We start from the raw sequence: 170,131 nt of genomic DNA, 5'->3' as shown, positions 1-170,131 counted from the left end.
GCCTGGTGTATCGCGCGTCTGGGAGGCTGGAACGGCTATGCAAAGGAGCGACCACCGGGGCCCATCACCTTCTGCAACGGCCTCAGGCGCTTCCACGCCATCGCAGACGGCTTCGCCCTTGCCAAACCAAACTGACCCCGAAGCAAATGTGTGCGCACGCTAGCCCACAAGGGGAGAAGGAAGGCCGCTAGGCTCTGCCCCCTAAATCGCCTTATCTGGCGACAAACCCAGCCCAACCTTCCCCTTAATTGCGCTTCACCGCCCAACATCGACAAGAAATTTCGGCGACATATCTTCATCCTGGTGCGCGGGAGGCTAGATCGGCCGGCGCGTCCGGGACCGACTTGCGCAGGCTTGCCCGACGAATTCGCACTGGTCTGGCCGTGCAGATATGCAACTATCCGCACCAGGCAACATTGGAGGACAAAGGTCATGGCCGATGCTGGGATGTTGCGGTTTCACGTTCCGGAGCCGGAAGTGCGGCCGGGCGGAACGCCTGACTTTTCCAATGTGCCGATCCCGAAGGCCGGCTCGGTGCCGCGCCCCGAAATCTCTGTCGATCCGCGCACCATCCGGGATCATGCCTTCTCGATCATCCGCGTGCTGAACCGCGCCGGCGAAGCCGTCGGCCCTTGGGCCGGCCTGCTTTCAAGCGACGAGCTGTTGGCGGGCCTGCGCCACATGATGACGCTGCGAACCTTCGACGCCCGCATGCAGATGGCGCAGCGCCAGGGCAAGACCTCGTTCTACATGCAGCATCTGGGCGAAGAGGCCGTGGCTTGTGCCTTCCGCAAGGCGCTCGAACCCGGCGACATGAATTTCCCGACCTACCGGCAGGCCGGCCTGCTCATCGCCGACGGCTATCCGATGGTCACGATGATGAACCAGATCTATTCCAACGAGGCCGACCCGCTGAAGGGCCGGCAATTGCCGATCATGTATTCGTCGAAGGAGCACGGCTTCTTCTCGATCTCCGGCAATCTGGCGACGCAGTACATCCAGGCGGTCGGCTGGGCGATGGCCTCGGCGATCTCGAACGATTCGAAGATCGCCGCCGCCTGGATCGGCGACGGCTCGACGGCCGAGTCCGACTTCCATTCGGCGCTGGTGTTCGCCTCCACCTACAAGGCGCCCGTCGTGCTCAACGTCGTCAACAACCAGTGGGCGATCTCGACCTTCCAGGGCATCGCGCGCGGCGGCTCGGGCACGTTCGCCGCCAGAGGCCTTGGCTTCGGCATCCCGTCCTTGCGTGTCGACGGTAACGACTATCTCGCCGTCCATGCGGTGGCCAAATGGGCGGCGGAGCGGGCGCGCAGCAATCTCGGGCCGACGCTGGTCGAATATGTCACCTACCGCGCCGGCGCGCATTCGAGCTCGGACGACCCGTCCGCCTACCGGCCGAAGACCGAATCCGACGCCTGGCCGCTCGGCGACCCGATCGTGCGGCTGAAGAACCATCTCATCGCGCTCGGCGTCTGGTCGGAGGAGCGGCACGCGCAGGCCGAGGCGGAGATCCTCGACACGGTGATCGCGGCGCAGAAGGAAGCGGAAAGCCACGGCACGCTGCATGCCGGCGGCAAGCCGTCGACGCGCGACATGTTCGAAGGGCTCTACGCCGAAATGCCGCCGCATCTGCGGCGCCAGCGTCAGCAGGCGGGAGTCTGAGCCATGCCAAGACGCACCATGATCGAGGCCATTCGGGACGCCATGGACGTGTCGATGGCGCGCGACGACCGCGTCGTCGTGTACGGCGAGGATGTCGGCTTTTTCGGCGGCGTCTTCCGCTGCACGCAAGGCCTGCAGGCCAAATACGGCAAGAGCCGCTGCTTCGATACGCCGATCAGCGAATCCGGCATTGTCGGCTCGGCCATCGGCATGGCGGCCTATGGCTTGAAGCCGTGCGTGGAGATTCAGTTTGCCGACTACATGTATCCGGCCTACGACCAGCTGACCCAGGAAGCGGCGCGGCTGCGCTACCGCTCCAACGGCGATTTCACCTGTCCGATCGTGGTGCGCATGCCGACCGGCGGCGGTATTTTCGGCGGCCAGACGCACAGCCAGAGCCCGGAAGCGCTGTTCACCCATGTGTCCGGCCTGAAGACGGTGGTGCCGTCCAACCCGCATGACGCCAAGGGGCTTTTGATCGCGGCGATCGAGGATCCGGATCCGGTGATCTTCCTGGAGCCGAAGCGGCTCTACAACGGTCCGTTCGACGGCCATCACGACCGGCCGGTGACGCCATGGTCGAAGCACGAGCTCGGCGAGGTCGCCGACGGCCACTACACCGTGCCGCTCGGCAAGGCGGCGATCCGGCGGGCGGGCTCTGCCATCACCGTGCTGGCCTACGGCACCATGGTCTATGTCGCGCAGGCCGCGGTCGAGGAAACCGGCATCGATGCCGAGATCATCGACCTCAGGACGCTGCTGCCGCTCGACCTCGACACCATCGTGGCTTCAGTGAAAAAAACCGGACGCTGCGTCATCGTCCACGAGGCGACACTGACCTCCGGCTTCGGCGCCGAGCTGTCGGCCCTGGTGCAGGAAAACTGCTTCTATCATCTGGAGGCGCCGGTGGCGCGGGTCGCCGGCTGGGACACGCCCTATCCGCATGCGCAGGAATGGGACTATTTCCCCGGTCCCGCCCGGGTCGGCCGCGCTCTCATCGAAACCATGGAGGCCTGACATGGGCGAGCACATCATCAAGCTGCCCGATGTCGGCGAGGGTGTCGCCGAGGCCGAGCTCGTCGAATGGCATGTCAAGGTCGGCGACATCGTGCGCGAGGACAGCGTGCTTGCCGCCGTCATGACCGACAAGGCGACGGTCGAAATCCCGTCCCCCGTCGATGGCGAAATCCTGTGGCTGGGCGCCGAGATCGGCGACACGGTGGCGATCGGCTCGCCGATCGTGCGGCTGAAGGTGGCGGGCGAGGGCAATGCGGAGGGTGCGGGGCCGCAAGAAGCTGAAGCGGGCGCCAAGAGCACCCCCACCCCTAACCCCTCCCCACAAGGGGGAGGGGGACGCGTTTCAACCACGAAGGCCGACGCCAAGTCGGCCACATCCAAGAATGCGCCAAGAACCACGGGCGCCAGGGAATCAGATACCGGTATACGGGCGGTAGAGACCGAGTCCCCCTCCCCCTTGTGGGGAGGGGCTAGGGGTGGGGGTACTGCGCCGACATCCGCAGTTGTCGGGCCTGTCGGCGCCCCCCGTCCCGAAGGCGAAAAGCCGCTGGCCTCGCCGGCTGTTCGCCTGCGGGCGAAGGAGGCCGGCGTCGATCTGAGGCAAGTTGCGGGAAGCGGCCCGGCCGGCCGCATCGGTCATGAGGACATCGAGGCTTTCCTGGCACGCGGACCGCGGGTTGCCAGGGCACCGGGCCTCGCTCGCAACGATGCCGTCGAGGACATCAAGGTGGTGGGCTTGAGGCGCAAGATCGCCGAGAAGATGACGCTGTCCAAGTCGCGCATCCCTCACATCACCTATGTCGAGGAGATCGACGTCACCGCGCTGGAAGATTTGCGCGCCGCGCTCAACAAGGAGAAGCGCCCGGGCGTGGAGAGGCCGAAGCTGACGCTGCTGCCGTTCCTGATGCGGGCGATGGTCAAGGCGATATCGGACCAGCCCAATCTCAATTCGCTGTTCGACGACGAGGCCGGCGTCATCCACCAGCATGGCGGCATCCATATCGGCATCGCGGCCCAGACGCCGTCGGGGCTTGTGGTGCCGGTGGTCAAGCACGCCGAGGCGCGCGACATCTGGGAATGCGGCACCGAGGTCGTCAGGCTGGCCGAGGCGGCCAAGTCCGGCACGGCGACGCGCGATGAGCTGTCCGGCTCGACCATCACCATCACCTCGCTCGGCGCCATGGGCGGCGTGGCGACGACACCGGTCATCAACCATCCGGAAGTGGCGATCATCGGCGTCAACAAGATGATGGTGCGGCCGGTGTGGGACGGCACCCAATTCATCCCGCGCAAGATGATGAACCTGTCGTCCAGCTTCGACCATCGCGTCATCGACGGCTGGGACGCGGCGGTGTTCATCCAGCGCATCAAGACGCTGCTGGAGACGCCGGCGCTGATTTTCGTGGATTGAGGGGGATGTAGTGCGTTCTCAGCGTGTTTCTCGGTCGCTTCACATTCAGTGCCGCGCCGCCCCTCATTGCCCTGCCGGGCATTTCTCCCCGTATAGTGACGGGGAGAAAGACGCCGTCATCGGCGGTTTCGCCAATCGCCAACGTTGCAGGGACGGCGCCAGCGTCACGATCAGCCCCCTTCTCCCCGTCACTATACGGGGAGAAGGTGCCGGCAGGCGGATGAGGGGCGGCGCGAGGCCGGGCAGGAGGGTGTCACTTGCAGTTCTGACTAAAAGGACGCCGACCCCATGAAAGAAATCTCCTGCAAGCTGCTCGTCATCGGCGCCGGCCCCGGCGGGTATATCTGCGCCATCCGTGCCGGGCAGCTCGGCGTCGATACGGTGATCGTGGAAGCCGGCAAACCGGGCGGCACCTGCCTCAATGTCGGCTGCATCCCGTCCAAGGCGCTGATCCATGCGGCGGAAGAGTTCGAGAAGGTCTCGCATATGGCCGGCGGCAAGAGCCCGCTCGGCATCTCGGTCATAACGCCGAGGCTCGATCTTGCCAAAACAGTCGCCTGGAAGGACGGCATCGTCAGCCGGCTCAACAGCGGCGTCGCCGGACTGCTCAAGAAGGCCGGCGTGAAGACCGTGCATGGCTGGGCGACCTTTCGTGACGGCAAGACCGTCGCGGTCGAGACCGAGACGGGTAGCCAAGTGATCCGCGCCGAGGCGATCGTCATCGCCACCGGCTCGGCGCCGGTCGAACTGCCGTTCCTGCCCTTCGGCGGGCCGGTGATTTCGTCCACCGAGGCGCTGGCGCTAAGCGAGGTTCCAAAAAAGCTCGCGGTGGTCGGTGGCGGCTATATCGGGCTGGAACTCGGCATTGCCTTCGCCAAAATGGGCGCCGAGGTGACCGTGGTCGAGGCCTTGCCGCGCGTGCTGGCGCTGTATGATGCAGAGCTTACCCGACCGGTGGTCAAGCGGCTCAACGCGCTCGGCGTCGAGGTGATGACCGGTGCCAAGGCCAAGGGGACCAAGGGCGACGCGCTGCTGGTCGAGACGTCGGACGGCAAGAGCTCCAGGGTCGCCGCCGACAAGATCCTGGTGACGGTCGGCCGCAAGCCGGTGACCGAAGGCTGGGGGCTTGACCAGATAGACCTCGACATGGCGGGCAAATTCATCCGCATCGACGACCAGTGCCGCACCTCGATGCGCGGCATTTTTGCCATCGGCGACGTCACCGGCGAGCCGATGCTGGCGCACCGGGCGATGGCGCAGGGCGAAATGGTCGCCGAGATCATCGCCGGCCACAAACGCAGCTGGGACAAGCGCTCCATTCCCGCCGTCTGCTTCACCGATCCCGAGCTGGTGACGGCAGGCCTGTCGCCGGAAGAGGCCAAGGCGCTCGGCGGAGAGATCAAGATCGGCATGTTCCCATTCGCCGCCAACGGCCGCGCCATGACGAAGCTCGGCGAGGACGGTTTCGTCCGCGTCGTCGCCCGCGCCGACAATCACCTGGTGCTTGGCATCCAGGCGGTCGGGCAGGGTGTGTCGGAACTGGCGGCGGCATTCGGGCTGGCGCTCGAAATGGGCGCAAGGCTGGAGGACATCGCCGGCACCATCCATGCCCATCCGACCCAGGGCGAAGGCTTCCAGGAAGCAGCGCTGAAGACGCTGGGGCACGCGCTGCATATTTGAGACGGTGTGATCTCCCCCCTTGAGGGGGAGATGGCCGGCAGGCCAGAGGGGGTCGGTTCGACTGGATGCGACCCTCCTTGCGACAGATGGAGGTTGGCGCTTTACGCGAGGCGACCCCCTCTGTCGCCTTCGGCGACATCTCCCCCTCAAGGGGGGAGATTAGGCGCTCAGCTCGCTAGCCCCGCCAGCCGGTTCACCATCTCATGTCGTGTATGATGTTTTCCGAGATTCCACCTTTCGGGTCCATGCTCTAATGTCGCTCCATGAGCACCGACCTGAAGAAATACGTGGCGATTCGCTACAACACCGCCACCGGCTTCATGCCGAGCCAATGGACTGGAAAAGGGCGAGCCAATCTCGACCCTGTGTGGCTGGTCGAGCGGTTGGCGTTGTTCGACACCTATTGCGCGCCCTCGCTCGAGGGCCAGTCGCTGAAGGGCTTCACGGTCCTGGTCGGGTTCGATTCCGAGATACACGAGAATTACATTCGATCCGTTTGCGAGTGTGTGATCGGGATCGACGTCAGGCCGGTCCTAGTCGAGGCCGGCCAGAACCACAATATTGCCTTCAATGCGTTTGTCCAAAGCGACACGGATGCCGAATTTGTTTCGCTGACGCGGCTCGACAGCGATGACGCGCTGGCGCCGACTTTCATGGAGCGGGTCGACTTTTACGCGCGCCGGGAAATCGCCAAAGGCGAAGTTAACCAGCAGCCCCTGTATATCTCCTTTCCCCACGGCCAGAATTTCGATGCGGCGACCAACGGCTACACGCACCATGAATATCCGACGTCGGCCTTCGGCACGCTGGTCGAAAAGAGATCGCCGGCCATGAACGGGGTCTATTGCGACGAGCACACAAAGATGGCGATGCGTTTCAACACCGTCGGGACGGCCGTTAAGGAGGCTCAATGGTGCATCGTCATCCATGACAACAATGCGGCCAATGTCTTGCGCGGCAAGCCGGTCGCGGAGCCGGCCTTCACGGTGGGCCGGCCCGGTGCCGAAACAAAGGCGCGCGCGCCTGCCCGAAAAGCGCCCGCGCAAAAGCAGATGCCGCAGACCTCGGCCAAGGCCTCGCGCAATGCCGGCAATTTCATCCGGTTTTTGCTGGGGCGGCCGATGGTCTTGCGGAAGTAACTCGACGGCTAATCTCCCCCTTGAGGGGGAGATGTCGCCAAAGGCGACAGAGGGGGTCGCCTCGCGTGAATCGCCAACCTCCATCTGTCGCAGAAGGTCGCATCCGGTCGAACTGACCCCCCTCTGGCCTGCCGGCCATTTTCCCCCTCAAAAGGGGGGAGGCGCTCAGCCGCTTCAGCTCGCGAGCCGGCTAACCATCTCGTGTTGCGCATAGGCGCGGCCGAAGCGGTTGGCGAGGAAGGCGTCGAGGGCGATGTCTTCCTGCTTGATGAAGCCGGTCGCCGGCAGGCTGCCGTCGGCCAGCATGTCGAGCACGGCACAGATGCCGGAAGCGGTGGTGATCTGGATGGCGCTGCGCACCGTATCACCAATGCGCTTCGAGTAGATCTTGTTGGCGTAGGTCTCCTGCAGCAGGCGGCCGTTCTTGCGGCCCGAGACGGTGACGAAGACGATGACCACGTCCTGCAGCGTCGCCGGCAGGGCGCTTTCAAAGATGTCCTTCAGCACATCGCGGCGGTGGCGCAGGCCAAGGTCGTTGAGCAGTGCCTTCATGATCGCGGCGTGGCCGGGGTAGCGGATGGTGCGGTAGTTCAGCGTGCGCACCTTGCCCTTCAGCGTCTCGGCCAGCGTGCCGAGGCCGCCGGAGGTGTTGAAGGCCTCGTAGGTGACGCCATCGAGCGAGAATTCCTCGCGCTCCTCCAGCGGCGGCACTTCGACCAGCTCGCCCTCGACGATCGCTTCGCAGGGCTCGCAATATTCGTTGATGACGCCGTCGGTGCTCCAGGTCAGATTGTAGTTCAGCGCGTTGGACGGGTATTGCGGCAGCGCGCCGACGCGCATGCGCACGCTTTCCAGCGTGTCGAAGCGGCTGGCGAGGTCGTTGGCGACGATCGAGATGAAGCCCGGCGCCAGGCCGCATTGCGGGATGAAGGCGCTCTTGCCCGAGCGCGCCAGTTCCTTGACCCGGCGGGTCGAGACGACGTCCTCGGTGAGATCGAGATAGTGCACGCCGGCACTTGCCGCCGCCTCGGCGATGCGCGTGGTCAGGTGGAAGGGGGCGGCACTCAGCACCGCGAACTTGCCGGCGAGGGCCGCTTCCAGCGTGCCGGCGGCTTCGATGTCGAGCTCCAGCGTCGCAACCGTGGCCGGCATTTCGGCGGCAGTTAGCTGCGCCGCCGAGCGGTCGACGAGCGTGACCTGATAATCCCCGGTGGCGGCAAGCATCTCGGCAATGGTCGAGCCTATCTTGCCGGCGCCGACGACAACAATTTTCTTCATGACCGATCCCTCGCATCTTTTGTTTAATGCATCTCGTTGTCCCAAAACCGCTGCACACTTTTGGGCGACATGCATGAGTTTTGCAGCTTGCCCGTCGAAAAGAAGCGTGGAATTGTTAGAAACGAAACTCTGATTACGCAATCCGCCGACGGAAATCGTTGAAATGCTCAGTGACGCCGAACAGGCCCTGCTTTCGCTGCTGCGTGAGAACGCGCGCGCCTCGACCGCCGAACTGGCGCGGCGGCTCGGCGTGTCACGGACGACCGTGCAGAGCCGGCTGGAGCGGCTGGAGCAACGCGGCATCATCATAGGCTATGGCGTGCGGCTGGCGCCGGACTATGAGCAGGGGCTGGTACGGGCGCATGTGCTGCTCACCGTGACACCCAAACTCGCCGACAAGGTGGTGCGCGGCCTGCGCGCGCTGGCACCAGTCAGGACCCTGCATTCGGTCAGCGGCAATTTCGACATGATCGTCATCGTCGACGCGCCGTCGATCCGCGATCTCGATCTGCTGCTCGACCAGATCGGCGCCATGGACGGGGTCGAGCGGACCCTGTCTTCGATCATCCTGTCGACGCGCATCGACCGCTGAGTGGCTGCCGATCTCCCCCCTTGCGGGGGAGATGGCTGGCAGGCCAGAGGGGGTGTGAAGGATCGCCAGCCTCGGCCAGTTTGCTCCCGTCCCTGTGGCCGCTGTAGATCGACAGGTCGGCGGGACAGCACCCCCCTCTGCCTTGCCAGGCATCTCCCCCGCAAGGGGGGAGATCGGCTCCTAACGCGCTCGCCCCGGCGCGTCACCGACAGTCTGATGGACGTGCCCGGTGGACAATGGCGCAGCGCGTTCTCGACCAGATTGGCGAACATTTGCGTCAACAATTCGCGGCCACCACCGGCGCGGGCTTGTTCCTAGGATGTCGCGGGTTCGCCGAGCGGATACGGCATGTAGCCGACAAAGCCAGCGATCTTCCATCTGCCGGCGACCTTGGTGCAGAAATACAGCGTCTGCCATTTCAGCCTGTCGACGCTGCCGTCCGCCTTGGCGACCGAGCCGTCGAACTTCTTGTGCAGCACGGCGCGGTCGCCGTCGACATCGATGTCGCGCATGTTGGTGACGCGAAACAGCGCCTCGCGCAGCGGCTCGGCGAATTTGGTCGCGGCGGTCTCCTTGGCCTGGCGCAGCCACTCGTCGCGATAGATTTCCAGCCTCGGAAACTGCAGCCGCCATGAATCGGCGTTGCTGAGGAAATGCGCGTGCATGCCGAAGAAGCTATCAGCGACGAAATCACCCTCGACCAGGGGCCAGTCCTGGCCGATGAAGGCGTCGATGTCGCGCCGAACCAGCATTTCCCAGAGCGCGTGGCGGTCGGCATCGCCTGATGGAAACGGGTTCTTGTCGTAAGTCATTCCTGCTGTCTCCGGTCCGGCAAATGCGTCTGGGCGTTGCGGCCGCAAGGCGGGCCGCCAGCGCGCACGATGCAAGCGCTTCTGTAATAAAGCAACATGGATTTGGAAGAATGTTGCTTTCCAACAAGGCCTCTATGAGGATCGCCCCGATCGGGGTAAATGTCGATCGAAGCGGGCGCCGCCACGGCACCCCGCCCTGCCATCAGAGGAGGCCCTCCCTTGCCCAAGCAATGTTTTGGAACGTCGCATGTACCGTTGTCGCCGGCCGTGCGGGCCGGTGATCTCGTCTATGTCTCGGGCCAGGTTCCCGTCGGCAGCGACGGCATCGTGGTCAAGGGCGGCATAACGGAACAGACCGAGCAGGTGCTCGCCAATGTGAGGGCCGCGCTGGCGCTCGCGGGCTGCACCCTGGACGATGTGGTCAAGACCACGGTCTGGCTGGAAGACGCGCGCGATTTCGGCGCCTTCAACGCCGTCTATGCGAGGCACTTTCCGAAGAACCCGCCGGCCCGCAGCACGGTCGAATCGCGGCTGATGATCGATATCAAGATCGAGGTCGAGGCGGTCGCGTACCGACCTCTCTGAGAAGCAAAACAACGAACCGGAGGTGACTCAATGCAATTCGACCTCCTGCTGAAGGGTGGACGGCTTATCGATCCGGCGGCCGGCATCGACGCGCCGCGCGATGTCGCCATTGCCAATGGCCGGGTCGCCGCGATCGACGCCGATATCCCGGCCGAGCGCGCCGCGCAGGTCGTCGATGCCGCAGGCTGCATCGTCACATCGGGCCTCGTCGACCTGCACAGCCACGTCTATTGGGGCGGCACCTCGCTCGGCGTCGATGCCGACCGGCTGGCCGCCAAGAGCGGCACCACCACCTTCATCGATGCGGGCAGTGCGGGAGCAGGCAATTTCCTCGGCTTTCGCCAGCACGTCATGGAGCGCTCGAAGGTCCGCATCCTGGCCTATGTCAACATTTCCTTCGCCGGCATTTTCGGCTTCTCGCAGACGGTATCGGTCGGCGAGTGCAGCGATCTCAGGCTCTGCGAACCGCGCGAGGTTGTGGCGGCGGTGCGCGAGCACCGCGACGTCGTGGTCGGCGTAAAAGTTCGCTCCGGCAAGCACGCCGGCGGCACCAGCGGCATCGCTCCGGTCGACCTGGCGCTGGAGGCCGCCGACCAGGCCGGCCTGCCGCTGATGGCGCATATCGATGAGCCGCCGCCCGGGCGCTCGGAAGTGCTGCCTCGCCTGCGCAAGGGCGATGTCCTCACCCATTGCTTCCGGCCGTTTCCCAATGCGCCGGTGTTCGCCTCCGGCGCGGTGCGGCCGGACATGCGGCTGGCGCGCGAGCGCGGCGTCATCTTCGATATCGGCCACGGCATGGGTTCCTTCGATTTCGCCGTTGCCCGGGCCATGCTCGAGGAAGGGCTGGCGCCCGACGTGATCAGCAGCGACGTTCATCTCTACTGCGTCGACGGGCCGGCCTTCGATATCCTGGTCTGCATGTCGAAGCTGCTGGCGCTCGGCATGCCGCTGGTCGAGGTCTTGCGCGCCGCGACACAGGCGCCGGCACGGGCGATCGCAAGGCCCGATCTGGGCACGCTGGCGGTCGGCACCGTCGGCGACGTCGCCGTGCTGCGGCAGCGGCCGGGCCGCTTCACCTTCGTCGACGCGGTCGGTGCGTCTTTGGTCGCCGATCAGCGGCTGGTCTGCGAGGGCATCGCCATCGGCGGCACCTGGTGGCCGAACGAGACGGTCAACGATGTCAGCGAGACCGAGCGTTTCGGGGCGCATGCGTCGCATACGCATGTCGAGGTGGCGGCAAGGCATTTCGGGCATCGGCATGAGTGATTGGCCAATCTCCCCCCTCGTGGGGGAGATGCCCGGCAGGGCAGAGGGGGGCGTGAAGGAACGCAACCTTCTTCATCCTGCAACGGAACCAAGAACCTTCCCGAAGATGCGGCTGCCGTCGGTTGATAAGCCGCGGGACAGCGCCCCCCTCTGGCCTACCGGCCATCTCCCCCACAAGGGGGGAGATCGAACTTCACCGACCGGCGTTGCTCACCGGCCCATAAACCGGCGTTTCTACTCCCTCCATCCGTGCCTTGATCTGCAGCGCCACATATTTCGAATAGAAGCGCGACAGCGCGAGGTTGCCGCCGTGGAACCACAGCGCTTCCTGCGCGGTCGGTTTCCACATGTTGCGCAGCTCGCCTTGCCATGGGCCGGGGTCGCCCTTCACGCCCGAACCGAGGCCCCAGCAGGGGCCGACCTTGTCGGCGACCTCGCGAGAGACGATCGCCGCCACCGTCTCGTTCATCGACTGATAGCCGGTGCAGGCGATGATTGCGTCCGCGGCGAGTTCGGAGCCGTCCTCGAACAGGATGCCGCTCGGCGTCAGCGACTTGATGGCGACGCCGCTGCGGACGCCGATCTCGCCGTCGATGATCAGGTCGGAGGCGCCGACATCGATGTAGTAGCCGGAGCCGGTGCGGTAGGCCTTCATCAAAAGGCCGGTTTCGTCGTCGCCGAAATCGATGGCGAAGCCAGCGGCGCGCAGGCGGTCGTAGAAGGCCGCGTCGCGCGCCTTGATCACCTCGTAGAGCGCTCGCTGGCCCTTGGGCACCAGCGCGAACGGCGTCGAGGCGACGATCATGTCGGCCTTCTCGGTGGTGATGCCGCGTGCCAGTGCGGTCTCCGAAAAGATCTCGAAGCCGACTTCCATCAGCGTGTCCGACTTGACCACGGTGGTCGGCGAACGCTGGATCATGGTCACCTCGGCGCCGCTTTCCCAGAGGTCGACGCAGACATCGTGCCCCGAGCTTGCCGCGCCGATGACCGCGACGCGTCTGCCGCGGAATTTCTCGCCGCTGGCATACTGGCTGGAGTGCAGCAACTCGCCCTTGAACTGGTCGGCGCCCGGCAGATCGATCCGCCGTGGCGGGCCATAGGCGCCGGTGGCGAAGACGATGTGCTTCGGCTTCAGCGTGGTGTGCCGGCCGACGCGGTCGACCACCACGGTCCAGACTTTCTCGGCCTCGTCATAGGAGGCGCTGAGGCACTTGGTGGCGACCCAGTAATTGAGCTCCATGACGCGCGTGTACATTTCCAGCCAGTCGCCCATCTTGTCCTTGGGCGTGAACACCGGCCAGTTTTCGGGGAAGGGAATGTAGGGCAGATGGTCGTACCAGACCGGGTCGTGCAGGACGAGCGTGCGGTAGCGGTTGCGCCAGGAATCGCCGGGCCGGGCATTTTTCTCGATGACGATGGTGGGCACGCCGAGCTGGCGCAGCCGCGCGCCCAGCATGATGCCGCCCTGGCCGCCGCCGATGACCAGGCAATAGGGCTGTTCATCAGTGCCAAGCTCGCGCGTCTCGCGCGCCCGCGCTTCCGACCAGGTCTCGCGCCTGGGATCGGCCTTGTGGCGCACGCCCAGCGGCCGTTCCGCCCCCTTGCGCTCCTCGAACCCTTTCAGGTCGGTCATCGCCGTGAACAGCGTCCGGCAGCGTCCGTCGCGCAGCCGCATGACGCCCTCTCCCGAAGCGTCAGCGGTTTCGAAGCTGAACCAGGCCTCGACGGTGCTCTCGTCCGAGGTCGCCTCGCCGGTCAGCTGCCACGCCGTCGGCCTGGTCGTCGCCAGCGTTGACTTGAGCATGGCGGCGATCGCCTCGCGGCCTTCCATGGTGGTGATGTTCCAGGTGAAGGTCAGGAGATCGCGCCAGTAGCAGTCATCGACAAACAGGTCGGTCGCCGCCGACGCGTCGCCAGCTTCGAGCGCCTTGGCAAAGGACCCGAGCCATGCGGCGGCCTGTTTCGATGGTGCTATTTCGAGCATTTCTTTCCTCTTGCTGCGTGCGTCTAATCGTGTTGGAACGGTAACTGTCGGACCCGGCGCTGCCCCTCATCCGTCTTGGCGCTGCGCGCCAATCCACCTTCTCCCCGTGAACGGACGTGAACGGGGAGAAGGAAAGAACTAATCCCCGAGCGGTTCCATTTCCTTGCCGGTGCGGTGGATCTGGGCGTTGTACTTGATGCGGCGGACGGTCTCGCGGGCCGAGCCGTCGAGCTTGTAGGCCGAAGCCACCGCCAAAAGGTCGATCGCGGCCAGGAAGGCGAAGCGCGACGCCGTCGGCTTCAGCGTGTCGGGATATTCTGATACCGCCACCGTCAGCCTGACGTCGCAGGCGCGCGCGAGCTCGGTGTCGGGCGCGGTCACGGCGATCGCATTGGCGCGGTAGTGCTTGGCGAGCTCGACGGCCTCGATTACCTCGCGGGTGCGTCCCGTCGCCGAAATGGCGATCACCAGGTCGCCAGGCTTGAGCGTCGAGGCGGTCATGCGCATCAGATAGGGATCACACTGGGCGCTGATCGATATACCATAGCGGAACAGCCGGTACTGGGTTTCCTGCGCCAGCGCCGAGGAGCTGCCGCCGAGGCCGAAGACCGTGACCTGGCGCGCCTTGGCGATCAGCTCGGCCGCCTTCTGCAGCTGCGCCGGATCGAGCTGCCGCTCGGCCTCCTGGAGCGCCCGGCGCGCCTCGCCGAACACGGCGTTCCAGAACGGCATGCCATTGTCGTTGCTGACGGAAGGTGACTTGGCCAGATAGAGCGCACCGACGACGAGGCTCTGCGCCAGCTTCAGCTTGAAGTCGCGCACGCCCTCGCAGCCTATGGCGCGGCAGAACCGGGTCACCGTCGGTTCGCTGACCCCGGCGCGCTGGGCAAGGGCGGCGTTTGAGGCGTCGACGGCGTATTTGACATCATCGAGCACGACATCGGCGACACGGCGTTCGGCCGGCCGCAATTCCCCGTAGAAATCCTTGACCAGCGAGATGATGTCGGGGATGCGGCGTACAGGCTCGCGCCCCGCCATATCGTGGCCTGAATCAGGCTCGTCCTGGCTGCCAGCTTCGGTCATGAGGTTCCGGTCTTTCCCTGAGTTGCGAGGCTGATGTCTTAGCATGTTCGCACGCTGTGGCTCCACGTGGGCCATTCTGGATGATGACCACGACGCGATATGACACCCAGAAGCAGGCCGACCGCAAAGCGTTCCAAAGGCCCTCGCTATCCAATCCTCTCCAGCCGCCTCGGCAGTCGGTTCATGGCAATGGGCCCGCCCGGCGTGATCAGGAACTGGTCCTCGAGATTGAAGCTGGCGAGGCCGTCGATGTATAGCGGGATCTCGAAAGCCAGCACCATGCCGGCTTCGATCACGACATCGCTGTCGGCCGCGATGAACGGCCATTGTTCGGAAAACACCGACTGGCCGACGCCATGGCCGAAATGGCCGCGGCGGTAGGAGCGCAGCCCCTGCCGCGCCAGACTGCCGGTGGCCACCTGATGCACATGGGCGAGGGTGTTGCCGGGAACAAGGGATGCCAGTCCGTCCTCGAAGGCCTGTTCGGCGATGGCATGCAGCTCGGCCTGCTCGGCGGATGGCGGCCCGAAGGTGAAGTTGCGCGACATATCGGAGGCGTAGCCGCCGACCGTGCAGACCATGTCGCACTTCAGCGGATCGCCGGGCATGGCTTTCGCATCGGCGCCTTTGGCCCTGGCGCCCAGCGTCACATATTCTGCCATGGCGACCGGATGGGACAGGCCGGATGCCGCCGTGGCGACGCCTTGCCGGTAGAGGGCAATGAGATCGGCCTGGCGCATGCCTGCCATGGCATCCACCTGCAGCCGGTCCAGGCCGGCTTCCGATAGGATGATGCCTTGCTGGAGAAAGTCGATCTCGCGTTGCGACTTGATGGCCCGCAACCGATCGAGGACGGCCGAGCCATCGACCATGATGCAGGCCGGCAGCAATGCCTGCATGGCCGAGAAATCGGCGGCGGCGACAAAATCGAGATCGACGCCGATCGTTGCGCGCTCGAGACCGAAGCCGGCAAGGATCTGCTTCAGTTCGCCGACGGAATTGGTCAGGTCGAATGTTGCCGGTCGTGAAAAACCAGGCGCCCGGCCGGACCCTCCAAGACCGGCCTCTATGCGTTGCGCCAGCCCTTGCCCTGACGTCGATGCGTCAAGCGTGGCCGATTCGATCCAGATCGGGTGGCTGCGGATGACAGCGTCCGGCAGGACCCGTTGCAGCTGCGCGGCATTGAAATCCGCCACCACCACGCCGATCGGCAGGTCGTGGCCAGCGGGAATGACGACGAAGCCGGCGCCGGCGCGCCGGAACAGCCCCGCCGGGCCGATCGAGGCACCGGTCGCATAGTGGAAGGCCTCGGGCGCGCACAGCACCAGCGCCTCGATGCCGGCGCGGTCCATCAGTTGCGCCGCGCGCTCGCGGTCGACAAAGCCTGTCATCAATCTTCTCCGGACGTCCAAAGTGGTAACGGAGCATTCCGGGTATGGACAATCAAGCGAGTTCCTCGCTTGTATTGATGCGCCGCATGCCTTGAAGACTGGCGAAGACGCTCTTCACTTCGTCATGTATGGACGGCCCCTCTCAGGGCAAGAGGCAACTGGCAGATACGGCGCAAGTCTGGAGCGGTCATGTATTCGGCCTTTGATGCGGTCGATTCTGTTGACCGCTGGTGTCCGCCGCTGACGCTCGAAGGCGGCGAGGTGCTCAACCTCACCGATTTCCAGGTGATCGACGAGCCGGCCTTCAACAAGCTCAGACGAGGCTCGACCTGCGCAAATCAGGCGCGCTCGGCCTGCTCTACTGCCACCTCGCCTCGACCAACAGCTGGACCTCGCTGGTGCATCAGGCATCGCTGCGGGCGGCGGGGCGGCCGGCGGGCCGATTTCTCGCTGGCCCGCATGAGGTGAAGGACTTGAGGAGGCAGCTGCGGAAGCCGATCAAGCAGACACTCGACCGCAAAACATCAAGAACCCGGCAAGATTTTGCCGGCGTGAGGGCAGAGCCGTTGATGCCGATGTGAATTGCAGTCAGTCATAGAGTATTTTTTTGGCAGTGACCAGCTTAGGATACAGTGATAGTTCCATCGTCAGGGCCACTTGCGATCGTTTCACCTGAGGATTTTTTCTTGATCTGAACATAATATTCTCCAGGCGAAGCGCCATGTTCTGCTTTAACCATAAAGTTGATTTCTGTTGAATTCTCGACGGTTATATCGTCATTGTATAGATATTCGGTGCCTTCTAAAGTGGCGGCGTAAATAAATTTAATTACCAAGTCTTCTGCCTCTTTAAACCAACTTGGGGCCACCGTCACACCGACCGTAACCGGATCTTTGCCTCTTACGGCATTCCCTTCAGGTATAGCGACATGCACTATCTCTACGTTTGCCATGGTCCATCTCCTTCGGCATTTCTCAATTAACGATCGGAAACGCTAGTCCAAATCGCCGCGCCCGCCGCGATTCATGGCGCCACCGGACCGCCCCATCGCACCGCCAGACCTGCCCATGGCGCCGCCGGACCGCCCCATCGCACCGCCGGATCGGCCCATTGCTCCACCCGATCGACCAAACGAACGCGGGTCCAGCTCGGCACTCAACAGGACATCCTCGAGCGTTCCGGTGTCGAGTTCCAGCCGCATTGTCAGGTCACTCTTGTCGTAGACCCAGACCAGCATTCCGCGCGCGAACGAGCCTACCTGTGATGACAGTCCGGTATAGGCAGGGTCGCTTGGACCGCGGCTCATGACCTTGAGATCGGTGTCCGCCGGGGCCGGATAATCAACGGCAGTGCCAGGCCCATGGACAAGAAGTATTGTCGGTCGGGCGAGTTCGTAGAACTGCGCCTCGAAGGTGAACGCATAGATCCTTGCCAGCAGGCTACCGGAGGCGTCGATCTGGTTCTGCAGGAATCTGTTGTTGCCAGGCCTTGGGGGCCGTCCCCCGTCGATCCTCTTCTTGAGTTTCAAATCTTCAAGAACCCTACCGAACAAATGTATGGCCGAGGTATTTAAAATGGTTTCAGGTATCATGGATCACCCCATCTTTTGCATGTCGATCAAAGCTCGGCGCCCCTTCTGGACATCCAATATTTCTCGAAATAGCTCATGTCCGGCAGACGCGCCTGGTCTCGTGGAAGGGCGATTCGACCCTCATGGAAATGGCTCTTTCGGGTTGGCTTCGTCAGGCGGGGCCCGGCACGGTAGCGAAAAACCCCTCTTCGGTCGAAATCCCGGAAGATGATCCTTGATAGTTCTCCTCCGGTCACACTGTCATCGACCGCGAGCATCGTTCTCGCCACGTCACCATAGTCCAGAAAATCCGGGGCGAGAGCCCACAGCGTCTCGGCGAGATAGGTACCCACGATATCCCGCGCGTCGAGCAGCGCGTCGACGAAACCTTCCGGATTGCGAGCGAAATCGCGGTCAAAGACTTCCTGGACCGGCAGCTCGGCTGCTGGGTCGATCTCGGCGAGGTCGGCAAGATTTTCGACCTCCGGCGAGATCAGTCCTCGAGCCACCAGGCTCTCGTGAAAGACATCGACCAGAATGTCGAAGACGGCGCCCGTGAGAGGTTGCGACAGTGCATGCTCGTCGGTCCAGCCGTCCGCGAAATCGGCCATCGTCAGTTTGTTGCTGGCCTCGCGTATCTGGCGGTGCGGCGAAAATTCCGAGAAGCGAGAGAGTTGGTTGGCGATGTAGAGATTCCCGCGCGTCACCGTCAGAACATTTTCGATCACGGAGGGAAAATGCATGGCCGCGATCAACGAAACGCAGTCGGAAAAGGCCTCCTGAAAGCCCAGATATTCGGGGAGCTCGGCTCCCGGGTCCGGAATGCCGAGGACGCCGTAGACCAACGCATGGCCAACCTCGTGCGCGATAATATCGAAGTCGAGGCTGAAGGGGAGCGCGCGTCCGTCTTTCACGAATTGGCCGCCGAGCTCGAGGAAGCCATAGCCGTATTGGGCGTTATCCCAACCCGGCAGGATCGAGATTTCCAGACGGTCGTAGTGATCGCGGAAGTGCCAGATGAGCGGTTGGCCGATGTAACGCTCCCAAACGTCGAGCGTGAAGCGCACGCAACCGAACGCGTGCGCTGCTTCGAAGCCGGGCGTCGAGGGCTGATAGTGATCGAAATTGCCTTCCTCGTCGGGAACGGCCGGATCGAGGATCGCTCGCGTCCAGGGCGGCAGGGAGATGAAGGGCGTGCCCAACGGGCCGTGGTCGACGCCATAGGGCCGCGTCTTGTCGACCGGCTCGACGACATACATACGATCGTCGGACGGGCCAGGTCCGACGCTGCCTCGCGGGGAAGAAACCGTAATGATTTCAGGGCTTGACGTAGGGTCTTCGAACGGAGGCTGAACGAACAGCCTGAACCGGGTACCCATTCCCCACCTCTCGGTTACATTAGTAACGTAACATAATGCCTGTGGGATGGCGAGAGCGTTGGTTTGTCAGGTAATCTTCCTGAAGCCGGTTCTTGATTATCGGCAATAAAATCGCCTCAAGTACAATGCGTATCGCTACCGCAGGAGCTGGAGCAACTTCTGGTAGCGAGGATGACTGCGAACAGAGGCGAAATCGGAATCGTTCTTGAACCAGAGTCTCATCTCGGCGCCAGCCTGCGGCAACCACGCTTCCAAAAGGTCGATCGAGCGTTCGAACTCCCCCAGCAACGCATAGGTACAAGCGGCGTTATATTGGACGTTGATATCGCTAGGGTCGATCGCCAGAGACCGGTCAAGCCACTTCGCCGCCCTATCGCGTTCCCCAAGGAAGGCCAGCACGATAGCCCCCAGGCAGGCACAATTGGCGTTCTCCGGATGCAGACGGAGTTCCTCTTCAGCTCTCTCCAATGCGATCCGCGCATAAAGCTCGGCGTCGTTCTGCTGGCCGAGAGTGCGGAAGACGTTCACCAGCATGACCGGTGCGCCGTAGTCGGTCGGTTTGATCTCCATCGCGCGCATGAAGTACGTCGCGGCGAGCTCGAACTGGCCGCCGGTTACGCAGAACTCGGCATAGTAGCGGTTGGCCTCGTGGCAATTGGGGTCGAGCGCGAGAGCCTGTTCGAACGCCGCCGCGGCCTCGGAACGGCGGTCGGCGAGGGACAGGGCGAAGCCCCTGGCTGAATGCGCCTCGGCCAAATTCGGGTCCAGCGCCAGGGCCTTGTCGGCGGTCGCGAGAATGTCGTCCACCTGGATCGGCGAGCCGTAGCTCGACTGAAGGCGTACGTCGCAGACCGCCAAGCCCGCATATGCGCGGGCATATCCCGGATCAAGCTCGATGGCCCTGATATAACTTTGTCTGGCCATCAGGTGGTTCGCTCTGGTCGCGATGTGACTGTAATCGCGCCCTCGAAGATAATGCGTATAGGCTTCCACATTGTCCGTCGGCGCCTGCTCAATAGCCTTCTTCTCCTCGGGCAGGAGCCTGACCCTGAGCTGCGCCACGACCGCCTTGGCGATTTCGTCCTGCACGGCGAAGATGTCGGTGAGGTCGCGGTCATAGCGGGCAGCCCAGACGTGTCCGTCTGTGGCCCCCTCGATCAACTCGGCATTGATCCTGACCCGGTTTCCCGCCTTGCGGACGCTGCCCTCGACAATGTAGCCGACGCCAAGCTCCCTGGCGATGCGTTCCATCTTGTCGGTCCTGCCCTTGAAGGCGAAGACCGTATTGCGGCTGAGTACGAACAGGCCGGAGACGTTCGAGAGGTCGGTTATGATATCTTCAGTGATGCCGTCGCTGAAATACTGCTGGTCGGGATCATTGCTCAGATTGGCGAAGGGTAGGATCGCCACCGACGGCTTGTCGGACCGCACCAGCGTCTGGACGCTCCTGGCCGCAATATGCGTCTCGACATGCGGGACGCCCTGCCAGTTGGCGAAATAGACGTGCACCGGCTGAGCAATGTTCTTGACGGTCCTGGCGCCCTGATCGGCGAAGTCGACGCCCAGCTTGTTGCCGACCTCATGGCGCACCGCCTCCGAGCAGGCGATGCCGCCGGGTATCGCGAGGCCCTGCAGCCGCACCGCAAGATTGACGCCATCGCCATGGAAATCATCACCGTCGACGATGATGTCGCCAAGGTTGATGCCCATGCGAAACTTGAAATGCCGGTCCTCGGGGATGCCGGCATTCCGCTCGGACATGCCGCGTTGGATCTCGACCGCGCAGCGAGCCGCACTGATTACGCTGCCGAACTCCACCAGGAAGCCGTCACCCATCACCTTAAAGATGCGCCCACCGTGCTTGGTGACGGTCGGATCGAAGAACTCCCGCCGATGCTGCCGAAGGAGATTGAGCGTGTGCTCTTCGTCGACCTCCATAAGACGGCTATAGCCGACCACATCCGCGGCCAGGATCGCCGCCAGCCGACGCTCAACATGCTCGTCAGACATGTCGTCTCCTGAAATTACAAAATGGTTCTGCCTGATTTAGTTCTATCTGATTTAGCTGCTCTGCGCCAACGCCGCTGGAATGGTCGCTCGCGCCGGTCCCATACGGTTGCCAAACCAGGTGGCGCAGCACCAGTCGCAACCTAAGCGATCCGGTCGTGCGGTCGACGTCGTTCACGGGAATAGGAATCGGCACCGAGGCGACCAGGCAGGCACTCGCCTTCCGCAATCGGTTCCAGATCGACTTCAGCGCCACCCGCGCGATGATCGAAAGGATCGACGCGCGCGGCCTGTTTTCGCCGCGCCAGAGCAAGGTGACGCTGGAAGGCGGCGAAGAGCTCAACCTCACCGATTTCCAGGTCATCGACGAGCCGGCCTTCAACAAGCTCAGCGACGAGGCGTTTCTCGACCTGCGCAAATTAGGCGCGCTCGGCCTGCTCTACTGCCACCTCGCCTCGACCAGCAGCTGGCCTCGCTGGTGCATCAGGCATCGCTGCGGAAAGCGGACGGTACGAAGAGCGCCTGAAAGCGAAAGTCGCGCAAGGACCGGCTAAGCCGCAGCCCGCCTGTCGTGCCGCCCTTCCCTGATTTCCTCGGCGAGCTTGTCGCAGAACGCGTCGAGATCGCCTGGGTTGCGGCTGGTGACAAGTCCCTGGTCGGTGACCACCGCGCTGTCTTCCCAGACACCACCGGCATTGATCACGTCGGTCTTGATCGATTTGTAGGATGTGACCCGGCGGCCCTTCACAATTCCGGTCTCGACGAGAAGCCAGGGCGCATGGCAGATCGCGCCCACAACCTTGTTGGCCGACCAGAACGATTTGATGAAGTTGAGGACTTTCGGCTCGATCCGCAGCAGATCGGGGTTGATAACGCCGCCGGGCAGCACGATTGCGTCGTAGTCATCCGCCCGGGTCTCAGCCAAAATCCTATCGACGGGAACCTCGCGGCCCCAATCCTTGTGGTCCCAGCCTTTGATCTTGCCGCTTGCGAGCGACACGACATCGACTTCAGCGCCTGACTCGCGCAATTTCTTGAGCGGCACCTCAAGTTCGGACTGCTCAAAACCGTTTGTCGCAAGGATAGCGACGCGCTTGCCGGAAATGTCCTGCATTGGTTTTCTCCATCGTTGGGTTGATGGAGGGCTAACGAGGCCCAGCGGGAAGCGTTCCCCGCTGTAACTTTATGTGACATCTGGAGGATGGATCAGGGGATTTCGGGCAAGTACCCCACCAGCCGGGTCAATGTTGTCGACCCAAAGCCGGATGAGACCGGGTTCGGCCGGGTCGCAAGCGAGCGCTACATATGACCAACCAGCTGTCGGCGATATTTCTTATACTGCCACTCCATGCGCTTATACCAAAGCGGCCTTTGACTGTCGGGATTTATCGACGTCAAGAAGGCCCCATTGTGCGTGCCCTGCTCTACAAAGGGTCTCTCGAACCAAAGCACCTCCACCCCGAGCGCCGCATCCGCACGGTCGATCTCATGGCCGATCGGCGCGGACATCTTGCGTGCATCAAACCAGGCGCACCTCTCGGCTGCCACGGAGCGGGTGATGATATAGGAATCGGTGGATCTGCCGTGAGGGGCTGGATAGAGATGCTGTCCGCGCTTCAACTTGAACGCCGAAATGTAATAGGTGCCGGCATTGCCGATATAGATGGCGGCTTTGCGGTTTGGATCGCCGAGTTCCGCCAGAGCCGCGTTGAATTTTGTATTGAAATTGGCGGCCAGGAAGACGTCGTCCTCAAGCACCAGACAATAGCGCTTATCGGTCTTCAGGAAATCACGCCAGATCCCGATGTGTTTTAAGGAGCAGGACAGTTCCGCCAGTTTGAGAGCGCCTGGCACGGTAAGCCTTTCGACCTCTTCATCGGTAATATCTGCAACATCCCAGTGAAGATACCAGGTGGCCGGGATACCATGGCGGCCGATCTGCCTTGCAATATGCTGTTCGCGGTCCTCATAGCCCTGCTTGACGTGGCAAACACGCACATAGACCTGGTCGGCGGGAAACGTCGGCATTTGCCGTGTATAGCCCATCGGCTTTTTGCAAGTCTACGCCCCTTGAACGGTCACGGGACACAGCTTCCTACTAGGGGCCATGCTGAAGTTCTTTGATTTAGTGGCGGATTCAAATTTCAGGTCGAATCGACCTGAAGCCCTCCGGCTCTAGCCGCTTGTCCAAGGCATCTCGATCGCCCCGAGCGATACGACGACCCCGAGGGCAATTAGCGCAATGCCCAAAGCAATTTCGAAGCGTCGCCCACGCCGCATCAGCTTCTCGACGAAGACGATCAGTATCAAAAGCAGCATCCAGGCGAGGCTCATGACGCCCGCCGCGACCAGCACGGCGAACAGCGCCCAGCAGCAACCGAAGCAATACAGCCCGTGGCGCAGCCCCATCCGGAGCGCGCCAACCCGCCCGTCGCGCCAGTGCTGGGCAACGAAGGCGAGCGGCGAACGGCAATGGCTGAGGCAAATGTGCTTGAGGGTCGTGAATTGGTAGAGGCCGGCGACGCCAAGCGTGACACCGAGCGCGAGCGGCGCCCATTTCGAACGCCGAGGCGGATCGAGGCTCGTCGCCAACTCGCTGCCGAACTGGACCAGGACATACACGAGAAGGCCCGCCGCCGCCCAGACGAGCATATAGCCCGCGACGAAAATCCAGGTTGGAACGGCCACCCGCCGTCCGCGCCTGGCCTGCGCCGCCGCGAACATAAAGATCATGGGCGCCGCGGCCGGCAGCATCATAGCGGCCATCATCACAGTCCATACGGTGAGAAAGGCGGCGACGCCGGCCAGTGACCAGCCGTCGGCCGCAATTCCGGCCATCGCCATGCCGGCCATGCCTTCCATTCCCTCCATCCCGCCGCGCACCGCAATGCCCATGGGCATATCCATGCTGAATGTCTGGTAGAGGGTGAGCGCCCATGCCGCCGCTGTCAGCACGATGAGCGATGCGAGAAGGCCGAGCGGCATGCCACGCAAATTCCCGAGCCGCCACGTTTTCCCGGGGAATGCGTTGGGCATCGGCACGCCCTAGTTCGGGCCGGTCCAGTCGAATGGAATGTGCTTGCTCGAGCGGGCCGTGCCCGTCCAGTCCAGCCCGAAGCCCTTGGTGCTCACCTCGACAGAACGCCCCCAGGTGGCAACCTGGCCCGGGCCGACCTCCGAGCCCGGCGGGTTGATTGTCTGCACCCGCTTGCCGGGCGGTGTTGTAGGACCGGAAAGCGCTTCCGCGCGGCCGACGACGAGGCCGGGAATTTCGACTTTCCAGGTGGCGAGGTCGCCCGCCACCTCGAACGTGATTGGCACAAACTCCATGCCACGCATCTCGCCGATATTGGCGGCAAAGCCCGCCGGCCAGCCGCCGGCGTGGCCGCCGAAGATCGCCTGCAGGGCTTCGCGCTGCGACTCGTTCGCCTTCTCGTCGAGGTACATGCCCATCACGGCCTTTGCCTCGCCGGCCCATAGATTGCCTTCGAACTCGCCGAGCGCCACCAGAGTCAGGCCGTCGAGCTTCACGTCGCCATACTGACCCTCGCGCACATGCCAGGCGAGCACGCCCTGGCAGTGATTGCCGGTTGGCCGCTGGGCGAACTCGCACGGGCAAGGGATGTCGCAGCTGCAGATGTCGAACCAATCGCCCGCGAGGCGCCATTGAGGCACTGCGTCCATGGCTCTTTCCTCCCGAAATTCGAGGGTATTTATACGCCGAAGGCCAGGCGCACGCCAGCAGTTCGTGCGTCGCTCCGTGACTTCCAGCTCAACCCGGAAGTCCGGTCTTGCGATGGCACGTGCGTCCACCCTTGCGACACGCCAGGCGTGAAGACGCTGTTCCAGACCGACACCGGCGTGGCGAATGTAGCCCGCTCAGCGGAAGCGCAGCCCGGGCCTCTCAACTGCTGCGGCCCTCAGGTCGATTCGATGCCTGGAATTGGGGAAAATCCACGCTGCATCCGGCGGCACGAAACGATAGAGGCTCCAAGAAGTCCTCATGCTTGCCGTCGGATACGCTGGTCCTCGGCGATTGGCGGCTGTGTGGCACTAGATGTGGCGTTCACCATCGGTGTCTTGCTCAGCGCCAACCCGGCATGTATCGCCGTGGCGAGCGCGACGGGGTCGCCCTTGCCGAAGACATGCATGTAAAGCGTCATCGAATCATCAGTTCAGGCTCCGCTGCTGCGGCTGACCGTGCGGTTCTCACAGCGGCAGTTGCTTGAAGGAGCGTGCTCTGACGGACAGAAGCTACGGCCAATTCGACCGTTAGCCCCGTCAACAAATCCGCCCATGTTTAGGTCCCGACCGATCACAGAAAATTGGCTTCGAACAACTCTTGCGAATAGGCGGCATGGGTTGTTCCCGCACGCAGATCCGCTTTCGTCATCTCATCGAGAAAAACCCCATTTTGCATCACCAGAACACGGTCGCACATATGGGCGATGACCGACAGATCATGGCTGACGAGGACAAAGGTCAGGCCGCGTTCGTCGCGCTGGTCGTCGAGCAGGTTGAGAATTTCCGCCTGGATCGAAACATCGAGCGCGGAGGTTGGCTCATCGAGAAGGAGAATGGGTGGCGACAGGATCAGCGCGCGGGCGATGGCGACGCGCTGTCGTTGACCACCGGATAGTTCGTGCGGGAAACGATTGGCGAAATCCTCCGGCAATCCGACCTGCTTCAGGGCTTGCGGCACCTTCGACCAGCCGTCGCCAAGCCCCATGGAGCGGATCGGTTCAGCCAGCGCCGTGCCGATCCGATGGCGCGGATGAAGCGATCCGTAGGGATCCTGAAATACCATCTGCGATAGCTTCAGTTCGTCGCGCGAGCGCAGCTTTCCGATCGGCTTTCCATTGAACTCGACCGAGCCCGTCCAGCCCTGCTCGATGCCTGCCAGCGAGCGCAGCACGGTGGATTTGCCGCAACCGGATTCGCCGACGATACCGAGGGTTTCGCCCTTGGCAACCGAGAAGCTGACGCTGCGGACGGCATGGTTGCGCGCCTTGCCGGTACCGTAGACTACGTCCAGGTTGTCGACCTTGATCATTCCGTTGCCTCCGGTGTCGTTTCAAGCGTGCGCCGGTCGAGGACCTGCAGGCGCCGGACAGGGTTTCGCGGATCGGGCAAGGCGGCGATCAAGCCGCGTGTATAGGCATGTTCGGCCTCGTCCAGTCTGGTCAGCGTCTCGACCACGCGGCCGGCATACATCACCAGAATGCGTTCGCAGAAGGCGGCGACCATGCGGATATCGTGGCTGATCAGGATCAGGCCCGAATTGTTTTCGCGAACCAATTCGTCCAGCAGGATCAGCACGTCCTTTCGCACGCTGACATCGAGGGCCGATGTGGGTTCGTCGGCGATGACCAGCTTTGGCTTGGCCAGAAGCATCATGGCGATCATTACGCGCTGACCCATGCCGCCAGAGATCTGGTGTGGATACAGTTTCATGACGCGATCCGCGTCGTTGATCCGGACGCGCTGCAGCATGGCGCGGGCCGCATCGAGCGCCTGCTTCTTGCTGGACCCGAGATGCAATCGTGCTGCTTCGGCAACCTGCCTGCCGATGTTGAGAACCGGGTTCAGCGAGTAGCGGGGATCTTGCATGATCAATGCCATGTCCTTGCCGCGCAAGGCGCCCATCTGCCGTTCGGTCTTTTCCAGCAGCGGATTTCCGTCCAAATCCAGGCGCTCGGCCGAGATGTGGGCGCTGGGCGCAAGCAGCCGCATGATGGCGCGCCCGGTGGTGGATTTCCCGGAGCCGGACTCGCCGACGATGCCGATCCGCTCGCGGCCGAGATCGAAGCTGACGTTCGAAACGGCGGCAATGGAATTCTTGCCAAAGCGCACATTCAGGTCACATACCGACAGGATGGTAGATGGATTACGATCGGGCATGGCGGGGATCCAGAAGGTCGCGCAGCGTGTCGCCGACGATGTTGAAGGCAAGGCTCGTCAGGAGAATGGCAATGCCGGGCATGACCGCGACCCACCAGTAGTCAAGCATGAACTTGCGCCCGCTCGAAATCATCGCGCCCCATTCGGGCGACGGAGGCTGGGCACCGAGACCGAGGAAGCCGAGGGAAGCGGCCGTTAGAATGATACCGGCCATGTTCAATGTCAGGCGCACGATGACGGACGGAATGCACATAGGCGCGATGTAGAGAAGCAGAATGCGTACAGGCGAGGCGCCGTAAAGTCGCGCGGCGGCGACATAGTCCGCATTGCGCACGACAAGCGACTCAGCCCGAGCCAGACGGGCGATCGGCGGCCAGGCGGTGAGTGAGATCGCGATTATGGCGGTGTTGAGACCGGCGCCGAGAGCGGCGGCGAAAGACAGGGCCAGGATCAGCGACGGGAAGGACAGCACGATATCGGTTGCCCGCATCAAGATCGCATCGGTACGCCCGCCGAAGAACCCGGCGACAACGCCGATGATCAGGCCGACGGGGCCGACGATGACAGAGACGGACAGCACGGTCTGGATGGTGATGCGCGTACCCCAGACCAGCCGGCTGACGATGTCACGGCCGAACTCGTCGGTCCCTGCAAGATGCGCAAGGCTCGGCGGCTTCAGCGCATCGCTGAGCATCTGGACATTCGGGCCGTAGGGCGCGATCAACGGCGCGAAAACCGCAACGACGACCAGCATAGCCAGAATGAGGAACCCGGCCATTCCGAGCGGTTCTTCGGCAAGCTTGCGGATCGTGCGGCCCGCCGATGCCTGCAGACGAGCGAGAATGCCCGGCGACTTGACGATGGCGTCATTGTGAAGAACCTGACTCATCGGGTGGCCTCCCGAGTGCGCGGATCAAGAATCGCGGAGGCGATGTCCGCGATGAAATTCAAAAGCATGAAGACGAGTCCGACGACGATCGTGGCGGCAAGGATCGCGTTCATGTCGCCGATCATCAGCGCATTGGTCATGTACTGGCCGATCCCGGGCCAGGAGAAGACGATCTCCGTGACTACAGCGCCCTCCAGCAGGTTGCCGTAGGAAATGGCGAGAACCGTGATCAGTTGAACGGCTATGTTCGGCAGGACGTGGCTGACGACCGTGCGCGCCGGGCCGACGCCCTTCGCACGCGCGGCAATCACATAGTCCTGTCCGAGCTGTTCCAGCGTGAAGCTGCGGGTCATGCGTGTGATGTAGGCCATCGCCGCATAGGCAAGAATGATGGCCGGCAGGATGATGTGCGACAGCGCGTTCCAGAAGATTTCCGTCTCGCCTTCGAGCAGGCTGTCGACCAGCAACAGGCCCGTGGCTGGTGTGACGATCCCCTCATAGTAGACATCCACCCTGCCCGGTCCGCCGACCCAGTTCAGCGTGGCGTAGAAGACCACAAGACCGACGATGCCGAACCAGAAGACAGGAATGGAGTGACCGACGAGCGATAACACGCGGGCGATCTTGTCGATGAAAGTATCACGGAAAAGCGCAGCGGCGAGCCCGAGGGGCACGCCGACAAACGTCGAGATCAGCACAGCGAGGGTGGCGAGCTCCAAGGTGGCCGGAAAGGCCCGGGACAGATCCTGCGAGACCGGATTGCCGGTGAGGATCGCCGTTCCGAAATCGCCGTGAAGCAGGTTATTCAGGTAGATGAAGAACTGCTGGTACAGCGGCAGGTCGAGGCCGAGGCGGGTCCGCATCGCCTCGTAGGCGGCAGGATCGGCAAGTTCGCCGACAATGGCGCCCACCGGGTCGGCGGGGAGAACCCGGCCGATCACGAAGGTGACGCACAACAGGATGAACAGGCTGAGCAACAGGTGAAGAAGACGCCGTCCCAGCTCGCTTGCGGATAGTTCCTTCATGATCGGATGCCTGGCAGGTTATTCGGATGCTGCCTTGGTCACGCCTTCAAGGCGCGTCGCCTGGCTTGGGTGACCGACATAACCCTTCACACGGGTGCTGAGAACGATCGGTTCGAACCGCTCGAACAGGGGCAACACGGCCGGTTTCTGATCGACGAACATCTTCTGCATCTCGACATAGAGTTCACCGCGCTTTTTCGGGTCCCGCTCCATCGATGCCTTGGCCGTCAAATCCGTCAGCTCGGGAATGTCCCAGGCCGAGCGCCAGACGAAGTTGCCGGCATTGTTGGCCTCCAGGGAATTGTCCGGATTGCTGGAAAACTGTTCCATCGATCCGAGCACGTTCGGCATGTAGGCGCCGGTCTGCGGGATGAGCAGATCGAAATCGCGGGCCCGGTGGGCGGCGATGATCTCCGCGCCGTTGCCCTGCTGGATATTCACGGTGATGCCGATTTGCCCAAGTGTCGCCTGGATCGCGGTCGCCAGATCGATGCGCGGCGTCTGGGCGATGGTCTTCAGATTGAGGGAGAAGCCGTCCTTGTAGCCGGCCTCTGCCAGCAGCCACTTTGCCTTGTCGACATTCAGCTGCCAGTCAGGGCTGGGAATGGCATACTCGAAGGTCTCAGGAACCGGAACGGTCCTGGCCTTGCCATATGGCCCCATGATCGCCGTTTCCATCCCCTTGTAATCAATGCCGTAGGCAATGGCTTCGCGAACCTTTGGATTGGACAGGTATTTGTTGCCCGCATTCATCGACAGGACGTAAAAGCCGCCGGTAGGGATGCGCTGGATTTCAAAACCCTTCTTGTCCTTGAATGTGGCAATATCCGGCGCGGTCAGCGCATTAGCGAGATCGACGTCGCCACGATCGAGCATGAGGCGCTCGACCTGGCTTTCCGGCACATGGCGCATGATGACCCGGCGCATCTTCGGCGCACCGGTCGCGTAATCAGGGTTCGCCTCGAGGATGACCAGTTCGTTCGGCGTCCAGCGGTTGAGCGTGAACGGCCCCGACCCGGCCGATTTGGTGCGCAGCCAGCCATTGCCGAAATCGTTGTCGACGACATGGCCCTGCACTTCGACACTGTCGACGACGCTGGCAACCACCATCGCAAGACGGAAAAGCAGCAGATCGGCGGTAACCTTGCCGGATAGATCGATGCGGACCGTCTTGTCGTCCTCCGCGCGGACCAGTTTTTCGATGTTGTCCCCAGTGTAGCCGATACGCTTGAAATTTGCCGCTGCCGCCTGATCCAGCTTCAACAGACGCGTGAGGGAATAGACCACATCGTTTGCCGTGACAGGATTGCCGGAGGCAAATTTCGCGTCGCGCAGCTTGAAGGTGACGCCCTTGTCGTCGACCGCCCAGCTTTCGGCAAGCTGAGGCACGAGCTTGTCCGCGCCGCTCGGGTCCGTGGCAACGAGCCGGTCATACAGATTGGCCATGATTTCGATGGCCTTGGGCTCAGTCGCCTGCTGCGGATCCAGCGACAAGACTTGCGCAAGCGATGTTGCAATAACCAATTGGTTTTCGGGAGTTTCCGCGCGGGCGGCAGGCGAGCCAAGTGCCAGAACGCCCATCGCAACGCCGATGAAAAGCCCTTTGCAAAAATGCTTCATATAATCTCCTCCCTACGCTATCATGCCGAACATACTATGTCGTTCGTATGTCGTATTATGATTTATAGGTGTTGTATTGAATTGGCAAGGGCTCCTTGCCGGGACGTGAGACAGGCGGGTAATGGCAAACGAAATCGGGCAGGCACCACCACGGGAACGGCAACGACTGGCGCAGCAGCTGATCGACCAGCTGCGCGGTCAGATCGAGACGGGCAAGCTGAAGGAAGGCGATCAACTGCCGACCGAACCGCAGCTGGCAGCGAGCTTTGGCGTGAGCCGTACCGTCGTGCGGGAGGCGATCGCGGATTTGCGCTCCGCAGGGTATGTGAAGCCGGTCCAGGGAAAAGGAGTGTTCGTCAGCGACCCCAAGGGCCATCGGAGTTTCGCGCTCACCGCCATTGAAATCAGCACCATCCCGGAAACCCTTGAATTGCTCGAGTTTAGAATGTCCACGGAGGGAGAGGCCGCAGCCATTGCCGCCTACCGCCGGACAGCCGAACAGGAAGCAGCTATCCGCGCCGCTAACCGTAGAATGGCGACATTGATCGAACAGGGCAAGCCGACGGTGGAGGCTGATTTCGATTTCCATATGGCGATTGCGGCAGCCACGAACAACAGGTTCTATGTTGACGTATTGCGCCATTTCGGGCCCCGCGCTATCCCCCGGGGGCAGTTCCCGACACTGCCGGACGCCAACGATCCGGACTACCTCGCAAAGGTCCATGCCGAGCATGTGGAAATCCTGTCGGCAATCGCCGATCAGGACCCGGATCGGGCTCGTCGGGCGATGCGCGCCCACATGATGGCCAGCCAGAAGCGATACAGGATTTTGGCAGAAACCCGTTAAATACTCTCGACAGGTCCCAGAATTCATATTACGTCATACGATATGAATGAGTTTTGTTTAAGGAGATCGCTGTGTATCTGGGAACACAGGTCGGTGCACGGGACGATGACGACTACAGAGTCTTTGCCCAACTCGGCGTAAAGCACATTTCAGCCGATCCGCCCGGCAATCCCGGGAACTGGTCGTTGCAGGATCTGGACCGCCATCGCGACAAAGTCGAAAGTTTCGGCCTGATACTCGATATGATCCAGCTTCCGCTTCCTTCTCAACCGATAGAAAAGGCATCCTACCCGGATATCCTGCTGGCGGGACCGGATCGGGACCGGCAGATTGATGCCGTCTGCCGGATGATCGAGAACTGTGCGAAAGCCGGCATTCCCGCGGCGAAATACAATCTCAATCTGATCGGTATTCCGCGCACCCCGCACGAGCCGGGCCGTGGCGGCTCCCTGAACGCCAGCTTTCGTTGGGACAAAGCCGATCAGCACGCAGTACCCGGTCTGGCTGGCGTGCTTTCCGAAGACGAGAACTGGGAGCGGATCGACTATTTTCTGGAACGCGTTGTGCCGGTTGCGACCAGCAACCGCGTGCGCCTCGCCTGCCATCCACACGATCCCTATACGCCGCCTGGCTATCGCGGCGTGACGCGGGTGCTCGGCACCGTCGAGGGCCTGAAGAAGTTCGTCATGATGCGGGAAAGCCCCTATCACGGCCTGAACTTCTGTCAGGGATCCGTCGGGGAGATGCTCGACAATCCGAGCGAGGAAATCGACGATATCATTCGCTGGTTCGGGACGCGCGGCAAGCTCTTCAATGTCCACTACCGCAATATCCGAGGCGGCAAGCTCTCCTTCATGGAAACCTTCCCTGATGAAGGCGACATGGACATGGTCCGCTCGATGAAGGTCTACAAGGAGGTCGGCTACCGGTACATGGTGATGCCCGACCATGTGCCTGCGATCAGCGGCCGCGACCCGGACGGCGTCGCCTTCGCCTTTTGTTACGGCTACATCGCCGCGCTACTAGAGGCGCTCGACACGTCGCCGACCTGAAAATGCGATCTCTCCACCCCGCTGGTTCAAGAAGAAGACAAGGATATCACATGGACCCGATTGAACTCAAAAAAGCCGTCGGCAACGGACTGCTTTCCTTTCCCATCACGCATTTTACCGCAGACCTGAAATTCAACGAGCCCGCATATCGCAAGCATGTCGAATGGCTGGCCGGCTACGACGCGTCCGTACTGTTCGCCGCCGGAGGCACCGGCGAATTCTTCTCGCTCGCGCCGTCGGAAATTCCCGATGTCATCCGTGCCGCCAAAGCGTCCGCCGGAACGACGCCGATCGTATCGGGTACCGGTTACGGCACGGCACTGGCGATCGAGATTGCAACAGCGGCCGAGAAGGCCGACGCCGACGGCCTGCTCCTTTTGCCGCCTTATCTGATGTTTGCTGAACAGGCTGGACTTGTCGCCCACGTCAAGGCCGTGTGTCAGTCCGTCGGCATCGGCGTGATCGTCTATAATAGGGACAACGCCGTTCTCACGGCAGACAGCATCGCCAGGCTCTGCGATGAATGCCCGAACCTGATCGGCTTCAAGGATGGCGTCGGCGATGTCGACAAGGTCATCGAGATCACCGCGCGGATCGGCGACCGGCTGGTCTATGTCGGCGGCATGCCGACGCACGAAGTCTACGCACAGGCCTATTTTGCAGCCGGTGTGACGACCTATTCCTCGGCGGTGTTCAACTTCGTGCCGGAACTGGCCCAGCGTTTCTATCAGGCGCTTCGAACCGGGAACCAGCCAGTGGTCGATCAGATCCTGAAGGATTTCTTCTTCCCATTCGTTGCGCTACGCAATCGAAAGAAGGGCTATGCCGTCTCGATCATCAAGGCTGGACTGAGAGCGCTTGGCCAGCAACCGGGCCCGGTTCGCCCGCCACTGACCGACCTGACGGCGGAAGAACTGAAGCTGCTTGAACGGCTGATCCAGGTCAACGACGTGGCAAAGATCGCCGCCGAGTAAACTGCTTTCAGTTGCCTCGACGAAGGTTGCACCGCCTGCCCAGCCCCGGCCACGCGCAGGACTGCCACCGCTTCCTCGCGTTAGCCACCGGGCGGAGATGGCCCTGTTCCGGCCGTCGATCCTCGACCCGCTGATGGGCGTGGCTTCGCGGCCGAATCTGCATGCACCGCAGGAAGATCAACATCTCAACCGTCATGGCCGGTCAAAGGCTCGGCATCAAGAAGATCGACGACGGCATTTGGCTCGTAAGCTTCATGCATTATGATCTGGGCTATATCTATCTGGAACAGAGGATATTGCAGACCATCGACAACCCGTTCGGCGCGAGGTTGTCACCCATGTCCTAGGTACAATCTGGCACCTGTCCGGCGGAGACTTCGCACCTAATGTCGGTTCTTGGCGCAACCGTGCCGCCTTCCCAAGAAGATGCCGATGGCCGTTCGTCGTCATCCAGCCGGCGCGGGATGCCTGCTCCGAGCAAGCTAATCGTCATGGCTGTCCAACAAGGCGACAAGATTTCTCCGCATACAGATAACCGGTGTCTCGCACGGGGTATCCGGCAACGCTTCGCCTGCTATCTCTGCTGCTTACATTGTGCTTACATTGCATTGCCGTGTAAGCAAGAGATGCCCCGGAGGGCGTCTCTTAGTCGCTTGATTTCCCTGGAAGGAAACTGGAGCGGGTGAAGCGATTCGAACGCTCGACCCCAACCTTGGCAAGGTTGTGCTCTACCCCTGAGCTACACCCGCTCGCACGGCGTCTTGGCCGCAAGCCGGGCCTATATGGCTGAAGAGCGCGGCGATTGCAACAGGGAAATCGCAGGCTTTTTTTGCAACGCGGCAGGCGATGCCGGCAAGCCGCCGGCACTGTGCCGGGCGCGCGAGTGGCGGGGGGCACCACCGCGAAGGCGGTGCCGTTCACCGCGATGTCGCATGACGGTCTTGTGCCGGCCGCCCCATTGGCCGTAAACGGCATGGGCTGAGAAACGGGACGAAGACAAACCGATGCCGAAGACCGAAGCCGACCTGATGGCCTTTCTTGCCGAACTCGGGATTGCCGCCTCGACGAAGCGTCATCCGCCGCTCTATACGGTCGCCGATTCGCAGGCGCTGCGCGGCGAAATCGCCGGCGGGCACACGAAAAACCTGTTCCTGAAGGACAAGAAGGACAATTTCTTCCTGGTCACCGTCGGCGAGGACGCGGTTGTCGATCTGAAGCAGATCCATCAGGTGATCGGCGCCGCCAGCCGCGTTTCTTTCGGAAAGCCGGAGATGCTGATGGAGCTGCTCGGCGTCACGCCGGGCGCCGTCACGGTCTTTGGCGTCATCAACGATACGGCAAACAGGGTCAAGCTCGTGCTCGACAAGGATTTGATGGAGCATGCGGTGATCAACGGGCATCCGCTGACCAATGAGGCGACGACATCGATCGCAGCGAGCGACCTGATCAAATTCGTCGAGGCAACCGGGCACGATGCTGCTATCTTGAAAGTCTCCGCGTGATCGCCACATGGTGGCTTGAACCGATGGTCTGAAGCGTGTGGCGTCTAGCTGCCGGCCGGCCGCGCCATGGAAGGGTAAAGAGATGAGCGACAACAATCCGTTTGGCGGCCCCTTCGGGGGCAATGGCGGCCAGTACACCACATCGGTGCAGTATGCGCCGGCGAAAGTCGCGCTTGGCGATGCGCCCGCTGCTCCCGGCGCCCCGGGTGCCAATGTCATCAAGGACACGACGACCGCCGCCTTTGCCGCCGACGTCATCCAGGAATCGCGCCGCCAGCCGGTGCTGGTCGATTTCTGGGCGCCCTGGTGCGGGCCCTGTAAGCAACTTACGCCGCAGCTGGAAAAGGCGGTCAAGGCCGCCGGCGGCAGGGTCAAGCTGGTCAAAATGAACATCGACGACCATCCCTCGATCGCCGGCCAGCTCGGCATCCAGTCGATTCCCGCGGTCATCGCCTTCAAGGACGGCCAGCCGGTCGACGGCTTCATGGGCGCCATCCCCGAGAGCCAGATCGCCGAATTCATCACCAAGGTCGGCGGCAAGGGCGATGGCGCGCCGCCGGTGGCCGAGGCGCTGGCCGCCGCTGCGCAAGCGCGCGAGGCCGGCGACATGCAGGGTGCCGCCGACATCTATGATGCCATCCTGGCGCAGGCGCCGGAGACGATCGAGGCGATCGGCGGCCTGGGCGAGCTGCTGTTCGAGGCTGGTGACGTGCAAGGCGCCGAGGCACTTTTGGCAACAGCGCCGGAAGCCAAGAAGGATGCGCCGCCGCTGGCCGCCCTGCGCGCCAAGATGGCGGTCGCCGCGCAAGCGGCCGCGCTTGGCAATCCGGCCGAGCTCGAGCGGCGCCTTGCCGAGAACCCCAACGACCATCAGGCGCGTTTCGATCTGGCCATGATCCAGAACGCCAATGGTGATCGCACCGCGGCGGCCGACAATCTGCTGGCCATCATCAAGGCCGACCGCGCATGGAACGAGGACGGCGCCAGGACGCAATTGCTGCAGCTGTTCGAGGCCTGGGGCATGACCGACGAGGCGACGCTCGCGGCGCGGCGCAAATTGTCGGCGCTGCTGTTTTCCTGAGCCGGTTACCGGTTGTTTTGCCGCACGGGCTTGGCGTCGGCGATGACTGCGCCAGATTAATGCATGTCGCCCAAAAGTAGTCCCGGCTTTGGGAGAACGACATGCATGAAACAAAGAGATGGAGCGGTTGGGCGTTTCCGTGAAACGGTGAGCTGCTCTGGGATAAAGAATTGACGCGCTTCTTGGTGGCGCGATCGGAGGAATGAGGTGCAAGCGGGAAACGCGCATTACCGGCTCGCCAAGCATTTGCCGTCGACGATCCCGATCTTCCCGCTCGAGGGTGCGCTTTTGCTGCCGGGAGGCCGCATGCCGCTCAACATCTTCGAGCCGCGCTACCTGCAGATGGTGGACGAGGCCATCACCGGTTCGCGGCTCATCGGCGTCATCCAGCCCAGTCTCGACGGCGCCTTGCGCGACGACGGCGAGCCGGAGCTCTGCAATGTCGGCTGCGCCGGGCGCATCATCGCCTTTTCCGAGACCGGTGACGGCCGCTATCTCATTTCGCTGCAGGGCGTGTGCCGGTTCCGCATTGCAAGCGAATTGACGGTCAAGACGCCGTTTCGACAGGCCAAGCTGGCGCCCTTCCTCGCCGATCTCGATGAGGATCAGGCGGCCAACGAGATCGACCGGCCATCGCTGCTCAAGGCTTTCCGCGCCTATCTGCAGGCCAACGACCTGGAGGCCGACTGGGAAAGCGTCAGCCGGGCCGAAAATGCCATGCTGGTCAACGCGCTGTCGATGATGGCGCCCTACGGACCGGCCGAGAAACAGGCGCTGCTCGAAGCAGCCGACCTGAAAACCCGGGCCGAGACGCTGATCGCCATCACCGAAATGGCGCTGGCGCGCGAGAATGAGGATTTTGGTTCGAGCCTGCAGTAAGGTGTGCCGAAGGACGCAGTGCAGCGGGTTAATTGTCAATGGTGGTGCTGCCCCTCATCTGCCTGCCGGCATCTTCTCCCCGTGAAGAACGGGGAGAAGGGACTTGGCCGCAACGCTGGCGATCCCCTCTCCCAGTTCTTCACTGGGAAAGGGTAGGGTGAGGGCAGCGCCAACGTTCGGATAATCCGAGGCTAAAGAGGACGGACCGAATGGCGGACGGACGTGACGGGAAGAAGGTCAATGTCGACCCCAAGCTGCTGGAGCTGCTGGCCTGCCCGCTGACCAAGGGGCCGCTGACCTGGGATCCGGAGCGCGGTGAGCTGGTCTCGCGGGTTGCCAAGCTCGCCTATCCGGTGCGCGACGGCATCCCGATCATGCTGCCCTCGGAAGCGCGGACGCTCTCCGTGGAGGATGTGCTGGCCCCGCCGCCGCCTCGCTTGGGCGGACCGGGTTGAGGCAGAGGGCCTCTCCCTTCGTCATCCCAGGGCGGAGCAGCCGCGCAGCGGCGTCGCGAAGACCCTGGGATCCATGCCGTGACGCACATGACACGCGAAGGCGGACCAAAATCGAGTGCTTCTTCCCTCGAAGTTCAACGCGACTCGCGGCACGGCGAGGTGGCGGCTACGCGGCATGAGTACCATTCTGGACCGTGGCATTCTTTGGCCGATGTCGCGGCATGGATCCTCGGGTCTCCGCGACGTCGCTTCGCTCCTGCTCCGCCCGTGGATGACGAAGGTAAGGATGAGCGCGGCGGTAAGGAGCTGCCTACTGAAAATTCCGCCCCTTCGGCATGACCTGTTCCGCCTCTTCCGACAGCGTCGCGATGTCCTGCCGGATCGGCGCGTTGCCTATGGCGGGGCGGCCGGAGCGATCCGGACCCCTGGCCGCGCGCTCCGGAGAACCGACAACCGCCGGTCCAGCTTCGCTGACCTTCTCCAGAAGCACGGTCAGCCAGGGCGTCAGGTCCTCGACCTTTTCCGCGACGATGTGGACCACACCCGATTCCGACTGCAATTTCCCGGTGACCCGAACGAACCGCGCGCCCATCACGATCGGCCGGTAACGGTCAAAGGTTCTTTGCCAGAAAATGATGTTGGCGACGGCCTTGTCGTCTTCCAGCGTCAGGAAGATCGCGTTGCCCTTGCCGGGGCGCTGCCGCACCAGCACAAGCCCGGCGACGGAGACCCGCCGGCCGTCGCGCACGTTGGGAAGGTTCGCATTGGGCGTGATGCCGGCGCGGTCGAGGCGCTCGCGCAGGAAGGCGACCGGATGCGCCTTCAGCGACAGGCCGAGCGAGCGGTAGTCGTGGATGACATGCTCGCCGAGCGGCATTGTCGGCAGCTTCGTCTCGGGCTCCAGTTCGCGCAGGCGGAGCGCCGGCTGGTCGAACAGCGGCAGCCTTTCGGCGGCGCTCTTGCCGTCGAGCGCGCGCACCGCCCACAAGGCCTCACGACGATCGAGGCCAAGCGAACGGAAGGCGTCGGCCTGCGCCAGCCTCTCGATCTCGCCGACATCCAAGCCGGAGCGCAGCCAGATATCCCTCACGGACTCGTAGCCTGAACCGCGCCGCTCGACGAAAGCGTCCATGCGCTCCTTGGAAAGGCCTTTGATCTGCCGGAAGCCGAGCCGCAGCGCATGATCCGTCTCGATGACGCCGCGCATCTCGGCATGGCGCGCGAGGATGCGGGCCGGATCGAAAGGCGCCTTCTCCAGCGTGCAGTCCCAGACCGAGAAATTGACGTCGACGTCGCGGATGTCGACGCCATGGTCGCGCGCGTCGCGCACGAGCTGGGCCGGCTGGTAAAACCCCATAGGCTGCGAATTCAGGATCGCTGCGCAGAACACGTCGGGATAGAAGGTCTTGAACCAGCAGGAGGCATAGACCAGCAGCGCGAAGGAGGCGGCGTGGCTTTCGGGAAAGCCGTATTCGCCAAAGCCTTCGATCTGCTTGAAGCAGCGTTCGGCGAAGTCCTTGGTGTATCCCTTGCCAACCATGCCGTCGATCATGCGCCGGCGGTAATTGCCGATGGTGCCGGTGCGCTTGAAGGTGGCCATGGCGCGGCGCAGTTCATCGGCCTCGCCCGGTTTGAAACCGCCCGCGACGATGGCGATCTTCATCGCCTGTTCCTGGAACAGCGGCACGCCAAGCGTCTTGCCGAGGATCGCCTCCAGTTCCGGTTTTTGATATTCGGGTTTTTCCTTGCCCTGCCGGCGGCGCAGATAGGGATGGACCATGTCGCCCTGGATCGGGCCCGGCCGGACGATCGCCACCTCGATGACGAGATCATAAAAATTGTCCGGCTTGAGACGCGGCAGCATCGACATCTGGGCGCGCGATTCGATCTGGAAGACGCCGAGCGTGTCGGCGCGGCAGATCATCTTGTAGACCTGCCTATCCTCCGGCGGCAGGGTGGCCAGCACATAGGGCTGCCCATACGGGTCCCTCGCCTTCGGATAATGCTCAGTGAGCAAGGTGAAGGCGCGTTTCAGGCAGGTCAGCATGCCGAGCGCCAGCACGTCCACTTTGAGGATCTTCACCGCGTCGAGATCGTCCTTGTCCCATTCGACCATCTTGCGCTCGTCCATCGCCGTCTTGACGATGGGCACGATCTCGTCCAGCCGGTCCCTGGTGATGACGAAGCCGCCGACATGCTGCGACAGGTGGCGGGGAAACCCCATGATCTCGTTGGCGCGTTCCAATACATGCCGCGACACTGGATCGGCACGATCGAGGCCGCCGGCGCGGGCCTCTTTCTCGCCAAGCTCCGAGGTGGACCAGCCCCAGATCGAGCCTGACAAAGACCCTCGGACATCTTCCGAAAGCCCCATTGCCTTCGACACTTCGCGCAACGCCGAGCGGCCGCGATAGCTGATCACGGCGGCGGCCAGTGCGGTGCGCTTGGTGCTGTATTTCGTGTAGATGTACTGCATGACGATCTCGCGCTTCTCATGCTCGAAATCGACGTCGATATCCGGTGGCTCGTTCCTCTCCTCGGAAATGAAGCGCTCGAAAAGCGTGTCGATCCTGTCCGGGCCGACTTCGGTGATGCCGATGCAGAAGCAGACGATCGAATTGGCGGCCGAACCGCGCCCCTGGCAGAGAATGTCCTGGCTGCGGGCGAACTTGACGATGTCATGGACGGTCAGGAAATAACGGGCGTAGTTGAGGCGCTCGATCAGAGCCAGCTCCTCCGCGATGCGCTTGGTCACGGAGGCAGGCACACCTGCAGGATAACGCTCGGCAGCCCCCTCCCGCGCCAGCCTTTCCAGTTCGGCCTGCGGCCCGAGACCCGATTCCGTCGGCTCGTCGGGGTAGTTGTACTGGAGGTCGCTCAGCGAAAACGTCAGCTCCTGCGCAAAGCGCAAGGTCTCGGCCAGCGCCTGCGGATGCCTGCGGAACAGGCGCGCCATCTCCATTGGCGGCTTCAGGTGGCGTTCGGCATTGGCGGCCAGTTGCAATCCGACCTCGGCGACGGGCGTGTTGAGGCGGATCGCGGTCAGCACGTCCTGCAGCGGGCGCCGTTCGGCGGTGTGGTAGAGAACGCCGTTGGTCGCCATCAACGGGATGCCGGCGCTCTCGGCAAACGCAGCCGCCTGCTCGATCCGGAAACGGTCATTGCCGGCATAGTCGGGCGAAACGCCAAGCCGCAGGTTCCGACCGAAACGATGCTTGAGGTCTCGAAGCAAGGCGAGACTGTCTTGCGGCCCCGCCGACAGATCGGGCAGGACCGCCAGCGACATCAGATCCCCCCATTCGAGGAGGTCGCCGCGCTGGAGAAGGGTGGCGCCCTTTTCACTTTCGTCGCGCAGGTTGGCCTGAGTCAGCATGCGGCACAGGTGCCCCCAGCCCTTGCGGTCCTGCGGATAGGCGAGAATATCCGGCGTGCCGTCGCCGAAAACCAGCCTGCAGCCGGGATGGTAGGAAAGCTTTTCCACCTTGGCCTGCTGCCAGGCTCGCACCACGCCAGCCACCGTGTTGCGGTCGGCAAGCCCGATCGCGGAAAAGCCCAAAAGCTTGGCGGCGACCACCAGCTCCTCCGGCTTGGAGGCGCCGCGCAGGAAGGAGAAATTCGACTGGATGCCGAACTCGGCATAGGGGATGACGGTCAGCGCGTTCATGCGAAGACCCCATGCAGGAACCAGCGCGGCGGGACCTGCGAGGCGCCGCCGTAGAGACCTTGCCGGTAGAGCCAGTAGCGGCGGCCGTCGGCATCCTCGATGCGGAAATAGTCGCGCGTCGATGCCAACTCGTCGCTGGGCGCCTCGCGCCACCATTCCGCCGCGATGCGTTCCGGCCCCTCGGCCCGCGTCACCCGGTAGAGCGCGCGCCGCCAGCGGAAGTTCAGCGGCGGTCCCTCGGGCATTTCGGTGGCCGGCACATCGATGGGTTCGGGCGAGCGGAACAGCCGGATCGGCCGTTCCGGCGGGAAGATGGTTTTTGGCGCCTGCAGCCTGTCCGGCCTTTTCGGCGGCGTGGTCCGGCGCGGCGCTTCGGTGAAGGGGATGGTGGCGACGGCACGCTCCGGCAGATGGCTTTCGACGACGACCGGTTGCAGCACCGCGCCATCACCAAGCCGGGCGCGGATGCGGTCGGCGAACAGCGCGATGTCGGCGCCGTCGTCGATCACCTCGCCGGCAAGGTCGGCCTGCTGCATGTCGAAAGCGGCTGATGTCAGCACCGAAAGCCGCACCAGATCGAAGCCATAGCCGGCATCGATATCCTGTTCGAGCGCGGCCAGCCGCTCATGGAACAATTTCTGGATCAGCATGGGCTCGCGCAGCGGCCGCGAGGTGCCGAGAGCGATGCGGCTGACGGCGCCGTCGACGCGAAAGAGCAGCAGCGCCAGCGTCCTGGCGCCCTCGCCGCGGCGCTCGAGGTCGATCTTCAAGGTCGTCGCCAGCATGCCCACCAGCCGTTCGATGTCCTCGGTCAGGGTGACGGGCTCGGCGAGATGGCGTTCGACCGAAAGCGGCGCGACGGGAAGGCGCGGCGACACCGCCTCGTCGAGACGGCCAAGCGCCTGGTCGAGGCGCAGGAGCAGCAAGGCGCCGAAGCGGCGGGCGAGCGGCGCGCGCGGTGCCGCCATGACGGCGCCCGCCGTGCGCAGGCCGACGCTTTCCAGGCTGGCGCGGGTCGCCGGCTCGATGCGCAGTGCGGCCAGCGGCAGGGGTGCCAGCAGCGCTTCCTCCTCGCCGCCATCGACGATGCGGTCGCCGGCAAACCGTGCCGCCGCCCAGGCCGCCCCCGGTGTCGCGGCAAGCCCGGCGCGGACGTCGAAACCCTGATGGAAGAAACGCGACAGGATGTCGTCCAGCATGGCGCGCTCGCCGCCGAACAAATGGGTGCAGCCGGTGACGTCGAGGAACAGGCCGTCCGCCCCGTCCAGCGCCACCAGTGGGGTGTAACGGTCGCACCAGTCGGCAAGGCCTTCGAGCAGGCGGCGGTCGGCCTCCGGATCGGCCTCGACGATGTCGATCGACGGATGCATGGCGCGCGCATCGGCAATGCCCATGTCGCGCTTCAGGTGCAGCGCCTCAGCCCGCTCGTCGAGGGCCGAGATGCGCTGCGCGTTGCGGTCGCGATGGCTGATCACGAGCGGTGGGTGAGATGGCGGCAGGTGATCCGACGGCCGGGAACGCCAGGACCGCCCCAGACGCTGCCGCAGGATCCTTTCCACTGCCAGATAGGGAAACCACAGAGACAGGATTCTTTGCCCGGCCTCTCTCTTCGCCCCTTCTCTCTTCGCCCGCTCTTTCGTCGAATGCGCGTTCATCGGGGTTCCACTCCAGTGTGAATTGTCCAGGCAAGGCCGTGCGGCTCTTGCCGATGGTGAGGGTGAAGGCCGGGTGGCCGATCGAGCCGGCGAGCGGCCCGGCGATGGTGTCGCGTGGTGCTGCCGGCGCCGAAGCGACGATGAGGCGGACGGGGGCCGCCGTCGGCTCGGGCTCCGCCGCCTGCCGCAGCAGGAACACCGGGCGGCCGGCACCTTGCGCCTTTGCATGCAGCCGGCGCGTCGCGGTCAGGTCCAGCCGCCGCGGATTGCCGCGGATTTCAAGAATGACAGCCGCGAGCGCCGTCATTCGGGCTGCTTCCTCGGCGACCCAGAGCGCATCGACAAGTTTTGGCGCCTCGGAAAACAGCAATTGTTCCGGCTCGATGCCGAACGAGGCATGAAGCCCCCTGGCATAGGGAAAGCCGGCTTCGCGGAAGATTTCCGTGGTGCCGATCCACAGCACCGGCAACCCTGGCGTCCGCTTAAGGATCAGGCTGGTGAGCGAAAGGGCGAAGCCGGCGACGGCCCCGGCATCGCGGGTTTGTGTGCCATGGATTTCGCTCAAGGCTGCCTTCGGCAGGCCGCCGCTCAGGGCGGCATCGAGACGCTCGACGCCGGTGGGAAGGTACGCATCCGGCAAAGCCGCGGCAATGCCGCGCCGGACGATAGTGCGGTCGGTATTGGACGTGACATCCGTGCTGACGTCAGCATCAAGGGGCGCGCCAACCGGCGCCCGCAGGCGCTCGGGCAGCGTTCCCTCGATTTTCGCGATCTGGCGGCGCAGGGCAAAAACAGTCTCCCGCGCCACGGCGGTCATCGCCATGACGGTCAGCTTCCACTCACAATTGTTCCTGTTATGTTCCCTAGGATTCCAGAGGGGGCCGGAAGAGTCAAGCGGAGTCATGGGGAATTTATTCCTCTCCACCTGATGATGCAGGCACATCGGCCCGTTCATTTGCCGATTCCGGTGCGAAAGCCTATATGCCCGGGATCAAAGGACAAAGCATGGCCCGCATCTACAAGACCCGCACCTGGCACGACGAACTCTCGCCCTCGATGGAGGAAATGGAGTTCCTGGCGCTGGAGGCGTATGCCCATCTGCCGGAGGATTTTCGCAAGCTGACCGGCGAGATCGTCATCCAGATCGCCGAGTTCCCGACCGACGAGATCATGGACGATCTATCGCTGGAGACGCCCTTCGACCTGCTCGGGCTGTTCGAGGGACGCGGCATCGCCGAGCGCTGGAATCCGCAGACCGGCGAAGGCCCGAACCGCATCACGCTCTACCGCCGCGCCATCCTCGACTACTGGTCCGAGAACGAGGAAACGCTGGGCGACATCGTCACCCACGTGCTGATCCACGAGATCGGCCACCATTTCGGACTGTCCGATGACGACATGGAGAAGATCGAAGAGGCGGCGGAGTAATTGATTCCTACGCCGCGTGAACTGTCCATTCCTCTCGAGTCGGATCAGAACCCAGCGGCGGCAAAGGCCTCTAAGATCTCGATTCAGGCAGGTTGGTCATCCGGCTGATGAAAAGATGCAGCGCCTTGCGCACGGCGAGCGATGGCGCCTCGGACGGATGCCACAGCGGAAAATGACCATCAACCGCCATTCGTGCCAACCCATAGACAAATGCACGAGCGGCAAGAACCAGATGATCGAAGTCCGTGTTCGCAGCCAACCGACCCTGTTGTTGCGCCTGGGTCAGCAGGTCGATCATCTTCCGGCGAATGGCTTCATTCTGACCCCGAAGACTGTCCGACCCGTCGAAATCAATCAGCGTTCGGGAACTGATGATCTGGAAATGCGTGGGATTGGCAATCGCCCATTCCAGATAGCCTTGTCCGATTGCTTCGAAGGCCACGACGGGATCCGCGCTGTCGACTTCTGAAAGTGCATTGGCGACGGCCTCTGTCAGCCGGCTCATGGCCTGTTCGGCGACCGCGGTCAGCAGCGCTGTTTTCGACTGAAAATGCCGGAAGGGCGCGCCGGGGGAAACGCCGGCCCGCTTTGCGGCTTCGCGCACGCTCACATTGTCGGGGCCGCCTTCCTCGACAAGTTGAATTGCAGCATCGATCAGCGTGTCTCGCAAATTGCCATGGTGGTAGCTGGCGCGGCGAGGCGTCTTGGCTTCTGCCATCTCGTTCCCTTCGTTCGGTAGAACTGCTTCACGCGTCCGTAGCATGATTCCGCAATTTATGTAATCACCGTTTACAACTCCGGCAAGAGAATGTAAGCAGCGATTACAGATGGGATCGGAACAGGCCCGCGGTCTTCGCGGCCGCCGTTTTCCCAGATGAGGAGACGACCATGCTCGCCACAACCGCCGAACCCCGCCGTCCGCAATCGCTCATTTCGCTTCAGAGGCCAACCGAAGGACCTCGGCACGAAGAGAATTCCACGACTGTCCGGTCGAGCGCGGCTGTGCCCAGCGCTACGCTCTATCGGCTTGCTTCCGTCGCCGGGGTGGGAAGCGCGCTTATTCTTCTGGTCAACGCGGCTAAACGCAGCTCGCTCATCGCGACCACCGATCTGACGCAACTTCTGGCGCCAGTCGCCGAGATCTTGGCGCTTGGTCTTGTCGTAGGCCTGTTTCTTGCATTTGGCCGGCGCGCGGGCCTGTTCGGCACGGTCGCTTTTGTCGTCAACTTCGTGGCATTGGCAAGTTTGGTCGGCGTGGAAGTGGTGATCAATCTCGTATTTTCGAAACTTCCGCCGACAACCATCATCGACCTGCGCGCCGGGCCTCTCGGGCTGGCTCTGGTCGTCAGTTCAGTTCTTTTTCTGCTTGGGACGCTCGCGTTTGTAATCTCCCTTGTCGTTGCAAGAGGCGTGCCGCGCATTCCACTCGCTCTCTATTTCATTGGCGCGGTGCCTATCGCGCTCCGTGCGTTCGTGCCGGAGTTGGCTCTTGACCTGGGCTTGGTGACGCTTGCGGCGGCGATCGCCTGGCTGGCCGGGTGGCTGTGGATGCGAGCGCCGACTACCAGTCGCTGAGCTTGGTGTCCGGTCCGTATTCCTGTCCATCGATATCCTTCACGACGGCCTGGCCGCAGCGCATCGTCTTGGCCTTCTTATCGTAAGCATAGGTCGGCGAGCCGAACAGGTGCCAGCCCTTGTTCAGCGCCGCCGTCACCTTGTGGCAGAAGCTGGCGTCGTCCGGGCCGGTCAGAAAGCGGTAGAGTTTCATAGGGTGATTCCTGTCGTGAGTAGCCCGCAAGCATAGGGCTGATATCATGCGTCGATGGCGGCTGCCTTCGCCAGCAGTTTTTCGGCCTGCGCCAGGTGCAGCCGCTCGACCATCCTTCCGTTCAGCGCAATCACCCCTTTGCCGGCATTTTCGGAAAGCTCGAAGGCCTCTTTCACCGAGCGCGCCTCGGCCACCGCCCCGGGCGACGGTGCAAAGGCCCGATTGGCGGCTTCGATCTGGGCCGGGTGGATAAGCGATTTGCCGTCGAACCCCATGGCCGCGGCTTCCGTGCACTCACGGGCGAAAGCGTCGAGGTCGCGGAAATCGTTGGAGACGCCGTCGAGCATGTCGATGCCGCCGGCGCGCGCGGCAAGCAGCATCTGCATCAGCCAGGGCACGAGATAGCGCCGGTCAGGTGTGACCAGCACGCCGGTCTCCTTGACCAGATCATTCGTTCCGGCAACGAAACAGTCAAGCCGCGAGGCCGGATCGCGGCCAAGCTCGGCAATGGCGCCGATGTTGAGCATGGCCTTGGGCGTCTCGATCATCGCCCATAGTTTCACCGCATCGGGGGCAAAATTGTCGTCGAGCACGTCGCCGACTTCCAGAATGTCGCGCGGCGTGTCGACCTTGGGCAGCAGGAGGCCGTCAGGCTCGCATTTGGCCATGGCAAGCAGATCGTCGGCACCCCATTCGCTGGACAGCGCGTTGACGCGCACGATCATCTCGCAGCGGCGGCCAATATCGTTGACAACCGGACGTTTGGCCAAAATGCCCGCCAGTTTTTCGCGGGCGGCGATCTTGTCGGCCGGTGCGACGGCGTCTTCGAGGTCGATGATGATTGCGTCGCTGGAAAGCTGCGCGATCTTGGCTAGCGCCTTGTCGTTGGAGGCCGGGATGTAGAGTACGGAGCGGCGCGGGCGGTAGGTTTCCATGGGTGATCTATGCCGCGTGCGGTTGGTCGAGGCAAGCGCCGGAGCAATGGATCAGGTGAAGTTTGCGCGGGGTCAGCCAATCGTCAAGATCAGCGCTGCCCCTCATCTGCCTGCCGGTGTCCAGCCGATAGATGGGTAACAGTTTGAACCGGATACATAGGTAACAGTTTTCCCCCTTATGATTGGTTCGTCGGCGCGCCAAGCGGTTTGGTTGGCGCGGCGCGGCGACGAACCAGTTTCGTGTGCTTGTGGTCGATGAAGCCGAGCGGATGGGCATAGAAGCGCATCGCCCATTCGCCGTTCTCGGTCTCTTCGATGGCAACCGGCTCGCCTGCCAGCGTGGCCGAGACGTAGATTTCGGCGCCCTGCCATTTGACGGCGCCGTTCTGGCGCACGCTGCGCACCGCCGCCTCGGCCGGATAATCCGGCTCGGGGGTCGTCTTGGGCATGGGACGGGTCGAGGGACGGTAATGCTGTGCTGGGGTGTCCATGCCAAGCGCCTCGTGCGGGCGCTCCTCATTGTAGCTGCGCCGGAAGGCCTCGAACGCCTGGGCTTGAGCCGCCCTGTCGGCCTCCGGTGCCTTGGCCATCGGCAGCATGGTCAGGTGGAAACGCTCATGGCGCCCGTTCTGCTGCGGCTTGCCCGGCTGGATGCGCTCAAGGGCGATGCCGAGCTTGATGAAGCGCGCCGCAAGCGGCGTCAGCCCGGTGACGCCGGTCGACGCAAATGGTGAGCCATTGTCGCTTCTGAAGCGATCCGGCAGGCCGTTCTCCTCAAACAACCGCTCAAACACCGGCCAAGCCTCCTCATCCGCCGTCGAACTCGTTGCCTCGAGCCCCAACAGGTAGCGGCTCGACACATCCATCACCGTCAGCGGTTCGCAGCGCCACTGGTCGCGGGTCCGAAACCAGCCCTTGTGGTCCCCGGTCCACACCGCGTTCGGCTCCGAAGCTTCCGGCCATGGGCCATTGCCTGCCGCCTTCCAGCGTTTGCGCCTGCGCCCCACAAGTCCATGCCGCTTCAGTATCTCACCAGCCGTCGAGACCGCTGGCCAGCCGCCGCAGGGCTCCGCACGCTTGAGCCTGGCAATGATCTTCTTGGGCCCCCACAGCGGATGCGCCTCTTTCATAGCCACGATCCGCTCCACCACATCCGCGGCCGTCGCCCGGCCGTGATTGAGCGGCGCACGCGGCAGATCATGCAGGCCCACCGGCCCAAGCTCCCGGTAGCGTTCAAGCCATTTGTAGCCGGTCTTGCGAGAGATCTCGAAGGCCGCACACAATTGCGTCATCGTCTCCTCGCCAGAAAGGCATTCCACCACAAACCGAAGCCGTTCATCCATGAGTACAGTCTCTCGCCAAACCATCGCCGGTCCTCCCGGCGAGGAAGAAAACTGTCACCCATCTAATCAGTCCATTCTGTTACCTATCTATCCGGTTCGGACAACTCCCTCAACTCCCCGTATAGTGGCGGGGAGAAGGACGCTCTCACCGTCGATTTCGCCAATAGCCAACCTTGCGGAAAAGGCGCCAGCGCTGCGGCCAGCCCCCCTCACCCCGTTTACGGGGAGAGGATGCCGGCAGGCAGGTGAGGGGCGGCGCCAACGTTTGGAAAGGATGTGCGCAGCGCACCAGCCCTGAAGCGCAGGCCCTGCACGAAAACTGCACACGCTTGCGGAAAACCTCCTCGGATCCGCCCTGCCGTTTCCCTGCCGGCCTGCGAGACAGGCGGCATGCACAAGCGAGCAAAACCCCGTCTGCCCTACCGGCTGCGCAACGAGGGCTGGTGGCTGGTCGATCAGCCGCGCGCGACGGCGATCCGCATTCCCTTCGCCCGCAAGAGCCCGTCGGCAATCCGGCTGGGAGCCATCAGGAAAGCCAGGTCATGACATCGTTGTTCGCTGCCGCGCCGAGCTATTGCAGACGCTTCGGTATCGCCATCCTGCTGGTCGCGGCAGCGACGAAGGCTGGCATCGTACCCTCCAGCAGAACTGGCGGGCCTGGAGCTTTCGCGACTGGCGGCTGCTCGGGTATCTCGACAGCAAGGGGCCGTTCGTGGTTCCTCACCGTATCGAACCTTACCTGCCGGGCCGCTGATCGATGCCGCATCACATCCTCGTCGCCGACGATGATCCGCATATCCGCGAGGTGATCTGCTTTGCGCTGGAAAAGGCCGGCATGCGGACGCAGGCGGTGGCCGACGGTGCCGCCGCTTTGCAGGCGATCGGACGGCGAGCACCTGATCTGATCGTGCTCGACATCGGCATGCCTGAGATGGACGGGCTGGAGGTCTGCCGGCGGCTGCGGCACACATCCGATGTGCCGGTGCTGTTCCTGTCGGCGCGTGACGAGGAGATCGACCGCATCCTCGGCCTCGAAATGGGCGGCGACGACTATGTGACAAAACCGTTCAGCCTGCGCGAACTGGTCGCTCGCGTCAACGTCATCCTGCGGCGCGCCCGCCCGGCGTCGCCCCAACCGGCCGACGACAGGCAGTTCGCGCAGGGCAAACTGGCCCTGGTGCCTGCCAGCCATGCCGCCAGCTTCGACGGTAAGCCGCTTGCCCTGACAGGGATAGAGTTCTCGATCCTGAAAGGGTTTCTGGCGCGGCCGACGCATGTGCTCGACCGCGACGCGGTGATGGCCAGTGCCTATGCAGGCAACATCCATGTCGCCGGCCGCACCGTCGACAGCCATATCCGCAACATCCGCGCCAAGCTGGCGGCGGTGGGTTGCCTGGATGTCATCGAGACCGTGCATGGCGTCGGCTTCCGGCTCGGCCGATGCGGCTGACGACTTCGCGAAAATGGATCGGCCGCAAATGGCGGCCTCGCCTCGCCACGGTCGTCGTCGCCATCCTGATCATGGTGATGGCCTTGCCGCTGGTCGGCCTGTTCTTCTTCCGGCTCTACGAGAACCAGCTGATCCGCCAGACCGAGGCGGAGCTGATCGCGCAAGGGGCGGCCATCGCCGCCATCTATGCGCGGGAAGTGCGCGACGCCGGCATTGCATCGGACAAACTCGGCGCATCGATGCCGCGGGCGGGTGGGAGTTCAAGCCGAAGTGCCGATCTGGACCCGCTGTACAGGCCGATCGAGCCGCGGCTCGATCTGGCCTCCGACTATGTACTTCCCACCCGGCCGGCGGCCGTGGCTGCAATCGCCGATCCCGCCTTCGCGGCGATCGGGGTACGCCTGTCCGGCGTTCTCGACGCCACGCAGAAAACCACGCTGGCCGGCTTCCGGCTGCTCGACCCCCGAGGCGTCGTCATTGCCGGACGCGGCGAGGTCGGGCAGTCGCTTGGCGCGGTCGAGGAGGTGCGCGAGGCACTCAGCGGCCGCCACGCAAGCGCGCTGCGGCTGCGCATCCCCGACCAGCCGGCGCCGCCGCTCTATTCGGTCAGCCGGGGCACCAAGGTGCGTGTCTTCGTCGCCTTGCCAGTGGCCGTCGATGGCAGGGTCGCCGGCGTCGTCTATGTGTCGCGGACGCCCAACAACATCATAAAACATCTCTATGGCGAGCGCGGCAAGGTGACGTTGGCGGCCATCGCCATTCTCGGCGGCACGCTGCTCATCGGCCTGGTTTTCCTGCGCACCGTCAGCCGGCCGATCTACGCGCTGATCGACCGCACCGAGCGCATTGCAGCCGGTGACCGCGAGGCGATCCAGCCGCTCGACCACCACGGCACATACGAGATGGCGGAGCTGTCCGCAGCCTTCCTCGATATGGCCGAAAAGCTGCAGGCGCGCTCGGACTCCATCCAGACTTTTGCCACCCATGTCTCGCATGAGCTCAAATCGCCGCTGACGGCGATCCAGGGCGCGGCCGAGCTGCTGCGCGATTCAGGCAGCGCGATGGACGATACGGAGCGGCGGCGTTTCTCAAACAACATCGTCACCGACGCGGGGCGGCTGAATCTGCTGGTGCGGCGCCTGCTTGACCTGGCGCGCGCCGAAAACCTTGCGCCGAGCGGCGAAAGCACCTCGATTGGCGCGGCACTGGCGCTGCTTCCCGTCGACAACAGGCTGGCGGTTCGCGTCGAGGCCGGCGGCGATCTGGCTTTGCGCATATCGGCGGAGAACGCGGCAATCGTGCTTGCCAATCTCATAGACAATTCCGCCAGGCACGGCGCGACGCAGGTTTCGGTCACGGCAGCGGGCGCCGGTGGCAAGGCAACCATTCAGGTCGATGACGACGGTGCCGGCATTTCGCCGAGCAACCGGGCGCGCATTTTCGAGCCATTCTTCACCACGCGGCGCTCTACCGGCGGCACCGGCATGGGCCTCGGCATCGTGCTGGCCCTCCTGAAAGCGCATGATGGTATGATCGCGCTGGTTGACTCCGAGCGCGGCACGCGCTTCGAGATCATCTTGCCGGTCGCGTGAGGACGCGGGCAGAGGATCGGAGAAAAACGTGCGCTACGACATCGTCATCATCGGCGGGGCCATCGTCGGATCCTCGGTCGCCTATTATCTGCGCGAGGAAGGGTTTTCCGGCTCGATCGCCTTGATCGAGCGCGATCCGCGGTTCGCCCACGCGGCAACGACGCTGTCCATGGCCTCGATCCGCCAGCAATTCTCGATCCCCGAAAACATCCGCCTGTCGCAGTTCACGCTAAAGCTGTTCCGGCGGCTGAAGGAAGAGTTCGGCGCGGACGCCGATATCGGCTTTCGCGAAGGCGGCTATCTCATCCTGGCCGGCGAGGACGGCTTGCCGATCCTCAAGAGCAATCACGAGGCGCAGATGGCCGAGGGCGCCGACATCGTTCTCGAGGACGCGGAGCAGCTGGTGCGCCGCTTCCCGTGGCTGTCGGCCGAGGGCATCACCGCCGGCGCCTATGGCCGGACTGGCGAGGGCTGGTTCGACGCGCACGCGATGCTGATGCTGTTCCGCAAGGCGCTGCGCGAGAAGAAGATCGATTTCATCACCGCTGATGTCACCGGTATTGCGCGCGACGGCAACCGCGTTACCAGCGTCAGCCTCGACAATGGCCAGACGCTGGAGGCCGGCATCGTCGTCAACGCCGCCGGGCCGAACGCCGGCAAGGTCGCTGCGATGGCCGGGCTGGCGCTGCCGGTCGAGCCGCGCAAGCGCAACGTCTTCGTTTTCGAGGCGCGCGAGAAATATGCCGACATGCCGCTGTTGGTCGATCCCTCCGGCATCTATGTGCGCCCGGAAGGCTCGGTCTATCTCACCGGCGGGGCCGAACCGGAAGAGGGCGACGGCCCGGCCGCCCCCGGGGATTTCGAGGTCGATTGGCCGCTGTTCGAAGAGGTGATCTGGCCCGTGCTGGCGACCCGCATTCCAGCCTTCGAAGCGATCAAGCCGACGCGGGCCTGGGCCGGCCACTACGACTACAACACACTCGATCAGAACGCGGTGATCGGCCCGCATCCCGAGGTCGGCAATTTCCTGTTCGCCAACGGATTCTCCGGCCACGGCCTGCAGCAGGCGCCGGCGGTCGGCAAGGCGCTGGCCGAGCTGATCGTGCATGGGGGTTATCGCACGGTGGATTGTTCCGCGTTCGGCTATGACCGGATTGCGGAAGGGCGGGCGTTCCGGGAATTGAATGTGATTTGAGCGAGGTTGCGGAACGGAACCTGTTCCGAAGCGATCCTTCCCATCTCAAGCTGTTGCAAGTCAGGTGATCCCTTGCGGCCGAAAACCGGAGCCAATTTCGGGTGACATCCATCGTGGCTTGCGCCACCGCGCACAAACAGTTGCCTTTTATTTGCCGCCGGCTTTGTGTAAACCGGCGTCAGCAAATTCCCCCGCAACGAAAATACGGGCAAAAGCCATGGAAAAATTCACCAAGCTCACCGGCGTCGCCGCTCCGATGCCGATCGTCAATGTCGACACCGACATGATCATCCCGAAGGATTATCTGAAGACGATCAAGCGCACCGGGCTCGGCACCGGCCTGTTCGCCGAAATGCGCTACAACGACGACGGTTCGGAAAATCCGGATTTCGTGCTCAACAAACCGGCCTATCGCAAGGCGCAGATCCTGGTCGCCGGCGACAATTTCGGCTGTGGCTCAAGCAGAGAGCACGCGCCGTGGGCGCTGCTCGACTTCGGCATCCGTTGCGTCATCTCGACCTCGTTCGCCGACATTTTCTATAACAACTGCTTCAAGAACGGCATCCTGCCGATCACCGTCAGCCCAGAGGATCTCGAGAAGCTGATGGACGACGCGTCGCGCGGCTCCAACGCCACGGTGTCGGTCGATCTCGAAGCCAAGGAAATCCGTGGACCGGATGGCGGCGTGGTCACGTTCGACCTCGACGACTTCAAGCGGCACTGCCTGCTCAACGGGCTCGACGACATCGGCCTGACCATGGAGAAGGCCGGCGCCATCGCTTCGTTCGAGAAGAAGAACGCCGAACAGCGCCCGTGGGCCTGAGCGGCACGCTCCGGGCGGATAGGCCCCGGCCGCTTTCAAGCCGGGTTCGTTGCGACTGAGTGGAGGGACGGTCATGACTCGTTCGCTTCTTGCCGGCACCTGCGGGCTGGCGTTTCTTCTGCTGACTGCCGTGGGCCACGCCCAGACACAGACGCCCGCCGCGTCGGCGGCCGAAAAGCCTGCCACGGATCAGGGGACAGACGCCGCCGACGCTTCGGATGACGACAAACAGGCGCCTGTGCCATTCGAGGGCGGCCAGCTGACCATCACCCAACCGGAGCAGGACGGTGAGAAGGTGCTTGCCTTCGACGGCAAGCAGCTGGCCACCAACTATGACGTCTTCTTCGACAGAATAGTCGAGGTCGGCGGCGTCAAGGTGGCGCTGTTCGATGTCGGCGATGGCGGCAATCAATGCGGGCCGGCGACAGTGATCGTCTGGAAGCCGGAAGGCGGCACCATCCAGAGCACCACCGTCGAACAGGACCAGTGCGGTGCGCCGCCATCGGCGGTGTCCGACAACGCCATCTATTTCGTGCCCTATCTGTTGCCGGGGGATCAGAAGCCGGCCTTGCAGTGGTCGCCGACGGACGGGCTGACGATTTCGGGCAATCTGAGCTATATGCCGGAACCCGGCACGGACTGGAAGGACATCGATCCGGAAAAGTACCAGAACATCATCGATGCCTTCCACAACGAGGCTGTCTACAAGGAAGCCGAAAAGCTGCTGGGCAAGGACATGCCCGACATGGCGACCAGCCTGCTGGTCGGCGGCGGCACGGAAAAGACAGCGTCGGGCGCCTTCTACGCCAGCGGCTGCGTGCCGCATGACTGCGGCGGCAATGACGGTTTCATGGCGGTCGACCCGGCCAAGCACAAACTCTATTTCGCCCGCCGCGGCGACAATGGCGAGCCGAACGCCTGGCCGCCGGTGGCGACATGGCCGGCCGATGTGAAAGAGGCGCTGGACAAGGCGCAGGGGTCGGCGAATTAGGTATTTTGCGCGACGGCGGCCGCACCGTCGTCGTGTTGCGGAAAGGAATTGTCCGCCGCGATCCTTCACACCCCCCTCTGCCCTGCCGGGCATCTCCCCCGCAAGGGGGGAGATTGGCAGCTTCGGCGCTCTGCCATCTCTGCAACGTTGGTAATTGGCGAAAGCATTCATGATATGCGATCTCCCTCCTTGCGGGGGAGATGGCCGGCAGGGCAGAGGGGGGTGCTGCCCCGCCGGCATCGAGGTTTGCACCGCCGATCCCTCTGCGTTGGCCCATGGCCGGACCGGCATCTTGCCTGCAGAATGGCCGCCACAATTCTGTGAGGACACCCATGCGAAAACTGATCTCCACCGGCTCGCCGTTCGAAAAAACCGCCGGTTATTCACGCGCGGTGGTGCAGGGCGATTGGTGTTTCGTGTCCGGAACGACCGGCTACGACTATGCGACGATGACGATGCCGGATACGGTCGAAGCACAGACGCGCAATTGCCTGGCGACGATCGGCAAGGCGCTTCATGACGGCGGCTTCGAAATGGCCGACGTGGTGCGGGCGCATTACTACATCACCGACCAGGCCTTCGTGGATATGGTCTTCCCGATCCTCGGCGAGACGTTCGGCGACATCAGGCCGGCGGCGACGATGATCGTCTGCCAGCTCAACAGACCGGAAATGAAGATCGAGATCGAAGTGACGGCGCTGCGGCGCACGGCATGAAAGGCGGGCGGATGAAAGTCCGGCGTATCGTCGCCAACATCGAGACACCTGATATCGCCGCGGCGAAGCGCTTCTACCAGGACGTGCTCGGCCTCGATGTGCTCATGGATCTTGGCTGGATCGCCACCTACGGTTCCGATGAAAAGATGCAGGTGCAGGTCAGCTTCATGGCGCAAGGCGGCTCCGGCACGCCGGTGCCGGATCTCTCGATCGAGGTCGACGATGTCGATGCGGCGCTCAATGCCATGAAGACCGCCGGCTTCGTCATCGAATACGGACCGGCCGACGAGCCCTGGGGCGTGCGGCGCTTCTATGTGCGCGATCCGTTCGGCCGGCTGGTCAACATTCTCTCGCATCGGTAGCCGGGCCACAGGACTCCCCGACGCTGGCGGGACAGCACCCCCCTCTGTCCTGCCGGACATCTCCCCCGCAAGGGGGGAGATTGGCAGTTTCGTCGTCCTACCCATTTCCACGCCAACGATTGGCGAAGGCCGAAGTAACATTCGATCTCCCCCCTTGCGGGGGAGATGCCCGGCAGGGCAGAGGGGGGTGTGAAGGATCTCGGCGCTCGTCCCCTTGCGCACGGGCCGCCTGGCGTTTAGCAAGGCCGCGGTTCAAATTCTTTCTGGGACGGTTCTCCATGGCAACGAAGCATCTTTTCCTGCTCCCCGGCGACGGCATCGGTCCGGAGGCCATGGCCGAGGTCAAGAAACTGATCGCTGTCATGAACGACAAGCTCGGCAGCGATTTTTCCACTGACGAGGGCCTGGTCGGCGGCTGCGCCTATGATGCGCATGGCGCGGCGATCTCCGACGCCGATATGGCAAAGGCAATAGCGGCCGACGCGGTGCTGTTCGGCGCCGTCGGCGGTCCGACATGGGACGCGGTGCCTTACGAGGTGCGCCCCGAAGCCGGCCTGCTGCGCCTGCGCAAGGACATGGAGCTGTTCGCCAATCTGCGCCCGGCCATCTGCTATCCAGCACTTGCGGCGTCCTCCTCGCTCAAGCAGGAGGTGGTCGAAGGTCTCGACATCTTGATCGTGCGCGAGCTGACCGGCGGCGTCTATTTCGGCGAGCCGAAGCAGATCATCGATCTCGGCAATGGCCAGAAGCGCGGCATCGACACGCAGGTTTACGACACGTTCGAGATCGAGCGCATTTCGGGCGTCGCCTTCGAACTCGCACGCACCCGCAAGAACCACGTCACCTCGATGGAAAAGCGCAATGTGATGAAGTCGGGCGTGCTGTGGAACGAAGTCGTCACCCAGACCCACAAGGCGCGCTATTCAGACGTCAAGCTCGACCACATGCTGGCCGATGCCGGCGGCATGCAGCTGGTGCGCTGGCCGAAGCAGTTCGACGTCATCGTCACCGACAATCTGTTCGGCGACATGCTGTCCGACATCGCCGCCATGCTGACCGGCTCGATCGGCATGCTGCCGTCGGCCTCGCTCGGCGCGCCTGATGTGAAGACCAAGAAGCGCAAGGCGCTGTACGAGCCGGTGCACGGCTCGGCGCCCGACATTGCCGGCAAGGGCATTGCCAACCCGATCGCCATGATCGCCTCCTTCGCCATGTGCCTGCGCTATTCCTTCGGCATGGTTGATGAGGCCGACCGTGTCGAAGGCGCGATCGCCGCCGTGCTCGACGCAGGCCTGCGCACCAAGGATATTTTCTCTCCCGGCATGACCGAGGTCGGCACCGTTGAGATGGGCGACGCGATCATCGCCAGGTTCCTGGGCTGATCCTATGGCGGTCGACGTCCGCTGGGCGACGATCGAGGACGCCGCGGCACTCGCGGCCATACTGTGCGAGATGGCGGAGCATTACCGGCAGCCGCCTCTCGATGCCGACCGGGCCCTATCTGCTGCACGCAAATGGCTTGGTGAGGAAAGCCCGGCCTATCCGCATTTCGCGCTCGCCTTCGTCGACGGCGGGGTCAGCGGCTTGGCGTCGGTGGCGATCGCACATCCAGGTATCGATCTTGAGCGGCTGCTGTTCCTCAAGGACCTGTTCGTGCGCGACAACATCCGCAACGCCGGCGTCGGCCGAGCGCTGATCGGCTTTCTCGCAGATCATTGCCTCAGCCACGGTATTGGCCGTATCGACCTGACCACCGAAGATTGGAACGAGGGCGCGTTGCGTTTTTACGAGCGGCTCGGCGCCCAACGCCACGGCCAGAAGGTATTTCTCAGGCTTTCGAACGACGACTTGAAGGCGATCGCCCCTAGACCCTGACGCCTGCCGGCACCTGGCCCCAGGGGTTTTCGCCCACCTGGGACTCGATCAGCCCGAAGACCAACAAGACCGCTTCGCCGATAACTGGGATGAAGCAGATCAAGACAAGCCAGCCACTCAGGCCGATGTCGTGAAGACGCCGCACGGTAAGCGCGATCCACGGCAGGCCGAATGCCAGGAGGAAGACAATGGCGGGTAGGAATCCGATCGACGTCCTGCCCGCATTGATGCCGAAGCCGTTGATGGCCAGATTGACGAGTATCCCGAAGCCAGGCAGCGTCACCAGCACAAGATTAAAGCATAGCCAAAAGGCCCAGAATTCCTTGCGGCGGGCGCGTCCGTTGAAATTGAAATAGTTCAGGCTCACCGTGTTCCGGAAGTATGCCCACAGTCCCGTGGAACGAGTGGACCGGTTTTCGTCGGTACGGCCGAGCTGGCCGCCGGGGGGTGACGAGATCGTGGTCGAACTCACGGCCACGTAACGATCTGAATCAGGGGGCGGCCCTCGTCAGCGGCACCCTCGTCGAATTCCAGCCGGATGACGGCACGGCGCGCAATAACGGACGAAGAACGCTTGCCGTCGACTCCATTGATGTAGCCGTAGTCCTGATCCTTCGTAGTGAAGCACCGCGCCCTGCATGCCCTACCCCCATCCATGCCGCGATGAGAATACTATCCAGGGTTGCGGTAGACTGCAATATGCACGCCAGATTAAACTCGGACGCCCGTGGGCACCGGCCCCCACTGGTTTTCCCGTGCCTGCGTCGGGATCAGCGCGAAGACCAGGATGATCAGGCTGCCGATGGTCGGGATGAGCACCACCAGGTAAAGCCAGCCCGAAAGCCCGATGTCATGGATGCGGCGGACGGTCATGCCGAGGCTGGGCAGGAGGGTCACCAGCACGAAGGTGCCGCAAAGGCCAACGGTTACAGCCGCCGACACGCCTTCGCCAAAGGCAGACCCAAAAGCAGATAATGACAGTCGAGCGTTCCGATGCCAGCGTCGTGACTGAGGACAAAGAGGTCACAAGGCCTCCGAGACTGGCCATCGATGCCACCGGCCTGATGTTCTGGCCGCCCGGCGAGGGTCTGGCAGGCATCCCACGGGTGGAAAGCTTTCTCATCAACGCGGCCCTGGCCGATCCCGACCCTCGCGGAGGTGGTGGCGTTCAGGTCGGGCCGGTTTCGGCCTCTGGCGCCTTTCGAACAGGAGCATGTCGCGACGGGCGAGATCTCGCCTTGGCGCGTCAAAAAATGGCCGGGAAGACGCATAGCGCTATCGGAAGCTTTCGAGGCGGTGAGGCAATATCCGTGGGGCAAGCGCGATACCGACCGTCACCTTGCCAGGACGGTGACCAACGGCAGGAAGGGAATTGGGTTCCAAGCGACAAGGCTGCTGATCTTCGCCTATCGCCTGTACCGGCGGGTCGGGTTGGGCTTGCGACTGGAGGCTGAGCCCCTTGCCGCGCGGGGCGGAGCCGGGTCCGGTGCTCATCAGCCATCACATCCTGACCTCGGAAGACCGATCCGCCGTCTCGGGTGGCGCCGGCGACGTTGCTTTCCTTTGCCACGATCTCATCCCGGCATTGCGCCCGGACCTGCTCGGTGCGGGCACGCGCGAGACCCGCTTCGGATCCTATCTCGAGCACCTCGTCCGCTCCGGCGCGCCGGCGTTTTGCGCCTCCGACGAAGTCGGTGCCACGCTGACCGATCATATGCGCAAAGCCGGAATCGCCGCGCCGGTCGTGTATCGTTTTCCAATGCCCTCCATCCTGCACGAGACGGCATCGCGCGCCGGCAAGACTTCGCGCATCGAAGTCGCCGAGCCGTTCGTGCTCTATTGCTCGACCATCGAAGTCCGCAAGAACCACATCCTGCTGGCGCGGATCTGGCAGCAGGCGCTTGACGAAGGCGTCAAGCTGCCGAGGCTCGTCTGCGCCGGGCGCTGGGGCTGGATGATCGAGCCGCTGCGCGCTTTTCTCAAGGCCCATCCCAAGCTGCTCGAGCAAGTCACGTTCACCGGGCTGATCAGCGATGAGGAGCTCATCCGATACTATCGCAGCGCCTCTTTCGGCGTCTTTCCTTCGCATATCGAAGGCTGGGGCTATGGAGCCTCCGAATGCCTCGACTTCGGCATTCCTGTCATCGTCTCGACGGCGCCGTCGCTGATCGAGGCGAGCGGCGGCCTGATGCCGGCAATCGATTCGCAGGACCAGCAAGGCTGGTATGCGGCGATCCGCAAGATGGCGGAGGACCATGCGTGGCGTTCCTCGCTGGTGGGGCGCATCGCCCAAAACCATCGGCCAACACCGGCGACGGCAAGCTGGGCCGCCATCAAGGCAGGCCTGCAGGCCAGCGCGTCCCGCCGATCAAGGTTTTAGGAAGGCCGCTTCTTCGCCTTCTTGTGCTTTGGCGCGCCTGTGTTGTCGAATTTCGGCTTGCCCGGGTTTTTCGCCCACGGCTTTGCCTCATGCGCGGTCGCCGGACGCTGATCGGCTGAGGCCGGTGCGCGTTTCTCGAATTTCCGCTTCGGCGCGGTTGGGTCGAACGTTCCTTTGCCGCGATGTGGTTTCTTGTCGGGGCTCGGAGCCTGGTAGCCCGCGCGCGACAGGTCGGGCTGGCCGTCCAACCGCTTCACCAGAACGTTGCCTTGCAATTTGCGGTCGGGACCGATCGCGGCCAGGAAGCGGTCGGCCCAGTCGGCGGCGATCTGCACGAAGGTCTCTTCCGGTTGCATCTTGATGGCGCCGATCTCGCGCTTGCTAATGCTGCCGGTGCGGCACAGCATCGGGATCAGCCAGCGCGGTTCGGCATTCTGCCGGCGCCCGATCGACAGCGAGAACCAGACGCTGGCGCCGAAATCGTCGCGGCGGCTGGGTGCCTCGTCGCGGCCTGCGAAACCTTCGCCCGCCGGTCTTTCACGCGATGGCGTGAACGGCGCGATTTCCATGAGATCCTCGGGCGCCGAGCGGCTGGCGCGGCACTGGCGCACGAAGGCGGCGGCCACCTGTTCGGCGCCATGTTTGGCGAGCAGCGCGTCGATGAAGCCGCGCTCGTCCTCCTTCACCGGTTCGTCGAAGACCGGATCGGCAATGATGCGTTCGTCGTCGCGCCGTATCACGTCGTCGGCCGAGGGGGGGCTCGCCCACGTCGCCTTGAGGCCGGCGTTCTGCAACAGCCGTTCGGTGCGCTTGCGGGCGCTGTTGGGCACGATCAGCGCGCTGACGCCCTTGCGCCCGGCGCGGCCGGTGCGGCCGCTGCGGTGCAGCAGCGTTTCCGGGTTGGTCGGCAGGTCGGCGTGGATGACCAGTTCGAGGTTGGGCAGGTCGATGCCGCGCGCCGCCACATCGGTGGCGATGCAGACCTTTGCGCGGCCGTCGCGCATGGCCTGCAACGCGTGGCTGCGTTCGTTCTGGCTGAGCTCGCCGGACAGTGCGACAACAGAGAAGTTGCGGTTGTTGAAGCGCGCGGTCAGATGATTGACGGCGGCACGTGTGTTGCAGAACACCAGCGCGTTCTTCGCCTCATAGAAACGCAGCACGTTGATGATGGCGTTTTCCCGGTCGGGCTGGGCGACGCTCAGCGCCCGGTATTCGATGTCGAGATGCTGCTTTTCCTCGCCGGCGGCCGAAATGCGCACGGCATCGCGCTGGTACCCTTGCGCGAGCGTGGCGATGGAACGCGGCACGGTGGCCGAGAACATCAGCGTGCGGCGCTCGGCGGGTGCGGCGTCGAGGATGAATTCGAGGTCCTCGCGAAAGCCGAGGTCGAGCATCTCGTCGGCCTCGTCGAGCACCACCGCCTTGAGCGCCGACATGTCGAGCGAGCGCCGCGTGATGTGGTCGCGCAGCCGGCCGGGCGTGCCGACGACGATATGGGCGCCGCGCTCCAGCACACGCCGCTCCGAGCGCATGTCCATGCCGCCGACGCAGGACGCCACCGTGGCGCCGGTCAGCTCGTAGAGCCATTCCAGCTCGCGCGTCACCTGCAGCGCCAGTTCGCGCGTCGGCGCCACGGCCAGCGCCAGCGGTGCCGCGGCGTGGCCAAAGCGCTCCGCGCCGTCAAGCAAGGTCGGCGCCAAGGCAAGGCCGAAGGCTACCGTCTTGCCGGAGCCGGTCTGTGCCGACACCAGCGCATCGGCTTGGCCGAGTTCGGGGGCAACAACCGCCTTTTGTACCGGCGTCAGCTCGGAATAGCCGCGTTTTTCCAGCGCCCTGGCAAGCGCTGGGACAAGTGCTTCGAAGTTGGACATCTTACTCTTTCGGAATTTAGGGTCTGCGCTCATCATGGAGCACATGCCGGGGCCGACCTCGCGCCAGCCAAAACAATCTTGCTCGTTCGTACTTCGCGCAGCCGCCATTGTACAGGGTGCGCGGGAAACCGAGGTCGCTCGGCAATTGACTCTTGACGCAAACCGCGTAAAAGCCGGCACCGAACAGGATAGTTTCGATGCGCGGCCTTTTGATGGCGGTTCTTGCATTCGACCTCCCTGGCCGCAATGCACACCATTGGGCCGGGCGCGTCGGCGCGTCTCCCCGTTCCAGCAAAACTATGGCCAAAACCACCAAAACGGTGTGATTCCCTTGGCCTAACCACCCTCTCCCGGGTCCGGCCCGGGGGACGGAACCCGCACCGGCCGGCGGGTTTCTCCAAAAACCAAGCGGAGAGGGACAGGAGATTTCTAATGAGTTTCAAGGTAGCGATCGTCGGCGCCACGGGCAATGTGGGCCGGGAAATGCTCAACATACTGGAAGAGCGCGGCTTTCCGGTAAGCGAAGTCGTGGCGCTGGCCTCGCGGCGCAGCCAAGGCACCGAAGTGTCGTTCGGCGACCGCACGCTGAAGGTCAAGTCGCTCGACCAGCATGATTTTTCCGACACCGACATCTGCATCATGTCGGCCGGCGGCAACGTCTCCAAGGAATGGTCGCCGAAGATCGGCAAGCAGGGCTGCGTCGTCATCGATAATTCGTCGGCCTTCCGCTACGACCAGGACGTGCCGCTGATCGTGCCGGAAGTGAACCCGGATGCGATCTCGCTGTTCACGCGCAAGAACATCATCGCCAACCCGAACTGCTCGACGGCGCAGCTCGTCGTGGCGCTGAAGCCGCTGCACGATTTCGCCACCATCAAGCGCGTCGTCGTCGCCACCTATCAGTCGGTGTCGGGGGCCGGAAAGGAAGGCATGGACGAGCTGTTCACGCAGACGCGCGCCGTGTTCGTCGCCGATGGCGTCGAGGTCAAGAAGTTCACCAAGCGCATCGCCTTCAACGTCATCCCGCATATCGATGTCTTCCTCGACGACGGTTCCACCAAGGAAGAGTGGAAGATGGTCGCCGAGACCAAGAAGATGCTCGACCCCAAGATCAAGCTGACGGCGACCTGCGTGCGCGTGCCGGTGTTCATCGGCCATTCGGAAGCGGTCAACATCGAGTTCGAAAAGCCGATCACCGCCGACGAGGCGCGCGATATCCTGCGCGAGGCGCCGGGTTGCCAGGTCTTGGACAAGCGCGAGGACGGCGGCTACATCACGCCGCTGGAATCGGCCGGCGAGGACGCCACCTTCATCTCGCGCATCCGCGAGGATTCGACCATCGACAACGGTCTGTCGATGTGGATCGTCTCCGACAATTTGCGCAAGGGCGCGGCGCTGAACGCGGTGCAGATCGCCGAGCTGCTGGTCGAGCGTGGCCTGATCCAGCCGAAGAAGAAGGCGGCTTAATCTCGTTCACGGGCTCGGCCTTCGGCCGATTCGCTTTCGCTCACGGGCCGTATCGCCGCTGCCGCGGCTGGCCCTCCGCGAGGGCGCCGGAAAGCCGGCGGCCCGCGGTCGCGGGCTCGGCCTTCGGCCGTTAGCCCCCTTCTCCCGTTCACGGGGAGAAGGTCCCGGCAGGGGGATGAGGGGCAGCACCGCCCTTTATTGAGAAGCGTTTTATGAACGATCCCGTCAAGGTCTTCCTGCGTCCGGCCACTGGATCGGACGCCGCCGCCATCGCCCGGCTCATGCGGGCAGCGCTTGGCTCATTCGACTGGATGCCGGTCATCCATACACCGACCGAAGACCTCGCCTTCATCCGCGACGTCGTCCTGCCACGGCAGCAAGTGACGGTCGCCAAAGCTGGCAAGGCCACTGTCGGCTTCATTGCCGTCAGCGGCGAATGGGTGGAGCAGCTTTATCTCGATCCCGCCTGGACGGGGCATGGCATCGGCAGCCGATTGCTAATGGACGCGACCGCTGCGTTGGCGGTCGTGAAACTGCATTGCTTCCAAGCCAACACCGGCGCCCGACGCTTCTACGAGCGCCATGGTTTTCGCGCGGAGTCCTTCGGCGACGGCACCGGCAACGAAGAAGGCTTGCCGGACATTCTGTATGTCTGCAGGTACTGATCAAACATGCGTATGCTCTAATTTGGATCGAGCAAGGCATCGAGATGATCGCTCTCCGATGACATACGGCCGCTTGCGATTGCCTCAACATCCTCGCGCTGTAAATCCTTGGTCGCGAATGATTGCCTGGCTAGTTCCCGTAACAGCTCCATCGCCTCCTCCGCCCGCTCGGCCGGGACGAACAGATGGTCGTGGTAGAAGGCCGAGACCGGATTTACGCCCATGCCGGCCGCGGCGAGCCGCGTGGTGATGGCGGCGAGGAAGCCGACCGCTTCCAGCGACGAATGAATGTTCAGCGTCACCATACGGCAGCGGAAGGAAGCGGTCAGGCCGGCTGTGCTGGCCGCCTCCTCGGCCACGATCAGCGTCACGCCCTCGCGCTCGCGGAACACCATCACCGGCTCGAGGCCTTCCGGCTGAGCGAGGTCAGGCGCCGGCCTAACGAAGACATAGGTGCCGGCGAGCAGTTCCGGCGTCATCGATGCCAGCAGTGTCTTCAGATCGGTTTCGCCGGTCATTCGTCTTCTCTCGTCCATAGAAAAGGGCCGCAGCCCGTGCTCCTCAATATCCGCGACCGGCGGGTGCCGATAGTCCGCGTGCTGCACAGGCGACATGGCTATGTCGCTGGCGGCCGGGCTTGCGGACCTGTTGCGTCGCACAATAAAGCAGCTGAGGACCAGCGCCGGTCCGCGAAAGGCCTTTGATGATCGTCCGCCCGCGTCCACGCCTTCTGCACCTGTTCTTCATCATGCGCGGCTCGGTGGTGCCGCGCATCCTGCCGCAGATCCTTGGCTTTGCGGCCTATGGCGCGCTGGTGGTGGTGATTACGCGGGCGCTGAAGCTCGACTTCGGCAATGCCGGCACCGCGCCATTCGCACTGCTCGGCGTGGCATTGTCGATCTATCTCGGTTTCCGCAACAACGCCGCCTACGACCGCTGGTGGGAGGCGCGCAAACTGTGGGGCCAGCTCGTCTTCGACATCCGCAACCTGGCACGCGCCTCCGCCGGGCTGGTCGACGACCGGACGGAATTGCGCGGCCTGCTGATGGAGGCGATCGCCTTCTGCCACTTTCTGCGCGGTCTGCTCAGGCGCGTCGACGCGGCGCCGCAGGCCCGCGCTTTCATCGGTGACGAAACCGAGATCGTCGCCAAGGCAGCCAACGCACCGGACGCAATGGTGCGTGGCATGGGCCGCCGCATCGCCGCGCTGCGCAAGGCCGGCGCGATCGATGCGATCGGCTACCGCATCCTCGACGAGCGCCTGTCGGAAATCGCCGCCGCGCAGGCCGGATGCGAGCGCATCATGGGAACACCCTTGCCGTTCGCCTATACGCTGCTTCTGCAGCGCACCGCCTATATCTTCTGCCTGCTCTTGCCCTTCGGGCTGGTCTCCGCCGCCGGCTGGGCGACGCCGCTGTTCACGGCGCTGATCGCCTACACCTTCTTCGGCCTCGATGCGCTTTCGGAAGAACTCGAGGATCCGTTCGGCACCGAGGCCAACGACCTCGCCCTCGACGGCCTGTGCCGCGTCTGCGAGATCTCGGTGTTCGAGGCGCTGGGCGAGACCCCGCCGAAAATGCTAACGGCCGAGAAGTTCTATTTTTCGTAGGTGCCCGGCATGGACGGCACTCCCCTCGGAGATTGGCCGAGACGCCCCTCTCTCGTCATCCTAGGATCTGCGCCGCGTCGCTGTCTGCGCGACCCACGAGTGCGCGCGCTGATCCCGTTCAGCCGATAGACCGATGTCCCGCACGACGTCCACAGCCTGGGCCGGGCGCAATCCGAGCACCGCCCCTGCTGGAAGCCTGAATCCCCTTGCCGGCAATCTCTTTGGGATCAAATCGCCCAGTTGCGAGTTAGATATTGGCTTGGCGGCGGAGGCGGCTCCTAGCTGGAGAGGAACGACAATGAAGAAAACGATGCTTTTGATGGCCCTGCTGGTGCCGCTCGCCGCTTGTTCACAAACGGAAAAGGGCGCGGCTGTCGGCGGATTGGGTGGCGCTGCCGTCGGCGCCGCGGTCGCTGGCGATCCGGTTGAAGGCGCCGTCGTCGGTGGCGCTGTCGGCGCCGTGGCCGGTGCGTTGATCGGCCGGGCGAGCGAACCTGGCGAATGCCGCTACCGTGATCGTTATGGCCGCGTCTACGTCGACCGCTGCCCGAGCGGCTATTGATAGGGCCGCGTTCGAAAGTGAAGTCGATATAGCAAAACGGCGGGCCTTGGGCCCGCCGTTTTCCTGGATGCGATAGGGCAATATCTATTCGGCGGTAGCGGCTTCCGCCTCGGCCGGAGCCGCCGCGGCGGTCGCTGCCGCGGCAGCGGCGTCTTCCTGCGCCTTCTTAAAGAGCGAAGCGCGTTCCTGCGCCTTCTTGCCCGGCTCGGCCTTCTTCGGGTTGGAGCGGGCGTCGCGCTTGACCAGGCCGGCTTCGTCGAGGAAGCGCAGCACGCGGTCGGTCGGCTGGGCGCCATGCGCCAGCCAATGCTTGACGCGGTCGGCGTCGACCTTGACGCGTTCGCCGTCCTTGGGCAGCAGCGGGTTCCACGAGCCGATCGACTCGATGAACCGCCCGTCACGCGGCGAACGGGCGTCGGCGATGACGACGTGGTAGTAAGGACGCTTCTTCGAGCCCGCGCGGGCCAGTCGGATCTTCAAGGGCATTTCTTTTCTCCTAAAAACTCTAAGTTCGTTGATCGGGTTTCAGTTGGTTTTCATCACGCCGTTGGAAGCGGGGTCTTTGTCCCGCCGCTGCTCGAAGCGGCGATCTGTTCGTGGTGGCGGATCACTTCGCGGACGACGAAGTTGAGGAATTTTTCCGCGAAATCCGGGTCGAGATGGGCATCGTTCGCCAGCTGGCGAAGCCGGGCGATCTGCTGCTGCTCGCGCGCTGGGTCGGCCGGCGGCAGGCCATGCGTCGCCTTCAGCACGCCAACCGCCTTGGTGCAGCGGAAGCGCTCGGCCAGCATGTGGATGAGGGCCGCGTCGATGTTGTCGATCGAGGCGCGATAGTCGGCCAGGATCGTGCGTGCGTCGGCCATGTCCTTTTCTTCGTTCATGGCGTCCTCACTTCTTCTTGCCAAGGCCAGGCAGCCCGCCGCCCATTCCGGGCAGACCGGGAAGTTTCATGCCGCCGGGCAGCCCAGGCAGGCCACCGCCACCGGGAAGACCCTTCATGCCGCCAAGGCCGGATGCCTGCGCTTGCTTCTGCAAGGCTTCGAGCTGCTTGGGATCCATCTTCGACAGGTCCGGCATGCCGCCGCCCATCATGCCACCCATACCGCCCGGCATGCCGCCGAGGCCCATCTTGTTGGCGAGGCCGCCCATCATGCCGCGCATCAGGCCGCCGCCTTTGCCCTTGCCGCCCATCGCCTTCATCATGTCGGCCATGCCGCGGTGCATCTTCAGCAGCTTGTTGATTTCGGCCGCGTCGGTGCCGGAACCGGCGGCGATGCGCTTCTTGCGCGAATGCTTGAGCAGATCGGGGTTGGCGCGCTCGGCCTTGGTCATCGACGAGATGATGGCGAGCTGGCGGCCGAACATCTTATCGTCGAGACCGGCGGCCGCCATCTGGTCCTTCATCTTGCCCATGCCGGGCATCATGCCCATGATGCCGCCCATGCCGCCCATCTTCGACATCTGCTGAAGCTGGCTGGCGAGGTCGTTCAGGTCGAACTTGCCCGACTGCATCTTCTTGGCCATCGCCGCCGCCTGCTCGGCGTCGATGTTTTCAGCGGCCTTCTCGACGAGCGAGACAATGTCGCCCATGCCCAGGATGCGGTCGGCGATGCGCTTGGGGTGGAATTCCTCCAGCCCGTCCATCTTTTCGCCGGTGCCGATCAGCTTGATCGGCTTGCCGGTGACGGCGCGCATCGAAAGTGCTGCGCCGCCGCGGCCGTCGCCGTCCATGCGGGTCAGCACGAGACCGGTGATGCCGACGCGCTCGTCGAAGCTCTTGGCCAGATTGACGGCGTCCTGGCCGGTCAGCGAGTCGGCGACCAGCAAGATTTCGTGTGGGCTCGACACCTTCTTGATGTCGGCCATCTCGACCATCAGCGGCTCGTCGATATGGGTGCGGCCGGCGGTGTCGAGGATGACGACGTCGTGGCCGCCGAGCTTGGCCGCCTGCACGGCACGGCGCGCGATGTCGACCGGCGACTGACCGTCGATGATCGGCAGCGTGGCGACCTTGACCTGTTCGCCGAGCTGGCGCAGCTGCTCCTGCGCGGCGGGGCGCCGCGTGTCGAGCGAGGCCATCAGGACCTTCTTGTTCTGACGCTCGGAAAGGCGCTTGGCGATCTTGGCCGAAGTGGTCGTCTTGCCGGAACCCTGCAGGCCGACCATCATGATGACGACCGGGGCCGGGGCATTGAGATCGATGGCGACGCCCTCGGCGCCGAGCATCTCGACCAGCTCATCATGGACGATCTTGACGACCATCTGGCCGGGCTTGATCGACTTGACCACGGCGGCGCCGACGGCCTTCTCGCGCACCTTGTCGGTGAACGAGCGCACCACTTCCAGCGCTACGTCTGCCTCGAGCAGCGCACGGCGCACCTCGCGCAGCGCCGCCGAGACATCCGCCTCGGACAGGGCACCGCGGCCGGTGAGGCCGTTCAGGATCGAACCAAGACGTTCCTGTAGCGATTCAAACATTCTTTTTCCTTTTCCCAGGCAAGCGGTGCCCGAGAGGTAATGCGTTCGCGCCAAGTGTCCAAGGCTCGTGGCGAGCAAAAGCCAAAACCAAAAAGCACCCGGGGGCGCTCAGCGCTGCCGGGTGTTGGCCTCCAGGATCGATTTAAAGCACTTCACCTCGAAGAGGTTTCGGCGTCCTGGTCGGCTTGCTCGGAGGGATACTCGTCGCGGAATTCGGGGCGTGTAGACAGGAAATCGGCGCCAGAGTCAAGACAAGCGCGGTTTCGCGTTGTCCCCTGGGCTGCAATCAGGCCGAGTTTGCCTCATCCGGAACCTCGGCGGCAACCCCGAGCGGCGAGCGCGGATGTAAAAGCAGCACGATCGTCAGCAGGCTGCAGGCGATGCCGATGAAGGCGATGAGCACCGCATCAGCTGTCGTCCAGCCTGGCCCTTCGAGCGGCCTGGCATTGAACAGGGCGAAGGAATTGTAGCTCTCCTGATGCGAGATCAGCAGGAAGCCGGTCAGATTGTTGCCGAGATGAGCACCGAGGGCGGCGCCGAGATTGCCGGTGGCAAAGACGACAACCGTCAGCAGCAGCGCGAAAGCGGCGATCGAGGCGAGCACGCAGGCGTTGATCGCGGCGGATGCGCCGGGGCTCCAATGCAGCGCGGTGAACAGCAGCGCCGGCAGCAGCGCCCAGATGAACGGGCTCCTGAACCGGTTGGCGAGACCGCGCAGCAGATAGCCGCGGAACAGCACCTCTTCCGACGATGTCTGCAGCCAGGTGAGCGCGCCGATCGGGATTGCAAACAGCAGCCAGGACGACAGGCTGATTGGACCGCGCGCGATCTCGGGCTGCAAGAGATAGAGCAGGATCTCGGAGACAAGCGAGGTGATCAGCACCGCGATCAGCCCCTTGAGGAAGCCCGATCGCGACACGCGGCGGCTGACGCCGAGCAGCGCCGACAGCTTCTCGCCGTGGACCCAGCGCATGGCGATCCACAGGCCGATCCAGATGCCGGCAAAAGACGCAAGCGCGGTGAGGATGCCGAGCGGCGAGGCAAGGAACCCATGCACGCCGGATGGTGTCGCCGCACCGTCCTGCCAGGCAAAGAATGCATAGATGCCGCCGATCAGCACGGCCACCGTCGTTGCGGCCCAGAACAGGATGACGATCGCGGTTCCCAGGAACAGGCGCGGCAAGGTCGTCCGGGCGTTGGGCGAGCGCCGATAGCGTTCGAAGGCGGCCGAGTCTATCGTCACGCTGGTTCCCTGCCGAATTGATTGCCTGTTGATCTATAGCATTTCACCATTTCACGAAAACGGCGAACCGATCTAACTCTTTGTTTTGACGCAATTCCGGACGGAAAACCGCGTCACACTTTTCCTGGAATTGCTCTAGCCGAGGGCCGAGAAAATCGGAATCCATTTCGCACGGGAGCATTCGCGTCTCGGAGATCGCACGCGTCCATCGATGGCCCGCGTGGCGGCATTGCTCTGCCTGGCAGTCAGGCGACCGCTGAGGTTGCGGCCGCCTTATGCAATTCTCCGTCAGCGTACCACGTACATGATGCGCCGCGTCTGCGGGTCGATCAGCGCCCGCTGGCCGTTCACATAGACATAGCGGTAGTCGTAGTTCGGGATTTCGCGCAGCTCGACGGTGTCCGGCAAGATCGCGCCGGTCACCACCTCGCCGTCGAGATAGACTGGATCGAGGCGATGCGTGTCGACATAGGTCCGGACTTCGGCGGGAGGCGGGGGAAATTCATCGACGACCGGATCGCTGGCGATGATCGCGCCGGTATAGTCAGTCGAATAGTCGCCGATGTCGTCCGGCGGCGAGACGACAGCAACGCTGGAACGCCGTTGCGTCAGCACCACCCGGCTGCCGCCGAAATCAGCCGTCACATAGTCGGAATAGATCCAGCCCTGGCCGCCGGCCTCGGCGATGGTGCACCATTTGCTGTTTTCGACGCAGCCATTGAGTGTCGCCGACTGGCCGGCGGCAAGCACGCCGATGACAGGATATTGCGGGCCGGGCCCGGCGCGCACGTTGAGGTCGGTGACGGCGGAGACGGCGGTGTCGGCAAGCGCGGCGCCCGACATCGCGGTCAGCAGTCCCGCGACCGCGGGGAACAAAAGGGATTTCATGGGTTCTCTCCGTTTTCATGGTCCCTCGCCAGCGAAAACGGGTCAGTGGCTCATGCGTTCCCCCTAAAACGCCTGCGCCAACTCACGATTTGTTCCCTTTTCTTTCGGCAAACCGGTCAGAAGTTCGTGAACGAAGGCCAATTTCCGCGCCGTGACGTCCGAAATGACGAAGGGATAGAGGTCGGGCAGGCCCATGCAGCGGTTGATCGAATTGGAGGCTTCAGACAGCACCAGCCAGCGGGCAAGGATCTTTTCGAAAGGCTCGGGTGCGGTCGCCGGCTCCGAAGGGGCTGCCTGCGGCTCGCCGCCAGTGTCGCCCCGCGGCAAGTCGTTGGCCTCCACCGTCTCCAGCCGACCGAGCGGGAAGTTCAGCGCGTGCACCATCTCCAGAGTGTCGGTGATGTGCAGATGGTGGGCCCAGGTCTCGGCCCAATCCTCCCATGGATGCGAGGTGGCATAGGCCGAGATATGGCCTTGCTGCCAGTCGGGCGCGGCACCATTGGCATAATAGGACTTCAACGCCTGTTCGTAGTCGGGGCGCTCATCGCCAAACAGCGCACGGAAAGCTTCCAGTCTCCGCGGATCGTCGCGGATCAGGCGGTCCCAATAATAATGGCCGAACTCGTGGCGGAAATGGCCAAGCAAGGTGCGATAGTTCTCGCCCATCTCGACGCGCCGCTTCTCGCGCTCGGCTGAATCCGCCTCGGCGACGTTGAGCGTGATCAGGCCATTGTCGTGGCCGGTCAGGATGCGCTCGCCACCGGGCCCGCCGCCGATCGGATCGGCGAGGAAGTCGAAGGCCAGCCCGATCTCATCGGCGGGGTTCAGCTTGGGCGCAACCGGCAGCCCGAAGGCCAGCAGCGAATAGATGGCGCGCTTCTTCGCCGCCTCGACGCGAATCCAGCGGCGGCGGTTGCCGTCGACGGAAAGATCCGGAATCAGCTGGTTCAGCACGCAGGCGCGGCAAAACCTCCGTCCGGGCTCGGCCATCCAGTTGCAGGCGCATTCGTCGGCATTGGTGCACTGGAAGACGCCGTCGAGGTCCGACAGCGCAAAACGGGCGTGCCCGGGATCGTAGAGCACGAGGCTCCCGCAGTTCAGGCACTGGGCGTTCTCGAAATAGAGGCGGTGGCCGCAATGCGGACAGTCGAAGAGTTTCATGTCGGTCTCTAACCTTCAGAGCCAGCATATCAGGGCGGCAGGTGCCCAACGCGAACCGCCCACCGGCGTTCCCATATATCGAGGCTATTTCGCCGCAAGATGCGCACCGCCAGCAGGGCCGGTGGCTGTGGCAATACCCGCCGGACCGGCGCCGATGATCACGACATCGACGTCTTCCATTGGGCCCCTTGCCACAATAATCACTTGATCGTAGGCAAATTCCACGGCATTCGCCAGCAATGCAGCGGCGACAGTGACAAGTGCGTGTTTCGCTGGCAAGTTCGCAATTGGGACGTGATTCAGGCAACCAGGAGAACAACATGGCATTTCTTGCCAAGGGAAAGATGTTTGCAGCGACCATAGTGGTGGCGGTGCTTGCGCTGGCAACGGGCGCGCAGGCGGGGGCCAGCTGCGGCAAGACCGGCGCCGGCTTCGAGGCTTGGAAGCCGGAGTTCGCCGCGCAGGCCAAGTCCGAAGGTGTGGGCGCCAGGGGTCTGGCCGCCCTGGCTGGCGCGACCTACGCAACAAGGACGATCTCGGTCGACCGCGGCATCCACAAGGCCTTCAGCGGCTCGGTGGACGATTTCATGAAGCGCCGTGGCGGGTCCGCGATCATTTCCAAGGGCCGCGCGCTGAAGAAGGCGAATGCGGCACTGTTTTCCAAGATCGAGGCGAACTACGGCGTGTCGCCGGGTGTGTTGCTCGCCATCTGGGGCATGGAAACCGGCTTCGGTGCCTCCATGGGCAACCAGAATACGGTCTCCGCCATTCTGACGCTTGCCTATGATTGCCGCCGCCCTGAATTCTTTTATCCGCATGCCATTGCAGCCCTGAAGCTGGTTGATCGCGGGGCGTTGACAGCCTCGTCGGTCGGCGCTGCCCATGGCGAGATTGGCCACACGCAGTTCCTGCCCGGAAATGTCTTGAAGTATGGCGTCGGCGGCGGAAACCTGCGCGACAAGGCCACCGCATTGGCTTCCACCGCCAACTTCCTCAAAGGTCATGGCTGGCGTGCCGGCGCGAGCGCGAGTGCGAATTTGGGCGCGATCGCCGGCTGGAATTCCGCGAGCGTCTATCAGCAGGCCATCGCCCGCATCGCCACGGCGATCGACGGCGACTGAGAGCTGGAATCTTCGACAGGAGGCCCGGCTATGCGCCGGGCCAACTGAGGCAATCGCTTCAGTTTGAATTGGCGGGGCGTCGCCGGCGCCGACAACAGGTCCCGGCGAAGACGCTGGTTTGTTTTGAGGCGGACAGACTGAAGATCAGCTCTTGCGACTGCGCGCGGCAAGCGTCCTCAGCCGTAGCGCGTTGAGGCGGATGAAGCCGGCGGCGTCCTTCTGGTCGTAGGCGCCGCGGTCGTCCTCGAAGGTGACCAGCGCGTCGGAATAGAGCGTCTTCCTGGACTTGCGGCCGGTGACCATGACGTTGCCCTTGTAGAGCTTGAGGCGCACCGTGCCTTCGACGTCTTCCTGGCTCTTGTCGATCATCGCCTGCAGCATCAGCCGCTCGGGCGCGAACCAGAAGCCGTTGTAGATCAGCTCGGCGTAGCGCGGCATGAACTCGTCCTTGAGGTGGGCGGCACCCCGGTCGAGCGTTATCGATTCGATGGCGCGATGCGCTGCGATCAGGATGGTGCCGCCGGGCGTCTCGTAGACGCCGCGCGATTTCATGCCGACGAAACGGTTCTCGACCAGGTCGAGCCGGCCGATGCCGTTGTCGCGGCCGAGATCGTTGAGTGCCGCCAGCATGATCGCCGGCGACAGTTTCTTGCCGTCGAGCGCGATCGGGTCGCCCTTGAGGAATTCGATCTCGATCTCGGTGACCTTGTCCGGCGCGTCCATCGGCGAAACGGTGCGCTGGTGGACGAATTCCGGCGGCTCGGTCCACGGGTCTTCCAGCACCTTGCCCTCGGAAGAGGAGTGCAGCAGGTTGGCGTCGACCGAGAATGGCGCGTCGCCCTTCTTGTCCTTCGGCACCGGGATCTGGTGCTGTTCGGCGAAATTGATCAGATCGGTGCGCGACTTGAACGACCAGTCGCGCCACGGCGCGATGACCTTGATGTCGGGGTTCAGGGCGTACGCCGAGAGTTCGAAGCGAACCTGGTCGTTGCCCTTGCCGGTGGCGCCGTGCGCGATCGCGTCGGCGCCGGTCTCCCTGGCGATCTCGACCAGATGCTTGGAGATCAGCGGCCGCGCGATCGAGGTGCCGAGCAGATAGGTGCCTTCATAGACGGCATTGGCGCGGAACATCGGGAAGACGAAGTCGGCGACGAATTCCTCGCGCACGTCGACAACGCGGATATCCTTGATGCCCATCATCTCGGCCTTGCGGCGTGCCGGCTCGAGTTCGCCGCCCTGGCCGAGATCGGCGGTGAAGGTCACGACCTCGGCGCCGAGTTCGGTCTGCAGCCATTTCAGGATGATGGAGGTGTCGAGGCCGCCGGAATAGGCGAGCACGACCTTCTTGACGTCTTTGGTCTTGGACATTTGGCGGTTCCGCAACTGAGTTCTTGGCGGGCGAGGTATCACGCCGTTTCCGGGCTGCGCAAGAGATGAACGCCGTGGATCATGGCCGGGCGGCGGCCGGACAGGCGATTCAGGCGAGTTGGATCAGCGTTTCAACCACCCAGCCGCTGGCAACCACGGGCCGTATCCTCTAAAGCCTGCGTGTCCGAGCCAAGGGGCCGTCCATGTCCTTCATTCCAGACACCGCCACGCTGATCCAGTTCGCCATCGCCACCGTCATCCTGGCGATCACGCCGGGGCCGGACATGACCTTGTTCGTCTCGCGCACGCTGAGCCAGGGCCGCGCCACCGGCTTTGCCTCGATGGCCGGGGCACTGTGCGGTACGCTGATCCACACCACGCTGGTGGTGGTCGGCGTCTCGGCGCTGATCGTCGCCTCGCCGATGGCCTTCTTCGTTCTGAAGATCTTCGGCGCCGGTTATCTCGTCTTCCTGGCCTGGCAGGCGGTCACCAGGGGCTCGGCCTTTTCGCCAGAGAAGAAGACGGGTCCCGAGATTTCGCTGTTGCGCAGCTGGGCGGCGGGGCTTGGCGTCAATCTGCTCAACCCGAAGATCATCCTGTTCTTCATGACCTTCCTGCCGCAGTTCGTTTCCGCGCATGACCCGAACGCACCGGGAAAGCTGTTTTTCCTGGGCACGATGTTCATCGTGCTGGCGATCCCGGTGACCGTGCCGATGGTGCTGGCGGCGGAAAAGTTCTCGGCGGCGATGAAAGCCAGCCCGCGCGTCACGCGGGTGGTCGATTATCTCTTCGCCGGCGTTTTTTCGGCCTTTGCGCTCAAGATCCTGACGGCCCAGGCGAAGTAGGGGCGTTCTCGTCCCTCCACCAGCTGCCGGCCCAGCGCCCGGCGCTGAGCCAGTAGAAGATGCCGCCGACCATGCCGCCGCCAATCACCGCCATGATGGCGCTGGTATCGGCAAGCGCGAAGGCATCGCCGGAATGGTCGACGAGGCCGAGGAAGACGGCCGCAACCACGGCGCCCGCCAGCGCATAGAACAGCCAGTCGCGCCGGCCTAGGATTTCGGCGACCAGGATGACGACGCAAGCCGGCATCAGCGCGAAATAGGCGACGAACAGGGCGACGAAGGGAATTGAGAAATACAGCGAAGCCGTCGCCGTCGGCTGTGCGTGCTCCGGCGTGTAGCCCAGCGATGCCAGGAACAGGACGTTGAGGAACGCGCTCGCCGCCAGCGAGGCGACGGCGTAGCCGAACAGGATAACGGCGAAGCGGACGAGATAGCCGACAAGACGGGTCATCCCAAATCTTGGCCCAAATCTTGGCCCAAATCTCGGCCCAAATCCCAGCGCATGCCGGACTTGCGTCCAGCCAGAAGCCAGTAGACCGAACCGGCGGCAATGCCGGCCGTGGCCAGGAAACCGAGAAAGCCCGGATTGAAAACAAAGCTGCCGGCCGAGCGCGGCATGGATACGCCAAAGGCGATGGACGTGATCGCGCCCGTGGCGGCAAAATAGAACCATCCCCGAAGCGAAAATCGTTCGGCGACAAAGAGCGCGGGGCCGACGATCAACAATGCACCGATCATCACGGTCAGCACGGCGAGCGGGAAGGAGCCCAGCCAGTCGAAGGCGAAGATGATGGACCAGTTGCCGTCTTCTATACCTTCCAGAAGAGCGATCAGCAGTACGGGGACCAGGATCGAGGTCAGCACAGCGGCGAAATAGCCGACCGCCATCATGGCGAGGCGCTTCAGCCAGGCGAGGCGGCGGCTCACGCCTCGCCGTGCCCCGCGATCATCATGGCCTCCAGGGCCAGCCGGTCGACCTTGCGCATGCGCTCGGAGTCGGACTTGAGCTGGCCGCAGGCGGCGAGGATGTCGCGGCCGCGCGGCGTGCGGATCGGCGAGGCATAGCCGGCATTGTTGATGTAGTCGGCGAATTTCTCGATCGTCTCCCAGTCCGAGCACTGGTAGTTGGTGCCCGGCCACGGGTTGAACGGGATCAGGTTGATCTTGGCCGGAATGCCCTTGAGCAGCTTGATCAGGCCCTTGGCGTCCTCGATGGAATCGTTGACGTCCTTCAGCATCACATATTCGAAGGTGATGCGCTTGGCGTTCGACAGGCCGGGGTAGGCGCGGCAGGCGGCGATCAGGTCCTTCAGCGGATACTTCTTGTTGATCGGCACCAGGAGGTCGCGCAGATCGTCATTGGTGGCGTGCAGCGAGATCGCCAGCATGACGCCGATCTCCTCGCCGGTGCGGAAAATTTCCGGCACGACGCCGGAGGTCGAGAGCGTGATGCGCCGCTTGGACAGCGACAGGCCATCGCCGTCGGAGGCGATCAGCAGGGCCTTCTTCACCGCTTCGAAATTGTAGAGCGGCTCGCCCATGCCCATCATCACGACGTTGGAGACTTTACGGCCCTCGGCGGGCACGATGGCGCCGTCGGGCGTGTCGCGGTCGGGAAAATCGCCGAGCCGGTCGCGGGCGGTGAGCAACTGGGCGAGGATTTCCTCGGCGGTCAGATTGCGCACCAGCTTCTGCGTGCCGGTGTGGCAGAACGAGCAGGTCAGCGTGCAGCCGACCTGCGAGGAGATGCAGAGCGTGCCGCGGCCTTCCTCGGGAATATAGACGGTCTCGATCTCGACCGGCCGGCCGGCACCGCGCGGCGGAAAGCGGAACAGCCATTTGCGCGTGCCGTCCGAAGAAATCTGTTCCTCGACGATCTCGGGCCTGGCGATGGTGAAGTGCTTGTCCAGTTCGGCGCGCAAATCCTTGGAGATGTTGAACATGCCGGCAAAGTCGGAGACACCGCGCACATACATCCAGTGCCAGAGCTGCTGGGCCCTCATCTTGGCTTGGCGCTCCGGCACGGTGCCCGAAGCGACGAGAGCCTCGCCGAGCTCAGCGCGCGTCAGGCCGATCAGCGACAGCTTTTCGGGCGGCGCTGTACGGGCACGCAACGCGTCACGGGCGCCTTCGGTGGTGAGGTCGAATGAAAGGGTCATGGTTGCACTGATATAAGCGGTTTGCGGCCGATTTCACGCATCGTGCCGGACATGAAGCGCGGCGCATAGCACAGGTTGGAGGCAGAGTCATGCGGTGGGAATGCAAACCATGGATGCCGGCCGACGGTCCGCCATTCCGATCTGGCAACCTTGTCCTGTCCCTCCCACTGCACGGGGAGCGATCACATCATCGTGTTTGCGTAACGATTCCCATCGCGCCGTCGAAATCCGAAGGGGGCAACTATGCCTCTACAAAATGGGAGTACGCAGAATGAACTCTATCAAGCTAGCCCTCATTGCCGGCCTCGTCGGTGTTTCCGCCTCACAGGCATTTGCCGAAGACGCGATGGGCACAATGACCATGATGAAGGGTGGAGAAGTGATGGCGATCATGCCGGACGGGCATATGGGCACCATGATGCCGGATGCAAAGACGAGCGCCGAGATGATGAAGATGGCAAAGCCAATCAAGCACTGCATGATGATGATGACTGACGCCAAGGGCAAAGCCTTCATGATCGATACGTCGACCAAGAAAGCTCAGGCCGAATGTGAAAAAATGGCCATGTAAGACTGAACCCGTCAAGATCGAGATCCGCCGGCACACGCCGGCGGGTCATTCCGATACGGGTCCAACTCCCCCGCCGGGCCTTTTGATCCCCGTTACCATCATTTGACCGGTGCGGTCCGGCGGCGAAGGGCCACGCTGGAATCAAACGCCAATGCCCGGCCTCCGGGAGGCGAACTTCGCTATTGCGCCATAGACTATCGGGGTGGGCGCCAGCCTATTTGCACTTGGCGATCGATGTCAGCGCCGCCGAAATGCCCTTCAGCGAGAAGACATAGGAGGTCGGGTTGCCGCGGCCGGACTTCGCCGTCACCTTCATGTCGGTGCCGGTCTTCATGGCGGCGATCAGCACCGGTTCCTCGGCGGCATTCTCGACCCAGGCCGACTTGCCGCGCGTGAACATCGAGAACGACTTCTTGTCGATGGTGACGGTGGCCTTGGAGCCTTCCTGGAAATTGTAGCCGGCGATGAATTGCGGCTCGTAGGACACTTGCTGGCCGGGCCGCTGGCTGACGAAGAAGAACATGTCGCCATGGTCGAGCGTCGGCGGCTGCTTGTCGGTCGGCACGGTCAGGACATAGCAGACCTTGCCGCCCGATGCCTGGTAGCTGTAGGTGCCCCAGGCATTGTGCTGGCCGATCTTGGTCGCCGACTGCGCCAATGCCGGCGCTGCCGTGGCGACCAGGACCAGGCTCGAAACTATAGCAATCAATCCGCGCATCGTTTTTCCCGTATTCCAAAGGTGCGGCGGCAGGCCGGCTCGGCGTCCTGCCCGTCGCTTCATTTTGATTTAATCTGGGTTACCAAACGGTGAATTTCCTTTGAGAAAGGAACCCCACCCCGAGGAAACCGCCGCCATTTCGCGCGCCGCCGCCTTGCGAGCGGGTGGCGCGACGTCCCTTTGGTGACTTGGAGGCCACGAAAGCGGCAAGAGTTTGACTTTTCAAAACCAGCCCCCGCAGCCATCCTGGCTTCCGAAACACGTGACGAATTTCCCTCCAAGCGGTAGGATGCCTGCGTTCGCTTCCAAGGCGCTCGGCCGGGCGCCTCATTGGTGGCGTATGGGAGATTTCGGTTATGGCCATTTCCGAGACGGTCCTGATCCTGGCGGGCGGCACTGTCGTCTTGTTGATCGTGTTCGGCATTCGTGTTGCCATGCGGGCGATGGCCGGCGGCGCTGCGGCGGTGCCGCGATCGGATGGCGGGGAGGCTGCAGGCGGATCGGGCGCGCCCGACGTGGCTGGGGTCATCGCGCTGCCGCCTTTGATCTTTCTCGGCTTCCTGGCGGCGGCAGCGGTCCTCGAGGCCGTCGTTCCACTCCCGACTCTGGCTGTGCAGTCGCCCGTCCGCTATCTGGGCGGAGCCGTGCTCGCGGCGTGCGGCTTCGGTATCATCTTCATGGCGGCGGGGCGCTTTCACGCCGCTGGCACCAATATTCCACCGACCCTGCCGACGACGGCGCTGGTCGTCGACGGCATCTACCGGCGAACCAGGAATCCGTTTTATCTGGGAACGACCCTCGTCTACTTGGGCCTAGGCGTCGCGGCGGGAAGTTTTTGGGCCATCGCGCTGATCGTCCCGCTGCTGTGGGTGATCAATACCGGCGTCATTGCGCGGGAAGAGCACTATCTGGAGCGGAAATTCGGCGATGCGTATGGTGCCTACAAGGCGCGGGTGCGGCGGTGGATTTGATCGGCCGCAACCGCCCGAGTCTCGGGCCACTCTTTGCCCCGCGCCGGCTCAGCCCTTGTCGGCGATGGCGTCCTTGGCGGCCTGCCGGTGCGCCGGGGTGATGTGGGCACTGACGGCGGTGATCGCGGCGGTGAGCACGGCGATGTCGTCGGTGAAGCCAAGCCCGAGGACGAAGTCGGGGATGACATCCACCGGCAGCACGAAATAGCCGAGCGCGGCCAGCAGAATGCCCTTGGCGCGCAGCGGCGTGTTCTTGTCCATGGCGCAGTAATAGGAGGCCACGACCTCTTCCATGAAGGGGATCTGCCGCGCGGCCTTCTTGACCGTCCGCCAGAATTTCTCGCGCACTTCGTTCTCGTCGCCGAGCTTGCCGCCGAAGCCGAAGAAATCAAAACCGGATTGTCGCGCCATCAATGTCTCCTTGCAGGGCCCATGCGCAAGCCAGCGCATGCCCGCGAGCGAAAATGTGGTGAAACCCGACCCCGGCTGCAAGATGCCGGCGCCGATTTGGGTTTGCCGCCGTATCGTGGACGTCGCAAACGCCCTGGGCGATAGCGGGCGTCAGCCGCCGGCAAAGCGGTTCATCTTCTTGGCCAGATCGATATCGAGCGCGGTCACACCGCCGGCATCGTGGGTGTTCAGCGTCACGTCGACGGTCTTGTAGACATTCGACCAGTCGGGATGATGGTCCATCTTCTCGGCGGCGAGCGCGACGCGGGTCATGAAGGCGAAAGCCTCGGAGAAATTCGCGAAGGTGAATGTGCGGTTGATGGAGGCACCATCCGCAGCCGGTGCCCAGCCTTCGAGCCCGACCAACGCCGCGGCGATTGCGTCCTTGCCCAGTTTTTCTCTCGTCATGTCAGCTTCCCGTGCTATTTCGACTGAGAGACTGTTTGGAACCCTGGCGAGTTTCGAAACCGTCTCTGGAGTCCCTCACCATAGCGTCGGATCGATGAGCGCGAAGCCCATAAATTCCATTCTTTTCGTCTGCCTTGGCAACATCTGCCGGTCGCCACTGGCGGAAGGCGTCTTTCGTGCCGTGCTGGCGCAGCGTGGGTTGGGCAGGAATATGCTCCTCGATTCAGCCGCCACCAGCGGCTGGGAAGTCGGCTCGGCGCCCGATCCACGCTCGATCGCGGTTGCGGAGCGTCACGGCATCGACATTTCCCGACAGAGAGCGCGCAAAGTCACGCCGGAGGATTTCTCCCGCTTCGACCTGATCCTCGGCATGGACCGGTCGAATGTCGCCGACCTGAAAGCGCTGGCGCCGGCGGCCATGCGCGACCGGGTGCGGCTGTTTCTGGAATTTGCCCACGGCAAGGCAGGTGACGTGCCGGATCCCTACTATGACGGCGCGGGAGCCTTCGCTTCGGTCTACCGCATGATCCGCGAGGCGTCGGAGGCGCTGGCGACAAGGCTGGAAGCGCGGGCGTCGGTGCCCGACAGCGGCCAGGCTTCCTCGACGATGTAGGGGCCGCCACCGACCGAATCGCGCGACGACATCAGCACGAAACGGCCGATGCGGAACGGCAGCGTCGAGAAATTGCCGCGCGCCGACAGATATTGGGCGACGTCCAGCGGGGTCGAATTGCGCAGCCTTGCAAGTGTGACATGCGGCATGAACTTGCGCGGGTCGGCGGGGATGCCGAGTCGCTGGCAGATGCGGTCGATCTCTCCCTGAAGGGCGGCAAGATCGGGCGAGGCGGAAGCGCCCGCCCACACTGCGTGCGGTTTCTTCTGGCCGAAAGCACCGACACCGGACAGGGCCAGCGAAAAGGAAGGTCGGTGGACACGGTCGAGCGCGTTGGCGATCTCGTCGGCGACATGGCCTGGGACATCGCCGATGAAACGCAGCGTCAGATGGTAGTTCTCGACGTCGATCCAGCGGGCGCCGGGCAGGCCGCCCCGCAGCAGGGACAGCGAAAGGGCGGCGTCACGCGGTATTTCGAGGGCGGTGAAAAGACGCGGCATGAAAAGCCTCCCTTCCTCGAATCGAACTGTACCCCTAGCGAATCATCGATAGTCAAACGGGGCAAGAGGTTTGTTGGTCACAGTCCTTGCTAAAAAGTTTCCCCAACGGAAACAGCTCCAGTTCCGGCTTACGAACCGCCCGGCACCGCCGCGATGGCCTTCTCGACGGTGGGCAGGATGCGTTCGACAATCTGGTCGACGCCTTGCGGGCTCGGATGCAGGCCGTCTTCGAGCTGCATGCCGGACCGGCCAGCGACGCCGTCGAGAAAGAACGGATAGAGCGCAACGTCGTATTTGGCGGCCAGGTCCGGAAATATGGCGTCGAAAGCGTTCTGGTAGTCGGCGCCGAGATTGGGGGCGGCGCGCATGCCGGCCAGAAGCACGGCGATCTTGCGCTGTTTCAGCCTGCCCAGCATCTCGTCCAGGTTCTTTTTGGTGATGTCGGGCGAAACGCCGCGCAGCATGTCGTTGGCGCCGAGTTCGAGGATGACCAGTTGCGTGCCGTCCGGCACCGACCAGTCGAGCCGCGCCAGGCCGCCGCTCGTCGTGTCGCCGGAGACGCCGGCATTGGCGACGGTCACATCATGGCCCTTGGCGGCAAGCGCTGCCTGCAGCCTGTCGGTAAAGCCCTGGTCCGGCCCGAGGCCGAAACCCGCCGTCAGACTGTCACCGAAACCCACGATCTTGAACGGCTCGGCACGCGCCGACGAAATGGCGCCGCAAATGGCGAGGAAAACGATCAAGCCTGCGGCAATACTGCGTTTGAAAGACATGCGGCAGGCCCCATATGAGCAAGGAATTCTTCGGGCGACGGCTTCCGGCAAGCAGAGCCTTCATCCTCCATATAGGACGCTTTCATTTTGACAGAAGCCGTCATTGCGCTGAAAGATGTATCGCTGACCCTTGGCGAGGGGGCTTCATTGGTCCATGTGCTGAAGGACGTCAGCCTCGATGTGGCGGCCGGCGAAGCGACCGGCATCATCGGGCCCTCGGGCTCCGGCAAGTCGACATTGCTGATGGTTCTGGCAGGCCTGGAAAGGGTCGATTCGGGTACGGTCCGAATCGCCGGCGAGTTGCTCAACGGCAAAAGCGAGGACCAGATTGCTTCGTTTCGTGGCCGAAACATTGGTATCGTGTTCCAATCCTTCCATCTCATTCCCAACATGACGGCGCTCGAAAATGTCGCGGTGCCGCTGGAGCTGGCCGGCCATGCCGATCCGTTTTCGGTTGCGGCGCGCGAGCTGGCGGCGGTTGGCCTCAATGACCGCGTCACTCATTATCCCGGCGAATTGTCGGGCGGCGAGCAACAGCGCGTGGCGATCGCCCGCGCACTGGCACCGTCACCGCGCATTCTGATCGCCGACGAGCCGACCGGCAACCTAGACCAGGCGACGGGGCGGCAAGTCGCCGATCTATTGTTTGCCAAGGCTGCCGAACGCGGCATGACGCTGGTGCTGGTCACCCATGACCCGGCCCTTGCGGCGCGTTGTTCACGCCAGGTTTCGATGCGGTCGGGCCGGATCGAGGTGCCGGCGCCCGTCAAGGTGACGGCCTGATGCCGTTGTCGCGGACGATGAGGCTCGCGGTTCGCTTCTCGCTGCGCGAGATGCGCGGCGGTCTGTCCGGCTTCCTGATCTTCCTCGCCTGCATCGCTCTCGGCGTTGCGGCGATCGGCGGCGTCAACTCGGTGGCGCGTTCCATCAACGCCGGTGTCGCCAATCAGGGCCAGACGCTGCTGGGCGGCGATCTCCGCTTCCAGGTCAACCAGCGCGATGCCAGCCAGGCCGAACGCGGTTTCCTTGACGGGCTGGGCGCCGTTTCGCGCACCGCCAGCATGCGCTCGATGGCGCGTCTCGCCGACGGATCCGACCAGGCGCTGGTCGAGGCCAAGGCGGTCGACGATGCCTATCCGCTCTACGGCGCGCTGGACACCGAGCCGGTACTGTCGAAGCAGGAGCTGTTCGGCGAAGAGTTCGGCGTTTTCGGCGCCGCGGCTCCCGATTTGCTGTTCGAGCGGCTGCATCTCAGGATCGGCGACAGGCTGAAGCTCGGCACCGCCACCTTCGAACTGCGCGCCAGGCTGGTCACCGAACCAGATGCCGTGTCCGAGGGATTCGGCTTCGCGCCAAGGCTGATGATCTCGACCGAAGGGCTGGCGGCCACCGGACTGATCCAGCCGGGCAGCCTGATCGAGAATGCCTACAGGATCCGCTTGCCCGCCGACGCCGACGAGGCGCGGCTGAAGGCCATCCAGGATCAGGCGGCCAAGGATTTTCCCGAAGCCGGCTGGTCGATCCGCACGCGCAGCAATGCGGCCCCGGCGCTGTCGTCCAACATCGAGCGCTTCTCGCAGTTCCTGACCCTGGTCGGGCTGACGGCGCTGGTGGTCGGCGGCGTCGGCGTTGCCAATGCTGTTCGCGCCTATCTCGACGGCAAGCGCGGCGTCATCGCCACCTTCAAGAGCCTGGGCGCTTCGGGCGGCTTCGTCTTTACCGTCTATCTGGTGCAGATCCTGATCATTGCCGCGCTCGGCATCGTGCTCGGACTGGTGCTGGGCGCGCTGATGCCGTTCGTGGCGAGCGCTGCCCTTCATCAGGTCATCCCGGTACCGGCGGAAGGCGGCTTCTATCCCGGCGCGCTCGGCATGGCGGCGCTGTTCGGCCTGCTGGTGACGCTGGCCTTCGCGCTGCTGCCGCTCGGCCGCGCCCGCGACGTGCCGGCCACCGCGCTGTTTCGCGAGATGGGACTGGAGGGGCGCGGCTTTCCGCGCGCGGTCTATGTCGCGGCGGCCATCGGAATCGCACTGCTGCTGGCGGTGCTGGCAATTCTATCCTCGGGCGACCAGCGCATCGCCTCGATCTTCGTCGGCGCCACCATCTTCGCCTTCCTGGTGCTGCGCCTTGTCGGCGCGCTGGTGCAATGGGCGGCCAGGAAGAGCCCGCGCGTGCGCTTCGTGGCGCTGCGGCTCGCCATCGGCAACATCCACCGGCCAGGCGCCTTAACGCCGTCGGTTGTGCTGTCGCTGGGACTTGGGCTGACGCTGCTGGTGACGCTGGCGCTGATCGACGGCAATCTCAGGCGGCAGATCTCCGGGAGCCTGCCGGAACAGGCGCCGAACTTCTTCTTCGTCGACATCCAGAGCAGCGATGTCGATTCCTTCTCCGTGCTGATAGGCAAGGAGGCACCTCGGGGAACGCTGGCCAAGGTGCCGATGCTGCGCGGCCGGGTGATGGCGCTGAACGACGTCGATGTCGGCAAGGTGAAGGTGCCGGCGCAAGGCGCCTGGGTGCTGAAGGGCGATCGCGGCCTGACCTACGACGCCAGGCAGCCGGAAAACGCGACGCTGACCGAGGGCAGCTGGTGGCCGGACAACTATAGCGGCGAGCCGCTGGTTTCGTTCTCGGCCGTGGAAGGCAAGGAGATCGGGCTGAAGCTCGGCGACACCATCACCGTCAATGTGCTCGGGCGCAATGTCACGGCCAGGATCGCCAATTTCCGCCAGGTCGAATGGGAGACGATGGGCATCAATTTCGTCATGGTGTTCTCGCCCAACACATTCGCCGGCGCCCCGCATGGCTGGATGGCGACGCTGACCGAAAAGAATGCCTCGACGGCCGACGACGCTCGCATCCTCAACGCCGTCACCCGCGCCTTTCCGGCGGTGACGACGGTGCGGGTCAAGGACGCGCTCGAAATCGTCAACCGGCTGGTCGGGCAGCTCGGCACGGCGATCCGCGCGGCGGCCGGCGTGGCGCTGATCGCTTCGGTGCTTGTGCTGGCCGGTGCGCTTGCCGCAGGCAACCGGGCGCGCATCCATGACGCGGTGGTGCTGAAGACGCTGGGCGCGACACGCAGGACGCTGATATCGGCCTTCTCGCTCGAATACATGCTGATCGGATTGGCCACCGCGATCTTCGCCCTGGCCGCGGGCGGTGCCGCTGCCTGGTTCGTCGTTGCCCGCATCATGACGTTGCCGTCGCATTTCATGCCCGAGGTGGCGTTGGCGACCATTCTGTTTTCGCTGGTGATCACGGTCGGCATTGGCCTCGCAGGCACCTGGCGGGTGCTCGGCCACAAGGCCGCACCGGTGCTGCGCAACCTGTGATCTCGGGTCCGGAGCGGCCATCCCGGATTAAATCTTGGTAAGAATGCCGTCCGGAAAGCCGAGAAATCGGCACTTCGTTGTCTCACGAATCGTTACATCCGGTTATGGTCTTGTTCTTGACGCGAATAACCATCATATTTCGCCACAGGCATGCTGGAGCCCTGCCAGCGGCGCCTGGGTTTGGATGGACCTGACACCGGACGGGGCAGAAGCAAATAGAGGACTACAATGGCTGATCCCATTCGCAACTACCAGACGCGCGCCGTGCCCGGCGTCGGCGTCGGTGCTGACATCGACCAGGGCCTGCGCGCTTACATGGTCAAGGTCTACAATCTGATGGGGCTTGGCCTCCTCATCACCGGTCTTGCCGCTGTCGGCACGATCATGCTGGCTACCACCACCGATCCGGCTTCGGCTGTCGCGACGCTGCCGAGCGGCGAGATGCTGACCTCCTTCGGCTATGCGATCTTCGGCTCGCCGCTGAAATGGGTAGTGATCTTCGCCCCGCTCGCCGCGGTGATGTTCCTGTCGTTCCGTGTTCAGTCGATGAGCGTTTCGGCGGCGCAGACTACCTTCTGGGTCTATGCCGGCCTTGTCGGCCTGTCGCTGTCGTCGATCTTCCTGGTCTACACCACGGCTAGCATCTCGCAGACCTTCTTCGCCACCGCCGCGGGCTTCGGCGCGCTGTCGCTCTATGGCTACACGACCAAGCGCGACCTAACCGCGATGGGCTCGTTCCTGATCATGGGCGTGTTCGGTCTGATCATCGCAATGGTGATCAACATCTTCCTGCAGTCGTCGGCGCTTTCCTTCGCCGTTTCGGCGATCGGCGTGCTGATCTTCGCCGGCCTGACCGCTTATGACACGCAGAAGATCAAGGAGATGTATTTCGAGGGCGACGCTTCGGATGTCGCCGGTCGCAAGGCGATCATGGGCGCGCTGAGGCTCTATCTCGACTTCATCAACCTGTTCATGTTCCTGCTGCAGTTCATGGGCGACCGCCGCTAATCAGTAGCGCTGGACCATCGAGTTCCAGAAGGGCGGCCCAACGGCCGCCCTTTTCTTTTGTGCTGGCCTTTGCTGTTATCGAAGCAGACAAAGGGTTTGCATAAAGAATGAGCAATATCACGATTCGGCCCGCGACAGCGGCCGACCTCGACCGGATCACGGAAATCTATGCCGACGCGGTGGCGCAAGGCACGGCGAGCTATGAGCTGGAGGCGCCCAGCCGCGCCGAGATGGGCGTCCGATTCGACAGTTTGATGGCCGGCGGCTTTCCCTATCTGGTGGCGCAGAAGGACGGCGCCGTGCTCGGCTATGCCTATGCCGGTGCCTTCCGGCCACGCCCGGCCTATCGCTTCATCGTCGAGGATTCGGTCTATATCGCGCCCGAGGCCAAGGGCCAGGGCGTCGGGCTCAAGCTGATGCAAAGCCTGATCGAGGCGGTGGAAGCAGCGGGCTTTCGCCAGATCATCGCGGTGATCGGCGATGGCCATGCCGACAGCGCCTCGGTGCGGCTGCACGAGAAACTCGGCTTTCGCCATTCGGGACGCCTTGAAGGCTCCGGCTACAAGCACGGGCGGTGGCTGGACACGGTCTTCATGCAGCTGTCGCTGAATGGCGGAGCATCGGCGCCGCCTGACCCCGAATCGCTGCCGGAGCAGAAGTTCCGCGAGGGCCTTGGAGGGAAATGAACTGAGGAATTGAAGAATTGATGAACTGAAGAATAAAAGAAACAGCGGCTATATATAGTGCTGCGGGCCTTTTCTCCCACTCATCAGTTCTCCAGTTCTCCAGTTCTTCAATTCCCCTTCTTCAATTCCCCGCTCAGGCCTCGACCAGCCTCAGCTTGCTGTCGAATATCCCAAGCACGCGGCCGAGTTCCTGGCCGCGCTTCAAGATGCGGCCACCGGCGGCAATGACGGCAAAGGCGCCCTGCTTGCGGGCCAGCTTCGGATCCTTGACGATCTGGAACAGCGGCACTTCGCTGGTGCGGCGGAACACGGAAAACACAGCGCGGTCGGTGAGATGATCGATGGCGTAGTCACGCCATTCGTTGGCGGCGACCATGCGTCCGTAGAGCCTGAGAATCTGGTCCAGCTCACGCCGGTCGAACCGCACCGGCTGATCGAGGCGCTCGCGTCGCGCCTCGTGCAGCGGGATCAATATTGCGGATGCGTCCCCATCCCCCATCCCGCCGCTGTCATCGGTCATGCCTCGATCCTTCAAAATGAATCTTTGCCACCCAAAGTTGGCGTGTTCGCGGCTGAATTGCAAGACCCGGCGAAGCAGGGCGGTGCCGCGCTGTTTTCGCAACGTCCAGTCACTTTTATGAAACGCCTTGTTGGAATTGGTGATGCTTCGCCACATTTCTGCCTTTTTTTATCCGCGCTCATGCCCCAATGTCCGACGAATTTACCGGCGTTGCCTGAGACGGTTCGGTCCGGCACCGGCTCGTAAACCCCAAGCCCCCCGCCCACGGGTCTGCGTCGGATCGAACCAACCTCGGCTCTTCCTCGGAAGAACCGGGTGCGACGATCCCAAAACCTAAATGACCGACGTCAGAAGCAAGCTGACGTCGGTTTTTTCATGTCTGGGCACTTTGGGGCCCACAAGGGGAGAAGGAAGGTGGCCTCTATGGCTTGTGAATGAACGCAGCGCCAAGAATGGGACCGGGCATGCCGTCCTTGCCGACGGACTGCAGCAGCACGGCACAGCCGCCCTTCTTGGCGATCTCGCTCATCGGCAGTTCGTAGCGCTGTGCCTTGCCGTGCCACATGCCGGCAGTCTGGATGCCGGTGACCGCATTCCAGTAGGTCATCATGCGGCCGGTGTTCTCGCCCTTGCCGATCTTGATCGTCCGCGGCGGGTCGAAATAGACGATGACGACGTGGGCATCGCTGGGGCCGCTGCCGGCATCGCCGGCGTCGATCATGACGCGGTCGCTGGTGCGGCTGACCTTGATGGCGACGCGCATGCCTTCGCCACTCTTGGCCATGCGGGCGAGCGCGCCATCGACCTCGACGCGGCTGGCGCCGTTGACGTGGACGCGGCCGTTGATGACGGCCTGCGGTGTATAGACGGAGCGGCTGCCGAAGGCGCGCATATAGTCATATTGCCGCTCGGTGTTCTCCTTGCGGCTCAGCGTGTCTTGCCAGCCGAGATAGTCCCAGTAGTCGACATGATAGGCGAGCGCGACGATGTCTTCCTTGGCAACGAACTCGGCGAACAACGCATCGGCGGGGGGGCAGGAACTGCAGCCCTGACTGGTGAACAATTCGACCACGCCCAATGGTTTGTCGATCTGAGGCTTGTCAGCTTCGCCGGCATGCCCGGCGCCGGCAAACGCCGAGAGGGCCAGCGCAAGGGCTGCCAGCCACAATGTTTTTCGCGAGGCCATGGTCATTCCGATTCCCGCCGGTGGTGCCGGCTTTGTCTTGATTGCTGAAATATGTGGCAGAACCGGAAGTCAACGGGAAGTCACGTTGCGGTGAAATTTTGCCATTGCGGCCGACAGCAACAGGAAGGGCTACGCTTCAGCATAGAAACCGATTCGGGCGGCAATCACGATGTGGCAAACCCTTTTGGCGCCGGTCGATCCCTATTGCGCGCGGACCGGGCCGGAATTCTGGTCCGAGCCGGTCAATGCCCTGACGAACCTCGCCTTCATAGCCGCCGGCCTGTGGGGCGTGCGCGAGGTGCGTAGGCTGGGCACCGGGGACCTTCGCCGAAGTGCCGGCCTGGTGGGTGGTGGCAATCGGCATCGGTTCGACGATCTTCCATACCTTTGCCACCAAGGGCACGGTCTGGGCCGACGTGCCGCCGATCGCCGGTTTCACGCTCGCCTACACGTTGTTCAACCCGCGCCGTTTCCTCGGCATGCGATGGGGCAAAGGCGATCGCCGAAGACAGGCAGTAGGCAGTAGGGGTGTCTATTCCCTACTGCCTAGTCCCTATTCCCTAAGCCGCCAGATCGCGCAGCACGTATTGCAGGATGCCGCCGTTCTTGAAGTAGTCGAGTTCGTCCAGAGTATCGATGCGGCAGATGAGCGGTACGTTCTTCACCGTTCCGTCGCCATAGGTGACCTTGGCGATCATCGTCTGGCGCGGCTTGATGGTGCTCAAGCCATCGATCTCGACCAGTTCGTCACCCCTGAGATTGAGCGAGGCCCAGGACGTGCCATCCTTGAAGACGAAGGGGATAACGCCCATGCCGACCAGGTTCGAGCGATGGATACGCTCGAAGGACTGGGCGATGACCGCGCGGACGCCAAGCAGATTGGTTCCCTTGGCCGCCCAGTCGCGCGACGAACCGTTGCCGTATTCGACGCCGGCGAAGATGACCAGCGGCACGCCTTCCTTCTTGTATTCCATCGCTGCGTCGTAGATCGATTCCTCTTCCTTCGACGGGTAGTGGATGGTGTAGCCACCCTCACGGCCGTTCTCGCCCAGCATGTGGTTGCGGATGCGGATGTTGGCGAAGGTGCCGCGCATCATCACCTCATGGTTGCCGCGCCTTGTGCCGTACTGGTTGAAGTCGGCGACGCCGACGCCGTGGTCGGTGAGGTATTTGCCGGCCGGTGAAGCCGCCTTGATCGAGCCCGCCGGCGAGATATGGTCGGTGGTGATCTTGTCGCCGAACAGGCCAAGAACGCGGGCGCCCTTGATGTCGCCGATCTTGCCGAAACCGGCGGTCATGCCGGCGAAATAGGGCGGGTTCTGTACATAGGTCGAGTTGTCGTCCCAGGCATAGGTCTGGCCTTCCGGCGCCTTGACGTTCTGCCAGTACTCATCGCCCTTGAAGACGTCGGCATATTTGCGAGCGAACAGCTCGCGGGTGACGTTCTTCTCGATGAACTCCTGGATCTCGGCCGAGCTCGGCCAGATGTCCTTGAGGTAGACCGGGTTGCCGTCCTTGTCCTCGCCGAGCGGCTCCGTCGTGAGATCCTTTGTCACAGTGCCAGCCAGTGCGTGCGCGACGACCAGCGGCGGCGAGGCCAGATAGTTGGCCTGCACGTCGGGCGAGACACGGCCTTCGAAGTTGCGGTTGCCGGAGAGCACCGCGGCGGCAATCAGGCCCTTGTCGTTGATGGTCTTGGAGATCGGCGCGGGCAGCGGGCCGGAATTGCCGATGCAGGTGGTGCAGCCGAAGCCGACCAGGTTGAAGCCGATCTGGTCGAGTTCCTTCTGCAGGCCGGATTTCTCCAGATATTCGGCGACCACCTGGCTGCCGGGGGCCAGCGAGGTCTTCACCCACGGCTTCTGCTTCAGCCCGAGGCGGTTGGCGTTGCGGGCCAGGAGGCCGGCGCCGATCAGCACGCTCGGGTTCGAGGTGTTGGTGCAGGAGGTGATGGCGGCGATGACGACATCGCCATGGCCGAGATCATGATCGGTGCCTTCGACGGCGTAGCGCTTGTGGATCTCGGCCGCCTTCCTGTATTCGGTCTCCATCGCCTTGGCGAAGCCTTCCGGAATGCCTTCCAGGGCGACGCGTCCTTCAGGCCGCTTGGGGCCGGCCATCGACGGCACGACGGAGCCGAGTTCCAGTTCGAGCAGGTCGGTGAAGACAGGGTCCGCCGAGCCGGTGTCGCGCCACAGGCCTTGCGCCTTGGCATAGGCCTCGACCAACGCGATGCGGTCTTCGCTGCGGCCGGACATTGTGAGGTAGCGGATGGTTTCCGCGTCGACCGGGAAGAAGCCGCAGGTGGCGCCATATTCGGGCGCCATGTTGCCGATGGTGGCGCGGTCGGCCAGCGTCATGTTGGAGAGGCCCGGACCGAAGAACTCGACGAACTTGCCGACGACGCCCTTCTTGCGCAGCATCTGGGTGACGGTGAGCACGAGATCGGTGGCGGTGACGCCTTCTTTCAGCTTGCCGGTGAGGCGGAAGCCGATGACCTCGGGCAAAAGCATGGAGACCGGCTGGCCGAGCATGGCCGCCTCGGCCTCGATACCGCCGACGCCCCAGCCGAGCACGCCAAGGCCGTTGATCATGGTGGTATGCGAATCGGTGCCGACGCAGGTGTCGGGATAGGCTGTGGTTTCGCCATCCTCGGTGTTGGTCCAAACCACCTGGCCGAGATATTCGAGATTGACCTGGTGGCAGATACCGGTGCCGGGCGGCACGACGCGGAAGTTGCGGAACGCCTGCTGGCCCCATTTCAGGAACTTGTAGCGTTCCTCGTTGCGCTCATATTCGAGCTCGACATTGCGAGCGAAGGCCATCGGCGTGCCGAATTCGTCGACGATGACGGAATGGTCGATGACGAGGTCGACCGGCACCAGCGGGTTGATCTTCTGCGGATCGCCACCGAGCGAGGCCATGGCGTCGCGCATGGCGGCAAGGTCGACCACGGCCGGAACGCCGGTGAAATCCTGCATCAGCACGCGGGCCGGGCGATAGGCGATCTCGACGCCGGCGGTGCCCTTGTCGGTCAGCCAGCCGGCAACCGCCTGGATGCTCTCCTTGGTGACGGAGCGGCCGTCCTCGTTGCGCAGCAGGTTCTCCAGCAGCACCTTCATCGAATAGGGCAGCTGGGAGATGCCGGTAAGCCCGTTCTTCTCGGCCTCGATGAGGTCGAAATAGGCATATTCCGCGCCGCTTGCGGTCAGCGTGCGGCGGCAATTGAAACTGTCGAGGGATTTTGACACGTGCGATCCTTGTCTGTTCAGCCTGAAAGGGAACGGACGCCGATGGCATGCAATCACGCGCAAAGGTGCGGGTACGGCCATTTCCGCTGTCCGTTCCCAAGCAACCCGAGCCGTTCAAGGCGGCGCGTGCGCTGGTTCGGCGCTAATTCTGTTCCCGCGCCGACCGCTGGCACGGATGCACCGCATATAGAGAATTTTCTGGAATAGTTCTAGACAGTTGGAAAGCAAATTTGTGCGATGCGGCAGCTGCCGCGACACATGGTTTTCAGGGCAGGCGAGGGATGCGGCTGATCGCCGAAAATCTGGGCGGCGAACGCGGCGGCGACACGGTGTTTTCGGGCATCGGCTTTGCCTTGGAGGATGGTCAAGCGCTTGTCGTCACAGGGCCGAATGGGTCGGGCAAATCGACCTTGCTGCGGGTCATCGCCGGGCTGCTTCCGGTGGCGCACGGCAGCGTGAAGATCGAAGGCGTTATGACGATTGAAGACGGGGGCGAGGCGTTTCCGTCGGTCGCGTCGGCCTGTCATTACCTTGGCCATCAGAATGCAATGAAGCCGGCGCTCAGCGTGGCGGAGAATTTGCACTTCTGGCGCGACTTCAACGGCGAAGGGCAGCTCGGCGTCGAAGAGGCGCTTGAAACGGTCGGACTGGGCGGCATCGGCCACCTGCCGTTCGGCTATCTCTCGACAGGGCAGCGGCGGCGATCGGCGATCGCCAAGTTGTTGGTCAGCCATCGGCCGCTGTGGCTGCTCGACGAGCCGACGGCGGGGCTGGACAAGGCTTCGGAGGGGCGGTTCGCGGGGTTGATGACGCGGCATCTCGAAGGCGGAGGGATAATCGTTGCGGCGACGCATCTGCCGCTAGGGATTTCGAGCGCGGCGGAATTGGTGATGGGATAGTGCGGTGATGTTGGCATTCCGTCCCACCCCCCTCTGTCCTGCCGAACAGCTCAAATCATGCTAGCGCTCTTCCTCCGCGACATCCGCCTCAACATCCGTGCCGGCGGCGGCGCGTTGACCGGCGTCATCTTTTTCCTCGCCGTCATCGCCACCATCCCGTTCGGGGTAGGGCCGGATCTCAAGCTGCTTGCCCGCATCGGCCCGGCGATCCTGTGGATCGGCGCGCTGCTGTCTTGCCTGCTTGGGCTCGACCGGCTGTTCCAAGCCGACCGCGAGGACGGCTCGCTCGATCTCTTGGTGCTCGGCAATGACCGACACATGCTGGCCTTGACGGTGCTGACGAAATGCCTGGCGCATTGGGCGGGCAGCGTTTTGCCGCTGGTCATCGCCGCGCCCTTGCTCGGGCTGTTCATGAATATGGAACCACTCGGCATCGGCGCCACGGCGCTGACCCTTCTGGTCGGCACGCCGGCAATCACCTTCATCGGTGCAGCCGGTGCCGCAGTGGCGGTGGCGCTGCCGCGTGGCGGGCTGCTGATCTCGGTGCTGGTGCTGCCGCTGACCATTCCGGTGCTGATCTTCGGCGTTTCGGCGAGCTATGGCGCGACGGCCAATCCCGATCCGTTTCTGCAGCCCTTCCTCATTCTTGCCGCGCTGACCCTGTTTCTTGCAGTGCTGGGTCCAGTCTCGGCGGCGCTGGCGCTGCGCCACGGCACGGATTGAAGTGGCGGCATGAGCGCGAAGGCTGCGGCGCGGCGACCGATTGCGAAGCAGACGAGGCGAGGCTAAGGGAAGGCATGTTCGAACTGGATGTAATGATCGGTTTGGAAGGTCGCACCTTGGCGGGGGCTGCCGTATGAGCGCGCATGCACTCTACGTGACCGCAGCCTATGGTGTCACCGCCGTGGTGCTGATCGGGCTGATCGGCTGGATCCTGATAGACCAGCGGGCGCGCAAGCGCGAACTCGCCGAGCTGGAAGCGGGCGGCGTGCGGCGTCGCTCCGACAAGGCCGTCAAGTCATGAGCACCGAAATGGACACGCCGCCGCCGCGTCGCCGCCTGTTCGTGCTTTTGCCGCTGCTGATTTTCCTCGGCCTGGCGGGACTGTTCCTGTCGCAGTTGTTGTCGGGGCGCGATGTTTCGGAAGTGCCGTCGGCGCTGATCGGCCTGCCGGCGCCGCAGACCAACCTGCCGGCGCTCGAGGGCAGCAACCTGCCGGGGCTCGATTCGAAAGCCTTCGTCGGCAAGGTCACATTGGTCAACGTCTTTGCGTCGTGGTGCGCGCCGTGCCGCGAAGAGCATCCGGTGCTCTTGGCGCTGTCGCAGGACAAGCGTTTTGTCATGGCGGCGCTGAACTATAAGGACCAGCCGGAAAACGCCCGCCGGTTCCTCGGTGATCTCGGCAACCCGTTCCAGGCGATCGGGGTCGATGAAGCCGGCCGTACGGCGATCGACTGGGGTGTCTACGGCGTGCCGGAAACCTTCGTCATCGGCAAGGACGGCAAGATCGCCTACAAGCATGTCGGCCCACTGACACCCGAGACGGCGAGGGATCTCTTGCTGCCACAGATTGAAAAGGCGCTGACGGCGCCGGGTTGACGGTCACTCGCGTTCGTCATCCTAGGGCGAAGCAAGGAGCGGAGCGACGCGGCGAAGACCCTAGGATCCATGCCGCGACATTCGCCCGGAAATGCGGCGGTCCGAAACGCGCGCTTTTTAGCGCGAAATCACGGGTCATCGCAAAACAAATTCTGCACCGCTGTGGTGCTCGAAAATCACGGCATGGATCCTTGGGTCTTCGCTCCGCTTCGCGTCGCTACGCCCAAGGATGACGAACGTGATAGGTCGACCGAATACTACTCAGCCGTAGATCTGCTTGTGGACCTGGTAGAGCATTTCCGAGCGGTCGGCGCGCATATCGGCCAGATCGCGGCTGGAAAAGCTGTCGATTTCGGCGACAAGGCGGTTGTAGTGCTTGCGCTTGGCAATGCTGTTGCGAGCGCGGGTCATGAGACTGTCGAGGATCATAGCAAGGTTCCTTTTGGCGCCGCATTTGCGCGACCGTTATTCCTCCCTTGATCGATACAGAGCATGACATAGTAATGGTGCATTGCAAAAAGAAGATGTTGCAATGCACCATTGCGTCTGGCGCATAGCCGGTTAAGCCCGCTTAACCTGGGTTAAGCTGCTTAACCCAGGTAAGAGCCATTAACGCGGCATTCCTCCATCACGTCCGCAGGAGACCGCCGACGATTTCACCGATCGATCTTGCCATATCGATCGCCGGCTGGCTTGATCCCATCTCACCTGATGCCGGGAGGAAAACTATGGCGGCCGCAGACTATTATGAGATTCTCGATCCACGCTTCGCGCGCCTGTTCAACGGCAACGCCCAGGTGGAGAAGCTGTTCACCGGATGCCAATGGGCGGAAGGACCGGCCTGGTTCGCCGCCGGCCGCTATGTCGTCTGGTCCGACATCCCCAACAACCGCATGCTGCGCTATGACGAGACCGACGGCAATGTCAGCGTCTTCCGGCAGCCATCCGGCAATTCCAATGGCAACACTGTTGACCGGCAGGGCCGGCTGGTCACCTGCGAGCATTCCGGCCGCCGGGTCAGCCGCACCGAGTTCGACGGCTCGATCACCACCATCGCCGCCAAATGGAAGGGCAAACGGCTGAACTCGCCCAACGACGCGGTGGTGAAGTCGGACGGCTCGATCTGGTTCACCGATCCGAGCTACGGCATCGACACCGACTATGAAGGCGACAAGGCCGAGAGCGAAATCGGCGCCTGCCATGTCTACCGGGTCGATCCCGGCACCGGCGAGGTCGAAGCCGTCATCACCGACATGGTCAGGCCCAATGGGCTGGCCTTCTCGCTCGACGAGAGCAAGCTCTATGTCGTCGACACTGGCCGCACGCACGGTGCGCAGAACCCGGCGCATATGCGGGTGTTCAATGTCGGCAAGGGCGGCAAGAAGGTGTCGGGCGAAAAGGTCTTCGCCGACTGCACCGCCGGCCTGTTCGACGGCTTCCGGCTCGACGAGGACGGACGCATCTGGACCAGTGCCGCCGACGGCATCCATTGCTACGATCCGGACGGCACGCTGATCGGCAAGGTCAAGGTGCCGGAAGTCACCGCCAATTGCGTGTTCGGCGGCAACAAGCTGAATTGCCTCTACATCGCCGGCACCACCTCGCTCTACATGGTGCGGCTGATGGTCAACGGCGCCAAGACCTATTGAGACAAAGCACTGGCGACCGTTCGATAGTTTCGTCGAAGCGGCTCGCGAGCACGAACATCCCCGGGAGGACAAAATGCCATTCGTCAACATCCGCATCGTCAAGGAAGTGATATCAGCCGATCCGGCGGGCAAGAAGGCGGATATCGCCAAGAAGGTCACGGCGGCCATCATGGAGGCCACCGGACTGGGTAACGACGATGTCTGGGTGGTCTTCGAGGAGGTCAACGCGCGCGATTGGTATGTCGGGAAGACGGATGTGGAGACGCTGAGGGGGAAGAAGTAGTTCGAAGACGTGGTGGCCCAGCCCCACGCCTTCGTCATCCTAGGGCGGAGCAGTCGCGAAGCGACGTCGCGGAGACCCTAGGATCCATGCCGCGACTTTCGAGCACGACAACGGTGCAATTCTGTTTGTTGTACGGCTCGCGGAATGTCGGGCTATCTTGCGCCCCTCCTGAACCGCAGCATTCTCCGGCAAAGGTCGCGGCATGGATCCTAGGGTCTGCGCCGCGTCGCTGCGCTCCTTGCTCCGCCCTAGGATGACGAAGCGCGGTGATGGCTGCCCGGTATCAACGCGCGCGAATGAACTCCGCGAACGCTGAAACGGCGTTGCGCATCGCCTGCCGGTTTTCCGGCTCGGCCAAGACAGCCTCCACCTCCGGCGGCTTCTTGCCGAGCAGGGCAATCTCCAGCATTTCCTCGCAAAGCACGAACGACATGGTGCGCATGATCTCGGCCAGTGCGGCGCGGGCGAACAGCGAGCGTAACGAGGCATGCGCCAGCATGGCCGGCTTGGCGACGGCGGCGTCGCGCGAGACCAGCCAGTCGAGCGCATTCTTCAGCCCGCCGGGCACCCCGTGGGCATATTCGGGACACGAGACGATAACGCCGTCGGCTCGGGTGACGGCATCGATCAGCGCGGAGGCGTCGAGCGGCGTCCGCTCGCCTTCATCGTCGGGATTGAAGATCGGCAGACGGCCAAGCCCGTCATAGACGGTGACGCGACAGCCTGGCGGCGCGTTGCGCGCCAGTGCGGCGACAAGCGCCGAATTGGTGGAGGCCGCGCGCAGGCTGCCGGAAAAGGCAAGGATGTTCAGCAAGGATGGAACCGTTCAGGACGAATCGTCGTCTCGAAAACCTACCACATCGTCTGCTTGTAGCCGTCGTCCAGCCAGCGGTCGGTCGCCTCGACCGAATCGGCCAGCGCCAGTTGGTCGCGCAGGATCTGGCCGAGCGTCGGCAGCGTCGCGCGGTCGTACCAGGTTTCCGGCTTCCAGAGATCCGAGCGCATGAAGGCCTTGGCGCAATGCATGTAGGCGGTCTTGACGCTGACCACGACGACGCTTTGCGGCTCCTTGCCATCGACGGCAAGCCGTTTGCGCAAGCCCCCGTCCACGGTGATGCGGGCTTCGCCGTTGACGCGCAGCGTCTCGTTCATGCCAGGAATGAGGAACAGCAGCCCGACGGAGGGATTGACGAGAATGTTCTCAAGCGTGTCGAGCCGGTTGTTGCCGGGCCGGTCCGGAATGGCGATGGTCGTGTCGTCGAGCACGGCGGCGAAGCCAGGCTTGTCGCCCTTCGGCGTCACGTCGGCATTGCCGGCGCCGTCGGACGAGCCGATCAGTACGAACGGGCTCCTGCCGATGAAGGAGCGGCAATGGCCGTCGAGCGCCTTCAATTCCTTGCGGATCGAGCCGTCGGTCGGCCGCGGCGTCTTGTAGATCGTCCTCAGCCCATCGCGCGTGGTGACGAATTCCATCGCCCTCTCCCTATTTCCCGGCCTTGTCCTCGAGCGAATGGCGCAGGATCAGCGGCATCTGGCTGAAGGTGAACAGAAGCGTGATCGGCATGATGCCCCAGACCTTGAAGGTAACCCAGGTGTCGGTGGAAAAATTCCGCCACACCACTTCATTGGCAAGGGCCAGGAACAGGAAGAACAGGCCCCAGCGGAAGGTCAGCTTGCGCCAGCCTTCGGCATCGAGGCTGAAGGCCGAATCGAAGACATAGCCAAGCAGCGACTTGCCGAAATAAAGGCCGCCGAGCAGCACGCCGCCGAACAGCATGTTGACGATGGTGGGCTTCATCTTGATGAAGATGTCGTCCTGCAGATAGAGCGTCAGCGCGCCGAAGATGAAGACGACGACGCCCGACACCATCGGCATGATCGGCAAGGTGCGCATCAGCAGCCATGAGGCGATCAGCGCGATTGCCGTGGCGGCCATGAACAGGCCCGTGGCGACGAAGATCGGGCCGCCGAATTCGGCCAGAGCAGGGAATTTCTGCACCAGCCATTGGCCGCGCGCATTGGCGAAGAAGAACACCATCAACGGCCCCAACTCCAGCACCAGCTTGAGAAGCGGATTGACGCCTTCCTTCTTTTGTTTTTGCGGGTCGGACGGGTCGCGTTCGAGAATGGGTGGGTTCATGGAATCTCTTTCTTGCGCATGATCTGATCCAAAAAGTCTGCAACTTTTTGGGACATGCTTGCTACGCCACTCCAGCAATCGCCCTGGCGAATTCGCTTGCCGAGAAGGGTTCGAGGTCGTCGACCTGTTCGCCGACGCCGATGAAATAGACCGGCAATTTGTGCTTTGCCGCGATCGCCACCAGAATACCGCCGCGCGCCGTGCCGTCCAGCTTGGTCATCACCAGGCCATTGACGCCGGCGACATTGCGGAAGATCTCAACCTGGTTGAGCGCGTTCTGGCCGGTGGTCGCGTCGACCGTCTGCAGCACGGTGTGCGGCGCTTCCGGATCGAGCTTGCCGAGCACGCGGACGATCTTTTCGAGCTCGGCCATCAGTTCGGTCTTGTTTTGCAGGCGGCCGGCGGTGTCGATGATCAGCACGTCGGAGCCGGCTTCCCTAGCCTTTTCGAAGGCGTCGTAGGCCAACCCTGCGGCATCGGCGCCGATCTTGGAGGCGATGACCGGCGATTTCGTCCGCTCGCCCCAGATCTTCAACTGCTCGATCGCCGCGGCGCGGAAGGTGTCGCCGGCGGCGAGCATCACCGACAGGCCGCCATCGGTGAGCTTGGCCGCGAGCTTGCCGATGGTCGTGGTCTTGCCGGTGCCGTTGACGCCGACCACCAGGATGACATGCGGCTTGTGCGAAAGATCGAGTTCCAGCGGCATGGCGACGTGGGTCAGCACCTTCTCCACCTCCGCCGCCATGATGGCGCGAACCTCGGTGTCGGAGACATCCTTGCCGTAGCGGCTGGCGGCCAGCGCATCGGTGACGCGCAAAGCGGTTTCCATGCCGAGATCGGCACGGATCAGCACGTCCTCCAGATCCTGCAGCGTCTCCTCGTCCAGCTTGCGCTTGGTGAAGACGCCGGCAATGTTGCCGGTCAGTTCCTTGGACGAACGGGCAAGCCCGTCCTTCATGCGCTGGAACCAAGAACGCCTCGGCGCCGGTTCCGGCGCCTTCCGCGGCTCGGCCTTCTGCTCGACTTTCCTGGTGACGGTCACCTTGCCGGGCGCGGGAACGGATCTTGGCGCGGGTTGCGGGACGGCCTGCGGTTCGGGTGCGATCTCGGCGATGATCGGCTGCGATTCGATCGGCGCGGGCTGGCGAATGGGAGGTACGATCTCGGCCGACGGAGCTTCAGCCACGTCTTGCGCAGGTTTGCGCTGCCCCTCGCCCTCTCCCCGTGAAGGACGGGGCGAGGGGGGCGTCAGCGTTGAGGCTTCTTCCTCGAAGTCTGAAAGAGGAGGCGCGGCGTCACCGCTATCTCCCTTCTCCCCGTCTCTATACGGGGAGAAGGTGCCGGCAGGCGGATGAGGGGCTGCGCTGACCTCTGACGGTGGCTGAGCAGGGGCCGGCGCCGGTGTCGGCACCTCGATCGGAGTTGGTGTCCCTGCAGGGACCTCGACCGGCGGCGTCGGCACTTCGACCGGGGCCGGTTCCGGTTGCTTTTCCGGGCGCGACGGAACGATCTCAGGCTCGGACGGCGCGGGTGGCGGTACCTCTTGCGGCCGCGGTTTGGGAGCAGGCTCCGGAACGGCGGGAGGCGTTGGTATTTCCTCGGGCGCCGGCGGCTCGACGGGTGTCTCAGGCGCGGGTTCTTCTTCCGGCTCGGGCTCCGGCAGGGGTTCCGGCGCGGGCGGAACGGCAGGCTCCGGTGCTGGCGGAATGGTCGGTGCCGGCTCGGGCACCGGTTCCTCGATAGGCGCCGGTTTCGGCGCTGGAATCACCTCCGGCTCGACTGTCGGCGTCGGCGCGGCTTCCGCCTCGGGGTCCAGTTCGTCGCGCTTCAAAAACTCCGGAACGACCTGCTCGGCCGCCGGCTTCAGCGCATCGAGCGCTTCCCACTTGATCGGCGGCAGCGGGGCGGTCTCGTCGACCCGCTCCTCGACCACCTCTTTCTTGCCGAACGAAAATATCTTCTTGAAAAAACCAGCCATGCTTTGCGTTTCTCAGGCCGCGCGGGCGGCAAGGGGGGTCGCGATCAGCTTGGTACCGTCGTGGCCTGATATATCGGCCTCGACGATCTCACCCGGCACGCCCGTGCCGAGTGCGGCAAGCGTAAACCCTTCGGTGCGGCCAAGTCCGTCGCGCTCGATCAGGATCGACTGACGGGTTCCGGAAAGCGACGACAGATGGCGCCGATACGCGGCATCACCAGCGGCGCGCAGCCGGGCGGCGCGCTGCTTGACCAATTCGCGGCGGAGCTGCGGCATGCGCGCGGCGGGCGTGCCTTCGCGCGGGCTGAACGGGAAGACGTGGAGGTGAGTCAGGCCACACTCCTCGACGATTTTTTCCGAGTTCTCGAACATCTCCTCGGTCTCGGTCGGGAAGCCGGCGATGATGTCGGCGCCGAACACGATGCCGGGGCGCAGCTTGCGAACGTCCTCGCAGAAGCGGATCGACTGATCGCGCAGATGCCGGCGCTTCATGCGCTTCAGGATCATGTCGTCGCCCGACTGCAGCGACAGATGCAGATGGGGCATCAGCCTGGGTTCGGTGGCGATGGCGTCGAGCAGATCGTCGTCGGCCTCGATCGAATCGATCGAGGACAGCCGCAGGCGCTTCACGTCAGGCACCTGCCTGAAGATGGTTTTTACCAGTCTGCCGAGCTTCGGGGCGCCCGGCAGGTCGGCGCCAAAACCGGTCATGTCGACACCGGTCAGCACGATCTCGGCATAGCCGTTTCCGGCGAGCCGTTTGACCTGCTCGACCACGGCGCCCATCGGCACCGAGCGTGAATTGCCGCGGCCGTAAGGGATGATGCAGAAGGTGCAGCGGTGGTCGCAGCCGTTCTGCACCTGGACGAAGGCACGTGCCCGGCCCTCGATGGCGTCGACCATGTGGCCGGCGGTCTCACGCACCGAAAAGATGTCATTGACGCGCGCCTTCTCGGTGTCGTTGACGCCGAAATCCGGCAGCGCGCGATAGGAGTTCGCCTTCAGCTTCTCCTCGTTGCCGAGCACGAGATCGACCTCCTCCATTGCGGCGAATTTTTCAGGCTCGGTTTGCGCGGCGCAGCCGGTGACGATGATGCGGGTTTGCGGGTTGTCGCGGCGCGCCTTGCGGATCGCCTGTTTGGCCTGGCGCACCGCCTCGCCGGTGACGGCGCAGGTGTTGAAGATCACGGCGCCGCCTTCCAGCGCGCCGAGGCCGGCGGTTTCAGCCTCGCGCCGCATCACTTCGGATTCATAGGTGTTCAGCCGGCAGCCGAAGGTCACCACATCGATGCCCCTGGACACCGGGCTCTTGGACAGAGCGGACATCAGGCCGCGCTTTCGGTGTCGCGAGCCCATGTTCCGGTCGCCGGATCGAAGCTGCCGGAAAATTCCCATTCGGCCGCGCCGGTGAGGATGACGTGGTCATCGCCGCGCCATTCCACATGCAGCGTGCCGCCGCCAGGGGTCAACAGGCTGACGCTGCGGCCGGTCCGATTGGTGCGGGCGGCTGCGACCACCGCGGCGCAGGAGGCCGAGCCACAGGCCTTGGTCAGGCCGGCGCCACGTTCCCATGTGCGGATGATCATGGTTTCGGGCGAAGTGATCTGAGCGATGGTGATGTTGGCGCGTTCGGGAAACATCGGATGGTTCTCGAGCAGCGGGCCGAAGCGGTCGAGCTCGTAGGACCAGACGTCGCGGTCGACCCAGAAGATGGCGTGCGGGTTGCCCATCGAGACGACAGAGGGTGAATGCAGCACCGGTGCGTCGATCGGGCCGATCTGCAGCTCGATCTTGCGGGTATCATGGAATTCCTCGGCCAGCGGAATGTCCTGCCAGCCGAAGCGCGGTATGCCCATGTCGACCGAGATCGAGCCATCGGCATGTTCGCGCGCGTTGAGAATGCCGGCGACGGTCTCGAAGGTGAAGGTCTTCTGGCCGGTCTCGGCGGCGAGCGCCTGGACGACGCAGCGCATGCCGTTGCCGCAGGCCTGCGCGCCGGTTCCGTCGGAATTCAATATGTCGATGAAAAAGGCGGTGCCCGGCGTCCTGGCGTCGTGGATCGCCATGATCTGGTCGAATCTTGTCGCGGCATCGGCGTTCAGCGCGATTGCCGCGGCCGCCGTCACCCGATCGGCACGGCCACGCATGTCGGCAACGATGATCTCGTTGCCGATGCCGTTCATCTTGGCGAAAGGGGCAGTGCTGGCCATTGCTCCGAAAGTTCCATGTCCGATTGCCGCTATATGGCGGAAACGGGCAGGAATTACCAGTGCGGAGCCGCTTTACGTCACCGCGAAAATGCCAAGTACCATCAGCAGGAAGATGATCAGAACGATGCCGATGAGGATGCGCGCCCCGGTGGCGGCAGCACCTGCCAGCGCCGGCATGCCGAGCAAGCTCGCCGCCGCGGCGACGATCAGCAAAATGACGATCCATTTGAGCATGGGAATGCCTCGCAAACCGACAGATTTTGAAACCGTATGAAAAACGCGGCTGCCGCGCTTGGGTTCCCGTCGGCTTGCGAGGCCGCTGCCGGTTGACCGACCTAGCCGGCGATCTCGATATCGGTGGTGAAAGGCGCCGTCTTGTTCGAATTCTCGTCATGCATGAGAAAGTCGCATCGGTATTTGCCGGGCGGCAAGCCGTCGAGGGACAGGTCCAGCTTGAAGAACAGTTCGCGGTTGTGTGAGCGGGAGGCGACCTGGACACGGCCGACCTTCTCACTCGTGCCGAGAGTCTCGCCGGCCGCGGAAACGACGGTGATGTCGACGGAAAGCGCTATCATGCTGTTGCCGAGACCGTCCGAGCCGTAGCCATAGCCAACAGGCTCCATATAGAGCACGATCTTCTCGCCGGGTTTGTAGATGCGATTGGCACGCTCGCTGTAGATGCCGAAACCGCTTGCGGAATCGACCTGTTTGACGTTCTGGACGGCCAGCGGCATCGCTTGCCAAAGGGCTTCCTCGGCGCCGCGGAATTTGTCCAGCGCGTCGGCGCCATCACCCGACTTCAGCAGTTTTTCGGCCTCGGTGGCGCGATCGGTGATTTCGCCTGCGAAAGCGCATGGCGTCGAAAACGCCAGCGCCATCAGAATTGCCATGATCGATTTCATCTGAAATTCCCCCTCTGCCCGTTAGGCGGACCATCCGCGAAAATGATCGGTCCGTAAATGCCCAATGCAGATGTCAGCCGCGCCCGATCTCGGGCACGCTCCAGATCTCGCCGGGCCGCAAGGCGCGAAAGCGCCCTCGTGGGATGCCTTGATCGTCAAGCGCCTCGGTCAATTTCCGCGCCGGTTCGTCGATCGGTTCGTCGGTGAGCTGAAAGGTGCCCCAGTGGCAGCCGGCGGCGAAAGCGGCGTTGCACAGCGTCATGCCTTGCACCGCTTCCTCCGGATTCTGGTGCTGAGGCGCCATGAACCAGCGCGGCTCATAGGCACCGATCGGCAGGATGGCGAAGCGGAAACCGCCATGTTTCCCGGCCATCTGCCGGTAGTTGATGCCATCGTGAAAGCCGGTGTCACCGGCGAAATAGAGCTTGCTATCAGGCGTTTCGACGACGAAGCCGGCCCACAGCGCCATGCGCCGGTCGCGGGCGCCGCGCGCCGACCAGTGGTGCACCGGCTCGACATGGACCGCGACGCCGTTGCCGACCTCTACCCTGTCGCCCCAATCATGGGCCGACAGCCGCATGCCGGGAATCGCATCGCCGATCAGGGTGTCGTTGCCGAGCGGGGTAAGCACCAGCGGGTCGTGGCCGGCCTTCAGCCGCTTCAGGGTGGCGAGATCGAGATGGTCGTAATGGTTGTGGCTGACCAGCACGAGGTCGATCGGCGGCAGGTCGGCGAAGGCGATGCCTGGCGGATTGATGCGTTTTGGTCCGGCGAAGAAAAGCGGCGACGCACGCTGCGACCAGACCGGGTCGGTCAGGATGTTCAGACCGCCCGTCTGGATCAGCAAGGTGGAATGGCCCACCATCGTTACGTTCAGCGCCGCGCCATCGACCTTCGCGGCCGGCTTTGCCTGCGGAAAGGGGCTTGGATTCGTCGCCGGCCATTTCGAGCGCTTGCCATTCAACTGCCATTTCAGCAGGTCGGCGAAACGGCCGGGCAGCTGGCCGTCGGGATTGAAGAACAGGGTGCCGTCGAAATGATCGCTGGGCGGGCCGCTATAGTAGCGATTGGCGGCTTTCTTTCTCGCGGCCAATTTTGCGGCTCCAGCAGGTTTCGTCTCCCTGACATAGGCGCTGTGCCTGCTTGCGCAAGCATTTGACCGCCGAATGGCAGGGGAGGGGCGGCACGGTGTCGACCGGGACCTCAGGGCGATGCGCGACAAGTGGCCCGTGCCATCGCGATCGCGATAAATTTGCAACAAATCTTGCCGCAAACCGTATTTTAACCATATCGGGTTGAAATTTCGCCACCTTCTCCATCTTGGTGGAGGTGAGATTGTGCGGACGGCTTCCCCCCAGCCGGATCCGACGGAGGTTGGAATGACTTTTTCGAAAACCGGTCTGGTGGCCGTATCGCTGGCCGCGCTCGTTGCGAGCGGCTGTTCGACGTCACGTTTCTCGTCGATGGATGATCAGCAGCCGGCACCGCTAGAGGCCGCGCCCGCCGGCAAGGTGACCGCGAACCAGCTGCCGCCGCCGGCGTCGCCCGGCACCACGGACCCGTCGCAATTCCCGACCGCGCCGGCGAACACGCAGGTCGCCTCGCTGCCGCCGGACGGCACGGCACCGGCCGGCGCTTCGGACCTCAACGCCGCCAGTGTCGCGGGTGTCTGGAATGCCAACGTTTCGGGCCAGAGCTGCAAGGTGGCGACGCCGCAGACCAAATTCGGCGCCGGCTTCCGCGCCGGGCCGCTGCATTGCCCGGCACCGATCGACGGCATCAAGTCGTGGAACGTCGCCGGCAAGCAGCTCACGCTCTATGACGAGAATGGCGGCGCGCTGGCGCGGCTCTATTCCTCGGGCGGCTCGAAATTCGACGGCCAGACTTCGAACGGCCAGCCGATTTCGCTTACAAGATAGGCTAGCCCTTCCGAATGCATTTCGCCCAGAAGTGGCCCCGTTTTGGGACAGCGACATGCATAAAGCAAATGACGTGACCAATGCATCTGCGTGACGGCCTCCATACCCATGCGACCGTCAGGCAGCGCTACGACCATCTGGTGGAAACCGGTGCGATCGGCCGCGATCCGGCGCAGGAGCGGATCACCGCCGCGCTGGACCGGCTGACCGACGAGATTTCGGCCAAGCGACTGGCACACAAGTCCAGCGCGCTGGGCTGGCTGTTTGCCCGCAAGCGCGAGACGCATGAGGCCGTCAAAGGCCTCTACATCCATGGCGGCGTCGGCCGCGGCAAGACCATGCTGATGGATATGTTCTTCGACCTGCTGCCGGTGCGGCGCAAGCGCCGCGTCCATTTCAACGACTTCATGGCCGATGTGCAGGATCGTATCCAGAAGCACCGGCAGGCGCGCAAGAATGGCGACGTCAGGCAAGACGATCCGATCCCGCCCGTGGCCAAGGCGCTCGCCGAGCAGGCCTGGGTGCTGTGCTTCGACGAGTTCTCGGTTACCGACATTGCCGATGCGATGATCCTGTCGCGGCTGTTTTCGGCGCTGTTTGCCAGCGGCGTGGTGCTGGTCGCCACCTCGAACGTGGCGCCGGAAGATCTTTATAGAGATGGACTGAACCGCCAGCTTTTCCTGCCTTTCATCGGCATTCTGCAGCGGCATGCACAGGTGCTCTCGCTCGACGCCGACAAGGACTACCGGCTGGAAAAACTCGCCCGCACACCGGTCTATGTCACGCCGGCCGATGCGGCGGCCGACCAGATACTCGACGAGGCTTGGCAAGCCATGACGCGCGGAGTGCCAGAGGGCCAGACGTCACTTGCCCTCAAAGGCCGGCAAGTGGTCGTGCCGCGCGCCGCCGGCGACGTGGCGCGGTTCTCCTTCGCCGATCTCTGTGAAAAGCCGCATGGGGCACGCGACTACCTGGCGATCGCCGGGCGCTTTTCGACCATCTTCGTCGATCATGTCCCAGTGCTCGGCGAAGGCAAGCGCAACGAGGCCAAGCGCTTCATCCTGTTGATCGACACGCTTTATGACCATCATGTGCGGCTGGTGATGAGTGCAGAGGCTCCGCCGTCGCAGCTTTATCTCGCAAGGCGCGGCGTCGAGGTCTTCGAATTCGAACGCACGGCATCGCGCCTGATCGAGATGCAAAGCCACGACTGGCTGGAGGATTGGGCGGAGCGGCGGAAGATGAAGACGGCGCCAGAAGCGCAGCAGGCGCAGGCGTAGGGACGCGTAGGTTCGCCCCCATGCATCCTTGGTGATTTACGAAACCGTCGCGACGATCGATTCTCCCCCCTCGAGGGGGAGATGGACGGCAGGCCAGAGGGGGGTTGGTTCGACCGGGCGCGGCACAGATGGCGCCAGCGCTTCACGCGAGGCGACCCCCTCTGTCGCCTTTGGCGACATCTCCGCCTCAAGGGGGGAGATTTGGTGCCAGTATCACAACGGCGTCATCGCCTGGAAATAGCCTTCTGATTTCCATACTCATTGCGTAAACCTCGCAAGTCGGCTTACAAACTTTGACGTTTACGTAAATCCCAATGTTTCTAACCGATTGAAATTATTCACTCGAAAATAATCGATTGAATATATTTTCCACCGGGGCTACTGGATGCGGCGAAGTCTCGCGGGTCCCCGCAGCATTCCGGCCTCTTCCTCGACGCCGCCACCCAGATCGCCAGCGATTTGGGCGTCGTCACAGACAAAGGGAAAATTTCCTCACATGGCACGCAACAAGATAGCGCTCATCGGCTCTGGCATGATCGGCGGCACGCTCGCCCACATGATCGGCCTCAAGGACCTCGGCGACGTGGTGCTGTTCGACATTGCCGAGGGTATCCCGCAGGGCAAGGGGCTCGATATCGCGCAGTCATCGCCGGTCGATGGCTTCGACAGCCGCCTCACCGGCATTAACGACTATGCCGGCATCGAGGGTGCCGATGTCTGCATCGTCACCGCCGGCGTGCCGCGCAAGCCGGGCATGAGCCGCGACGACCTTCTGGGCATCAACCTCAAGGTCATGGAGCAGGTCGGCGCCGGGCTGAAGAAATACGCGCCGAAGGCTTTCGTCATCTGCATCACCAATCCGCTCGATGCCATGGTGTGGGCGCTGCAGAAGTTTTCCGGCCTGCCCAAGAGCCATGTCGTCGGCATGGCCGGCGTGCTCGACAGCGCGCGCTTCCGCTATTTCCTGGCCGAGGAATTCAAGGTCTCGGTCGAGGACGTCACCGCCTTCGTGCTCGGCGGCCATGGCGATTCCATGGTGCCGATGATCCGCTATTCGACGGTGTCAGGCATTCCGCTGCCCGACCTCATCAAGATGGGCTGGACCTCGAAGGAGAAGCTCGACCAGATCGTGCAGCGCACCCGCGACGGCGGCGCCGAGATCGTCGGCCTGCTCAAGACCGGCTCGGCCTTTTATGCGCCGGCCGCCTCGGCGATCTCGATGGCCGAAGCCTACCTCAAGGACAAGAAGCGCGTGCTGCCATGCGCCGCGTATCTATCCGGCCAGTATGGCGTCAAGAACACCTATGTCGGCGTTCCCGTGGTGATCGGCGCCGGCGGCGTCGAGCGCATCATCGAGATCGACCTCAACAAGAGCGAGCAGAAGATGTTCGACAGTTCGGTGGCGACGGTGCAGGGCCTGACCGAGGCCTGCGTCAAGATCGCGCCGCAACTCGCCGCCAAGTAACCCGGAGAAAATCCAGATGAACATCCATGAGTATCAGGGCAAGGCGCTGCTGAAGTCTTTCGGCGCGCCGGTGGCCGAAGGAGTGCCGGTGTTCAAGGCGAGCGAGGCGGAAGCCGCCGCCAGGGCGCTGCCCGGCCCGCTCTACGTGGTGAAGAGCCAGATCCATGCCGGCGGCCGCGGCAAGGGCAAATTCAAGGAGCTTGGCCCAGACGCCAAGGGTGGGGTCAGGCTGGCGAAGTCGGTCGCCGACGTCGTCACCAACGCCAATGAGATGCTGGGCAACACGCTGGTGACCAAGCAGACCGGCCCGGCCGGCAAGCAGGTCAACCGCCTCTACATCGAGGACGGCGCCGACATAGAGCGCGAACTCTATCTGTCGATCCTCGTAGACCGCTCGGTCGGCCGCGTCGCCTTCGTCGTCTCGACGGAAGGCGGCATGGACATCGAAGCGGTCGCGCACGACACGCCGGAAAAGATCATCACCGTCGCCATCGATCCGGAAAAGGGCGTCACATCGGCCGATCTGAAGGCGCTCAACGGCGCGCTGAAGCTCGACGGTGACGCAGCCAAGGACGGCGACACGCTGTTCCCAATCCTCTACAAGGCCTTTGTCGAGAAGGACATGAGCCTGCTCGAGGTCAACCCGCTGATCGTCATGAAGAACGGCCGGCTGCGCGTGCTCGATGCAAAAGTGTCGTTCGACAACAATGCGCTGTTTCGTCACCCGGATGTGCTCGAACTGCGCGACATCACCGAAGAGGACGAGAAGGAGATCGAGGCGTCGAAATACGACCTCGCTTATGTGGCGCTCGACGGCAATATAGGCTGCATGGTGAACGGCGCCGGCCTCGCCATGGCGACGATGGACATCATCAAGCTCTATGGTGCCGAACCCGCCAACTTCCTCGATGTCGGCGGCGGTGCGTCCAAGGAAAAAGTGACGGCGGCGTTCAAGATCATCACCAAGGATCCGGCGGTCAAGGGCATCCTGATCAACATCTTCGGCGGCATCATGAAGTGCGACATCATTGCCGAGGGCGTCATTGCCGCGGTCAAGGAAGTCGGCCTGGAAGTGCCGCTTGTGGTGCGCCTGGAAGGCACCAATGCCGAGCTTGGCAAGAAGATCATCAACGACAGCGGCCTCAACGTGGTATCGGCCGACGATCTCGACGACGCGGCCAAGAAGATCGTGGCGGCGGTGAAGGGCTGATCTGGTGCCTCCGCGCAAGATAAACCTGGTCGAGGCGGCGGATCAGAAGATCAAGAAGGTTTTCGATCCGCATATCGCCGGCGACGTCAACGATGCCCAGGTCAAGATCGCCAAGTTCGGCGACGTCTTCGACTGGCACGCGCATGACAATGAGGACGAAGCCTTCCTCGTGCTGCGCGGGCGCATCGCAATCGATTTTCGCGACGGCACGGTGGAGCTCTCCAGCGGCGAGTTCATCGTCGTGCCGCGCGCTGTCGAACACCGGCCGCGCTCGCTCAGCGAAGAACCCGTCGTGCTGATGTTCGAACCGGCGACGACGCTCAACACCGGCAACGCCAAGAGCGACTTAACCGTCGCCGACCTGAAGCGGCTCTGACCCATGAACGCAGCCGCCTTCTCCTCGCTCTCGGCCGATCACCAGCGCCTGCAGGCGCTGGTCGGCGCGTGGCGTGGTGAGGAAGAGGTGGCGGCAACCCAGTGGACCGATGCCGGCACAGCGACTTCCGAAGTGCTGGCTGAGGCACAGTTCGGCGGGCTGTTCGTGGTGCAGCGCTATCGCCAGCGTCGCGACGGCACGGTCTCGTTCGGCGCGCACAGCGTGTTTGGCTTCGACCAGCAAAACAGCATCGCCACCATGCATCAGTTCGACTCGATGGGCTTCGTGCCGGCGGCGCCGGCCATGGGCACGTGGAACGGCAACGAGCTCACTCTGGAGCGGTCGTCGCCGCGCGGCGCCGCGCGCGTGACGTACATTTTTGACGGTGCCGACGCCTACCGCATGCGATTGCAGTTCAAACCTGCCGGCAGAGATGCCTGGCAGGACATGGTGAGCGGCGTTTACCGGCGCGTCTCGCCTTCCGAGTTAGGGGAAGGCTGAGCGATGCAGATCATGGGCATGGCGGTTGAAAAAATACACATAATCACACATATATCGGCTGTGTATTTATGTGGAGACAGGCGATGAAGAATGTCACCCTAGCCATGGACGACGCTCTGCTCGAAAAGGCGCGAGGCCTTGCCGGACGTCGCAACACCACGCTCAACGCCCTCATTCGTTCACTCCTTGCGCATGAAGTCGAGCAGGAAGACCGGATGGCCTGGGCCAAGGCGGGAATGAAGCGACTCATGGACGAGGCCGCGAGACAGAGCGACAGCGCCGACACCCCTTACAAGTGGGATCGAAGGGACGCCTATGCCGACCGGGAGGATCGATTGCTTTCTCGACACGAACGTCCTGATCTACGCGGCTTCGGAGAAGAATCGTGATCCACGCCGCGCGCCGATCGCCGCAGAACTGGTATCGAGCACCATCTTTGGCGTGTCGGGGCAAACTTTGGCCGAATTCGCCGCAGTGTCGCGAGCGAAATCCCTTCTGGGCGATGACCTGCTCGATCAGTGGCTGGTTCTCCTCGGGACCTGCCCTTTGGTGCCCGTCGACGAAAGCTACGTCCGCTCTGGGCTGGACCTCGCGCGCCGTTATGGAATTCACTATTACGACGCCGCGCTTCTCGCCGCGGCCGGGTATCTCGGTGCGCCGATTTTCTACACCGAGGATCTCAACCACAACCAGGTTTATGGCTCGGTACGAGCCGTCAATCCTTTCTTGTAATCGCTGAATCCAGAGGCGTTATCACCCATGTCCATTCTCGTCGACAAGAACACCAAGGTGCTGGTGCAGGGCCTGACCGGCAAGACCGGTACGTTCCACACCGAACAGGCGCTGGCCTATCACGGTACGAAAATGATCGGCGGCATCCATCCCAAAAAGGGCGGCGAGACCTGGACCGGCTCCAAGGGCGAGAGCCTGCCGATCTTCGCCACCGTCGCCGAGGGCAAGGCAAAGACCGGCGCCAACGCGTCCGTGGTCTATGTGCCGCCGGCGGGCGCCGCCGAAGCAATCCTCGAAGCGATCGAGGCCGAGATCCCGCTGATCATCTGCATCACCGAAGGCATACCGGTGATGGACATGATCAGGGTCAAGGCGCGGCTCGACCGCTCGACCTCGCGGCTGATCGGTCCGAACTGCCCGGGCGTCTTGACCCCCAACGAATGCAAGATCGGCATCATGCCCGGAAACATCTTCCGCAAGGGTTCGGTCGGCGTTGTTTCGCGCTCGGGAACACTTACCTATGAGGCCGTGTTCCAGACCACCAATGTCGGCCTCGGCCAGACCACCGCCGTCGGCATTGGCGGCGACCCCGTCAAGGGCACCGAGTTCATCGATGTGCTCGAGATGTTCTTGGCCGACGACGAGACCAAGTCGATCATCATGATCGGCGAGATCGGCGGTTCGGCCGAGGAAGACGCCGCGCAATTCCTCAAGGACGAAGCCAAGCGTGGCCGCAAGAAGCCGATGGCGGGCTTCATCGCCGGGCGCACGGCGCCGGCCGGCCGCACCATGGGTCATGCGGGCGCGGTCATCTCCGGCGGCAAGGGCGGCGCCGAGAACAAGATCGCGGCAATGGAATCGGCTGGCATCAAGGTATCGCCCTCGCCGGCCCGTCTCGGCACGACGCTGGTCGAGGCGATCAAGGGTTGAAATGAGTAAGTGGTGAATAGTGAATGGTGAATGGCTCGGACGGATGAATAGTTGGCCTGGCTGCCGGATCTCGACTCTGCCGCTGACCATTCACTATTCACCACTTACCATTCACTCCAAACAGGAGACGGAGCCGGGCTCCGCGGACAAAAATGGCAAGACAAGATCAGGCCAACGACCAGTTTTCGCTCACCTCTTTCCTCTATGGCGGCAATGCCGATTACATCGACGCGCTCTACGCCGCCTATGAGGACGATCCGGCCTCGGTCAATCCCGAATGGCAGGAGTTCTTCGCCGGGCTGAAGGACGATGCCGGCGATGTGCGCAAGAATGCCAAGGGCGCTTCATGGGCGAAGCCCTCCTGGCCGCTGCAGGCCAATGGCGAACTGGTGTCGGCGCTCGACGGCAATTGGGGCATCGTCGAGAAGACGATCGAAAAGAAGGTCAAGGACAAGGCGGTCACCAACGGTGTCGTCCTTTCCGATGCCGATGTGCACCAGGCGACGCGCGATTCCGTGCGCGCCATCATGATGATCCGCGCCTACCGCATGCGCGGCCATCTGCACGCCAATCTCGACCCGCTTGGCATCGCCAAGCCGCTCGAGGACTACAACGAATTGTCGCCGGAAAATTACGGCTTCACCGCTGCCGATTACGACCGGCCGATCTTCCTCGACAATGTGCTCGGGCTCGAATTCGGCAGCATCCGGCAGATGCTGGAAATCCTGACGCGCACCTATTGCTCGACGCTCGGCGTCGAGTTCATGCATATTTCCGATCCTGAGGAAAAGGCCTGGATCCAGGCGCGCATCGAAGGCGCCGACAAGGAGATCACCTTCACCGCCACCGGCAAGAAGGCGATCCTGCAGAAGCTGGTCGAATCCGAAGGTTTCGAACAATTCATCGACGTCAAGTACAAGGGTACCAAGCGTTTCGGCCTCGACGGCAGTGAAGCACTGATCCCGGCTCTGGAGCAGATCATCAAGCGTGGCGGCCAGCTCGGCATGAAGGAAATCGTGCTCGGCATGGCGCATCGCGGACGGCTGAACGTGCTTTCCCAGGTGATGGCCAAGCCGCACCGCGCCATCTTCCACGAATTCAAGGGTGGCTCGGCGGCACCCGACGAGGTCGAGGGCTCGGGCGACGTCAAGTACCATCTCGGCGCCTCGTCGGACCGCGAGTTCGACGGCAACAAGGTGCATCTGTCCTTGACTGCCAATCCCTCGCATCTGGAAATCGTCGATCCGGTGGTGATGGGTAAGGCGCGCGCCAAGCAGGATTATCTGTTCGGCCGCAGCCGCGAGGAAATCGTGCCGCTGGAAGAGCGCGCCAAGGTGCTGCCGCTCTTGCTGCACGGCGACGCCGCCTTCGCCGGCCAGGGCGTGATCGCTGAAATCCTCGGCCTGTCCGGCCTGCGCGGCCACCGCGTCGCCGGCACGCTGCATTTCATCATCAACAACCAGATCGGCTTCACCACCAATCCGCGCTTCTCGCGCTCGTCGCCCTATCCGTCCGACGTGGCCAAGATGATCGAGGCGCCGATCTTCCACGTCAACGGCGACGACCCGGAAGCCGTGGTGCACGCCACCAAGGTGGCGATCGAATTCCGCATGAAGTTCCACAAGCCCGTGGTGGTGGACATGTTCTGCTACCGCCGCTTCGGCCACAATGAAGGCGACGAGCCGGCCTTCACCCAGCCGATCATGTATCGCAACATCCGCACCCACAAGACGACGGTGCAGATCTATGCCGACCGCCTGATTGCAGAGGGCCACATCACCCAGGCCGAGTTCGACCAACTGAAGGCCGACTGGCGCGCGCATCTCGAATCCGAATGGGAAGTCGGCCAGCACTACAAGCCCAACAAGGCCGATTGGCTCGATGGCGCCTGGTCGGGCCTGCGCACGGCCGACAACCAGGACGAACAGCGGCGCGGCAAGACCGCCGTGCCGGTCAAGACGCTGAAGGAAATCGGCAAGAAGCTGACCGAGGTGCCGAAGGATTTCGAGGCGCACAAGACGATCATCCGCTTCCTCGAGAACCGCCGCCAGGCGATCGAATCCGGCGAGGGCATCGACTGGTCGACGGCCGAGGCGCTGGCCTTCGGCGCCATCCTGCTCGACGGCAATCCGATCCGCCTGTCGGGGCAGGATTCCGAACGCGGCACCTTCTCGCAGCGCCATTCCGTGCTCTACGATCAGCGCGACGAAACCCGCTATATCCCGCTCAACAATCTGTCGGCCGCACAGGCCGGCTACGAAGTCATCAACTCGATGCTGTCGGAAGAGGCGGTGCTCGGCTTCGAATATGGCTACAGCCTGGCCGAGCCGAAGGCACTGACGCTGTGGGAAGCGCAGTTCGGCGACTTCGCCAATGGCGCCCAGGTGGTGTTCGACCAGTTCATCTCTAGCGGAGAGCGCAAGTGGCTCAGAATGTCGGGCCTCGTGTGCCTGTTGCCGCACGGCTATGAGGGCCAGGGTCCGGAACACTCCTCGGCCCGGCTCGAGCGCTTCCTGCAGCTTTGCGCCGAAGACAACATGCAAGTCGCCAACTGCACGACGCCGGCCAACTACTTCCACATCCTGCGCCGGCAGCTGAAGCGCGACTTCCGCAAGCCGCTGATACTGATGACGCCGAAGTCGCTGCTGCGCCACAAGCGGGCGGTGTCGACGCTGCCGGAAATGTCGGGCGAAAGCTCGTTCCACCGGCTGCTGTGGGACGATGCCCAGCTGCTGCCCAACCAGGCGATCAAGCTCACCAAGGATTCAAAGATCCGCCGCGTCGTGCTGTGCTCGGGCAAGGTCTACTACGACCTCTACGAGGAGCGCGAGAAGCGCGGCATCAACGACATCTATCTGCTGCGCGTCGAACAGCTCTATCCATTCCCGGCCAAGGCGCTGATCACGGAACTGTCGCGCTTCCGCAATGCCGAGATGGTCTGGTGCCAGGAGGAGCCCAAGAACATGGGCGCCTGGTCGTTCATCGACCCGTATCTGGAATGGGTGCTGGCGCATATCGACGCCAAGCATCAGCGGGTCCGCTACACCGGCCGCCCGGCGGCCGCCTCGCCGGCGACCGGGTTGATGTCCAAGCACCTTGCCCAGCTCGCCGCCTTGCTCGAAGACGCGCTCGGTGAATAGAACAGAGCGCCCCAATAGAGCAGAATTGGGCTGACAAAACAGAACCCGACAAGAAACGGACAGGCACAATGGCTACCGAAATCCGCGTTCCCACTCTCGGCGAATCCGTCACCGAAGCAACCATCGGCAAATGGTTCAAGAAGGTCGGCGACGCGATCGCCGCCGACGAGCCGCTGGTCGAGCTCGAGACCGACAAGGTGACGGTGGAAGTGCCCGCCGCCGCCGCCGGGACGCTGAGCGAAATCACCGTCAAGGAAGGCGAGACTGTCGGCGTCGGCGCGCTGCTGGGTTCGATTTCGGCAGGTGGCCCGGCCGCGGCGCCTGCGACCAAGCCGCAGGCGGTGTCGCAGGCCTCGTCGCCGGACGCGGCATCGACCGGCAAGCAGGCGGCGGCCGAGACCGCCAAGATCGCCGGCGATGCCGGCCCGGTCGAGCCGCGCAGCATGCCGCCGGCGCCGGCGGCGGCGAAACTGATCGCCGAACACAATCTCTCGGTCGACCAGCTCTCGGGTTCGGGCAAACGCGGCCAGGTGCTGAAGGGCGACGTGCTCGACGCCATTTCCAAGGGTGCGCCATCGCAGCCGGCCGAGACATCCAAGGCCGCACCGGTTGCCGTGCGGGCGCCGTCCTCGGGCGACGACGCATCGCGCGAGGAACGCGTGCGCATGACCAAGCTGCGCCAGACCATCGCGCGCCGTCTCAAGGAAGCGCAGTCGACCGCCGCCATGCTGACCACCTTCAACGAGGTCGACATGTCAGCGGTGATGGCACTCAGGGCCAAGTACAAGGACGTGTTCGAGAAGAAGCATGGCGTGAAGCTCGGCTTCATGGGCTTCTTCACCAAGGCCGTGACCCACGCCTTGAAGGAAATCCCTTCAGTCAACGCGGAGATCGACGGCACCGACATCATCTTCAAGAACTACGCCCATATCGGTGTCGCCGTCGGCACGGAAAAGGGCCTGGTCGTGCCGGTCGTGCGCAATGCCGACCAGATGTCGATCGCCGAGATCGAAAAGGACATCGGCCGGCTGGGCATCGCCGCGCGCGACGGCAAGCTGTCGGTCGCCGATATGCAAGGCGGGACGTTCACGATTTCCAATGGTGGGGTTTACGGGTCGCTGATGTCGACGCCGATCCTCAACGCGCCGCAGTCGGGCATCCTCGGCATGCACAAGATCCAGGACCGGCCTGTCGTGGTCGGCGGCCAGGTCGTGATCCGGCCGATGATGTACCTGGCGCTCAGCTACGATCACCGCATCGTCGACGGCAAGGAAGCGGTGACCTTCCTGGTGCGCGTCAAGGAAAGCCTGGAGGATCCGGAACGGCTGGTGCTCGATCTCTAGGGTTGGTGCCGATCCGGCTTTTAAACGGTAGGCAAGGGGAAGGGATCTGCGCGGCAGAATGACGACTTATTCCCTTAGCCTTTCTAAGGTTCTTTCGATCGTATCGATCGCGGCCGGCATGGCGTTGGCCGTCGCTGGCGCTCATGCTGCCTGCCCGATCGAGCTCGCCGTCTATGGCGACACCCAGAGCGGCAGCGAGATCGATTTTACGCCGACCGGAAAATCGGCGACCGTCACCAACACGTTCCGGATGATCCTCGACAACAATGTCGTGCTGAACGGCATCGTCATGTGGAACGAGGGCGTGTCTCGGCCGAACGGCGCGCTGATGTACAAGTGCCCGGAAGGCGACGTCACCGGCGAGGAGCTTGCCGCCTGCACGCCCTGGCATGGTGTCATCTACACATCGGACGACAAGGCAGCATCGGGCTGCTGCCGGCTGAAGGCGTCGAAGCACCGAAGACGCTTATCCTGCCAGATCTCGGTCCAGCGCTGCGCCAATCCTCGGCCTATGGCGGCAGCGGGTTTTCGAAAGTGCCGTGGGATGTGTTTGCCTTGAAGGGATGCCAGGAATGAGCGCGACGCAAAAAGTGCTGCTGGTCACCGGCGGCAGCCGGGGCATCGGTGCGGCGATCTGCCGGGTCGGCTCGAAGGCCGGCTACCGTGTCGCGGTCAACTACGCCTCGAACCGGAATGCCGCCGACGCACTGGTCGCCGAGATCAAGGCCGGCGGCGGCGAGGCTTTTGCCGTCAAGGGCGATGTCGGCGCCGAGTCCGATATCGTGGCCATGTTCGGCGCAGTAGACCGCGCCTATGGCCGGCTCGATGCCTTCGTCAACAATGCCGGCATCGTTGACGTCAAGGCGCGCGTCGACGAGATGGATGTGGCGCGGCTCGAACGCATGATGCGCATCAACGTCGTCGGCTCGTTCCTTTGCGCCCGCGAGGCGGTGAAGCGCATGTCGACCCGTCATGGCGGGTCGGGCGGATCCATCGTCAACATCTCGTCGGCGGCAGCGGCATTGGGGTCGCCGGGCGAGTTTGTCGACTATGCCGCCTCCAAGGGTGCCATCGACACTTTTACCATCGGGCTCGCCCGTGAGGTCGCGCTGGAAGGCATCCGCGTCAATGCGGTGCGGCCGGGCCTCATCGATACCGAGATCCATGCCTCTGGCGGACAGCCGGACAGGATAGAACGGTTCCGCGATTTACTGCCGATGAAAAGAGCGGGCACCGCGGATGAAGTCGCGGGTGCGGTTCTCTATCTTCTATCCGATGCCGCGTCCTATACGACGGGCGCGATCCTGAATGTCAGCGGCGGCCGCTGAGCCCCAATCAAGAAGGACAGTATCATGGCTTATGACGTCGTTATCATCGGATCGGGACCAGGCGGCTATGTCTGCGCCATCAAGGCGGCGCAGCTCGGGCTTAAGACGGCGGTGGTCGAGAAGAACGCGACCTTCGGCGGCACCTGCCTCAACATCGGCTGCATCCCGTCCAAGGCGCTGCTCCATGCCTCCGAGATGTTCGCCGAGGCCGGGCATTCCTTCGACACGTTGGGCGTCGAGATACCGGCACCGAAGCTGAACCTGAAGAAGATGATGGCGCACAAGGATGCGACGGTGTCTTCGAACGTCAACGGCGTCGCCTTCCTGTTCAAGAAGAACAAGATCGATGCGTTTCGCGGCACCGGCAAGGTGATCGCGGCTGGCAAGGTCTCGGTGACTGGCGAGGACGGCAAGGTCGAGGAGATCGAGACCAAGAACATCGTCATCGCCACCGGATCGGATGTCGCCGGCATTCCCGGGGTCGAGGTCGACATCGACGAGAAGGTGATCGTGTCGTCGACCGGCGCATTGTCGCTGGACAAGGTGCCAGGCCATCTGGTGGTGGTCGGCGGCGGTGTCATCGGGCTCGAGCTCGGCTCGGTGTGGGCCCGGCTCGGCGCCAAGGTCACCGTGGTCGAGTTCCTCGACACGATCCTGGGCGGGATGGACGGCGAGGTCTCCAAGCAGTTCCAGCGGCTTTTGTCGAAACAGGGTTTCGAGTTCAAGCTCGGCGCCAAGGTCACCGGCGTCGCCAAGGCGAAGAAGGGTGCCACCGTCACCTTCGAGCCGGTCAAGGGCGGTGCCGCTGAGACCATCGAAACCGACGCGGTGCTGATTTCGACGGGACGCCGCGCCTATTCCGACAGCCTCGGGCTGAAGGAAGCCGGCGTCGACGTCGACGAACGCGGCCGTGTCAAGACCGATGGCCATCTCAGGACCAACGTTCCCGGCATCTATGCCATCGGCGATGTCATCGCCGGGCCGATGCTTGCGCACAAGGCCGAGGATGAGGGCGTGGCGGTAGCGGAAACCATTGCCGGCCAGGCCGGCCATGTGAATTACGACGTCATTCCGAGCGTCGTCTACACCAGCCCCGAAATTGCCTCGGTCGGCAAGACCGAGGAAGAGCTGAAGAAGGCAGGCATCGACTACAAGGTGGGAAAGTTTCCGTTCAGCGCCAATGGCCGGGCGCGCGCCATGCTGCGCACCGACGGTTTTGTGAAGATCCTCGCCGACAAGGCGAGAGACCGCGTGCTCGGCGTGCATATCGTCGGCTTCGGCGCCGGCGAGATGATCCACGAGGCGGCGGTGCTGATGGAGTTCGGCGGCTCGTCCGAGGATCTCGCCCGCACCTGCCACGCGCATCCGACGATGTCGGAAGCGGTGAAGGAGGCGGCGTTGGCAACGTTCTTCAAGCCGCTCCACATTTAGCTAAAAGCGACCAACGCTTCGTGGTCCCAGGGCGGAGGGGAGCGAGCGACGTCGCCGTGACCTGGCATCCATGCCGCGACGAAAGTGCGCCGCGGCGGTGCGGAATTCTGTTCCGCCACTCTTCTCGGCTGCGACATGAATCCTCGGGTGAAGCCGACGAGCGCGCGGCACTTCGCCCCAAAGCAAAACGGCCCGCCTTTCAGCGGGCCGTTTGTATTTGATGTCGGGCCGATCTATTGGGCCGGCGCTGGGGCCGGTGCGGGTGCGGGCGCTGGCGCCGGGGCAGGCGCCGGTTCCGCAGGTGCAGGTGCGGGTTCGGCCGGCTTCATCGGTTCCGCCGGTGCGGGCGCGGGGGCCGGTGTGCTGGCCGCCGGCGGCTCGGCCGGTGCCGGGCGCTCACCACTTCTTCCGAAAACATAATACGCGACAACCGCCAGAATAACGACGACCAGTGCAATCAGCCAACCACTGCCGCCGCCGCCACTTGGCCTCGGAGTGTTGGTGGATGGATTGAACGGGTCGTTTGGATTCGGTGCGTTCGCCATAAAAGTGTCCTCCGTGGATGAAAAATATCAATCAACACCAATCAACGCGCAATCATCGAACTGGTTTCACGCTAGGGTTGGAAAACGCCAAAAACAAGGACAATCCTGCCTCTCCGGAGCCGGAATGGCGTCGTTTCGCCACGCAGTGCACCGAGTTTGTGCCTGCTATGGTCGTTTCGGAGGATATTGCCGTGATGAATCGCACAGCGCAGCCTGTCCCGAATCACTACGACGCTCTTGCCGGAGCCCAGTTCGCCGACCGCTATGTGCTGATCACCGAAGGTCTTTCGTTGACCGCACTCGGTGCCGCCGAACGGGCTTTGGGGCGAACGCCGCGATGGGTCGGTAGGCTCACGGCGCTGCGCAACCTTGCCGTCAGGCCGTTCCGGCTGAAGACAGGCCTCGAACCCGCGGTGTTGCCGGCTGACCGGATCGGAATATTTCCGCTCATCAGCCAGTTTCCCGGCAAGGTCGTGCTTGGCCTCGACGATCGGCATCTCGATTTCCGCGTCCTGGTCGAAGTCAGGGATCTCGGCATGGGCCGGCAGGAGGTGGCCGCAACGACGGTCGTCAAGACGCACAATTGGCTCGGGCGCGCCTATCTGGCGATCGTCATGCCGTTTCACCGGATCATCGTTCCGGCGATGCTGGCTCAGATCCTGGTCAAGTAAAGCTAAAGTCCGACAGGCGTGACGGTGTAACCGGCCTTGCGGAAATCCTCGACTAGGCCTTCGGGGCCGGGAAGGTGGAGGGCACCGACCGCCATGAAGGCATTGCCCCTGGCAAGGATCGGTTCGGCATGCTCGACCATCACCTTGTTGCGGCTGGTGATCATGGTTTCCTCGAACGCCGCATAGCCCGCGGGGTCGTCCTGTCCTTCTGGCATGGCCGCGCGAAACAGCGGCCAGAACATGCCGGTGTCGCCGCGCTGGTAGAGCACGATCATGGTTTCGTTGATGTCGTTGACCTTGTCGCCGAGCTTCAGCGTGTCGACGAGGCCCTTCATGTGAAAGGCCAGCGGCAGCGAGGCCATGGCGCGCAGCTGGCTTTCAGCCGTCTCCAACCCTTCCACCGGCTTGCCGGCAGCCTTTGCACCTTCCGCCAGCTTGACGTCGAGAACCGGTGCGCCACCGGACTGGCGGGCGAGCTCGCAGGCCGGCAGCGCCATCATGGCCGAGAGCATCCACGGCTTCATCTTGGCAACGGTCGCCGGCGGGATGCCGCGGGCGTCGAGGGCGGTGTTCATGGCCGCCGCATCGTCGGGCGACAGCAGCGACGCCAGCGTCGTGCTATCGGTGAACATCATCAGGTCCGGCTCCTTGAGCATCGCGACCATCATCTTCTGCTTGTCGAGCACGTCGGTGGTTTCGATGACGATGGTGCCGGCGGCGTCATAGGCCTTCTGGGCGTCCGGCGGCAGAGCGGTGACGCGCGGGTCGGTCATATGCATGGTGCCGAACAAGAAGGACGGCTTCTCGCCTGGCTTTTCCAGCTTCCACAACAGGCCTTTGCCATTCGGTGTGGCCGCGGCTTCCGCCTCGATCTTGCGGTAGGTCTCCGGATCGTCCTTCTGCAAGGCCGACAGCATGTCGGCGCCGGTGCAGGTCGGGATTTCGGCATGCGCCCTGCCGGTCGCGAACAGCAACACGGCGAGGAACGACAGGAAAAACAGGACGTTGAGCGCGACAAGCAGCTTCAGGGAGATGTGAGCCGCACGGTCGGCGATGGCGATGACGCGTTTCATGATCCTCTTCTAGGACCGAAAAGCGGCAAAACGGTTAATCGGAGCCGTGAAATTGTCTTTGACCGGTTCTGGTTTCTCGGCGCGGACGTTTGAGCCGCTTGCGTTGACGCACGGTATGCCTCGGCAATTGGTGGTAACCCCCCGCTTCGTCATCCACGGGCGGAGCAAGGAGCGCAGCGACGCAGCGCAGACCCGAGGATCCTGTGTGTTGTTCCCATGCTATGTTTGAAGTGGGAAGGAGACCGAGAGGATCCTGGTCGCCTTTCACTTCAAAGCGCCACTATGGTGCAGAATTCTGCACCGCCGCATTCTTCGGCCAAGGTCCCGGCATGGATCCCAGGGTCTGCGCGCCGCTTCGCGTCGCTCCGCCCTAGGATGACGAATTTGGGGGCTTCCAGCGGTTATGCCCTTGGATGCGCCGCCTCATAGATCTCGAGCAGCCGCGCCGTGTCGACGCCGGTGTAGATCTGCGTCGTCGACAGGCTGGCGTGGCCCAAGAGCTCCTGGATGGTGCGCAGGTCGCCGCCGCGCCCCAGCAGATGCGTGGCGAAGGAATGGCGCAGCGCGTGCGGCGTCGCGGTGTCGGGCAGGTTGAGCGCCGAGCGCAGTTTCGCCATGTCGCGCTGGACGATGGCCGGGTTGAGCGGGCCGCCACGGGCGCCACGGAACAACATTCCCTTGGGGTCGAGATGATAGGGGCAGAGCCGGCGGTATTCGGCGATGGCCCGCAGCGCCACCGGCAGCACCGGCACCAGCCGCGTCTTGCCGCCCTTGCCGGTGACGCGCAGCACGGTGTCCGCCTCGGATGCCAGCTCGGCGCCGGCCAGCCCAAGCGCCTCGGAAATGCGCAGGCCCGAGCCGTAGAGCAGCGTCAGCACGGCGGCGTTGCGGGCAGCGATCCAGGGCTCTTCCGCCAATTGGCCTTCGACGGAAACGATATGCTTGGCATCGCTTGCCGTCAGCGGCTTGGGCAGCGATTTGGGCTGGCGCGGCGCGCGAAGGGCTGCCGCACCCGCGGCATTGGCAAGACCGCGCCGCTCGAGGAAACGCAGCAGCGAACGGATGCCGGCGAGACCCCGGCCGAGCGTGCGGGCACCGGCGCCGGCGTTGCGCCGTGCAGCGAGAAAGCCGCGCAGATCGGCCGGGCGCAGGTTGGCGATGTCCGAAATGCCGGGAGAGCCGCCGCAATGGCCGGTGAGGAAATGCAGGAACTGGCGCGTGTCGCGCTCATAGGCTTCCACCGTCTCGGGCGACAGCCGACGTTCTCGCGCGAGCATCTTCAGCCAGCTTTCGCGTGCCGCCTGGAGATCGGGTTTGGCCGGGATAAGGAATTCCTGCATGGCGTGCTTCCAATTCCCTACCATTTTCCGACAGCCGGGTTAGGAAGCGGTGAAGAGGTGTCATTGAAAAGATGCCCGGTGGGGACTAGGAGATCGTCGATTGGTGACACAAACCTTGGTGATTGGCTGAAATGCCAGGTCGCTTCGTCGTCCTGGGGCGGAGCAGGAGCGAAGCGACGTCGCGGAGGCCCCGGGATCATGCCGTGACCTGTGTGCGCCGCTGCGTTACAAGTCTGATAACTTTGCGATGGAGACCACGCGAAGTGTCTGCAAATACAGAGTTGGCAGGAATGAGACCCTTTCTGAACTGCCGTGCTTTCTGGTCGCCGTAACGGAATGGATCCTCGGGTCTGCGCAGTCGCTTCGCGCCTGCTCCGCCCGCGGATGACGAAGGTAAAAGCGCCATGAGCAAGCCCCAGAACCCTGTCCAGATGGCCGTGATCGGCGCCGCCCACGGCATCAAGGGCGAATTGCGGGTGAAGACCTTCACCGGTGAGCCGCTGGCGCTGGCCGATTACGGGCCGCTCTATGACAAGGACGGCCGCGCCTTCCAGATCATCGACATCAGGCCCGCCAACACCGTCGTCGTGGTTCGCTTCAAGGGCATTGCCGACCGCAACGCGGCGGAGGCGCTGGCCGGCACGGAGCTGTTCGTCGACCGCTCGGTGCTGCCGGACGACGGCGAAGAAGACGAATTCTATCATGCCGACCTTGTCGGCCTGGAAGTCCGGGACGACACGGGTGCTGTGCTCGGTAAGGTGGTCGCGGTGCATAATTTCGGCGGCGGCGACATTCTCGATGTGACATTGGGCGGGCGCAAGGGCGTGCTGATTCCGTTCACGCAGGCCGCCGTGCCACAAGTGTCGATCGCCGAAGGCTTCGTCCGTGTCGACCCGGCGGCGGCCGGGCTGGTCGAGGACGAGGATGGCGATGGCCCGCGCGAAGAAGACTTCGACCCGAAGGGCAGGCCGCGCGGACCGAGCGACGCCGGGGGCAACCGGTGAGTTTTTTCGCCTCGGTGCTGACGCTCTATCCCGAGATGTTCCCGGGCGCGCTCGGCCTGTCGCTGGCCGGGCGTGCGCTCGAGGCCGGCACATGGTCTCTGGAGGTGGTCCAGATCCGCGACTTTGCCACCGACCGCCACCGCACCGTCGATGACACGCCTGCCGGCGGCGGCGCCGGCATGGTGATGCGCGCCGACGTGCTGGCGAAAGCCATAGATCACACCTCGCCGCCAGGCGATTTGCGGCCGCGGCTGCTGATGAGTCCGCGTGGCAGGCCACTGACCCAGGCCCGCGTGCGCGAACTGGCCGCCGGTCCTGGTGCCGTCATCGTCTGCGGGCGTTTCGAAGGCGTCGACCAGCGGTTGATCGAAGCGCGTGGCCTGGAAGAGGTTTCGATCGGCGATTTCATCCTCTCCGGCGGTGAACCGGCGGCACTCGTGCTGCTCGATGCGGTGGTGCGGCTGTTGCCCGGCGTGATGGGCAATGCTGTATCGGGCGAGGAGGAGAGTTTCGAGAACGGCCTGCTCGAACATCCGCACTACACGCGGCCGCAGGAGTTTGAAGGCCGCGAGATTCCCGAGGTGCTGATTTCGGGCAACCACAAGAAGATCGCTGCCTGGCGGCGGGCTCAGTCCGAAGCGCTGACGAGGGAGAGGCGGCCTGATTTGTTGGGCGCCGCTGCTCAGCCTTTCCAAAAGTAATAGAAGGCCAAAAAGAGGCCGACGGCGACGACGAAGCCGCGCACCGCGTTTTGTGGCACGCGCTTGGCGATCCAGACGCCCGCATAGCCGCCCAGCGCGCCGCCCGGGATCATGATGATCGCCTGAGGCCAGGCGACGACGCCGCCCGAGACGAAGACGACGATCGCGACAGCGGCGATGACCATGGCCAGCATGTTCTTCAGTGCGTTGAGCCGGTGGTAGTCGCCGGCTTGTGTGAGGCCGTGCGTTGCCAGCATCATCACGCCCATGCCGGCGCCGAAGAAGCCGCCATAGACGGCGGTGGCGAACTGCGTCAGCGAACCGGCGAGTGATCCCACTGACGCTTCATGGCCGGGTTTTGGCGCGGGCTTTAGCCAGGGCCCTGCGGCGAACAGGGCCGTCGCGCCCAACAGCAGCCATGGCACCAGGGCGCGAAACGACGGGTTGTCCAGCGCCAGCAGGATCAGCGCGCCGGCCAGCGCGCCGGTCGCCGATATCAGGCACAGCACAAGCGCGCCGCGCCAGAAATGCCTGATGTCGGCCGAGTAGGCGAGCGTCGAGGTGATGTAGCCTGGAAATTGCGTGACCGAGGAGGTGGCGTTGGCGACGATCGGCGGCAGGCCGACCAGTGTCATGGCGCCGAATGTGATGAAGGTGCCGCCACCGGCGACCGCATTGGCGGCGCCTGACAGAAAGCCCGCCAGGAACAGCAGGATGGCATCGAAGACAGACATGGGGGTGGCCGCTCAAAACTGTGGTATCGCAGGCTTAGGAGGCCTGAGGGACCGGAGCAACCCGGCACGGCAAGATTACGATGGTGCCATGCGAGCAGAAAAATGCGCGGCCAAGGCGTGACAAAGCCGCGAAATAGCTGTATGTGCCCGCCCGTACCGGCCAGAGAGAATCTGCCGGACCCGTCAACAATGACGGTGTAGTCGCCCCTGCCCGATGTTTCAAAGACAAATGTCTCGAACAAAAGGCATAGCCGAGCGGTCAATGGAACTGCAAGGCGAGTGTCGGACGCTCTGACTGTCGGAAGAACAAGAAGTGGACTATTGAGATGGATATTCTCCGTCAGCTCGAGGCCGAACAGGCCGCCAAGATCGAAGCCAAGCGCAAGCTTCCCGAATTCCAGCCCGGCGACACAGTGCGTGTCCAGGTCCGCGTGACCGAAGGCACCCGCACCCGCGTCCAGGCTTATGAGGGCGTCGTCATCGCCCGCGCCGGTGCCGGCTTCCAGGAGAACTTCACCGTTCGCAAGATTTCCTACGGCGAAGGCGTCGAGCGCGTGTTCCCGGTCTACTCGCCGATGATCGAAGGCGTCGAGATCGTGCGCCGCGGCAAGGTGCGTCGCGCCAAGCTCTATTACCTGCGCGATCGTCGCGGCAAGTCGGCCCGTATTTCGGAAAACACCGGCGTGCGCGCCCGCAAGCTGAACGACGAGGAGCGCGATGCGCTGAACGCCGAGAAGGCCCGCATCGAGGCCGAGAAGGTGGCAGCCGCCGAGGCTCTGGCCGTCGAGAAGGCCGCCCAGGACGCCGCCGAGAAGAAGGCCGCCGCCGAGGCAGCTGAAGCCGCCAAGGCAGCGGAAGCAGCCACCGCCGAATAAGATTTTCGACGAGCATGTTCAAAAAGGCGGCTTCGGCCGCCTTTTTCGTTCCCGGAGAACGGTTGGGCTTGGCAGGAAATTCTCGGTTGACTCGATTTATATCGTGTACTAAACAATCGTGCACTATTTAAATGGAGAAGCGAGATGCCTGCATTGTATTCCACCCAAGCCCGCGCCGTCGGCGGCCGCGCCGGCCATGTCCAGAGCGATGATGGCCTGCTCAGCCTCGACCTTGCCATGCCCAAGGAGCTTGGCGGCAAGGGCGGTGCCACCAATCCCGAGCAGCTTTTCGCCGCCGGCTATGCCGCCTGCTTCGAAAGCGCCATGCGCTTCATCGCCGGCAAGCAGAAGCTGCCGCTGCAGGACGCTTCGGTGACGGCCAATGTCAGCCTGCACAGCAATGCGCAGGGCGGATTTGTGCTTGGCGTGTCGCTCGCGGCGGAAACGAAAGGTCTTGATCAAACGGCGGCGGAAGCGCTTGTATCGGCGGCGCATCAGGTTTGCCCCTATTCCAACGCCATCAAGGGCAACATCGAAGTGGCGCTTTCGGCAAAGGCGCTTCCGGCAAAGGCAGCATGACCGCGGAAACGACAACCAGGTCCAAGCAAACCCCGGCGCAATTCGCCGGGGTAGCAAAACTCGACCAACAGCTCTGCTTCGCGCTCTATTCGGCAAGTGGGCTGATGACGCGGCTGTATCGGCCGTTGCTCGATCCGCTCGGCCTGACCTATCCGCAATATCTGGCCATGCTGGCGCTGTGGGAACGGGCACCAAGCACGGTGGGCGAGCTTGGCGAGGCGCTCGGGCTGGATTCGGCGACATTGACGCCGCTGCTCAAGCGGCTGGAGGCAGGTGGCCTGGTCACGCGCCGTCGCGATCCCGCCGACGAGCGCCGCGTTCTGGTCGAGCCGACGGCGAAGGGCCAGGCACTGCGCGAGCAGGCCAGAAGCGTGCCGGCGGCGATGCTTTGCAATCTGCCGCTGGAAGCCGACGAGTTGAAATCCCTGCACCACACCCTGACGCGGTTCGTCTCCGGCTTGCGCAAGGCGGATCCCGGCACCGCGAACCAGAGCTGATCGCCGCCGCGGCATTGTTCCTTCTCGAATTGCGGGATTGAAGGTATTGGATTCCGCTTTCGCGTGCACTGACGCAGCGGAGCGTCTTGCATGACGCTTACGGAAAGCTAAAGTCGGCGCCGGATTTTCCTGCAAGCCCGGCCATGCCCGGGTCATTCAATTCCCGGGGAGTGTGTCATGACCAAATCGAAACTGCTGCTGGCAGGCCTGCTTGCCTTCATCCTCGCGCCCGTCGCCACGTTCGCGCAGGCGCTTCCCGATCTCGGCGGCAAGAAAGTGGTGGTGGTCACCGAAAACGCCTATCCGCCGCTGCAGTTCATCGATGCCAAGACCGGCAAGCAGATCGGCTGGGAATACGACGCGATGAACGAGATCGCCAAGCGGCTCAATTTCACGGTCGAGTACCAAAACACCTCCTGGGACGCGATGATCCAGGCGGTTTCCGACAACCAGTACAACATCGGCATGACCGGCATCACCATCAAGGACGACCGCAAGGAGAAGGTCGATTTTTCCGACCCCTATATGCGTTCGGAACAGTTCATGCTGGTGCGCGGCGATGAAAGCCGCTTCACCGACGCCAAGACCTTCGGCGCCTTCAAGGACGGGCTGGTCGGCGCGCAGGCCGGCACCACGCCCTTCTACACCGCCGTCTACAGCGTGCTCGACGGCAACGAGCAGAACCCGCGCATCAAACTGTTCGAGACGTTTGGTGCGACGGTGCAGGCGCTGAAATCCGGCGACGTCGATGTCGTGCTGACCGACGGCACCGCGGGCAAGGGCTATGTCGATGCTTCCGAAGGCAAGCTGAAGCTGATCGGCGGGCCGCTCGGCACCGAGGATTTTGGCTTTATCTTCCCGAAGGGTTCGGATTTGGTGAAGCCGGTCAACACGGCCATCGCCGCGTTGAAGGCCGACGGGACGCTCGAAGCGCTGAACAAGAAGTGGTTTCTTGATTATAAGATGGGGCAGTAGGCCCTGTTGCCGCTTTCGCTAATCGCAAACGCCAAGCAACAGGCGTGGTTGGCAAAGCTGCCAATCTCCCCCCTTGCGGGGGAGATGCCCGGCAGGGCAGAGGGGGGTGTGAAGGAACGCGACGTTTCGATCCTAAGCTTTTCCAAAGAGAATCCGGGCGGAGCCCGTGGCGGTGATCGGTTGACAGGCTGGAGGGACAGCACCCCCCTCTGTCCTGCCGGACATCTCCCCCGCAAGGGGGGAGATCGGCTGCCCTTGCGAGGGCAGCCGTTCACCAGCGTTGGGAATTGATGCCCCCCGCTTCCTCCAAAGCCGACTTCCCCTGGTGGCTCGTCGTTGCCGTAGCCATCGCGATCGCGGTGGCCGTCTTCGTCGCCACCAGCGACCTCTACGCCCAGGTCTTCGCCACCGTTGCCAAGGGCATCGGCATCACCATCTTCGTCACCGTGATCGCCTTCGTGCTGGCCTCGGTCATTGGCCTCGGTATCGCGCTGATGGGAATGTCCGGCTCGCGTTTGATGCGCCAGATCGCGCGCTTCTATGTCGAGATCATCCGTGGCGTGCCGATCCTGGTGCTGTTGTTCTGGATCGCCTTTGTCGGTGCACCGGCTTTCGTCGCGGCCTGGAACGCGCTGACCGCGCCGCTGCAAAACGCCGGCCTGTTCGGCGAGCTTCTGGTGCGCGACGTTTCGCTGCTGTGGCGCGCCATCATGGCGCTGACCATCGGCTATTCGGCCTTCATCTCGGAGGTTTTCCGGGCCGGCATCCAGGCGGTGGAGAAAGGCCAGATCGAGGCGGCGAAGGCGCTCGGGTTGAGCCGGGCGCAGCGCTTCCGGCTGATCGTGTTCCCACAGGCCATCCGCACCATCCTGCCGCCGCTCGGCAATGATTTCGTCGCTCTGGTCAAGGATTCCTCGCTGGTCTCGGTGCTCGGGGTCGCCGACATCACGCAGATGGGCAAGGTCTATGCCGCCGGCTCGTTCCGCTTCTTCGAGACCTATTCGATCGTGGCCTATATCTATCTCATCCTGACGGTAGGCCTGTCCTTGGCCTTGCGGGCACTGGAACAGCGACTGCATCGTCAGCACGAGCAATAGTTTTCGGGCCAAGACAGCGCTACGATCTCTCAGCATTCTCGTTGAGGAGGTCCCATGATTGTCGACAAAGCCAATGCGGCGCTGGATTCGGTCTATACGGCCGACACGCCGGAGGCGATTGAAGAGGCCTATGCCGCATGGGCCGCGACCTACGACAGCGAAACCGCGTCGCTCGGCTATCTCCTGCCTTTCCTGATCGCCGCCTGGGTGGCGCGCCATGTGCCGGCGGGCGATGGGCCATTGCTCGATGCCGGCTGCGGCACCGGTCTGTCGGGGCCGTCGCTGAAGGCACTCGGCTACCGCGACATTGCCGGGCTCGACCTTTCCGACGACATGCTGAAGATCGCCGGCAGCCGCAATGCCTACAGCGAGCTGAAACAGGCGATGCTCGGCGGTCCGCTGCCATGGCCGGATGGCCATTTCCGCGCCTTCTTCTCCACCGGCGTGTTCACCATCAGCCACGCGCCGGCCTCAGGCTTGCACGAACTGGTGCGCATTACCGGCCAGGGCGGGCATGCGATCTTCACCGTGCGTGACCAAGTGTTCGAAAGCGGCGGTTTTCAGGCCGTGTTCGACGAGCTGGAACAGATGAAAAAATGGCGGGCGGTCGAGCAAAGCCCATGGTTCCGCTGCTATGCGATCGCCGAGCCGGATGCGTTGGTGAAGACTTTTGTGTTCGAAATCCTGTAGCGGAGTGAAGCCTGGTCTTCGGCATCCAAGCACCCATCGGCCGGAACTATGTGCAAGTCAGTGCGTTCCGAAAGCGTGAGGCTGCGCCTCACTGCGAAAGCGGGTTATGGCGCCGCCGCGGTAATTCGGCACAAGAGGAGAAGGCTGAATGGCGTCCGTCCGTTATATCGTTGCCGACATAGACAAGGCGGTAGAATTTTACCGAGATAATCTCGAATTCAAGGTCGAAATGCACAATCCTGGCAAGTTCGCGGCGCTGCTTCGCGACGATCTTACGCTGTATCTCAGCGCTCCAGGTGCGGGAAGCGGTGGTCAGGCCGGAGGTGATCCGGAACCAGGCGGATGGAACAGGTTCATGATCATAACCAAGGGGCTGGATGCCCTGATCAACCGGTTGCGCGCGGCCGACGTGACGTTCCGCGGGAACATCAGCGATGGCGGTGCGGGCCGGGCTATTCTGCTTGAAGATCCCTCGGGCAACGTCATTGAGCTGTTCGAATTCAAGAAGGACAGACAGTGATCTCCCCATTTCGTGGGGCGAGGCACCAGGTTCCGCGAAGGCACGCAATTGCCGAAAAGCCAAAACATTGGTATGAGCCACGCCATGGAAGAGCTTTTTGGCGATCCGGCCTATAAGGGGTTCGTGCTGCAGGACAGAAAACGCCTGCCGTCGCGCTTCTCCGCGCGCGTGTCCGGGGCGCTGACCAGCCGGCTTAGCTAGGCCGACCTGTCCAGGTCGTTTCGCCGGGCCGAAAGTCAGGCGTATGCTCTTTCCCATTCTCATATCGACGGATTTACGCACATGAGCGCACCGCGCACCCTCTACGACAAGATTTTCGACGACCATGTCGTCGACCGCCAGGATGACGGCACCTGCCTGCTCTATATCGACCGCCACCTCGTCCATGAAGTGACCAGCCCGCAGGCTTTCGAAGGCCTGCGCATGACCGGCAGAAAAGTCCGGCATCCGGAAAAGACGCTGGCCGTGGTCGATCACAATGTGTCGACCTCGCCCGAGCGCAAGTTCGGCATCAAGAACGAGGAAAGCCGCATCCAAGTCGAGGCGCTGGCCAAGAACGCCAAGGATTTCGGCGTCGAATATTATTCCGAGAACGATATCCGCCAGGGCATCGTCCACATCATCGGTCCGGAGCAGGGTTTCACCTTGCCCGGCATGACCATCGTCTGCGGTGACAGCCACACCTCGACCCATGGTGCTTTCGGAGCATTGGCGCACGGCATCGGCACGTCCGAGGTCGAGCATGTGCTGGCGACGCAGACGCTGATCCAGCGCAAGGCCAAGAACATGCTGGTGCGCGTCGACGGCCAGCTGCCGGAAGGCGTCACCGCCAAGGACATCATCCTGGCGATCATCGGCGAGATCGGCACCGCCGGCGGCACCGGCTATGTCATCGAATATGCCGGCGAGGCGATCCGTGCGCTGTCGATGGAAGGCCGCATGACGATCTGCAACATGTCGATCGAAGGCGGCGCGCGCGCCGGCCTGATCGCCGCCGACGAGACGACCTTCGCCTATGTCAAGGACAAGCCGCGCGCCCCGAAGGGCGCGGCCTGGGATGCGGCGCTCGAATACTGGAAGACGCTGCAGTCCGACGAGGGCGCGCATTTCGACAAGGTGATCGTGCTCGACGCGGCCAAGCTGCCGCCGATCGTCTCCTGGGGCTCGTCGCCCGAGGATGTCGTGTCGGTGCAAGGCATCGTACCGAACCCGGAAGACATCACCGATGAAAACAAGCGCACCTCCAAGCAGCGCGCGCTCGACTATATGGGGCTGACGCCGGGCACCAAGATCACCGATATCTCGCTCGATCGAGTCTTCATCGGCTCCTGCACCAATGGCCGCATCGAGGACCTGCGCGCCGTTGCCAAGGTGGTCGAAGGCAAGACGGTCAGCCCGCATGTCGATGCGATGATCGTGCCGGGTTCCGGCCTGGTCAAGGAACAGGCGGAAGCCGAAGGCCTCGACAAGATCTTCATCGCCGCCGGCTTCGACTGGCGCGAGCCGGGTTGCTCGATGTGCCTTGCCATGAACGACGACCGGCTGAAGCCGCATGAGCGCTGCGCCTCGACCTCGAACCGAAATTTCGAGGGACGCCAGGGTTTCAAGGGCCGCACCCATCTGGTGTCGCCGGCGATGGCGGCGGCGGCGGCGATCGCAGGGCACTTCGTCGACATCCGCGAGTGGAAATAGCAGGAAGCGCCGGCTTCGTGCGAATACCAGGCCCCGGAGCGCTTTGCGGCTCCGGGGCTTTTTTTAACCGGTTCGTTCACATATTCGCCTTCGCTTAACCGCTTGTTTGCGCTTGCGCTCTAAGTCTTTCCCGACGTAAGCGGGGAAATCACAGTCGTTTGGACACGGGCCTGCTCATAGCGCTGCTCAACCCGACGATAGCGTTGGCGCTCGGCGCCGCGTTCCTCGTGCTATGGTCCTATCAACGGCACCGCCCCTATCTAGCCGTGCTGGCGATCAGCTACGGTCTTTCAGCGGTAGGCTTCCTGCTGCAGTATTTTACCTTGCCGATCGGCATGCCGCTGACCAAGCTGGCTTCGAACATCTGCTTCACCATCGCCGGCTGCTGCCTGTCCAGCGCCATCGTCCATCGCCATGGCCGCAAGGTGCCCTATGTGGGGATTGGCGTGCTGGCGGGCGGCGGCCTGGTGTCGTTTTGCTGGTTCCTGTTCGTCGCGCCGGATCTCACCTGGCGCATCCTGGCGATGAATTTCGCTTTCGGTGGGATCAGCCTTCTGGTCGCCGCCGAACTGCGCCCGGTGCGCAACAACGGTCCGACCGAAAAAATCCTGTTCGTGCTGTCGCTGCTGTCGGGCGTCAACTTCTTCGTGCGCACCCTTGTCGTCGTCATCGCGCACGGTCCTTTCATCAGTTATGACGGGTTCTACGGCTCCTCCTACTGGACGACGGCGCTTCTGTCGCACGCGCTGCTGTCGCTGCTCACTGCGCTGTGCCTGTTTTGCGCCGCCGCGCTCGACGTGATGAAGGCGCTGAAGACCGAGACGCACACCGATCCGCTGTCGGGCCTGTTCAACCGGCGTGGCTTCGAGGAACGCGGCATGCTGCTCCTGCGGCACTGCGCCACGGCCCGTTTCCCGGTCGCGCTTGTGCTGGCCGACCTCGATCATTTCAAGGCGCTCAACGATGTGCACGGGCATGCGGCGGGCGATCGGGTGATTGCCGATTTCGCCGCCAAGCTTCGGTCGGCGGCGGGCGCGCGCGGTGTTGCCGGGCGTATCGGCGGCGAGGAATTCGCCGTGCTGCTGCCGCTCACCGATCTCGCCGCCGCGCGGCTGTTCGCCGAGGCGGTGCGCACGGTTTATTCGGCCGGTCATGTCGACGGGCTTCCTGCCGGGACGAAGGTGACAGCCAGCTTCGGCGTGGCGGCCCGTAGCGGTGACGAGACGCTGGAGCCGCTGATGCGCCGTGCCGACGACGCGCTCTACAAGGCCAAAAAGAATGGCCGCGACAGCGTGCGCCTGTCCTATGAGCGGCCGGAAACGGCGTTCGTTCCGGAGTCGCTCAAGGCCGGCTGATCTTGTCCAGACGAGTTGGCGTTAACGTCTTCTTCGCCCGTCGATGCTTAGCTGTCGGGACGGGTGCGGGAAGAACATGAGCGGCGCCAACTTCATCCTGTTGATCAATTTGTCGGTTGCCGGCCTGCTGGCGGCATCCTTCATGGCGGTCGCGTTTCATGACGTCGGCCGCGCGCCGGCGCGTTTGCTGGCGTTTGGCTACCTGCTGGGCATGGCCTATTCGGCGATCGAATTCGGCATTCCCGCTTTCAACGACGCGCGGCTCCCGGTCGTTGCCGCCTTCGCGGTTTTCCTTGGCGCGACCATTGCGGTCAATGGCGGACTTGCCCGCAAGTACGGCGTGACGCCGCCCTGGCTGCCGATGCTGTTGTTCCTGGTCGCCTCGGCCATAGCTGTGTATTTCGTGCAGGACCTGCCGCGCCAGTCGCTGGTGCGCATGATGGCCTACCAGCTTCCCTATGCGGTCATGCAGTTCGTCGGGTTGGCCATCGTCTGGTCGTCGAGGCAAAGCCTCGCCCGTCTCGACCGCATACTGATGGCGGTGCTGGCGGCCTGCGGCCTGCAGTTTGCCTCCAAGCCGTTCATCGCGCATGCGCTGGGCGGCTGGGGCGCCAATCCGCAAGCCTATCTGCAAAGCAGCTACGCGCTGGTGTCGCAGTCGCTCGGCACTGTGTTTGCGCTGGCGCTGGCGCTGCTGATGCTGGCCATCCTGGTCCGCGACGTGCTTGCCGAAGTGACGTCGAAATCGGAGACCGACACGCTTTCGCGCCTGCTCAACCGCGGCGGCTTCACCCGCCATGCGGAGCTGGCGGTGCTGGGCGCGATGCGGCAAGGCGTGCCGGTCGCCCTGGTCATCGCCGATCTCGATCACTTCAAGAGCGTCAACGACAGTTTCGGCCACGCGTCCGGCGACCGGGTGATCGAGACCTTCGCCGGCTTCCTGCGCGAGGCGGCCGCCGGCCATCATGTCGCCGGCCGCGTCGGCGGCGAGGAGTTCGCCATCATGCTGCCGGGAACCAATCTTGCCGCCGCCCGGCTGTTCGCCGAGGGCACGCGCAGTGCTTTCGGCGCGCTGCCCATCGACGGGCTGCCGGCGGACAACCGCTGCACCGCGAGCTTCGGCGTCGCCGAGCTTCATCCGAGCGAAGACTTTGCCGATCTGATGCGGCGCGCCGACCAGGCGCTTTACCAGGCGAAGAATGCCGGGCGCGATTGCGTACGCGTCTCCGCCGGGCCGGCCGGCAACGGGTCGTCAGCCGGGATGGAAGCCAGAGCAATTCCAGGAAAAGTGTGAAACGGTCTTCCCGGGAAAAGCGCCTAGCGCTTTCCCCTGAGAATCGCGTCCAAACGAAGAGCCTAGCGGCAGGGGCTGAGTTCCGGCATCTCACCGTCGGAAAGCCCGTACATATAGGAACGGCCCTTCACCAACACCGGCGGCCGGTAGCAATCGCTATAGCCTGATATCTCGTCGGCTTCGTTCTCGTAGATCACCTTGGGCTGGCCGGCGCTGGTGTAGTCGGACAGTTGCTTGGCCAGCCTGCCTTTGCCGACGAGGATGCGCTTGTAGCCGGCGGCGCTGTCGATGACGAGATTGCCGAAGGAATCGGCGTAGACGCGATCCTGATGACGTGTTCCGGCGAGCGCGGGCGCTGCCGGGCCGACGATCGAGGCCGCCACTATGAGCGCCGCAACGCGCGACCTGCCCGAATTCGAACGCATGGCGTCCTCCGTGTCTTGAGGAAAGCCTCCTCGAATCGGAAATTAACGATTTCTTAACCTTTGTTAAGAGGCTGACGCGCTTCGCGGTGATGTCTCGGTAAACATGGTTAATATCCGTTAATATCCGACTGGATGGAAAGCCCGGTGGCCATCATTCGGCCATGCTTGGCCGCACCATCGCGCTTGGCGTCCGTCTCGGCGTCGGGATGACCTTGATCTTGGCAAAGCATCGCGGCTGATTCGCCGCGCGGGAGGACAGCCTATGGCGCTAGGCCGGACGTTTCGGGCAACGCTTGCCCTTTCGCCGCTTCTGATCGCCATGGCCTGCGTGCCGCAGGGCAACGAGCCCAAGGCCGGCAACAAGATCGCCGCATTGGCCTCGCCGGCGCTCTCGGCGGGTGGCACCGTCACCGATGTGACCGCGCCGCAGCCGCGCACCGCGACCTACAGCTGTGCCGACGGCGGCAGGATAACCATCGAGAATCTCGGTACCTTGGTGCATGTCGTCGGTTCCGACGGCGCCAGCGAGGATCTGCGGGCCTCGCCGGCCAACCAGAACAGCCGTTACGAGCAGGCGCATGACGCGATTGTGATCGACGGTCGCGAGGCGCTGGTCATGAAGGCGGGCTCGACGCCGGTGACCTGCAAGCGCTAGCGCGAATCTCAATACGGCCAGCCTTGGGCCAGACATGCTGCACTGCAGCGATATCGAGCCGGCTTCAGGTCATGAGCGCCTAATCGATTGAAGCCAGAGCCAGACTTTTAGTCAGACTAAATTACGTTTTCGAAACGGTTTTCCGGCTTTGACGCGGTGCAAAAAGAGCATTAGAAACCGGCTGTCCGAAGTCGCAGCCGGAAGCGGCAATGCCGCATTTCCACCTGAGGCAGGAGACGCCGAACTGGGGGAGCCATGAGCAAATCACCAGCCACCCGCGCCAGACCTCTTTCGCCGCACCTCACGGTGTACCGGCCGCCGATCACGATGACGATGTCGATCATCCATCGTATTACCGGCGGCGCGCTGTATTTCGGCACGCTGCTGGTCGCGCTGTGGCTGATGGCGGCGGCAAGCTCACAGGCGACCTTCGACTGGGTCAGCTGGGCCTTCGGCACCTGGCTCGGCCGGTTGATCCTGTTCGGTTACACCTGGGCGCTGATGCATCACATGCTGGGTGGCGTGCGCCATCTGGTCTGGGACACCGGCGCCGGCCTCGAGAAGCACACGGCCTCGAAGATCGCCTGGGCGACGCTGGCCGGCTCGATCCTGCTCACGCTGCTGATCTGGATCGCCGGCTATATGGCGCGAGGAGCCTGATCATGAGCGGCAACAACTCCGACATGCGCACGCCGCTGGCGAAGGTCCGCGGCCTCGGGTCCGCCCGCGAGGGCACCGGACATTTCTGGCGCCAGCGCCTGACCGCGATCGCCAACATCCCACTGATACTGTTCTTCGTCGGCTTCCTGATCGCGCTCAACGGCGCAAGCTATGCCGAAGTGCGGACAGCGCTCGCCAACCCGTTCGTGGCGCTGGTGATGGCCCTGGTGCTCGTCTCCGGGCTCACCCATATGCGGCTCGGCATGCAGGCGATCATCGAGGATTACGTGCATGGCGAGGGCATCAAGCTGGCGCTGATCGCGCTCAACACATTTTTTCCCATAGCGGTCGGCGTCGCCTCGATCTTCGCCCTGCTCAAGCTGACATTCGGAGGCTGAGTTGGCCAAGGACGCAAAACAAGCCAACAGCGCTGGCTACACTTATGTCGACCACAAGTTCGACGTGGTGGTCGTCGGTGCCGGCGGTGCCGGCCTGCGCGCCACGCTCGGCATGGCCGAACAGGGCCTGCGCACCGCCTGCATCACCAAGGTGTTCCCGACCCGCTCGCACACGGTGGCGGCGCAAGGCGGCATAGCCGCTTCGCTTGCGAACATGGGACCCGACAATTGGCAATGGCATCTCTTCGATACCGTCAAGGGTTCGGATTGGCTGGGCGACATCGACGCGCAGGAATACATGGTCCAGCAGGCGCCCGCCGCCGTCTACGAACTCGAACATTACGGCGTGCCGTTCTCGCGCACCGAAGAAGGCAAGATCTATCAGCGGCCGTTCGGCGGCATGATGATGAATTTCGGCGAAGGCCCTCCGGTGCAGCGCACCTGCGCCGCCGCCGACCGTACCGGCCATGCCATGCTGCATACGCTCTACGGCCAGTCGCTGAAGCACAACGCGCAGTTCTTCATCGAGTATTTCGCGCTCGACCTGATCATGGAGCCGGACGGCACCTGCACCGGCGTCGTCGCCTGGAACCTCGATGACGGCACCATCCACCGCTTCTCGGCCAAGATGGTGGTGCTGGCGACGGGCGGCTATGGCCGCGCCTATTTCTCGGCGACCTCGGCGCACACCTGCACCGGCGACGGCGGCGGCATGGCGGCACGTGCCGGCTTTCCGCTGCAGGACATGGAGTTCGTGCAGTTCCACCCGACCGGCATCTATGGCGCCGGCTGCCTGATCACCGAAGGGGCGCGCGGCGAGGGCGGCTATCTCGTCAATTCCGAAGGCGAGCGCTTCATGGAGCGCTACGCGCCGTCGGCCAAGGACCTTGCCTCGCGCGACGTCGTCTCGCGATGCATGACGCTGGAAATCCGCGAAGGCCGCGGCGTCGGCCCGAAGAAGGACCACATTTTCCTGCACCTCGACCACCTCGATCCTGCCGTTCTGCACGAGAGGCTGCCGGGCATTTCGGAATCGGCCAAGATCTTCGCCGGCGTCGACCTGACCAAGGAGCCGATCCCGGTGCTGCCGACGGTGCACTACAATATGGGCGGCGTGCCGACCAATTACTGGGGCGAGGTGCTCAACCCGACAACGCTCAATCCCGACCAGGTGTCGCCGGGGCTGATGGCGGTCGGCGAGGCTGGCTGCGCCTCGGTGCACGGCGCCAACCGGCTCGGTTCGAACTCGCTGATCGATCTTGTGGTGTTCGGCCGCGCGGCGGCGATCCGCGCGGGCCAGGTCATCGACCGCAATTCGGCGATCCCTTCGCCCAATGAGGCCTCGGTCGAAAAGATCATGGACCGCTTCGATCGGCTGCGCCACGCCAACGGCTCGATGCCGACCGCGGTACTGCGTGAGAAGATGCAGAAGGCGATGCAGGAAGACGCTGCGGTGTTCCGCACCCAGGAATCGCTGGACAGTGGCTGCGAACGCATTTCCCAGATCTGGGGCGAGCTCAAGGACATAAAAGTGTTCGATCGCTCGATGATCTGGAATTCCGATCTGGTCGAGACGCTGGAATTGGAAAACCTGATGGCTAATGCCATCACCACGGTCCATGGCGCCGCGGCGCGCAAGGAGAGCCGCGGCGCGCATGCGCGGGAGGATTTTTCGGCGCGCGACGACAAGGTCTGGCGCAAGCACACTCTTGCCAAGGTGAGCGAAGACGGCGAGGTGACGCTCAGCTATCGGCCAGTGCACACCGAACTGCTGCTAAAGGAAGAAAATGGCGGTATCAACCCGGCCAAGATCGCACCGAAGGCCAGGGTGTATTGACGATGGCGCCGACGGCCGCGGGATATTCCGACACGCCCCTTCCGGCCAAGCTCGGCCTGAAGGACGGCATGACCGCCGCCTTCATCGCGCTCCCCCACGACCTTGACGATCTCATGGAAGCCGCGAATTTCTCTTCAGTCGACCGGCTGGCCGATTGGTCGCGGATTTCAGGCATTCGGCTGAAATATGACGCCGTCCATGCCTTCACCCGGCAGCGTGCCGAGATCGAGGATCGCCTCGGTGATGTCGAGGCGGCGATCAAGCGCGACGGCATGGTCTGGGTATCCTGGCCTAAAAAGGCATCGAAGGTGGCTACCGACGTCACCGAAGGCGTCGTTCGCGCCGAGGCGCTGAAGCGCGACCTTGTCGACGTGAAGGTGGCCGCCGTCAATGAAATCTGGTCCGGGCTGAAGCTCGTCATCCGAAAGGACCTGAGGTAATGGTCGAACTGACGCTTCCCAAGAACTCGAAGATCCAGCAGGGCAAGACCTGGCCGAGGCCGGAAGGCGCCACCAATCTGCGCGAATACCGCATCTACCGCTGGTCGCCGGACGATGACGAGAACCCGCGCATCGACACCTATTTCGTCGACATGGACGATTGCGGGCCGATGGTGCTCGACGCGCTGCTGTGGATCAAGAACAAGATCGACCCGACGCTGACCTTGCGCCGCTCCTGCCGAGAGGGCATTTGCGGCTCCTGCGCCATGAATATCGACGGCTCCAACACGCTGGCCTGCACCAAGGGCTGCGACGACATTTCCGGCGCCGTCAAGGTCTACCCGCTGCCGCATATGCAGGTGGTCAAGGACCTGGTGCCCGACCTCACCAATTTCTACGCCCAGCACGCCTCGATCCAGCCATGGCTGAAGACGGTGTCGCCGGAGCCGGCCAAGGAATGGCTGCAAAGCCATGAGGACCGGGAGAAGCTCGACGGGCTCTACGAGTGCATATTGTGTGCCTGCTGCTCGACCTCGTGCCCAAGCTACTGGTGGAACGGCGACCGCTATCTCGGCCCGGCAACGCTTTTGCAGGCCTATCGCTGGCTGATCGATAGCCGCGACGAGGCCAAGGGCGAGCGGCTCGACGATCTCGAGGATCCATTCCGGCTCTATCGCTGCCACACCATCATGAACTGCGCGCAGACCTGCCCCAAGGGCCTCAACCCGGCCAAGGCGATCGCCGAGATCAAGAAGATGATGGTGGAGAGAAGGGTCTAGGCGGCAGGTTGGTTGCCGGCGCGAACAAATCCAATGAGCGATGATCTTCCCATCCTTTCCCCCGTCGAAGTCCGTGTGCTCGGCTGCCTGATCGAGAAGAAGGAGCTGACGCCGGATGTCTATCCGCTGACGCTCAATTCAGCACTGGCCGCCGCCAACCAGAAGACGGCGCGCGAGCCGGTGATGGCGCTGGAGCAGGCCGAGGTGCACCGGGGGCTGAAGCTGCTCGAACAAAAGGGGCTGGTGCGGCAGATGTTCGGTTCGCGCGTCGAGCGCTACGAGCACCAGATGGCGCAGCGCTTCTCGCTGACCACGCCGCAGACCGCTTTGATCGGCCTGCTGTTGCTGCGCGGGCCGCAGACGGCACATGAACTGCTGGCGCGGAGCGAGCGCATGGCGCGGTTCTCATCGATCGAAGATCTGCGCGCCGAGCTCGATATGCTGATCGGCCGCCGACCGCCGCTCATCCAGGAAATCCCGCGCGGACCAGGCCAGCGCGAGGACCGCTACGTGCATCTCCTCAGCGGCCCGGTGGACGTTGCAGCCCTTTCGGTACAGCGGAGCGCGTCGGTCCTGCCTGCTTCCGACCTGGAGGCGCGGTTGGAGGCGCTGGAGCAGGAAGTCGCCGCACTTCGCGCCAGGTTGGACGCGCTGGGCGCGTAGGCCCCGGCGCGCGCCTGAGCGTTCGCGCCGGGTCTTCACACCGGATGCGGCGTTGTCAGCCGAGCCTGGCGTCGAGCGATACGTTGATGGCGCCGAGCGCTTTCGAGACCGGGCATCCAGCCTTGGCCTTTTCGGCCAACTCCCCAAACTTCGCCGCATCGATGCCCGGCACCTTGCCGACCACGGTGAGGGCGCTGCCGGTGATACCGGTGCCTGGAACCAGCGTCACCACCGCCTTGGCGTCGAGTTCCGTGGCGGGCGTGCCGTTCTCGGCCAAGAAATGCGAGAACTGCATGGCAAAGCAGCCGGCGTGTGCGGCGGCGATCAGCTCTTCCGGATTGGTGCCGGATTTGCCGTTCTCGTCCTCGAAGCGCGCCTTGAACGAATAGGGCGTGCCCTTCAGGGTTCCGCTCTGCGTGTCGAGCGTGCCCGTGCCCTCTTTCAGATTGCCTTTCCAGACGGCGTTTGCTGTGCGGTCCATGAAGTCCTCCTTGGTTTCGTGGCTGGGGTCGTCGTTGCTCGTTGCCTGGGTGAACCGGCGTCCAGTCAACTATAGCGCGCGCCGACGCGAAGGCCACTGCGCTCTTTGAACCGCTGCGTGGGTGGTGGCCAAATTCTTGTCGAAAAAATGCGCGTGCAAAAATGTCGACTTTGGTCTGCCTCGCCCGTCCTGCGGGCGGCCACGGATTTGTGGCCGGATGGAGGCTCGCATGGACAATCTGTTTTTCGCACTGTGGAAAGGCGCAGGCCGCAAGACCTGCCGACCGGAAGACTTCTGGCTGCACCCGCCGGCGTCCGGCTTTGGCCGACTTCTGGCGGCGGTTGCCATCATCGGGATCGCGGCATGCCTTCTTGACCATGTGGCGGCGGTCAAGGGCAATGCTGACACCTTCGCCGCCGCATCCTATGGTTCGACGCAGCAAGGGAGCTGGAAATGAAATATGTCTGCCTGGTCTATGGTGAGGAAAAGGACCTCCATGCCATGACGCCGGAGCGTCTGGCCAAGCTCGATGCCGATTCGATGGCTCATGACCGTTCGCTGGATCAGCGTGGGATACTGATCGTCGCCCAGGCGCTTCAATCGGTGAAAAATTCGAAGACCCTTCGCAGGCGCAAGGGCAAGAGCCTGATCACCGACGGCCCGTTCGCCGAAACCAAGGAGCAATTGCTCGGCTTCGTCATGATCGAGGCTGATAATCTTGACCAGGCGCTGGAGATCGCCGCCGAGATTCCGCTGGCCGAAATCGGAACTATCGAGGTGCGCGCGATCTACGATGTGCCGGGATCGTAGAGCCCTGCCATGCATTGCGGCCACGTGAACCAGGCGTTCGGTTGAGCCAACGTCCTGGTACATGGTCGTGCGCAACGTTTGCGTGTTGAAGCAATGCCGGAGTTCTCCTATCGTCGCCGGGATTTTGGGGGGATGCGGCATGCCGTTCTTGATTGCTATTTTTGGCGTGTTGGGCGCGGCGGCGTTCTGGTGGTATCGAATGAAGGCGATGAACGATGCGGCTCGCGAGGTCGCGGACGTCGTCGGGCGCGTGCAAGGCAACATCCGCCGCAAGAAGCTGCGCAAACAGGCGGCCCTGTCGCCGTTGACGGCGATCGACGATCCGGTGGTGGCCGCGGCGACGCTGATCACCGCCATCGTCTCCGAGAATGGGCCTATCCTGCCGCAGCGCGAGGCCGTCATTCGCGCGGTGATTTCCGAGATCGCCGACAAGAAGAAAACGGACGAAGCGGTGGTCTACGCCAAATGGGCGGCGGCACAGATCGACGACACCACTGTTGTCATCGACAAGCTGGCGCCGTTCCTGCGCGAACGCCTCGATGTCGCCGAGCGAAACGACCTGCTGCGGATGGTCAACCGCGCCGCTCAAGGCGGCGAGAAACGCCTCGAGATATCCGACCAGCGCATACTGCGGCTGCGGCAGAAGCTGGGCTTCGAGGTGAACTGAGGACGGCGCTCAGATCGCCTCGCCCTTCAACAATCGAGGCGTGCTAGCGGACAGGCCCGATGCCTGGCGGATAAAAAACTCCTTCAGGCGCGGCATGCGTTCGACCAAGCCGAGGCCGATGTCGCGGACGGTGCGCAGCGGGCCGATGTCGTTGGAAAACAGCCGGTTCAGCACATCGGTCGTGATGCCCATCTGCACCGTGTCGAAGCGGCGCCATTGCTGGTAGCGTTCGAGCACGTCGAGCGCGCCGATGTCCTGGCCGAGCCGGTCGGCCTCGACGATCACCTCGGCAAGTGCGGCGACATCCTTGAAGCCGAGATTGAGACCCTGGCCGGCGATCGGGTGGATGCCGTGGGCGGCGTCACCGGCGAGCGCGATGCGGGGTGCTACGAAGGCACGCGCGATGGTGAGGCCGAGCGGCCAGGCGCGCGGCTTGTCGGCAACGCGGATTTCGCCGAGCTTCAGGCTGAAGCGCTGCTCGAGTTCGTGCTCGAAGACGAGGTCGTCGCCGGCCACCAGCTTCTCGGCATCTTGCGTGCGCTCGACCCAGACGATCGACGAGCGGTTCGTGCCGTCCTCACCAGGCTTCAGCGGCAGAGTGGCGAAGGGGCCGGCCGGCAGGAAATGTTCTTCGGCGCGGCCATTGTGCGGGCGTTCATGCGCAACCGTGCAGACGATGCCGGACTGGCCGTATTCCCATTTCACCGTCTTGATGCCGGCCATGTCGCGCAGCTTGGAGTTGACGCCGTCGGCGGCGACCAGCAGCCGCGCCTTCAGCGTCGCGCCGTCGGCGAGATGCACGGTGATGCCGGCGCCGTTGGTTTCCAACCCCTGTACCGCGACGCCCTCGATGATGTCGATGCCGAGTTTTTCGGCGCGGGCCCGCAAGGCACCGTTCAGAACCTTGTTGGCGACCATATGCGCAAAGGGCTCGCCCGGCGCCACTTCGCCGTCGAAGGTCAGGAAGACCGGACGCACCGGATCGGAGGTGCGCGAATCGGTGATGATCATCTCGGTGATCGCCTGCGCCTGCGGCGCGATTTCGGCCCACACGCCGAGCTGGTCGAGCATGCGGCAGGCGGCGGCGGCAATGGCCGAAGCGCGGCCATCCCTTTGCCAGACGCCAGCGGGCGCGGCATCGACGAGAGCGATGGCGAGACCCGGGCGCGCCTGCTTCAACGACACGGCGCTGGCCAGGCCGACATAGCCGGCGCCGGCGACCAGAACATCGAGCCCGGACTTTGTTTTCGCGCTTGGCCTGGTTTTAGCGTCCGCCTTGCGTTCCATCATCTTCGCTCCTTGCGCGCCGGCCGGGTCTTCAACCCTTGACTGCATGTCCGTCCTGTCGGAAACCGCCATAACACTTCCGCGGCGAGGGCGAGAAATATGACGGCAGCCATGGACGAGCTTCTCGGCATTCTCGACCTCGAGAAGCTGGAACACAATCTGTATCGTGGTCGCAGCCCCCTGCTCGACTGGCAGCGCGTTTTCGGCGGCCAGACCATCGCGCAGGCGCTGGTCGCGGCGCAGCGAACCGTCGATCCCGATCGCCACGTGCATTCGCTGCACGGCTATTTCATGCGGCCCGGCGACACCAAGGTGCCGATCGTCTACGAGGTCGACCGCATCCGTGACGGCGGCTCCTTCACCACGAGGCGCGTGGTGGCGATCCAGCACGGCCAGGCGATCTTTTCGCTGGAAGCGTCGTTCCAGCAAGACGAGGTCGGTCTCGAGCACCAGGTGCCGATGCCGCAAGATATTCCGGGGCCAGACACCTTGCTGTCGCAGCGCGAATTGCTGGGCAAATTCGGCGAGGCTGTGCCCGAAGGCATCAAACGTTACTGGGACCGCGACCGGCCGATCGAGATGAAGCCGGTGATGCTGAAGCATTACACCAGCCGCGAAAAGCTGGAGCCGAAGCAGAACATCTGGATCCGCACCACCGGTCCGGTGCCGGCGGATCGCGCCATCCAGTCGGCGGTGCTCGCCTATCTCTCCGACATGACGCTGCTCGACACGTCGACCTTCGCGCATGGCCGCGCCATTTTCGATCGTGACATCCAGGCGGCGAGCCTCGACCATGCCATGTGGTTCCACCGCGGCCACGCGCTCGACGACTGGATGCTCTACACGCAGGACAGCCCGTCGACACAGGGCTCGCGCGGCTTCACGCGCGGGTCGCTGTTTGCCCGCGACGGCACGCTGATCGCCTCGGTTGCGCAGGAAGGGCTGATCCGGCTCAAGCGATCGCCTGCAGAGTAGGCATTTTGCGAAAATTGCCTAATTTTTAAGCAGATGCTTCGCCGCAGCTGTGGGCAGGTTGCATCGCGACACTTCCCAATCTCTTTGTTTACAACGGGTTAACCCCCTGCTTCGGCACTTGGCACGGAGCTTGAATCCTCGTGGGCACTCTCCGGCTCTTTGGGATCGGTGAAGTCGTACAAACGCGGGGGACCGCAACAGCAAAGGGTGAAACCTTATGAAAATCGTGATGGCAATCATCAAGCCGTTCAAGCTCGACGAGGTACGCGAAGCGCTTACCGCCGTCGGCATCCAGGGCCTGACCGTCACCGAAGTCAAAGGCTACGGGCGTCAGAAAGGGCATACGGAAATCTATCGCGGGGCGGAATACGCGGTCAGCTTCCTGCCGAAGATCAAGATCGAAGTCGCGGTTAGTGCCGACATGGTCGACAAGGCCGTCGAAGCCATCACCGCCGCCGCCAAGACCGGCCAGATCGGCGACGGCAAGATCTTCGTTTTCGGCATCGATCAGGCGGTGCGCATTCGCACCGGCGAAACAGACACCGACGCACTCTGAGCGGCGAACACGTATTCCAAATGGAGAGTTCAATGAATATTCCTTCCACCTTGAAGACGACGGGACGCGCCGCCCTCTTGGGCACGCTCGCTCTCGCGGCATTGGGCACGGTCGCCGCCTTCGCGCAGGAAGCGGCTCCCGCCGCCGCCGCGGCCGCGCCGGCTGCTGCCCCGACCCCGGTGCTCGACACCGGCAACACCGCCTGGATGCTGACCTCGACGGCGCTCGTGCTGATGATGACCGTCCCGGGTCTGGCGCTGTTCTACGGCGGCATGGTGCGCAAGAAGAACGTGCTCGCCACCATCATGCAGAGCTTTGCCATCACCTGTCTGGTGACGGTGCTGTGGTTCATGTTTGGCTATTCGCTGGCCTTCTCCGACGGCGGCGGCATGAACAGCTATCTCGGCGGCACCTCGAAATTCTTCCATAACGGCATCACCACTGCTTCGCTGTGGCTGCCAGGCGTCGCGAACATTCCTGAATTCGTCTTCTCGATGTTCCAGATGACCTTCGCCATCATCACCCCGGCGCTGATTGCCGGCGCCTTTGCCGAGCGCTTTAGATTCTCGGCGCTGCTGATCTTCATGGCGCTGTGGCTGCTCGTCGTCTACGTGCCGATCGCGCATTGGGTCTGGGGTGGCGGCTTCCTCGGCACGGCTGGCGTGCTCGACTTTGCCGGCGGCACGGTCGTCCACATCAATGCCGGTGTCGCGGGTCTCGTCTGCGCACTGGTTCTCGGCAAGCGCGAAGGCTACGGCACCACCAACATGGCGCCGCACAACCTAGTCTATTCGGTGATCGGTGCTTCGCTACTGTGGGTCGGCTGGTTCGGCTTCAACGCCGGTTCGGAACTGGCCGCGGACGGCCTTGCCGGCGCTGCCATGCTCAACACCCAGGTCGCTACCGCAGCCGCGGCGCTCGCCTGGATGTTTGCCGAATGGATCGTCGCCAAGAAGCCTTCGGTGCTCGGCATCATCTCGGGTGCGGTTGCCGGCCTCGTGGCGGTGACGCCTGCTTCCGGCTTCGTCAACCCGACCGGCGCCTTCATCGTCGGCATCGTTGCCGGCGTCGTGTGCTATCTCTCGGCGGTCAAGGTCAAGCACATGTTCGGCTATGACGACTCGCTCGATGCCTTCGGCGTACATGGCGTCGGCGGTGTGATCGGCGCCCTGCTCACCGGCGTGCTCGCCGACCCGGCGATCAACAGCCTCGGTGCAGGTGCTTCGCTCGGCAAGCAGATCTACGGCGTTGCCGTCACCATCGTGTGGACGGCTATTGCCACCTTCGTGATCCTCTACATCGTCAAGGCGCTGGTCGGCCTGCGTCCGACGACCCAGGAAGAGGTCGAAGGCCTCGACATCTCCCAGCATGGCGAAGTGGTGCCGTAAGGCCAGCTTAGCCGCGGGGCCGGTAGAACCTCCTCCCGCCGGCCCCAAGAATCCCGTCGTGACGCTCCCGAAAGGAGTTTCACGCATTGAGGCCCGGATCATTTCCGGGCCTCTTTTTTGGCAAACCGTTCCGGCAAGGCGTGTTTGGCGCAATCACGTGATCAAGATTTTTCAGGAACCGTCGACCGTATCGGTTCCGAACTGTGGGGACGATCGTCGTTCTGAACGGCCACCGTCAGGACCGCGGCGATCAGGATCCGCAGGCCGAGGTCCGGCATTCGAAGCGGCTCAACCGGTGGTAACGAGGTTTGATCACCTCAACCCCTTATAGTTAATGCGCCCTTAACCTTCCCGCCGATAGTCTGAGACCCGAATCTGCCGGAGTGCGCCACGCACCCGGCGAGTCCATGACAGACGGGGAAGAGCATGCGTTCAGGGGCTTCAGCACCGCTCGCGCTGGCCGATACGGGGCACGGCATCCAGGCGTTCGCGCGGCGTCAGGTCGGGCGGCTGGTCGGCGCCGGGCTGTTCGCGCTCACCGCCTTTGGCGTCGCCAGCCTTGCCACCTGGAACGTCGCCGATCCGAGCTTTTCCCACGCGACGAACAGCCCCGTCACCAACGCCATGGGCTATGCCGGTGCCGTGTTCTCCGACCTCGCCATGCAATTCTTCGGTCTTGCTGCCGTCGCGGCGCTGGTCCCGACGGTCATATGGGGGTTCCTGCTGTTTTCCGCGCGCGGCGTCGACAGGCTGCCCAAACGCGGGCTGTCCTGGTTCGGCTTCGCCCTGCTGGCCGCTGCAATGGCGGGCTGCGTGGTGCCGCCCAAGACCTGGCCACTGCCCACCGGCCTCGGCGGCGTGTTCGGCGACATGGTGCTGAAGATCCCCAGCATCGTCATCGGCGGCTATCCGACCGGGCTGATCGCCAGCATCATCGCCATCCTGCTGGCCGCACCCGCGCTGTGGCTCTTCGCCCATGGCTCGGCGCTGATCGGACGCAAGAACGGCTTTGCCGTCATGGAGGCCGGGCCCGCCGCCGATCCGCGTGAGGACGACCTTCTGTTCGACAATGACGAGGACGAAGGCGACGAGGGCATCCTGGCGCTCGGGGCAATTACTCATTGGTGGCTCTCGTTCCGCGCGTGGATGCACCGCCGCGCCGTGCGCCGCAGGCAGGAGCGCGACGAGTACGAGCCGGAGATGGAACAGCGCTCCACCGCCTGGCGGCGCGCCGCCGAACGGGTCGAATCGGCCGAGTTCGCCGAATTGCGAATGAGCCCGGATGGCCGCGCCCGCGTCGAGCCCGAATTCTTCGCCGCCATGGTCAATGACCGAGGCGCCTCGCTCGATCCCGACGATGCCGATATCTTCGAAGCCGACGACGACATGGATTTCGAGCCGGAACAGGAGCCCGTCAGGCGCGGTACCGCCAAGGTCCAGCCGTTCCGCTCCGATGCCGCCACCCGCGTCGAGGCACCGGCACCGCGCCCTGCTCCGGGCGCCCGCGTGCAGCGCGAGGCGCAGACATCGCTGATCGGCTCGGAAAAATTCGAAATGCCGTCGCTGCATTTCCTCTCCGAGCCGAAGAACGTGGTGCGCGACGCCAGCCTGTCCAAGGATGCGCTGGAGCAGAATGCGCGCTTGCTCGAAGGCGTACTGGAGGATTTCGGCGTCAAGGGTGAGATCATCGCCGTCCGTCCCGGTCCGGTGGTCACGCTCTATGAGCTCGAGCCGGCGCCCGGTATCAAATCGTCGCGCGTTATCGGCCTGTCCGACGACATCGCCCGCTCGATGAGCGCCATCGCCTGCCGCGTCGCCGTGGTGCCAGGCCGCAACGCCATCGGCATCGAACTGCCGAACGCCAAGCGCGAGACCGTATATCTGCGCGAGATTCTGGCCAGCCGTGATTTCGAGACGACCAAGGCCAAGCTGGCGCTGGCGCTGGGCAAGACCATCAATGGCGAGGCGGTCATCGTCGACATCGCCAAGATGCCGCACGTGCTGGTCGCCGGCACCACCGGCTCGGGCAAGTCGGTCGCCATCAACACCATGATCCTGTCGCTGCTCTACCGGCTGACGCCGCAGGATTGCCGGCTGATCATGATCGATCCGAAGATGCTGGAACTCTCGGTCTATGACGGCATCCCGCATCTGCTCACGCCCGTTGTCACCGATCCGAAGAAGGCGGTGGTGGCGCTGAAATGGACCGTGCGCGAGATGGAGGACCGCTACCGCAAGATGTCCAAGGTCGGAGTGCGCAACATCGACGGCTTCAATGCCCGCGTCAGCCAGGCCGACAAGAAAGGTGAAAAGATCTCACGCACCGTGCAGACCGGCTTCGACCGCCAGACCGGCGAGGCGATCTACGAGACCGAGAACCTCGATCTCGAGCCGATGCCCTATATCGTCGTCATTATCGACGAGATGGCCGACCTGATGATGGTCGCCGGCAAGGACATCGAGGGTGCCGTGCAGCGCCTGGCGCAGATGGCGCGCGCCGCCGGCATCCATGTCATCATGGCAACGCAGCGCCCGTCGGTCGACGTCATCACCGGCACCATCAAGGCCAATTTCCCGACCCGCATCTCCTTCCAGGTGACGTCGAAGATCGACAGCCGCACCATTCTGGGCGAGCAGGGCGCCGAGCAGCTGCTCGGCATGGGCGACATGCTCTACATGGCCGGCGGCGGCCGTATCCAGCGCGTGCACGGCCCGTTCGTCGCCGACGAAGAGGTCGAGAGGATCGTCGCGCATCTGAAGCTGCAGGGCGTGCCGGAATATCTCGACGCCATCACCGAGGATGACGGCGAGGACGACGACGAGCCGTCCGGCAAGGGCGGTTCCGGCGGCGGTGGCGGCAACAGCAATTTCGAGGATTCCGACGATCCTTACGATCAGGCGGTTTCCGTGGTGCTGCGCGACGGCAAGGCCTCGACGAGCTATATCCAGCGCCGGCTGGGCATCGGCTACAACCGCGCCGCCTCGATCATCGAGAAGATGGAGAAGGAAGGTATCGTCGGCCCGGCCAACCATGCCGGCAAGCGCGAGATCCTGGTGCCGACCGAAGAGGACAAGTTCTGACCAGAAGGCCTGACCCTTGTGACATCCCGGTCTCGCAACCTTGAACCTTTCAAGACGTTGAAGCGACTGAGGGACGCCCGACCCGCCAAACTTCAGCCTAACTGGGGGTCCAAGCACCAGAGCAACTCAGGAATCAGATGAGAGTGACCGACATGAGAAATGATCTTTCAGCACTCAGCAAATTTGCTCCCTCCCGGCGTCGGTTGCTGGGCCTCGGCTTGGCGTTCGCAGGGGCGGCAGTCTTCAACGCGGTGCCCGGCTTCCAGGTGCTGGCTTCGGCGCAGGCGGCCGTGCCGGCCGCGGCACAGAAGATCGCCGACCATTTTTCCTCGGTCAAATCGATGAGCGGCGAATTCGTTCAGTTCGGTCCCAAGGGCGAGCAAACCGGTGGCAAGTTCTTCCTCGAACGGCCGGGCAAGATTCGCTTCAACTATGACGGCTCTTCAAACTTCCGGGTGATTTCAGACGGCAAGTCGGTGGTCATCCTGAACAAGAGGCTCAACACGTCCGATCTCTATCCGCTGTCGAAGACGCCTTTGAAGCTGCTGCTCGACAACAGGATCGACCTCTCCGGCGACCGTGTCAAAAGCGTCAAGGAGGAGGATGACCTCACCACCATCCAGCTCGCCGACAAATCGGTGTTCGGCAATTCGAGGATCACGATGATGTTCGATCCGAAAACCTTCGATTTGCGACAGTGGACGATCACCGATGCGCAGGGCAAGGATACGACGGTGATGATCTTTAACACCAAGGAAGGCGTCAGCTTCGCGCCGGACACCTTTGCCATCGACTACACGGCGAACCGCGAACTCAACACCAACAAGCCGCGCTAGGACCAATCGCTCCAATAGCTGTGGAAAGCACCGGGCCGCGCCTTGTTGGGCGTTGCCCGGCTTGTCTTTGCGGCTTGTGGCTGGCAGTTTCCCAGACTGACTCCGTCAAAAGGCGTCTTCCCCGTCAGGGCCCACTGGTTCTGGCCGGCTGTACGCTGTCCTGGATTGCCAAATGCCCCTTTCCATCGCCACCTGGAACATCAACTCCGTTCGGCTGCGCATGCCGATCGTCGAACGCCTGCTTGTCGAGCATGCGCCCGACGTGCTCTGCCTGCAGGAAACCAAGGTTCCAGACGAGCTGTTTCCCGAAAAGGCCTTCCGCAAGCTCGGCTACGAGCACATCGCCTTCCATGGCCAGAAGGGCTATCACGGCGTCGCGACGGTAGCGCGGCGGCCGATCGAAGTGGTCGAGAAGCGACGCTTCTGCGAGATCGAGGACAGCCGGCATCTCTCGGTGAAGGTGCGGGCCGGCGGCAAGGCGATCCTGCTGCACAATTTCTACGTCCCGGCGGGCGGCGACGAACCGGATCCCGTCATCAACAGGAAGTTCAAGCACAAGCTCGATTTCGTCGCCGAGATGAATGCCATCCGGGCCGAGCATGACGAGGTGTCCGGCTCGGTGCTGGTCGGCGACCTCAACATCGCGCCGCTCGAACACGATGTCTGGTCGCACAAGCAATTGCTCAACGTGGTCAGCCACACACCGGTCGAGACGGAGAATTTCGAGGCCATGCGCCTCGCCGGCAACTGGGTCGACCTGATGCGGCTCAACGTGCCGCTTGAGCAGAAGCTCTACACCTGGTGGAGTTACCGCGCGCGGGATTGGGAAGCGTCGAACCGCGGCCGGCGGCTCGACCATGTCTGGTCGTCGCCAAATCTGGTGCCCAGCTTCTCCGGCTACGAGATCCTGCGCCTGGCGCGCGGCTGGGAGCGCCCGTCGGACCATGTGCCTGTCATCGCGCGGTTCGATCTGGATTAGGTGTGTCGATATTCAGGTGAGGCCTGCCTGACGCTGCGGCCAAACAAATTCAAACGGCGCGCCTCAAGTCCTTGTCTGTGTCAGTGTCCCGAAACTGCTGCGAAGGTAGGCCTTCTGTCTTGTCCGCGTGATCCAGCAGATTGGGATGGTCGCGGTGGCGCGTCGCCAGCATTCGCCGGGCCGCTTCTATGATCTTCGGCGCCGGGACATTGGCGACCAGGCCGGTTGGACTGGCATGGCGGGACTCGATCACGTCCACGTTGTTCGAAAGCGGCCTCCAACGGGCCATGTTGGCGCCGCCGCTGACGATAATCATCGGCGTCATCACCGTGGCCATGAGATGCGCGATACCGCCTTCGGCGCCAATGTAGAGATCGGCAAACTCTCCGAGCGCCAGCAGAACATCACTGACATCGACACCCTCGACCGTGCTGGTATCGAGAAGCCGCAGCTTCGGCACGCGTTGAGCCAGTTCAGCCATGTCCGGGCCGTCACCCGGGGTTTTCACATAGATAAGGTTCGCACCGTCGGCGATCATTCTGTCGGATACCGCGACAACCTGATCCGCGGTCAGTCGCTTGCCGCCGTCACCATGCGCCGCGATAATGATCAACGGAGCATGCTTGCCTTCCACCAGACCCCTGGCCGTCGCCCGCGCGGCCGGGGCGGGTTCCAGCCGGTGATCGAAAGGCAGCCGTCTGCCGGCAAGACGCTCGATGAGGCGGTGGTAGCGCCATGCATTGCGCTCGGGCCGTGCTTCGGGTTTCTGACCGGGGCGCCAGGAAAGTGCGAAGGCCGGAAAGTTGGCTTCATAGGCGATCCCGCGGCCGAGAAGCGAGCCCCAGGTCTGGATCAGCCAACGCCCCGAGATGCGAAAATCGACAACGGCCAACCGCTCCTTGCCCTTACGGTGGCTGGCCACGAGTTGCATCAGCGGCGTCCGGACATTGATGGCATCGACCAGATGGCCGGCATGGCGATTGAGGACATGTTCAAGGGTCGATGGCCCGGTGGTCCCGTAGACGATAAAGCTGTCGGGGAAAGCCGTTCTGGCGGCGCGCAGAGCCGGAATCCGGACCAGTCCGTCGCCGAACGCGTCGTTGCGGGCATACAGGATGATCGTCTCGTACCGAGCTGGCAGCATGCCTCGCTCCCCCGGGAGCCTGGTGGTGGCGGTGCCTGTTAAGCCGCCCGCCTTCGAGGGGTTCTGTAGGATTTCACCTCTGGCCTGTCAACGGAACCTCGGTCCTCGGGTCCGGGTAGCGGGATGACCGAACTGTCGGCTTTTCTCCCACTCGCCCCAGTGGCTGACAAAGGCATTATGAGCCTCGCCCCGTTCCGTCGCCATGAACAGCAGGTCATTTTCGGTAGCGCGTAAAAGCTGGAAGTCTATCTGCGCCTCCGCCTCAGCCGGAGAAGCGCGGCGCCAGCTTTTCGATGCGGCGGATCATCGCCTGGAAATCCTCCAGGATGCGCTGGTGCAACTGCACAGCCACTTCCGGGTATTCCTCCAGGATACGGCGGAACATCTTGCGGCTGAGCCGTATCACTTCCGAATCGATTTCGGCCGACGCGCTGGTCAGCCGGTTGGTGTCGGCGATCAATGCCAGTTCGCTCAGGATCGTGCCGGGGCCCGCCGTGCCTATCGGGATGCGTTCGCCATCATGCTCCCGATAGAGCACGATGCGGCCGCTGACCACGATATAGGCCGAATCGGCCTCGTCCTCCTCGCGGTAAAGCTTGTGGTTGGCACCCAGCCGGGTGTTCTCGGCGCCAAAGGCGAGCAGGCGCAATTGTTCCTGCGTGAAGCCCTCGAAGAGCCTCACGGCGGACAGGATGCGGATGTCGTCATCCAGCGCCATCTAGCTGTGTCCCCGAACGGTCAGTCCAATCCCTCCTTTGCGGGCAGATCCAGAAACCCCCTCCAACTGGATCGTACCCGAAAGCGGCCCCGCCCCGGCCGCTCATTGGATAATGAAATGTTTAAGGAACCAGCTTGTAGCCACCGCTTTCTGTCACAAGAATTTCAGCATTGGAAGGATCGCGCTCGATCTTCTGACGCAGCCGGTAGACATGGGTCTCCAGCGTGTGCGTGGTGACGCCGGAATTGTAGCCCCACACTTCCTCGAGCAGCACGTCGCGCGTCACCACCTTCTGGTCGGCGCGATAGAGATATTTGATGATCGAGGCCTCCTTCTCCGTCAGTCGCACCTTGGCGCCGCGCGGGTCGATCAGCAGTTTCTGGCTGGGCTTGAAGGTGTAGGGCCCAACCGAGAAGGTGGCGTCCTCGCTCTGCTCATGCTGGCGCAATTGCGCGCGGATGCGGGCGAGCAGCACGGCGAAGCGGAACGGCTTCGTCACATAGTCGTTGGCGCCGGCTTCAAGACCAAGAATCGTATCCGAATCGGTATCGTGGCCGGTGAGCATGATGATGGGCGCCTTGTAGCCGCCCTTGCGCAGGATCTTCACCGCTTCGCGGCCATCCATGTCGGGCAGCCCGACATCCATGATGAGCAGATCGATGAGGCCGCCGCGCGCGGCGGCGACACCTTTTGCCGCCGTCGATTCCTGCAGCACGTCGAATTCCTCGTAAAGGGACAATTGCTCGACCAGTGTGGCGCGCAAGTCGTCATCGTCGTCGACGATCAGAATGGTGCGTGAAGTCATGGATCAATCCGTTGTTTTGAAAAGAAAATTCAGTTGACCGCTGCCTGTTTATGCGGAAGCTGACCGGCACAACAGCCGATCACAGTGATTTGTTCCGTGGCACGATCATACAAGAAAAAACACGATCGCAATGCAGCCGGCGCAATTTTGCGAAAAGGGCTGCGCGTGCTCACCGTGCGCGCCAGGCCCGGCCATCCAAGCCAGGGCCTGCTGCAGGCCGGAAAAACGGTGTTTGCCTGCGCGCTGGGGCGGGGCGGTATCTCGGCCGACAAGCGCGAAGGCGACGGCGCGACGCCGCTGGCCTCGATGCGGATCCTATCGGGATATTTCCGGGGAGATCAGTTCTCCGGCGGCCGCAAGACCCGTCTGGCGATGACGGCGATCGGGCCTGATCTGGGCTGGTGCGAAGTGCCTGACGACCGCAACTATAACAGGCCGGTCAAGATTCCCTACGGCGCCAGCCACGAACGCATGCGGCGCGACGACCGGCTCTATGACGCCTGCCTGGTGCTCGACTGGAACCTGGCGCCACGCAGGCGCGGTCGCGGCAGCGCCATCTTTTTCCATCTGGCGCGCCCCGGCTTCACGCCGACGCAAGGCTGTGTGGCCGTGACGGCTCGAACGATGGCGCGGCTTCTGCCGCTGCTGTCGGATCGGACGGTGGTGAGGGTGGTGAGGTAGGGAGTAGGGAGTAGGGAGTAGGGAGTAGGGAGTAGGGAGTAGGGAGTAGGGAGTAGGGGCTACCCCGTCTGCGCTGACTTAATTTTCCCTACTGCCTACTGCCTACTGCCTATTCCCTGACCTTCGCGGCTGCTGCCAGCCGATGTCGAGAAGGCCGAGGCGGCCCATCTCGCGGTCCATGGCACGTGCGATGTCCTTGCGCCTTGCGCCAATGTCGCGCAGTTGCCGATCCGACAGGTCTTCGACGTTCTGGCGTGGGAGATTGATCGCGATCCGGGCGTGGCGCAGCCAGTCAAGGGCCTCGATCAGCCAGGCCGGACGGGGTGTCGATGAATTCAAAACGATGATGGACATGATGTGATCCGTTCTCTCCGGATATCAAATCCGGCTTGATGATGCCTCGATGGCTGGATCATGCCAGATTGAAATCGCTATGAGAAACGAGTAGTTTTCTCTTGATCATCAAGTTTTCTTTGAGGATACCATGGCTCGCCTGCTGCCCGGAACTCGCGCCTTGAGGACGCTGGAAGCAGCGGCCCGGCACCTCAATTTCACCCGTGCCGCCGATGAGCTGGGCCTGACGCCGGCCGCCGTCAGCCACCAGATCAAGGAAATCGAGGATCAGCTCGGGCTGGTGCTGTTTACGCGCACCAGCCGCACCATCCGGCTGACCGAGGCGGGCACGGTGCTGTTCGAGGCCTCGAACGATGCGCTCGACCTGCTTGGCCGCGCCGTTTCACGGGCGCAAAAGCTGACGCGCGGCACCGCGCTGCTGAAAGTGACTCTTGATGCACAGTTCGCGTCAAAATGGCTGATGCGGCGCGTCGACGATTTTCGCAAGCATCAGCCCCATATCGAGCTGAGATTCGACATCGCCTATGAAGTGCGGGATTTCGAACTCGACGACATCGATGTCGGCATCCGTTTTGGCGCCGGAAAATACCCGGGCCTTCGCGCCCACCGGCTCTTCGACAACATCCTCATTCCGGTATGCAGCCCGAGCCTGTTGACTTCCGGTCCGCCGTTGCGCGAGCCGCGCGATCTTTTCAATCACACGCTTGCCCATATCGAATGGTCGCGACAAGGCGTGACATGGCCGAACTGGCGCATGTGGATGGCGGCGGCAGGCATCAGCGATTTCGATGACAGCCGGACCGTGGTGTTCAAAAACTCCACCGATGCCGTCCAGGCAGCGCTCGACGGCAATGCCGTCGCACTCGCCGATTTCGCCATGGTGGCGAACGACCTTTCCCAGGGAAGGCTGGTGCAGCCTTTTGAACTCGGCCTGCGGGTGGCACCCGAGTTCGCCTATTTCCTGGTCTATCCCGAGAGTACCGCCGATGATCCGCGTATCATCGCCTTTCGCGAATGGATTCTCGAGGAAGTCGCCAAGACGCGGACCTGAAGGTCGTGGCGTCAGCTTGCCGCAGCGCCGAACCAGCCGATCACGGCGCCGATGATCAGCAGCACACCGAGCCAGTGGCCGCCGTCGATGAGGGTCAGGTCCCAGCCGAAATTCTCGTAGCGATGGTTGACCGAGAGCGTCGTGGCGACGAAGCCAAGCCAAAGCACGAAGCCGAAGACCAGCCCGGCGAGCAATGTCGGCTCGCCGCCGGTCATCGCGCCGACGACTAGGGCCATAATGTAGGCCATGACCAGTTCGGCGATGAAGCTGATGACGAAGGGCAGCGGCGTTTTTTTCATCGTGGCCGGATCAAGCTTGGCGGCTTTCAGCCACGGCTTGCTCAGGCCCATGTACCAGGCGGCGCCGAACAGCCATGCCAAGACAGCGGCGGCGATCACCGCCAGCCAGTTCACTGCTGAAAAATCCATGAGCTTCCCCCTCCAGATGCGGATGTGATGGAACGCCTGTTCGGCGATGGCGTCAAGCAAACCGCCAGACCGTCGTGCGCTTGACCAGCGAATCCTCCAATGCCCGCGTGACGGCCACCTCATAGATCGCAAGGGGTTCCAGCCCGGACTTCGGCATATACGACCGGCCGGGGTCGCCGACGAGTATCTCGGCGCCGCGCGCCTTCAGGGTTGAGAACCACGGCATCAGCCGGTCGGCGAAGGATTTGTCGTAGAAAACGTCGCCGGCCAGGATCACGTCCCAACCCGCATCGGTGCCGATGCAGTCCGTGCCGAGGAATTCGATCAAGACATCATTGGCCTCGCCATTCAGCCGGATCGCGGTCGCGCAGAACGGATCGATGTCGGTGGCGATCACCTTGGCAGCACCTGCCTTGGCCGCGGCAATGGCGACAAGGCCGGAGCCGGAGGCGAAGTCGAGGACGCGCTTGCCTCGCACCGTGCCGGGATTGTCCAGGACATAGCGGGCAAGGCCCTGGCCGCCGGCCCAGGCAAACGCCCAGAAGGGCGGCGGCAGGCCGATCTCGACCAGCTCATCCTCGGTCCGCTGCCACAGATCATGCGCCTCGTCGGCAAGATGAAGCAGTATTTCCGGCACATGCGGCGGCGCGATCAGCGCCGTGTTGTCGAGGATGAATTGTTTGGCGCTGTTCGGCGTCAGCGCCGTCACGGAGCAGGCGTCAGGCCGCCCATGCGGCAGACTTCCTTCCATTCGGCCGGCGTCACCGGCTGCACGGAAAGCCGTCCGAGCCGCACCAGCGCCATGTCGGCAAGTTTTGGATTGGCCTTGACCTCTTCCAGCGTTGGCGGGTTGGGCACATCCTGGACGGCGCGGATGTCGACGCATTCCCAACGTGGGTCATTCGACGTGGTGTCGGGATGGGCCAGCGCGCAGACCTCGGCGATGCCGACCACGTTCAGCCCCTCGTTGGAATGATAGAAGAAGCCGAGGTCGCCGATCCGCATCGCCTTCATGTTGTTGCGCGCGGCGTAGTTGCGCACGCCATCCCATTGCGTGCCGGCCTTTCCCTTGGCCTTCAGCGCCTCGAAGGAGAAGACCGAAGGTTCGGATTTGAACAACCAGTAGTTCATGTCTTTGCTCCTCCTTGCGGGTCATCCACCGGCGACCGGGAGTTAAGTAGCCGCCGGCTTGTTGAACGTCCAGTTCCACGGGCGGATTTCGACGCTCTCGAACAGGCCGGCCTTCGCGTACGGGTCGGCGGCCGACAAGGTCTGCGCACCCGCCATGTCGGGCGCCTCGACGACGACGAGGCTGCCGTTGGGCTTGCCTTCGGCGTCAAGGAACGGACCGGCGAAAGCCAGCTTCTTGTCGCCGTTCAGTTCTTCCAGGAAGGCGATATGCTCCGGCCGCGTGTCGAGACGCACCTGCACGCTTCCCGGCTTGTCCTTGCAAATCACAGCAAACAGCATGGTCTCTCTCCTGGTCGTTCGATCAAAATCGTGGGGATCAATCGTTGGTTTCGGTCTTCAGCGGCCGGGTCATCAAGGCCGTCACAGCCTGCCGGATGGTGATGGTGCCGTCCAGTATGGCGGCGACGGCGGCAATGATCGGCGCGTCGATGTTGCGCTCGGTGGCGATGCGGGCAGCGATCGCCGCCGTCGGCACGCCCTCGGCCAGCGGCAATCCGGAAAGCTCCTTGCCTTGTCCGAGCGCCAGCCCATAGGCGAAATTGCGCGACTGGGTCGACGAGCAGGTCAGCAACAGGTCGCCAAGGCCGGAAAGCCCCATCAAGGTCTCGGGCCTGGCGCCGAAGGCGGCACCGATGCGGCGCAGCTCGACAAAGCCGCGCGTCACCATGGCGGCCTGGGCGCTGGCGCCGAGACCGGCGCCGGTGACGGCACCCGCGGCAATGGCGAAGACGTTCTTCAAGGCGCCGCCGATCTCGACGCCGGTCAGGTCGTCGCTCGAATAACAGCGCAGGTTCTCGGCGGAAAAGCGGGCGGCGAGTTCGGCGGCCAAGGCCTCGTCGCGGGCGGCGACCACGACGGCCGTCGGTAGACCGCGCGCAACATCGGTGGCGAAGCTTGGACCCGACAGAGCGGCGACCGGGTTTTGCGGTAGGATTTCTTCGACAATCGCCGACAGCAAGGCGCCGGTATCGCTTTCGATGCCCTTGGCACAGAGAACGAGCGGGATACCGGCCGGTATATGGTCCTTCGCGGCGGCCAGGGTGGCCCGCAGCGACTGCGCCGGCGTCACCGCCAGCACACAATCGGCACCGTCGAGCGCGGCTTGGATGTTGTTCGTCGCCACGATGCCGACCTGGAGCGTAATGCCCGGCAGATAGCGTGGATTTTCGCCGCGGTCGATCGCGGCGACGGTCTCTGGGTCGCGCGCGTAAAGGCGGACGAAATGGCCGGCGCGAAGCATGGCCAGCGCCAAGGCAGTGCCCCAGGCCCCGCCGCCGAGCACGGCAACGCGCCAGCCGGTTGGCGCTGTGTCGTTGCCGCTCATTGCACCCTCGTTCATGCCTTTGCTCCGCGCCGGCCGGAGCCGACCATCGGGGTCGAGATGCTGTCCAGCGGCCAGCGCGAGCGCGGCACGAAATCGAAGCCGTTCTCCTGCGCCATGCCTTCACGCAGCCGCTCGATGCCGGCCCAGGCGATCATCGCCGCATTGTCGGTGCAAAGTTTTAGCGGCGGTGCGATGAAGGTGAAGCCGGACTCGGCGCACTGCCGCTCCAGCATCGCCTTGATCGTGTGGTTGGCGGCGACGCCGCCGGCGACGACCAGCGCTGGTGTCCTGGTGGCGGGAAAAGTCTCCCGAAAGCGCGTCAGCGCGCGAGAAACGCGGTCAGCCAGCGCGTCGGCGACGGCCGCCTGGAACGAGGCGCAGATGTCGGCGACGTCCTGGTCGCTCAAGGGCGCAATGGCGGTCGCCGCCTGGCGCACGGCGGTTTTCAGGCCGGAGAAGGAGAAGTCGGGCTGGGCCGAGCCCTTCATCGGACGTGGAAAGGCAAAGCGCGATGCGTTGCCGGCCTGCGCCGCCTTCTCGACATTCGGTCCGCCGGGATAGGGCAGGTCGAGCATCTTGGCCGTCTTGTCGAAGGCCTCGCCGAGCGCGTCGTCGATGGTGGTTGCCCAGCGCTGATAGTCGCCGACGCCGCGCACGGCGAGGATCTGCGTGTGGCCGCCGGAAACGAGCAGCAGCAGATAGGGGAAATCGAGCCCGTCGGTCAGCCGTGCCGTCAAGGCATGGCCTTCGAGGTGGTTGATGGCGATCAGCGGCTTGTTCGCGGCCGCGGCAATCGCCTTGGCCGTCATCAGCCCGACGATCAGCCCGCCGACCAGACCGGGACCGGCGGTGGCGGCAATCGCATCGATATCGGCCAGCGCCACGCCCGAATCGGCAAGCGCTGCCTCGATAATGCCATCCAGCGCCTCGACATGGGCGCGTGCCGCGATCTCCGGCACGACGCCGCCGAATGCGGCATGTTCCTCGATCTGGCTGAGCACGATGTTGGACAGGATTTTTGGCGCGGCATCGCCGTCCAGCACCACGACACTGGCGGCGGTCTCGTCACAACTCGTCTCAATGCCCAGAACGCGGATCAATTCGTCGCTGTCCCTAAAGATTGTATCATGAGGCTTTCCCCGTTAGGAGAAGCCCGGAAAAGCCTCGCTTGCCGGGGGTTATCACGGACCGCGCGCCATGCAAACAATCTTGAGAATCGGAACACGGGGCAGCCCGCTGGCGCTGGCACAGGCGCATGAAACGCAGGCGCGGTTGATGGCCGCGCACGGCATGCCTGCGGAAGCGCTCGAGGTCGTCGTCATTTCGACCACCGGTGACCGCATCCAGGACCGGCCGCTGTCGGAAGCCGGCGGCAAGGGCTTGTTCACCAAGGAGATCGAGGAGGCGCTGCTGGCGGGCCGGATCGACATCGCCGTGCATTCGTCGAAGGACATGCCGACGCAACTGCCCGACGGTCTCGAACTCTCGGCCTTCCTGCCGCGCGAGGACGCCCGCGATGCCTTTGTCGGCAAGGCCGCTAAGACGATCGCCGAACTGCCGCAGGGAGCGAAAGTCGGCTCGTCGTCGCTGCGGCGGCAGGCGCTGATCCGCCGCATGCGGCCCGATCTCGACGTGGTGATGTTCCGCGGCAATGTGCAGACGCGGCTGCGCAAGCTCGACGAAGGCGTCGCCGCTGGCACCATTCTCGCCTATGCGGGGTTGAAGCGGCTTGGGCTCGAGCATGTCGTCACCGACCTGATGCCGCTCGACATCTTTCCGCCGGCGCCGGGCCAAGGCGCGATCTGCATCGAAACTCGTATCGGCGACCGCGACGTCGAAAAGATGCTGGCGGCCATCCATGATGTTCCGACCGGCCAGGCGCTGGCCTGCGAGCGCGCCTTCCTGGCGGCGCTTGATGGTTCGTGCCGCACGCCGATCGCCGGCTACGCGGCGATCGAGGCCGGAAAACTGTCGTTCGCCGGACTGATCATCTCGCCCGACGGCGTGCAATCGCACACTGTCGAGCTGCAGGGACCGGCGCGGGATGCCGCCCGTGTCGGTGCCGAAGCAGCCCGGACAGTACGGGCCAAGGCCGGCGAAAAGTTCTTCGACGGCTGGCTCTGAAATGCTTCGCATCCTGGTGACGAGACCGGAACCCGGCGCCTCGCGCACAGCGCGGCAGCTTGAGAAGACAGGATTCCAGCCGATCCTTTTGCCCCTGACCGAAACGGTGGCGCTGCCGGTCGATGGCGGAGTGGTTCCACACGATGCCGTCGCCGTGGCCATCACCAGCGCCAATGCCGTGCGCCATGCCCCAAAAGAGCTGATAGCGGTACTCACAGCGTTGCCTTGCCATGCCGTCGGCGAAAGGACGGCGCAAGCCGCGCGCGAAGCAGGGTTTTTGTCGGTCAGCGAAGGCCCGGGCAATGCCGAAGCGCTTGCCGAGAGTCTTGCCGCGGATCACTCGGGCAAGACGATCGTCTATCTCTGTGGACGCGTGCGGTTTCCCGCATTCGAACGGGGGTTGGAGACGGCGGGCGTCCGGGTCCGTGCCGTCGAGACATATGACACATTCGCGGTGAGTTATTCGGACGAGGCCATTGTTGCGCTGTTGTCGGGCGAACCTGTCGATGCGGTGCTGTTCTATTCGGCCAAAGCGGCCGCCGCGCTACAGGTTTTGGCCAGGCGGCCTGCTCTGCAGGGGCTGTTTGAAAAGACATGGTTTTTCGCGCTTTCGGCGCGTATCGCGGCAGCCTTCGGCGATACCGCCCGTGAAAGGCTCCGCATTGCCGCGCAGCCTGACGAGGAAGCGCTGCTGGCACTTTTGCAGGCGCGGCTCTGAGCCGCGTCATCACACCGCCCCTTTTCACCGCTTGGTGATGTGCTAGACCCTTTCTGAACCATCATGCGCCGCAAGGCGTTGAGACGAAGCGAATTGTGCGGAGCCAGGCATGGTCAAGACGCCGAAGGTGCGACACTCGAAAAGCCGCCGCGAGCCGGTGACCATCGATCTGGAGCCGGGCGCCGTTTCACGCGTCGCCGATGAGGGCGCGGCCAGGGCTCAGACAGACGAGGCGAAGGCTGAGGAAGCAGAGAACGCTTCGCAGGCTGAGCTTCCCGAAGAGCCGGTGCATGCCGACCAGACCGACCTCGAGCCCTGGGAGCATGCCGATGCCAAGGCCGAATCGGAGCAGCCAGTGGCGGCGGGCAAGGGCGGCAGCGAGGCTGAGCTCCCCTATCCCGGATCGTCCGACGATCCCGGGTCGTCCGACGTGCCGGCCGACAAAACCAAAGCTTACGACTACAATTTCGAGGACGCATCGGCGAAGCCCCCACGGACCGGCGGCGACAAAGCCAAAACCGAGACACGGGACGAGAGAACGGCGCCGCCCCCGGCAAAGCGTGGCGGCTTCAACGGCATCGCCGCCGGCCTGCTCGGCGGCGTCATCGCGCTGGTTGGCGCCGGCGGGCTGCAATTTGCAGGCCTGCTCGGCGCGCCGGGCTCGGGCTCCAGTGTCTCGCTCGAGGGCGTCAATGGCGAGATCGCTTCGCTGAAGAGCGAAATCGCCGGTTTGAAGGAAGCTGGCGGCAACAGCGATGCGGCGGCCAAGGTGGTCGGGCTGTCCTCGGGCCTGGAGCAGGTCAAGGCCGATGTGGCGGCGCTGAAATCGGCGGTCGAAAAAGGTGGAGCAGGCGACACCGCCGGGCTCGCCGCACTGGGGGACAAGATCAAGCAGATCGAAACGGCGGTCGCGGCCCTTGGTAAGACAGGCGGCACGGCGCCGGTCGATCTCGGCCCGCTCAACGAAAAACTGGCTGGTCTCGACGCGCAGGTGAAATCCGCCGGCGAGGCGACGACGGCGCAGGATGGCCGGCTGACCGCACTGGAGCAGTCGGTGTCGCAGCTGGCCGGCAAGGTCGAGGCGGCGGCAGGACAGCCGAAGATCGCGCTCGCCATCGCCGCGTCGGCGCTCAAGGCAGCGCTTGACCGTGGCGCGCCGTTCTCGGCCGAACTCGAAACCTTTGCCGCGATTTCTCCAGACGCGCCGCAGCTTGCGACCTTGCGCCCCTACGCCGAAAAGGGCGTTCCGACCCGCGCCGAGATCGCATCGCAAGCGGATGCCGCCGCCAATGACATGGTCGGCGCGGCGACCCCTGTCGATGAGAGTGCCGGCTTCCTGCAGAACCTTTTGTCGAGCGCCGAATCGCTGGTCAAGGTCAGGCCAATCGGCGCTGTCGAAGGTGCTGGGGTGCCCGAAATCGTCGCGCGTATGGAGGCGGCGGTCAAACAGGGTGACTACGTCAAGGCACTCACTGAATACGACACGCTGCCGCAAGCCGCCAAGGCTGCAGGCGCCGACTTTGCCGGCAAACTGAAAGCGCGCGTCGAGATCGAAACCCAGGTCGACGCGCTGATTTCGGGCGCGATGAAGGCATGAGGGCAACACGATGATCCGCCTGCTCGCCTTCCTCGTCGTCGTCTTCGCGCTCGGACTGGGCTTTGCCTGGCTGGCCGACCGGCCGGGCGACATGGTCATCACCTTCAGCGGCTATCAATACCAGGTCAGCCTGATGGTGGCGGCGGTGGCCGTCGTTGCCGTCGTCGCCGCGGTGATGATCCTGTGGTGGCTGCTCAAGTCGCTGTGGAACAGCCCCTACACCATCTCGCGTTATTTCCGTGTCCGCCGCCGCGACCGCGGCTATCAGGCGCTGTCGACCGGCATGATCGCCGCTGGCGCCGGTGACGGCGCGCTGGCCCGCAAGAAGACCAAGGAAGCGGCCAAGCTGATCCGTTCCGACCAGGAGCCGCTGATCCATCTGCTGGAGGCGCAGGCGTCGCTGCTCGAGGGCGATCACGAGGGCGCGCGGCAAAAATTCGAGAGCATGCTCGACGATCCCGAAATGCGGTTGCTCGGCTTGCGCGGGCTCTATCTCGAAGCCGAACGGCTCGGTGATCGCAACGCCGCCAGGCACTATGCCGGCCGCGCCGCGGTAATGGCGCCGCAGCTGGCCTGGGCCGCCGAATCGACGCTTGAAGAGCTGGCGGCGCGCGGTGACTGGGACGGTGCCTTGAAACTGGTCGACGCGCAGAAGGCGACACGCCAGATCGAGCGCGAAGCCGCCAACCGCCGCCGCGCCGTGCTGTTGACCGCCAAGGCGCAGGCGCTCGCCGACACCGATCCCACCGCCGCCAGAACCGCGGCGATCGAGGCCAACCGGCTGCGGCCAGACTTCGCGCCCGCCGCCGTTGCCGCCGCTGCGGCGTTGTTCAAGCAGAACGACGTGCGCAAGGGCTCAAAGATCCTCGAGGCGGCGTGGAAGGCCGAGCCGCAGCCGGAGATCGCCGAGCTCTATACCCACGCAAGGCCTGGTGACGCCGTGCTCGACCGCCTCAACCGGGCGAAGAAGCTGCAGGAGATGAAGAAGAACCACGCCGAATCATCGATGACAGTGGCGCGCGCCGCACTCGACGCGCAGGACTTCTCAACCGCCCGCCGCGAGGCGGAGGCCGCGATCAGGATGGACCGCCGCGAGGGCGCCTATCTGCTGCTCGCCGACATCGAGGAGGCCGAGACCGGCGACCAGGGTAAGGTGCGGCAGCTGCTGTCGAGGGCGGTGCGGGCCCCGCGCGATCCGGCCTGGGTCGCCGACGGCGTGGTGTCCGAGCGCTGGGCGCCGGTATCGCCGATCACCGGTCGGCTCGACGCCTTCGAGTGGCGCGCGCCGATGGAGCGGCTCGGCCAGCTGATCGACAGCCATGAGGATGCACCAGCCAGCGCGGTGCCGGTCATTGAAGCACTGGCAACGCCGACGAGTGAAAAAAGGCCGGTCGAGGTGATCGATGACGCCGGTCAGGGCGAGGTGGCGGGCAAGGACGCCGAGAGCCACGAGGATCATGTCAGGCCGATCACGGCGGCGGCCTTCGCCGCGGTGCCGACCGATGCCGAGGGCGTCGATCCGGCCGAGGAGCATGCGCGGCTGCCGGACGATCCCGGCGTCGATCCGGACGAGGAAGCGGAAAAATCGTCGCGCCGGTTTCGGTTGTTTTGAATTGGGCCGGCCGTCAAGCCCCCCTCTGACTCAAGAAGATAGAGCATGATGTCTGGACAAACGGGTCCCGTTTGTCCGAGAAAACCGCTTCACACTTTTCGGCATCATGCTCTGAGGAATGGATCTATGTTTGAACGCGTTCTGTCATTTCTCAGGGATTTGCCGGCCGGCACTACCGCGCAGGCCAGCACGGACGATCCGCGCATCGCTGCATCGGCGCTTCTCTACCATGTGATGAACGCCGATGGCGTGCGCCAGGATGTCGAATGGGAGCGGTTCAAGGCGGTGCTGGCGCAGAGCTATTCGATCAGCGGCGCCGAACTCGAAGCGCTTGTCGCCGCCGGTGAGCGGGCCGACAATGAGGCGATCGATCTCTATGCCTTCACCAGTGTCTTGAAGCGCCATCTCGATGCCGATGCGCGCAAGGCTTTCATCGGCCTGATGTGGGAGATCGTCTATGCCGATGGCGAGTTGCACGAACTGGAGGACAACACGGTCTGGCGCGTCGCCGAGCTGATCGGCGTCGAACGCCGCGACCGTGTCGAGGCGCGCCGCAAGGCGGCCGCACTTGCACCTGGCGCCACCGGAACATCAAGCGACGAATAGGTTTTCGCCTTCCCATGCCGCGCCAAACGAGTTCGAAGCCAAAGATCCTGATCGTGCTGCATCAGGAGAATTCGAGCCCCGGACGCGTCGGCCACATGCTTTTGGAAGAGGGTTTTGACCTCGACGTCCGACGTCCGCCGCTGGGCGACACTTTGCCGGATACGCTGGATGGTCACGCCGGCACGGTGGTGTTCGGCGGGCCTATGAGTGCCAATGACGAGGATGAATTCGTCCGCCGCGAGACCAGTTGGCTGGAAATACCGCTGAGGGAGAACCGGCCGTGCCTCGGCATCTGCCTTGGCGCGCAGATGCTGGTCAACCATCTCGGCGGCAAGGTCGAGGGTCACGGCGAAGGGCTGGTCGAGATCGGATGGTACCCGCTGAAGGCGACCGAAGCCGGCAGGGAGCTGATGCATTGGCCGGAGATGGTCTATCAGTTTCACCGTGAGGGCTTTTCGCTGCCCAGGGACGCGACGCTGCTGGCGACGGCCGAGACCTATCCCAACCAGGCCTTCCGCTATGGCGACAATGCCTGGGGCATCCAGTTCCATGGCGAGCTGACCAGGGTGATGATGCAGCGCTGGGTGGTGCGCGGCGCGCATCGCTTCGAGCTGCCGGGCGCGCAGCCCGGCCGCGATCATCTCGGCGGCCGGCTGATCTGGGACATGCATCTCAAGCGATGGCTGGACGAGTTCCTGCGGCTGATTTTCGGCAAGCCGGCCGCTCGATAAGGCGGGTCAATTGCGCCCGCTGAGATGGCGCACCCTGCGTAGTTGAGGGAACAACACCACCCACAATCCGGCGACGGCGATCGCACCGACGCCGCCGACCACGACAGCCGGTACCGTGCCGATCAGTGCCGCCATCGTGCCGGCGCGGAATTCGCCCAGTTCGTTAGAAGCGCCGACGAAGACCTGGTTGACGGCGTTGACGCGACCACGCACATGGTCGGGCGTCCACAGCTGGATCAGGGTCTCCCGGATGTAAACGCTGAACATGTCGGTGGCGCCAAGGAAGGCGAGGGCGACGATCGACAGCCAGGTGATGGTCGACAGGCCGAACAGCACGGTAAAGGCGCCGAACGCGGCGACAAAGCCGAGCATGATCATGCCGGCGTGGTTGCGGATCGGATGGCCGGCCAGCCAGATGGCGACGCAGATGGCGCCGACGCCCGGTGCCGAGCGCAGAAGGCCGAGACCCCAGGGGCCGAGCTGGAGGATGTCGCGCGCGTAGACAGGCAGCAGCGCCGAGGCGCCGGACAGGAGCACGGCGAACAGATCGAGCGAGATGGCGCCCAGCACGATCTTCTCGCTCCAGATGTAGCTGAATCCCCCGAAAAGGTTCTGCATCGTCGGCTTTTCGGTCTCCGTGCGTTGCGACGGCTTCGGGATGGTGAAGATCAGCAGCCCGGACACGAGCATCAGGACGGCGGCCGTGCCGTAGGCCACTTCCGGCGACACGCCGTAGAGCAGGCCGCCAGCAACCGGTCCGACGATGGTCGCCGTCTGCCAGGCCGATGAATTCCAGGCGATGGCATTGGCGAAATCCTCAGGCGGCACCAGATTGGCGAACAGCGAGGCGGAGGCCGGACCGAAGAAGGCGCGGGCGACGCCAAACATGGCAAGTACGGCGAAGATCGGCAGCGGCCCGCTGACGCCGCGCAGCGTCAGAAGCAGCAGCGTCAGCGCGCAGATCGCTTCCAGCACCACCGCCAGCGCCATGATCAGCCGCCGCCCGAAGCGGTCGGCGACGACGCCGGTGACCAGCACCAGCAGCAGCGAAGGCAGGAACTGGACGATGCCGACCAGGCCGAGATCGAGCGGGTTCCGGGTCAGGTCGTACATCTGCCAGCCGACAGCGACGGACACGATCATGGTGGCGAAGGTGGTGAGGAAACGCGCCGCCCAATAGCTCAGGAAGGAGCGATGGCGGAACGCGGCATAGCGCTGGTCGGGCAATATCTGTTCGGTTGTCATGGATTTAAGAGGCCCGTTGCGATGGCATTGGAGCGACGTGCGTCCAATTGGACGCACAAAATACGCTCCAACACTTGTTAGCTTTCGCATCGTGGCGGGGGCACTTCCACGATGGGCGCTGGTCCGGCTGGCGGAACTGTTTGTCCAGATTCGATGCGGATATGCGTTAAAATCGGTGCTGGATCAAGGAATTTTCAACCTGATCCATCGATCGCATGGGGAGCTTACTGCTTCAGCGCGGCGGAGATTGCGTCGAGGCCGCCGCGTAGTTCGGCTTCCGTCGGCCAGCCAAAGCCGACGCGGAAGAAGCGCTTCTCCATCTCGAACCAGTGGCCGGGCCCGACATACGTGCCGTGGTTCTCGAGCAGGTTTACATAGAACCGGTCGAGGTCGAAACCGCGATCGACATTCAGGCGGGGGAAACCGACGACACCACCTTCGGGCCGCACCCAGTCTACCAGTGGCTCGCGGTCGATCCAGGCCTGGACGATGTCGCGGCGCTTCGCCATTTCGGGCAGCAGCGTCGCCAGGAAGATATCCCGGCGCTCAAGCACGCCGCGTGCGATGCCTTCGTCGATGACGCTGCCGCAGATGCCGATCTGCTCCTTGGCGGCGAGGAACTTTTCCTGAAGCTCCGCATCCCTGGTGATCAGCCAGCCGATGCGGATGCCGGGAATGCCGAAGGACTTGGACAGTGACGAGACGCTGATCGCCTTCCGGCTCAGCGATGCCGCCGACGGCAGCCGCTTGCCATAGGAGAGGTCGCGGTAGGTCTCGTCGACCAGCAGATGGCAGTTGCTGCTTTCGGCGAGCGCCACCAGCGCATCGAGATCGGTCCGGCTCATCATCGTGCCGGTCGGATTGTGCGGGCAGGTGACGCTGATCAGCCTGGTGTTCGGCTGCATCGCCGCCTTGACGCGCTCGACATCGATGGCGAAGTCTTCCTCGAAGGCCAGGTCGACAAAGCCGATGGCGCAGCCGATCGCCCTTGGGGTTTCGATGTTGGTGGCGTAGTTGGGCCTGATGACGACGAGATGGTCGTTCGCCGACAGAAGCGAGGTCGAGATGATGAACAGCGCGCCTGCGGCACCGGCGGTGACCAGGACATCATCAGGCGAGATGCCGGCGTCCTGCGCCGCAATCAGCGCGCGCAGCTCCTTGTCGCCGCGATGCTCACCATAGAAAAGCGTGAGATCAGGCAGCGACAGGCCGATGTCGGAGAGCTTCTGGTCGGCGATCGAACTTTCGGAGAGATTGTAGCGGATACGGTCGTAGCCGTACTCTTCCGGCGCCTCTTTCTCGATCACCATCCGGGTGTAGTTCATGACTTCCCCCTCAAAGAACCCGTCCGGTTCATCCAAGCCATAAAAACATGAAGCCTGCCAAGGCGATTCGCCGGCAGGCTTCAATCAATCTATTGGCTCAGCGCCGAATTCGGTCCTTGCCTCAGGAGGTCGTTGTCCCAAACCGTTGGACACCCTCGGTCAAGCCCGAGGGCATGCTCTTGGGGGACATGCCTCAGGCTGAAACCTTGGCCTTCCTGCCCTTGACAGGTGCCTTCACGGGGGCGGCCTTGCGGCCGAGACCGATCGATTTCGCCAGCAGCGAGCGCGAGGCGGCATAGTTGGGGGCGACCATCGGATAGTCCGACGGCAAGCCCCATTTGGCGCGGTAGGCGTCCGGCGTCAGGCCGAAATGCACGCCGAGGTGACGCTTCAGCGATTTGAACTTCTTGCCGTCTTCGAGGCAGATGATGTAATCGGGCGTCACCGACTTCTTGGGGTTGACCGCCGGGACCAGCGGAGCAGCCAATGGGGCCACCGGCTTGCCGAGCCCGCTTATCGAGGCGCTGACGCTGGCGATGAGGTCGGGCAAGCCGGAGGCGGGCAAGCGGTTCTTCTCGACGTAAGCGGACACGATGTGAGCGGTAAGCTCGAGCAGGTCGATGTCTTTACGGGCGCTGTTGCTATCGTCGGTCACTCTATCTCTCCGTCTAAAGCGAATGACCTGAAAATCGGATTCGATTCCCGGAAAGGATCATGCGCAAAATCAAAATGCTAAAGCGTCCTTTGTGCATCCACGGGACGGGCAGCGTTGTTGTGGCGCGGAATTCCTAGTCGGGGAATCTGCGCAATGCAATGACTTGGCGTCATATCACACGTTATTTTGAACAACTATATTAAACAATAACAATATCAGACTATCAGCGCCTTGTCGCGCCACAATCGAAATCCGCCCTCGAA

General features: G+C 63.5%; 175 protein-coding genes, 1 tRNA gene and 6 pseudogenes (1 of these 182 running past the window's edge). 102 read left to right on the top strand and 80 right to left on the bottom strand.

Going from position 1 to position 170,131, the window contains the following annotated elements:
* Positions 1-432 precede the first annotated feature (432 nt).
* The 5 genes from NKG99_RS09260 (at position 433) to NKG99_RS09240 (ending at position 6,912) form a co-directional block, all read left to right on the top strand.
* Positions 433-1,665, top strand: a complete 1,233-nt coding sequence (locus tag NKG99_RS09260) for a 3-methyl-2-oxobutanoate dehydrogenase (2-methylpropanoyl-transferring) subunit alpha (protein WP_352866575.1) — start codon at positions 433-435, stop codon at positions 1,663-1,665.
* 3 nt (positions 1,666-1,668) lie between these two features.
* Positions 1,669-2,682, top strand: a complete 1,014-nt coding sequence (locus NKG99_RS09255) for an alpha-ketoacid dehydrogenase subunit beta (protein ID WP_352866572.1) — start codon at positions 1,669-1,671, stop codon at positions 2,680-2,682.
* Between the two features lies 1 nt (position 2,683).
* Complete coding sequence (locus NKG99_RS09250; RefSeq protein WP_352866570.1) at positions 2,684-4,093, top strand: dihydrolipoamide acetyltransferase family protein; 1,410 nt, start codon at positions 2,684-2,686, stop codon at positions 4,091-4,093.
* A gap of 288 nt (positions 4,094-4,381) precedes the next feature.
* Positions 4,382-5,773 carry a dihydrolipoyl dehydrogenase gene (lpdA, locus tag NKG99_RS09245; protein WP_352866567.1) on the top strand — a complete coding sequence of 464 codons (1,392 nt, stop codon included), beginning with the start codon at positions 4,382-4,384 and terminating at the stop codon, positions 5,771-5,773.
* 263 nt (positions 5,774-6,036) lie between these two features.
* Positions 6,037-6,912 carry a glycosyltransferase gene (locus NKG99_RS09240; RefSeq protein ID WP_352866564.1) on the top strand — a complete coding sequence of 292 codons (876 nt, stop codon included), beginning with the start codon at positions 6,037-6,039 and terminating at the stop codon, positions 6,910-6,912.
* 174 nt (positions 6,913-7,086) lie between these two features.
* On the opposite strand, the gene NKG99_RS09235 is transcribed toward NKG99_RS09240, so the two are convergent.
* Entirely contained in the window at positions 7,087-8,190 is a 1,104-nt protein-coding gene (locus NKG99_RS09235; protein WP_352866561.1) for a saccharopine dehydrogenase family protein, read from the bottom strand.
* A 163-nt stretch (positions 8,191-8,353) separates the two neighbouring features.
* Between NKG99_RS09235 and NKG99_RS09230 the strand changes: the two genes are divergently transcribed.
* Positions 8,354-8,782: an Lrp/AsnC family transcriptional regulator gene (locus NKG99_RS09230; protein WP_352866558.1), complete on the top strand. Its 429-nt coding sequence runs from the start codon at positions 8,354-8,356 to the stop codon at positions 8,780-8,782.
* 314 nt (positions 8,783-9,096) lie between these two features.
* Here the strand turns inward: NKG99_RS09230 and NKG99_RS09220 are convergent, their stop codons facing one another.
* Positions 9,097-9,594, bottom strand: coding sequence for a hypothetical protein (locus NKG99_RS09220; RefSeq protein ID WP_352866555.1), 498 nt, complete (start codon positions 9,592-9,594; stop codon positions 9,097-9,099).
* Positions 9,595-9,813: 219 nt separating this feature from the next.
* On the opposite strand from NKG99_RS09220, the gene NKG99_RS09215 reads away from it, so the two are divergent.
* Both NKG99_RS09215 and NKG99_RS09210 read left to right on the top strand, forming a co-directional pair.
* Positions 9,814-10,179, top strand: coding sequence for a RidA family protein (locus NKG99_RS09215; RefSeq protein ID WP_352866553.1), 366 nt, complete (start codon positions 9,814-9,816; stop codon positions 10,177-10,179).
* Between the two features lie 30 nt (positions 10,180-10,209).
* The gene (locus NKG99_RS09210; RefSeq protein WP_352866550.1) at positions 10,210-11,445 is read left to right on the top strand and encodes an amidohydrolase/deacetylase family metallohydrolase; all 1,236 of its coding nucleotides are present in this window, start codon (positions 10,210-10,212) and stop codon (positions 11,443-11,445) included.
* 193 nt (positions 11,446-11,638) lie between these two features.
* Here the strand turns inward: NKG99_RS09210 and NKG99_RS09205 are convergent, their stop codons facing one another.
* The 3 genes from NKG99_RS09205 to NKG99_RS09195 all read right to left on the bottom strand — a co-directional run bounded on the left by NKG99_RS09205 (position 11,639) and on the right by NKG99_RS09195 (position 15,903).
* A complete protein-coding gene (locus NKG99_RS09205) occupies positions 11,639-13,429 on the bottom strand; it encodes an NAD(P)-binding domain-containing protein (protein ID WP_352866547.1) in 1,791 nt (596 codons plus the stop codon).
* Positions 13,430-13,567: 138 nt separating this feature from the next.
* Positions 13,568-14,512 (bottom strand): MurR/RpiR family transcriptional regulator, encoded by a 945-nt coding sequence (locus NKG99_RS09200; protein ID WP_352866545.1) that lies wholly within the window; start codon positions 14,510-14,512, stop codon positions 13,568-13,570.
* Between the two features lie 146 nt (positions 14,513-14,658).
* Complete coding sequence (locus NKG99_RS09195; protein WP_352866542.1) at positions 14,659-15,903, bottom strand: M24 family metallopeptidase; 1,245 nt, start codon at positions 15,901-15,903, stop codon at positions 14,659-14,661.
* A 189-nt stretch (positions 15,904-16,092) separates the two neighbouring features.
* Here NKG99_RS09195 and NKG99_RS09190 point away from each other — a divergent pair, with 189 nt between their 5' ends.
* Positions 16,093-16,371 (top strand): hypothetical protein, encoded by a 279-nt coding sequence (locus tag NKG99_RS09190; RefSeq protein ID WP_352866539.1) that lies wholly within the window; start codon positions 16,093-16,095, stop codon positions 16,369-16,371.
* Between the two features lie 154 nt (positions 16,372-16,525).
* Here the strand turns inward: NKG99_RS09190 and NKG99_RS09185 are convergent, their stop codons facing one another.
* From NKG99_RS09185 to NKG99_RS09170, 4 genes are all read right to left on the bottom strand, one after another.
* Positions 16,526-16,855, bottom strand: a complete 330-nt coding sequence (locus NKG99_RS09185; RefSeq protein WP_352866537.1) for a hypothetical protein — start codon at positions 16,853-16,855, stop codon at positions 16,526-16,528.
* A 42-nt stretch (positions 16,856-16,897) separates the two neighbouring features.
* Complete coding sequence (locus NKG99_RS09180; RefSeq protein WP_352866535.1) at positions 16,898-17,494, bottom strand: hypothetical protein; 597 nt, start codon at positions 17,492-17,494, stop codon at positions 16,898-16,900.
* Positions 17,495-17,520: 26 nt separating this feature from the next.
* Positions 17,521-18,852, bottom strand: coding sequence for a gluzincin family metallopeptidase (locus tag NKG99_RS09175; protein WP_352866533.1), 1,332 nt, complete (start codon positions 18,850-18,852; stop codon positions 17,521-17,523).
* Between the two features lie 135 nt (positions 18,853-18,987).
* A complete protein-coding gene (locus tag NKG99_RS09170; RefSeq protein ID WP_352866532.1) occupies positions 18,988-20,862 on the bottom strand; it encodes an adenylate/guanylate cyclase domain-containing protein in 1,875 nt (624 codons plus the stop codon).
* Between the two features lie 155 nt (positions 20,863-21,017).
* On the opposite strand from NKG99_RS09170, the gene NKG99_RS09165 reads away from it, so the two are divergent.
* Positions 21,018-21,413: a SapC family protein gene (locus NKG99_RS09165; RefSeq protein ID WP_352866529.1), complete on the top strand. Its 396-nt coding sequence runs from the start codon at positions 21,018-21,020 to the stop codon at positions 21,411-21,413.
* Here NKG99_RS09165 and NKG99_RS09160 read toward each other — a convergent pair.
* From NKG99_RS09160 to NKG99_RS09115, 10 genes are all read right to left on the bottom strand, one after another.
* On the bottom strand, positions 21,410-21,973 hold the full coding sequence (locus tag NKG99_RS09160) for a type 1 glutamine amidotransferase domain-containing protein (RefSeq protein WP_352866526.1): 564 nt from the start codon (positions 21,971-21,973) through the stop codon (positions 21,410-21,412). The two genes, NKG99_RS09165 and NKG99_RS09160, sit on opposite strands and share 4 nt — an antisense overlap.
* A gap of 185 nt (positions 21,974-22,158) precedes the next feature.
* The gene (locus NKG99_RS09155; RefSeq protein WP_352866524.1) at positions 22,159-22,905 is read right to left on the bottom strand and encodes a glycosyltransferase family 25 protein; all 747 of its coding nucleotides are present in this window, start codon (positions 22,903-22,905) and stop codon (positions 22,159-22,161) included.
* A gap of 129 nt (positions 22,906-23,034) precedes the next feature.
* Positions 23,035-23,844, bottom strand: coding sequence for a DUF2182 domain-containing protein (locus NKG99_RS09150; protein ID WP_352866521.1), 810 nt, complete (start codon positions 23,842-23,844; stop codon positions 23,035-23,037).
* A gap of 60 nt (positions 23,845-23,904) precedes the next feature.
* Positions 23,905-24,543, bottom strand: coding sequence for a DUF1326 domain-containing protein (locus NKG99_RS09145; protein ID WP_352866518.1), 639 nt, complete (start codon positions 24,541-24,543; stop codon positions 23,905-23,907).
* A gap of 317 nt (positions 24,544-24,860) precedes the next feature.
* On the bottom strand, positions 24,861-25,022 hold the full coding sequence (locus NKG99_RS09140; protein ID WP_352866515.1) for a hypothetical protein: 162 nt from the start codon (positions 25,020-25,022) through the stop codon (positions 24,861-24,863).
* Between the two features lie 152 nt (positions 25,023-25,174).
* Positions 25,175-25,912: an ABC transporter ATP-binding protein gene (locus tag NKG99_RS09135; RefSeq protein ID WP_352866513.1), complete on the bottom strand. Its 738-nt coding sequence runs from the start codon at positions 25,910-25,912 to the stop codon at positions 25,175-25,177.
* On the bottom strand, positions 25,909-26,760 hold the full coding sequence (locus NKG99_RS09130) for an ABC transporter ATP-binding protein (RefSeq protein WP_352866511.1): 852 nt from the start codon (positions 26,758-26,760) through the stop codon (positions 25,909-25,911). The genes NKG99_RS09135 and NKG99_RS09130 overlap by 4 nt, the downstream gene beginning before the upstream one ends.
* The gene (locus NKG99_RS09125) at positions 26,747-27,649 is read right to left on the bottom strand and encodes an ABC transporter permease (protein ID WP_352866509.1); all 903 of its coding nucleotides are present in this window, start codon (positions 27,647-27,649) and stop codon (positions 26,747-26,749) included. The genes NKG99_RS09130 and NKG99_RS09125 overlap by 14 nt, the downstream gene beginning before the upstream one ends.
* A complete protein-coding gene (locus tag NKG99_RS09120; RefSeq protein WP_352866507.1) occupies positions 27,646-28,674 on the bottom strand; it encodes an ABC transporter permease in 1,029 nt (342 codons plus the stop codon). Before NKG99_RS09120 ends, NKG99_RS09125 begins: the two co-directional genes overlap by 4 nt.
* Before the next feature lie 18 nt (positions 28,675-28,692).
* A complete protein-coding gene (locus tag NKG99_RS09115) occupies positions 28,693-30,294 on the bottom strand; it encodes an ABC transporter substrate-binding protein (RefSeq protein ID WP_352866504.1) in 1,602 nt (533 codons plus the stop codon).
* A gap of 121 nt (positions 30,295-30,415) precedes the next feature.
* Between NKG99_RS09115 and NKG99_RS09110 the strand changes: the two genes are divergently transcribed.
* From NKG99_RS09110 to NKG99_RS09095, 4 genes and pseudogenes are all read left to right on the top strand, one after another.
* Positions 30,416-31,141: a FadR/GntR family transcriptional regulator gene (locus tag NKG99_RS09110; RefSeq protein ID WP_352866502.1), complete on the top strand. Its 726-nt coding sequence runs from the start codon at positions 30,416-30,418 to the stop codon at positions 31,139-31,141.
* A gap of 71 nt (positions 31,142-31,212) precedes the next feature.
* Entirely contained in the window at positions 31,213-32,193 is a 981-nt protein-coding gene (locus NKG99_RS09105; protein ID WP_352866600.1) for a mannonate dehydratase, read from the top strand.
* Between the two features lie 50 nt (positions 32,194-32,243).
* Complete coding sequence (gene kdgD, locus NKG99_RS09100; RefSeq protein ID WP_352866500.1) at positions 32,244-33,167, top strand: 5-dehydro-4-deoxyglucarate dehydratase; 924 nt, start codon at positions 32,244-32,246, stop codon at positions 33,165-33,167.
* A 149-nt stretch (positions 33,168-33,316) separates the two neighbouring features.
* Positions 33,317-33,514, top strand: a pseudogene (locus tag NKG99_RS09095) (transposase); the annotation flags it as partial.
* Between the two features lie 327 nt (positions 33,515-33,841).
* Here the strand turns inward: NKG99_RS09095 and NKG99_RS09090 are convergent.
* Positions 33,842-33,916, bottom strand: a tRNA-Gly gene (locus tag NKG99_RS09090).
* A 255-nt stretch (positions 33,917-34,171) separates the two neighbouring features.
* On the opposite strand from NKG99_RS09090, the gene NKG99_RS09085 reads away from it, so the two are divergent.
* The 4 genes from NKG99_RS09085 to NKG99_RS09070 all read left to right on the top strand — a co-directional run bounded on the left by NKG99_RS09085 (position 34,172) and on the right by NKG99_RS09070 (position 37,084).
* Positions 34,172-34,669, top strand: coding sequence for a prolyl-tRNA synthetase associated domain-containing protein (locus NKG99_RS09085; protein ID WP_352866495.1), 498 nt, complete (start codon positions 34,172-34,174; stop codon positions 34,667-34,669).
* An 82-nt stretch (positions 34,670-34,751) separates the two neighbouring features.
* The gene (gene trxA, locus NKG99_RS09080) at positions 34,752-35,750 is read left to right on the top strand and encodes a thioredoxin (RefSeq protein WP_352866492.1); all 999 of its coding nucleotides are present in this window, start codon (positions 34,752-34,754) and stop codon (positions 35,748-35,750) included.
* Between the two features lie 207 nt (positions 35,751-35,957).
* The gene (locus NKG99_RS09075) at positions 35,958-36,629 is read left to right on the top strand and encodes an LON peptidase substrate-binding domain-containing protein (protein ID WP_352866490.1); all 672 of its coding nucleotides are present in this window, start codon (positions 35,958-35,960) and stop codon (positions 36,627-36,629) included.
* Positions 36,630-36,838: 209 nt separating this feature from the next.
* Complete coding sequence (locus NKG99_RS09070; protein ID WP_352866488.1) at positions 36,839-37,084, top strand: Trm112 family protein; 246 nt, start codon at positions 36,839-36,841, stop codon at positions 37,082-37,084.
* Positions 37,085-37,394: 310 nt separating this feature from the next.
* Here the strand turns inward: NKG99_RS09070 and NKG99_RS09065 are convergent, their stop codons facing one another.
* The 3 genes from NKG99_RS09065 to NKG99_RS09055 are packed head-to-tail and all read right to left on the bottom strand — an operon-like array spanning position 37,395 to position 43,226.
* Positions 37,395-40,748 (bottom strand): error-prone DNA polymerase, encoded by a 3,354-nt coding sequence (locus NKG99_RS09065; RefSeq protein ID WP_352866487.1) that lies wholly within the window; start codon positions 40,746-40,748, stop codon positions 37,395-37,397.
* Positions 40,745-42,223, bottom strand: coding sequence for a DUF6504 family protein (locus tag NKG99_RS09060; RefSeq protein WP_352866484.1), 1,479 nt, complete (start codon positions 42,221-42,223; stop codon positions 40,745-40,747). Before NKG99_RS09060 ends, NKG99_RS09065 begins: the two co-directional genes overlap by 4 nt.
* Positions 42,165-43,226: an ImuA family protein gene (locus tag NKG99_RS09055; protein WP_352866482.1), complete on the bottom strand. Its 1,062-nt coding sequence runs from the start codon at positions 43,224-43,226 to the stop codon at positions 42,165-42,167. The genes NKG99_RS09060 and NKG99_RS09055 overlap by 59 nt, the downstream gene beginning before the upstream one ends.
* Positions 43,227-43,408: 182 nt before the next feature.
* Here NKG99_RS09055 and NKG99_RS09050 point away from each other — a divergent pair, with 182 nt between their 5' ends.
* Positions 43,409-43,831, top strand: coding sequence for a metallopeptidase family protein (locus tag NKG99_RS09050; RefSeq protein WP_111544069.1), 423 nt, complete (start codon positions 43,409-43,411; stop codon positions 43,829-43,831).
* A 70-nt stretch (positions 43,832-43,901) separates the two neighbouring features.
* Here NKG99_RS09050 and NKG99_RS09045 read toward each other — a convergent pair whose 3' ends face one another.
* Positions 43,902-44,549, bottom strand: a complete 648-nt coding sequence (locus NKG99_RS09045; RefSeq protein WP_352866480.1) for a TetR/AcrR family transcriptional regulator — start codon at positions 44,547-44,549, stop codon at positions 43,902-43,904.
* A gap of 170 nt (positions 44,550-44,719) precedes the next feature.
* Here NKG99_RS09045 and NKG99_RS09040 point away from each other — a divergent pair, with 170 nt between their 5' ends.
* Positions 44,720-45,406, top strand: coding sequence for a hypothetical protein (locus NKG99_RS09040; RefSeq protein WP_352866478.1), 687 nt, complete (start codon positions 44,720-44,722; stop codon positions 45,404-45,406).
* On the opposite strand, the gene NKG99_RS09035 is transcribed toward NKG99_RS09040, so the two are convergent.
* The 3 genes from NKG99_RS09035 to NKG99_RS09025 form a co-directional block, all read right to left on the bottom strand.
* Positions 45,393-45,599 carry a DUF1737 domain-containing protein gene (locus tag NKG99_RS09035; protein ID WP_027032001.1) on the bottom strand — a complete coding sequence of 69 codons (207 nt, stop codon included), beginning with the start codon at positions 45,597-45,599 and terminating at the stop codon, positions 45,393-45,395. The two genes, NKG99_RS09040 and NKG99_RS09035, sit on opposite strands and share 14 nt — an antisense overlap.
* A 44-nt stretch (positions 45,600-45,643) precedes the next feature.
* Positions 45,644-46,534: an HpcH/HpaI aldolase/citrate lyase family protein gene (locus NKG99_RS09030; protein ID WP_352866475.1), complete on the bottom strand. Its 891-nt coding sequence runs from the start codon at positions 46,532-46,534 to the stop codon at positions 45,644-45,646.
* A gap of 176 nt (positions 46,535-46,710) precedes the next feature.
* Positions 46,711-47,901, bottom strand: a complete 1,191-nt coding sequence (locus NKG99_RS09025) for an integrase core domain-containing protein (RefSeq protein ID WP_352866472.1) — start codon at positions 47,899-47,901, stop codon at positions 46,711-46,713.
* Between the two features lie 366 nt (positions 47,902-48,267).
* Between NKG99_RS09025 and NKG99_RS09020 the strand changes: the two genes are divergently transcribed.
* The 10 genes from NKG99_RS09020 (at position 48,268) to NKG99_RS08975 (ending at position 56,881) form a co-directional block, all read left to right on the top strand.
* Positions 48,268-48,423, top strand: coding sequence for a hypothetical protein (locus NKG99_RS09020; RefSeq protein ID WP_352866470.1), 156 nt, complete (start codon positions 48,268-48,270; stop codon positions 48,421-48,423).
* A gap of 211 nt (positions 48,424-48,634) precedes the next feature.
* Positions 48,635-49,327, top strand: a complete 693-nt coding sequence (locus NKG99_RS09015; RefSeq protein WP_352866468.1) for a response regulator transcription factor — start codon at positions 48,635-48,637, stop codon at positions 49,325-49,327.
* Entirely contained in the window at positions 49,318-50,919 is a 1,602-nt protein-coding gene (locus NKG99_RS09010) for a sensor histidine kinase (RefSeq protein ID WP_352866466.1), read from the top strand. Before NKG99_RS09015 ends, NKG99_RS09010 begins: the two co-directional genes overlap by 10 nt.
* A 28-nt stretch (positions 50,920-50,947) precedes the next feature.
* On the top strand, positions 50,948-52,114 hold the full coding sequence (locus NKG99_RS09005) for an NAD(P)/FAD-dependent oxidoreductase (protein ID WP_352866463.1): 1,167 nt from the start codon (positions 50,948-50,950) through the stop codon (positions 52,112-52,114).
* Positions 52,115-52,331: 217 nt separating this feature from the next.
* Entirely contained in the window at positions 52,332-52,937 is a 606-nt protein-coding gene (gene leuD, locus NKG99_RS09000; protein WP_352662390.1) for a 3-isopropylmalate dehydratase small subunit, read from the top strand.
* A 73-nt stretch (positions 52,938-53,010) separates the two neighbouring features.
* Positions 53,011-53,928, top strand: coding sequence for an Ivy family c-type lysozyme inhibitor (locus NKG99_RS08995; protein WP_352866462.1), 918 nt, complete (start codon positions 53,011-53,013; stop codon positions 53,926-53,928).
* 332 nt (positions 53,929-54,260) lie between these two features.
* On the top strand, positions 54,261-54,644 hold the full coding sequence (locus NKG99_RS08990; RefSeq protein WP_352866459.1) for a RidA family protein: 384 nt from the start codon (positions 54,261-54,263) through the stop codon (positions 54,642-54,644).
* Between the two features lie 11 nt (positions 54,645-54,655).
* The gene (locus NKG99_RS08985; protein WP_352866457.1) at positions 54,656-55,006 is read left to right on the top strand and encodes a VOC family protein; all 351 of its coding nucleotides are present in this window, start codon (positions 54,656-54,658) and stop codon (positions 55,004-55,006) included.
* A gap of 278 nt (positions 55,007-55,284) precedes the next feature.
* The gene (gene leuB / locus NKG99_RS08980; RefSeq protein ID WP_352866455.1) at positions 55,285-56,388 is read left to right on the top strand and encodes a 3-isopropylmalate dehydrogenase; all 1,104 of its coding nucleotides are present in this window, start codon (positions 55,285-55,287) and stop codon (positions 56,386-56,388) included.
* A gap of 4 nt (positions 56,389-56,392) precedes the next feature.
* Complete coding sequence (locus NKG99_RS08975; protein WP_352866454.1) at positions 56,393-56,881, top strand: GNAT family N-acetyltransferase; 489 nt, start codon at positions 56,393-56,395, stop codon at positions 56,879-56,881.
* Here NKG99_RS08975 and NKG99_RS08970 read toward each other — a convergent pair.
* Positions 56,871-57,359: a DUF805 domain-containing protein gene (locus NKG99_RS08970; protein WP_352866451.1), complete on the bottom strand. Its 489-nt coding sequence runs from the start codon at positions 57,357-57,359 to the stop codon at positions 56,871-56,873. The genes NKG99_RS08975 and NKG99_RS08970 overlap by 11 nt on opposite strands.
* Positions 57,360-57,592: 233 nt before the next feature.
* A pseudogene (locus tag NKG99_RS08965) lies at positions 57,593-57,835 on the bottom strand (DUF805 domain-containing protein); the annotation flags it as partial.
* A 505-nt stretch (positions 57,836-58,340) separates the two neighbouring features.
* Here NKG99_RS08965 and NKG99_RS08960 point away from each other — a divergent pair.
* Positions 58,341-59,261 (top strand): glycosyltransferase, encoded by a 921-nt coding sequence (locus NKG99_RS08960; protein ID WP_352866448.1) that lies wholly within the window; start codon positions 58,341-58,343, stop codon positions 59,259-59,261.
* Here the strand turns inward: NKG99_RS08960 and NKG99_RS08955 are convergent.
* Positions 59,258-61,132, bottom strand: a complete 1,875-nt coding sequence (locus NKG99_RS08955; RefSeq protein ID WP_352866447.1) for a DEAD/DEAH box helicase — start codon at positions 61,130-61,132, stop codon at positions 59,258-59,260. The genes NKG99_RS08960 and NKG99_RS08955 overlap by 4 nt on opposite strands.
* A gap of 432 nt (positions 61,133-61,564) precedes the next feature.
* On the opposite strand from NKG99_RS08955, the gene NKG99_RS08950 reads away from it, so the two are divergent.
* Together NKG99_RS08950 and NKG99_RS08945 are read left to right on the top strand one after the other, a co-directional pair.
* Complete coding sequence (locus NKG99_RS08950) at positions 61,565-62,599, top strand: aspartate-semialdehyde dehydrogenase (protein WP_352866444.1); 1,035 nt, start codon at positions 61,565-61,567, stop codon at positions 62,597-62,599.
* Positions 62,600-62,811: 212 nt separating this feature from the next.
* Positions 62,812-63,264 carry a GNAT family N-acetyltransferase gene (locus NKG99_RS08945; RefSeq protein ID WP_352866441.1) on the top strand — a complete coding sequence of 151 codons (453 nt, stop codon included), beginning with the start codon at positions 62,812-62,814 and terminating at the stop codon, positions 63,262-63,264.
* A gap of 119 nt (positions 63,265-63,383) precedes the next feature.
* On the opposite strand, the pseudogene NKG99_RS08940 reads toward NKG99_RS08945, so the two are convergent.
* Positions 63,384-63,782, bottom strand: a pseudogene (locus NKG99_RS08940) (ACT domain-containing protein); the annotation flags it as partial.
* Positions 63,783-63,967: 185 nt separating this feature from the next.
* Between NKG99_RS08940 and NKG99_RS08935 the strand changes: the two are divergent.
* Together NKG99_RS08935 and NKG99_RS08930 are read left to right on the top strand one after the other, a co-directional pair.
* Positions 63,968-64,873, top strand: coding sequence for a bestrophin family protein (locus NKG99_RS08935; protein ID WP_352866438.1), 906 nt, complete (start codon positions 63,968-63,970; stop codon positions 64,871-64,873).
* 298 nt (positions 64,874-65,171) lie between these two features.
* A complete protein-coding gene (locus tag NKG99_RS08930) occupies positions 65,172-65,435 on the top strand; it encodes a YMGG-like glycine zipper-containing protein (RefSeq protein ID WP_352866435.1) in 264 nt (87 codons plus the stop codon).
* 84 nt (positions 65,436-65,519) lie between these two features.
* Here NKG99_RS08930 and rpsP read toward each other — a convergent pair whose 3' ends face one another.
* From rpsP to NKG99_RS08895, 7 genes are all read right to left on the bottom strand, one after another.
* Positions 65,520-65,921 (bottom strand): 30S ribosomal protein S16, encoded by a 402-nt coding sequence (rpsP, locus tag NKG99_RS08925; protein ID WP_352866432.1) that lies wholly within the window; start codon positions 65,919-65,921, stop codon positions 65,520-65,522.
* A gap of 53 nt (positions 65,922-65,974) precedes the next feature.
* Positions 65,975-66,316 (bottom strand): chorismate mutase, encoded by a 342-nt coding sequence (locus tag NKG99_RS08920; RefSeq protein ID WP_352866429.1) that lies wholly within the window; start codon positions 66,314-66,316, stop codon positions 65,975-65,977.
* A gap of 7 nt (positions 66,317-66,323) precedes the next feature.
* Positions 66,324-67,913: a signal recognition particle protein gene (ffh, locus tag NKG99_RS08915; RefSeq protein WP_352866427.1), complete on the bottom strand. Its 1,590-nt coding sequence runs from the start codon at positions 67,911-67,913 to the stop codon at positions 66,324-66,326.
* A gap of 286 nt (positions 67,914-68,199) precedes the next feature.
* The gene (locus NKG99_RS08910) at positions 68,200-69,156 is read right to left on the bottom strand and encodes a CPBP family intramembrane glutamic endopeptidase (protein WP_352866424.1); all 957 of its coding nucleotides are present in this window, start codon (positions 69,154-69,156) and stop codon (positions 68,200-68,202) included.
* 288 nt (positions 69,157-69,444) lie between these two features.
* Positions 69,445-70,044, bottom strand: a complete 600-nt coding sequence (locus tag NKG99_RS08905; RefSeq protein WP_352866422.1) for a DUF1236 domain-containing protein — start codon at positions 70,042-70,044, stop codon at positions 69,445-69,447.
* A gap of 63 nt (positions 70,045-70,107) precedes the next feature.
* Entirely contained in the window at positions 70,108-71,205 is a 1,098-nt protein-coding gene (locus NKG99_RS08900; protein WP_352866419.1) for a zinc-binding metallopeptidase family protein, read from the bottom strand.
* A gap of 84 nt (positions 71,206-71,289) precedes the next feature.
* Positions 71,290-71,430 carry a hypothetical protein gene (locus NKG99_RS08895; protein ID WP_352866416.1) on the bottom strand — a complete coding sequence of 47 codons (141 nt, stop codon included), beginning with the start codon at positions 71,428-71,430 and terminating at the stop codon, positions 71,290-71,292.
* Between the two features lie 95 nt (positions 71,431-71,525).
* Between NKG99_RS08895 and NKG99_RS08890 the strand changes: the two genes are divergently transcribed.
* Positions 71,526-72,326, top strand: coding sequence for a lytic murein transglycosylase (locus NKG99_RS08890; protein ID WP_352866414.1), 801 nt, complete (start codon positions 71,526-71,528; stop codon positions 72,324-72,326).
* Positions 72,327-72,470: 144 nt separating this feature from the next.
* Here NKG99_RS08890 and NKG99_RS08885 read toward each other — a convergent pair whose 3' ends face one another.
* Entirely contained in the window at positions 72,471-73,694 is a 1,224-nt protein-coding gene (locus NKG99_RS08885; RefSeq protein WP_352866412.1) for an argininosuccinate synthase, read from the bottom strand.
* 203 nt (positions 73,695-73,897) lie between these two features.
* Between NKG99_RS08885 and NKG99_RS08880 the strand changes: the two genes are divergently transcribed.
* Positions 73,898-74,539: a LysE family translocator gene (locus NKG99_RS08880; RefSeq protein ID WP_023758943.1), complete on the top strand. Its 642-nt coding sequence runs from the start codon at positions 73,898-73,900 to the stop codon at positions 74,537-74,539.
* Here the strand turns inward: NKG99_RS08880 and NKG99_RS08875 are convergent.
* The 3 genes from NKG99_RS08875 to rlmN are packed head-to-tail and all read right to left on the bottom strand — an operon-like array spanning position 74,511 to position 76,698.
* Positions 74,511-74,990 carry a hypothetical protein gene (locus NKG99_RS08875; protein WP_352866409.1) on the bottom strand — a complete coding sequence of 160 codons (480 nt, stop codon included), beginning with the start codon at positions 74,988-74,990 and terminating at the stop codon, positions 74,511-74,513. The genes NKG99_RS08880 and NKG99_RS08875 overlap by 29 nt on opposite strands.
* Entirely contained in the window at positions 74,987-75,466 is a 480-nt protein-coding gene (locus tag NKG99_RS08870) for a hypothetical protein (protein WP_352866407.1), read from the bottom strand. Before NKG99_RS08870 ends, NKG99_RS08875 begins: the two co-directional genes overlap by 4 nt.
* On the bottom strand, positions 75,463-76,698 hold the full coding sequence (gene rlmN, locus NKG99_RS08865) for a dual-specificity RNA methyltransferase RlmN (protein ID WP_352866404.1): 1,236 nt from the start codon (positions 76,696-76,698) through the stop codon (positions 75,463-75,465). Before rlmN ends, NKG99_RS08870 begins: the two co-directional genes overlap by 4 nt.
* Before the next feature lie 271 nt (positions 76,699-76,969).
* Between rlmN and NKG99_RS08860 the strand changes: the two genes are divergently transcribed.
* A complete protein-coding gene (locus NKG99_RS08860; protein ID WP_352866402.1) occupies positions 76,970-77,269 on the top strand; it encodes a hypothetical protein in 300 nt (99 codons plus the stop codon).
* Between the two features lie 214 nt (positions 77,270-77,483).
* Here NKG99_RS08860 and NKG99_RS08855 read toward each other — a convergent pair whose 3' ends face one another.
* Positions 77,484-77,987: an invasion associated locus B family protein gene (locus NKG99_RS08855; RefSeq protein WP_352866399.1), complete on the bottom strand. Its 504-nt coding sequence runs from the start codon at positions 77,985-77,987 to the stop codon at positions 77,484-77,486.
* 356 nt (positions 77,988-78,343) lie between these two features.
* Here NKG99_RS08855 and NKG99_RS08850 point away from each other — a divergent pair, with 356 nt between their 5' ends.
* A complete protein-coding gene (locus NKG99_RS08850) occupies positions 78,344-78,958 on the top strand; it encodes a methyltransferase family protein (protein WP_352866397.1) in 615 nt (204 codons plus the stop codon).
* Between the two features lie 48 nt (positions 78,959-79,006).
* Here NKG99_RS08850 and NKG99_RS08845 read toward each other — a convergent pair whose 3' ends face one another.
* Both NKG99_RS08845 and NKG99_RS08840 read right to left on the bottom strand, forming a co-directional pair.
* Positions 79,007-79,369: a YkvA family protein gene (locus NKG99_RS08845; protein ID WP_352866394.1), complete on the bottom strand. Its 363-nt coding sequence runs from the start codon at positions 79,367-79,369 to the stop codon at positions 79,007-79,009.
* A 150-nt stretch (positions 79,370-79,519) separates the two neighbouring features.
* The gene (locus NKG99_RS08840; protein WP_352866391.1) at positions 79,520-79,816 is read right to left on the bottom strand and encodes a 4a-hydroxytetrahydrobiopterin dehydratase; all 297 of its coding nucleotides are present in this window, start codon (positions 79,814-79,816) and stop codon (positions 79,520-79,522) included.
* A gap of 94 nt (positions 79,817-79,910) precedes the next feature.
* Between NKG99_RS08840 and NKG99_RS08835 the strand changes: the two genes are divergently transcribed.
* On the top strand, positions 79,911-80,429 hold the full coding sequence (locus NKG99_RS08835; RefSeq protein WP_352866389.1) for a low molecular weight protein-tyrosine-phosphatase: 519 nt from the start codon (positions 79,911-79,913) through the stop codon (positions 80,427-80,429).
* Here the strand turns inward: NKG99_RS08835 and thpR are convergent.
* Both thpR and NKG99_RS08825 read right to left on the bottom strand, forming a co-directional pair.
* Positions 80,333-80,929, bottom strand: coding sequence for an RNA 2',3'-cyclic phosphodiesterase (gene thpR, locus NKG99_RS08830; RefSeq protein WP_023811312.1), 597 nt, complete (start codon positions 80,927-80,929; stop codon positions 80,333-80,335). The two genes, NKG99_RS08835 and thpR, sit on opposite strands and share 97 nt — an antisense overlap.
* A 128-nt stretch (positions 80,930-81,057) precedes the next feature.
* On the bottom strand, positions 81,058-81,702 hold the full coding sequence (locus NKG99_RS08825) for an arylesterase (protein ID WP_352866386.1): 645 nt from the start codon (positions 81,700-81,702) through the stop codon (positions 81,058-81,060).
* Positions 81,703-81,789: 87 nt separating this feature from the next.
* Between NKG99_RS08825 and NKG99_RS08820 the strand changes: the two genes are divergently transcribed.
* The 4 genes from NKG99_RS08820 to NKG99_RS08805 all read left to right on the top strand — a co-directional run bounded on the left by NKG99_RS08820 (position 81,790) and on the right by NKG99_RS08805 (position 86,728).
* Entirely contained in the window at positions 81,790-82,485 is a 696-nt protein-coding gene (locus NKG99_RS08820; RefSeq protein ID WP_352866383.1) for an ABC transporter ATP-binding protein, read from the top strand.
* Positions 82,485-85,034 carry an ABC transporter permease gene (locus NKG99_RS08815; RefSeq protein WP_352866381.1) on the top strand — a complete coding sequence of 850 codons (2,550 nt, stop codon included), beginning with the start codon at positions 82,485-82,487 and terminating at the stop codon, positions 85,032-85,034. Before NKG99_RS08820 ends, NKG99_RS08815 begins: the two co-directional genes overlap by 1 nt.
* 228 nt (positions 85,035-85,262) lie before the next feature.
* Positions 85,263-86,042, top strand: a complete 780-nt coding sequence (locus NKG99_RS08810; RefSeq protein WP_352866378.1) for a Bax inhibitor-1/YccA family protein — start codon at positions 85,263-85,265, stop codon at positions 86,040-86,042.
* Between the two features lie 107 nt (positions 86,043-86,149).
* The gene (locus NKG99_RS08805; RefSeq protein WP_352866375.1) at positions 86,150-86,728 is read left to right on the top strand and encodes a GNAT family N-acetyltransferase; all 579 of its coding nucleotides are present in this window, start codon (positions 86,150-86,152) and stop codon (positions 86,726-86,728) included.
* 133 nt (positions 86,729-86,861) lie between these two features.
* On the opposite strand, the gene NKG99_RS08800 is transcribed toward NKG99_RS08805, so the two are convergent.
* Positions 86,862-87,248 carry a DUF2794 domain-containing protein gene (locus NKG99_RS08800; RefSeq protein WP_352866373.1) on the bottom strand — a complete coding sequence of 129 codons (387 nt, stop codon included), beginning with the start codon at positions 87,246-87,248 and terminating at the stop codon, positions 86,862-86,864.
* A gap of 421 nt (positions 87,249-87,669) precedes the next feature.
* On the bottom strand, positions 87,670-88,440 hold the full coding sequence (locus tag NKG99_RS08795) for a DUF1223 domain-containing protein (protein ID WP_352866370.1): 771 nt from the start codon (positions 88,438-88,440) through the stop codon (positions 87,670-87,672).
* Positions 88,441-88,603: 163 nt separating this feature from the next.
* On the opposite strand from NKG99_RS08795, the pseudogene NKG99_RS08790 reads away from it, so the two are divergent.
* Positions 88,604-88,928, top strand: a pseudogene (locus tag NKG99_RS08790) (ceramidase domain-containing protein); the annotation flags it as partial.
* Between the two features lie 66 nt (positions 88,929-88,994).
* On the opposite strand, the gene acnA reads toward NKG99_RS08790, so the two are convergent.
* Positions 88,995-91,685 (bottom strand): aconitate hydratase AcnA, encoded by a 2,691-nt coding sequence (gene acnA, locus NKG99_RS08785; RefSeq protein WP_352866368.1) that lies wholly within the window; start codon positions 91,683-91,685, stop codon positions 88,995-88,997.
* A 281-nt stretch (positions 91,686-91,966) separates the two neighbouring features.
* Here acnA and ccmA point away from each other — a divergent pair, with 281 nt between their 5' ends.
* The 4 genes from ccmA to NKG99_RS08765 all read left to right on the top strand — a co-directional run bounded on the left by ccmA (position 91,967) and on the right by NKG99_RS08765 (position 94,183).
* Positions 91,967-92,584 carry a heme ABC exporter ATP-binding protein CcmA gene (ccmA, locus tag NKG99_RS08780; RefSeq protein WP_352866365.1) on the top strand — a complete coding sequence of 206 codons (618 nt, stop codon included), beginning with the start codon at positions 91,967-91,969 and terminating at the stop codon, positions 92,582-92,584.
* A gap of 57 nt (positions 92,585-92,641) precedes the next feature.
* Positions 92,642-93,307, top strand: coding sequence for a heme exporter protein CcmB (gene ccmB, locus NKG99_RS08775; RefSeq protein ID WP_352866363.1), 666 nt, complete (start codon positions 92,642-92,644; stop codon positions 93,305-93,307).
* Positions 93,308-93,440: 133 nt separating this feature from the next.
* Positions 93,441-93,608, top strand: a complete 168-nt coding sequence (gene ccmD, locus NKG99_RS08770; protein WP_352866360.1) for a heme exporter protein CcmD — start codon at positions 93,441-93,443, stop codon at positions 93,606-93,608.
* A complete protein-coding gene (locus NKG99_RS08765; RefSeq protein ID WP_352866357.1) occupies positions 93,605-94,183 on the top strand; it encodes a DsbE family thiol:disulfide interchange protein in 579 nt (192 codons plus the stop codon). The genes ccmD and NKG99_RS08765 overlap by 4 nt, the downstream gene beginning before the upstream one ends.
* Before the next feature lie 261 nt (positions 94,184-94,444).
* Here NKG99_RS08765 and NKG99_RS08760 read toward each other — a convergent pair whose 3' ends face one another.
* Complete coding sequence (locus NKG99_RS08760; protein WP_081738754.1) at positions 94,445-94,612, bottom strand: hypothetical protein; 168 nt, start codon at positions 94,610-94,612, stop codon at positions 94,445-94,447.
* A 299-nt stretch (positions 94,613-94,911) separates the two neighbouring features.
* On the opposite strand from NKG99_RS08760, the gene NKG99_RS08755 reads away from it, so the two are divergent.
* Both NKG99_RS08755 and NKG99_RS08750 read left to right on the top strand, forming a co-directional pair.
* Positions 94,912-95,832 (top strand): SMP-30/gluconolactonase/LRE family protein, encoded by a 921-nt coding sequence (locus tag NKG99_RS08755; protein WP_352866354.1) that lies wholly within the window; start codon positions 94,912-94,914, stop codon positions 95,830-95,832.
* A gap of 73 nt (positions 95,833-95,905) precedes the next feature.
* On the top strand, positions 95,906-96,115 hold the full coding sequence (locus NKG99_RS08750; RefSeq protein WP_352866351.1) for a tautomerase family protein: 210 nt from the start codon (positions 95,906-95,908) through the stop codon (positions 96,113-96,115).
* Between the two features lie 283 nt (positions 96,116-96,398).
* On the opposite strand, the gene NKG99_RS08745 is transcribed toward NKG99_RS08750, so the two are convergent.
* The 9 genes from NKG99_RS08745 to NKG99_RS08705 all read right to left on the bottom strand — a co-directional run bounded on the left by NKG99_RS08745 (position 96,399) and on the right by NKG99_RS08705 (position 104,438).
* Positions 96,399-96,929 carry an NADPH-dependent FMN reductase gene (locus tag NKG99_RS08745; protein WP_352866348.1) on the bottom strand — a complete coding sequence of 177 codons (531 nt, stop codon included), beginning with the start codon at positions 96,927-96,929 and terminating at the stop codon, positions 96,399-96,401.
* A gap of 38 nt (positions 96,930-96,967) precedes the next feature.
* Positions 96,968-97,588 carry a pyridoxamine 5'-phosphate oxidase family protein gene (locus tag NKG99_RS08740; RefSeq protein WP_352866345.1) on the bottom strand — a complete coding sequence of 207 codons (621 nt, stop codon included), beginning with the start codon at positions 97,586-97,588 and terminating at the stop codon, positions 96,968-96,970.
* A gap of 10 nt (positions 97,589-97,598) precedes the next feature.
* On the bottom strand, positions 97,599-98,255 hold the full coding sequence (locus NKG99_RS08735; RefSeq protein WP_352866343.1) for a septation protein A: 657 nt from the start codon (positions 98,253-98,255) through the stop codon (positions 97,599-97,601).
* Between the two features lie 61 nt (positions 98,256-98,316).
* Positions 98,317-99,765 (bottom strand): signal recognition particle-docking protein FtsY, encoded by a 1,449-nt coding sequence (ftsY, locus tag NKG99_RS08730; RefSeq protein WP_502910897.1) that lies wholly within the window; start codon positions 99,763-99,765, stop codon positions 98,317-98,319.
* Between the two features lie 480 nt (positions 99,766-100,245).
* Complete coding sequence (gene mtaB, locus NKG99_RS08725) at positions 100,246-101,559, bottom strand: tRNA (N(6)-L-threonylcarbamoyladenosine(37)-C(2))-methylthiotransferase MtaB (protein WP_352866340.1); 1,314 nt, start codon at positions 101,557-101,559, stop codon at positions 100,246-100,248.
* Positions 101,559-102,443, bottom strand: coding sequence for a diaminopimelate epimerase (gene dapF / locus NKG99_RS08720; protein WP_352866337.1), 885 nt, complete (start codon positions 102,441-102,443; stop codon positions 101,559-101,561). The genes mtaB and dapF overlap by 1 nt, the downstream gene beginning before the upstream one ends.
* A 72-nt stretch (positions 102,444-102,515) precedes the next feature.
* On the bottom strand, positions 102,516-102,677 hold the full coding sequence (locus tag NKG99_RS08715) for a DUF1328 family protein (protein ID WP_128304269.1): 162 nt from the start codon (positions 102,675-102,677) through the stop codon (positions 102,516-102,518).
* A gap of 101 nt (positions 102,678-102,778) precedes the next feature.
* A complete protein-coding gene (locus NKG99_RS08710) occupies positions 102,779-103,345 on the bottom strand; it encodes a hypothetical protein (RefSeq protein ID WP_352866334.1) in 567 nt (188 codons plus the stop codon).
* A 73-nt stretch (positions 103,346-103,418) separates the two neighbouring features.
* Positions 103,419-104,438 carry an MBL fold metallo-hydrolase gene (locus NKG99_RS08705; RefSeq protein WP_352866331.1) on the bottom strand — a complete coding sequence of 340 codons (1,020 nt, stop codon included), beginning with the start codon at positions 104,436-104,438 and terminating at the stop codon, positions 103,419-103,421.
* A gap of 286 nt (positions 104,439-104,724) precedes the next feature.
* Between NKG99_RS08705 and NKG99_RS08700 the strand changes: the two genes are divergently transcribed.
* The 15 genes and pseudogenes from NKG99_RS08700 to NKG99_RS08630 all read left to right on the top strand — a co-directional run bounded on the left by NKG99_RS08700 (position 104,725) and on the right by NKG99_RS08630 (position 120,216).
* A complete protein-coding gene (locus NKG99_RS08700) occupies positions 104,725-105,264 on the top strand; it encodes a protease inhibitor Inh/omp19 family protein (RefSeq protein WP_352866329.1) in 540 nt (179 codons plus the stop codon).
* Positions 105,265-105,344: 80 nt separating this feature from the next.
* Complete coding sequence (gene zapE, locus NKG99_RS08695; protein ID WP_352866326.1) at positions 105,345-106,544, top strand: cell division protein ZapE; 1,200 nt, start codon at positions 105,345-105,347, stop codon at positions 106,542-106,544.
* Positions 106,545-107,040: 496 nt separating this feature from the next.
* Positions 107,041-108,009: a malate dehydrogenase gene (gene mdh, locus NKG99_RS08690; RefSeq protein ID WP_352866323.1), complete on the top strand. Its 969-nt coding sequence runs from the start codon at positions 107,041-107,043 to the stop codon at positions 108,007-108,009.
* A 16-nt stretch (positions 108,010-108,025) separates the two neighbouring features.
* Positions 108,026-109,219 (top strand): ADP-forming succinate--CoA ligase subunit beta, encoded by a 1,194-nt coding sequence (gene sucC / locus NKG99_RS08685; RefSeq protein ID WP_352866321.1) that lies wholly within the window; start codon positions 108,026-108,028, stop codon positions 109,217-109,219.
* A gap of 4 nt (positions 109,220-109,223) precedes the next feature.
* Positions 109,224-109,595: a cupin domain-containing protein gene (locus tag NKG99_RS08680; RefSeq protein ID WP_352866319.1), complete on the top strand. Its 372-nt coding sequence runs from the start codon at positions 109,224-109,226 to the stop codon at positions 109,593-109,595.
* Positions 109,596-109,598: 3 nt separating this feature from the next.
* Positions 109,599-110,096, top strand: coding sequence for a DUF1579 family protein (locus NKG99_RS08675; RefSeq protein WP_352866317.1), 498 nt, complete (start codon positions 109,599-109,601; stop codon positions 110,094-110,096).
* 83 nt (positions 110,097-110,179) lie between these two features.
* Positions 110,180-110,485, top strand: a complete 306-nt coding sequence (locus tag NKG99_RS08670) for a hypothetical protein (protein WP_352866315.1) — start codon at positions 110,180-110,182, stop codon at positions 110,483-110,485.
* Positions 110,412-110,828 (top strand): PIN domain-containing protein, encoded by a 417-nt coding sequence (locus tag NKG99_RS08665; protein ID WP_352663844.1) that lies wholly within the window; start codon positions 110,412-110,414, stop codon positions 110,826-110,828. The genes NKG99_RS08670 and NKG99_RS08665 overlap by 74 nt, the downstream gene beginning before the upstream one ends.
* Before the next feature lie 27 nt (positions 110,829-110,855).
* Positions 110,856-111,758 carry a succinate--CoA ligase subunit alpha gene (sucD, locus tag NKG99_RS08660; RefSeq protein ID WP_352866312.1) on the top strand — a complete coding sequence of 301 codons (903 nt, stop codon included), beginning with the start codon at positions 110,856-110,858 and terminating at the stop codon, positions 111,756-111,758.
* Positions 111,759-111,910: 152 nt separating this feature from the next.
* Positions 111,911-114,898 carry a 2-oxoglutarate dehydrogenase E1 component gene (locus NKG99_RS08655; RefSeq protein WP_352866310.1) on the top strand — a complete coding sequence of 996 codons (2,988 nt, stop codon included), beginning with the start codon at positions 111,911-111,913 and terminating at the stop codon, positions 114,896-114,898.
* A gap of 68 nt (positions 114,899-114,966) precedes the next feature.
* Positions 114,967-116,241 (top strand): 2-oxoglutarate dehydrogenase complex dihydrolipoyllysine-residue succinyltransferase, encoded by a 1,275-nt coding sequence (gene odhB, locus NKG99_RS08650; RefSeq protein ID WP_352866308.1) that lies wholly within the window; start codon positions 114,967-114,969, stop codon positions 116,239-116,241.
* Positions 116,242-116,359: 118 nt separating this feature from the next.
* Positions 116,360-116,817 (top strand): annotated as a pseudogene (locus NKG99_RS08645) (hypothetical protein).
* Complete coding sequence (locus NKG99_RS08640) at positions 116,814-117,569, top strand: SDR family oxidoreductase (protein ID WP_352866306.1); 756 nt, start codon at positions 116,814-116,816, stop codon at positions 117,567-117,569. Before NKG99_RS08645 ends, NKG99_RS08640 begins: the two are co-directional and overlap by 4 nt.
* A 24-nt stretch (positions 117,570-117,593) precedes the next feature.
* Complete coding sequence (gene lpdA / locus NKG99_RS08635) at positions 117,594-119,000, top strand: dihydrolipoyl dehydrogenase (protein WP_352866304.1); 1,407 nt, start codon at positions 117,594-117,596, stop codon at positions 118,998-119,000.
* Positions 119,001-119,739: 739 nt separating this feature from the next.
* Positions 119,740-120,216: a DUF2867 domain-containing protein gene (locus tag NKG99_RS08630; protein WP_352866302.1), complete on the top strand. Its 477-nt coding sequence runs from the start codon at positions 119,740-119,742 to the stop codon at positions 120,214-120,216.
* Between the two features lie 2 nt (positions 120,217-120,218).
* Here the strand turns inward: NKG99_RS08630 and NKG99_RS08625 are convergent, their stop codons facing one another.
* The gene (locus tag NKG99_RS08625; protein ID WP_352866301.1) at positions 120,219-121,289 is read right to left on the bottom strand and encodes a TraB/GumN family protein; all 1,071 of its coding nucleotides are present in this window, start codon (positions 121,287-121,289) and stop codon (positions 120,219-120,221) included.
* Positions 121,290-121,690: 401 nt separating this feature from the next.
* A complete protein-coding gene (locus tag NKG99_RS08620; protein ID WP_352866299.1) occupies positions 121,691-122,629 on the bottom strand; it encodes a tyrosine recombinase XerC in 939 nt (312 codons plus the stop codon).
* Positions 122,630-123,033: 404 nt separating this feature from the next.
* On the opposite strand from NKG99_RS08620, the gene rimM reads away from it, so the two are divergent.
* The gene (gene rimM, locus NKG99_RS08615) at positions 123,034-123,633 is read left to right on the top strand and encodes a ribosome maturation factor RimM (protein ID WP_352866297.1); all 600 of its coding nucleotides are present in this window, start codon (positions 123,034-123,036) and stop codon (positions 123,631-123,633) included.
* On the top strand, positions 123,630-124,334 hold the full coding sequence (gene trmD / locus NKG99_RS08610) for a tRNA (guanosine(37)-N1)-methyltransferase TrmD (protein WP_352866295.1): 705 nt from the start codon (positions 123,630-123,632) through the stop codon (positions 124,332-124,334). The genes rimM and trmD overlap by 4 nt, the downstream gene beginning before the upstream one ends.
* Here trmD and NKG99_RS08605 read toward each other — a convergent pair.
* Positions 124,316-125,068 (bottom strand): sulfite exporter TauE/SafE family protein, encoded by a 753-nt coding sequence (locus tag NKG99_RS08605; protein ID WP_352866292.1) that lies wholly within the window; start codon positions 125,066-125,068, stop codon positions 124,316-124,318. The genes trmD and NKG99_RS08605 overlap by 19 nt on opposite strands.
* A 326-nt stretch (positions 125,069-125,394) precedes the next feature.
* Here NKG99_RS08605 and rplS point away from each other — a divergent pair, with 326 nt between their 5' ends.
* The 10 genes from rplS (at position 125,395) to NKG99_RS08555 (ending at position 134,642) form a co-directional block, all read left to right on the top strand.
* A complete protein-coding gene (gene rplS / locus NKG99_RS08600) occupies positions 125,395-125,943 on the top strand; it encodes a 50S ribosomal protein L19 (protein WP_352866290.1) in 549 nt (182 codons plus the stop codon).
* 144 nt (positions 125,944-126,087) lie between these two features.
* Positions 126,088-126,522: an organic hydroperoxide resistance protein gene (locus tag NKG99_RS08595; RefSeq protein WP_352866288.1), complete on the top strand. Its 435-nt coding sequence runs from the start codon at positions 126,088-126,090 to the stop codon at positions 126,520-126,522.
* Positions 126,519-127,019 (top strand): MarR family winged helix-turn-helix transcriptional regulator, encoded by a 501-nt coding sequence (locus tag NKG99_RS08590; protein WP_352866285.1) that lies wholly within the window; start codon positions 126,519-126,521, stop codon positions 127,017-127,019. Before NKG99_RS08595 ends, NKG99_RS08590 begins: the two co-directional genes overlap by 4 nt.
* A gap of 177 nt (positions 127,020-127,196) precedes the next feature.
* Complete coding sequence (locus NKG99_RS08585; protein WP_352866284.1) at positions 127,197-127,994, top strand: transporter substrate-binding domain-containing protein; 798 nt, start codon at positions 127,197-127,199, stop codon at positions 127,992-127,994.
* A 290-nt stretch (positions 127,995-128,284) separates the two neighbouring features.
* Positions 128,285-129,091, top strand: a complete 807-nt coding sequence (locus NKG99_RS08580; protein WP_352866281.1) for an amino acid ABC transporter permease — start codon at positions 128,285-128,287, stop codon at positions 129,089-129,091.
* A 54-nt stretch (positions 129,092-129,145) separates the two neighbouring features.
* Complete coding sequence (locus NKG99_RS08575; protein ID WP_352866278.1) at positions 129,146-129,781, top strand: class I SAM-dependent DNA methyltransferase; 636 nt, start codon at positions 129,146-129,148, stop codon at positions 129,779-129,781.
* 148 nt (positions 129,782-129,929) lie between these two features.
* Entirely contained in the window at positions 129,930-130,301 is a 372-nt protein-coding gene (locus tag NKG99_RS08570; protein WP_352866276.1) for a VOC family protein, read from the top strand.
* Between the two features lie 282 nt (positions 130,302-130,583).
* On the top strand, positions 130,584-131,993 hold the full coding sequence (gene leuC, locus NKG99_RS08565) for a 3-isopropylmalate dehydratase large subunit (protein ID WP_352630805.1): 1,410 nt from the start codon (positions 130,584-130,586) through the stop codon (positions 131,991-131,993).
* A gap of 158 nt (positions 131,994-132,151) precedes the next feature.
* Complete coding sequence (locus NKG99_RS08560) at positions 132,152-133,348, top strand: GGDEF domain-containing protein (protein WP_352866275.1); 1,197 nt, start codon at positions 132,152-132,154, stop codon at positions 133,346-133,348.
* 76 nt (positions 133,349-133,424) lie between these two features.
* Positions 133,425-134,642: a GGDEF domain-containing protein gene (locus NKG99_RS08555; RefSeq protein ID WP_352866273.1), complete on the top strand. Its 1,218-nt coding sequence runs from the start codon at positions 133,425-133,427 to the stop codon at positions 134,640-134,642.
* A 62-nt stretch (positions 134,643-134,704) separates the two neighbouring features.
* Here the strand turns inward: NKG99_RS08555 and NKG99_RS08550 are convergent, their stop codons facing one another.
* The gene (locus tag NKG99_RS08550; RefSeq protein WP_352866272.1) at positions 134,705-135,067 is read right to left on the bottom strand and encodes a hypothetical protein; all 363 of its coding nucleotides are present in this window, start codon (positions 135,065-135,067) and stop codon (positions 134,705-134,707) included.
* A 262-nt stretch (positions 135,068-135,329) separates the two neighbouring features.
* On the opposite strand from NKG99_RS08550, the gene NKG99_RS08545 reads away from it, so the two are divergent.
* The 7 genes from NKG99_RS08545 (at position 135,330) to NKG99_RS08515 (ending at position 140,499) form a co-directional block, all read left to right on the top strand.
* Positions 135,330-135,722 (top strand): hypothetical protein, encoded by a 393-nt coding sequence (locus NKG99_RS08545; protein ID WP_352866271.1) that lies wholly within the window; start codon positions 135,330-135,332, stop codon positions 135,720-135,722.
* 255 nt (positions 135,723-135,977) lie between these two features.
* Complete coding sequence (sdhC, locus tag NKG99_RS08540) at positions 135,978-136,382, top strand: succinate dehydrogenase, cytochrome b556 subunit (protein ID WP_352866270.1); 405 nt, start codon at positions 135,978-135,980, stop codon at positions 136,380-136,382.
* A gap of 2 nt (positions 136,383-136,384) precedes the next feature.
* A complete protein-coding gene (sdhD, locus tag NKG99_RS08535) occupies positions 136,385-136,780 on the top strand; it encodes a succinate dehydrogenase, hydrophobic membrane anchor protein (protein ID WP_352866268.1) in 396 nt (131 codons plus the stop codon).
* A gap of 1 nt (position 136,781) precedes the next feature.
* A complete protein-coding gene (gene sdhA / locus NKG99_RS08530) occupies positions 136,782-138,617 on the top strand; it encodes a succinate dehydrogenase flavoprotein subunit (RefSeq protein WP_352866265.1) in 1,836 nt (611 codons plus the stop codon).
* Between the two features lie 2 nt (positions 138,618-138,619).
* The gene (locus tag NKG99_RS08525) at positions 138,620-139,057 is read left to right on the top strand and encodes a DUF3052 domain-containing protein (RefSeq protein WP_352866263.1); all 438 of its coding nucleotides are present in this window, start codon (positions 138,620-138,622) and stop codon (positions 139,055-139,057) included.
* A complete protein-coding gene (locus tag NKG99_RS08520; RefSeq protein WP_352866260.1) occupies positions 139,057-139,836 on the top strand; it encodes a succinate dehydrogenase iron-sulfur subunit in 780 nt (259 codons plus the stop codon). The genes NKG99_RS08525 and NKG99_RS08520 overlap by 1 nt, the downstream gene beginning before the upstream one ends.
* 33 nt (positions 139,837-139,869) lie before the next feature.
* A complete protein-coding gene (locus NKG99_RS08515; protein WP_352866259.1) occupies positions 139,870-140,499 on the top strand; it encodes a YceH family protein in 630 nt (209 codons plus the stop codon).
* 55 nt (positions 140,500-140,554) lie between these two features.
* Here the strand turns inward: NKG99_RS08515 and NKG99_RS08510 are convergent, their stop codons facing one another.
* On the bottom strand, positions 140,555-140,980 hold the full coding sequence (locus NKG99_RS08510) for an OsmC family protein (RefSeq protein ID WP_352866257.1): 426 nt from the start codon (positions 140,978-140,980) through the stop codon (positions 140,555-140,557).
* A gap of 229 nt (positions 140,981-141,209) precedes the next feature.
* On the opposite strand from NKG99_RS08510, the gene NKG99_RS08505 reads away from it, so the two are divergent.
* The 3 genes from NKG99_RS08505 to NKG99_RS08495 all read left to right on the top strand — a co-directional run bounded on the left by NKG99_RS08505 (position 141,210) and on the right by NKG99_RS08495 (position 142,457).
* Positions 141,210-141,437 carry a hypothetical protein gene (locus NKG99_RS08505; protein ID WP_352866256.1) on the top strand — a complete coding sequence of 76 codons (228 nt, stop codon included), beginning with the start codon at positions 141,210-141,212 and terminating at the stop codon, positions 141,435-141,437.
* Complete coding sequence (locus NKG99_RS08500) at positions 141,434-141,790, top strand: YciI family protein (protein WP_352866253.1); 357 nt, start codon at positions 141,434-141,436, stop codon at positions 141,788-141,790. The genes NKG99_RS08505 and NKG99_RS08500 overlap by 4 nt, the downstream gene beginning before the upstream one ends.
* A gap of 139 nt (positions 141,791-141,929) precedes the next feature.
* Positions 141,930-142,457 (top strand): hypothetical protein, encoded by a 528-nt coding sequence (locus tag NKG99_RS08495; protein ID WP_352866251.1) that lies wholly within the window; start codon positions 141,930-141,932, stop codon positions 142,455-142,457.
* Positions 142,458-142,466: 9 nt separating this feature from the next.
* On the opposite strand, the gene NKG99_RS08490 is transcribed toward NKG99_RS08495, so the two are convergent.
* Positions 142,467-143,744: a ubiquinone biosynthesis hydroxylase gene (locus NKG99_RS08490; RefSeq protein WP_352866594.1), complete on the bottom strand. Its 1,278-nt coding sequence runs from the start codon at positions 143,742-143,744 to the stop codon at positions 142,467-142,469.
* 99 nt (positions 143,745-143,843) lie between these two features.
* Here NKG99_RS08490 and tesB point away from each other — a divergent pair, with 99 nt between their 5' ends.
* From tesB to NKG99_RS08460, 6 genes are all read left to right on the top strand, one after another.
* Entirely contained in the window at positions 143,844-144,719 is an 876-nt protein-coding gene (gene tesB, locus NKG99_RS08485; protein WP_352866249.1) for an acyl-CoA thioesterase II, read from the top strand.
* Between the two features lie 217 nt (positions 144,720-144,936).
* Entirely contained in the window at positions 144,937-145,275 is a 339-nt protein-coding gene (locus NKG99_RS08480) for a P-II family nitrogen regulator (RefSeq protein ID WP_013528889.1), read from the top strand.
* 32 nt (positions 145,276-145,307) lie between these two features.
* Entirely contained in the window at positions 145,308-146,663 is a 1,356-nt protein-coding gene (locus NKG99_RS08475; protein ID WP_502910892.1) for an ammonium transporter, read from the top strand.
* A gap of 426 nt (positions 146,664-147,089) precedes the next feature.
* Positions 147,090-149,744, top strand: a complete 2,655-nt coding sequence (locus NKG99_RS08470) for a DNA translocase FtsK (RefSeq protein WP_352866248.1) — start codon at positions 147,090-147,092, stop codon at positions 149,742-149,744.
* 152 nt (positions 149,745-149,896) lie between these two features.
* A complete protein-coding gene (locus NKG99_RS08465; protein WP_352866246.1) occupies positions 149,897-150,580 on the top strand; it encodes an outer membrane lipoprotein carrier protein LolA in 684 nt (227 codons plus the stop codon).
* 172 nt (positions 150,581-150,752) lie between these two features.
* Positions 150,753-151,559, top strand: coding sequence for an exodeoxyribonuclease III (locus NKG99_RS08460; RefSeq protein WP_352866244.1), 807 nt, complete (start codon positions 150,753-150,755; stop codon positions 151,557-151,559).
* Positions 151,560-151,608: 49 nt separating this feature from the next.
* On the opposite strand, the gene NKG99_RS08455 is transcribed toward NKG99_RS08460, so the two are convergent.
* The 3 genes from NKG99_RS08455 to NKG99_RS08445 all read right to left on the bottom strand — a co-directional run bounded on the left by NKG99_RS08455 (position 151,609) and on the right by NKG99_RS08445 (position 154,226).
* The gene (locus NKG99_RS08455; protein WP_352866242.1) at positions 151,609-152,703 is read right to left on the bottom strand and encodes a glycosyltransferase family 9 protein; all 1,095 of its coding nucleotides are present in this window, start codon (positions 152,701-152,703) and stop codon (positions 151,609-151,611) included.
* Positions 152,704-152,965: 262 nt separating this feature from the next.
* Positions 152,966-153,421, bottom strand: coding sequence for a Crp/Fnr family transcriptional regulator (locus tag NKG99_RS08450; protein ID WP_352866241.1), 456 nt, complete (start codon positions 153,419-153,421; stop codon positions 152,966-152,968).
* Positions 153,422-153,542: 121 nt separating this feature from the next.
* Positions 153,543-154,226, bottom strand: a complete 684-nt coding sequence (locus NKG99_RS08445; RefSeq protein WP_352866240.1) for a response regulator transcription factor — start codon at positions 154,224-154,226, stop codon at positions 153,543-153,545.
* Positions 154,227-154,370: 144 nt separating this feature from the next.
* Here NKG99_RS08445 and NKG99_RS08440 point away from each other — a divergent pair, with 144 nt between their 5' ends.
* Positions 154,371-154,907 carry a L,D-transpeptidase family protein gene (locus NKG99_RS08440; protein ID WP_352866590.1) on the top strand — a complete coding sequence of 179 codons (537 nt, stop codon included), beginning with the start codon at positions 154,371-154,373 and terminating at the stop codon, positions 154,905-154,907.
* Between the two features lie 102 nt (positions 154,908-155,009).
* On the opposite strand, the gene NKG99_RS08435 is transcribed toward NKG99_RS08440, so the two are convergent.
* Positions 155,010-155,261 carry a hypothetical protein gene (locus NKG99_RS08435; RefSeq protein ID WP_352866238.1) on the bottom strand — a complete coding sequence of 84 codons (252 nt, stop codon included), beginning with the start codon at positions 155,259-155,261 and terminating at the stop codon, positions 155,010-155,012.
* 130 nt (positions 155,262-155,391) lie between these two features.
* Here NKG99_RS08435 and gcvA point away from each other — a divergent pair, with 130 nt between their 5' ends.
* Positions 155,392-156,312, top strand: coding sequence for a transcriptional regulator GcvA (gene gcvA, locus NKG99_RS08430; RefSeq protein WP_352866237.1), 921 nt, complete (start codon positions 155,392-155,394; stop codon positions 156,310-156,312).
* 11 nt (positions 156,313-156,323) lie between these two features.
* On the opposite strand, the gene NKG99_RS08425 is transcribed toward gcvA, so the two are convergent.
* Genes NKG99_RS08425 through tsaD form a run of 6 tightly spaced genes read right to left on the bottom strand, consistent with a single transcriptional unit; the run spans position 156,324 to position 160,352 of the window.
* The gene (locus NKG99_RS08425; protein ID WP_352866236.1) at positions 156,324-156,740 is read right to left on the bottom strand and encodes a DUF1761 domain-containing protein; all 417 of its coding nucleotides are present in this window, start codon (positions 156,738-156,740) and stop codon (positions 156,324-156,326) included.
* Between the two features lie 52 nt (positions 156,741-156,792).
* Entirely contained in the window at positions 156,793-157,491 is a 699-nt protein-coding gene (locus tag NKG99_RS08420) for a class I SAM-dependent methyltransferase (RefSeq protein ID WP_352866235.1), read from the bottom strand.
* The gene (locus NKG99_RS08415) at positions 157,446-157,871 is read right to left on the bottom strand and encodes an EVE domain-containing protein (RefSeq protein WP_352866234.1); all 426 of its coding nucleotides are present in this window, start codon (positions 157,869-157,871) and stop codon (positions 157,446-157,448) included. Before NKG99_RS08415 ends, NKG99_RS08420 begins: the two co-directional genes overlap by 46 nt.
* A gap of 42 nt (positions 157,872-157,913) precedes the next feature.
* Positions 157,914-158,210: a YciI-like protein gene (locus tag NKG99_RS08410; protein ID WP_352866232.1), complete on the bottom strand. Its 297-nt coding sequence runs from the start codon at positions 158,208-158,210 to the stop codon at positions 157,914-157,916.
* 37 nt (positions 158,211-158,247) lie between these two features.
* Positions 158,248-159,270, bottom strand: a complete 1,023-nt coding sequence (locus tag NKG99_RS08405) for an NAD(P)H-dependent glycerol-3-phosphate dehydrogenase (RefSeq protein WP_352866230.1) — start codon at positions 159,268-159,270, stop codon at positions 158,248-158,250.
* The gene (gene tsaD, locus NKG99_RS08400; protein WP_352866587.1) at positions 159,267-160,352 is read right to left on the bottom strand and encodes a tRNA (adenosine(37)-N6)-threonylcarbamoyltransferase complex transferase subunit TsaD; all 1,086 of its coding nucleotides are present in this window, start codon (positions 160,350-160,352) and stop codon (positions 159,267-159,269) included. Before tsaD ends, NKG99_RS08405 begins: the two co-directional genes overlap by 4 nt.
* Before the next feature lie 100 nt (positions 160,353-160,452).
* On the opposite strand from tsaD, the gene hemC reads away from it, so the two are divergent.
* From hemC to NKG99_RS08370, 6 genes are all read left to right on the top strand, one after another.
* Complete coding sequence (hemC, locus tag NKG99_RS08395) at positions 160,453-161,379, top strand: hydroxymethylbilane synthase (protein WP_352866228.1); 927 nt, start codon at positions 160,453-160,455, stop codon at positions 161,377-161,379.
* 1 nt (position 161,380) lies between these two features.
* Positions 161,381-162,097: a uroporphyrinogen-III synthase gene (locus tag NKG99_RS08390; RefSeq protein WP_352866227.1), complete on the top strand. Its 717-nt coding sequence runs from the start codon at positions 161,381-161,383 to the stop codon at positions 162,095-162,097.
* 109 nt (positions 162,098-162,206) lie between these two features.
* On the top strand, positions 162,207-163,694 hold the full coding sequence (locus NKG99_RS08385) for a COG4223 family protein (protein WP_352866226.1): 1,488 nt from the start codon (positions 162,207-162,209) through the stop codon (positions 163,692-163,694).
* A gap of 10 nt (positions 163,695-163,704) precedes the next feature.
* The gene (locus NKG99_RS08380; protein ID WP_352866225.1) at positions 163,705-165,306 is read left to right on the top strand and encodes a heme biosynthesis protein HemY; all 1,602 of its coding nucleotides are present in this window, start codon (positions 163,705-163,707) and stop codon (positions 165,304-165,306) included.
* A gap of 126 nt (positions 165,307-165,432) precedes the next feature.
* Positions 165,433-165,912 (top strand): tellurite resistance TerB family protein, encoded by a 480-nt coding sequence (locus NKG99_RS08375; protein WP_352866223.1) that lies wholly within the window; start codon positions 165,433-165,435, stop codon positions 165,910-165,912.
* Positions 165,913-165,926: 14 nt separating this feature from the next.
* Complete coding sequence (locus NKG99_RS08370; protein ID WP_352866222.1) at positions 165,927-166,643, top strand: glutamine amidotransferase; 717 nt, start codon at positions 165,927-165,929, stop codon at positions 166,641-166,643.
* 6 nt (positions 166,644-166,649) lie between these two features.
* On the opposite strand, the gene NKG99_RS08365 is transcribed toward NKG99_RS08370, so the two are convergent.
* The 4 genes and pseudogenes from NKG99_RS08365 to NKG99_RS08350 all read right to left on the bottom strand — a co-directional run.
* Positions 166,650-167,888 carry an MFS transporter gene (locus NKG99_RS08365; RefSeq protein ID WP_352866220.1) on the bottom strand — a complete coding sequence of 413 codons (1,239 nt, stop codon included), beginning with the start codon at positions 167,886-167,888 and terminating at the stop codon, positions 166,650-166,652.
* 224 nt (positions 167,889-168,112) lie between these two features.
* Positions 168,113-169,213 carry an aminotransferase class I/II-fold pyridoxal phosphate-dependent enzyme gene (locus NKG99_RS08360; RefSeq protein WP_352866219.1) on the bottom strand — a complete coding sequence of 367 codons (1,101 nt, stop codon included), beginning with the start codon at positions 169,211-169,213 and terminating at the stop codon, positions 168,113-168,115.
* Between the two features lie 193 nt (positions 169,214-169,406).
* Positions 169,407-169,868, bottom strand: a complete 462-nt coding sequence (locus NKG99_RS08355) for a Ros/MucR family transcriptional regulator (RefSeq protein WP_352866216.1) — start codon at positions 169,866-169,868, stop codon at positions 169,407-169,409.
* Positions 169,869-170,083: 215 nt separating this feature from the next.
* Positions 170,084-170,131: pseudogene (locus NKG99_RS08350) on the bottom strand (hypothetical protein) (it continues 413 nt past the right edge of the window).

It is taken from the genome of Mesorhizobium sp. M1409 (assembly GCF_040317535.1).
Lineage (GTDB): Bacteria > Pseudomonadota > Alphaproteobacteria > Rhizobiales > Rhizobiaceae > Mesorhizobium.
The sequence above is the reverse complement of the archived record's forward strand: the minus strand, read 5'-3'. Positions and strand labels throughout refer to the sequence as shown.

Excerpts from the sequence above, each read along its gene's own strand:
- NKG99_RS09260 (WP_352866575.1), top strand. The coding sequence starts at position 433 with ATGGCCGATGCTGGGATGTTGCGGTTTCACGTTCCGGAGCCGGAAGTG.
- NKG99_RS09255 (WP_352866572.1), top strand. The coding sequence starts at position 1,669 with ATGCCAAGACGCACCATGATCGAGGCCATTCGGGACGCCATGGACGTG.
- NKG99_RS09250 (WP_352866570.1), top strand. The coding sequence starts at position 2,684 with ATGGGCGAGCACATCATCAAGCTGCCCGATGTCGGCGAGGGTGTCGCC.
- lpdA (WP_352866567.1), top strand. The coding sequence starts at position 4,382 with ATGAAAGAAATCTCCTGCAAGCTGCTCGTCATCGGCGCCGGCCCCGGC.
- NKG99_RS09240 (WP_352866564.1), top strand. The coding sequence starts at position 6,037 with ATGAGCACCGACCTGAAGAAATACGTGGCGATTCGCTACAACACCGCC.
- NKG99_RS09235 (WP_352866561.1), bottom strand. The coding sequence starts at position 8,190 with ATGAAGAAAATTGTTGTCGTCGGCGCCGGCAAGATAGGCTCGACCATT.
- NKG99_RS09230 (WP_352866558.1), top strand. The coding sequence starts at position 8,354 with ATGCTCAGTGACGCCGAACAGGCCCTGCTTTCGCTGCTGCGTGAGAAC.
- NKG99_RS09220 (WP_352866555.1), bottom strand. The coding sequence starts at position 9,594 with ATGACTTACGACAAGAACCCGTTTCCATCAGGCGATGCCGACCGCCAC.
- NKG99_RS09210 (WP_352866550.1), top strand. The coding sequence starts at position 10,210 with ATGCAATTCGACCTCCTGCTGAAGGGTGGACGGCTTATCGATCCGGCG.
- NKG99_RS09205 (WP_352866547.1), bottom strand. The coding sequence starts at position 13,429 with ATGCTCGAAATAGCACCATCGAAACAGGCCGCCGCATGGCTCGGGTCC.
- NKG99_RS09200 (WP_352866545.1), bottom strand. The coding sequence starts at position 14,512 with ATGACCGAAGCTGGCAGCCAGGACGAGCCTGATTCAGGCCACGATATG.
- NKG99_RS09195 (WP_352866542.1), bottom strand. The coding sequence starts at position 15,903 with ATGACAGGCTTTGTCGACCGCGAGCGCGCGGCGCAACTGATGGACCGC.
- NKG99_RS09190 (WP_352866539.1), top strand. The coding sequence starts at position 16,093 with ATGTATTCGGCCTTTGATGCGGTCGATTCTGTTGACCGCTGGTGTCCG.
- NKG99_RS09185 (WP_352866537.1), bottom strand. The coding sequence starts at position 16,855 with ATGGCAAACGTAGAGATAGTGCATGTCGCTATACCTGAAGGGAATGCC.
- NKG99_RS09180 (WP_352866535.1), bottom strand. The coding sequence starts at position 17,494 with ATGATACCTGAAACCATTTTAAATACCTCGGCCATACATTTGTTCGGT.
- NKG99_RS09175 (WP_352866533.1), bottom strand. The coding sequence starts at position 18,852 with ATGGGTACCCGGTTCAGGCTGTTCGTTCAGCCTCCGTTCGAAGACCCT.
- NKG99_RS09170 (WP_352866532.1), bottom strand. The coding sequence starts at position 20,862 with ATGTCTGACGAGCATGTTGAGCGTCGGCTGGCGGCGATCCTGGCCGCG.
- NKG99_RS09160 (WP_352866526.1), bottom strand. The coding sequence starts at position 21,973 with ATGCAGGACATTTCCGGCAAGCGCGTCGCTATCCTTGCGACAAACGGT.
- NKG99_RS09155 (WP_352866524.1), bottom strand. The coding sequence starts at position 22,905 with ATGGGCTATACACGGCAAATGCCGACGTTTCCCGCCGACCAGGTCTAT.
- NKG99_RS09150 (WP_352866521.1), bottom strand. The coding sequence starts at position 23,844 with ATGCCGCTCGGCCTTCTCGCATCGCTCATCGTGCTGACAGCGGCGGCA.
- NKG99_RS09145 (WP_352866518.1), bottom strand. The coding sequence starts at position 24,543 with ATGGACGCAGTGCCTCAATGGCGCCTCGCGGGCGATTGGTTCGACATC.
- NKG99_RS09140 (WP_352866515.1), bottom strand. The coding sequence starts at position 25,022 with ATGACGCTTTACATGCATGTCTTCGGCAAGGGCGACCCCGTCGCGCTC.
- NKG99_RS09135 (WP_352866513.1), bottom strand. The coding sequence starts at position 25,912 with ATGATCAAGGTCGACAACCTGGACGTAGTCTACGGTACCGGCAAGGCG.
- NKG99_RS09130 (WP_352866511.1), bottom strand. The coding sequence starts at position 26,760 with ATGCCCGATCGTAATCCATCTACCATCCTGTCGGTATGTGACCTGAAT.
- NKG99_RS09125 (WP_352866509.1), bottom strand. The coding sequence starts at position 27,649 with ATGAGTCAGGTTCTTCACAATGACGCCATCGTCAAGTCGCCGGGCATT.
- NKG99_RS09120 (WP_352866507.1), bottom strand. The coding sequence starts at position 28,674 with ATGAAGGAACTATCCGCAAGCGAGCTGGGACGGCGTCTTCTTCACCTG.
- NKG99_RS09115 (WP_352866504.1), bottom strand. The coding sequence starts at position 30,294 with ATGAAGCATTTTTGCAAAGGGCTTTTCATCGGCGTTGCGATGGGCGTT.
- NKG99_RS09110 (WP_352866502.1), top strand. The coding sequence starts at position 30,416 with ATGGCAAACGAAATCGGGCAGGCACCACCACGGGAACGGCAACGACTG.
- kdgD (WP_352866500.1), top strand. The coding sequence starts at position 32,244 with ATGGACCCGATTGAACTCAAAAAAGCCGTCGGCAACGGACTGCTTTCC.
- NKG99_RS09085 (WP_352866495.1), top strand. The coding sequence starts at position 34,172 with ATGCCGAAGACCGAAGCCGACCTGATGGCCTTTCTTGCCGAACTCGGG.
- trxA (WP_352866492.1), top strand. The coding sequence starts at position 34,752 with ATGAGCGACAACAATCCGTTTGGCGGCCCCTTCGGGGGCAATGGCGGC.
- NKG99_RS09070 (WP_352866488.1), top strand. The coding sequence starts at position 36,839 with ATGGCGGACGGACGTGACGGGAAGAAGGTCAATGTCGACCCCAAGCTG.
- NKG99_RS09065 (WP_352866487.1), bottom strand. The coding sequence starts at position 40,748 with ATGAACGCGCTGACCGTCATCCCCTATGCCGAGTTCGGCATCCAGTCG.
- NKG99_RS09055 (WP_352866482.1), bottom strand. The coding sequence starts at position 43,226 with ATGGCGATGACCGCCGTGGCGCGGGAGACTGTTTTTGCCCTGCGCCGC.
- NKG99_RS09050 (WP_111544069.1), top strand. The coding sequence starts at position 43,409 with ATGGCCCGCATCTACAAGACCCGCACCTGGCACGACGAACTCTCGCCC.
- NKG99_RS09045 (WP_352866480.1), bottom strand. The coding sequence starts at position 44,549 with ATGGCAGAAGCCAAGACGCCTCGCCGCGCCAGCTACCACCATGGCAAT.
- NKG99_RS09040 (WP_352866478.1), top strand. The coding sequence starts at position 44,720 with ATGCTCGCCACAACCGCCGAACCCCGCCGTCCGCAATCGCTCATTTCG.
- NKG99_RS09035 (WP_027032001.1), bottom strand. The coding sequence starts at position 45,599 with ATGAAACTCTACCGCTTTCTGACCGGCCCGGACGACGCCAGCTTCTGC.
- NKG99_RS09030 (WP_352866475.1), bottom strand. The coding sequence starts at position 46,534 with ATGGAAACCTACCGCCCGCGCCGCTCCGTACTCTACATCCCGGCCTCC.
- NKG99_RS09025 (WP_352866472.1), bottom strand. The coding sequence starts at position 47,901 with ATGGTTTGGCGAGAGACTGTACTCATGGATGAACGGCTTCGGTTTGTG.
- NKG99_RS09020 (WP_352866470.1), top strand. The coding sequence starts at position 48,268 with ATGCACAAGCGAGCAAAACCCCGTCTGCCCTACCGGCTGCGCAACGAG.
- NKG99_RS09015 (WP_352866468.1), top strand. The coding sequence starts at position 48,635 with ATGCCGCATCACATCCTCGTCGCCGACGATGATCCGCATATCCGCGAG.
- NKG99_RS09010 (WP_352866466.1), top strand. The coding sequence starts at position 49,318 with ATGCGGCTGACGACTTCGCGAAAATGGATCGGCCGCAAATGGCGGCCT.
- leuD (WP_352662390.1), top strand. The coding sequence starts at position 52,332 with ATGGAAAAATTCACCAAGCTCACCGGCGTCGCCGCTCCGATGCCGATC.
- NKG99_RS08995 (WP_352866462.1), top strand. The coding sequence starts at position 53,011 with ATGACTCGTTCGCTTCTTGCCGGCACCTGCGGGCTGGCGTTTCTTCTG.
- NKG99_RS08990 (WP_352866459.1), top strand. The coding sequence starts at position 54,261 with ATGCGAAAACTGATCTCCACCGGCTCGCCGTTCGAAAAAACCGCCGGT.
- NKG99_RS08985 (WP_352866457.1), top strand. The coding sequence starts at position 54,656 with ATGAAAGTCCGGCGTATCGTCGCCAACATCGAGACACCTGATATCGCC.
- leuB (WP_352866455.1), top strand. The coding sequence starts at position 55,285 with ATGGCAACGAAGCATCTTTTCCTGCTCCCCGGCGACGGCATCGGTCCG.
- NKG99_RS08975 (WP_352866454.1), top strand. The coding sequence starts at position 56,393 with ATGGCGGTCGACGTCCGCTGGGCGACGATCGAGGACGCCGCGGCACTC.
- NKG99_RS08955 (WP_352866447.1), bottom strand. The coding sequence starts at position 61,132 with ATGTCCAACTTCGAAGCACTTGTCCCAGCGCTTGCCAGGGCGCTGGAA.
- NKG99_RS08950 (WP_352866444.1), top strand. The coding sequence starts at position 61,565 with ATGAGTTTCAAGGTAGCGATCGTCGGCGCCACGGGCAATGTGGGCCGG.
- NKG99_RS08945 (WP_352866441.1), top strand. The coding sequence starts at position 62,812 with ATGAACGATCCCGTCAAGGTCTTCCTGCGTCCGGCCACTGGATCGGAC.
- NKG99_RS08935 (WP_352866438.1), top strand. The coding sequence starts at position 63,968 with ATGATCGTCCGCCCGCGTCCACGCCTTCTGCACCTGTTCTTCATCATG.
- NKG99_RS08930 (WP_352866435.1), top strand. The coding sequence starts at position 65,172 with ATGAAGAAAACGATGCTTTTGATGGCCCTGCTGGTGCCGCTCGCCGCT.
- rpsP (WP_352866432.1), bottom strand. The coding sequence starts at position 65,921 with ATGCCCTTGAAGATCCGACTGGCCCGCGCGGGCTCGAAGAAGCGTCCT.
- NKG99_RS08920 (WP_352866429.1), bottom strand. The coding sequence starts at position 66,316 with ATGAACGAAGAAAAGGACATGGCCGACGCACGCACGATCCTGGCCGAC.
- ffh (WP_352866427.1), bottom strand. The coding sequence starts at position 67,913 with ATGTTTGAATCGCTACAGGAACGTCTTGGTTCGATCCTGAACGGCCTC.
- NKG99_RS08905 (WP_352866422.1), bottom strand. The coding sequence starts at position 70,044 with ATGAAATCCCTTTTGTTCCCCGCGGTCGCGGGACTGCTGACCGCGATG.
- NKG99_RS08900 (WP_352866419.1), bottom strand. The coding sequence starts at position 71,205 with ATGAAACTCTTCGACTGTCCGCATTGCGGCCACCGCCTCTATTTCGAG.
- NKG99_RS08890 (WP_352866414.1), top strand. The coding sequence starts at position 71,526 with ATGGCATTTCTTGCCAAGGGAAAGATGTTTGCAGCGACCATAGTGGTG.
- NKG99_RS08885 (WP_352866412.1), bottom strand. The coding sequence starts at position 73,694 with ATGTCCAAGACCAAAGACGTCAAGAAGGTCGTGCTCGCCTATTCCGGC.
- NKG99_RS08880 (WP_023758943.1), top strand. The coding sequence starts at position 73,898 with ATGTCCTTCATTCCAGACACCGCCACGCTGATCCAGTTCGCCATCGCC.
- NKG99_RS08875 (WP_352866409.1), bottom strand. The coding sequence starts at position 74,990 with ATGACCCGTCTTGTCGGCTATCTCGTCCGCTTCGCCGTTATCCTGTTC.
- rlmN (WP_352866404.1), bottom strand. The coding sequence starts at position 76,698 with ATGACCCTTTCATTCGACCTCACCACCGAAGGCGCCCGTGACGCGTTG.
- NKG99_RS08860 (WP_352866402.1), top strand. The coding sequence starts at position 76,970 with ATGAACTCTATCAAGCTAGCCCTCATTGCCGGCCTCGTCGGTGTTTCC.
- NKG99_RS08855 (WP_352866399.1), bottom strand. The coding sequence starts at position 77,987 with ATGCGCGGATTGATTGCTATAGTTTCGAGCCTGGTCCTGGTCGCCACG.
- NKG99_RS08850 (WP_352866397.1), top strand. The coding sequence starts at position 78,344 with ATGGCCATTTCCGAGACGGTCCTGATCCTGGCGGGCGGCACTGTCGTC.
- NKG99_RS08845 (WP_352866394.1), bottom strand. The coding sequence starts at position 79,369 with ATGGCGCGACAATCCGGTTTTGATTTCTTCGGCTTCGGCGGCAAGCTC.
- NKG99_RS08840 (WP_352866391.1), bottom strand. The coding sequence starts at position 79,816 with ATGACGAGAGAAAAACTGGGCAAGGACGCAATCGCCGCGGCGTTGGTC.
- NKG99_RS08835 (WP_352866389.1), top strand. The coding sequence starts at position 79,911 with ATGAGCGCGAAGCCCATAAATTCCATTCTTTTCGTCTGCCTTGGCAAC.
- thpR (WP_023811312.1), bottom strand. The coding sequence starts at position 80,929 with ATGCCGCGTCTTTTCACCGCCCTCGAAATACCGCGTGACGCCGCCCTT.
- NKG99_RS08825 (WP_352866386.1), bottom strand. The coding sequence starts at position 81,702 with ATGTCTTTCAAACGCAGTATTGCCGCAGGCTTGATCGTTTTCCTCGCC.
- NKG99_RS08815 (WP_352866381.1), top strand. The coding sequence starts at position 82,485 with ATGCCGTTGTCGCGGACGATGAGGCTCGCGGTTCGCTTCTCGCTGCGC.
- NKG99_RS08810 (WP_352866378.1), top strand. The coding sequence starts at position 85,263 with ATGGCTGATCCCATTCGCAACTACCAGACGCGCGCCGTGCCCGGCGTC.
- NKG99_RS08805 (WP_352866375.1), top strand. The coding sequence starts at position 86,150 with ATGAGCAATATCACGATTCGGCCCGCGACAGCGGCCGACCTCGACCGG.
- NKG99_RS08800 (WP_352866373.1), bottom strand. The coding sequence starts at position 87,248 with ATGACCGATGACAGCGGCGGGATGGGGGATGGGGACGCATCCGCAATA.
- NKG99_RS08795 (WP_352866370.1), bottom strand. The coding sequence starts at position 88,440 with ATGACCATGGCCTCGCGAAAAACATTGTGGCTGGCAGCCCTTGCGCTG.
- ccmA (WP_352866365.1), top strand. The coding sequence starts at position 91,967 with ATGCGGCTGATCGCCGAAAATCTGGGCGGCGAACGCGGCGGCGACACG.
- ccmB (WP_352866363.1), top strand. The coding sequence starts at position 92,642 with ATGCTAGCGCTCTTCCTCCGCGACATCCGCCTCAACATCCGTGCCGGC.
- ccmD (WP_352866360.1), top strand. The coding sequence starts at position 93,441 with ATGAGCGCGCATGCACTCTACGTGACCGCAGCCTATGGTGTCACCGCC.
- NKG99_RS08765 (WP_352866357.1), top strand. The coding sequence starts at position 93,605 with ATGAGCACCGAAATGGACACGCCGCCGCCGCGTCGCCGCCTGTTCGTG.
- NKG99_RS08760 (WP_081738754.1), bottom strand. The coding sequence starts at position 94,612 with ATGATCCTCGACAGTCTCATGACCCGCGCTCGCAACAGCATTGCCAAG.
- NKG99_RS08755 (WP_352866354.1), top strand. The coding sequence starts at position 94,912 with ATGGCGGCCGCAGACTATTATGAGATTCTCGATCCACGCTTCGCGCGC.
- NKG99_RS08750 (WP_352866351.1), top strand. The coding sequence starts at position 95,906 with ATGCCATTCGTCAACATCCGCATCGTCAAGGAAGTGATATCAGCCGAT.
- NKG99_RS08740 (WP_352866345.1), bottom strand. The coding sequence starts at position 97,588 with ATGGAATTCGTCACCACGCGCGATGGGCTGAGGACGATCTACAAGACG.
- NKG99_RS08735 (WP_352866343.1), bottom strand. The coding sequence starts at position 98,255 with ATGAACCCACCCATTCTCGAACGCGACCCGTCCGACCCGCAAAAACAA.
- mtaB (WP_352866340.1), bottom strand. The coding sequence starts at position 101,559 with ATGTCCGCTCTGTCCAAGAGCCCGGTGTCCAGGGGCATCGATGTGGTG.
- dapF (WP_352866337.1), bottom strand. The coding sequence starts at position 102,443 with ATGGCCAGCACTGCCCCTTTCGCCAAGATGAACGGCATCGGCAACGAG.
- NKG99_RS08715 (WP_128304269.1), bottom strand. The coding sequence starts at position 102,677 with ATGCTCAAATGGATCGTCATTTTGCTGATCGTCGCCGCGGCGGCGAGC.
- NKG99_RS08710 (WP_352866334.1), bottom strand. The coding sequence starts at position 103,345 with ATGAAATCGATCATGGCAATTCTGATGGCGCTGGCGTTTTCGACGCCA.
- NKG99_RS08700 (WP_352866329.1), top strand. The coding sequence starts at position 104,725 with ATGACTTTTTCGAAAACCGGTCTGGTGGCCGTATCGCTGGCCGCGCTC.
- zapE (WP_352866326.1), top strand. The coding sequence starts at position 105,345 with ATGCATCTGCGTGACGGCCTCCATACCCATGCGACCGTCAGGCAGCGC.
- mdh (WP_352866323.1), top strand. The coding sequence starts at position 107,041 with ATGGCACGCAACAAGATAGCGCTCATCGGCTCTGGCATGATCGGCGGC.
- sucC (WP_352866321.1), top strand. The coding sequence starts at position 108,026 with ATGAACATCCATGAGTATCAGGGCAAGGCGCTGCTGAAGTCTTTCGGC.
- NKG99_RS08675 (WP_352866317.1), top strand. The coding sequence starts at position 109,599 with ATGAACGCAGCCGCCTTCTCCTCGCTCTCGGCCGATCACCAGCGCCTG.
- NKG99_RS08670 (WP_352866315.1), top strand. The coding sequence starts at position 110,180 with ATGAAGAATGTCACCCTAGCCATGGACGACGCTCTGCTCGAAAAGGCG.
- NKG99_RS08665 (WP_352663844.1), top strand. The coding sequence starts at position 110,412 with ATGCCGACCGGGAGGATCGATTGCTTTCTCGACACGAACGTCCTGATC.
- sucD (WP_352866312.1), top strand. The coding sequence starts at position 110,856 with ATGTCCATTCTCGTCGACAAGAACACCAAGGTGCTGGTGCAGGGCCTG.
- NKG99_RS08655 (WP_352866310.1), top strand. The coding sequence starts at position 111,911 with ATGGCAAGACAAGATCAGGCCAACGACCAGTTTTCGCTCACCTCTTTC.
- odhB (WP_352866308.1), top strand. The coding sequence starts at position 114,967 with ATGGCTACCGAAATCCGCGTTCCCACTCTCGGCGAATCCGTCACCGAA.
- NKG99_RS08640 (WP_352866306.1), top strand. The coding sequence starts at position 116,814 with ATGAGCGCGACGCAAAAAGTGCTGCTGGTCACCGGCGGCAGCCGGGGC.
- lpdA (WP_352866304.1), top strand. The coding sequence starts at position 117,594 with ATGGCTTATGACGTCGTTATCATCGGATCGGGACCAGGCGGCTATGTC.
- NKG99_RS08630 (WP_352866302.1), top strand. The coding sequence starts at position 119,740 with ATGAATCGCACAGCGCAGCCTGTCCCGAATCACTACGACGCTCTTGCC.
- NKG99_RS08625 (WP_352866301.1), bottom strand. The coding sequence starts at position 121,289 with ATGAAACGCGTCATCGCCATCGCCGACCGTGCGGCTCACATCTCCCTG.
- NKG99_RS08620 (WP_352866299.1), bottom strand. The coding sequence starts at position 122,629 with ATGCAGGAATTCCTTATCCCGGCCAAACCCGATCTCCAGGCGGCACGC.
- rimM (WP_352866297.1), top strand. The coding sequence starts at position 123,034 with ATGAGCAAGCCCCAGAACCCTGTCCAGATGGCCGTGATCGGCGCCGCC.
- NKG99_RS08605 (WP_352866292.1), bottom strand. The coding sequence starts at position 125,068 with ATGTCTGTCTTCGATGCCATCCTGCTGTTCCTGGCGGGCTTTCTGTCA.
- rplS (WP_352866290.1), top strand. The coding sequence starts at position 125,395 with ATGGATATTCTCCGTCAGCTCGAGGCCGAACAGGCCGCCAAGATCGAA.
- NKG99_RS08595 (WP_352866288.1), top strand. The coding sequence starts at position 126,088 with ATGCCTGCATTGTATTCCACCCAAGCCCGCGCCGTCGGCGGCCGCGCC.
- NKG99_RS08590 (WP_352866285.1), top strand. The coding sequence starts at position 126,519 with ATGACCGCGGAAACGACAACCAGGTCCAAGCAAACCCCGGCGCAATTC.
- NKG99_RS08585 (WP_352866284.1), top strand. The coding sequence starts at position 127,197 with ATGACCAAATCGAAACTGCTGCTGGCAGGCCTGCTTGCCTTCATCCTC.
- NKG99_RS08580 (WP_352866281.1), top strand. The coding sequence starts at position 128,285 with ATGCCCCCCGCTTCCTCCAAAGCCGACTTCCCCTGGTGGCTCGTCGTT.
- NKG99_RS08575 (WP_352866278.1), top strand. The coding sequence starts at position 129,146 with ATGATTGTCGACAAAGCCAATGCGGCGCTGGATTCGGTCTATACGGCC.
- NKG99_RS08570 (WP_352866276.1), top strand. The coding sequence starts at position 129,930 with ATGGCGTCCGTCCGTTATATCGTTGCCGACATAGACAAGGCGGTAGAA.
- leuC (WP_352630805.1), top strand. The coding sequence starts at position 130,584 with ATGAGCGCACCGCGCACCCTCTACGACAAGATTTTCGACGACCATGTC.
- NKG99_RS08555 (WP_352866273.1), top strand. The coding sequence starts at position 133,425 with ATGAGCGGCGCCAACTTCATCCTGTTGATCAATTTGTCGGTTGCCGGC.
- NKG99_RS08550 (WP_352866272.1), bottom strand. The coding sequence starts at position 135,067 with ATGCGTTCGAATTCGGGCAGGTCGCGCGTTGCGGCGCTCATAGTGGCG.
- NKG99_RS08545 (WP_352866271.1), top strand. The coding sequence starts at position 135,330 with ATGGCGCTAGGCCGGACGTTTCGGGCAACGCTTGCCCTTTCGCCGCTT.
- sdhC (WP_352866270.1), top strand. The coding sequence starts at position 135,978 with ATGAGCAAATCACCAGCCACCCGCGCCAGACCTCTTTCGCCGCACCTC.
- sdhD (WP_352866268.1), top strand. The coding sequence starts at position 136,385 with ATGAGCGGCAACAACTCCGACATGCGCACGCCGCTGGCGAAGGTCCGC.
- NKG99_RS08525 (WP_352866263.1), top strand. The coding sequence starts at position 138,620 with ATGGCGCCGACGGCCGCGGGATATTCCGACACGCCCCTTCCGGCCAAG.
- NKG99_RS08520 (WP_352866260.1), top strand. The coding sequence starts at position 139,057 with ATGGTCGAACTGACGCTTCCCAAGAACTCGAAGATCCAGCAGGGCAAG.
- NKG99_RS08515 (WP_352866259.1), top strand. The coding sequence starts at position 139,870 with ATGAGCGATGATCTTCCCATCCTTTCCCCCGTCGAAGTCCGTGTGCTC.
- NKG99_RS08510 (WP_352866257.1), bottom strand. The coding sequence starts at position 140,980 with ATGGACCGCACAGCAAACGCCGTCTGGAAAGGCAATCTGAAAGAGGGC.
- NKG99_RS08505 (WP_352866256.1), top strand. The coding sequence starts at position 141,210 with ATGGACAATCTGTTTTTCGCACTGTGGAAAGGCGCAGGCCGCAAGACC.
- NKG99_RS08500 (WP_352866253.1), top strand. The coding sequence starts at position 141,434 with ATGAAATATGTCTGCCTGGTCTATGGTGAGGAAAAGGACCTCCATGCC.
- NKG99_RS08495 (WP_352866251.1), top strand. The coding sequence starts at position 141,930 with ATGCCGTTCTTGATTGCTATTTTTGGCGTGTTGGGCGCGGCGGCGTTC.
- NKG99_RS08490 (WP_352866594.1), bottom strand. The coding sequence starts at position 143,744 with ATGGAACGCAAGGCGGACGCTAAAACCAGGCCAAGCGCGAAAACAAAG.
- tesB (WP_352866249.1), top strand. The coding sequence starts at position 143,844 with ATGACGGCAGCCATGGACGAGCTTCTCGGCATTCTCGACCTCGAGAAG.
- NKG99_RS08480 (WP_013528889.1), top strand. The coding sequence starts at position 144,937 with ATGAAAATCGTGATGGCAATCATCAAGCCGTTCAAGCTCGACGAGGTA.
- NKG99_RS08475 (WP_502910892.1), top strand. The coding sequence starts at position 145,308 with ATGAATATTCCTTCCACCTTGAAGACGACGGGACGCGCCGCCCTCTTG.
- NKG99_RS08470 (WP_352866248.1), top strand. The coding sequence starts at position 147,090 with ATGCGTTCAGGGGCTTCAGCACCGCTCGCGCTGGCCGATACGGGGCAC.
- NKG99_RS08465 (WP_352866246.1), top strand. The coding sequence starts at position 149,897 with ATGAGAAATGATCTTTCAGCACTCAGCAAATTTGCTCCCTCCCGGCGT.
- NKG99_RS08460 (WP_352866244.1), top strand. The coding sequence starts at position 150,753 with ATGCCCCTTTCCATCGCCACCTGGAACATCAACTCCGTTCGGCTGCGC.
- NKG99_RS08455 (WP_352866242.1), bottom strand. The coding sequence starts at position 152,703 with ATGCTGCCAGCTCGGTACGAGACGATCATCCTGTATGCCCGCAACGAC.
- NKG99_RS08450 (WP_352866241.1), bottom strand. The coding sequence starts at position 153,421 with ATGGCGCTGGATGACGACATCCGCATCCTGTCCGCCGTGAGGCTCTTC.
- NKG99_RS08445 (WP_352866240.1), bottom strand. The coding sequence starts at position 154,226 with ATGACTTCACGCACCATTCTGATCGTCGACGACGATGACGACTTGCGC.
- NKG99_RS08435 (WP_352866238.1), bottom strand. The coding sequence starts at position 155,261 with ATGTCCATCATCGTTTTGAATTCATCGACACCCCGTCCGGCCTGGCTG.
- gcvA (WP_352866237.1), top strand. The coding sequence starts at position 155,392 with ATGGCTCGCCTGCTGCCCGGAACTCGCGCCTTGAGGACGCTGGAAGCA.
- NKG99_RS08425 (WP_352866236.1), bottom strand. The coding sequence starts at position 156,740 with ATGGATTTTTCAGCAGTGAACTGGCTGGCGGTGATCGCCGCCGCTGTC.
- NKG99_RS08420 (WP_352866235.1), bottom strand. The coding sequence starts at position 157,491 with ATGGAAGGAAGTCTGCCGCATGGGCGGCCTGACGCCTGCTCCGTGACG.
- NKG99_RS08415 (WP_352866234.1), bottom strand. The coding sequence starts at position 157,871 with ATGAACTACTGGTTGTTCAAATCCGAACCTTCGGTCTTCTCCTTCGAG.
- NKG99_RS08410 (WP_352866232.1), bottom strand. The coding sequence starts at position 158,210 with ATGCTGTTTGCTGTGATTTGCAAGGACAAGCCGGGAAGCGTGCAGGTG.
- NKG99_RS08405 (WP_352866230.1), bottom strand. The coding sequence starts at position 159,270 with ATGAACGAGGGTGCAATGAGCGGCAACGACACAGCGCCAACCGGCTGG.
- hemC (WP_352866228.1), top strand. The coding sequence starts at position 160,453 with ATGCAAACAATCTTGAGAATCGGAACACGGGGCAGCCCGCTGGCGCTG.
- NKG99_RS08390 (WP_352866227.1), top strand. The coding sequence starts at position 161,381 with ATGCTTCGCATCCTGGTGACGAGACCGGAACCCGGCGCCTCGCGCACA.
- NKG99_RS08385 (WP_352866226.1), top strand. The coding sequence starts at position 162,207 with ATGGTCAAGACGCCGAAGGTGCGACACTCGAAAAGCCGCCGCGAGCCG.
- NKG99_RS08380 (WP_352866225.1), top strand. The coding sequence starts at position 163,705 with ATGATCCGCCTGCTCGCCTTCCTCGTCGTCGTCTTCGCGCTCGGACTG.
- NKG99_RS08375 (WP_352866223.1), top strand. The coding sequence starts at position 165,433 with ATGTTTGAACGCGTTCTGTCATTTCTCAGGGATTTGCCGGCCGGCACT.
- NKG99_RS08370 (WP_352866222.1), top strand. The coding sequence starts at position 165,927 with ATGCCGCGCCAAACGAGTTCGAAGCCAAAGATCCTGATCGTGCTGCAT.
- NKG99_RS08365 (WP_352866220.1), bottom strand. The coding sequence starts at position 167,888 with ATGACAACCGAACAGATATTGCCCGACCAGCGCTATGCCGCGTTCCGC.
- NKG99_RS08360 (WP_352866219.1), bottom strand. The coding sequence starts at position 169,213 with ATGAACTACACCCGGATGGTGATCGAGAAAGAGGCGCCGGAAGAGTAC.